This window comes from Paracoccus mangrovi, assembly GCF_042648425.1.
Taxonomy (GTDB): Bacteria; Pseudomonadota; Alphaproteobacteria; order Rhodobacterales; family Rhodobacteraceae; genus Paracoccus; species Paracoccus mangrovi.
Genome location: NZ_JBHRXJ010000005.1, coordinates 57151 through 256751 on the forward strand (window position 1 = coordinate 57151; position 199601 = coordinate 256751).

Annotated in this window: 184 protein-coding genes, 5 tRNA genes and 2 pseudogenes (1 of these 191 running past the window's edge); 110 read left to right on the forward strand and 81 right to left on the reverse strand. The window is 64.9% G+C overall.

All coding sequences use genetic code 11. The features are described from left to right. From ACFOMH_RS08805 to ACFOMH_RS08820, 4 genes are all read right to left on the reverse strand, one after another. Positions 1-524, reverse strand: the 5' end (the start) of a protein-coding gene (locus ACFOMH_RS08805) for an MFS transporter (RefSeq protein WP_377743978.1). The gene continues 721 nt to the left of window position 1, outside the view; only the first 524 of its 1245 coding nucleotides appear in the window; the start codon lies at positions 522-524; the stop codon falls past the left edge of the window. 26 nt (positions 525-550) lie between these two features. After that, positions 551-1189, reverse strand: coding sequence for a bifunctional 4-hydroxy-2-oxoglutarate aldolase/2-dehydro-3-deoxy-phosphogluconate aldolase (gene eda, locus ACFOMH_RS08810; RefSeq protein WP_377743980.1), 639 nt, complete (start codon positions 1187-1189; stop codon positions 551-553). A 99-nt stretch (positions 1190-1288) separates the two neighbouring features. Continuing rightward, positions 1289-1903 (reverse strand): DUF1190 domain-containing protein, encoded by a 615-nt coding sequence (locus ACFOMH_RS08815; RefSeq protein WP_377743981.1) that lies wholly within the window; start codon positions 1901-1903, stop codon positions 1289-1291. 3 nt (positions 1904-1906) lie between these two features. Beyond that, positions 1907-3130 carry a glutathionylspermidine synthase family protein gene (locus ACFOMH_RS08820; RefSeq protein ID WP_377743983.1) on the reverse strand — a complete coding sequence of 408 codons (1224 nt, stop codon included), beginning with the start codon at positions 3128-3130 and terminating at the stop codon, positions 1907-1909. 171 nt (positions 3131-3301) lie between these two features. On the opposite strand from ACFOMH_RS08820, the gene ACFOMH_RS08825 reads away from it, so the two are divergent. The 5 genes from ACFOMH_RS08825 (at position 3302) to ACFOMH_RS08845 (ending at position 8640) form a co-directional block, all read left to right on the forward strand. After that, on the forward strand, positions 3302-4933 hold the full coding sequence (locus tag ACFOMH_RS08825) for an ABC transporter substrate-binding protein (protein WP_377743985.1): 1632 nt from the start codon (positions 3302-3304) through the stop codon (positions 4931-4933). A gap of 105 nt (positions 4934-5038) precedes the next feature. Then, complete coding sequence (locus tag ACFOMH_RS08830) at positions 5039-6019, forward strand: ABC transporter permease (protein WP_374426597.1); 981 nt, start codon at positions 5039-5041, stop codon at positions 6017-6019. Next, positions 6016-6924 (forward strand): nickel transporter permease, encoded by a 909-nt coding sequence (gene nikC / locus ACFOMH_RS08835; protein WP_377743987.1) that lies wholly within the window; start codon positions 6016-6018, stop codon positions 6922-6924. Before ACFOMH_RS08830 ends, nikC begins: the two co-directional genes overlap by 4 nt. Beyond that, the gene (locus ACFOMH_RS08840; protein WP_377743988.1) at positions 6921-7787 is read left to right on the forward strand and encodes an ABC transporter ATP-binding protein; all 867 of its coding nucleotides are present in this window, start codon (positions 6921-6923) and stop codon (positions 7785-7787) included. The genes nikC and ACFOMH_RS08840 overlap by 4 nt, the downstream gene beginning before the upstream one ends. A 70-nt stretch (positions 7788-7857) precedes the next feature. Continuing rightward, positions 7858-8640, forward strand: a complete 783-nt coding sequence (locus tag ACFOMH_RS08845) for an ABC transporter ATP-binding protein (protein ID WP_377743990.1) — start codon at positions 7858-7860, stop codon at positions 8638-8640. On the opposite strand, the gene ACFOMH_RS08850 is transcribed toward ACFOMH_RS08845, so the two are convergent. The 3 genes from ACFOMH_RS08850 to ACFOMH_RS08860 all read right to left on the reverse strand — a co-directional run bounded on the left by ACFOMH_RS08850 (position 8637) and on the right by ACFOMH_RS08860 (position 11095). Continuing rightward, entirely contained in the window at positions 8637-9953 is a 1317-nt protein-coding gene (locus ACFOMH_RS08850; protein WP_377743992.1) for a sensor histidine kinase, read from the reverse strand. The genes ACFOMH_RS08845 and ACFOMH_RS08850 overlap by 4 nt on opposite strands. Further along, a complete protein-coding gene (locus ACFOMH_RS08855) occupies positions 9950-10612 on the reverse strand; it encodes a response regulator transcription factor (RefSeq protein ID WP_374426398.1) in 663 nt (220 codons plus the stop codon). The genes ACFOMH_RS08850 and ACFOMH_RS08855 overlap by 4 nt, the downstream gene beginning before the upstream one ends. Positions 10613-10681: 69 nt before the next feature. Further along, positions 10682-11095: a PepSY domain-containing protein gene (locus tag ACFOMH_RS08860; protein WP_377743994.1), complete on the reverse strand. Its 414-nt coding sequence runs from the start codon at positions 11093-11095 to the stop codon at positions 10682-10684. Positions 11096-11233: 138 nt separating this feature from the next. Between ACFOMH_RS08860 and ACFOMH_RS08865 the strand changes: the two genes are divergently transcribed. The 7 genes from ACFOMH_RS08865 (at position 11234) to dacB (ending at position 21085) form a co-directional block, all read left to right on the forward strand. After that, positions 11234-12064, forward strand: a complete 831-nt coding sequence (locus ACFOMH_RS08865) for a hypothetical protein (protein WP_377743995.1) — start codon at positions 11234-11236, stop codon at positions 12062-12064. Between the two features lie 196 nt (positions 12065-12260). Then, a complete protein-coding gene (locus ACFOMH_RS08870) occupies positions 12261-13844 on the forward strand; it encodes a glucan biosynthesis protein (protein WP_377743996.1) in 1584 nt (527 codons plus the stop codon). After that, entirely contained in the window at positions 13817-16036 is a 2220-nt protein-coding gene (gene mdoH, locus ACFOMH_RS08875) for a glucans biosynthesis glucosyltransferase MdoH (RefSeq protein WP_377743997.1), read from the forward strand. The genes ACFOMH_RS08870 and mdoH overlap by 28 nt, the downstream gene beginning before the upstream one ends. Next, positions 16033-17166, forward strand: coding sequence for an OpgC domain-containing protein (locus tag ACFOMH_RS08880; protein ID WP_377743999.1), 1134 nt, complete (start codon positions 16033-16035; stop codon positions 17164-17166). The genes mdoH and ACFOMH_RS08880 overlap by 4 nt, the downstream gene beginning before the upstream one ends. A gap of 91 nt (positions 17167-17257) precedes the next feature. Then, positions 17258-18925 carry a formate--tetrahydrofolate ligase gene (locus ACFOMH_RS08885; protein ID WP_377744000.1) on the forward strand — a complete coding sequence of 556 codons (1668 nt, stop codon included), beginning with the start codon at positions 17258-17260 and terminating at the stop codon, positions 18923-18925. Position 18926: 1 nt separating this feature from the next. Next, the gene (locus ACFOMH_RS08890) at positions 18927-19532 is read left to right on the forward strand and encodes a nicotinate-nucleotide adenylyltransferase (RefSeq protein WP_374426380.1); all 606 of its coding nucleotides are present in this window, start codon (positions 18927-18929) and stop codon (positions 19530-19532) included. Continuing rightward, positions 19529-21085 carry a D-alanyl-D-alanine carboxypeptidase/D-alanyl-D-alanine endopeptidase gene (dacB, locus tag ACFOMH_RS08895; RefSeq protein ID WP_377744002.1) on the forward strand — a complete coding sequence of 519 codons (1557 nt, stop codon included), beginning with the start codon at positions 19529-19531 and terminating at the stop codon, positions 21083-21085. Before ACFOMH_RS08890 ends, dacB begins: the two co-directional genes overlap by 4 nt. A 25-nt stretch (positions 21086-21110) precedes the next feature. Here dacB and ACFOMH_RS08900 read toward each other — a convergent pair whose 3' ends face one another. Next, positions 21111-21533, reverse strand: coding sequence for a tellurite resistance TerB family protein (locus ACFOMH_RS08900; protein WP_374426374.1), 423 nt, complete (start codon positions 21531-21533; stop codon positions 21111-21113). An 85-nt stretch (positions 21534-21618) separates the two neighbouring features. Between ACFOMH_RS08900 and ACFOMH_RS08905 the strand changes: the two genes are divergently transcribed. Both ACFOMH_RS08905 and ACFOMH_RS08910 read left to right on the forward strand, forming a co-directional pair. Next, on the forward strand, positions 21619-23208 hold the full coding sequence (locus ACFOMH_RS08905; RefSeq protein WP_374426371.1) for a lysine--tRNA ligase: 1590 nt from the start codon (positions 21619-21621) through the stop codon (positions 23206-23208). Positions 23209-23337: 129 nt separating this feature from the next. After that, positions 23338-25632 (forward strand): glycosyl hydrolase family 28-related protein, encoded by a 2295-nt coding sequence (locus tag ACFOMH_RS08910; RefSeq protein ID WP_377744004.1) that lies wholly within the window; start codon positions 23338-23340, stop codon positions 25630-25632. Between the two features lie 48 nt (positions 25633-25680). Here ACFOMH_RS08910 and ACFOMH_RS08915 read toward each other — a convergent pair whose 3' ends face one another. Next, entirely contained in the window at positions 25681-26169 is a 489-nt protein-coding gene (locus ACFOMH_RS08915; RefSeq protein WP_377744006.1) for a HugZ family pyridoxamine 5'-phosphate oxidase, read from the reverse strand. A gap of 271 nt (positions 26170-26440) precedes the next feature. Between ACFOMH_RS08915 and acs the strand changes: the two genes are divergently transcribed. The 8 genes from acs to ACFOMH_RS08955 all read left to right on the forward strand — a co-directional run bounded on the left by acs (position 26441) and on the right by ACFOMH_RS08955 (position 37284). Then, complete coding sequence (acs, locus tag ACFOMH_RS08920; RefSeq protein ID WP_377744007.1) at positions 26441-28396, forward strand: acetate--CoA ligase; 1956 nt, start codon at positions 26441-26443, stop codon at positions 28394-28396. A gap of 69 nt (positions 28397-28465) precedes the next feature. After that, positions 28466-30307, forward strand: a complete 1842-nt coding sequence (locus tag ACFOMH_RS08925; protein WP_377744008.1) for an MFS transporter — start codon at positions 28466-28468, stop codon at positions 30305-30307. Between the two features lie 124 nt (positions 30308-30431). Beyond that, positions 30432-30689, forward strand: a complete 258-nt coding sequence (locus tag ACFOMH_RS08930; protein ID WP_374426356.1) for a DUF4212 domain-containing protein — start codon at positions 30432-30434, stop codon at positions 30687-30689. A gap of 3 nt (positions 30690-30692) precedes the next feature. Further along, positions 30693-32600 carry a sodium:solute symporter family protein gene (locus ACFOMH_RS08935; RefSeq protein ID WP_377744009.1) on the forward strand — a complete coding sequence of 636 codons (1908 nt, stop codon included), beginning with the start codon at positions 30693-30695 and terminating at the stop codon, positions 32598-32600. A gap of 46 nt (positions 32601-32646) precedes the next feature. After that, positions 32647-34476 (forward strand): putative nucleotidyltransferase substrate binding domain-containing protein, encoded by a 1830-nt coding sequence (locus ACFOMH_RS08940; RefSeq protein WP_377744011.1) that lies wholly within the window; start codon positions 32647-32649, stop codon positions 34474-34476. Next, positions 34473-34982 carry a hypothetical protein gene (locus ACFOMH_RS08945; RefSeq protein WP_377744013.1) on the forward strand — a complete coding sequence of 170 codons (510 nt, stop codon included), beginning with the start codon at positions 34473-34475 and terminating at the stop codon, positions 34980-34982. Before ACFOMH_RS08940 ends, ACFOMH_RS08945 begins: the two co-directional genes overlap by 4 nt. Further along, positions 34982-35353 carry a response regulator transcription factor gene (locus ACFOMH_RS08950; protein WP_374426345.1) on the forward strand — a complete coding sequence of 124 codons (372 nt, stop codon included), beginning with the start codon at positions 34982-34984 and terminating at the stop codon, positions 35351-35353. Before ACFOMH_RS08945 ends, ACFOMH_RS08950 begins: the two co-directional genes overlap by 1 nt. After that, complete coding sequence (locus tag ACFOMH_RS08955; protein ID WP_377744015.1) at positions 35347-37284, forward strand: 3'-5' exonuclease; 1938 nt, start codon at positions 35347-35349, stop codon at positions 37282-37284. The genes ACFOMH_RS08950 and ACFOMH_RS08955 overlap by 7 nt, the downstream gene beginning before the upstream one ends. On the opposite strand, the gene ACFOMH_RS08960 is transcribed toward ACFOMH_RS08955, so the two are convergent. The 5 genes and pseudogenes from ACFOMH_RS08960 to ACFOMH_RS08980 all read right to left on the reverse strand — a co-directional run bounded on the left by ACFOMH_RS08960 (position 37281) and on the right by ACFOMH_RS08980 (position 42977). After that, positions 37281-38294, reverse strand: coding sequence for an oligopeptide/dipeptide ABC transporter ATP-binding protein (locus ACFOMH_RS08960; protein WP_377744018.1), 1014 nt, complete (start codon positions 38292-38294; stop codon positions 37281-37283). The genes ACFOMH_RS08955 and ACFOMH_RS08960 overlap by 4 nt on opposite strands. A gap of 142 nt (positions 38295-38436) precedes the next feature. After that, positions 38437-39405 (reverse strand): annotated as a pseudogene (locus ACFOMH_RS08965) (oligopeptide/dipeptide ABC transporter ATP-binding protein); the annotation flags it as partial. 1 nt (position 39406) lies between these two features. Beyond that, positions 39407-40330 carry an ABC transporter permease subunit gene (locus ACFOMH_RS08970; RefSeq protein WP_374427924.1) on the reverse strand — a complete coding sequence of 308 codons (924 nt, stop codon included), beginning with the start codon at positions 40328-40330 and terminating at the stop codon, positions 39407-39409. 3 nt (positions 40331-40333) lie between these two features. After that, a complete protein-coding gene (gene oppB, locus ACFOMH_RS08975) occupies positions 40334-41251 on the reverse strand; it encodes an oligopeptide ABC transporter permease OppB (protein WP_374427922.1) in 918 nt (305 codons plus the stop codon). A 121-nt stretch (positions 41252-41372) separates the two neighbouring features. Beyond that, on the reverse strand, positions 41373-42977 hold the full coding sequence (locus tag ACFOMH_RS08980) for a peptide ABC transporter substrate-binding protein (protein ID WP_377744189.1): 1605 nt from the start codon (positions 42975-42977) through the stop codon (positions 41373-41375). Between the two features lie 126 nt (positions 42978-43103). Here ACFOMH_RS08980 and cobU point away from each other — a divergent pair, with 126 nt between their 5' ends. From cobU to ACFOMH_RS09005, 5 genes are all read left to right on the forward strand, one after another. Further along, on the forward strand, positions 43104-43634 hold the full coding sequence (gene cobU / locus ACFOMH_RS08985) for a bifunctional adenosylcobinamide kinase/adenosylcobinamide-phosphate guanylyltransferase (protein ID WP_377744020.1): 531 nt from the start codon (positions 43104-43106) through the stop codon (positions 43632-43634). After that, the gene (gene cobT, locus ACFOMH_RS08990) at positions 43631-44590 is read left to right on the forward strand and encodes a nicotinate-nucleotide--dimethylbenzimidazole phosphoribosyltransferase (RefSeq protein ID WP_377744022.1); all 960 of its coding nucleotides are present in this window, start codon (positions 43631-43633) and stop codon (positions 44588-44590) included. The genes cobU and cobT overlap by 4 nt, the downstream gene beginning before the upstream one ends. Before the next feature lies 1 nt (position 44591). Continuing rightward, positions 44592-45374 carry an adenosylcobinamide-GDP ribazoletransferase gene (gene cobS, locus ACFOMH_RS08995; RefSeq protein ID WP_377744024.1) on the forward strand — a complete coding sequence of 261 codons (783 nt, stop codon included), beginning with the start codon at positions 44592-44594 and terminating at the stop codon, positions 45372-45374. A 132-nt stretch (positions 45375-45506) separates the two neighbouring features. After that, the gene (locus ACFOMH_RS09000; RefSeq protein ID WP_374427913.1) at positions 45507-46130 is read left to right on the forward strand and encodes a TRAP transporter small permease subunit; all 624 of its coding nucleotides are present in this window, start codon (positions 45507-45509) and stop codon (positions 46128-46130) included. Next, entirely contained in the window at positions 46127-48037 is a 1911-nt protein-coding gene (locus ACFOMH_RS09005) for a TRAP transporter large permease (protein WP_377744027.1), read from the forward strand. The genes ACFOMH_RS09000 and ACFOMH_RS09005 overlap by 4 nt, the downstream gene beginning before the upstream one ends. Positions 48038-48098: 61 nt before the next feature. On the opposite strand, the gene ACFOMH_RS09010 is transcribed toward ACFOMH_RS09005, so the two are convergent. Both ACFOMH_RS09010 and ACFOMH_RS09015 read right to left on the reverse strand, forming a co-directional pair. Then, on the reverse strand, positions 48099-49196 hold the full coding sequence (locus tag ACFOMH_RS09010) for a TRAP transporter substrate-binding protein (protein WP_374427909.1): 1098 nt from the start codon (positions 49194-49196) through the stop codon (positions 48099-48101). A 150-nt stretch (positions 49197-49346) separates the two neighbouring features. After that, complete coding sequence (locus tag ACFOMH_RS09015) at positions 49347-50471, reverse strand: TRAP transporter substrate-binding protein (protein WP_374427907.1); 1125 nt, start codon at positions 50469-50471, stop codon at positions 49347-49349. Between the two features lie 244 nt (positions 50472-50715). Between ACFOMH_RS09015 and nrdR the strand changes: the two genes are divergently transcribed. After that, positions 50716-51180 carry a transcriptional regulator NrdR gene (gene nrdR, locus ACFOMH_RS09020; protein WP_374427904.1) on the forward strand — a complete coding sequence of 155 codons (465 nt, stop codon included), beginning with the start codon at positions 50716-50718 and terminating at the stop codon, positions 51178-51180. Positions 51181-51197: 17 nt separating this feature from the next. Next, positions 51198-52220, forward strand: a complete 1023-nt coding sequence (gene ribD / locus ACFOMH_RS09025; protein ID WP_377744191.1) for a bifunctional diaminohydroxyphosphoribosylaminopyrimidine deaminase/5-amino-6-(5-phosphoribosylamino)uracil reductase RibD — start codon at positions 51198-51200, stop codon at positions 52218-52220. Here the strand turns inward: ribD and ACFOMH_RS09030 are convergent, their stop codons facing one another. The 3 genes from ACFOMH_RS09030 to ACFOMH_RS09040 all read right to left on the reverse strand — a co-directional run bounded on the left by ACFOMH_RS09030 (position 52221) and on the right by ACFOMH_RS09040 (position 56789). Then, entirely contained in the window at positions 52221-54206 is a 1986-nt protein-coding gene (locus ACFOMH_RS09030) for a capsular polysaccharide biosynthesis protein (protein ID WP_377744028.1), read from the reverse strand. Next, positions 54207-55337, reverse strand: coding sequence for a polysaccharide biosynthesis/export family protein (locus ACFOMH_RS09035; protein WP_374427932.1), 1131 nt, complete (start codon positions 55335-55337; stop codon positions 54207-54209). A 147-nt stretch (positions 55338-55484) separates the two neighbouring features. Continuing rightward, complete coding sequence (locus ACFOMH_RS09040) at positions 55485-56789, reverse strand: capsule biosynthesis protein (RefSeq protein WP_377744030.1); 1305 nt, start codon at positions 56787-56789, stop codon at positions 55485-55487. Positions 56790-57099: 310 nt separating this feature from the next. On the opposite strand from ACFOMH_RS09040, the gene ACFOMH_RS09045 reads away from it, so the two are divergent. The 7 genes from ACFOMH_RS09045 to ACFOMH_RS09075 all read left to right on the forward strand — a co-directional run bounded on the left by ACFOMH_RS09045 (position 57100) and on the right by ACFOMH_RS09075 (position 62209). After that, entirely contained in the window at positions 57100-57693 is a 594-nt protein-coding gene (locus ACFOMH_RS09045) for a riboflavin synthase (RefSeq protein WP_374427895.1), read from the forward strand. Then, positions 57665-58264, forward strand: coding sequence for a hypothetical protein (locus ACFOMH_RS09050; RefSeq protein WP_377744033.1), 600 nt, complete (start codon positions 57665-57667; stop codon positions 58262-58264). Before ACFOMH_RS09045 ends, ACFOMH_RS09050 begins: the two co-directional genes overlap by 29 nt. Then, complete coding sequence (gene ribB / locus ACFOMH_RS09055) at positions 58254-59372, forward strand: 3,4-dihydroxy-2-butanone-4-phosphate synthase (RefSeq protein WP_377744035.1); 1119 nt, start codon at positions 58254-58256, stop codon at positions 59370-59372. The genes ACFOMH_RS09050 and ribB overlap by 11 nt, the downstream gene beginning before the upstream one ends. Before the next feature lie 4 nt (positions 59373-59376). Further along, entirely contained in the window at positions 59377-59934 is a 558-nt protein-coding gene (locus tag ACFOMH_RS09060; protein ID WP_377744037.1) for a 6,7-dimethyl-8-ribityllumazine synthase, read from the forward strand. Continuing rightward, positions 59931-60434: a transcription antitermination factor NusB gene (gene nusB / locus ACFOMH_RS09065; protein ID WP_374427887.1), complete on the forward strand. Its 504-nt coding sequence runs from the start codon at positions 59931-59933 to the stop codon at positions 60432-60434. Before ACFOMH_RS09060 ends, nusB begins: the two co-directional genes overlap by 4 nt. A gap of 85 nt (positions 60435-60519) precedes the next feature. Next, positions 60520-60861, forward strand: coding sequence for a hypothetical protein (locus ACFOMH_RS09070; RefSeq protein WP_377744039.1), 342 nt, complete (start codon positions 60520-60522; stop codon positions 60859-60861). Positions 60862-61273: 412 nt separating this feature from the next. After that, complete coding sequence (locus tag ACFOMH_RS09075) at positions 61274-62209, forward strand: DUF481 domain-containing protein (protein ID WP_377744041.1); 936 nt, start codon at positions 61274-61276, stop codon at positions 62207-62209. A gap of 84 nt (positions 62210-62293) precedes the next feature. Here the strand turns inward: ACFOMH_RS09075 and ACFOMH_RS09080 are convergent, their stop codons facing one another. Beyond that, entirely contained in the window at positions 62294-62629 is a 336-nt protein-coding gene (locus ACFOMH_RS09080) for a hypothetical protein (protein WP_374425416.1), read from the reverse strand. A gap of 345 nt (positions 62630-62974) precedes the next feature. Here ACFOMH_RS09080 and ACFOMH_RS09085 point away from each other — a divergent pair, with 345 nt between their 5' ends. Continuing rightward, positions 62975-63451, forward strand: coding sequence for an MmcB family DNA repair protein (locus tag ACFOMH_RS09085; protein WP_377744044.1), 477 nt, complete (start codon positions 62975-62977; stop codon positions 63449-63451). On the opposite strand, the gene ACFOMH_RS09090 is transcribed toward ACFOMH_RS09085, so the two are convergent. After that, complete coding sequence (locus ACFOMH_RS09090; RefSeq protein ID WP_374425414.1) at positions 63432-63665, reverse strand: DUF6324 family protein; 234 nt, start codon at positions 63663-63665, stop codon at positions 63432-63434. The two genes, ACFOMH_RS09085 and ACFOMH_RS09090, sit on opposite strands and share 20 nt — an antisense overlap. 114 nt (positions 63666-63779) lie before the next feature. Here ACFOMH_RS09090 and ACFOMH_RS09095 point away from each other — a divergent pair. From ACFOMH_RS09095 to ACFOMH_RS09135, 9 genes are all read left to right on the forward strand, one after another. Beyond that, positions 63780-63856, forward strand: a tRNA-His gene (locus ACFOMH_RS09095). A 171-nt stretch (positions 63857-64027) separates the two neighbouring features. Beyond that, positions 64028-64456: a DUF883 family protein gene (locus ACFOMH_RS09100; RefSeq protein ID WP_377744047.1), complete on the forward strand. Its 429-nt coding sequence runs from the start codon at positions 64028-64030 to the stop codon at positions 64454-64456. A gap of 29 nt (positions 64457-64485) precedes the next feature. Next, positions 64486-65157, forward strand: coding sequence for a phage holin family protein (locus ACFOMH_RS09105; RefSeq protein ID WP_377744049.1), 672 nt, complete (start codon positions 64486-64488; stop codon positions 65155-65157). A gap of 549 nt (positions 65158-65706) precedes the next feature. Continuing rightward, positions 65707-66891, forward strand: a complete 1185-nt coding sequence (locus ACFOMH_RS09110) for a calcium-binding protein (RefSeq protein WP_377744050.1) — start codon at positions 65707-65709, stop codon at positions 66889-66891. Positions 66892-67536: 645 nt separating this feature from the next. After that, the gene (locus ACFOMH_RS09115; RefSeq protein WP_377744051.1) at positions 67537-68088 is read left to right on the forward strand and encodes a thioredoxin family protein; all 552 of its coding nucleotides are present in this window, start codon (positions 67537-67539) and stop codon (positions 68086-68088) included. Next, positions 68089-68769, forward strand: coding sequence for a phosphoglycolate phosphatase (gene gph, locus ACFOMH_RS09120; protein ID WP_377744053.1), 681 nt, complete (start codon positions 68089-68091; stop codon positions 68767-68769). It begins immediately after the preceding gene. A 100-nt stretch (positions 68770-68869) separates the two neighbouring features. Beyond that, positions 68870-69298 (forward strand): TIGR01244 family sulfur transferase, encoded by a 429-nt coding sequence (locus ACFOMH_RS09125; protein ID WP_377744055.1) that lies wholly within the window; start codon positions 68870-68872, stop codon positions 69296-69298. A 272-nt stretch (positions 69299-69570) separates the two neighbouring features. Beyond that, the gene (gene typA, locus ACFOMH_RS09130; protein ID WP_374425407.1) at positions 69571-71391 is read left to right on the forward strand and encodes a translational GTPase TypA; all 1821 of its coding nucleotides are present in this window, start codon (positions 69571-69573) and stop codon (positions 71389-71391) included. A gap of 75 nt (positions 71392-71466) precedes the next feature. Further along, complete coding sequence (locus tag ACFOMH_RS09135) at positions 71467-72099, forward strand: hypothetical protein (RefSeq protein WP_377744057.1); 633 nt, start codon at positions 71467-71469, stop codon at positions 72097-72099. A 27-nt stretch (positions 72100-72126) separates the two neighbouring features. Here the strand turns inward: ACFOMH_RS09135 and ACFOMH_RS09140 are convergent, their stop codons facing one another. The 6 genes from ACFOMH_RS09140 to ACFOMH_RS09165 all read right to left on the reverse strand — a co-directional run bounded on the left by ACFOMH_RS09140 (position 72127) and on the right by ACFOMH_RS09165 (position 77957). Beyond that, positions 72127-72450 (reverse strand): 2Fe-2S iron-sulfur cluster-binding protein, encoded by a 324-nt coding sequence (locus ACFOMH_RS09140; protein ID WP_377744058.1) that lies wholly within the window; start codon positions 72448-72450, stop codon positions 72127-72129. Between the two features lie 68 nt (positions 72451-72518). Next, positions 72519-73403 carry a DMT family transporter gene (locus tag ACFOMH_RS09145; RefSeq protein WP_377744060.1) on the reverse strand — a complete coding sequence of 295 codons (885 nt, stop codon included), beginning with the start codon at positions 73401-73403 and terminating at the stop codon, positions 72519-72521. 126 nt (positions 73404-73529) lie between these two features. Continuing rightward, positions 73530-74738: a beta-ketoacyl-[acyl-carrier-protein] synthase family protein gene (locus ACFOMH_RS09150; protein ID WP_374425422.1), complete on the reverse strand. Its 1209-nt coding sequence runs from the start codon at positions 74736-74738 to the stop codon at positions 73530-73532. Between the two features lie 137 nt (positions 74739-74875). Beyond that, positions 74876-75136, reverse strand: coding sequence for an acyl carrier protein (locus tag ACFOMH_RS09155; RefSeq protein WP_374425403.1), 261 nt, complete (start codon positions 75134-75136; stop codon positions 74876-74878). A gap of 55 nt (positions 75137-75191) precedes the next feature. Then, complete coding sequence (gene lpxD, locus ACFOMH_RS09160; protein ID WP_374425402.1) at positions 75192-76286, reverse strand: UDP-3-O-(3-hydroxymyristoyl)glucosamine N-acyltransferase; 1095 nt, start codon at positions 76284-76286, stop codon at positions 75192-75194. A gap of 60 nt (positions 76287-76346) precedes the next feature. Beyond that, the gene (locus ACFOMH_RS09165; RefSeq protein ID WP_377744063.1) at positions 76347-77957 is read right to left on the reverse strand and encodes a L,D-transpeptidase family protein; all 1611 of its coding nucleotides are present in this window, start codon (positions 77955-77957) and stop codon (positions 76347-76349) included. A 360-nt stretch (positions 77958-78317) separates the two neighbouring features. On the opposite strand from ACFOMH_RS09165, the gene ACFOMH_RS09170 reads away from it, so the two are divergent. Continuing rightward, complete coding sequence (locus ACFOMH_RS09170; protein ID WP_374425400.1) at positions 78318-78878, forward strand: YcbK family protein; 561 nt, start codon at positions 78318-78320, stop codon at positions 78876-78878. Positions 78879-79024: 146 nt separating this feature from the next. Here the strand turns inward: ACFOMH_RS09170 and ACFOMH_RS09175 are convergent, their stop codons facing one another. Both ACFOMH_RS09175 and ACFOMH_RS09180 read right to left on the reverse strand, forming a co-directional pair. Beyond that, positions 79025-79777 carry an SseB family protein gene (locus ACFOMH_RS09175; RefSeq protein ID WP_377744065.1) on the reverse strand — a complete coding sequence of 251 codons (753 nt, stop codon included), beginning with the start codon at positions 79775-79777 and terminating at the stop codon, positions 79025-79027. Further along, a complete protein-coding gene (locus ACFOMH_RS09180; RefSeq protein WP_377744066.1) occupies positions 79764-80387 on the reverse strand; it encodes a uracil-DNA glycosylase family protein in 624 nt (207 codons plus the stop codon). The genes ACFOMH_RS09175 and ACFOMH_RS09180 overlap by 14 nt, the downstream gene beginning before the upstream one ends. A 169-nt stretch (positions 80388-80556) precedes the next feature. On the opposite strand from ACFOMH_RS09180, the gene ACFOMH_RS09185 reads away from it, so the two are divergent. From ACFOMH_RS09185 to kdsA, 3 genes are read left to right on the forward strand one after another with little or no spacing between them, the layout of a single operon-like run. Next, on the forward strand, positions 80557-81210 hold the full coding sequence (locus ACFOMH_RS09185; protein ID WP_377744068.1) for an ABC transporter ATP-binding protein: 654 nt from the start codon (positions 80557-80559) through the stop codon (positions 81208-81210). Then, a complete protein-coding gene (locus ACFOMH_RS09190) occupies positions 81194-82990 on the forward strand; it encodes a capsule biosynthesis protein (protein ID WP_374425396.1) in 1797 nt (598 codons plus the stop codon). Before ACFOMH_RS09185 ends, ACFOMH_RS09190 begins: the two co-directional genes overlap by 17 nt. Continuing rightward, positions 82987-83820: a 3-deoxy-8-phosphooctulonate synthase gene (gene kdsA, locus ACFOMH_RS09195; RefSeq protein WP_374425395.1), complete on the forward strand. Its 834-nt coding sequence runs from the start codon at positions 82987-82989 to the stop codon at positions 83818-83820. Before ACFOMH_RS09190 ends, kdsA begins: the two co-directional genes overlap by 4 nt. An 18-nt stretch (positions 83821-83838) precedes the next feature. Here kdsA and ACFOMH_RS09200 read toward each other — a convergent pair whose 3' ends face one another. The 4 genes from ACFOMH_RS09200 to ACFOMH_RS09215 all read right to left on the reverse strand — a co-directional run bounded on the left by ACFOMH_RS09200 (position 83839) and on the right by ACFOMH_RS09215 (position 87110). Continuing rightward, on the reverse strand, positions 83839-85050 hold the full coding sequence (locus tag ACFOMH_RS09200; protein WP_377744069.1) for a BaiN/RdsA family NAD(P)/FAD-dependent oxidoreductase: 1212 nt from the start codon (positions 85048-85050) through the stop codon (positions 83839-83841). 560 nt (positions 85051-85610) lie between these two features. Beyond that, the gene (locus ACFOMH_RS09205) at positions 85611-85979 is read right to left on the reverse strand and encodes a hypothetical protein (protein ID WP_377744070.1); all 369 of its coding nucleotides are present in this window, start codon (positions 85977-85979) and stop codon (positions 85611-85613) included. 144 nt (positions 85980-86123) lie between these two features. Further along, positions 86124-86199 (reverse strand) — tRNA-Val (locus ACFOMH_RS09210). A 44-nt stretch (positions 86200-86243) separates the two neighbouring features. Continuing rightward, positions 86244-87110 carry an NAD(P)-dependent oxidoreductase gene (locus ACFOMH_RS09215; RefSeq protein ID WP_377744072.1) on the reverse strand — a complete coding sequence of 289 codons (867 nt, stop codon included), beginning with the start codon at positions 87108-87110 and terminating at the stop codon, positions 86244-86246. Positions 87111-87242: 132 nt separating this feature from the next. Between ACFOMH_RS09215 and ACFOMH_RS09220 the strand changes: the two genes are divergently transcribed. Together ACFOMH_RS09220 and ACFOMH_RS09225 are read left to right on the forward strand one after the other, a co-directional pair. Further along, entirely contained in the window at positions 87243-89699 is a 2457-nt protein-coding gene (locus tag ACFOMH_RS09220) for a penicillin acylase family protein (protein WP_374425391.1), read from the forward strand. Positions 89700-89766: 67 nt separating this feature from the next. Next, positions 89767-90714: a nucleoside hydrolase gene (locus ACFOMH_RS09225; protein WP_377744073.1), complete on the forward strand. Its 948-nt coding sequence runs from the start codon at positions 89767-89769 to the stop codon at positions 90712-90714. 28 nt (positions 90715-90742) lie between these two features. Here ACFOMH_RS09225 and ACFOMH_RS09230 read toward each other — a convergent pair whose 3' ends face one another. From ACFOMH_RS09230 to pyrH, 8 genes are all read right to left on the reverse strand, one after another. After that, positions 90743-91504, reverse strand: a complete 762-nt coding sequence (locus ACFOMH_RS09230; protein ID WP_377744075.1) for an OmpH family outer membrane protein — start codon at positions 91502-91504, stop codon at positions 90743-90745. After that, complete coding sequence (bamA, locus tag ACFOMH_RS09235; protein ID WP_374425388.1) at positions 91504-93840, reverse strand: outer membrane protein assembly factor BamA; 2337 nt, start codon at positions 93838-93840, stop codon at positions 91504-91506. Before bamA ends, ACFOMH_RS09230 begins: the two co-directional genes overlap by 1 nt. A gap of 102 nt (positions 93841-93942) precedes the next feature. Further along, positions 93943-95271, reverse strand: coding sequence for an RIP metalloprotease RseP (gene rseP, locus ACFOMH_RS09240; protein ID WP_377744077.1), 1329 nt, complete (start codon positions 95269-95271; stop codon positions 93943-93945). Continuing rightward, positions 95268-96440, reverse strand: a complete 1173-nt coding sequence (dxr, locus tag ACFOMH_RS09245) for a 1-deoxy-D-xylulose-5-phosphate reductoisomerase (RefSeq protein ID WP_374425386.1) — start codon at positions 96438-96440, stop codon at positions 95268-95270. The genes rseP and dxr overlap by 4 nt, the downstream gene beginning before the upstream one ends. A 4-nt stretch (positions 96441-96444) precedes the next feature. Beyond that, on the reverse strand, positions 96445-97212 hold the full coding sequence (locus ACFOMH_RS09250) for a phosphatidate cytidylyltransferase (protein WP_374425385.1): 768 nt from the start codon (positions 97210-97212) through the stop codon (positions 96445-96447). 122 nt (positions 97213-97334) lie between these two features. Further along, complete coding sequence (gene uppS / locus ACFOMH_RS09255) at positions 97335-98069, reverse strand: polyprenyl diphosphate synthase (protein WP_374425384.1); 735 nt, start codon at positions 98067-98069, stop codon at positions 97335-97337. 4 nt (positions 98070-98073) lie between these two features. After that, the gene (frr, locus tag ACFOMH_RS09260; protein ID WP_374425383.1) at positions 98074-98637 is read right to left on the reverse strand and encodes a ribosome recycling factor; all 564 of its coding nucleotides are present in this window, start codon (positions 98635-98637) and stop codon (positions 98074-98076) included. 80 nt (positions 98638-98717) lie between these two features. Continuing rightward, on the reverse strand, positions 98718-99464 hold the full coding sequence (gene pyrH, locus ACFOMH_RS09265; protein ID WP_374425382.1) for a UMP kinase: 747 nt from the start codon (positions 99462-99464) through the stop codon (positions 98718-98720). Positions 99465-99550: 86 nt separating this feature from the next. On the opposite strand from pyrH, the gene miaA reads away from it, so the two are divergent. Next, positions 99551-100450 (forward strand): tRNA (adenosine(37)-N6)-dimethylallyltransferase MiaA, encoded by a 900-nt coding sequence (miaA, locus tag ACFOMH_RS09270; protein ID WP_377744079.1) that lies wholly within the window; start codon positions 99551-99553, stop codon positions 100448-100450. A 143-nt stretch (positions 100451-100593) separates the two neighbouring features. After that, positions 100594-101748 (forward strand): AraC family transcriptional regulator, encoded by a 1155-nt coding sequence (locus ACFOMH_RS09275; RefSeq protein ID WP_377744081.1) that lies wholly within the window; start codon positions 100594-100596, stop codon positions 101746-101748. Positions 101749-102025: 277 nt separating this feature from the next. On the opposite strand, the pseudogene ACFOMH_RS09280 reads toward ACFOMH_RS09275, so the two are convergent. Next, positions 102026-102772 (reverse strand): annotated as a pseudogene (locus ACFOMH_RS09280) (RlmE family RNA methyltransferase); the annotation flags it as partial. A 1-nt stretch (position 102773) separates the two neighbouring features. Beyond that, positions 102774-103898, reverse strand: coding sequence for a Ppx/GppA phosphatase family protein (locus ACFOMH_RS09285; RefSeq protein ID WP_374425379.1), 1125 nt, complete (start codon positions 103896-103898; stop codon positions 102774-102776). A gap of 121 nt (positions 103899-104019) precedes the next feature. Between ACFOMH_RS09285 and ACFOMH_RS09290 the strand changes: the two genes are divergently transcribed. The 5 genes from ACFOMH_RS09290 to ACFOMH_RS09310 all read left to right on the forward strand — a co-directional run bounded on the left by ACFOMH_RS09290 (position 104020) and on the right by ACFOMH_RS09310 (position 108779). Continuing rightward, on the forward strand, positions 104020-104196 hold the full coding sequence (locus tag ACFOMH_RS09290; protein WP_374425378.1) for a hypothetical protein: 177 nt from the start codon (positions 104020-104022) through the stop codon (positions 104194-104196). Further along, positions 104196-105377: a vWA domain-containing protein gene (locus ACFOMH_RS09295; RefSeq protein WP_377744083.1), complete on the forward strand. Its 1182-nt coding sequence runs from the start codon at positions 104196-104198 to the stop codon at positions 105375-105377. The genes ACFOMH_RS09290 and ACFOMH_RS09295 overlap by 1 nt, the downstream gene beginning before the upstream one ends. 27 nt (positions 105378-105404) lie before the next feature. Next, positions 105405-106088: a M48 family metallopeptidase gene (locus ACFOMH_RS09300; protein WP_374425376.1), complete on the forward strand. Its 684-nt coding sequence runs from the start codon at positions 105405-105407 to the stop codon at positions 106086-106088. Between the two features lie 109 nt (positions 106089-106197). After that, on the forward strand, positions 106198-107409 hold the full coding sequence (locus ACFOMH_RS09305; protein WP_377744085.1) for a hypothetical protein: 1212 nt from the start codon (positions 106198-106200) through the stop codon (positions 107407-107409). Continuing rightward, a complete protein-coding gene (locus tag ACFOMH_RS09310) occupies positions 107406-108779 on the forward strand; it encodes a cytochrome P450 (protein ID WP_377744087.1) in 1374 nt (457 codons plus the stop codon). Before ACFOMH_RS09305 ends, ACFOMH_RS09310 begins: the two co-directional genes overlap by 4 nt. On the opposite strand, the gene ACFOMH_RS09315 is transcribed toward ACFOMH_RS09310, so the two are convergent. Next, positions 108776-109642, reverse strand: coding sequence for a LysR family transcriptional regulator (locus tag ACFOMH_RS09315; protein WP_377744088.1), 867 nt, complete (start codon positions 109640-109642; stop codon positions 108776-108778). The genes ACFOMH_RS09310 and ACFOMH_RS09315 overlap by 4 nt on opposite strands. Positions 109643-109742: 100 nt before the next feature. On the opposite strand from ACFOMH_RS09315, the gene ACFOMH_RS09320 reads away from it, so the two are divergent. Then, positions 109743-110747, forward strand: a complete 1005-nt coding sequence (locus ACFOMH_RS09320; protein ID WP_377744090.1) for a DMT family transporter — start codon at positions 109743-109745, stop codon at positions 110745-110747. Positions 110748-110777: 30 nt separating this feature from the next. On the opposite strand, the gene ACFOMH_RS09325 is transcribed toward ACFOMH_RS09320, so the two are convergent. Further along, positions 110778-110853: transfer RNA gene (locus ACFOMH_RS09325), tRNA-Thr, on the reverse strand. A gap of 185 nt (positions 110854-111038) precedes the next feature. Continuing rightward, positions 111039-111440, reverse strand: coding sequence for a response regulator (locus tag ACFOMH_RS09330; RefSeq protein ID WP_374425371.1), 402 nt, complete (start codon positions 111438-111440; stop codon positions 111039-111041). 285 nt (positions 111441-111725) lie between these two features. On the opposite strand from ACFOMH_RS09330, the gene rpsB reads away from it, so the two are divergent. Next, positions 111726-112508 carry a 30S ribosomal protein S2 gene (rpsB, locus tag ACFOMH_RS09335; protein WP_374425370.1) on the forward strand — a complete coding sequence of 261 codons (783 nt, stop codon included), beginning with the start codon at positions 111726-111728 and terminating at the stop codon, positions 112506-112508. 93 nt (positions 112509-112601) lie between these two features. Continuing rightward, the gene (gene tsf, locus ACFOMH_RS09340; RefSeq protein ID WP_374425369.1) at positions 112602-113513 is read left to right on the forward strand and encodes a translation elongation factor Ts; all 912 of its coding nucleotides are present in this window, start codon (positions 112602-112604) and stop codon (positions 113511-113513) included. A gap of 99 nt (positions 113514-113612) precedes the next feature. Here the strand turns inward: tsf and ACFOMH_RS09345 are convergent, their stop codons facing one another. Next, complete coding sequence (locus tag ACFOMH_RS09345) at positions 113613-114485, reverse strand: helix-turn-helix transcriptional regulator (protein WP_374425368.1); 873 nt, start codon at positions 114483-114485, stop codon at positions 113613-113615. A gap of 367 nt (positions 114486-114852) precedes the next feature. Here ACFOMH_RS09345 and ACFOMH_RS09350 point away from each other — a divergent pair, with 367 nt between their 5' ends. Continuing rightward, positions 114853-115680, forward strand: coding sequence for a hypothetical protein (locus tag ACFOMH_RS09350; RefSeq protein ID WP_377744092.1), 828 nt, complete (start codon positions 114853-114855; stop codon positions 115678-115680). A 54-nt stretch (positions 115681-115734) separates the two neighbouring features. On the opposite strand, the gene ACFOMH_RS09355 is transcribed toward ACFOMH_RS09350, so the two are convergent. Beyond that, a complete protein-coding gene (locus tag ACFOMH_RS09355; RefSeq protein WP_377744094.1) occupies positions 115735-116949 on the reverse strand; it encodes a multidrug effflux MFS transporter in 1215 nt (404 codons plus the stop codon). A 115-nt stretch (positions 116950-117064) separates the two neighbouring features. Here ACFOMH_RS09355 and ACFOMH_RS09360 point away from each other — a divergent pair, with 115 nt between their 5' ends. Beyond that, on the forward strand, positions 117065-117487 hold the full coding sequence (locus ACFOMH_RS09360; protein WP_374425365.1) for a DUF1489 family protein: 423 nt from the start codon (positions 117065-117067) through the stop codon (positions 117485-117487). A 68-nt stretch (positions 117488-117555) separates the two neighbouring features. Here ACFOMH_RS09360 and ACFOMH_RS09365 read toward each other — a convergent pair. Next, positions 117556-117629, reverse strand: a tRNA-Gly gene (locus ACFOMH_RS09365). A 117-nt stretch (positions 117630-117746) separates the two neighbouring features. Beyond that, positions 117747-119375 (reverse strand): acyl-CoA synthetase, encoded by a 1629-nt coding sequence (locus ACFOMH_RS09370; protein WP_377744096.1) that lies wholly within the window; start codon positions 119373-119375, stop codon positions 117747-117749. 248 nt (positions 119376-119623) lie between these two features. Between ACFOMH_RS09370 and ACFOMH_RS09375 the strand changes: the two genes are divergently transcribed. The 12 genes from ACFOMH_RS09375 (at position 119624) to ACFOMH_RS09430 (ending at position 132785) form a co-directional block, all read left to right on the forward strand. Continuing rightward, entirely contained in the window at positions 119624-120922 is a 1299-nt protein-coding gene (locus tag ACFOMH_RS09375; RefSeq protein ID WP_377744098.1) for an efflux RND transporter periplasmic adaptor subunit, read from the forward strand. A gap of 75 nt (positions 120923-120997) precedes the next feature. After that, positions 120998-124126, forward strand: coding sequence for an efflux RND transporter permease subunit (locus ACFOMH_RS09380; protein ID WP_377744099.1), 3129 nt, complete (start codon positions 120998-121000; stop codon positions 124124-124126). A gap of 283 nt (positions 124127-124409) precedes the next feature. After that, entirely contained in the window at positions 124410-125702 is a 1293-nt protein-coding gene (locus ACFOMH_RS09385; protein WP_374425361.1) for a short-chain fatty acyl-CoA regulator family protein, read from the forward strand. A gap of 60 nt (positions 125703-125762) precedes the next feature. Next, positions 125763-126125, forward strand: coding sequence for a response regulator transcription factor (locus tag ACFOMH_RS09390; RefSeq protein WP_377744101.1), 363 nt, complete (start codon positions 125763-125765; stop codon positions 126123-126125). Continuing rightward, entirely contained in the window at positions 126122-126373 is a 252-nt protein-coding gene (locus ACFOMH_RS09395) for a hypothetical protein (protein ID WP_374425359.1), read from the forward strand. Before ACFOMH_RS09390 ends, ACFOMH_RS09395 begins: the two co-directional genes overlap by 4 nt. Continuing rightward, on the forward strand, positions 126363-129035 hold the full coding sequence (locus ACFOMH_RS09400; protein WP_377744104.1) for an ATP-binding protein: 2673 nt from the start codon (positions 126363-126365) through the stop codon (positions 129033-129035). Before ACFOMH_RS09395 ends, ACFOMH_RS09400 begins: the two co-directional genes overlap by 11 nt. A gap of 60 nt (positions 129036-129095) precedes the next feature. Further along, positions 129096-130301, forward strand: a complete 1206-nt coding sequence (locus tag ACFOMH_RS09405) for a FliM/FliN family flagellar motor switch protein (protein ID WP_377744105.1) — start codon at positions 129096-129098, stop codon at positions 130299-130301. A 200-nt stretch (positions 130302-130501) separates the two neighbouring features. Further along, complete coding sequence (infA, locus tag ACFOMH_RS09410) at positions 130502-130720, forward strand: translation initiation factor IF-1 (protein WP_010397442.1); 219 nt, start codon at positions 130502-130504, stop codon at positions 130718-130720. A gap of 118 nt (positions 130721-130838) precedes the next feature. Next, positions 130839-131432: a Maf family protein gene (locus ACFOMH_RS09415; RefSeq protein ID WP_377744107.1), complete on the forward strand. Its 594-nt coding sequence runs from the start codon at positions 130839-130841 to the stop codon at positions 131430-131432. After that, positions 131429-132472, forward strand: coding sequence for a ribonuclease E/G (locus ACFOMH_RS09420; protein ID WP_377744108.1), 1044 nt, complete (start codon positions 131429-131431; stop codon positions 132470-132472). Before ACFOMH_RS09415 ends, ACFOMH_RS09420 begins: the two co-directional genes overlap by 4 nt. Positions 132473-132484: 12 nt before the next feature. Next, entirely contained in the window at positions 132485-132634 is a 150-nt protein-coding gene (locus tag ACFOMH_RS09425) for a DNA gyrase inhibitor YacG (protein WP_374425354.1), read from the forward strand. A 75-nt stretch (positions 132635-132709) separates the two neighbouring features. Then, a tRNA-Phe gene (locus ACFOMH_RS09430) sits at positions 132710-132785 on the forward strand. A 574-nt stretch (positions 132786-133359) separates the two neighbouring features. On the opposite strand, the gene ACFOMH_RS09435 is transcribed toward ACFOMH_RS09430, so the two are convergent. Together ACFOMH_RS09435 and ACFOMH_RS09440 are read right to left on the reverse strand one after the other, a co-directional pair. Then, the gene (locus tag ACFOMH_RS09435; protein ID WP_377744109.1) at positions 133360-134511 is read right to left on the reverse strand and encodes a M20 metallopeptidase family protein; all 1152 of its coding nucleotides are present in this window, start codon (positions 134509-134511) and stop codon (positions 133360-133362) included. After that, the gene (locus ACFOMH_RS09440; RefSeq protein ID WP_377744111.1) at positions 134511-135299 is read right to left on the reverse strand and encodes a BtpA/SgcQ family protein; all 789 of its coding nucleotides are present in this window, start codon (positions 135297-135299) and stop codon (positions 134511-134513) included. Before ACFOMH_RS09440 ends, ACFOMH_RS09435 begins: the two co-directional genes overlap by 1 nt. Positions 135300-135317: 18 nt before the next feature. On the opposite strand from ACFOMH_RS09440, the gene ACFOMH_RS09445 reads away from it, so the two are divergent. After that, a complete protein-coding gene (locus ACFOMH_RS09445; RefSeq protein WP_377744113.1) occupies positions 135318-136250 on the forward strand; it encodes a PfkB family carbohydrate kinase in 933 nt (310 codons plus the stop codon). Positions 136251-136262: 12 nt separating this feature from the next. Here ACFOMH_RS09445 and ACFOMH_RS09450 read toward each other — a convergent pair whose 3' ends face one another. The 8 genes from ACFOMH_RS09450 to ACFOMH_RS09485 all read right to left on the reverse strand — a co-directional run bounded on the left by ACFOMH_RS09450 (position 136263) and on the right by ACFOMH_RS09485 (position 146226). Next, positions 136263-137027: a glutamine amidotransferase gene (locus tag ACFOMH_RS09450; protein WP_374425339.1), complete on the reverse strand. Its 765-nt coding sequence runs from the start codon at positions 137025-137027 to the stop codon at positions 136263-136265. Between the two features lie 6 nt (positions 137028-137033). Next, positions 137034-138119, reverse strand: a complete 1086-nt coding sequence (locus tag ACFOMH_RS09455; protein ID WP_377744114.1) for a phosphotriesterase family protein — start codon at positions 138117-138119, stop codon at positions 137034-137036. Positions 138120-138122: 3 nt separating this feature from the next. Beyond that, entirely contained in the window at positions 138123-139118 is a 996-nt protein-coding gene (locus ACFOMH_RS09460) for an ABC transporter permease (RefSeq protein ID WP_374425337.1), read from the reverse strand. Beyond that, positions 139115-139894: an ATP-binding cassette domain-containing protein gene (locus tag ACFOMH_RS09465; RefSeq protein ID WP_377744116.1), complete on the reverse strand. Its 780-nt coding sequence runs from the start codon at positions 139892-139894 to the stop codon at positions 139115-139117. The genes ACFOMH_RS09460 and ACFOMH_RS09465 overlap by 4 nt, the downstream gene beginning before the upstream one ends. Next, a complete protein-coding gene (locus ACFOMH_RS09470) occupies positions 139891-140826 on the reverse strand; it encodes a substrate-binding domain-containing protein (RefSeq protein WP_377744117.1) in 936 nt (311 codons plus the stop codon). The genes ACFOMH_RS09465 and ACFOMH_RS09470 overlap by 4 nt, the downstream gene beginning before the upstream one ends. Beyond that, on the reverse strand, positions 140823-141863 hold the full coding sequence (locus ACFOMH_RS09475; RefSeq protein ID WP_377744118.1) for a LacI family DNA-binding transcriptional regulator: 1041 nt from the start codon (positions 141861-141863) through the stop codon (positions 140823-140825). Before ACFOMH_RS09475 ends, ACFOMH_RS09470 begins: the two co-directional genes overlap by 4 nt. Positions 141864-142134: 271 nt before the next feature. Beyond that, entirely contained in the window at positions 142135-145593 is a 3459-nt protein-coding gene (gene mfd, locus ACFOMH_RS09480) for a transcription-repair coupling factor (protein WP_377744120.1), read from the reverse strand. Positions 145594-145659: 66 nt separating this feature from the next. Then, a complete protein-coding gene (locus ACFOMH_RS09485) occupies positions 145660-146226 on the reverse strand; it encodes a hypothetical protein (RefSeq protein WP_377744121.1) in 567 nt (188 codons plus the stop codon). 224 nt (positions 146227-146450) lie between these two features. Between ACFOMH_RS09485 and hemB the strand changes: the two genes are divergently transcribed. Next, the gene (gene hemB, locus ACFOMH_RS09490) at positions 146451-147449 is read left to right on the forward strand and encodes a porphobilinogen synthase (RefSeq protein ID WP_374425331.1); all 999 of its coding nucleotides are present in this window, start codon (positions 146451-146453) and stop codon (positions 147447-147449) included. An 84-nt stretch (positions 147450-147533) separates the two neighbouring features. Further along, positions 147534-148106 carry a lipid-binding SYLF domain-containing protein gene (locus ACFOMH_RS09495; RefSeq protein WP_374425330.1) on the forward strand — a complete coding sequence of 191 codons (573 nt, stop codon included), beginning with the start codon at positions 147534-147536 and terminating at the stop codon, positions 148104-148106. A gap of 84 nt (positions 148107-148190) precedes the next feature. Here the strand turns inward: ACFOMH_RS09495 and ACFOMH_RS09500 are convergent, their stop codons facing one another. Next, positions 148191-148838, reverse strand: coding sequence for a lytic transglycosylase domain-containing protein (locus tag ACFOMH_RS09500; RefSeq protein WP_374425329.1), 648 nt, complete (start codon positions 148836-148838; stop codon positions 148191-148193). Between the two features lie 308 nt (positions 148839-149146). Between ACFOMH_RS09500 and ssb the strand changes: the two genes are divergently transcribed. The 3 genes from ssb to pdxR all read left to right on the forward strand — a co-directional run bounded on the left by ssb (position 149147) and on the right by pdxR (position 152798). After that, positions 149147-149656: a single-stranded DNA-binding protein gene (gene ssb, locus ACFOMH_RS09505; protein ID WP_377744123.1), complete on the forward strand. Its 510-nt coding sequence runs from the start codon at positions 149147-149149 to the stop codon at positions 149654-149656. Positions 149657-149873: 217 nt separating this feature from the next. Beyond that, positions 149874-151253: a hypotaurine--pyruvate aminotransferase Tpa gene (tpa, locus tag ACFOMH_RS09510; RefSeq protein ID WP_377744124.1), complete on the forward strand. Its 1380-nt coding sequence runs from the start codon at positions 149874-149876 to the stop codon at positions 151251-151253. A gap of 78 nt (positions 151254-151331) precedes the next feature. Further along, positions 151332-152798 carry a MocR-like pyridoxine biosynthesis transcription factor PdxR gene (pdxR, locus tag ACFOMH_RS09515; RefSeq protein WP_374425326.1) on the forward strand — a complete coding sequence of 489 codons (1467 nt, stop codon included), beginning with the start codon at positions 151332-151334 and terminating at the stop codon, positions 152796-152798. On the opposite strand, the gene ACFOMH_RS09520 is transcribed toward pdxR, so the two are convergent. From ACFOMH_RS09520 to ACFOMH_RS09555, 8 genes are all read right to left on the reverse strand, one after another. Next, positions 152795-153328, reverse strand: a complete 534-nt coding sequence (locus tag ACFOMH_RS09520) for a hypothetical protein (RefSeq protein ID WP_377744126.1) — start codon at positions 153326-153328, stop codon at positions 152795-152797. The genes pdxR and ACFOMH_RS09520 overlap by 4 nt on opposite strands. Beyond that, the gene (locus ACFOMH_RS09525) at positions 153312-154562 is read right to left on the reverse strand and encodes a M15 family metallopeptidase (RefSeq protein WP_377744127.1); all 1251 of its coding nucleotides are present in this window, start codon (positions 154560-154562) and stop codon (positions 153312-153314) included. The genes ACFOMH_RS09520 and ACFOMH_RS09525 overlap by 17 nt, the downstream gene beginning before the upstream one ends. Continuing rightward, the gene (locus tag ACFOMH_RS09530) at positions 154555-155316 is read right to left on the reverse strand and encodes a hypothetical protein (RefSeq protein WP_377744129.1); all 762 of its coding nucleotides are present in this window, start codon (positions 155314-155316) and stop codon (positions 154555-154557) included. The genes ACFOMH_RS09525 and ACFOMH_RS09530 overlap by 8 nt, the downstream gene beginning before the upstream one ends. Further along, positions 155313-156125: a DUF4123 domain-containing protein gene (locus tag ACFOMH_RS09535; RefSeq protein ID WP_374425322.1), complete on the reverse strand. Its 813-nt coding sequence runs from the start codon at positions 156123-156125 to the stop codon at positions 155313-155315. Before ACFOMH_RS09535 ends, ACFOMH_RS09530 begins: the two co-directional genes overlap by 4 nt. A gap of 56 nt (positions 156126-156181) precedes the next feature. Continuing rightward, positions 156182-156946, reverse strand: a complete 765-nt coding sequence (gene madM / locus ACFOMH_RS09540) for a malonate transporter subunit MadM (RefSeq protein ID WP_377744130.1) — start codon at positions 156944-156946, stop codon at positions 156182-156184. Position 156947: 1 nt separating this feature from the next. Next, positions 156948-157343, reverse strand: a complete 396-nt coding sequence (gene madL, locus ACFOMH_RS09545) for a malonate transporter subunit MadL (protein ID WP_374425320.1) — start codon at positions 157341-157343, stop codon at positions 156948-156950. 73 nt (positions 157344-157416) lie between these two features. After that, positions 157417-158925: a malonate--CoA ligase gene (locus tag ACFOMH_RS09550; RefSeq protein ID WP_377744132.1), complete on the reverse strand. Its 1509-nt coding sequence runs from the start codon at positions 158923-158925 to the stop codon at positions 157417-157419. A 41-nt stretch (positions 158926-158966) separates the two neighbouring features. Continuing rightward, positions 158967-160322, reverse strand: a complete 1356-nt coding sequence (locus ACFOMH_RS09555; protein ID WP_377744133.1) for a malonyl-CoA decarboxylase domain-containing protein — start codon at positions 160320-160322, stop codon at positions 158967-158969. A gap of 134 nt (positions 160323-160456) precedes the next feature. Here ACFOMH_RS09555 and ACFOMH_RS09560 point away from each other — a divergent pair, with 134 nt between their 5' ends. Further along, complete coding sequence (locus ACFOMH_RS09560) at positions 160457-161122, forward strand: GntR family transcriptional regulator (protein ID WP_377744135.1); 666 nt, start codon at positions 160457-160459, stop codon at positions 161120-161122. Positions 161123-161143: 21 nt separating this feature from the next. On the opposite strand, the gene ACFOMH_RS09565 is transcribed toward ACFOMH_RS09560, so the two are convergent. After that, positions 161144-162055: a LysR substrate-binding domain-containing protein gene (locus tag ACFOMH_RS09565; RefSeq protein ID WP_377744136.1), complete on the reverse strand. Its 912-nt coding sequence runs from the start codon at positions 162053-162055 to the stop codon at positions 161144-161146. A gap of 83 nt (positions 162056-162138) precedes the next feature. Here ACFOMH_RS09565 and pcaD point away from each other — a divergent pair, with 83 nt between their 5' ends. The 12 genes from pcaD to ACFOMH_RS09625 all read left to right on the forward strand — a co-directional run bounded on the left by pcaD (position 162139) and on the right by ACFOMH_RS09625 (position 171637). After that, the gene (gene pcaD, locus ACFOMH_RS09570) at positions 162139-162918 is read left to right on the forward strand and encodes a 3-oxoadipate enol-lactonase (RefSeq protein WP_377744137.1); all 780 of its coding nucleotides are present in this window, start codon (positions 162139-162141) and stop codon (positions 162916-162918) included. After that, positions 162915-163295 (forward strand): 4-carboxymuconolactone decarboxylase, encoded by a 381-nt coding sequence (gene pcaC, locus ACFOMH_RS09575; RefSeq protein ID WP_374425314.1) that lies wholly within the window; start codon positions 162915-162917, stop codon positions 163293-163295. Before pcaD ends, pcaC begins: the two co-directional genes overlap by 4 nt. Further along, positions 163292-164029: a protocatechuate 3,4-dioxygenase subunit beta gene (gene pcaH / locus ACFOMH_RS09580; RefSeq protein WP_377744140.1), complete on the forward strand. Its 738-nt coding sequence runs from the start codon at positions 163292-163294 to the stop codon at positions 164027-164029. The genes pcaC and pcaH overlap by 4 nt, the downstream gene beginning before the upstream one ends. Then, positions 164029-164634 (forward strand): protocatechuate 3,4-dioxygenase subunit alpha, encoded by a 606-nt coding sequence (pcaG, locus tag ACFOMH_RS09585; protein ID WP_377744142.1) that lies wholly within the window; start codon positions 164029-164031, stop codon positions 164632-164634. The genes pcaH and pcaG overlap by 1 nt, the downstream gene beginning before the upstream one ends. Before the next feature lie 6 nt (positions 164635-164640). Further along, positions 164641-165495, forward strand: a complete 855-nt coding sequence (locus ACFOMH_RS09590) for a BKACE family enzyme (RefSeq protein WP_377744143.1) — start codon at positions 164641-164643, stop codon at positions 165493-165495. A gap of 99 nt (positions 165496-165594) precedes the next feature. Next, positions 165595-166914: a class-II fumarase/aspartase family protein gene (locus ACFOMH_RS09595; protein ID WP_377744145.1), complete on the forward strand. Its 1320-nt coding sequence runs from the start codon at positions 165595-165597 to the stop codon at positions 166912-166914. Between the two features lie 256 nt (positions 166915-167170). Then, a complete protein-coding gene (gene fabA / locus ACFOMH_RS09600; protein WP_374425309.1) occupies positions 167171-167680 on the forward strand; it encodes a bifunctional 3-hydroxydecanoyl-ACP dehydratase/trans-2-decenoyl-ACP isomerase in 510 nt (169 codons plus the stop codon). A 21-nt stretch (positions 167681-167701) separates the two neighbouring features. Beyond that, positions 167702-168931 carry a beta-ketoacyl-ACP synthase I gene (gene fabB, locus ACFOMH_RS09605; protein ID WP_377744194.1) on the forward strand — a complete coding sequence of 410 codons (1230 nt, stop codon included), beginning with the start codon at positions 167702-167704 and terminating at the stop codon, positions 168929-168931. Positions 168932-168950: 19 nt separating this feature from the next. Continuing rightward, positions 168951-169739 (forward strand): enoyl-ACP reductase FabI, encoded by a 789-nt coding sequence (locus ACFOMH_RS09610; protein ID WP_374425308.1) that lies wholly within the window; start codon positions 168951-168953, stop codon positions 169737-169739. After that, complete coding sequence (locus tag ACFOMH_RS09615; RefSeq protein ID WP_377744147.1) at positions 169736-170377, forward strand: haloacid dehalogenase type II; 642 nt, start codon at positions 169736-169738, stop codon at positions 170375-170377. The genes ACFOMH_RS09610 and ACFOMH_RS09615 overlap by 4 nt, the downstream gene beginning before the upstream one ends. Further along, entirely contained in the window at positions 170377-171198 is an 822-nt protein-coding gene (locus tag ACFOMH_RS09620) for an alpha/beta fold hydrolase (protein WP_377744149.1), read from the forward strand. The genes ACFOMH_RS09615 and ACFOMH_RS09620 overlap by 1 nt, the downstream gene beginning before the upstream one ends. 97 nt (positions 171199-171295) lie before the next feature. Beyond that, positions 171296-171637 (forward strand): hypothetical protein, encoded by a 342-nt coding sequence (locus ACFOMH_RS09625; protein WP_377744151.1) that lies wholly within the window; start codon positions 171296-171298, stop codon positions 171635-171637. A gap of 9 nt (positions 171638-171646) precedes the next feature. Here ACFOMH_RS09625 and putA read toward each other — a convergent pair whose 3' ends face one another. Beyond that, positions 171647-175060 (reverse strand): bifunctional proline dehydrogenase/L-glutamate gamma-semialdehyde dehydrogenase PutA, encoded by a 3414-nt coding sequence (gene putA / locus ACFOMH_RS09630; RefSeq protein WP_377744153.1) that lies wholly within the window; start codon positions 175058-175060, stop codon positions 171647-171649. Between the two features lie 111 nt (positions 175061-175171). On the opposite strand from putA, the gene ACFOMH_RS09635 reads away from it, so the two are divergent. From ACFOMH_RS09635 to aspA, 4 genes are all read left to right on the forward strand, one after another. After that, a complete protein-coding gene (locus tag ACFOMH_RS09635; RefSeq protein ID WP_374425418.1) occupies positions 175172-175636 on the forward strand; it encodes an Lrp/AsnC family transcriptional regulator in 465 nt (154 codons plus the stop codon). Between the two features lie 176 nt (positions 175637-175812). Next, positions 175813-177648, forward strand: a complete 1836-nt coding sequence (locus tag ACFOMH_RS09640; RefSeq protein WP_377744154.1) for an FG-GAP-like repeat-containing protein — start codon at positions 175813-175815, stop codon at positions 177646-177648. A 60-nt stretch (positions 177649-177708) separates the two neighbouring features. Continuing rightward, positions 177709-178605, forward strand: coding sequence for a LysR family transcriptional regulator (locus tag ACFOMH_RS09645; protein ID WP_377744156.1), 897 nt, complete (start codon positions 177709-177711; stop codon positions 178603-178605). A 159-nt stretch (positions 178606-178764) separates the two neighbouring features. Beyond that, positions 178765-180174: an aspartate ammonia-lyase gene (aspA, locus tag ACFOMH_RS09650; RefSeq protein WP_377744157.1), complete on the forward strand. Its 1410-nt coding sequence runs from the start codon at positions 178765-178767 to the stop codon at positions 180172-180174. A 29-nt stretch (positions 180175-180203) separates the two neighbouring features. Here aspA and ACFOMH_RS09655 read toward each other — a convergent pair whose 3' ends face one another. Then, positions 180204-181088, reverse strand: a complete 885-nt coding sequence (locus ACFOMH_RS09655) for a LysR substrate-binding domain-containing protein (RefSeq protein WP_377744159.1) — start codon at positions 181086-181088, stop codon at positions 180204-180206. 105 nt (positions 181089-181193) lie between these two features. Here ACFOMH_RS09655 and ACFOMH_RS09660 point away from each other — a divergent pair, with 105 nt between their 5' ends. Then, complete coding sequence (locus ACFOMH_RS09660; RefSeq protein ID WP_377744161.1) at positions 181194-181454, forward strand: hypothetical protein; 261 nt, start codon at positions 181194-181196, stop codon at positions 181452-181454. Between the two features lie 182 nt (positions 181455-181636). Here ACFOMH_RS09660 and ACFOMH_RS09665 read toward each other — a convergent pair whose 3' ends face one another. Then, positions 181637-182839: a pyridoxal phosphate-dependent aminotransferase gene (locus tag ACFOMH_RS09665; protein WP_377744163.1), complete on the reverse strand. Its 1203-nt coding sequence runs from the start codon at positions 182837-182839 to the stop codon at positions 181637-181639. Positions 182840-182946: 107 nt separating this feature from the next. Between ACFOMH_RS09665 and ACFOMH_RS09670 the strand changes: the two genes are divergently transcribed. Both ACFOMH_RS09670 and ACFOMH_RS09675 read left to right on the forward strand, forming a co-directional pair. Next, on the forward strand, positions 182947-183189 hold the full coding sequence (locus ACFOMH_RS09670; protein WP_377744165.1) for an FAD assembly factor SdhE: 243 nt from the start codon (positions 182947-182949) through the stop codon (positions 183187-183189). A 91-nt stretch (positions 183190-183280) separates the two neighbouring features. After that, positions 183281-183796, forward strand: coding sequence for a MarR family winged helix-turn-helix transcriptional regulator (locus ACFOMH_RS09675; RefSeq protein ID WP_374425296.1), 516 nt, complete (start codon positions 183281-183283; stop codon positions 183794-183796). 196 nt (positions 183797-183992) lie between these two features. On the opposite strand, the gene ACFOMH_RS09680 is transcribed toward ACFOMH_RS09675, so the two are convergent. Continuing rightward, complete coding sequence (locus ACFOMH_RS09680; protein WP_374425295.1) at positions 183993-184421, reverse strand: VOC family protein; 429 nt, start codon at positions 184419-184421, stop codon at positions 183993-183995. A 150-nt stretch (positions 184422-184571) separates the two neighbouring features. Here ACFOMH_RS09680 and thyX point away from each other — a divergent pair, with 150 nt between their 5' ends. After that, on the forward strand, positions 184572-185477 hold the full coding sequence (gene thyX, locus ACFOMH_RS09685; RefSeq protein WP_377744167.1) for an FAD-dependent thymidylate synthase: 906 nt from the start codon (positions 184572-184574) through the stop codon (positions 185475-185477). A gap of 317 nt (positions 185478-185794) precedes the next feature. Here thyX and clpX read toward each other — a convergent pair whose 3' ends face one another. Continuing rightward, positions 185795-187060, reverse strand: a complete 1266-nt coding sequence (clpX, locus tag ACFOMH_RS09690; protein WP_374425294.1) for an ATP-dependent Clp protease ATP-binding subunit ClpX — start codon at positions 187058-187060, stop codon at positions 185795-185797. A gap of 165 nt (positions 187061-187225) precedes the next feature. Then, the gene (locus ACFOMH_RS09695; RefSeq protein ID WP_374425293.1) at positions 187226-187855 is read right to left on the reverse strand and encodes an ATP-dependent Clp protease proteolytic subunit; all 630 of its coding nucleotides are present in this window, start codon (positions 187853-187855) and stop codon (positions 187226-187228) included. 193 nt (positions 187856-188048) lie between these two features. Between ACFOMH_RS09695 and pth the strand changes: the two genes are divergently transcribed. From pth to ACFOMH_RS09710, 3 genes are read left to right on the forward strand one after another with little or no spacing between them, the layout of a single operon-like run. Next, positions 188049-188783 (forward strand): aminoacyl-tRNA hydrolase, encoded by a 735-nt coding sequence (gene pth / locus ACFOMH_RS09700; protein WP_377744170.1) that lies wholly within the window; start codon positions 188049-188051, stop codon positions 188781-188783. Continuing rightward, positions 188780-189835: a DUF2332 domain-containing protein gene (locus ACFOMH_RS09705; RefSeq protein WP_377744172.1), complete on the forward strand. Its 1056-nt coding sequence runs from the start codon at positions 188780-188782 to the stop codon at positions 189833-189835. Before pth ends, ACFOMH_RS09705 begins: the two co-directional genes overlap by 4 nt. After that, positions 189835-190233 (forward strand): DUF2237 family protein, encoded by a 399-nt coding sequence (locus ACFOMH_RS09710; RefSeq protein ID WP_377744174.1) that lies wholly within the window; start codon positions 189835-189837, stop codon positions 190231-190233. The genes ACFOMH_RS09705 and ACFOMH_RS09710 overlap by 1 nt, the downstream gene beginning before the upstream one ends. A 9-nt stretch (positions 190234-190242) precedes the next feature. Here the strand turns inward: ACFOMH_RS09710 and ACFOMH_RS09715 are convergent, their stop codons facing one another. The 4 genes from ACFOMH_RS09715 to ACFOMH_RS09730 all read right to left on the reverse strand — a co-directional run bounded on the left by ACFOMH_RS09715 (position 190243) and on the right by ACFOMH_RS09730 (position 193323). Continuing rightward, positions 190243-190602: a YigZ family protein gene (locus ACFOMH_RS09715; protein WP_377744176.1), complete on the reverse strand. Its 360-nt coding sequence runs from the start codon at positions 190600-190602 to the stop codon at positions 190243-190245. After that, positions 190599-191021: a Fur family transcriptional regulator gene (locus ACFOMH_RS09720; RefSeq protein ID WP_374425288.1), complete on the reverse strand. Its 423-nt coding sequence runs from the start codon at positions 191019-191021 to the stop codon at positions 190599-190601. The genes ACFOMH_RS09715 and ACFOMH_RS09720 overlap by 4 nt, the downstream gene beginning before the upstream one ends. Positions 191022-191101: 80 nt before the next feature. After that, positions 191102-191851 (reverse strand): SDR family oxidoreductase, encoded by a 750-nt coding sequence (locus tag ACFOMH_RS09725; protein WP_377744178.1) that lies wholly within the window; start codon positions 191849-191851, stop codon positions 191102-191104. A gap of 8 nt (positions 191852-191859) precedes the next feature. Beyond that, complete coding sequence (locus ACFOMH_RS09730; protein WP_377744180.1) at positions 191860-193323, reverse strand: aldehyde dehydrogenase family protein; 1464 nt, start codon at positions 193321-193323, stop codon at positions 191860-191862. A 104-nt stretch (positions 193324-193427) separates the two neighbouring features. Between ACFOMH_RS09730 and ACFOMH_RS09735 the strand changes: the two genes are divergently transcribed. Next, positions 193428-194138: a VIT1/CCC1 transporter family protein gene (locus ACFOMH_RS09735; RefSeq protein WP_377744182.1), complete on the forward strand. Its 711-nt coding sequence runs from the start codon at positions 193428-193430 to the stop codon at positions 194136-194138. A 172-nt stretch (positions 194139-194310) separates the two neighbouring features. Here ACFOMH_RS09735 and ACFOMH_RS09740 read toward each other — a convergent pair whose 3' ends face one another. After that, positions 194311-195438 (reverse strand): aminotransferase class V-fold PLP-dependent enzyme, encoded by a 1128-nt coding sequence (locus ACFOMH_RS09740; RefSeq protein WP_374425284.1) that lies wholly within the window; start codon positions 195436-195438, stop codon positions 194311-194313. Between the two features lie 172 nt (positions 195439-195610). Between ACFOMH_RS09740 and ACFOMH_RS09745 the strand changes: the two genes are divergently transcribed. From ACFOMH_RS09745 to ACFOMH_RS09755, 3 genes are all read left to right on the forward strand, one after another. Further along, a complete protein-coding gene (locus ACFOMH_RS09745; protein WP_377744184.1) occupies positions 195611-196333 on the forward strand; it encodes a type 1 glutamine amidotransferase in 723 nt (240 codons plus the stop codon). Further along, the gene (locus tag ACFOMH_RS09750) at positions 196330-197688 is read left to right on the forward strand and encodes a glutamine synthetase family protein (RefSeq protein ID WP_374425282.1); all 1359 of its coding nucleotides are present in this window, start codon (positions 196330-196332) and stop codon (positions 197686-197688) included. The genes ACFOMH_RS09745 and ACFOMH_RS09750 overlap by 4 nt, the downstream gene beginning before the upstream one ends. Positions 197689-197837: 149 nt before the next feature. After that, on the forward strand, positions 197838-199355 hold the full coding sequence (locus tag ACFOMH_RS09755) for a phospholipase D-like domain-containing protein (protein WP_377744186.1): 1518 nt from the start codon (positions 197838-197840) through the stop codon (positions 199353-199355). Positions 199356-199601: the final 246 nt, after the last annotated feature.

The following is a 199601-nucleotide window of genomic DNA, read 5'->3' on the forward strand; positions in this document are numbered from 1 at the left end:
GTCGCCTCGGCGGTCAGCCGCACCAGAAGCGGACCGGTGATCGCCGCCGCAAGCCCGCCCGCCATGACCCAGGAAATCGCCCGGGCCTGAAATTCGGGCGGCGCGCAATCGGTGGCGGCAAAGCGGAAAAACCCCTGCGCCGCCATATAGATCCCGGTAAAGATCCCGCCCAGCATGAAGATCCAGAAACTGCCCGCGACCAACCCGTAAGCCGCCAGCGCCGCCCCGATCGCGCCCGCCCCACAGGCCAGCACGAACCCCGCGCGCCGGCCATGGCGGCGCATGAACCCCGACAGCGGCCGCGCCGACAGCGCCGAGCCCAGAATGATCATCGACAGGGGCAGGGTGGCGATACAGGGATTGGGGCTGAGCATCTGCCCGGCCAGCCCGCCGACGATAAAGATCATCGACATCTGCGCCCCCAGAAACGCCTGCGCGACGATCAGCACGATGACATTGCGCCAGGCGCGATGCATCGGATGCGGCACCGGGTCCCCGGCGACATGGGGGGGCTGTCCGGCCATGAACGCTCCTTGTTAGTTCAGCGCGGCTATTTCAGCGCGCGGGCCTCGCGCGCGCGGGCCTCGATCGCGGCCCAGTTTCCGGCCGCGACATCGGCATCGGGCGAAATCCAGCTGCCGCCGACGCAGATCACATTGGACAGCGCCAGATAGTCGCGGGCATTGCCGGGGGTCACGCCGCCGGTCGGGCAAAAGCTGACCTGTGGCAACGGCCCGGCCAGCGATTTCAGCGACTTCGCCCCGCCCGCCGCCTCGGCGGGAAAGAATTTCAGCATGGAATAGCCCCATTCCATCGCCCGCATCACCTCGGATGCGGTGACGGCCCCGGCGAGCAGCGGCAATTCGATATCGCTACAGGCGCGCACGATCTGTTCGGTCGCGCCGGGCGAGACGGCAAAGCTCGCGCCCGCGTCCTTGGCGCGCCTGGCGTCGTCGGGGGTCAGCACGGTGCCCGCGCCGACATGGCCGCCCGCGACCCTGGACATCTCGCGGATCACATCGAGCGCCGCGGGGGTGCGCAGGGTCACCTCAAGCACCGGCAGGCCGCCGGCGACCAGCGCCGTGGCAAGGCCTTCGGCCCGGGCGGCATCGGCCACCACCAGAACCGGGATCACCGGGGCAAGCTCGCAGAGCGCGCGGGTCTTCTGGGACTGAAGATCGGGGGTCATGGCAATACCTTCGTGAAGGGGCTGGGGGCAATTTGCCCGCAGATTGCGTTTTTTGGGGCGCTAACGCAAGCCGCGCCAAGCCCCTGCGCGGGTCCCGACCTAGCCGCCAAAGCTGCTGCGGCTGCCCGAACGCGCGGTGGCGCCGGCCCCGAAGCCGCCGCGCTGGCTGACCTGCGCGGCCGACATCGGCGCCTTGCCGATGGTCGAGGGCGCGCGCTGAAAGGCCGTGGCCGGCACCTTGCCCGCGCCGCGATTGCTGGCGAATGTCTGGTCGCCCTTGGGGGTCGAATAACGGCCGTCGGGCGTGTTCACCATGGGCTGCGAAAAGATGCCGCCGCCGCGCGACAGCATCGAACCCATCATATAGCCCACAAGCAGCGGCATGAAGGAAAAGCCGCCGCCCGAATTCTGTTGCGCGGCCGGATCGCCGCCGCAATTGCCGGCGCCATGTTCCTGTTCGCAGAGTTCCTTGGATTCGTAGCGCGGCGCGGTTTCCAGATATTCCTTCTGGGCGGCGGCGAAATTCTTGCGACAGTCATCCTCGGAAAACCACAGCCCGTTTTCCTTGCTGGCGGCGATGCAGCTTTCCAGATCGGGAAAGCTCTGGGCGTCGACGCGGTCATCTTCGCAGGCGGCCAGCGCCAGCGTGGCCGTGCCCAGAAGCACCAGCGCGACATGGCGCGAACGTTTGCGGATCGGGGATTGCTTGGTCATGGTTCAGCCCTCGATGAAATGCGGCTTGAAGCGCGACAGGTTATGCGTGATGCGGCTTTGATCCTCGCGCAGGCCAAGCCCGACACAGGTCTCGCCGATGATCCACGCGCCCAGAACCGGGTGGAAGCCGCCGAAATCGGGCAGCGGCGCCAGCCCCTGCACGATCATGGGATGATGGGAATAGCTGTCGTCGCCGGTCCGGACGACCTCGCGGCCCTGTTCCCAGATGCTGACCCCGGCGCCTTCGCGCGAAAAGATCGGCTTGAGCACATGGCCCCGCGCCAATTCGTCACGCGCCGCGTCAAAAGCCGCGGCAACCGCCGGGGCGGCCACGCCGCCGGTCAGCGCCTCGGCCACATCGGCAAGGAAAAACGCCGGCAACAGGTTCGGATGGCCCGGGAACATCTGCCACAACAGCGGCAGGATGCCCTTGTTCGACAAGATCGCCTTCCATGGCGGCTCGATGAAGCGGGTCTGACTGCTTTGCAGGTTCGCGGCGAACGCGTCGCGCAGCATGTCTTCCCAGGGATAAAGCTTGAAAAGCGTGCCGATGACGCGGGACTGGTCGTCGGCGAACTGACCCTCATCGGTCAGGCCGATCTGCGCCAGCGGCGTGAACTGCGCGCCCAGATCGGCCTCGCGTGCGGCCCAGGCCAAGGTCTCGACAGTGGCGTAATCCTCGGGGTTGTCGGGGTCGCCGGCGAAATGCACCGTCTCGCCGGGCTGGCAGATCTGGCCCCAGCGTTCCACGAGCGCCTCGTGGATGCCATTGAACTGATCGGTATCGGGGCCAAGGACGCCGGCCGCCTGTTGCTGTTCGAACCACAGCCATTGAAAGGACGCGGATTCGTAAAGCGAGGTCGGCGTATCGGCATTGTATTCCAACAGCTTCGCCGGACCCCGTCCGTCATAGGACAGATCCATGCGGCCATAAAGTTCCGGCTCGCCATGGCGCCAGCTTTGCGCGATCAGATCCCAATGCTGGCGCGGAATGTCCAGCCGGGTCAGGATTTCCTCATCGCCGATGGCGCGCTCGACGGCCTCGCGGCACATGGCATGCAGCTGGGTCGAGGGATCCTCGATATCCTCTTCGATCTCGCGCAGGGTGAAACGATAGGCGCTGGTTTCGTCCCAATAGGGTTCCCCGCCCATATCGGCGAAGGTAAAGCCCAGCTTTTCGGCTTCGTCGCGCCAGTCGGGGCGCTCGGGCAGGTCGATCTTGTCCATGGTCACTCCTTCATTCCGACATGCAGGACGCGACCGCCGCGCGCAAGCCCGCGCGACAAGATTCAACAATCCGCCGATGCCTCAACCAAGGATTGCGCAAATGAAAATCTTGCGCCAAGCTTTTGTAATTTCAGGCCCGGGACAACCGGGAAAACAACAGGGAATGCCATCATGCAGAATCGTTTCCGGTCCAATCCTTCGCCGATGCGCGCCGCTCTTCTGGCCACGGCCCTGTCCACGGCGGCCCTGTCCATGGGCGCGCTGACCCCAGCCGCATGGGCCGAGACGCCGGCCGATACGCTGGTCGTGGCCAATACGATCGACGACATCATCAGCCTTGATCCGGCGCAAAGCTTCGAGTTCTCGGGCAATGACGTCACCAACAATCTTTACGACAAGCTGGTCGATTTCGACCCGCTCGACCTTGCCGCCGGGATCAAGCCCAGCCTCGCCCAGGGCTGGGAGGTCAGCGAGGATGGCAAGACCATCACCCTGACCATGCGCGAGGGCGTCAAGTTCCAGTCCGGCAACCCCGTCCGGGCCGAGGATGCGGCATGGTCGCTGCAACGCGCGGTCAAGCTGAACCTGTCGCCGGCCTTCATCCTGACGCAATTCGGTCTGACGCCCGAGAATGTCGATCAGATGGTCACCGCCGAAGGCAATAACGTGGTGATCCGGCTGGATCAGCCCTATGCGCAATCCTATGTGCTGAACTGCCTTGCCTCGAACGTGGCCTCGGTGGTCGACAAGGAAACCGTCATGAGCCATGCCGAGGGCGAGGATTTCGGCAATGCCTGGCTGTCGACCAATTCGGCGGGTTCGGGGGCTTATACGCTGGCCGCATGGCGCCCGAACGAGGTCGTGCAACTGGTCGCCAACCAAGACTACTGGCAGGGCGCCCCGGCGATGAAACGCGTCATCGTGCGCAACGTTCAGGAAAGCAGCGCCCAGCGGCTGATGCTGGAACAGGGCGATATCGACGTGGCGCGCGACCTGACGCCCAGCGATATCGACGGCATTTCCGGCAATGACAAGCTTGTCGTCGGCAATGAACCCAAGGGCCGCATCCTGTATATGGGCCTGAGCCAGAAGGACCCGCTGCTGTCCAGGCCCGAGGTGGTCGAGGCGCTGAAATACCTTGTCGATTACAAGGGGATGGAAAACAGCTTCCTCAAGGGTCAGTGGAAGACGCATCAGAATTTCCTGCCCGAGGGTTATCTGGGCGCCTCGGACGAAAATCCCTGGAGCTATGACGTCGAAAAGGCCAAGAAAATTCTGGCCGATGCCGGCGTGACCTCGGGAACCGTCACCACGGCGGTGCGGGACCTGCGCGAATATCTGGACGTGGCCCAGACCCTTCAGGGATCGATGGCACAGGCCGGACTGACGCTGGAAATCCAGCAGATGACCGGGGCGCAGGTGCTCGATGCCTATCGCGCCCGGCAGGTGCCGATCTTTATCGGCGAATGGGGGCCGGATTATGCCGATCCGAACACCAATGCCTCGACCTTCGCCTATAACCCGAACAACGCCGATGACGCGAAACTGTCGCAACTGGCCTGGCGCAACAGCTGGGCGGTCCCCGAGGCGATGAACAAGGCCACCGTCGACGCCACGCTGGAGGGCGATACCGACAAGCGCGTGCAGATGTATCTCGATATCCAGAAGGAATATCGCGAGATCGCCCCGATCATCCCGCTGTTCCAGAAGATCGAACAGGTCGGCAAACAGAAGAACGTCCAGAACTGGACCTCGGGCGCGGCGGTGACCTCGGTCTTTTACCGTCAGGTCACGAAGGAATAACCGGTGTCCGATACCGGCATCGATGGCGGTCAGGGGCGGCAGGCGCCGCCCCCGGCCCATGGCAACCCGCGGCTTTGGCGGCGGCTCAGGGCCCTTGGCGGCGGAATGCTGTCGCTGGCGCTGACGCTTCTCGGGCTTTTGGTGGTGACCTTCGTCATCGGGCGGCTGATGCCGATCGACCCGGTGCTGAAGGTCGTGGGCGAACGCGCGACGCAGGCGCAATATGACGCCGCCTTTCAGGCGATGGGGCTCGACAAGCCGCTTTGGCAACAGTTCCTGATCTATGTCGGCGAGGTGCTGCGCGGCGATTTCGGGCGCTCGATCTCGACCGGGCATGCGGTGCTCGACGATCTGAAACGGGTGTTTCCGGCGACGCTGGAACTGGCGACGCTGGGCACGCTGATCGGGGTCTGCGTGGGCGTGCCGCTGGGCGTGATCGCGGCGGCGCGGCGCGGGGGCTGGGTCGATCAGGTGGCGCGGGTGGTGGCGCTGGTCGGCTATTCCATGCCGATCTTCTGGCTGGGGCTGATGGGGCTTTTGCTGTTTTACGGCATCCTCGGCTGGATCGGCGGTCCGGGCCGGCAAGGGATCATCTATGACGGCATGGTGCCCACGGTCACGGGGATGATCCTCGTCGACAGCCTGCTGGCCGGCGATTGGGGTGCGTTTCGCGACGCCTTCAGCCATATCGTGCTGCCGGCAAGCCTTCTGGGCTATTTCAGCCTCGCCTATATCAGCCGGATGACCCGCAGCTTCATGCTGGAACAGCTTTCCGCCGAATATGTCACCGCCGCGCGCGTCAAGGGCATGTCCGAGACGCGCGTGATCTGGGGTCACGCCTTCCGCAATATTCTCGTGCCGCTGATCACGGTGATCGCGCTGAGCTTCGGGGGACTTCTGGAGGGTTCCGTCCTGACCGAAATCGTCTTCAGCTGGCCGGGCATCGGCCAATATATCACCAAGGCGCTTCTGGCCGGCGACATGAACGCGGTTCTGGGCGGCACGGTGCTGGTCGGGATCTGTTTCGTGGCGCTGAACCTGATTTCGGACATCCTTTACCGCGTGCTGGACCCGAGGGCGAAATGACCGATATTTCCACCCGCGAATGGCTCTTGTCGGATGCGCCCCAGACCCGTGCCCAGGCGCGGCTCGGCGCGATCTATCAGGGCTGGCTGACGTTTCGGGCCAACAAGCTGGCGATGCTGGGGCTGATCATTCTGGTGCTGCTGGTGGGCATGGCGATATTCGCGCCCTGGCTTGCACCACGCGATCCCTTTGCCCAGAACCTTGCCGAGCGGCTGATGCCGCCTTCGGCCGCGCATTGGCTGGGGACGGATGCCCTGGGGCGCGATATCCTGTCGCGGCTGATCTATGGCTCGCGGATCACGCTCTTCATCGTCGGCACCGTGGCGCTGATCGCGCCGGTGATCGGGCTTCTGGTCGGTACGGTGGCGGGCTTTGCCGGCGGCTGGGTCGATCAGGTGCTGATGCGGCTCACCGATATCTTTCTGGCCTTCCCCAAGCTGATCCTGGCCCTGGCTTTCGTGGCGGCCCTCGGCCCCGGCATCGGCAATGCGGTGCTGGCGCTCGCGATCACCTCATGGCCGCCCTATGCGCGGCTGGCGCGGGCGGAAACACTGACCATCCGCAATGCCGATTACATCGCCGCCGCGCGCCTGCAAGGGGCGGAGCCGATGCGGCTGTTGATCGGCCATGTCTGGCCGCTTTGCATCTCGTCGATGATCGTCCGGGTGGCGCTCGACATGGCGGGGATCATCCTTTCGGCGGCGGGGCTGGGCTTTCTGGGGCTTGGCGCGCAGCCGCCAATGCCGGAATGGGGGGCGATGATTTCGGACGGGCGCACCTATATCCTTGATTTCTGGTGGGTCGCGGCCATGCCGGGGCTGGCGATCTTTGTCGTCAGCCTTGCCTTCAACCTTTTGGGCGACGGTCTGCGCGATGTGCTCGACCCGAAAGGCGGTGCCCAATGACGCCGCTGCTTTCGGTGCGCAACCTGCGCGTGACCTTCCCGACTCGCAGCGGCAGCTTCGATGCGGTGCGCGGCGTCAGCTTCGATCTGGGCCGCGAACGGCTGGGCGTGGTCGGCGAATCCGGCAGCGGCAAATCCATGACCGGCCGCGCCATTCTGGGCCTCGTGCGGCCGCCGGGCCGCGTCACCGCCGACCGGCTGGATCTGGACGGCCAGCCGATTCTGAACCTGCCGCCCCGCCAGATGCGCAAATTGCGCGGCGCGCGCATCAGCATGGTGATGCAGGACCCTAAATTCAGCCTCAACCCGGTCATGCCCATCGGCCACCAGATCATCGAGGCCTACCGCCTGCACACCCGCAGCAACCGCTTCGACGCCCGCGAAAAGGCGCTCGAGATGCTGCGCGCGGTCCAGATCCGCGATCCCGAACGGGTCTTCGACGCCTATCCGCACGAGGTTTCGGGCGGCATGGGCCAGCGGGTGATGATTGCCATGATGCTGGCGCCCGATCCCGACATCCTGATCGCCGACGAACCCACCTCGGCCCTCGACGTCTCGGTCAGAAACGAGGTCTTGCGCATTATCGACAAACTGGTCGGCGAACGCGGCATGGGGCTGATCTTCATCAGCCACGACCTCAATCTGGTGGGACAGTTCTGCGACCGGGTGCTGATCATGTATGCCGGCCGCGTGGTCGAGGAACTGGCCGCCCGCGACCTGCAAAACGCGCGCCACCCCTATACAAGGGGACTTCTGGGCAGCCTGCCGCGCCTCGAGCATCCGGTCGACCGCCTCGCCGTCCTGCAACGCCAGGACAGCTGGCGCGACGAAGAAATCCCGCTCCCCCCGCCCGGAGGCCTCTGATGCGTCTTTCATGCACAAATATCCTCCGGGGGTCCGGGGGTGGAAAACCCCCGGCGCGACAGGCCGCGCCATGCTAGACATCGACAATCTCGACGTCTGGTTCGGCGATCCGCCCGCGCGGGTCGATGCAGTACAATCGGCAAGCTTTTCGGTGCCGCGTGGGGAAAGCTTCGGGCTGGTCGGCGAATCCGGCTCGGGCAAATCGACGATCCTGCGCGCGGTGACCGGGCTGATCGGCAGCTGGTCGGGCGGCATTCGCGTCGCGGGCGAGGCGGTTCACGGCAAGGGACGCTCGCGCGCCTTCCACAAGACCGTGCAGATGGTGTTCCAGGACCCCTATGCCAGCCTGCATCCGCGCCATTCGGTCGACCGGGTGCTGTCGGAAACCCTGCATCTGCAAGGCATGACGGAAATCGACGCGCGCATCACCCGGCTGCTCGACTCGGTCGGGCTGGGGCGGGGGTTCCGCTTCCGTTATCCGCATCAACTCTCGGGCGGTCAGCGCCAGCGCGTGGCCATCGCGCGGGCGCTGGCGGCCGAGCCGCAACTTCTGTTGCTGGACGAGCCGACCAGCGCGCTGGACGTGTCTGTACAGGCCGAAATCCTGAACCTGCTTTCCGACCTGCGCCACGAGCGGGGGCTGACCTATCTGATGGTCAGTCACGATCTGGCGGTGGTCGCGCATATGTGCGAACGGCTGGCGGTGATGCGCGCGGGCCGCATCGCCGAAATCATGTCCGCCGAGGATCTGCGCGCCGGCCGCGCCAGTTCGGATTATGCGCGCGGGCTCTTGGCGGCCAGCACCAGCTATCGGCGCGACGCGGTACCCGTCCCAGCCCCGGTCACGGCCTAGGCCGGCAATTCGAGCCGCGCGCAAAGCCCGCCCGATCCGCCCCGCGCAAGATCCAGCCGGCCGCCATGCAGCGCCGCAAGATCGCTGACGATAGCCAGCCCCAGCCCGGTGCCGGGAGGCCCGCTTTCATCCAGACGCGTACCGCGCCTGAGGGCCTGGGCATAATCGGCCTCGGACATGCCGGGGCCGTCATCCTCGATCTCGACCCAAAGCCGGTTCGGACCCAAAGCCCCGGCCCGGACACGGATCCGCGTCCGGGCCCATTTCACCGCATTCTCGACCAGATTGCCGATCATCTCTTCGAGATCCTGACGCTCGCCGGCAAAGGCGATGCCGGGGGGCAGATCGGTTTCGACCCGCAGCCCGGATTCCGTCACCGGACGGTGTAGCACCAACATCACATCCTCAAGCACCGGCGCGATTTCGGTGCGGCTGCCCAAAAGCCCGGCGGCGCCGGAACTGCGCGCGCGGCGCAGATGCCAGCCGATCTGACGGTCCATGCGCGCGATCAGCGCATGCCCCGGATGATCCGGCGGCAGGCCATTGTCCAGCGCCGCCAGCGGCGTCTTGAGCGAATGCGCGAGGTTGCCGACATGCTCGCGGGTCCGCGCCAGCACCTTGCGGTTCTGCTCGATCAGGGCGTTGAGTTCATGCGCGACGGGGCGCAGCTCGGCCACGCGGGGCAGGGGCAGCGCCTCGGTCCGGCCGGCGCGGATGTCGCGGATGTCACGGCCCAGCCGGTCCAGACTGCGCAGACCCGCCGCCACCTGAAAAAGGCTGGCCAGCCCCAGCGCCAGCCCCAGCGCGATCAGCGAAAACATCAGCGGCCGGCGCAGCCGCGCCATGGCGGCATCGATCTCGGCCCCTGGCGCGGTCACCGTCACCGCCAGCGCCGCGTCGCTGTCGGGCAGGGTAAAGCCGTAATGGGTCACGCGCAGCGGCTCATCCGCCGGGCCGGTGCCCGGGCCGCCGGTGAAATTCCCCTCTGGCGGCCGCAGCACATTGTCAAAGAGCGAGGGCGATTTCGCCATCACCCGCCCATCCTGCGACAATTGCCAGAACCAGCCCGAAAGCGGGATCTGAAAGCGCGGATCGCTGGGCGCGGGCCCGGCCTCGAGCTGGCCCCGATCGCCGATCGTGGCCCCCGCGATCAGCGCATCGGCGACCGCCGCGGTTTCGGCGTCGAACCGGCCGGTGATGAAATCCTCAAGCAGGGTCGAGATCACCAGATAGCCCGCAACAAGCGCCATGCCCGTCAGCATCATCGCCAGCCCGATCAGCCGCGCCCGGATGGAATCGCGCGGCAGCTTCAAGCGGCGCTCCGCAGCACATAGCCTTCGCCGCGACGGGTCTCGATCAGGCCCTCGCCGATCTTTCGGCGCAGACGCCCGATGACCACCTCGATGGATTTGAAATCGCGGTCGGCGGCGGCATCGTAAAGATGATCCGACAGCTCGGTCCGGCTGACCACGCGGTTCTGGTGATGGATCAGATAGGCGAGGATGCGGGTTTCAAACCCGGTCAGCCGCAGGGCCAGCCCGTTGCGGGTGATAACGCCCAGCTGGCTGTCCAGTTGCAGCGGCCCCGCCTTGATCAGCGCCTGCGCATGGCCGGCCGCGCGCCGCACCAAGGTCTGGGCGCGGATCACCACCTCTTCCAGCCGAAAGGGCTTGACCGCATAGTCGTCGGCGCCGGCGCGAAAACCCGCCACCTTGTCGGTCCAGTCGCCGCGCGCCGTCAGGATCAGCACCGGCATGGTCACGCCCCCCTCGCGCCAGCGGGTCAGGACCTCGATCCCCGGCAGGCCCGGAAGGCCCAGATCCAGAATCGCCAGATCATAGGTTTCGGTCGCGCCCAGATATTCGCCCCGCACCCCGTCGCCGGCGATGTCACAGGCAAAACCCGCATCGCGCATGGCCGCGGCCAATTGACCGGCCAGATCGGGATCGTCCTCGACGATCAGGCAGCGCATGACAGGGCCTTCATGACAGGCATCCAGACAATGGGCATTCCGATAATGGGTATTCCGATAATGGGGCTTTCACAGCGGATTTCCTTTCTTGCGCGCCTTGGCCAGTCCGCGCCCGGCGACGTCCAGAAATGCGCCCGTCCGCGCATCCAGCCGGATGCGCAAAACATCGCGATCCGGCGTCAGCAGCCGAAGCTCCTGGACCAGCACCACCCCCCGTTCGCGTTCCCCGGGCAGGGGGCCCGTGAGCCGCGCCGCGATCACCCGGCCGTCAAAGCGCGCCAGCGCGATCTCGACCGCACGGCGCAGCGGCACGACGCGGAATTCCTCTGCCCCGGGCGGCAGGTCGGGGGGCAGAAACTCGCCCTCCCAATCCTGTTTGTGATCGTCATCGTCGTGGCCACGCCCGTCCCGATCCGCCGATGCGGGCGCAACCAGCATCAACAGCGAACACAGGATCAGCAAGGGCATGTGCAAACGGGCCATCACCGCTATTATCTATGCCGGCAATTCCAAACGAAAGCCAAATGGGTGATTGGCGTTTCGTTGGTTCGGGCGGGGCTATTTCCGATTCGCCAAGGACGCGGATCTGCGTCCAGAATGACGAACAAAGGAACCTGAAACATGAGCAGAACCTTGACCTCTCGGATCGCGCTTGGCGCGGTGTTGGCCATGCTGGCGGCGGCGCCGGTGCTGGCGCAGCAGGAAACCCCGGCGGCCCCCGCAGCCCCCGCGCAAAGCAGCCAGCAGCAGCCGGTGACGCTGCCCGAGGCATTGCAGGGCGCCGGGCTGACCGATGTGACCAGCAAGCCGATGCGGCGCGGCGACGGCACCCGGATCCAGGGCACCTTGCCCGACGGCAACAAGATCGACGCCATGCTGGATGCCAGCGGCGCCCTGCGCGGTCTGCGCAGCCAAAGCGAAGCGGCACTGCCGGCGGCGCTGACCGGGGGGCTGTTGCCGCAAGCCGTGCGCGACAATCCGATCTTTGGCGAACTGACCCAGTTGCAGGGCATCTTTGTCGGCGAACGGGGGATCAAGCTGGCCGGGATCGACGCCCAAAAGAACCGCGTTCACGCGGCCTTTGCGCCGGATGGCACGCTGGTGCGATTCGGGCGCGGCGATGACGAGGGGCGCGGCTTTGGCCGGGGCATGGACGGCGATCACGGCCATGACGGCAAGGGCCGGGGTGGCAAGCATGGCGACCGCGACGGCAAAAGGCGCGGCCATGACGATGACGATCACCGCCGGGGCGATCGGCGCGACGACAGCGCCCGCCAGCCCGTGGACGAGGCCGCGCTGCGGCAGACGCTGAGCGATGACGGCTATACCCGGATCGGCGCCATCGACCGCAATGGCCCGCGTCTTGCCGTCGAGGCCACCAATCCCGAGGGCGAGGCCGTCACGCTTGAGCTGACCGCCAAGGGCGAGCTGATGCGCGAGACGACGCGCTGAGCGGCCGTCCCGTTCCGTCTTCGATCGATCCCGGGCTGCGCAGAGGCACAGGCTTTGCGCAGCCCGCCTGCACGGATTTCGTCTTTCTCTCGGCAAGAGCCTGCCTTTCGCGGTGAAACCTCTTGCCTGATCGCCTTGGCAATGCGAAATCCCCTCGGAATTAAGGGGGTTTCCGACCCCTGCTGAGAGGTAGCCGATGCGTCGTCGCGAATTTGTCATATCTGCCGGTGCGGCCCTCAGCGCGGCCAGCGCGCTGTCGGCATCCATGGGGGCCGCGCTTGCGCAGGAAACCCCGCCGGCCACCTCATCCGAGACGCCGGCCCCGCAGGCCGAGACGCAGCCGCCCAAGCCCTTCGGCTTTGAGGATGTCGCCGCCATGGCGCGGGATCTGGCCGCGAAAGCCTATGAATATCGCGATGCCGAACTGGTCGGCACCTTTGGCGGGCTGAGCTATGACCAATATCGCGGCATCCGGTTCCGCCGCGACCGCGACCCCTGGGCGGGCAGCGGCGATTTCGCGCTGGACCTGTTGCCGCCGGGCGCGATCTTTCACGAGCCGGTCGATATCAGCCTGGTCGACAATGGCGTCGTGATCCCGGTGAAATTCGACCCCCATATGTTCGATTTCGACCCCGCGCATTTCCCCGAGGGCGTCGATTACGAGACATTGGGCGATATGGGCTGGTCCGGTTTTCGCATCCGCGCGCCGCTGAACCGCCCCGACGTCATGGACGAGGTCGCGGTCTTTCAGGGCGCGAGCTATTTCCGCGCCGTGGCGCGGGGCACGCTTTACGGCCTTTCCGCGCGCGGTCTGGCCATCGGCACGGGCAGCCCCGAGGGCGAGGAATTTCCCCTGTTCCGCGGCTTCTGGATCCACAAGCCGGGCGAAAGGGACCGTTCGGTCCTGATCCATGCGCTGCTCGACAGCCGGTCGGTTTCGGGTGCCTTCGAATTCCTGATCACCCCCGGCGCCGAGACGCTTTTTGACACCAAGGTCGCGCTGTTTCCGCGTCAGGACATGAGCAATGTGGGCATCGCGCCGCTGACCTCGATGTACTGGTTCGGACCGACCGACCGCTCGCGCGTCGACGATTACCGCTCGGCCGTGCATGACAGCGATGGCTTGCAGATGCTGACCGGCGGCGAACAGCGGCTGTGGCGGGTGCTGTCGGGGCATTCGACGCTGCAAAGCTCGGCCTTCATGGATACCGATCCGCTGGGCTTTGGTCTGGCGCAGCGCGCCCGCGATTTCGACAGCTATCAGGATGCCGAGGCGCGTTATGAACGCCGCCCCTCAGCCTGGATCGCGCCGCAGGACGGCTGGGGCAAGGGAACGGTCAACCTGATCGAAATCCCGGTCGAGAACGAGTTCAACGACAATATCGTCTCGTTCTGGCAGCCCGCCGAACCCCTGCGCGCCGGACAGCGCTATGACTTCAACTATGTTCTCAGCTTTGCCGCGGATCCGCCTGATAGCGCACCGATTTCGCGCGTTGTCGAAACCATGGCCGGGCAGGCGGTGAACAATTCCAGCGCCCGCAGCTATGTCGTCGATTTCGACCTGCGGCTGTTTGGCGCCGAGGATCCCGAACCGGTGATCCGCGCCTCTGCCGGGCGGATCGAACACGCCTATCTGTTGCGGCTGCCCGAACAGCGCCGGATGCGGCTTGCCTTTGATTACCTGCCCGAAGGCGCCAAGCTGGCCGATCTGTCGGCGGTGCTGAACGGCCCCGAAGGCCCGCTGAGCGAGACATGGATCGCGCGCTGGACCCGCGAGTGACGGCCATGCAGGGCGACAGCGAAAATAACGGCATCGGCCCGGCGACCGGAGCGGAAGACACGCGGCCGGTGGATTTGCCGCTGGCGGCGGACGATCTGTGGGAACGCGCCGATCTGGCCGCCTCGGCCGGTCCGGCAACCCCGCCCGAGGCGCCGCTGGAAATGCCCGAACAGGATTTCCGCGCCCGTCCGCCGCGCGGTCCCGATGCCGGCTGGCCCAGCCCCGGCACCATCGCGGCGCGGCTGATCGCCTTTGGCGGCGCCGGGCTGATCGCGTGGATCGGCTGGACGCAGATGGTGGCGGCCTTTGGCACCCAGATCACCTTTCTGCAATCGGTGCTGCTTGTCCTTTTCGTGCTGACTTTCACCTGGGTCGGGCTGAGCTTTTGTTCGATGCTGGCGGGTTTTCTGGCGCCGCGTCTGGTGACGCCCACGGGGCCGAACGATGCCCGCATCGCCGTCATCATGCCCGTCTATAACGAGGACGCATCGGTCACCGCCGGTCTTTTGGCGGCTCTGGCGCGCGATCTTTACCGCGTCGGTCTGGGCGAGCGGGCCGAGATTTTCGTGCTTTCGGACAGCCGCAAACCCGAGGCGGTGCTGTCCGAAATGGTCGCGATCAGCCGGTTGCGCGACATTTCCCCGGTCTCGGTCTGGTATCGCCGCCGCCGCGACAACAAGGGGCGCAAGGCCGGCAATGTCGCCGATTTCGTGCGCCGCTGGGGCGGGCGCTATGAACAGATGGTGGTGCTTGATGCCGACAGCATCGTGGGGGCGGCGACCATCAAGGCGCTGTCGGCGCGGATGCATGCCGATCCGGCGATCGGGCTGATCCAGACCATGCCGATGCTGGTCGGCGGCCAGACCATCTTTGCCCGCCTGACGCAGTTCGCCGGCCGCATCTATGGCCCCGCCATCGCGCGGGGCGTTGCCGCCTGGTCGGGCAATAGCGGCAATTTCTGGGGCCATAACGCCATCATCCGGGTCGATGCCTTTGCGCAATGCTGCGGCCTGCCGGACCTGCCGGGTAAAGCGCCCTTTGGTGGCGCCATTCTCAGCCATGATTTCGTCGAGGCGGCGCTGCTGCGCCGCGCCGGCTGGAAGGTGCGGCTGGATCACGACCTGCGCCAAAGTTTCGAGGGCAGCCCACCCACGCTGCTGGACATGGCCGTGCGCGAACGCCGCTGGGCACAGGGCAACCTGCAACATGCGCGGCTGATCTTTTCGCGCGGCTTCGCCTGGATCAGCCGGGTGCATTTCGTCATCGGCATGCTGGGTTTCCTGATGTCGCCGCTGTGGCTGGCGATGATTCTGGTAGGGCTGACCTTGTCGGCCAACGTACTGCTGTCGCGGCCCGATTATTTCCCGCAGACCTATCAGCTGTTCCCGAACTGGCCGACCTTTGACCCGGTGCGGATGCTGTGGCTGTTCGTGGCCGCCATGGCTTTTCTGCTTTTGCCGAAATTCATCGCGACCTTCCGCGCCTGGCTGCGGCCGCTGGCGGCGGATTCGGGGGGCAAGGTGCGGGTTCTGGCCTCGGCCCTGTTCGAAATCGTGCTGTCGGCGCTGATCGCGCCGGTGCAGATGCTGATCCAGACCCGCCAGATCTATGAGATTTTCAGCGGCCGCGATTCCGGCTGGGAGGCGCAGGTCCGCGCCGGCCAGATGCCGCCCTGGGGGGTGGTGCTGCGTCGGCATGCGCTGCATGTCGTGCTGGGCCTAGGGACGCTGATCGTGCTGGCGGTGCTGGCGCCCTGGCAGCTGGTCTGGCTGTCGCCGATCCTCGCCGGGCTGATCCTGTCGCCGATGACCTCGCGCTGGTCGGCAAGTCCGGTTTTCGGCCGCTGGGCGCGCCGGCAGGGCTTGTTGGTCACCCCCGAGGAACGAAGCCCGCCCGAGATCCTGACCGCCGCCAATGCGCTGAGCTTTCGCATCGCGGCGACGCTTCCGGGCAATGGCTCGGGGCTGGCGCGGCTGGGGCATGACCCGGCGCTGCGCGCGCGCGTCGCCGCGCTTTTGCCGCAGGAACAGCAGGTTCCGGTCGCCGCCCGCCTTGACGCGATTTCCGCCGAGGCCAAGATCGCCCATGCCCATAATCAGGCCGAGGCGCTTGACTATCTGTCCACGGCGGAAAAACTGGCATTGACCGAAAACCGTCACCTGATCGAGGCGTTTGCGAAGCTGGGCCGATGAAACGCATTGCGGCACTGGATATGCTGCGCGGATACGCGCTGGTCTGCATCATGCTGGACCATATGCCGATCAGCGTGCTGCGCAATCTGACGCTGTCGAATTTCGCGGTCTTTGACGCGGCCGAACTTTTCGTGCTGTTGTCGGGCTTTCTGGTCGGCATGGTCTGGATCAAGATCGAGGCCCGCGATGGCCGCTGGGCCGCGCAGAAGCGGTTTCTGAAACGCGCCTTGCAGGTCTGGCTTGCGCTGATCATCGGCTCGCTGGTGCTGGCGCTCTTGTCGGCGCTGCTGTTCGAATTGCAGCTGAACCATACGGCGGTCTGGTTCCAGTATTCGCGCTGGATCCTTGAGCATCCGCTGGGCTATCTGGCGACGGTCGCGCTGATGTGGATGCAGCCGAACCTGATGGATGTGCTGGCGCTTTATGTGCTGTTGATCGCGACGGCGCCGGTCACCGTGCCGTTTCTCTTGCGCTATCCCTGGGCGGCCTTGGCGCTGTCGCTGCTGATCTGGTATTTCGCCGAGCCGCTGAACGCGCTGGTCCCGAACCAGCGTCCCGGGCCGGGATTGCTGTTCAATCCGTTCGGCTGGCAGCTTTTGTTCTTTGTCGGCGTGGCGATGGGGGCGTTCCGCGACCGGCTGATGCCGGTGCTGATGCGCCGCAGCCGGCTTTTGACCTGCGTTTCCGCCGCGATCCTGATTTTCAGCCTGACCATCGTCATCACCTGGAAGATCGGCCCGGCGGCCAAACCCTTTGCCCAGTTCCTGCGCCAGTTTCACGGCCCGATCGACAAATGGTCGCTGGACGGGCTGCGGCTGATCTCGATCCTGGCGGCCAGCTGGATCGTCGCGGTGCCGCTTGCACGGCCCTTTGCCTGGATGGCGGCGACCCGCCCGGGCGAGGCCTTGGCGGAAATCGGGCGCGGCGGGCTGTTTTCCTTTGTCACCTGCGTGCTCTTGTCCATCTGGGGCGATGCGATGGCGATGACCGCGCCGCCGGGGGGCTGGGGCTTCGCGCTGCGGATCGGGATCGACATCTGGGTGACGGTGGCGCTTTGGGCGGCTGCGGCGGTCTGGATGCGGCGCGAGACATGGATCGCCATCCTGCGCGCCCGCTGGGCGGGCCTTTAGAGAGCGCGCCGGCGGCGGCGATGGGGCAGGCGGCTCTTGCCCCGCCCCGGCATCCCGGTCTAGCTGATTGCCGACAAGTGACGGAGCAGACATGAAATCGGATATCGAGATCGCGCGTGCAGCCCACAAGCAGCCCATCTCCGACATAGCCGCCCGGCTGGGTCTGGGGGCGGCCGATATCCTGCCCTATGGCCATGACAAGGCCAAGATCACCCATGACGCCATTCGCGCGCAGGCCGACCGTCCGCAGGGCCGTCTGATCCTTGTCACCGCGATCAACCCGACCCCCGCGGGCGAGGGCAAGACCACGACCACCGTCGGGCTGGGCGACGGACTGAACCGGATCGGCGCGCGCGCCACCGTCTGTATCCGCGAGGCCTCGCTTGGGCCGAATTTCGGCATGAAGGGGGGCGCGGCCGGTGGCGGCATGGCCCAGATCGTGCCGATGGAGGACATGAACCTGCATTTCACCGGCGATTTCCACGCCGTGACCAGCGCCCATAACCTGTTGGCGGCGATGATCGACAACCACATCCATTGGGGCAATGAATTGCGGATCGACCCGCGCCGGGTGACATGGCGGCGGGTGATGGACATGAACGACCGCGCGCTGCGCCAGAACGTGATCGCGCTTGGCGGCCCGGCCAATGGCGTGCCGCGCGAAAGCGGCTTTGACATCACCGTGGCCTCCGAGGTGATGGCGATCCTGTGCCTGGCCTCGGATCTGGCGGATCTTCAGGCGCGGCTGGGCCGGATCGTGATCGGCCAGAATGCCGACCGCCAGCCAGTGACCGCCCGCGATATCGGCGCCGATGGCGCGATGACGGTACTGTTGCGCGATGCCTTGCAGCCCAATCTGGTGCAGACGCTGGAAAACAACCCGGCGCTGGTCCATGGCGGGCCTTTTGCCAATATCGCCCATGGCTGCAATTCGGTCATCGCCACGCGGACGGCGCTGGCGCTGTCGGATTATGTGGTGACCGAGGCCGGGTTCGGCGCCGATCTGGGGGCGGAAAAGTTTCTGGACATCAAGTGCCGGCTGGCCGGGCTGTCGCCGGATGCGGTGGTGGTGGTCGCGACGGTGCGCGCGCTGAAGATGAATGGCGGCGTCGCCCGCGCCGATCTGGGCGCCGAGAATGTCGAGGCCCTGCGCGCCGGTTGCGCCAATCTGGGCCGCCATATCGAAAACATGCGCGGCTATGGCCTGCCGGTGGTGGTGGCGATCAACCATTTCACCACCGACACCGAGGCCGAGATCGCCGCGCTGCATGATTACTGTCGCGCGCATGGCGTCGAGGCCGTGCTGTGCCGTCACTGGGAACTGGGCGGGGCGGGGGCCGAGGATCTGGCCCGCACGGTTGTCGCCATGACCGCCGAACGCGGCGCCTATACGCCGCTTTACCCGGACGAAATGCCGCTTTGGGACAAGATCGAGACGATCTGCAAGCGCATCTATCGCGCCGCGCGGGTCGATGCCGCGCCGGGCGTGCGCGCCCGGCTTGAGGAATGGCAGGCCGCCGGGCATGGCCATCTGCCGGTCTGTATCGCCAAGACGCAATATTCCTTTTCCGCCGATCCCGCCGCGCTTGGCGCCCCCGAGGGCTTTGCCATTCCGCTGCGCGAGGTGCGGCTGGCCGCCGGCGCGGGCTTTGTTGTCGCAATCTGTGGCGATATCATGACCATGCCCGGCCTGCCGCGCGAGCCGGCGGCGCTGCGCATCGGGCTGGATGCCGAGGGTCAGGTGCAGGGGCTGTTCTAGGATGCGGGCGGGTTTGCCGGTCACGGTTCCGGGAATGACGGTCGGGCTGTTGGGCGGGTCCTTCGATCCGGCCCATGACGGCCATGTCCATATCACCGAAATGGCGCTCAGGCGTTTCGGGCTGGACCGGGTCTGGTGGCTGGTCACGCCGGGCAACCCCCTCAAGGCGCATGGGCCGGCGCCGCTGAGCGAACGCATCGCACAGGCGCGCACCATCATGCGCGATCCGCGCGTGACCATCACCGATATCGAGGCGCGGCTGGGCACCCGCATGACCAGCGACACCATCGCCGCCTTGCAGCGGCTTTATCCGCGGGTGCGGTTCGTCTGGCTCATGGGGGCGGACAATATGGTGCAATTCGACCGCTGGGACAGTTGGCACGAGATTGCGGCCCGCGTCCCGATCGGTATTATCGCGCGGCCGGGCTGGCGCATGCCGGCACGCTTTTCGCGCGCGGCGCGGATCTTGTGGCGCGCGCGCCAGCCCGAGGCCCAGGCCCGGCAGCTGGCAGACATGCAACCGCCGGCCTGGGTGATGATCAACGTGCCGCTCAACAAACAAAGCTCAAGCGCGATCCGGGCAAGACTGAAAAGGGCAAGAACATGAACATGCTGTCACGCCGGGGTTTCATGGCGGGGCTTGGCCTTGCGACGGTCGTGCCAAGCCTGACCCGCGCCCAGACGCAGGTACCGACCGGGGCAGGGACCGGAATCGCGGCAGGGGTCGCAGAGGACCCGACACTGCCCCGGATCGACGGGACCATCGCCTATACCGTCATCGACCCGGCCACCGGCACGGTTCTGGCCCAGCATCTGGGCGATATGCCCTTCGCGCCCGCCAGCACGCTGAAAACCATCACCGCGCTTTACGCGCTGGACCGGCTCGGGCCGGATCGTCGCTTTTCGACGCGGGTGATCCGCGCCGGAAACACGCTGATCCTTGCCGGCGGCGGCGATCCGGTGCTGGACAGCGACGCGCTGGCCGATCTGGCGGCGCGCGTGGCCGAGGACGAGCTGCAATCGGGCCGGCCCGCGCCCACCAGCTTTATGGTCTGGGGCGGCGCCCTGCCGCGCATCGAACAGCTTGATCCCCAGCAGGCGACACATCTGCCCTATAACCCGACGGTTTCGGGGATGATCCTGAATTTCAACCGGGTGCATCTTGGCTGGCAGCGGGGCGAAAAGGGGCATCAGCTGTCCTTGCAGGCGCGTGGGGCGCGGGTCTCGCCGCAGGCCTATACGGTGGCGATTTCGGCGGTGGATCGCAGGCTGCCGCTGTTTTCCTATGACGGCGCGGCCAAGCTGGAAAGCTGGACGGTCGCGCGCGGCGCGCTGGGGCGGTCGGGCAGCCGCTGGTTGCCGGTCCGCCGTCCCGAGCTTTATGCCGGCGACGTCTTTCAGACGCTGTGCCGCGCCAAGGGGCTGGTGCTGCCGGCGCCGGGGGTGATCGAGATTATGCCCGAGGGCGAGGAAATCGCCCGCCACGACAGCCCGCCCCTGCGCGAGATCGTGACCGGCATGATGGAATATTCCACCAACCTGACCGCCGAGGTGATCGGGCTGGCCGCCAGCGGCGCGTCCGATATCCCCACCTCGGCCCGGGCGATGGAGGATTGGCTGCGCGGTCATGGGGTTGGCGGCGGCTATGCGTTCCACGATCATTCGGGGCTGGCGGCGGCCAATGTGATGACCAGCGCCGCGATGGCGCATGCGATCGCGATGCTGGGCGGTGCCGGCGATCTGCGCGGCACGATGAAGCAGATCCCCCTGCGCGACGGGCGCGGCAAGCGCATCGAAAGCCCGATCCGCGTCGAGGCCAAGACCGGGACGCTGAACTTTGTCTCGAACCTTGCGGGATATGCGCAGAAGGCGGCGGGCCGCAGCCTGGTCTTTGCCATTTTCGAGATCGATCCGGCGCGGATGGAGGCCACGCGCGGCCAGGAACTTCCCGAGGGGGTGATCGGCTGGACCAAGCGCGCCAAGGCGGTGCAGCAGGAAATGATCGAGGGCTGGTTCGCGCGCGGGCTGGATATCTATCAGGTGCCGGGGCTGAACGGCCTGCCCGAAAACGCGCCCGAACGCGCCCTGTTGCAGCCGTCCGAGGCCGCGCCCTATCAGATCGATCCCAAGCTATTGCCGGGAACGGGGATCTTTCGCTGATCCCGCGCGGGATAGGGGCGCGACGCTATAATGCGCGGTGCCGGGCGCGGGCGGCGAATTCGATGGCGCCAGCATGCAGGCGCTCGATCTCAAGCTGATCGCGGATTTCGGCCAGCATTTCGGTCTCGATGATGCCGGCGCGCCCGTCCGAGGCCGCGACATCGCAGGCCAGCACATAGGCGGTGTCGTAAAGCCGTTCCGGCAGCGCGTCGCGCACCAGCCCGAACAGCGCATCCAGCCCGTCCTCTTCCTCGAACAGCGTGATCACCGTCTGGGACACCGCGCGCATGCGGTCGATATCGTAATCGGCAAAGACCGGCGTATGATTCACCGCGCGTTCGATCGCCAGCAATTCGGCGGTGCGCAGATTCTGATCCGAGGCCGAAACCGCCACCATGATCGCGACCAGCGCGTCGCAGGGCGAGAATGAGGGCAGGTTGTCGGTCATGGCTGTGCTCCGTGGTTGTCAGGGTAATTATTGACCATTCCGCGTGGTTTCAATACGGGGAAATTCTCAAGAACGGAGATCCGAGATGACCGCCCTGCGTGACGCCGCGATGAAATCCAAGGCCTGGCCCTTTGAAGAGGCCCGCCGCGTGCTGAAACGCTATGAGAAGAAGGATCCCGAAAAAGGCTATGTCCTGTTCGAGACCGGCTATGGTCCCTCGGGTCTGCCCCATATCGGCACCTTTGGCGAGGTGGCGCGCACGACGATGATCCGCCGCGCCTTTGAGATGATCTCGGACATTCCGACGCGGCTGTTCTGTTTCTCGGACGATCTGGACGGGATGCGCAAGGTGCCCGACAACGTGCCGCAGACCGAGATGCTGCGCGAGCATCTGCAAGAGCCGCTGACCACCGTGCCCGATCCGTTCGGCGAATATCCCAGCTTTGGCGCCCATAACAACGCCATGCTGCGCCGCTTTCTGGATACGTTCGGGTTCGAATATGAATTCATCAGCGCGACCGAATTCTACAGATCCGGTCAGTTCGATCCGACCCTGCTTTTGGCCGCCGAACGCTATGACGCGATCATGGAGGTGATGCTGGCATCCCTGCGCGAGGAACGCCAGCAGACCTATTCCTGTTTCCTGCCGATCAGCCCGAAAACCGGCCGCGTGCTTTATGTGCCGATCAAGCATGTCGATGCCAAGGCCGGCACCATCACCTTTGACGAGGACGGGGTGGAAACCACGCTGCCGGTCACGGGCGGGCATGTGAAACTGCAATGGAAGCCCGATTTCGGCGCCCGCTGGGCGGCGCTCGACGTCGACTTTGAGATGTATGGCAAGGATCACAGCACCAATACGCCGATCTATGACGGCATCTGTGAAATTCTGGGCGGGCGCAAGCCCGAGCATTTCAGCTATGAGCTGTTCCTGGATCAACACGGGCAAAAGATTTCGAAATCAAAGGGTAACGGGCTTTCCATCGACGAATGGCTGACCTATGCGGCCACCGAAAGCCTGTCCTATTTCATGTATCAAAAGCCCAAGACCGCCAAGCGGATGTATTTCGACGTCATCCCGAAGGCGGTGGATGAATACCACCAGCAGCTGCGCGCCTATCCCGACCAGACCCCGGAACAGCAATTCGCCAATCCGGTCTGGCATATTCATGGCGGCGATGTGCCGGCATCCGACATGGTGGTGCCGTTCCAGATGCTGCTGAACCTGGCCTCGGTCGCGGGGGCCAAGGACAAGACCGGGCTTTGGGGCTTTATCCGCCGCTATGCGCCCGAGGCCAGCCCCGAAACCCATCCGACGCTGGATCAGGCGGCCGAATTCGCCGTGCGCTATTTCAACGACTTCGTGGCGCCGACCCGCGTGTTCCGCGCCCCGACCGATGTCGAGCGCCGCGCGCTTGAGGATCTGGCCGGCCGTCTGGCCGCATGGGATCAGCCGGCGGATGCCGAAGCCTTGCAGACCATGGTCTTTGCCATTGGCCGCGATCATGGTTTCGAGCCGATGAAGGATTGGTTCCAGGCGCTGTATCAGGTGCTGCTGGGCGCCGATCAGGGGCCGCGTTTCGGTGGCTTCATCGCGCTTTACGGTGTCGACGAAACCCGCGCGCTGATCGAGCGCGCCCTGGCGGGCGAGCTGGTTTCCGAACCCGCGAACTAGGCCCGGGTGTTGCGCGTGCGGCCGTTGCCGCGCGCGCATGGTTAACAGTCGGTTAACGCGACATTGCCAAATTCCTGACAGAGCGCGCGGGGATCTTTCCCGCTTGATCTGCATGAGGGAGAATTTGGTATGACCATCGCGATTATTGGCAGTCAGGCACTGATGCCGGCACCGTTCCAGTCTGGGCTGAACCTGTGGTCCCAGACGGATGGCACGGCGGGATCGCCGACCTGGTCGGGGGCCTCGAACGCCGCCATCGTTCCGGCGGATGAGGATTTCGGCGCTTGCCTTGAAATCCTGAAACAGCAGGCGGTGACCTCGGTCCGCTATATGCGGCGCACGCCGATGAATCCGGGCAACTATCTGCGCATTTCGACCCGCGTCAAGGCGATCGCGGGCAACCTGCCGCAGGTGCGCATCGCGGCCTATGCCGCCAATGCCAGCGGCAACAACATCGCCGGCGTCACCCAGGTCGGCCCGGTCGTCACCCTTCCCGGCTATGGCCAGGTGGCCGAGGTTTCGGCGATTGTCGGCAGCGGCCGGCGCGACGGCGTCGACATGGCCTGGGGCCGCGATGCGGCCTTCGGTTATTTCGGGATCGACCTGATCGGCGACAATTTCGGCTCGATCCGCATCGAAAACATCGTGATCGAGGACGTGACGGCCGCCTTTTTGCCCGGCATGCTGGATTGGGTCGATGTGCGCGATTTCGGGGCCGTCGGCAATGGCGTGACCGATGATCGCGGCGCCTTCATCGCCGCCAATGCGGCGGCCGGCGGTGGCGAGGTTCTGGTCCCCGAGGGCACCTATTACATCGGCGGCGATCTGAGCATGAGCGCGCCGGTGCGGTTCGTCGGCACGCTGAAGATGCCGCGCAACGCCCGTCTGGCGCTGTTGGGGCGGTTCGATTACCCGACCTATGCCGATGCGTTCGGCGACGAGACCGAGGGCATGAAGCGCGCGCTTCAGGCGCTGCTGGGCTATACCGATCACGGCTCGCTGGATCTGTGCGGCCGCACCATCAACCTGACCGAGCCGATCACCATCGAGGATGCGGCCCCCGGTCTGGACAGTTTCGCCAACCGCCGTGTCATCACCAACGGCCAGTTCAACCTGGTTGCGGGCGCGGCCTGGCAAAGCCGTTCGGTCACCTCGGCGGGGACCTATGATCCGAACCAGTCGGTGACGCTGAGCGCGGTCGGCAATGTCGCCAATATCGAGATCGGTTCGCGCATCAGCGGCACCGGCGTCGGCCGCGAGGTCTATGTCCTTGACCGCAACATCGCCGCGCGCACACTGACCCTGTCGCAGCCCTTCTATGGCGGGGCGGGCACGCGCAGCTATACCTTTACCCGCGACCGCTATGCCTTTGACTTTTCGGGGATGAGCCATCTGAGCCGGCTGAATTTCGACGATGTCGAATTCCTGCTCAACGGCGTCGGCAGCGGTGTCATGCTGCCCAAGACCGGGGCGCTGAACGGGTTCCGCGACTGTTACTTTACCCATCCCAAGGATCGCGGGATCACCTCGATCGGCAGCGGCTGTCAGGGGATGACGGTGGATCGCTGTGAATTCCTGTCCAACGAGCTGACGGATCTGGCGCAGAACCGCACCTCGGTCGCGATCAACATCAACAACAACGACACCAAGATCCGCCACAACCGCTTTAACCGTTTCGGCCATTTCATGGTCGCGAATGGCGGCGGCCACATCATCGAGGGCAACCACTGGTTCCAGGGCGACAATGCCCAGAACGGCGTCCGCTTTGGCGGGCTGGTGCTGACGCGCACCAATGTGCAGGTGAACGTCACCGGGAACTATGTCGACAACTGCTCGATCGAATGGACGAACGAACACGATCCCAAGCCGGATTTCGAAGGCAGCGAATATTCCTTTGGCGGGCTGACCATCACCGGCAACACCTTCCTTGCCTCGAACACGACGCTGGGCTTCAACTGGATCGTGATCAAGCCTTATGGCGCGGGCCATTTCATCCACGGACTTGCGGTCATGGGCAACGTGTTCAAATCGCTCTATAACAAGATCGCGCGCGTCGAAAAGGTCGATACCACCTTTGCCGATCTGGACTATCAGCGGATGCGCAACGTCCAGTTCCAGGGCAATATGTTCAACGGCGTGAATGCCTATGTCGCGAACCCGGTCGACCTGACCTTTACCCAGACGACGCCCGCGGCCCGCTGGCTGCCGCCGGTCAATGCCGGACTGCCCTTCAACGGCTGGGCCAAGAACGTCGAGTCGGTGCTGGCGCGAAGCGCGATCACCAATTCGGCCGGGGCGCGGATCACGGACATGCCCTGGGTGCAGACCCAGCTGGGCAGCGGCAGGCGCCAGATCGGGATCAACTGGAGCACCCCGGTCAAGGGCACGGTCAGCTATCGCGTGCGCATGGACAACCCGGACTGATCCGGGCGGGAACGACCCCGTTCCGCGACAAGCCATCACCCCCGGCGGTCAATCCGCCGGGGGTTTCAGCATGTCCTGCGCCGTCAGCCGATAGGCGCGCCCGAAACCGGCATTCAGCAGGCCCGAAAGCGGCGTGATCCGCCAGAACCGGAAATCGGGCAGGTCGATATAGACCTGTGCCTTGGGATCCTGCGCAAGCCAGCGCGCGCGGCGCGCCGGATCCGCCGCGACCGGCGCGGCCCGACCGATCAGCGACAGCCGGGCATGGGTCATGGCATCGCCGCGCGGCGCAGGCTCGGCCGCGATCAACAGCCCGGCGCGCGGATCGGCCGCCAGCGCGCGGCTATGCGCCGCCAGCCCCGACAACAGCGCCAGCGGCGCGCCATCGGCATCGGGCTGAACCGCGATCCGGGTCACGAGCGGCGCGCCGGTTTCGGGGTCCAGCGTGCCAAGGCTGGCATGACGCATGGCCCCCAGCAATTGCCGCGCCAGCGCGCGCGCCTCGTCATCGGTCGGGCGAAAGGGATCGGGGGGCATGGGACCTCATGCGGGCTGGTCTTTGCGCCGCATTTTGCCCCTGCGCGCGGGGAAAGCTCAAGCCGGCTGACATTTCTGTGAACTTTTTACAAATAGCGCTATCATCTAGTCAATTATTTTACAAATTTATCGTTGTGAAAAAAAGGTTTACGCGAAATACGGAGTTGTATTAACCTATCCTCCAAGGTGATTTCAGGCATTGCGCGCCGTGCCGGCAAAAACGCGCGGATGCCCATGTCGACACCATATCGCGAGTAGAAGGAGGCCAGCCATGTCCGTTGAAAACCTTGCCAAACATCCCATTCCGCCCGGCTTCGACAAGGCCCATGTCCAGCCCGCCGATTACACCCGGCTTTATGAGGAATCGATCCGCGATCCCGAAGGGTTCTGGCGCCGCGAGGGCAAGCGGCTGGACTGGATCGAGCCCTATTCCAAGGTCAAGAACACCGATTTCACCATGGGCAAGGTCTCGATCAAATGGTTCGAGGATGGCGTGCTGAACGCCAGCGTGAACTGCGTCGACCGGCATCTGCCGACCCGCGCGAACCAGACCGCGATCATCTTTGAACCCGACGATCCGAACGCGCCCGCCCGCCACATCACCTATGCCGAGCTGTCGGAAAAGGTGAACCGGATGGCCAATGTCCTGTTGTCGCAGGGCGTCATGCGTGGCGACCGGGTGGTGATCTATCTGCCGATGATCCCCGAGGCGGCCTATGCGATGCTGGCCTGCGCGCGGATCGGGGCGATCCATTCCATCGTCTTTGCCGGCTTTTCGCCCGATGCGCTGGCCAACCGCATCAACGATTCCGGCGCGAAACTGGTCATCACCGCCGATACCGCGCCGCGCGGCGGCCGGCGCACGGCGTTGAAATCCAATGCCGATGCGGCGCTTTTGCATTGCTCGGACCGGGTGCGCTGTCTGGTCGTCAAGCATACGGGCGATCAGACCACCTGGGTCGATGGCCGCGATGTCGATGTGCTGGCGATGATGGACCAGGTCAGCCCCGATTGCCCGCCGCGCCCGATGAGCGCCGAAGATCCGCTGTTCATTCTTTACACCAGCGGCTCGACCGGCAAGCCCAAGGGCGTCGTGCATACGACAGGCGGCTATCTGGCCTATGCGGCGATGACCCATGAGATGGTCTTTGACTACAAGGACGGCGATGTCTTCTGGTGCACGGCGGATGTGGGCTGGGTCACCGGTCACAGCTATATCGTCTATGGCCCGCTGGCCAATGGCGCCACCACGCTGATGTTCGAGGGCGTGCCGACCTGGCCGGATGCCGGGCGGTTCTGGGCGGTCTGCGACAAGCACAAGGTCAACCAGTTCTATACCGCGCCCACCGCCATCCGCGCGCTGATGGGGCAGGGGCCGGAATGGGTCGAGAAATACGACCTTTCCAGCCTGCGCGTTCTTGGCACGGTCGGCGAGCCGATCAACCCCGAGGCCTGGAACTGGTATGACAAATATGTCGGCAAGGGCCGCTGCCCGATCGTCGACACCTGGTGGCAGACCGAAACCGGCGGCCACATGATCACCTCGCTGCCCGGCGCGATCGAGGCCAAGCCCGGCTCGGCCACGCTGCCGTTCTTTGGCGTCAAGCCGGTGGTGCTGGATGCCCAGACGGGCGTCCCCGAAACCGGCAACGGCGTCGAGGGGGTGCTTTGCATCGCCGACAGCTGGCCGGGGCAGATGCGCACCGTCTGGGGCGATCACGAGCGTTTCATGGAGACCTATTTCCAGCAATATCCCGGCTATTACTTTACCGGCGACGGCTGTCGCCGCGATGAGGACGGCTATTACTGGATCACCGGCCGCGTCGATGACGTGATCAACGTCTCGGGCCACCGCATGGGCACGGCCGAGGTGGAATCGGCGCTGGTCGCCCATCCCAAGGTCGCCGAGGCCGCGGTCGTGGGCTATCCGCACGCGCTCAAGGGGCAGGGCATCTATGCCTATGTCACGCTGATGAACGACATTCCTGCCAGCGACGAGCTGCGCAAGGAACTTGAGACCTGGGTCAGGACCGAGATCGGTCCCATCGCCAAGCCCGACCTGATCCAGTGGGCACCGGGTCTGCCCAAGACCCGCTCGGGCAAGATCATGCGCCGCATCCTGCGCAAGATCGCCGAAGACGATTTCGGTGCCCTGGGCGATACCTCGACGCTGGCCGATCCCGGCGTCGTCGACGACCTGATCGCCAACCGCATGAACCGGAGCTGAACCCGGTCCGGCGTTCTCGTGCGCGCGGGCATCCCGTCCGCGCGGTCCAACAGGAGCCAATGAACATAAATGGCAGTTACCGAAGCACATGATGTCGACCGCTCGCGGCCGATGACGCGCGAGGAGAAGAAGGTCATCCTCGCGTCGTCGCTGGGCACCGTTTTCGAATGGTATGATTTCTACCTTTACGGATCGCTGGCCGCGATCATCGGGGCCCAGTTCTTCACCTCGTTCCCGGAAGCGACGCGGAACGTATTCGCCCTGCTGGCATTTGCCGCGGGCTTTATCGTGCGCCCCTTTGGCGCGCTTGTCTTCGGTTCGCTCGGCGATCTTGTCGGGCGGAAATACACCTTCCTGATGACCATCCTGATCATGGGCATGTCCACCTTCATCGTCGGTCTTTTGCCGGGCTATGAAAGCTGGGGTGTTGCCGCGCCGATCATTCTGATCGTGCTGCGCATGTTGCAGGGGCTGGCGCTTGGCGGCGAATATGGCGGGGCGGCGACCTATGTCGCGGAACACGCGCCGATGAATCGCCGGGGCTATTACACCAGCTGGATCCAGACCACGGCGACCATGGGCCTGCTCTTGTCGCTGGTCATCATCCTGTTGGTGCAATCCTATGTGAACGGCAATTACGACCCGGTGCCGCAATTCTCGAACGGCGAGCCGCTTCTGGGCCCCGATGGCGCCCAGGTCATGCTTGAACCCTTCAAGGCATGGGGCTGGCGCATTCCGTTCCTGGGCTCGATCTTCCTTCTGGGCATCTCGCTTTATATCCGCCTGCAAATGGAAGAAAGCCCGGCCTTCAAGCACATGAAGGAAGAGGGCACCCAGTCCAAGGCACCGCTGAAAGAGGCCTTTGGCCAGTGGAAGAACGCCAAGATCGCGCTGATCGCGCTTTTCGGTCTGGTCGCGGGACAGGCGGTGGTCTGGTATTCGGGCCAGTTCTATGCGCTCTTCTTCATCAACAACGTGGTGAAACTTGATCAGTTCACCTCGAACGTGCTGGTGGCATGGTCGCTGATCCTCGGCACCGCCGGTTTCGTGTTCTTCGGCTCGCTTTCGGACCGGATCGGGCGCAAGCCGATCATCCTGGCCGGTTGCGCGCTGGCCGCGCTGACCTATTTCCCGGTCTTCAAGGCGATCACCGAAACCGCGAACCCGGCGCTGGCCCAGGCTCAGGCCAATACCCAGGTCACCGTGACCGCCGATCCCGCGACCTGCTCGTTCCAGTTCAACCCGACGGGCACGGCCAAGTTCACCTCGTCCTGCGACGTCGCAAAGGCGATGCTAGCGAAGTCGTCGGTGAACTATACCTCGGTCGACGCGCCCGCAGGCAGCCCGACGCATGTCAGCATCGCAGGGACCGAAATCCCGGTCTATGACGGCACGCTGGGCGGCGATGAGCTGAAGGCCGCCAAGGCCGCCTATGAGAAATCGGTGAACGACGCGCTGATGGCCGCCGGTTATCCGATCGATCCCAAAACCAACACGACCGTCGCCAAGGCGGACAATTTCTTCGACATCTTCAATGGCCAGAACTTCAAGCTGGTCCTGCTGATGACCTATCTGATCGTGCTGGTCACGATGGTTTATGGCCCGATGGCCGCGGCACTGGTCGAGATGTTCCCGACCCGCATCCGCTATTCCGGCATGTCGCTGCCTTACCATATCGGCAACGGCTGGTTCGGGGGGCTGTTGCCCGCGACGGCCTTCGCGATCTCGGCGCAGTCCGGCAATATCTATGCGGGGCTGTGGTATGCGATCGTGGTCGCGGCGGCGACCGTGGTGATCGGGCTGATCTTCGTGCCCAATAATGGCTATCGGCGCAGCCTGTTCGGCGACGATCCCGGCCATGAGATGCACCGCTCGGGTTATCAGGACGCACCGCCCTCGAAGGGTTGGTGAACAGAGCACTGGCCCCGGCGCACCAAGCGCCGGGGCCTTTTGGGCTTGCCCGTCCCTGCCGTCGGGACCGGGCGCGGCGAACAAACATGACGGCAGCTTATGACTGTAGAGGAGGACGAAGGACATGAGCGACAAACAGGCCTCAAACGCCTATTGGCGGGCCAATGTCAGGATCATCTGGATTTGCATGGCGATCTGGGCGCTGGTTTCTTACGGGTTTGGCATCCTGTTGCGGCCGATGATTTCGGGGATCAAGGTGGGGGGATCGGATCTGGGCTTCTGGTTTGCCCAACAGGGATCGATCCTGACTTTCATCGTGCTGATTTTCGTTTACGCGGCATGGATGAACCGGCTGGACCGCGAACATGGCGTCGAGGAGTAAGCCATGGACCAGTTTACGCTGAACCTGATCTTCATCGGCGCGTCCTTCGCGCTTTATTTCGGCATCGCGATCTGGGCCCGCGCCGGCTCGACCGCGGAATTCTATGCCGCCAATCGCGGCGTGCATCCGGTGATGAACGGCATGGCCACCGCCGCCGACTGGATGTCGGCGGCAAGCTTCATCTCGATGGCCGGGCTGATCGCCTTCACCGGCTATGACAATTCGACCTATCTGATGGGCTGGACCGGGGGTTATGTGCTTCTGGCCATGCTGCTTGCGCCCTATCTGCGCAAGTTCGGCAAATTCACCGTGCCCGAATTCATCGGCGACCGCTTTTATTCCAAGACCGCGCGCATCATCGGCGTGATCTGTCTGCTGATCATCTCGATCACATATGTGATCGGCCAGATGGAGGGGGTGGGTATCACCTTCGCCCGCTATCTCGAGGTGAGCAAGGAAACCGGTCTCTGGATCGGGGCGGCAGTGGTTTTCGCCTATGCGGTTCTGGGCGGCATGAAGGGCGTGACCTATACGCAGGTCGCGCAATATATCGTGCTGATCATCGCCTATACGATCCCGGCGATCTTTATCTCGCTGGCGCTGACCAGCAACTTCCTGCCGCAGTTGGGCCTGTTTGGCAGCCATGACGGCTCGGGGATGGAATTCCTGACCAAGCTGGATCAGGTCGTCACCGATCTGGGCTTCAAGGCCTATACCGAACATAACGGCTCGACGCTGAACATGGTGCTGTTCACGCTGGCGCTGATGATCGGGACGGCGGGGCTGCCGCATGTGATCATCCGCTTTTTCACCGTGCCCAAGGTGTCGGATGCGCGTTCCTCGGCGGGCTGGGCGCTGGTTTTCATCGCGCTGCTTTACACGGTCGCCCCGGCGGTCGGCTCGATGGCGCGTCTGAACCTTTCGACCACGATGTGGCCGGGGGCCAAGACCGGCGACACCTATTCGCAACCCGCCGTCTCGCTTGATGCGATCGAGACCGCGCCGGAACTGAACTGGATGCGCACCTGGGCCAAGACCGGTCTGCTGGAATGGCAGGACAAGAATGGCGACGGCATGATCCAGTATTACAACGACGGCGCGGACGCACAGGCCAAGGCATTGGCCGCCGCGACCGCCTCGGGCGATCAGGCCGCGATCGATGCCGCCCAGACCGCCCATGACGAGGCGCTGGCCGCCGGCATCGCCAAGCTGCCGAACGCGCCGGCCGATGCCGCGACCTGGAAAGGCAACGAACTGACCAAGGTCAGCAATGACATCATGGTTCTGGCCAATCCCGAAATCGCGAACCTGCCCGGCTGGGTCATCGCCATTGTCGCGGCGGGCGGCCTTGCGGCGGCGCTGTCGACGGCGGCGGGGCTGTTGCTTGCGATCTCGGGCGCGGTCAGTCACGACCTGATCAAGGGCGCGATCAACCCCGGCATTTCCGAGAAAAGCGAGCTGATGGCCGCGCGGATCTCGATGGCGGTGTCGATCCTTGTGGCGACGATCCTGGGGCTGAACCCGCCGGGATTTGCGGCGCAGACGGTGGCGCTGGCCTTTGGCCTGGCCGCAAGTTCGATCTTCCCGGTGCTGATGATGGGCATCTTTTCCAAACGCGTGAACAAGCAGGGCGCGATCTGGGGGATGATCGCGGGCATGGTGTCGACGCTGGTCTATATCTTCACCTATAAGGGCTGGTTCTTCCTGGCCGGCACCAACATGCTGGAAGATACGGCGGCGAACTGGATCTTTGGGATTGCGCCCGCATCCTTTGGGGTGGTCGGCGCGGCGATCAACTTTGCCGTGGCCTATCTGGTTTCGGCCGCCACCGAAGAGCCGCCCGAGCATGTGCAGGAGCTGGTGGAATCGATCCGCGTGCCGAAAGGCGCGGGGGCCGCGACCCATCACTGACAGAAACCGGCCGCGCCCCCGTTTCGGGGCGCGGCCATCAGGCCGGATGACGGATATGGACGAGACACTGAAATTTCTGTCGAACATCCATCCCTATGACGCCCTGTCGCAGGATGAGCTGGCGCGTGTCGCCGGTTTTTTCAGCCGCAGGGACTGGCAGGCCGGCGAAACCGTCTATCGGCTGGGCGAGCCCCTGGACGGGATTTACCTGATCGAGGATGCGGGGGTCGAGGTGACCGACCGCGCCGGTGCGCCGGTCTCGATGCTGGGGCGCGGCAACAGTTTCGGCGAACGCGGGCTGATGCGGGACGGCCATGCCGCGACCACGGCCCGGGTGGTGCGGGGCGGCGCGATCCTGATGCTGCCGGCGCGCGAGTTCCGGCGCCTGATCGGCGCCAACGCGGCCTTTTCGCGGTTCTTCAATCGCGGGATCGGGCGGGCGCCCGTCGCGCAGGGGGCGCAATTCGCCGATCTTCGCGTGGCCGATCTGTTGGCGGGGCGCGCGCCCGTGACCTGTGCGCCCGCGACCCCGATCACCGAGGCGGCGCGGATCATGCGCGCGGCGCATGTCTCGTCGCTGGGCGTCACCGATGCGGACGGCACGCTGTTGGGCATCGTGACCCAGCGCGACATCTCGAACAAGGTCGTGGCCGAGGAACGGCCCGGCACCGATCCGGTCGCCACGATCATGACGGCGGATCCGCTGATCCTTGGTCCGCAGGCGCTGGGGGCCGATGTGCTGGGCATCATGGCCGAGCACCGCATCGGCCATATGCCCATCACCGAGGCCGGGCGGCTGATCGGCATGATCACCCAGACCGACCTGACGCGGGTGCAGGCGATTTCGGGTTCGGTGCTGATGCGCGAAATCGCGGCGGCACCCGACAGCGCCGCGCTGGCCATGGCGACCGCGCGCATCCCCGAACTGTTGCTGACGCTGGTCTCGGCCAGTCAGCGCCATGACATCGTCACCCGCCAGATCACCGATATCGCCGATGCGGTCACCCGCCGCCTGCTGGTGCTGGCCGAGGCGGCGCTTGGCCCGGCGCCGGGGCCATGGCTCTGGGCCGCCTGCGGCAGCCAGGGCCGACAGGAACAGACCGGCATTTCCGATCAGGACAATTGCCTGATCCTGGGTCCCGGCATGGACCCGGATCATCCGTGGTTCGCGGATCTTGCGCGCTTTGTCTGCGACGGGCTGAACGGCGCGGGCTATGTCTATTGCCCCGGCGACATGATGGCCACCAATCCGCGCTGGCGTCAGCCGGTCGAGGTCTGGCGGGACTATTTCCGCGGCTGGATCGACCGCCCCAGCCCCGAGGCGCAGATGCTGGCCAGCGTCATGTTCGACCTGCGCGCCATCGCGGGCGAGGCGGCATTGCTTGGCGGATTGCAGGCCGGGACGCTGGCGGCGGCGCGGCAGAATTCGATCTTTGTGGCCCATATGATCGCCAATTCGCTCAAGCACCGGCCGCCGCTTGGGCTGATCGGCGGCTTTGCCACCATCCGTTCGGGCGAACATCGCAACCAGATCGACATGAAGATGAACGGGGTCGTGCCGGTCGCCGATCTGGGCCGGGTCTATGCCTTGCAGGCGGGGCTTGCGCCGGTCAATACACGCGCGCGGCTTTTGGCGGCGGGCGAGGCGGGCGCGATCTCGGCGGCGGGCGCGGGCGATCTGATCGCGGCCTATGACCTGATCCAGACGCGGCGGCTGGAGCATCAGGCGCGGCTGATCCGCGCCGGGCGAAAGCCCGACAATTTCCTTGCGCCCTCGGACCTGGCGGATTTCGAGCGCAGCCACCTGCGCGACGCCTTTGTCGTCGTGCGCACCATGCAATCGGCCGCGGGCCACGGAAAAGGAGCTCTGGGATGATGAGCGGTATGGCCTGGGACATCATCGGCATGATCGCCGTGGGCATCGGCATGGCGGCGGTGGTCTATGCCGCCAGCCATACCCTGCGCAAGGCGGGGATATGGCTGCCGCGCTGGATCATGCCGGCCGGGATCGGGCTTGCCATGCTGGGCTTTACGGTCTGGAACGAATACAGCTGGTATTCCCGCGTCACCGATCAGCTGCCGGCCTCGGTCGAGGTGATCGAGACCGGCACCGGCGGCAAGGCCTGGCGCCCATGGGCCTTTGTGGTGCCGATGGTGACCCGCTTTGCCGCCATCGACCGCGCCGGCATGGTCGATGACGGCCAGGGCGTGCGGCGCGGCCAGATCCTGTTCGTCGAACGCTGGCAGCCGACGCGTTATGTCACGCTGGACATCGACTGCGACGGCGCGCGCCTGCGGGCCGTGGCCGATCAACGCGCCAGCGACTGGCGCCCCGGCGCGGGCGATCCGGCATTCGCCGCGATCTGCGGCAAGGAGGGTTGATGGCGCAAATCCTGATCGTCGAGGACGAAGACAATATCGCCACGGCGCTGGAATTTCTGATGACGCGCGACGGTCACGACCATCGCCGTCTGGCGCTTGGCGCGGGCGCGCTGGACGCGATCCGGGCGGCGCCCCCCGATCTGGTGCTTCTGGACATCATGCTGCCCGATATTTCGGGCTATCAGATCGTCGAGGAATTGCGCGCCGATCCGGCCTTGCGCGATGTGCGGGTGCTGATGATGACGGCGCGCGGCTCGGTCATGGAACGGCGCAAGGGGCTGGCGCTTGGCGCCGACGGCTTTATCGCCAAACCGTTCGAACTTTCCGAACTGCGCAGCGAGATGGCCCGCCTGCTGGCACCGCCATGCTGACGCGTCTTTCGCTGCGGCTGCGGGTCTTTCTGATCTTTGCGGGGCTGTTGGCGGGGCTTCTGGGGGTGCTGGCGGTGGCGCTTTTCGTGGCGCTGCGGCGGTTCGATCATGCCGCCGCCGCCACAGCGCCCGGGGCGGCCATGCCGGATATCGGGACGGTGCTGATCGGGGCGGGGGCGATCGCGACGCTGGGCATGCTGATGCTGGTGCTCTGGGTCTGGTTTCTGTTCGATCAGCATGTCGCCCGTCCGATCGAAACGCTGGCCGGCGGGCTGCGCACCGGCGCCGCACCCGAGCGGAGCGAGGGGCGCTATCTGGCCGATCTGGCCCCGGCCGCGCGCGCCTCGGCCGAGGCGCGGCTGCGTTCCGCCGAGGCGCTGACCGAAACGGTCCAGACCCATGTCGCGGAACTGGCCCGCGAAAAGGCCATGCTCGAAAGCGTGCTGTCGGATATCGGCGCGGTCGCATTGATGACCGATGCCGAAGACCGGGTGATCTTTTTCAACGCAACCGCGCGCGCGGCCCTGCCGGGGCTGGTGCTGGGCCGGCCGCTGGCGCGGTATCTGCGGCCGGCCGCATTGCTGGCGGCGCGGCGGCGGCTGCTGGCCGGAAATGGCGGCGCGACGGGTCTGGCGGTGCTGACGGCCGAGGGAAGCCGGCTCTCGGGGCATATGCGCGTCACGGCCGAGGGCGGTCACGTCCTGATCCTGCGCCCGCCTTCGGCGCCCTCGCATGGCGAGGCGCTGGAAAACCTGCGCCGTCGCGCGGCGACGCTGGTGCCGCTTTTGGGGGCGGTCGAAGACGCGCTGCCGCCGGATGTGCGGGGCGCGATCCGGGACGAGGGCGCGGCGCTGATCGCGGCCCTGCATGCGCTGGCGCCCGAGCCGGCGCTGGCCCGGGTCGATGCGCAGGCGCTGGCCGGATCGGTCGAAGAGGTGACGCTGGGCCGCATCGACGAGCTTTGTCTGGCGGCCGATGGCGGGGCGCTGGCGGTGCTTCTGGGGGATCTGGCGCGGCGGCTTCTGACCGGCGGGCGGCTGGCGCAGCTTGACATCATCCGGGCCGCCCCGGGACAGGACGAGGCCCGCATCGCCCTGTCATGGCAGGGGGACGCGCTGTCCATGGCCCAGCTGGACGAATGGCTGGCCGGCGCGCCCGATCCCGACCGGCCCGGCGAAAGCGGCGCGGCCATCGCCGCCGAGGCCGGCACCGGGCTTTGGACCGAGGTCCGGCCCGGCGGCGGCGCGATCATCATGCCGGTGCCGGCGCGCGCCGATCATTGCGAGGTTCCGCCGGGCCTGACCTACAAGGCGCGGCTTGGCCCCGCCGGCCCGGCGCTGGACGCCATGACCTGCGTGGTGTTCGACACCGAAACGACCGGGCTCGACCCGGCCGACCGCATCGTCCAGATCGCGGGGCTGCGGATCATGGCGGGGCGTCCGACCGGCGAGCGGTTCGAGACATTGGTCAATCCCGGCCGGCCGATCCCGCAGCGCGCGACCCGCATTCACGGCATCACCGATGCGATGGTCGCACTGGCCCCCGACATGACGACGGCGCTGCGCGCCTTTCGGCACTTTACCGAGGATGCGGTGCTGATCGCGCATAACGCGCCCTTTGACATGGGGCTGTTGCGCAGCGCGGCGACCGAAACCGGGGCCGAGTTTCCGAACCGGGTGCTGGATACGGTGCTGTTATCGGCCATGGTCTGGGGAAAATCCGCGCCGCATTCGCTGGACGCGCTGGCCGAGCGGCTGGGCGTCACCATACCGCCCGAGGCGCGTCATACCGCCATGGGCGATGCCGAGGCGGCGGCGCAGATATTCCTGCGCCTGATCCCGGCCCTGCGCGCCAAGGGGCTGGGCGATCTGGATGCGATCCGCGATCAGGCGCGCCAGTACCGGCGCCTGATCGCGGATGCCAACCGCTAGGCCCGAAGTTCCAGCTCTTCGGGGCGCAGCGCGCCGGGGAAATGGCATGCGGTCAGATGCGCACCCCCGGCCAGCGCGGGCTGCTGGCTGGCGCAAAGCGGCTCGGCGCGCGGACAGCGGGTGCGAAAGACGCAGCCCGAAGGCGGGTTCATCGGCGAGGGCAGTTCCCCCCGCAAGGGGATGATGCGCTTTTCGCGCTCAAGCTGCGGATCGGGGATCGGCACGGCGGATAACAGCGCCTGCGTATAGGGGTGGCGCGGATCGGCATAAAGCGCCTCGGCCTCGGCCAGTTCCATCACCTGGCCCAGATACATCACCAGCACGCGGTCGCTGATATGTTTCACCACCGACAGGTCATGCGCGATGAAAATCAGCGCCAGCCCAAGGTCGCGCTGCAATTCCGCCAGAAGGTTGATCACCTGGGCCTGAATGGACACATCCAGCGCCGAGACCGGCTCGTCGCAGATCACCAGCTTTGGCTCGACGATCAGCGCCCGCGCGATGCCGATGCGCTGGCACTGGCCGCCGGAAAACTCATGCGGATAGCGGTTGATCTGATTGGGCAAAAGGCCGACGCGGTCCATCATGTCCTTGACGCGGGTCTTGACCTCGGTGCCCGACAGGCCCTTGTGATGCGTGGTCAGCGGCTCGGCGATGATCTGGCCCACGGTCATGCGCGGGTTCAGGCTGGCCAGCGGGTCCTGAAACACCATCTGAATTTCGCTGCGATATTTCAGCATCTTGCCGGGCGAAAGCCCGATCAGGTCGGCGCCATCCTGCCAGATGGCGCGGCCCGTCGCCGGCACAAGCCCGATCAGCGCCCGCGCCAGCGTCGACTTGCCCGAGCCGCTTTCGCCCACGATGCCCAGCGTCTCGCCGGGCATCAGGGTGAAATCGACGCCGCCCACGGCATGAAGCTGTCGCGGCTTGGTCCAGGGCATGCCGCCCGCCGCGGGCAGATCGAAGGTCACGCGCAGATCCTGCGCGGTCAGAAGCGGTCTAGCGGTCATCGGCGCTCTCCTCGGGCAGGCCGGCGATGGCGGCGCCGGCGACAATGCCAGGCGGGGCCAGTGCATCATGGGGATCGGAGGGCGTGACCTCATCCAGATCGGCGGCGGCGGGTTCGGGCAGGTCGGGCTGTGGCGCGTGGCCCGCCCGCACCGTCGCAAGCGGAACATGACAGGCACGTTCGCGTTCCGGGGCAAAGCCCGTCAGCGGCGGCATCGCCTGCTGGCATTGCTCTATCGGATAGGCGCAACGCGGCGCAAAGGGACAGCCGGCGGGCGGATGCGTCATATTGGGCGGGCTGCCGGGAATGGCCGACAGCTGGTCGCCCTTTTGATCGACGCGCGGGATCGCCGCCAAAAGCCCCTGCGTATAGGGATGGGCGGGATCGGCAAAGAGGGGCCCGACGGGCGCGCGCTCCATCACGCGGCCGCCATACATGACCATGACGCGCTCGGCCGAGCCGGCGATGACGCCAAGATCATGGGTGATCAGCACCATCGCCATGCCGAAATCGCGCTGCAATTCGGCCAAAAGCTCCATGATCTGGGCCTGAACCGTCACGTCGAGCGCGGTGGTCGGTTCATCCGCGATCAAAAGATCGGGCCGGCACAGCAGCGCCATCGCGATCATCACCCGCTGTCGCATGCCGCCCGAAAATTCGTGCGGGTACAGTCGGATACGCCCCTTGGCGTCGGGGATTTTCACCGCATCCAGCATCTGCGCGGATTCGGCGACGGCCTGCATCTTGCCCATGCCCTTGTGCAGCATCAGGACCTCGGCCATCTGGTCCGAGACCCGCATATAGGGGTTGAGGCTGGTCATCGGATCCTGAAAGACCATGGCGATGCGGCGGGCGCGGATCTTGTTCAGCACCTCGGGCGGGGCGTTCAGGATCTCGGTCCCGTCGAAACGGACCGAGCCCGTGGCGCGGCCGTTTTTGGCCAAAAGCCCCATCAGCGCGAAGGAAAGCTGGCTTTTGCCCGAGCCGCTTTCGCCGACAATGCCCAACGTCGCGCCACGCTCAAGGTCAAGGTTGATGCCATTGACGGCCGAGACCTCGCCATCGGTGGTGGCGAAACGCACGTTCAGATCGCGGATTTCCAAAAGGCTCATATCAGCGATCCTTCGGGTCAAGCGCATCGCGCAAACCATCGCCCACGAAGAAAAAGGCGAAAAGCGTGATGCAGAAGAAAAACAGCGGGAATGCCAGCTGCCAGAGCGTGCCGTAACTCATCGTGCCGGCGCCTTCGGAAATCAGCGCCCCCCATGAGGTCAGCGGCTCCTGCACGCCAAGGCCCAGAAAGCTGATAAAGCTTTCCGACAGGATCATCAGCGGCACCAGAAGCGTCGCATAAACCGCGACCACGCCCAGCAGGTTCGGCACGATATGGCGCAAGATGATCTTCCATGCCGGGACGCCGGTGGCGCGCGCGGCCTCGATGAATTCCCGGTTCTTGAGGCTAAGCGTCTGACCGCGCACGATTCTGGACATTTCCAGCCATGAGATCATGCCGATGCCCAGAAACAGCATCGAAAGCGAGCGTCCGAACACGACCAGAAGCAGGATCAGCACGAACATATAGGGAATGGCCAGCAGGATATCGACGGTGCGCATCATGATGGCATCGGTGCGCCCGCCGACATAGCCGGCCGTGGCGCCGTAAAGCGTGCCCACGATCACCGCGATGGCGGCGCCGATCAGCCCGACCATCAGGCTGACCTGCGTGCCCTGAACGGTGCGGGAAAACAGGTCGCGGCCAAGGTCGTCGGTGCCGAAATAATGGCCGTTTTCAAAGCTGGGCGCGCCCAGCTGCGCGGCCTGGCCGATGACATTGAAATCCATGTCCTCATTGGTCCAGGCCGCAAGGGAATTGCCGAAAAGCGCAAAAAGCGCCACCAGCGCCAGCACGATCAGGCTGACCATGGCGGCCTTGTTGCGGCGAAAGCGGCGGCGGGCATCGGCCCATGGGCTGCGGCCCTTGACCTCGGCATCGGACATGCGCGCGGCAAGGGATTGCATCTGTTGGCTGTCGATCATGGCCTAGTACCTGATCTTGGGGTCGATCCATGCGTAAAGCAGGTCCACCACCAGGCTGAAAAGAATGGTCAGCGCGCCGACAAGGATGGTGATCCCCATCATCACCGCATAGTCGCGGTTCAGCGCCGAATCGACAAAGCTGCGTCCGATCCCGCCGGTCGAGAAATACATGTCGACCACGACGGATCCGGTGATCATCGTCACGAAAGCCGGCCCAAGATAGGAAATCACCGGCAGCATCGCCGGTTTCAGCGCGTGGCGCAGGATCACCTTGCTTTCCGACAGGCCCTTGGCGCGGGCGGTGCGGATGTGGTTCGAGCCCAGCACCTCGAGCATCGAGGACCGGGTGATGCGCGCGATCGAGGCCATGAAGCTGGTCGAAAGCGCGATCACCGGCATGATCCAGAAGATCGGTCCACCCCAGCCGCCACCCGGCAACCAGCCCAGCCACAGCGTGAATACCAGCACCAATATCGGCGCCATGACGAAATTCGGCAGCACCTGCGCCCCGATGGACAGGCCGACGGCGCAATAATCAAGCCAGGTGTTCTGTCGGATCGCGGCGGTGACGCCCAGCGTGACCCCCACGGCAACCGCGACCACAAAGGCGATGCCGCCATAGGTCAGCGTGATCGGAAAACCGGCGGCGATGATCTGGTTCACCGTGCGGTCGGGATAGATGAAACTGGGGCCGAAATCGAAATGCGCCACGATCCCCCAGACATAGTTGACGATCTGACGCCAAAGCGGATCGTCGAGGCCGTATTTCGCGTTCAGATTGGCCAGAACCTGCGGCGGCAGGGCGCGTTCCTGGGTAAAGGGGCCGCCGGGGGCGGCATACATCAACAGAAATGACAAGACGATCAGCAACAACAGGGTCGGAATGGCGACCGCAAGGCGTCGCAGGATGAAACCGAACATGTTCAAGGTCCCGAATAGGTGCCGAAGAAGCCGTTTGCGGCAAAATTGCCGGGCGCTAAGATATGTTTGAACCGGCGGCCCCGAAACCCGGGGCCGCCCTGTCATACTATATCTTTGCGGGTTATTCGGCCACGCGATACATGTCCTTGGCGTACCAGTCGTTCATCACATTGGCCTTGGGCCAGCCGCGCAGGTCGGATTTGACCATCATCGGCTTTGCATAGTGATAGACCGGCGCCAGGGCCATGTTATCAATCAGGATTTCCTCGGCCTTCTTGTAAAGCGGCGCGGGATCCGCCGCGGTCTTGGCCTCTTCCAGCACCTTGTCGTAATCGGCATTCGAGAACTTGCCGTTGTTATAGCCGCCGGAGCGGAAATAATCGACGAAGGTCGAGGGCTCGTTATAATCCGCGCACCAGGCATAGCGCGCGACCTCGAAATCCTGATTTTGCAGGCGGTCGGTATGGACCTTCCATTCGTAATTCGCCAGCTCGACCTGAACGCCGATCTGTTTCCAGAATTGCTGGACGGCGACCGCCAGTTTCTTGTGATCGTCCGAGGTATTGTACTGGATCGACAGTTTCAGCGGCTTGTCGGGACCGTAGCCGGCCTCGGCCAACAGGGCCTTGGCCTTTTCGACGCGCTCGGCCTGGGTCCATTTCGCCATCTCGATATCGGGGGCCTCAAAGCCCTCGGTGGCCCAATGGGTCCACCAATAGGCCGGCTTCTGACCGCCTTGCAGGACCTTGTCGACGATGATGTCACGGTCGACCGCATAGGACAGCGCCTGACGCACGCGCAGATCTTTCAGCGCCTCGGGCCCCTTGTCCGAAAGGTTGAAGAGATAGGCATAGGAGCAGGCATCGGGGACCGAGACCGCCTGATCGGGATATTCCTGTTGCAGGCGCGGGAACTGGCCGGCCGGGGTGCGGTCCATCCAGTCGAGTTCCCCGGCCAGATAGCGGGTCAGACCGATATTCTGGTCGTTGACGGTGACGAAACGCACCGTGTTCAGCACGGTATTGGCATTGTCCCAATAGTTTTCATTGCGGCTTAGCACCGCCTGCACGCCCAGATCGTGGGCATCGAGCTTATAGGCGCCGTTGCCGACCAGCTTGCCGGGCTGGGTCCAGTTGTCGCCTTCGGCCTCGATGACCTTTTGCGGCGCCGGGAAGGTCGAGGGATGGGCCAGCGTCTTCAGCAGATAGGGCGTCGGCGCGGTCAGCCGCACCTCAAGCGTCTTGTCGTCGATGGCCTTGATGCCCAGCTCTTCGGGCTTTTTCTCGCCCTTGACGACAGCCGGGGCGTTCTCGACATTCATCAGCTCCATGAACCAGGCATATTCGCTGGCCGTGGCCGGATCGGCGATGCGGCGCCAGCCATAGACGAAATCGCCCGCCGTGACCGGATCGCCATTCGACCATTTCGCATCGCGCAGATGGAAGGTGTAGACCAGCTTGTCGTCGCTGACCTCATAGCTTTCGGCGACGCCCGGCACCATGGCGCCGGCCTCATCCTCGTTCATCAGCCCTTCGAACAGCTGGCGCAGCGCGTCCGAGCCTTCGCGGTCGGTGTTCTTGTGCGGATCCAGCGATTTCAGCGCGTCAAGGATCCAGAAGTTAAGCTCTTGCTTGTCGGCAAGCTTTTCGCCCTCGGCGGGTTTCGCGGCAAGGGCGGGAACGGCCAGCCCCATGACAAGGGCAGTGGTGAGGAACAGACGATTCATGGACATCTCTCTCAATCTTGGATTGCGATCAGTTTCGCAAGAATGGCCAAAATTGGCGCGTCTCGGCCCATACGGCAAGCAGGTTTAACACTTTCGCCCGCGTCACGGTTGTGAAACAAACCCCGCATGACGTCATCTTCGCGCATTATTCTTGTCACAGGTGGTGCCCGGTCGGGCAAATCTGCGCTTGCCGAACGCCTGGCCGGGCAATTTGACATGCCGCGCATCTATATTGCCACCGCGACGGCAGGCGACAAAGAAATGCGCGAACGCATTGCGCGGCATCGCGAAATTCGCGGTTCGGGGTGGCGGACGGTCGAAGAATCGCTCGATCTGGCCGGTGCGCTGACGCGGACCGACGGGCAGGGGGTGCGGCTGGTCGACTGCCTGACGCTGTGGCTGTCCAATTCGTTCCGGGACGATGACTTCGCCGCCGAAACCGGACCGCTTTGCGCCACCCTTGCGGCCCAGAAAAGCCCGGTCGTGCTGGTCACCAATGAGCTGGGCCTGGGCATCGTTCCCGAGAATGCGCTTGCGCGGCGCTTTCGGGATGCGCATGGCTTGATGAACCAGGCCGTGGCAGCGACTGCCGATCAGGTCTGGATGTCCGTCAGCGGTCTGCCGCTGCGGCTGAAACCGGAAAGAGGGACCCCGTGAAGACATTCGACGAATCCGCCGCCGCCGCCGCCCGTGCCCGCCAGTCCCAGCTGACCAAGCCGCCCGGATCCCTTGGCCGGCTTGAGGAACTGGCGGTGTTCATGGCCGGCTGGCAGGGCCGCGAACGTCCCCGCATCGACCATGCCCAGGCGCTGGTCTTTGCGGGCAATCACGGCGTCACCCAACAGGGCGTGAACAGTTTCCCCCCCGAGGTCACCGCCCAGATGGTGGCGAATTTCGAACGCGGCGGCGCGGCGATCAATCAGCTTTGCCGCATCGCGGGCGCCGATCTGCGTATCGTCGCGCTGGATCTCGAGCGTCCGACCGCCGATTTCACCCGTGGCATGGCGCTTGAGGTGCCCGATCTGGTCGCCTCGATCCAGACCGGCAAGGACGCCGTCGATCCCGGCGCCGATGTGATCCTGCTGGGGGAAATGGGGATCGGCAATTCCACCGTCGCGGCGGCCCTTTCGGCGGCGACCTTTGGCGGCACGGCGGCCGATTGGGTCGGCCCCGGCGCCGGCGCCGATGACGCGACCATGGCCAACAAGCTGCGCGCCGTCGAGGCGGGGCTGAAACGCCATAAGGGGGCGGCGACGGCGGCCTCGATTCTGGGCAGCTATGGCGGGCGCGAACAGGCGGCGATCTGCGGCGCGGTGATCCGGGCGCGCGAGCTGGGGATTCCGGTGATCCTTGACGGGTTCATCTGTACGGCGGCGGCGGGCGTTTTGCTGGTCAATGACCGCGAGGCGCTGGACCATTGCCTGATCGGCCATCAAAGCGCCGAGCCGGGGCACCGCCGCCTATTGGCCGCCATGGGCAAAGAGCCGGTGGTGACGCTCGACATGCGGCTGGGCGAGGGGTCGGGGGCGGCGGTCGCGCTGATGATCCTGCGCGCGGCGATGGAATGCCATAACGGCATGGCGACATTCGCCGAGGCGGGAATCGGGGCCTGATTTGCGCCCCCTGTTCCGCGCACCCTTCGATCAGATCGCGACCGCGCATCTTTGGCTGACACGCTTGCCGGTGGCGGTGCTGCTGCCGCGCGAATTGCCGGTGCTGGCGCGCGCGGCATGGGCCTTTCCGCTGGTCGGGCTGAGCGTGGGGGCCATCGGGGCCGCGACCGCGATGGGCGCATCCTGGGCGGGACTTTCGGCCCCGGTGGCGGCGCTCCTGGTCATCGGCGCGATGCTGATGACGACCGGCGCGCTGCATGAGGACGGGCTGGCCGATTTTGCCGATGCCGCCGGCGGCGGCAGCCGCGAGGCGCGGCTTGAGATCATGCGCGATTCCCGGATCGGCAGCTATGGCGTGCTGGCATTGCTGATCGTGACCGGGCTGCGGATCGCCTCTATCGCGGCGCTCTTTGCCACCAGCCCGGCGCTTGCGGCGGCGGGCGTCATCGGCGCGGCGGCCGCGTCGCGCGCGGGCATGGCGGTGGCGATGGCGGCGCTGGGACCGGCGCGGCCCGACGGGCTGGGCCGGCAGGCGGGCAGGGTCGGGACCGTCGGCGCCGCGACCGCCGCCGCGCTGATGAGCGCCGCCCTGTTGATTCCGGCAATGATGTTGCCGCATCCGGCGCTCGTCTGGCTGGCTTGCGCCGGCGCGATTGCGGGCGCGCAGCTCTGGATCGGCGCGCGTGCGCGGCGCCTTCTGGGCGGGCAGACCGGCGATGTGCTGGGGGCGCTGCAACAGGCGGGCGAGGCCGCCTGTCTGGTCGCGTTAAGCGTTTTTCTCTAGCCTGTGCTGGCGACGAGGGTGCTTTTTCTTGACCGGGTTTGGCCGTTCATTCATATCCAACCTTTACATGAATAGGCCGGATCCACCGGCCACCCGCGCCACGACGCGGGCTTACGAATGGGAGGCGTTTCTATGGGTGCCCTATTAGGGCTTTCGCGCGGCATCGACTGCGTCAATTCCTTCATCGGCAGGAATGTCAGCTGGCTGATCCTTGTCGCGGTGATCGTCAGCGCGGTGAACGCGGTGATCCGCAAGGTGCTCAACACCTCATCGAACTCCTGGCTTGAATTGCAGTGGTATCTCTACGGCGCGGCCTTTCTGGGCGCGGCCGCTTACACGCTGAAAGAAAACGAACATATCCGCATCGACATCATCTATGGCATGTGGAGCCGGCGGCGCCAGCACTGGATCGACCTGATGGGGCATCTGCTGTTCCTGATGCCCTTTGTCACGCTGATGATCTATTTCCTCTATCCTTGGGTCATGCGCTCATATCGCAGCGGCGAGGTATCGACCAATTCCGGCGGCCTGATCCTGTGGCCTGCCAAGGCGATGCTGCTGGCCGGGTTCGTCATGCTGTTCTTTCAGGGGATTTCCGAGATCATCAAAAAGATCGCGGTGATGCGCGGAGATATCCCGGACCCCAATCCCTTTGTTTCGCATCACGAGGCCGCCGCCCTTGAAGGCGAGGCCATCGTGCGCGGCATGGAGGCCGGCATGCAGACCGGCGACCAGCAAGGGGAGACCCGCAAATGATGGAATTCATTGCCGTGAACATGGCGCCGATCATGTTCGCCTCGCTCGTGCTGTTCCTGCTTTACGGCTATCCGGTGGCCTTCGCGCTGGCCGCGAACGGGCTTTTGTTCTTTGTCATCGGCGTCGAGCTTGCGCCTTTGTCGAATGGCACCATCAACCTGAGCTGGCCGCTTCTGAACGCCATGCCGGAACGCCTTTGGGGGGTGATGTCCAACGAGACATTATTGGCGATTCCATTCTTCACCTTCATGGGCATCGTGCTTGAGAAATCGGGCATGGCCGAGGACCTTCTGGACACGATCGGCCAGCTTTTCGGCCCGATCCGTGGCGGTCTGGCCTATGCGGTGGTGATCGTCGGCGCGCTGCTGGCGGCAACCACGGGCGTGGTCGCGGCCTCGGTCATCGCGATGGGTCTGATTTCGCTGCCGATCATGCTGCGCTATGGCTATGACCGGCGCGTTGCGACCGGGGTCATCGCGGCCTCCGGGACGCTGGCACAGATCATCCCGCCCTCGCTGGTGCTGATCGTGCTGGCCGACCAGCTGGGCCGTTCGGTCGGCGACATGTACAAGGGCGCGTTGATCCCCGGTCTGGTGCTGACCGGGATGTACCTGCTTTATATCTTCGTGATGTCGATCATCCGTCCGGCCAGCCTGCCGGCGCTGCCGCCTTCGGCGCGCACGCTGGGATCTGGCGTCACCTCGCTTTTCGTGGCGCTGGCGGCGACGGTGGGGCTGGCATGGCTGGCCTTTCAGTGGCTTTATCCGACCCAGGGGCGCGATGCCGACATTCTGGCGCCCGCGCTGGCCGTCATCGCGGTCTATATCGCGGCGATCCTCGACAAGAGCTTGAAGATCAACCTGATGTCGCGGCTTGCCCAACAGGTCATCATCGTGTTGATCCCGCCGCTGGCGCTGATCTTCCTGGTGCTGGGCACGATTTTCCTGGGCATCGCCACGCCGACCGAAGGCGGCGCGATGGGGGCCGTCGGTGCGCTGATTCTGGCGGCTGCCAAGGGCCGGCTCAGCTATGACGTGATCCGTCAGGCGCTGCTGGCGACGACCCGGCTTGCGTCCTTTGTGATGTTCATCCTGATCGGGGCGCGGGTGTTCTCGCTGACCTTCTATGGGGTGAACGGGCATATCTGGGTCGAGCATCTGCTGACCTCGCTGCCGGGGGGCGAATACGGCTTCCTGATCGCGGTGTCGGTGCTGGTCTTCCTGCTGGCCTTTTTCCTCGACTTCTTCGAGCTGGCCTTCATCATCGTCCCGCTTTTGGCGCCGGCCGCCGAGGCGATGGGGATCGACCTGATCTGGTTCGGCGTCCTTTTGGGCGTGAACATGCAGACAAGCTTCATGCACCCGCCCTTTGGGTTCTCGCTGTTCTATCTGCGATCCGTGGCGCCCAAGACCCCGTATCAGGACAAGGTGACCGGACAGCGCATGGCGCCGGTGACCACGGGCCAGATCTATTGGGGGGCGGTGCCCTTTGTCTGTATCCAGCTGGTGATGATCGCGGTCGTGATGGCCTTCCCGGGCATGGTCATGCATTACAAGGGGCCGCCGATCGACACCTCGAACGTGACCTTCCAGGTCCCGCCCTCGGGGAATGGCGGCTTCGGCTCGCTGGGTGGCGGTCTGGGCAATCCCTTTGGCCAGCCGGCCGCACCGGGCGGTGCGACCGCGACCTCCGGCGATCCGCTGGGCACCGGCTTGGGCGGTCTGGGCGGCGCGCCGAATTTCGGCACCCCGCCCGCGGCCCCCGCGACCGGAGGCCCCGCGACGGATGCCCCCGCATCGAATGCCCCGGCCGGCGCTGCGCCCGCCACGGGTTCGGGCGGTCTGGATTCGCTGGCCGGGCCGCCGCCCGGCCTGACGGCCCCGGCGCCGCAACAGCCCGCGAACTGATGCAAAAGGCGGCCCACGGGCCGCCTTTTTCCTTTGGATTGTCAGATGGTTCCGGGCGGGATCAGATATTGCCCTTTTGCTTCTGGATCATCATGAACGTGTCATAGGTGTAATCGGCGATCTGCTGATACTGGAACGAATTGCCACGGAACGCGGCGATGGTGTCGAATATCTTGCGGAAGGTTTCGTTCCCGGCGCCGATCTCGGCATAGACTTCCTGGCTGGCCTGAAAGCCGGCATCCATGATCGCTTCGGACATCGGGCGCAGCTGTGCGCCGGCCGCCACCAGCCGCAACAGCGCGTCGGGATTTTTCCAGTCGTAATTCGCCATCATGTCGCAGGTCACCGCCTGACAGCCGACTTTCAGCGCGGTCTGATAGGCCGGAGGCAGCGCGTTCCACGCCTCGAGGTTGAACATGGCATGCAGGGTGGCGCCGCCTTCCCACCAGCCGGGATAATAGTAATAGGGCGCGACTTTGACGAAACCCAACTTTTCGTCGTCATAGGGGCCGACCCATTCGACGGCGTCGATGGCACCCTTTTCCAGCGACGCATAGATGTCGCCGCCGGGAATGTTCTGGGGCACGACGCCCAGCTTTTCCATGATCTTGCCGGCGAAACCGCCGATGCGCATTTTCAGCCCGCGCAGATCCTCGGGCGTGGCGATTTCCTTGCGATACCAGCCGCCCATCTGGGCGCCGGTATTGCCCAAGGGCAGGCCGTAAAGGTTCTGCTTGGCATAGAATTCGTTCATCATGTCATTGCCGCCGCCATAATAGAACCAGGCGTTCTGTTGGCGCGGGTTGAGGCCAAAGGGAATCGCCGTCGGCAACGCCCAGACCGGATCCTTGCCCCAGTAATAATAGGACGAGGTATGGGCCGCCTCGACCGTGCCCTCGGCCACGGCATCGGCGGCCTGCAATCCGCCGACGATCTCGCCGGGGGCAAAGACCTGAATGTCGAACGCGCCATCGGTCATGCCACGCACATATTCGGCCAGCGTCACCGCGCCCTGATGGATGGTGTCCAGCGATTTCGGATAGCTTGAGGTCATGCGCCAGCGCAGCTTGGGCGCCTGTTGGGCGATGGCGGGGGCGGCGAGACCGGCGGCGGCAACGGAACCCAGCGCGGAATTGCGCAGAAAATGGCGTCTGTCCATGAAACTCCTCCTCGGGACGGCAGGGCCCGAGGATAGCGCGGCGCGGGGGGTTGTAAACGCGCGGGCGGGGTCGGGCATGAAAAAGGGGGCGGCCGGGCATGAAAAAAGCCGCCATGCGATGATGGCGGCTTTTCCCGATTGTTCAAATGATTACAGCGTGCCGTTGCGCTGTTGGATCATCATGAAGGTGTCATAGGTATATTCGGCGGTCTGGTTATAGAGATACCAGTCCGCGCGCGCCACCTTGAGCGAGTCCCAGATCTTCTTGAAGGCCGGGTTCGCGGATTCCATTTCGGCATAGACCTCGGTCGCGGCCTTATAGCAGCCGTCGAGAATCTCGGGGCTGAAGGGGCGCAGCTGCGCGCCCGCCGCCACCAGCTCTTTCAGCGCGATCGGGTTCAGGTGGTCGTACATCTGCAACATGTTCGCATCCGCGGCCTGGGCGGCGGTATGCAAGAGCGATTTATAGGCGTCGGGCAGCGCCTCGTATTTTTCCTTGTTGAAGAAGAAGTGGACCGTCGGGCCACCTTCCCACCAACCGGGATAATAGTAATAGGGCGCGACCTTGTAGAAGCCCAGCTTCTGGTCGTCATAGGGGCCGACCCATTCGGATGCGTCGATCGTGCCCTTTTCCAGCGCCGGATAGATGTCGCCGCCGGGGATCTGCTGGGGCACGGCGCCCAGCTTTTCGAGCACCTTGCCGGCAAAGCCGCCGACCCGGATCTTGAGCCCCTTGAGATCCTCGAGCGTGTTGATTTCCTTGCGGAACCAGCCACCCATCTGGGCGCCGGTATTGCCGCCGGGCAGACCAAAGATATTATGGCCGGCCAGGAATTCGTTGAACAGATCGATGCCGCCGCCATGATATTGCCAGGCGTTCATCGCGCGCGCCGACAGTGCAAAGGGCACGGCCGAGCCAAGCGCAAAGGTCGGATCCTTGCCCCAGCTGTAATAGGCAACGGTGTGACAGGCCTCGACCGTGCCTTCGGTCACCGCGTCCTGGGCCTGAAGGCCGGGGACGATTTCGCCGGCGGCGAAAACCTGGATCTGGAATTTGCCCCCGGTCGCCTCGGACAGATATTTCGACAGCACCTCGGCGCCGCCATAGATCGTGTCGAGCGATTTCGGAAAGGACGAGGTCAGACGCCATTTCACCTCGGGCATTTCCTGCGCGATCGCGGGCGCGGCCAGGGCGGCGCCGGCTGCGGCGGTCACGCCGCCGACCGTGGCGCGGCTCAGAAATGCACGCCGGTCAAGCTGGTTGGTCTTTTTCATAAGTTCCTCCGCAATGATCGGCCTCTCTTTGGGGGCCGATTGGCGGCGATGTTTGCATGTGCAAACACGTCTGTCGAGATGCGACTGCGGCATTTTCAGCATTCGCGCCCGCTTCTCTGTCGTCGCGGGGCATCAGGTCGGGCGGGCGCGCATATCGCCGATCTTGTGGTTGCTGTTACGCACTACCCAAGCGGTTTGGGCTTGCCTATACTGACAGCGTTTTGGGGCTTTGGGGGAACAAGGGATGCGCTGCCCGTTCTGCGGAAATGTCGATACCCAGGTCAAGGATTCGCGACCGGCCGAAGATAACGTCGCCATTCGCCGGCGGCGATTCTGCCCGGCCTGCGGCGGGCGGTTCACCACCTATGAACGCGTGCAGCTGCGCGATCTGGTGGTGGTCAAGACCAGCGGCCGGCGCGAGGATTTCGACCGCAGCAAGATGGAGCGTTCGATCCGCATCGCCATGCAAAAGCGCCCGATCGAACCCGACCGCATCGATCAGATGATTTCGGGAATCGTGCGGCGTCTGGAAAGCATGGGCGAAACCGATATCCCCTCCAAGGTCATCGGCGAGATCGTGATGGAGACCCTGGCCCGGATCGACACCGTTGCCTATGTGCGCTTTGCCAGCGTCTACAAGAACTTTCAGGCGGCGGATGATTTCGACAAATTCGTGGCCGAACTGCGCCCCAGCGGCCCGGAAGAGTGAGCGTTTCCCGACCCGGCCTGCGCGACGATGCGCGCGACGATGCGCGCCACGATGCGCGCCACATGGATCAGGCGCTGGTGCTGGCGCGGCGCGGGCTGGGCAATACCTGGCCCAATCCGGCGGTGGGCTGTGTCATCATCCGTGACGGCGTCGTGGTCGGGCGCGGCTGGACCCAGCCCGGCGGCCGCCCCCATGCCGAGGTGATGGCGCTTGCGCAGGCGGGCGCGGCCGCGCGCGGCGCCACCGCCTATGTCACGCTGGAACCCTGTGCACATCACGGCAAGACCCCGCCCTGCGCCGAGGCGCTGGTGCGCGCGGGCATTGCCTGCGTGGTCAGCGCGCTGACCGATCCCGATCCGCGCGTCGCCGGGCGCGGCCATGCCATTCTGCGCGCCGCCGGTGTCGAGGTCCGCGAAGGCCTGCGCGCCGATATGGCCCGCGAGCTGCAACAGGGGTTTCTCAGCCGGATCACCCGGGGCCGGCCCATGTTGACGCTGAAACTCGCCAACAGCTTTGACGGACGCATCGCCACCGCATCGGGCGAAAGCCAATGGATCACCGGCCCCGAGGCGCGCCGCCATAGCCATATGCTGCGGCTGATCCATGATGCGGTGATGGTGGGGGGCGGCACCGCGCGGGCCGACCGGCCGGCGCTGAACGTGCGTGGCTTTGGGCCGGTGCGCCAGCCGGTGCGCATCGTGGTCTCGGCCAGCGACCTGCCCGAAATGCCGGCCGAGGATGGCGATCACGGCCCCCTGTGGCAGCTTTCCGGCCCGCCCGAGGCGGTGATGGCCGAGCTGGGCCGACGCGGCCTGACCCGGGTTTTCTGCGAGGGCGGGGGCGAGCTGGCCGCAAGCCTTTTGCGCGCAGGTCTGGTCGACCGGCTGGTCGGCTATACGGCGGGCATGGCACTTGGGGCGGATGGCCGCCCCTCGGTCGCGGGGCTGGGGCTCGCGCATCTGGCGGATGCGCCGCGCTTTCGGCTGCTCGAAACGCGCCGGCTGGGCGCCGATGTGCTGCATCTTTGGCAGCGCGACTGATCAGCGCCGCCAGATCCAGGCATAGCTGCTGAGCACCCCCTGCGCCTTGGCCAGAAGCCGCAGAGCCGGGCCGCCCATGGCGAAATCCGGGTCACTAAGCCGCGCCAGCGCGGTCTCTGGCGGGCAGGGCAGGCCGGCGCGTGGGTCGAAATAGCGCGGATAGGCGATCAGGACGGCGTGGATCAGGCGCGCCTGATCGACCTCGATCCGCCGCCGCGCGGGCACCGGACCCAGATCGCGGGTTAGGCCCCAGCCGGCATAGAAGGGCGCGCCCAGCGTGGTGACCGGCAGGCCGCGCAGCAGCGCCTCGAATCCCATGGTCGAGGTGATGGTCCAAAGCGCATCGACCCTGTCCATCAGCGCGGGCGCGCTGGCATGATGTGCCACGACATCGGCCAGCCCCGCCAGCCGCTCGGGATCGATGCGGCCGGGACGCAGGCCGGCCTCGACATCGGGATGGGGTTTATAGATCACGACCGCATCGGGATTTTCCGCCCGCACCCGTTCCAGCAGCGCCAGATTCGTGCGCTCGGCCCCGGCGCCAAGGCGGATCGAGGCGTCATCCTCGACCTGGCCGGGGACAAGGATACGGTGGCCGGGCGGCAGTTCGGGAAGCCCGCCGCCCAGATTGTATTTGGTGATCCCGGCGGCCGTCAGCTCGGCGGCCAGCGCCAGCGCCCGCGCCGCGCCCCCCGGCGGCAGCGGCGCGGCGATCAGCCGCTCAAGCCGGCTTTCGCGGGTCGGATCGTAATAGATGCCCAGATCGTCGGCGACGAGCGACAGCGGCGGCACCAGCGCCGCCCCGAGGCCGCGCGAGCGCAGAAACCCGTCCTCGACACGCAGGGCGCCGGGCGTCTCGCCCGCGCGATTGGCCCAGGTCAGGGTCACGCCCGGGCGCGGCTTTTCGGCAAAGCGCACGCCCGCGCCGCTGCCAAAAAAGCGCGCAACGAAGGGGCGCTTCCAAAGCCGCATCCCATAGGCCAGATGGCCGGCGCGATCCTCGCGCCAGGCGCGGGTTTCGGCCTCGATCTGGCGCAGGGCGCCCTCGAAATCGGTCAGCCGGTCCTGACAGGGATCGTACCAGACCGGGGCGATCAGATGGCTTGCGGCAAAGAGCGCCTCGATGGGCGCGGCTTGGCGCCGGGGCAGGGGATGGTGATCGTCCGAAAGCCCCCAGCCGGCGTAAAAGGGCCGGCCAAAGATGCGCGGACGGTGACCGGCCAGCATCGCCTCATATCCAAGTTGCGAGGACATGGCATAGACGCGCGCCGCCCCCGCCAGCAGCGCCCAGGGCGAAACCGGGCCATCGCACAGCGCATCGCCGGGCAAAAGATCGGCCGCCGAGAAATGCCCCGGACGCAGCCCGGCGACGGTTTCGGGATGGCTGCGGATGACGATGGGCAGGCCGGGATTTTCATCCCGCGCCGCCCGCAGCATCTCCAGAAACTCGGCCCGGCCCGCGCCCAGCAGCGAGGCATCGCCCCGGGTCTGGTCGATGACCAGAGCATAGCCCGGCGCGGGGGCGGCGGCTTGGGGCAGGTGGGTGTTGTATTTCGACAGATCCGCCGCGATCAGCCGGTCGATGGCGGCGCGGGCCTCGTCCATTCGCGCGGCGGTGGCGGGCGCGGTGGTCAGGCTTTCGATCAGCGAGGGCGCGGCCGGATCGAAATGCAGCCCCAGCGGATCGGCGATCAGGCCGATCGGTCCCCGTGCGCCCCGCGCCCGCCCGGGCAGGACCGAACGCAGAAAGGCATCCTCGACCCGCAACAGCCGCGCGCCGCGCCTTTGGGCGATGGCCATGCCGCGCCATGCGGTCGGGCTGTTGCCCCAGATGCCGACCCAATCGCCCGCGCCGGGCAGACCCAGCACCGGCCGCCATCCGACCAGCCGCAAAATGCGGCCAATACGCGGCCCGGTCAGAAAGCCGCCATTGAAAACGAAAAGCCGCCGGGGTGTCCCGGCGGCTTCTGAGTTCTCGTCGCTCACTTAACGGAAGGCGCTTTCGGCGGTGCCGACATCCGACGCCGTGCCGAGGATCGAGTTCATGATCTTTTGCCACTGCACGAAGGGCGCTTCGGTCACATAGACCGTGTCGCCGTCGCGAATGACGAAATCGCGGGCCACGAACATGCCGTCGGGCTTGGTCAGGTTCAGCACATAGGCCATGCGCTGATCGCCATAAATGTCGTTGCGGCCCAGAACCGCGCGGGCCACGGCCTGCGGTTCGGTACGCATGACAAAGACGCCCTTCGGATCGGCCAGCAGCGTCGCCAGACCGCCGACCATGGCCACGGCCTCGATGGCGTTGATCTGTTCATTGCCCAGCGGCACCTTGGTCTGGCCGCCCAGGGCGCCAAGCGCGGTAAAGCTGCGCTGATCTTCCTCGACCAGGATCACGTCGCCGGGACGCAGGGCGATGTCGTTGCGCGTATTGGAATAGAGATCGCGCAGCCAGACCTTGCCGCTTGCATTGCCGCGCTTGACGGTGACCACCGCGACCTCGGGTTCGATCGAGACGCCGCCCGATTTCGACAGCATCGAGGACAGCGTCCGCGTCGGGCGTTCGATCGGATAGACGCCCTGGGCGTTCACCTTGCCCATGACCGAGACGGTGGCGCCGTCGCCGGCGACGCGCGTGACCATGACCTGCGGATCCGGGGTCTGGCTTTCCAGTTTCTGGGTGATGATGCGGCGCAGCTCTTCGGGGCTGTTGCCGGCGGCGCGGACGCGCCCGGCATAGGGCACGAAGATATAGCCCTGGCTGTCGACCTGCAATTCGGTCAGCTGGGTCGAGCTGGCCCCGAGCGAGGTCAGGAGCCCGTCATCGACGTTTTCCCAGATCGAGAGGCCCAGCACATCGCCCGGACGCACCTCATCTGCGCCGACCTGACCGGCATTGCGGAAATCCGAACCGAAACCGTAAGCGGGCGAGTAATTGGCGGCGCGCGACACGCGGTCATCCACCTCGATGACATGGGAGGTGCCGCCCTTTTCGACCGAGCCCTTGTAGATTTCCCCCTTGGTCGGACCCGAACGGGGAAGGCCACAGGCCGAAACCAGAAGCGCCGCGCCAAGCAGTGCGACCACCGTGAGACGCGCGGTCAGCGGGCGCGCCATGGCGCGCGCCTCGTTTGAGCGCAGCGGCGAAATACTTGGTTGGGTCAATTGATTACTCCTGTCCTCTCGCACGATTCCCCGCATTCGCGGTCGCATTTTGGGGCAAACTAACGCAGCAATGGCCGCAATGCCATATTTTTGCCCGTTTCATTCGTCGGCGGCGTCCATCTGTTGCCGATATTTGCCACGTCCGGCGAACAGTGCCTGATAGGGATCCTCATGCGCCAACATCATGTCGACGACAATGCGCAGCGCATGCGCGCGCGAACGCGCGGCGTAATAGCCCCCCGGCACCTGACTGCTTTCCAGAAGGAAATCGCGATACCGGCGATAGGCGCTGGGGCGCGGACGGTGGGGATCGTGCAGGAAATCCGCCAGCGGCTGATCCGAGACCAGGCCCGGCTTGTCAAAGACCGCGCGCCCCATGGCCTTGACCGGCAGCCCCCGCCAAAGCGCCTGTTGCGCCGAGGTCGAATTCACCGTCACAGTGGCGCGCGCCTGATTCAAAAGCCGGGCCAGCTTGCCGCCGCGCACGAAATGGACGCGTTTCTCGATATTCAGATCACGGGCCCTGGCGCAGATCGCATGGCGGATGCCGCCGCGCCCATCCTCAAGCGGGTGGGCCTTGAAGACGATGCGATGGTGGCGCGGCGCGGTCCGGGCGAAATCGGTCAGCACCTGATCGGTGAAATCCGACATGCGCGCATAGGGGGAATGGGCGACGAAGTTTGAATCGTGTTCGAGCTGCATCAGCACCAGAACATAGGGAAACCCGCCCCGGCGCACCTGTTCGGCCTCGTAGAGGCGGGCCAGCGCGTCGATCGGCGTCATCACCAGCCGGCGCAGGTTCAGCCGGAATTCCTGCAACACGCCGATCTGGCGGTGGGTGCGGTAACCGGGATAACGCTGGTTCGCGACCAGCACGAAGAAATGGTAAAGCGCGCCATAGAATTTGTGGTGGCGCATGTCGCCCCAGCGGGCAGGGGGGCGGTTCGGTTCGCCGATGCGCGTGCGCAGCGCCTTGCGCATGTCGTCGAGCCCGATCTGCATCAGCGCCGAATGCCCGTTCGAGCCCCCGCGTTCATAGGTGATCCAGAAGGGCCGCAGATATCCTTCCTCAAAGACATGCAGGACCAGCCCGTCACGGGCCGCCGCCCGGCGGGCCGCGGCATGGACCGGGCGGACATCGCCGTAAAGCACGATATCGGTCACGCCCTTTTCGGCGATGATGCGGTCCAGATGCGCGGGCCATTCCTCGGGCGTGCCGGTATGGCGGATGAAATGCGCGCGGTCGGTCCAGAAGAATTCGTCCCCCGCATTGAAACCCACGCGCCAGACCTGCGCCCCGGTATCGCGCAACAGCCGCGCGGCACGGTCGAAGAACGGGCCATGCGGCCCCTGCAACATCAGAAACACCCGCTGCGCCGGGGACAGCGCCGTCACCGCCGCCATATCCTGCGCCGTACCGTTCGGTGCGGTATGCGGGGCGGGTTCCGCGGACGGGACCGGGGGGAAGTCTGGGCCTGACATCTTGGCGCGGGAATGGAGCCGGTTGCTGCGGAGGGGCTGGACGGGTTATGGACGGATTGCGGTCGGAAGGACCGGCGATTTCGGGGTGCGTCGTGATGACATGAATGCGCCCCCGTGTCACGGGTTTTTCCAAAACATGGAAAAGCGTTGCTTAATCGCGGCATCGCGTCGCTTGAAGATCGGGGGGCGACGCTCTAGGTCTCGGACAGCGCGTCAGACAAGGGGGCTTAGGATGTTTACCGGGATCATCACCGATATCGGCAGGGTCACTCAGGCCGAGATGCGCGGCGACATGCGCGCCCGAATCGCCTGTCATTATGACATGGCGGGGGTGGATATGGGGGCCTCGATCGCCTGTGACGGGGTCTGTCTGACGGTGATCGACAAGGGGCCGGACTGGTTCGATGTCGATATTTCGGCCGAAACGATCAGCAAGACCAATATCGACACCCATGGCTGGCATGCGGGCCGGCCGCTGAACCTTGAACGCGCGCTGCGCGTGGGCGACGAGCTGGGCGGCCATATCGTCAGCGGTCATGTCGACGGCACCGCCGTGATCGAGGACATGCATGACGAAGGCGACAGCACCCGCATCACCTTTCGCGCCCCGCCCGCGCTGGCGCGTTTTATCGCGCCCAAGGGGTCGGTGGCGCTGAACGGCACCTCGCTGACGGTGAACGAGGTCGATGGCGACCGCTTTGGCGTCAACCTGATCCCGCATACGCAACAGGTCACCACCTGGGGCGCGGCCAAGGTCGGCGACCGGGTCAACCTGGAAATCGACACGCTGGCGCGCTATGTCGCGCGGCTGGCCGAGGCGGGCTGAGGCGGTGGCGGGCATCGGGCATAATCGCGGCCCCGGCATGGGCAGCGGCTTTCGCGCCCATTGCTGGACCGTGGCCCGGCGCGAGCTTCTGGGCGCCAGCCTGCCCATCGAGGTGGTGCGCGTGCAGGTCCGGCGCGCGAAATCGCTGGGGCTGGATTACAAGACCTATGCCGGTGTGCGCGCCACCACCGGGCGCGATCTGGTGGCATTCCTTTATTCCTCGAACGCGCTGGCTGTGTTCCGCCCCGATCAGCCGGTCGGCGCGGTCGAGCGCGCGCGCATCGCCTCTGTCGCCGCGTCACCGCATCTGGGATGCGCGCCGGGGCTTGCGCCCGAGGCGCTGGGACGGCAGATCGGCGCGGTCTCGGCGCGCGATCTTGTCCCCTTTGGCAGCAGCTGGGCGCGGATGCGCGATGAAATGAAGGCCTGGCTCAGGGCGCAGGGCCTGCCGGGCGATGCGGTGCTGATGATCGGGGAAACCGAGCATGAGCGGGAAATGATGACGGCCGGCGGCTTGGCGGGATTCCTGACCGGGCAGCGGTTCTTTGCAGGAGCGGCGGATGCAGTATGACACCCCCGGACCGGTCGAAAGTGACTGGTCGGATGTGATCTCCTCGACCGAGGAAATCATCAACGAGGCCCGCAACGGCCGGATGTACATTCTTGTCGATCACGAGGATCGCGAGAATGAGGGCGATCTGTGCATCCCGGCGCAGATGGCCACGCCCGATGCGATCAACTTCATGGCCATGCATGGACGCGGGCTGATCTGTCTGGCGCTGCCGGCGTCGCGGATCGACGCGCTTGGCCTGCCGCTGATGAGCCCCAAGAATTCCAGCCGGCACGAGACCGCATTCACCATGTCGATCGAGGCGCGCGAAGGCGTGACCACCGGCATTTCCGCCCATGACCGCGCCCATACCGTCGCCGTGGCCATCGACCCGACCAAGGGCGCGGCCGATATCGCGACGCCGGGCCATGTCTTTCCGCTGCGCGCCCGCGATGGCGGCGTGCTGGTCCGCGCCGGCCATACCGAGGCGGTCGTCGATGTCTCGCGCCTTGCCGGCATGAACCCTTCGGGCGTGATCTGCGAGATCATGAACGAGGACGGCACCATGGCGCGCCTGCCCGATCTGGTGGCCTTTGCCCAGCGGCACGGCTTGAAGATCGGCACCATCAGCGACCTGATTTCCTATCGCCGCCGCCACGACAACCTGATCGCCGAGCGCACGCAGCGTCCGGTCCAGTCGATCCATGGCGGCGACTGGATGATGCGGGTCTTTGCCGATGAGACCTCGGGCGCGGAACATATCGTGCTGACCAAGGGCGATCTGACCACCGCCGAGCCGGTGATGGTGCGCATGCATGCGCTGGACCCCCTGCATGACGTGCTTGGCATCGGGCGCGAGGATGCGGGCGAGCTGTCATCCGCGATGCGCCTGATCGGCGAAGAGGGGCGCGGCGTCGTCGTGCTGTTCCGCGATCTGGAAAAGACGCTGCCGGTGCAGGGCGAGGTTTCGCCCCATGTGCTGCGCCAATACGGGCTGGGGGCGCAGATCCTGTCCTCGCTGGGGCTGTCCGAGTTGATCGTGCTGACGAATTCCGCGCCGGTGAAGGTGGTCGGGCTTGACGCCTACGGGCTTTCGATCCATTCCACCCGTTCGATTCCAAAAGGGTGACGCGATGGCCGCCAGCATTGATCATTACCAACTTCCGCTGCCCACGTTTCAGAGCGCGGTGCGCCTGCTGATCGTCGTCTCGCCCTATTACCGGCAGATTGCCGACGGGCTGATCGAGGGCGCGCGCGCGGTGGCGATGCAAGCTGGTGCGACCGTCGATCTGGTCGAGGTGCCCGGCGCGCTGGAGATCCCGACCGCCATCGGGCTGGCGGCCAGCCGCAATCTTTATGACGGCTATGTCGCGCTGGGTTGCGTGATCCGGGGCGAAACCACGCATTACGACACGGTCTGCAATGACAGCTCGCGCGGGATCACCCTTTTGGGCCTGCAAGGGCATTGCATCGGCAATGGCATCCTGACGGTGGAAAACACCGATCAGGCGGTGGTGCGCGCCGATCCGCATGGCCAGAACAAGGGCGGAGGCGCCGCCGCCGCCGCGCTGCATCTGATCGCGCTGAAACGCGGCTGGGAAAGCCGCACCGCCGGCGGCCCCGACGCCGCGGCCACGCCCCGCGACGTGATCCGGCTGGCCGGCGAAATCGACGGGCCGGTGGGCGCATGAGCGGGCAGGGCAAGACCGACCGGCGGGGTTCCGGGGATCGTGACGCCCGCCGCGCGCGCAGCGCGGCCGCACGGCTTTACGCGGTTCAGGCGCTGTTTCAGATGGAGGCCGGCGGCCAGTCCGCCGACCGCGTCCAGCGCGAATTCCTGAACTGGCGCATTGGCCGCGAGGGCGAGGACGAGGATATCGTTTCCGCCGAGGCGGATGACAAACTGTTCGCGCGCATCGTCGACGATGCGGTGAACTGGCAAAGCAAGATCGACCAGATGACCGATCGGGCGCTGGTGGCGAAATGGCCCATCGACCGCATCGACCCGGTGCTTCGGGCGCTGTTTCGCGCCGCCGGGGCCGAGCTGGTGACGCCGAAAACGCCGCCCAAGGTGGTGATCGCGGAATATGTGCGCATCGCCGAGGCGTTTTTCGCCGAAGGCCGTGAGGCGAAATTCGTCAATGCCGTGCTGGATTACATGGCCCGCGAGGCGCGCCCCGAGGCTTTTTGACGCCTCGGGATTATCGGGGCTTCGGATCCGGGCATTTTGGGCCTAGACTGTGCGAACCGCGCGTTCCCATGTCCGAGGTTCCCCCATGCCCCAGCTTGTCAGGCTTTATATCATTAGCATCGCCATCGGCTGCGCGCTTTCGGCGGGGTTCACCGCCGCGCTGATCGCGCTGGATGTGGCCTCGATCCGGCATCTGGTGTCCTCGACGGCGGGGGGCTGGATCGCGATCCTGATGCTGTTCGTGTTCCATGCCGTGCTGTTTTCGGGGGTGCAATTCGCGATCCGCATCATGCTTATGGCACAGGACGACACCCCGGGCGGCGGTCTGCGACAGGGGATTCGCGCCACTCTTGAGGCGCTGGGCACGCCCAGCCGCATCCCCGGCCATGTCCGCAACCCGGCCCCGGCGCGTGCGCGCAAAGGTTAGCGCCCACATAGGGGCCGGATTTTTCCACATTGACTGTGGGGCTTTCGCAACAATGGGCGCAATCATCGCGCCCATTTTTTATGCCTGAAAATTAGGCATATCTTATATGCAAGTGAACTGTTTCGTTCCCGACATGTTCTGTGAACCTTGCGGTTCATGGTAAGGGTATGAAAACCATGACAATAACATGTCGCAACCTATCGGCGAATTGGTTTCATCACTTTTGACCATGGTCCATTTTCCGCCGATGCGTATTTCCCGGGGATTCTTCACTTTTCCGAGAGGCGGGGCGCCGTTTCCTCGCCGTCTTTAACCAATCCCGCTCCCGTCATAGCTGTGTTCCAGCAGAGATGCTCGTGACCGTCAGTATCGGTTGCGAACAGGAAACGGTTCGAAAAAAGGACTGATGAAGATGAAAACCCTCGCTTACCTTGCAGGCGCCACCGCTCTGGCCGCAACGCTGGCCTCGCCTGCCTTCGCACAGATGGAATCCAGCGCTGGCGCCGATGCCGTCGGTATCTCGGATGTCAGCGAACAGATGAAAGACGTCCAGGACGCGGTTCAGGACGATTTTGACCGCTCGGGCGACGCCTATCGCTTTGGCAGCCCGGAAAGCCGCCAGGGCCTGTACGGCTCGGTCGCGCTGACCTATGCCGGCCGCACCGGCAACAATGAGAGCCAGGATTTCAGCCTGGCTGGCCGCCTATCCTATAACCAGGGCCAATTCTCGCAATCGGTCGGCCTGCTGCTGGAATACGGCGAAGACGACAATGGCGACAAAGATGTTGAAAAGACCTCGGTCATCTATGAGGGCATGTACAACATCAATGACCGCTTCTACGGCTTCGCTCTTGGCCGTCTGACCACCGACGGTCTGGCCGCCGATACGGTCGCTCTGGGTGACGACGAGACCTTTGCCGATCTCGACGGCAACCTGAAGCGTGACGCCTATTTCGGTGTCGGCCCGGGCTATCGCATCTTTAACAGCGACGCGACCGCATGGCGCGTTCAGGCCGCGGTCGGTATCCGTTACACCAAGACCGTGGACGTGCTGACCGTCGATGCGACCGACGACCAGACCGGTACCTTCGAGTACAATTCCGAAACGGATATCGGTTACATGCTGTCGTCGCGCTTCTATCACAAGTTCAGCGACAACTTCTTCCTGACCAACGACACCGACTATCTGACCTCGGACGCCAATGACACGATCACCAACGATCTGGGTCTGAACTTCAAGATGTCGGACGCCTTTGCGACCCGCGTGTCCTACAAGACCGAATATGTTTCGGACCGTTCGATCCGCACCGACAACACGCTGGGCGTGTCGCTGGTTTACGGCTTCTAAGACTCTCTCTTCTCTCTCGTGAAAAGATTGGGGGCGGCCTTCGGGCCGCCCCCAATTCGTCATGCCCCAAGGCAGGGCTGCCGGTCATTCGTTCCGGACCAGAAGCACCACCCCCGCCGGATCCGAGGTCCAGAGACCGTTGACATCGTCCAGCGGCTCAAGCTCGTCCCGCCGGGGACTTTCCAGCCGTTCGAGGGCCTGATCGGGGTGATCGCTGAACAGCTCGAGCCAGACGTCGACCTGGCTTTGTTTCTCGACACGATCGATCCACAGGGTCATGTCGCCAAAGGCGAAACCGGTGCTGTTGGTCAGCGTCTTCACGACCGCCAGCCCGACCTTGTCGCGGTAAAATGCGACCGTCTCATCCCATTTATAGAGGGGAACCTTGATGGCGATGTTCTTGCCCGGCCTGATATCCATAGCTCTCCTCCCATAAAGGGGGCAAAGCCTAGGGGGATGGGCAGGTCATGGCAACCTGCTGCGGGGCAGGGTGCGGGCGGCGGGAACCGCAGCAACCGTGGCAGCGCTAGTTTCCCCGAAAGCCTGGATATCCAGGTGGGCGCCAGGTAACGGAACCAGGGCCCCGTCAGAGCCAGCCCCCTCGGTGAAATTATAGGCCAGTGGAAAAAGAGGCCACACACGCGAAGAGCAGAAACCCGCCAGCCCCGAAAATAAGCCTCGGAGAGGGCCGCCGCAAGAGGGGGAAGGGGCAGGGCGGGCGATCCCGCGCTTGCGCAATGTTTCCGTTTCGTTCATGTTCAAGGTATGGAGCACGATCCCCCTATTTCCCCCGATGCCTTGCCCGCCCGCCCCGGCGAACAGCTGGCGCGCGGCGTGGCGCGGCTTTTGACCACGATGGGCCATGCCGCATTGACCGAATTCGTGCCGGCCGGCGGATTGCGGGTGGATGTGATCTCGATCACGCCAAAGGGCGAAATCTGGGTGGTGGAATGCAAGAGCTGCCGCGCGGATTACGTCGCGGACCGCAAGTGGCAGGGGTATCTGGAATTCTGCGACCGGTTTTTCTGGGCGGTCGATGCGGGGTTTCCCGATGAGATGCTGCCAGACGGGACCGGGCTGATCCGCGCCGATCCCTGGGGCGCCGAATTGATCCGCACGGCGCCCGAACAGCGGCTGCCGGCCGCGCGCCGGGCGCGGCTTTTGCGCGATATCGCCCGGGTTTCGACCATGCGGTTGCTGGCGCTCAAGGATCCGATGGGGATCAGCGGCGCGGCTTTTTAGCGCCCTTTCCCGACGTCTCGCCGGAGGGGCCGGTCATGGCGCGCGCAGCCTCGGCGGCGGCCAGCAATTCCTCGGCGATCTCTTCCGCCTCGTCGGGGTCGAAATCCAAGGGCAGATCGACATTCTCGGCCTCGACATAGATTCGCACCATACCGCGATCGGTCGGTCCGATCTGCAGATTCGCTGCGATATCGCTTTCGCTGTTGATGCTCATCCCGGCACTCCTGGCTTGTCGCCTTTTGATAGGGGATATTCCTTACAGCGCGCGGCAAAAACCGGCAAGTCGGGCTTGCGCCCGTCAAAGCGTGGCGCTAGATAGCAGCCCTGTGCCGCCTTAGCTCAGTTGGTTAGAGCGCTAGATTGTGGATCTAGAGGTCCCCCGTTCGAGCCGGGGAGGCGGTACCATCCCCCCAAAAAAGCCATATGAAAATTCGCCCTCTGCGTGGGGATCGCGCTTGCTTTGACGCGTTCCCGGCTGTCCCGATGATCCTTTGCGGGGCACATGCTATGGAACGAAACGCGGGCTTGGGCAGTTTTATCCGCGAATGCAGTTAACACCTTGCGAAAGGGATGATCATGGCAAAATCCGATGTGACCGCCGATGAACTGAAAGCCCAGGCCCGGGACGCCGCCGATGAGGTTGGCCGCCACGCGCGCCGCGCCGCCGAGGATGCACAGCAGACCGCCGCCGCCATGCGCGACAAAGGCGCCGAGCTTTACGACACGGTCCGCGAGAAAGGCGCCGAATTCGTCGATGCGGCCCGCCAGCGCGGCCAGGAATATACCGAAACCATGCGCGAACGTGGGCATGAATATGGTGAAAGAGCCCGCGACGAGGCCCGCCGCATCTATCGCGAAGGCAAGCGCGGCGCCGGCGAAGTCGCCGCGCATGCCGAGGAATATTACGACGAGGTTTCGGGCATGGTGCGCCGCAATCCTGCACAGGCCCTTGGCATTGCCGCCGGCGTGGGCTTTCTCTTGGGTCTGATCATCGCGCGCCGCTGAGGTCCTGAATGTTCGCCTATGCCAGGAATATGCAGCTTGCCCTTGGGGACAAGCTGCGCCGTGCCGGTCTGACCGCGGGGGCGGGGGTATTCCTGCTGATCGGTCTGGGCTTTCTGCTGGCGGCGCTATGGACATGGCTGGCCCATCATCTGGGCTGGGGTGCGCTGGGGGCGTCGCTGGCGATTGGTTCGGGATTCGTGGCCATCGGGCTGATTCTTTTGCTTCTTGCCCGCAATGAACGCCACCCGCTGCCCACGCCCGACGAGCTGAAGACCGAGGTCGAGGCCCAGGTCAGCGGCATGGCCGATGCCGCCATCGCCCGGGTCAGCGGCGCCGCCGATCAAGTGGTCGAGCGCGCGACCGGCAAGGCCAGCCGGCTGATGGGGCTGGCCGGGCAAAAGGCCCGTTCGGCCACGGATGACCTGGCCTATCGGGCCGATCGCTATGCCGACCGGGCCGAGTCGCAGGCCTATCGCGCCGCGCGGCAGGCCGAGGATGCGTTGCGGGGCGCGCCGCGCCGCGATGACCAGGGCGCAGATTTGCGTGCCCCCACGGCAACCATCGCGCCGCTTTTGGGTGCCTTTGCGGTGGGGATCACGCTGGCCTCGCGCCTGAGGGCGTGGCGCAACCGTGACAAGGCGCATCCGCAGGATTGGGATCCCGCCGAGGATTGGTCCGACGACCCGGATGATCGGCGCTGAAATTTCGGCGTATCGGATGCGAGCCATGTGCCGGCGACCATCTGAACGCATCCAGAGAATGGCTTGCGCCGGGAAAGTTATCCCGGCGCAAGCCTTTTGATTTGGGGCGTATCAGTCGGGACAGCGCGGGCGCAAATGGTTTGCGGCCGCATCGGGGCGAGGTATTTTCCCACCGCTTGGAAATATGGCAGCTCGCAGGGCGAGAATGATCAGCTTGGAGCACCATATTCCCGGACAACATTTGATTTCGCGCAAGCATATGAAAATATGCCATTTATGTTTCAGAAATATTGATTTTGATCGGAAAATATTCCGTCTGCGATCCTTTTTGATGGCCCGCAGCCCGTAATGGCCGTTCCGGTTTATGCCCTCGTCATGCCTCGCCTCAGGCGGGTATTTAGTGAAAATTTTCTACCTACACTGGATATTAACTTCCGCCCGCTATGACATTTCGGAAATGACGGCATCCGTCTCGATCCCGGTGAAATCCGGGGAAAGGCGATCACGGGCCGCATTCCTGTATGACGTTTCGGAACTGGTGGGAAAACCATGGAAGTGCAGAAGATCCAGATTGCTGAGCCCGTTCTTGGCGCGCAAATCCTTGCTCCGGTCACGGCCGAGGTCGTCTATTGGGAGGCCGGTGCCGGCTTTCCGATGGCCATCGGGGCAGGGCGCGCATTCGATCCGAATATTTATGAAGCCTATAACGACCGGCTTGGCGCGCCTTCCTCCGGGGACCATATCGTTCTGGATGGGATCAGCGCCAAGATCGTGCTGACCAGCTGGAACGACGGATATGCCCTTTGCAACGGCGCCCGGATCAATTTTTCGGATATCGAACGCGTTCACGGCACGGATGGAAACGATATCGTGCGCGCCGGAAAGGCGCAGGCCTTTGACGGCTGGCGCGGCATTTCAGTTTTCACCGGGGACGGGAACGATGACATCGTCGGTTCCGCCTATGATGACCTGATCGACCCGGGCACGGGCAACAATATCATCCGGGCCGGCGCCGGGACCGATCTGGTGAATGCCGGTGGCGGCAATGATACGGTCTATATGGGCGAAGGCGACGACAATTTCCGCTGGGGCCGGGGCGGGGCCGACTGGCTCGATCCGGGTGAGGATCTGGTCTATGGCGGCGAAGGCAACGATGTCTTCAACGCCTGGGCGTGGCGCGGCGGTGATCGCAACGCGTGGGAGGGGGTGACCCTGACCGTGACCGGAACCCGGGCTGATGGCGCCATTTCGGGGCGGGCATTGGTCGCGCTTGGCGACACGGGGGATAGCGCGAATGCACGCTATCAGGGGATGGAACTGCTTTGGACCCATAACGGCAACGACACGGTCGATGGCAGCGCCGCAAGGGTAACCGATCATATCGGTTTTCACGCCAACACCCGCTGGGGCAGCGATGTGCTGATCGGCAGTTCGGGCCACGACACCCTTGAGGGCGGCGAGGGCAGGGATACCATCACCGGCGGCGCGGGCAATGATCTGATTGCAACGAATGGCGACTGGTGGGCGATGAACGCGGCGGGTGACGGCGATGCAGACACGCTGATCTTTCTGCACGGTTCGGGACAGGATACGGTGACCGGCTTCGACGTCGGAACCGACATTCTGGACTTTGGCGATCGTGATTATGTCGCCTCGGTGAACCATGCGGGGACCTTGATCGACCTCGGCTTTGGTGACGAGGTGCTTCTGGCCGGTGTGTTCAACTATGTATGATCCGCGATAAAGATCGGGGGGACGGACTCTGCTCTTGGGTCCGTCACCGCCGGGGGGCAGAGATGCGTCCCCAGCACATTCGTGAGACAGCCGATTACATGGCCAATGGGGCAGATATGCTTCTCGATGCCAAGGTTGTCGCCACCTGTTAAGATCGGCGAAGCGGTTCTTCACGGCATGGTTTCGATATGCTGCGGCCTCACGATCAAGCACGGGCGCGCGAGTTATGCGTCAAGCATCGCGACCTGAGCAGTGCTGTTGCGAGGGCGGGTGATCGGCTTTGTTCTGGCTGACTAAACAGCGCGAAACAACCTGGCACGATGAAGGCTGACAGGACAGCATCGGTTTCGGGCGCGAGCCCAGCATGCGAGTGACCGGCCATGTTCTTATATCATCCTTGCTCGGGGTAGGCCGCATGATGGCGGGTAGGCCGCATGATCAGGATGCATGCGGCGCAATGCTTCACATATACAGCATGTCGGGGCTTGCCCGTGCTGTCTTGCTACATCTCGGCACGGGTAAGCATGATATATTGATAATCCGTATTATGTAATATAAATATTGCACCCGGTACGGACCCGCCATAGATTGCCCAACAGCGACGCTCGACGCGCTTTCGACAATATGCTGAAAAAGGATCACAGGATGGCGGTCAGCCCACCGGTTTGCGACTTTGGCGCCACGATGCCCGATTTCGCACTTCCTGATCCTGCTGGCCGCATGCATCGCCTAGACGAGATTGCTGGCGCGCGTGGCACATTGGTCATGTTCATCTGCAATCACTGTCCCTATGTGCAGGCCATCGCTGATCGCATCCGGCGCGACGCGGCGGATCTGCAAAAGCATGGCATTGGCGTTGTGGCGATTTCGGCCAATGACATCGCCGAATATCCGCAGGATGCGCCGGCGCAGATGAAAATCGAGGCGGCCCGGCACGGCTTCACCTTTCCCTATCTTTACGACGAAACCCAGACAGTCGCGCGGGCCTATGGCGCCGAATGCACCCCGGATTTCTTTGGCTACAATGCAAACGGCGAATTGCAGTATCGCGGCCGGCTGGACGCGTCCGGGCGCAGCGCGGGCGCTGCGGATGCGCGACGCGAATTGTACGAAGCTATGGTGCAGATCGCCGAAACCGGGCAGGGTCCGCGCGAGCAGATTCCCTCGATGGGATGTTCGATCAAATGGAAGGCCTGAATGAACGTTTGCTTTGCCCCCCGCCCCGTGGTGTTCGATCTTGACGGCACGCTGATCGACAGCGCCCCGGATATCCATGCCTGCGTGAACACCGTGCTGCGCATGAACGGCACCCGGCCGCTGACGCTGGATCAGGTGCGCAGTTTTATCGGCGGTGGCGTCGATCTGTTGTGGCGGCGGGTGATCGCGGCGACGGGACTGCCGGTCGAGGCACATCGCGACCTCGTCGCCTCGTTCATGACCCGCTATCATCAGGCGACGGCCCTGACGCGGCTTTACCCGCATGTACTTGAAACTTTGGGGATTTTATCCGATCGTGGCTATCCCTTGGGCATCTGCACGAACAAGCCGCTGGGGCCGACGCACACGGTTCTGGAACATTTCGGCATCGGCCAGCTTTTCGGCACCGTCATCGGCGGCGATTCCCTGCCGCAGAAAAAGCCCGATCCCGCGCCGCTGCGCGCGGCTTTTGCCGCCCTTGGCGCGGATCCCGCCGCACCGCGCGGGATCTTTGTCGGGGACAGCGAATTCGATGTCGAAACCGCGCGCAATCTTGGGGTGCCGATGCTGCTGTTTCTGCGCGGCTATCGCAAAACCGCACCGGAAGACCTGTTGCATCGCGCATCTTTCGACGATTTCGCGCAATTGCCGCTGTTGGTCGAGGAGGTCGCCGCGATCTGAGTCCGGCGGTTTGCCGGCTTGACAGCGCGCCCAGAAACGCGCTGATCCGTCGAAAACCTGTCCGCCGCATGCCGGACGAAAGATGACCCAAGGAGACGCCATGGACCTGCGCCAATTGACCCCGGACCTCGCGGTTTCGCCTCATATCCTGCCCGAAGAGGTGCCGGCCCTGGCCGAAGCCGGTTTCCGCGTGCTGATCAACAACCGTCCCGATGACGAGGTCGGCGCCGATCACGATCACGACGCCATGCGCGCCGCGGCCGAGGCCGCAGGCCTGCGCTATTACTATATTCCCTTTACCCCGGGCCAGATCACGCCCGACATGATCGCGGCGCAAGCCGAGGCGCTGGCCGGCCCCGGCCCCAAGGTGGCCTATTGCCGATCCGGCAACCGCTCGACCGTGCTTTGGGCGCTGACCCGCGCCGGGACCGAGCCGGCCGAGGATCTGTTGAGCACGGCCGCGGATGCGGGCTACGATCTGACGGGGATCCGCCCGCTGATCGAATCGCTGGCGGATCGCCGGCGCTGATCCTGCCGCCATCGTGCGGAAAGGGCGTGGAACCACAACCAGTTCAATGAGTTTCCTGATGGACGGCCCGCAAATCGGGGGAAATCGCTCCCGATCCGGGTGAACAGGAAGGAAATGCAATGAATTCGATTATCTATCTGGTCGGCCTTGTGGTTGTGGTTTTGTTCATCCTCAGCATGCTTGGCCTGCGCTGAGCGCTGGCTGCAATTGCCGCTGGCCTTTCGCGCCCCTCTGCGGTACGGGGGCGCGACTTCTGAAAAAGGCCCGCCCCCATGGACATTCGCAATATCGCGATCATCGCTCACGTTGACCACGGCAAGACCACGCTGGTCGACCAACTGCTGAAACAATCCGGCAGTTTCCGCGAAAACCAGGCCGTGGCCGAACGCGCCATGGACAGCAACGACATCGAACGCGAACGCGGCATCACCATTCTTGCCAAGGCGACCTCGGTCGAATGGAAAGGCACCCGGATCAATATCGTCGACACCCCCGGCCATGCCGATTTCGGCGGCGAGGTCGAGCGCATCCTGTCGATGGTGGACGGTGTCTGCCTGTTGGTCGATGCGGCGGAAGGTCCCATGCCGCAGACCAAGTTCGTCACCTCGAAGGCGCTCGCGCTCGGGCTGCGCCCGATTGTCGTGCTCAACAAGGTCGACAAGCCCGCGGCCGATCCCGACAACGCCCTGAACGAGGTGTTCGACCTTTTCGCCAATCTGGGCGCCAGCGACGAACAGCTTGATTTCCCTCATCTTTACGCATCCGGCATCGGCGGCTGGGCGGATGAGACACTGGACGGTCCGCGCAAGGACATGTCGGCGCTTTTCGATATGGTGCTGCGCCATGTCGAGCCGCCCAAACAGATCGCCCGCCAGGACGAGCCGTTTCAGATGCTGGCCACGACGCTGGGCAGCGACCCCTTTATCGGCCGCATCCTGACCGGCCGGGTCGAGGCCGGGCGCGCAAAGGCCGGCGACACGATCAAGGCGCTGGCGCGCGACGGCGAGCGGATCGAACAGTTCCGCATCAGCAAGGTTCTGGCCTTTCGCGGCCTGACCCAACAGCCCATCGACGAGGCCGTTGCGGGCGATATCGTCACCATCGCCGGCATGTCCAAGGCGACCGTGGCCGACACGCTCTGCGCCCCCGAGGTGGAAACCGCCCTGCCCGCGCAGCCCATCGATCCGCCGACGATCAGCGTGACCTTTGGCATCAATGACAGCCCGCTGGCCGGTCGCGACGGCAACAAGGTGCAATCGCGCGTGATTCGCGAACGCCTGATGAAAGAGGCCGAAACCAACGTCGCCATCAAGGTCGAGGATACACCCGGCGGCGATGCTTTCGTGGTCTCGGGGCGCGGCGAATTGCAGATGGGCGTGCTGATCGAAAACATGCGCCGCGAAGGGTTCGAGCTTTCGATCTCGCGCCCGCGGGTGATTTTCCGCGACATCGACGGCGTCCGTCACGAGCCGATCGAGGAAGCGATCATCGATGTCGATGACGAATATACCGGCGCCGTGATCGACAAGCTGACCGGCAACCGCAAGGGCGATCTGGTCGAGATGAAGCCCGCCGGCCATGGCAAGACCCGCATCGTCGCGCATGTCCCCTCGCGCGGGCTGATCGGCTATCAGGGCGAGTTCATGACCGACACGCGCGGCAATGGCGTTCTGAACCGCATCTTCCACAGCTGGGCGCCCTATAAAGGCCCGATCCAGGGTCGCCGTCAGGGCGTGCTGATCTCGATGGAGGATGGCGTTTCGGTGGCCTATGCGCTCTGGAACCTCGAAGAGCGCGGCAAGATGTTCATCGGCGCCCAGGAACAGGTCTATCAGGGCATGGTGATCGGCGAGCATTCGCGCGACAACGACCTTGAGGTGAACCCGCTCAAGGGCAAAAAGCTGACCAACGTCCGCGCCTCGGGCACGGATGAGGCCGTGCGCCTGACCCCGCCGGTCCGCATGAGCCTTGAAGAGGCCATCGCCTATATCGACGATGACGAGCTGGTCGAGGTCACCCCCAAGAATATCCGGCTGCGCAAGCGCTATCTCGATCCGCATGAGCGCAAGCGGCAAGCCCGTGCGGATGCTTGATATTTTTACGATACAGGCTTCCGCAATGGCGGAAGTCTGATACATTCGGACGCAGAGAACCTGCAGGAGCGGCTCATGGAAAGCCGGGGCAATGTCTATCAGAACCTGATTTTCGCCGCCCAGAAGGCTCTGGACGAAACCGGGGAATTGCCAAGCATACCGGCGCAGCTTTCCCAGCTTAGCGGGATCGACGAGACGGATATCGGCAATATCTTCCGCTCGGACAGACAGCTTCACGAGGCGCTGCTCTATCACGCCGTCACCCTGCTCAACGATGCGGTGCGTCAAAGCGTGATCAACGCCAACAGCTCTGACCCGCTGAAACAGCTTCGGGCTATTGGCCACGGCTATCTGTGCTGGGCCGAAAACAATCCGACGCTGTTCCGGCTGGTCGTGGACGGCCTCAATGGCGAGATCACGCCGGAAAGCACGCTCTATCGCTTCACGGTCTCGATGCGCGATCTTTATCGCCGCAAGCTAACCGAGATGCAGCGGCTGGGCATTCTGTCCGCGGATACCGATATCGAGATATCGACCATGATGCTGCATTGCCTGGTCAAGGGCGGGAACATGATGTTCCTGACCCGCAATACCGATCCGTGGTTCGAACATGACGACCGTTCGACCATTGCGCTGGCCGAAAACATCTTTACCGAATTTCTTCGCAATCTGGTCCGCGCCAACCGGCCGGTCCCGCAACCGGCCTGAACGACCGGCGCGGGGATCGGCTTTGGCCTAGACCTGACGCTCGGGCAGGTTCACCACCAACCCGTCCAGTTCGGGCGTCACCTTGATCTGACAGGTCAGGCGCGAGCGCGCGGGATCGGGCTGATAGGCAAAATCCAGCATGTCCTCCTCCATCGGGTCGCGCGGCGGCAGCCGGTCGACCCAATCCGGCGCGACATAGACATGACAGGTCGAACAGGCGCAGGCCCCGCCGCAATCCGCGTCGATGCCGGGCACGCCATTGTCGCGCGCGCCCTCCATCACCGTCATGCCGGGCTTGACGTCGATTTCGTGGATGGTGCCGTTATGCTCGATATAGGTGATCTTGGCCATGGGTGCCCTTCCTTGCGCTTTCCTATCGCAGATAGGTCATCGCGGCGGGCGTGAAAAGCCCCGCAGATTCAGCGTACCCGTTCCGCGCGCAGTGCCCGCAAGTTCGAAAACAGGATAATCGCCGCCCCGGCAAAGACCCAGATGTCGATCGCCTCGTGATAAAACAGATAGCCCACGATAGCGGCCAGCGGCACCCGCAGGAAATCGACCGGTATCGCGACCGAAGCATCCAGCCGGCGCAAAGCCTGCGCCATGCAGTAATGCGCGCTCAACGCCCCTGCCCCGGCAAGGATCATCCAGGGCAGATCGGCGATATGCACCGGCCGCCAATCCGTCAGCGCCGCCACCAACCCCAGCGGCAACTGGATCAGGATCATCCAGGCCACGATGACACCGGGCGAATTCTGCCGCGTCAACAGCTTGACCAGCACCAGAGACAGCCCATAGCCCATGGCCGCGATCAGAACCAACCCCGCCGCCGGATCGACAATGCCGGTCCCGGGACGGACGATGACCAGAACGCCCAAGAATCCCCCCAGCACCGCCAAAAGCCGCGCGCGCGTCGGTCGCTCATGCAGGATCGCCCAGGCAAAAAACGCCACCCAGACCGGCATGGTGAATTCCAGCGCGAAAACCGAGGCCAGCGGCATGAGCACCACCCCGATGGTCCAGAAATACTGTGCGGTGAAATGGACCGTGTTCCGGATCAGCTGCAACCGGAACTGCCGCATCTGGCGAATTTCCGGCCAAAGACTGCGCATGAACAGCGCGATCACGAAAAGCCCCACCAGCGCCCGAAAAAACAGCACCTGCCGGATCGACAGATTCGCCGCCAGCTCGCGCGACCCGATGGACATGCCGATAAAGGATCCCATGCTCAGCGCCATCCAGCCAAGCCCGACCCAGAGCCCGCGCCTCGCCTGCGCATCGACGGAAATGCCCGTATCGCCCATATCCCGCCCCCGTCGCAACGCCGCGACCTTAGCCCCTCTGCAATGGAAAGCAAACGGCGACAGGATCTTACCGCTTCTTCTTCATGAGAATATCCCGGGGTCCGGGGCAGAGCCCCGGAACAGGCCTCACGCCCTGCGCAGCGCCAGCACCGCGTTCAGCCCGCCAAAGGCAAAGGCGTTCGAGAGCACCGCCTCGACCCGCGCCTCGCGCGCCTCATTCGGAACCACATCCAGCGCGCATTCGGGATCGGGCTCTTCATAGCCGATGGTCGGCGCGATCACACCATCGCGCAGCGCCATGATACAGGCCAAAAGCTCGACCGCGCCGGTGCCTCCAATCAGATGCCCATGCATGGACTTGGTCGAAGACATCATCAGCCGGTCGGCATGATGACCAAAGGCATGGGCCACGGCGGCGCATTCGGTCTTGTCATTGGCGGCCGTGCCGGTGCCATGGGCGTTGATATAGCCGATCTCATCGGGGTTCATATGCGCGTCGAGCATGGCCCCGGTGATGGTGCGCTCGGCACCGATAGCCGATGGCATGACGATGTCCTGCGCATCGGCCGACATCGAAAAGCCCACGACCTCGGCCAGAATATCGGCGCCGCGCGCGACCGCGTGCTCCCAGTCCTCAAAGACAAAGACGCCCGCGCCCTCGCCCTGCACCATGCCGTTGCGCGTGGCCGAAAACGGCCGGCAGGCATCCTTGGACATGACCCGAAGCCCTTCCCAGGCCTTGATGCCGCCAAAGCACAGCATCGCCTCGGAGCCACCGGTCAACATCACCGTCGCCGCGCCCGAGCGCACCATGTTGAAAGCCATGCCCATCGCATGGTTGGAACTCGCGCAGGCCGTGGCCACCGTGAAACTTGGCCCCAGAAGCCCGTATTCAAGGCTGACATGCGAGGTCGCGGCATTGTTCATCAGCCGCGGCACGACAAAGGGGTGAACGCGGTTCTTCCCCTCTTCATAAACGGTGCGGTAATTTTCGTCCCAGGTGTTCATGCCGCCGGCGGCGGTGCCCAGCACCACTCCCGACCGCAGGCCAAGCTCACCCTCGAAGACCAGCCCCGACTGTTCGACCGCCTCGCGGGCGGCCAAAAGCGTGAACTGGGTGAACTTGTCATAAAGGACGATCTGCTGCCGGTTGAAATAGGTTTCGGGGTCCCAGTCGCGGACCTGGCCGCCGATCCTGATCGCCAGCCGGTCGACATCACGGAAATCCAGTTCCCCGATGCCGCAGCGCCCCTCGCGCATCGCCTCAAGCGTCGAGGGCACATCACGCCCCAGCGCATTGATCGTGCCCATGCCGGTGATGGCGACGCGGCGCATGCCATTGGCGTGGCGCCCCATGATGACACGGCCCAGCATGGTGCGGGCCATCTTGGTCGCGCTTTTGACCTTGCCCTTGACCTTGCCGGGCTTGCGCTCGGATTTGGCGGGCTTCTCGCCCCGGGTTTTCTTGGCGCTCATACCTTTTCCGCGACCAGTTTTTCGACCGCCGCGACAATCGCGCCCAGGCTTGAGATGTCGAAATCGGATTTTTCGGGTTCATTAGCGTTGAACGGCACCGAGATGTCGAATTCTTCCTCGATGGCAAAGATCGATTCGACCAGTCCCAGGCTGTCGATGCCCAGATCCTGCGGCGACATGTCCAGTTTCAGTTCGGCAGGATCCAGCATGGCCTGCTCAGCCACGATCTGGATGATGCGGTCGCGGATTTCCGTCATATCTGTCTCCGTTCGTTCCCGCGCCATGGCCACGGGGAAAAATTTGGCCGGAGCCTCAGCCCCGGTCGTTCTTTTCCATCAGTTTCTTAACAGTTTCGCGAAGCTCTGCCACCTGGGCATAAAGGCGCGGCAGGCGGCGAATGTTTTTTTGCGCCTCGACATGGGTTTCCATCTTTACGGCGGGACTGCCCAGCAGCACCCGACCGGCGGGGGCATTGGTAAAGATCTTGGTGGCGCCGCCCGCGATCACATCATCGCCGACAAAGATATTGTCCGACACCCCGACCTGACCGCCCAGCACGACACGATTGCCGATCCGCGAGGATCCGGCGATCCCGGCCAGCCCGCATAACAGACAATCCTCGCCGACGACGACATTGTGGCCGATCTGGACCTGACTGTCGATCTTGGTGCCGCGCCCGATACGGGTGGCGCGGATGGTGCCCCGGTCGATGGTGGCATTGGCGCCGACCTCGACATCGTCGCCCAGCTCGACCCCGCCCAGCGAATGGATGCGGATCCAGTGCTGGGCGCGGATATCCTTGCGTGCGCCAAGGGTTTCGCGGATTTCCTCGACGCCGGATTTTTCGGGGGTGACAAAGGAAAACCCGTCGCCGCCGACCACCGCGCCCGAATGCACGATCACGCGGTCGCCGATGCGCACGCCATGGGCGATGCGCGCGCCGGGATGGATCAGCGCATCGCGACCGATCACCGTGTCCGCGCCTATCGAGACATGGGACGCGATGCGCGCGCCCTGCCCGATGCGCACCCGCGCACCGATGACCACAAAGGGCCCGATGGCCGCATCCTCGGGCAGTTCCGCCGAGGGATCGATGACGGCGCTGGGATGAATGCCGGGAGAAATGGCCGGGCCGGGATCAAAGCTGCGGGTCAGCGCCGCCATCGCCAGACGCGGGCGCGCCACCAAAATCGCCGCCCTGAGGCCAAGGGCATCGGGATCGGTCCCCTCGGCCAGGATCGCCATGCCGCCGGGCGTCAGACGCTCGGTATAGGCGGCGGATGTCGCAAGCGCGATCTGGTCCGCCCCGGCCTGCCCCGCCTCGGCCGCGCCGGTGACGATCAGATTGCCATCGCCCCAAAGACGGGCGTCCAGCGCCTGGGCAAGTTCGGCAATGGTCAGTTTCATGCGACACCCTTTCTTTGGGCATCATCTATTCATCCGCAGCGCCAGAATCCAGTCCGGCCTTTATTGCAAGCCGGCCTTTGCCAGCGCCGCCCGGACCAGCGCATCACGGCCATAGATGTCGGGATAGCGGTGAATCCGGCCCTCATCGTCGGGAAAAGCGGTGAAATAGACCAGATGCACCGGCACCGGCGGGCGCAGGTTCAGATAGGTCTCACGCCCCGAGGCCAGCGCCTTGGCAAAGACCGCCTCGGGATCGTCCAGCTGTGGACGCAGCAATTCATGCGCCAGATCGATGGGCCGGCCGATGCGGATGCAGCCATGCGAATAGGCCCGCGTCTCGTTGTTGAAGAGGTGCTTGGTGGGCGTGTCATGCAGATAGATGTTCCAGGGGTTCGGGAACATGAACTTGACCACGCCAAGCGCATTGTCATCGCTGGGCTTCTGGCGCATGCGATAGGGGAAATTCGCCGCCGTATATTTGCGAAAATCGACGCGGTCGCGGCCGATGACCCGGCCGGCGCTGTCGACGACGTCCAGATGGCCGACGGCATTGCGATTGGCCTGAAGGCGCGGCAGGTATTCCTTGACCGTGATCGAGCGCGGCACGTTCCAGCGCGGATTGACCACCAGAAACTGCATGTTTTCGGTGAATTCCGGGGTTTCGAATTCCTGGTTCGCCTTGCCGATGACGGTGCGCGTCTCAAAGACCTCGCGGCCGTTTTCCATGATGCGGGCATTGTATTCGGGCAGATTGACCCAGACATGGCGCGCATTGAGGTCGTGACCCGCCATCCAGCGCATGCGTTCGAGCGCGACCAGAATGGCATCCGCCGAGGCGCTTGTGCCCTGATTGAGGCGCGCGACCGTGCGCGGCCCGGCCACGCCATCCGCGGGCAGGCCGGCCGCCTGCTGAAATCCGGCGACGGCGTCGGCCAGGGGCTGGTCAAAGGTGGTCGGGCTGGCGCTGGGCACGGCCGCAAAACCGATCGAGGCCAGCCGGACCCGAAGCGTCGCCACCGCCGCATCGCTGACGCCCGGACGCCACAGGCCTTCGGGCACCTTGGGCACGCCCTGGGGCGCGATCAGCCCCGAGGACCGGATCAGCGCCTTGCGCAGGGATTCGTAGCGCGCATCCTGTAGCGGCAACCGCGCCAGCACCGCGGCCGGATCGCCGCTTTGCGCAAAATCCCGCATCACCTCGCCGGTCGGTGGCCGGTTGACGACACGCTTGATGCCGGATTCGACCTTGCGGGGGTCAAGAATGCCGCCGCTCACATCATGGGTCCAGCGCGCGAAGGCCTGTCCGAACTGCAATTCGTCGGCGATCCGGGCCGGGATATCGGCGGGCGCGGTTTCGGGCGCGGCCTCTGGGGCGGCGCTGCGCAACCTGTCGTCGATCCGCTGCAAATCCAGCTGACCATAGCGCGCGGGCGGCAGGCCATGCGACGGCGCCTGCCCCAGCGCCTCGATCAAGGCGGCGCGGCGGCGGGCGCCATCCGCGCCCAGAAAAATCGGCCTGAGCCCGTTCGAGCCATAGAAATCCGCCAAACCGGGTTCGCGCACGACAGCACGCGCCAACGCCATTTCCTGTTCGGAAAAGGCAATCCGGGGCGCGGGAAGCACCGCCACCGAGGCCGCATCCAGACCTTGGGCCAGGGCATGCGGCGTCACGGCGGACAGCCCGAGCACTACAACCAATGCGCGAATCAACGTTCCAACTTTCACCAAAAATTCCAGCGAGTCCTGTCCATGTTTCTTCGCATTTCGCATAATTTTCGTCCAGCGAAGGCAAGTTCATTCTTGTCAAGCTGATGCGCGGGCACCACGGAACCTGAAAAACCTGAAGTTGCGTTCCGAATCGTCATCGCAATCGGCGGGTTTCCGCCTAGTTTAGCAAAACTTCGCCATGCCCGGAACGAAACGCTTTCATCCCGACACGGGCTGGTGACATATTCTTAATCAGTTTCGGATAAACCGGGACAGTCGCTGAAACGGGCGACATAAACAACGACGCAGGACAGGCGATCTGACATGACCTTTGAAACTTTCTCGCGACGGGGCATCCTGGGTGCCTTCGCGGCGACGACGGTGGCAGCAGCGCCGGTTATGGCCAATGCCTTCGGTCTTTTGCGGGGTGCCGGCGACATCCGGCGGATTCGCATGTATTCGGGACGTACGGGCGAAAGCATCGACACCGTCTATTGGGTCGAGGGCAAATATATCCGTGACGCGCTGAATGAAATCAACGTCTTCATGCGCGACTGGCGTACCGGTCAGGCCATCGGCATCGACCCGCGCACGATCGACATCGCCGCCGCCTCGCACCGGCTGCTGCAAACCAATGAACCTTATATGATGCTGTCGGGCTATCGCTCGCCCAAGACCAATGCGATGCTGCGGTCGCGGTCGCGCGGCGTGGCGCGCAATTCGCTACATATGGTGGGCAAGGCTGCGGACCTGCGGCTCAAGTCGCGCTCGGTCTCGCAGATGTACAAGGCTGCGGCCGCCTGCAATGCCGGTGGCGTCGGGAAATATTCGCGTTCGAATTTCGTGCATATGGATTGCGGCCCGATCCGTCACTGGGGCGCCTGATCCATCAAGGCCACGGGCACAGACGTACCCGACACGAAAAGACCCGCCCTGCAAGGGCGGGTCTTTTCGTTGGCATGGTTTTCGTTTGCCCCTCTGGGCTAACCGACTCTGGGGTCGCAACCGCGCAGGTTGACGAATGGCGTCGATCACCGCAATCGCGGCGGCGCCTTGGGATCGCGGCGCGCGACGGGCGCTGCGGGCTTTGGCGGCGGCGGCTCGATGATCAGCGCCTGACCAGGCAAGGCGCGCGCCGAAAAGGCGATGTCGACACCCCCAGGCAGTTCCGGCAGGAAAGCCATGAGTTCCGCCAGTGCCTTGGCCACGGCATCCTCATGGGCGGGATCGACATCGCGCAGGATCAGCATATGTCCGTGGCGACCTTCAGCCCATTCCGCCGCGACTAGCCCGATCTGACCGACCAACCCGACCATGTCGCCCAGACGCTGCGCCAGCGGCGCGGCAAGGACCGACACCGCATCCGCACCGGGCGCCGAAAGACGCCGCGCCGTTTCAGCGGCGCCAAGGCTCGGCCGCGCGGCCAGCGCCCGGGCCAGCCAGCCCAGCATGGCCGCATCCAGCATCAGTTCCGATACCTCACCGGGATTGATCAACAGCCCCTGCCCCTCTTGTGCGAGCGCATCCGCCAGCACGCGCCCGGGCAGCGCCAGATGGGCGACCGGACCGCCAATGAACCCGGCCAACCGATCCTCGCGGTCACATGCCAACGCGAAACGCCCTTCATCCACGGCAAAGCTTTGCAATTCTGCCTGATCGCCCACTGGATCGGCGGTCAGGGCGGCGAAAAGCTCGGTATCGGCCAGCTGCGACAGGATTCTTGCGCGGGCGGCCGCATCGGCCTGGTGAAAGGGGATCTGGCAAAGCTCATCAAGCGGGGTCATCGGGGCCTCTCAGGACTGCGGCAACGGTGGCGCGAAGCTCTGGCAGAAGCTCGGCTTCGAACCAGGGATTGCGCCGCAGCCAGCCGGTATTGCGCCAGGACGGATGAGGCAAGGGAAAGATTCGCGGCGCATTGTCCCGCCAGGCGCGCACCCTCGCGGTGACCCCGGCCCCGGACGCCTTCCCCAGATGCCAGCGCTGCGCATGACCGCCGACCAGCAGGATCAGCCGCGGCGCCAGTTCCGCCATCACCCGCGCCCGCCATGTCCGCGCGCAAATCGGCGGCGGCGGCAGGTCGGCCCCTTTGCCGTCATAGCCCGGAAAACAGAACGCCATGGGCACGATCGCCATGCGCTCGCGATCATAGAATGTGGCCTCGTCCACCCCCATCCAGTCGCGCAGCCTGTCGCCGGAGCGGTCGGCAAAGGGCCGGCCCGCCACATGCACGCGCATGCCCGGGGCCTGTCCGGCAATGAGGATCCGCGCCCCCGGCCGGAACCAGACCACCGGACGGGGGTGATGCGCGGTCGCCGTGGCGGCAAAGCGCGCGGCGCAAAGCCGGCAGGCCTCGATCTCATGAACCAGGGTCATCGCCAGCAGATAGGACCGCATTCGCATCCCGCAAAGGGGTTCTTCACAAGATATAAAGGATTATATGGCCATGGTGGACAGTGCGGCGGCCCGGGCATAATGTGCCCCATGCTGCGGCGGACCATGCCGGTGGCGGCTGTTGCATTATCTTATTATCCCTGCCGGATTTCGCGGGGGCTTTGGCGGACCGATGATCGAATTCGACGATGTCTCAAAATCGTTCTGGACCGGCACCCAGCGCAAGGTGATCCTTGACCGTGCGTCGTTCCGGATCGAACTGGGGCGATCGGTCGGCATCCTGGCGCCGAACGGCACCGGCAAGACCACGATCATCAACATGATGTGCGGGCTGGAAAAGCCGGATGACGGCACCATCCGCACCGATTGCCGGGTGTCCTTTCCACTGGGTTTCATGGGCGGGATCAGCTCGACACTCAGCGCCAATGAAAATGCGCGCTTCATCGACCGCGTCTACGGGCTGGACCCCGATTATGTCGAGGCCTTCTGCCGCTGGCTGATCGATATCGGCGAATATTTTGACATGCCTGTCGGCACTTACAGCGCGGGCATGCGCTCGCGCTTTACCTTCTCGCTGCTTCTGGCGCTGGAATTCGACGTATATCTTATCGACGAGGGCATGCCGACCACCACCGATGCCGAGTTCAATCGCAAGGCCGGCTCGGTGCTCTATGACCGGCTGAAATCGGCCACCGTGGTGGTGGTGTCGCATCAGGCCCAGACCATCGAAAAATTCTGCAACAGCGCGGCCGTTCTGCGGGATGGCAAGCTCTATCAGTTCGAAACCCTGGAAGAGGCTAAGCAATATTATGACTACACCGCCTAAGGCCCGCGCCTATCGCATCAGTCGCGAGGAATCGGTGCTGGCGGCCAGCCGCGGTGATTCCAGTGCGGTCGAAACGGCACGAAGGGTTCAGATCGAAGTGCACAAGCGTAATACCCAACAACCCGCCGCCACCCCAAGGCCGGACACCCCGCCGCATGACCTGTTTTCGGCCGGCGCCAATGACGATGGCTTTGGCGACATGCGCTTTCCCGGTGCCGCCCCCGCGGCCAAGGGCGGTGCAAATCCGGCCGATGCCGGCGCCGCAGCGCCCGATCCCGCGATGGCCGAACGCATCGCCGCCGTCCGGGCCGAGAACCTGACCGACCGGCAGCTGCGCATGGCCCGCCGCATCGCGGCCATGCATGAAATCGATGTGGCCACCGATCATGAGGCCGTGATCGCGCTGCGGGATCGGGGGATCGACCCCTTCCATCGCGCGGCCGTCGGCAAGATCCTCTCGGAAGAGGGCGCGCGCGCCCAGGCGGCCAGCGCGAGCGCGTCGGGGGCCAACACGATGCCCGTGCCGGCCCGCCGCGATACCCCGCCCGCGCGCCGCAAACGCGGCACCGAAATCATGCCCGTGCCCCCGGGCTCGACCAAGCTGCCCTCGCGCGAGGCATTGACCGAGGACCGCCGCGCCGCCGAAATCATCCGCATTCAACAGGATATCGCCCGTCGCCGTCGGCGCAAACTGACGATGCTGGCCGCCCGGCTTGCCGTGCTTGTCGGGATCCCCACGATCATCATGGCGTGGTATTATATTGCCGTTGCAACCCCACTTTACGCGACCATATCGCAGTTTCAGATCCAGCAGGCCGAAAAGGCCAGCAGTGGCGGGATAGGCGGGCTGTTCAGCGGCACCCAACTGGCGACCAATCCCGATTCCGTTTCGGTGCAAAGCTACCTGACCTCACGCGACGCGATGCTGCGGCTCGACAAGGAACTGGGCTTCAAGCAGGCGTTTCAGGGCATGGATATCGATCCATGGCTGCGCCTGCCCGCAGATGCCTCCAACGAAGAGGCCTACAAGCTCTACAGAAATCTAGTCAAGATCGGCTATGACCCGACCGAAGGCGTGGTCAATATGGAGGTGATCGCCCCCAATCCGGACCTGTCGCAGCAATTCTCGCTTGCGCTGATCAAATATGCCGAAGGCCAGGTCGACCAGATGACCGCGCGGCTGCGCGAGGATCAGATGCAAGGATCGGTGGCAAGCTACGAGCAGGCCGAGAAAAAGGTGATCGACGCGCAGCAACGGGTTCAGGAACTGCAACAGAAACTTGGCGTTCTGGATCCGGTGGCCGAAGGCGGCGTGGTCATGGGCCAGATCGCCGAGCTTGAGCGCCAGCTATCTGAAAAGCGTCTGGAACTTGGCCAGCTTGAGGCCAATACGCGTCCGAACCAAAGCCGCGTTGCCGGGGTCAAGGGCGATATCGGCCGCCTGCAAGAGATGCTGGCCCAGACCCGCAGCCAGTTGACCGAAGGCAATGAGGCGCGCGGCTCGCTTGCTGCTATCTCGGGGGAAATCCGGATCGCGGAATCCGACCTGCTGACCCGACAGGAACTGCTGGCCGCCGCCGCAGCGCAGATGGAAGTCGCGCGGATCGAGGCGAACAAGCAGGTTCGTTATCTGTCGCTGTCGGTGGCACCCGTGGCGCCGGACGAGGCGACCTATCCCAAGGCCATCCAGAACACGATCGTGGCGTTTCTGATCTTTTCGGGTATTTACCTGATGCTGTCTTTGACCGCCTCGATCCTTCGCGAACAGGTATCTTCATGAAACATGTGCAAGCCGGAAACGTCACCTTTGGCAATGACCTGCCGCTGACGGTTATTGCCGGCCCCTGTCAGCTGGAAACACTGGATCACGCGCTGATGATTGCCAAAACCATGCTCGGGGCCTGTCAGGCCGCGGGCGCGGGCTATGTGTTCAAGGCAAGCTACGACAAGGCAAACCGAACCTCGCTGAAAGGTCGGCGCGGCATCGGCATGGAAGAGGGGCTGCGCATGCTGGAAGAGGTGCGCAACCGCTTCGGATGTCCGGTTCTGACCGATATCCATGATATCGATCAGGCCCGAGCCGCCGGTGCCGTGGTCGATATCATCCAGATCCCGGCTTTCCTGTCGCGCCAGACCGACCTTTTATTGGCCGCCGGTGAAACGGGTGCGGTCGTCAATATCAAGAAGGGCCAGTTTCTGGCCCCCTGGGACATGCCCAATGTTGCCGACAAGGTTGCATCGACCGGCAATGACCGCATCCTTCTGACCGAGCGGGGGGCCAGTTTCGGCTATAACACGCTGGTGGCCGACATGCGCAGCCTGCCGATCATGGCCCGCACCGGCTGGCCGATCATCATGGATGCGACCCATTCGGTGCAGCAGCCCGGCGGTCAGGGCGGCTCATCTGGCGGACAGCGCGAATTTGCCCCGGTCATGGCGCGTGCGGCGGCCTCCATCGGGGTCGCAGGCGTCTTTATCGAAACCCATCAGGATCCCGATAACGCCCCCTCGGACGGGCCGAACATGGTCTATCTGGACCAGATGCCGGCTTTGGTCGCATCGCTGATGCGGTTCGACGAACTGGCGAAATCCGACCCGGTCATGGGCTGAACGCGAACTGCCGGGTGATCAGGTTTTGGCGGATGACACAACGGCCCGGGCCGCGGCATGGGCCGAAGCCCAGGCCCATTGGAAATTATAACCGCCAAGCCAGCCGGTCACATCGACAGCTTCGCCGATGAAATACAGCCCCGGTACACTTCGCGCCGCCATGCTGCGCGAATCAAGCGCCGTGGTGTCGACGCCGCCGATGGTGACTTCGGCGGTGCGCCAGCCCTCGGATCCGACCGGCCGCAATGTCCAGCGATTGACACGCTGCCCCAAAGTCAGCAGCGCGGCGTTCCCCTGATCGGCAAGTCTGGCACCGGTCAGGCCGCAATCGGCCGCCACTGCCTCGGCAAGCCGTCCCGGTAACCAGCGTCCAAGCGCCGTTGCCGGGGCGATCCGGCCCGCCTGTCCGCGTTGATCGCGCAGGGCCTGCGCAATGTCTACATCGGGGACCATGTCGATGGTGATTTCCTCGCCCGGCTTCCAGAAGCTCGAAATTTGCAGGATGGCCGGCCCTGAAATGCCGCGATGGGTGAACAACAGACCGTCGCGAAAGCGGGTGCGGCGTTTCCCATGGACGTGACTGACCTCGGCCTCGACAGAGACGCCGGCAAGCGGGCGGCAACGATCCAGTTCCTGTTCTGCAAAGGTCAGCGGCACCAGCCCCGCACGCGGCGCGATCACGGGCAGACCAAAGCCTGCAGCGATGTCATAACCGATGCCGGTCGCGCCCATTTTGGGAATCGATTTGCCACCGGTCGCGACCACGACCTGCCGCGCCTGAACCGGCCCGGCCGAGGTTGCGACGACAAACCCCGAATCCTCGCGCACAACCCCGTCGACCGAGGTTTTCAGCCGCAATTCGGCGCCGTCCATCCGGCTCAAGAGCATATCGATGATCTGTTGGGCCGAGCCATCACAGAACAGCTGCCCCAAGGTTTTTTCATGCCAGGCGATCCCGGCCCGATCAACCATGGCCAGGAAATCGGCCGCGCGAAACCCCGCCAGTGCCGAGGCGCAAAAGCGCGGATTATGCGACAGGAAACGATCCGGCGCGGTGGCGAGATTGGTAAAATTGCACCGCCCCCCGCCCGAGATGCGGATCTTTTCACCGGGCTTGCGGGCGTGATCCAGAACCAGAACGCGCCCGGCCCCACCCGCCTGCATGATCGATCCCGCGCAAAACAGCCCGGCAGCGCCCGCACCCAGAATGACAATATCGGCCTTTTCCATATCCGCGCGATTAACGGGCCTTGGACGGGGCGGCAAGGACCATTGCGCGCAGCAGGATGGCATCTCGCCGGCCCGAACTGGAGTGACCAGCAAAAAGGCCTGCCCTCAGCTTTCAACGCCACCCGCCGCAAGGTGGGGTATGTGAACCCGGCGTATCTTGCTCCGCTTCCACAAGATCGCGTCCAGCATATTCGTGCGGCATCGGCAAGCAGATTTCATAACCTCCCCAGAGGAGGTTTGGTGGTAAGCGGATACGAAGTGAGGGTTTTTACCTTACCCTCTGCCTTACTAATCTATTATACAACATTCCCTTGCTGCGTAAGGAAGGGGATGAGGTATTCCCCTCATATAGAGTGGCTGCGCACTCGCAGCGCTTTGCCCTCGATCTGCGTAGCGGATTGGTGGAAGCTGAATTTCAAGCCGGTGCAGAACCTTTCCCTGCAAAGTACCACAGGTCATCACATAAGGCGCGGAGCGGCCCGCCTAGTGGCCGCTTAGGTTTTTCAAGCATGTGTAGGCCCGCTATGCGAGTCCATCCGCCTATTAGGAGCCTCTGGCGGTCAGCCGTAATGCGGCCCATCCACCTCGACACCATCCATATCAGCCCCCCTATACGTCATCACAAGATCGAAGCGTTTATAGAATGAAAATAGCTTGGCTGTGGTCATATCAATATCGATGGCGCGAACCTTCTTCGGGCTGACTTGGTCCCACCCCTTCGCGGCAAGATAAACGACGATCCTGGGTTTCTGAACTTCCCCTCCGTGGTTCCCGTTGAACCCCGCGCGGACACCGATAACTATCTCGTCCTCTTGGGCCAGCCCTTTATCCTGTAGATATTTCAGAAGAGCAATCTCGTCGGCTTGATCCGCCGCGACACTCCCCTTGAAGTCGTTATACTGAACACGAGCCGAAAAAACGTCATGCATTGTAGAAATCCTGAGTGATTGGAGGATACAGCGTTAACGTGTAGGCAAAGAAATGCAACGATTCCGAGCGGTGGAAAAACTGGCACAGCGCCTAGCCCACCCTTGAAGCAACTATTTAATTTTATTGCATTTCTTGGATGAAAATGGTGGGCGGTGAGGGACTCGAACCCCCGACATTCTCGGTGTAAACGAGACGCTCTACCAACTGAGCTAACCGCCCCCCGGCCGGCTGATAGCGCGCCGGCCCGGCCTTGGCAAGCGCGCTTAGCGCCGAAGCCGCGCGATCAGCGATGAGGTGTCCCAGCGCCCGCCGCCCATGCCCTGAACATCTTTATAGAACTGATCGACCAGCGCCGTGACCGGCAGGCTCGCGCCGTTTTCATTCGCGGTCGCCAGACAGATGCCAAGATCCTTGCGCATCCAATCAACCGCAAAGCCAAAATCAAAGCGGTTCTCGGCCATTGTCTGATAGCGGTTCTGCATCTGCCAGCTGCCGGCGGCGCCCTGACTGATCACCTCGACCACCTCGGGGATGGAAAGGCCGGCCTTTTCGGCGAAATGCAGGGATTCCGACAGGCCCTGAACCAGACCGGCAATGGCGATCTGGTTGCACATCTTGGTCAGCTGTCCGGCCCCGGACGGGCCCATCAGGCGACAGATCTTGGCATAGGCGGCGATCACCGGCTCGGCGCGGGCATAATCGCCGGGCGCGCCTCCGCACATGACCGAAAGCTGGCCGTTCTCGGCCCCCGCCTGCCCGCCCGAGACGGGCGCATCGACGAAACCGAAACCGGAATCGCCGGCGATGGAGGCCAGCTCGCGCGTCACGGCGGCCGAAACCGTGGTGTGATCGACAAAGACCGCGCCCTTTTCCATACCGGCAAACGCGCCGTCCGGGCCAAGACAGACCGCGCGCAGATCGTCGTCATTGCCGACGCAGCACATGACGAATTCGGCCCCTTGGGCGGCCTCGCGGGCGGTGGCGGCGGCGCGGCCGCCATGCTTTTGCGCCCATGCCGTGGCCTTGGCGGCGGTGCGGTTCCAGACGGTGACCTCGTGGCCCGCGGCGGCCAGATGTCCCGCCATTGGAAAGCCCATCACCCCAAGTCCCAGAAATGCCACGCGCGCCATCACAATCTCTCCTCAATTCAGAAAGGCGCGTTGATCCCGTCCGCGCCCTGCCCTATCACGCCAATGAATTTCATCACCTGCCGCAGGGGTCAACCGCCTCTGCGCTCAAGCATCGGGACGGCGCCCTAAGTCATGGTGACAATTTTCCGCTGGCTTGTGCGTCTGACGGTCGCGCTGATCCTGGTTTCGGTCGCATTGATCGCACTGGCCTGGTATTTTGCCATCCGCTCATTGCCCGATTACGATGCCAGCTTTCGCATCGGCGGCATCGCCGCCCCGGTCGAGATCGTGCGCACGACCGAGGATGTGCCCCATATCTTTGGCGCCAATGACCGCGACGTGTTTTTCGCGCTGGGACTGGCCCATGCGCAGGACCGGCTGTTCCAGATGACGGTGCTGCGCCGCGCGGCTCAGGGCCGGCTGGCCGAAATCTATGGCCCCGGCGCGCTGCCCGCCGACGATCTGGCCCGCCGGCTTGGGCTTTACCGCAATGCCCGCGCCTCGGTCGAGGCACAGGATCCGGCCACGGCCGAGGCCCTGCGCGCCTATGCCGATGGCGTCAACGCCTGGGTCGAGCAGGTCAATCTGGGCGCGCGCGGCCGTGGTGCGCCGGAGTTTTTCCTTTACCCCGACGAGATCCCCTATTGGGAGCCGGCGGATTCGCTGGCGATCCTGAAATTGCTGGCGGCATCATCGACGGTGCAGATGCGGCGCGAGGTGCTGCGGGCAAGGCTGTCTCTGGCCGATCCGGCGCGCGGTCAGGATGTCGTCGCGGCCCCGGGCGAACCGGCGATGCCCGCCTATGCCGAGCTGTTTCCCGGCGCACCCGTCGCCCCTTCGGAACGCGCGGTGCCACGCCCGGACTGGACGACGACGCTGGCGGGGTATCTGTCGCCGTCACTGGGCGCGTCGGCCAATGGTTTCGCGGCCGCCTCGGAACGGACGGCGGCGGCGGGCGCGCTTCTGGCCAATGATCCGCAATTCGCGCTGACCGCGCCGGGGCTTTGGTATCTGGCGCGGATCGAGCTTGCCTCGGGCGGGGTGATCGGCGGCACCATTCCCGGCATTCCCGCGATCCTGTCGGGGCGCAATACGCGTCTGGCTTGGGGTGTCACCCCGGCGCAGATCGACGATCAGGACCTTTATATCGAAGAGGTGCAGCCCGGCGATGCCGGCCGCTATCGCGGCGCCTCGGGCTGGACCGAATTCGCCACCAGCCGGGAAACGCTGCATGTGCGCGGTGCCGAGGATCGCCAGATCACCCTGCGCGAAACCGAAAACGGCCCGATCATTCCCGCCTTTCATCTGGGGCTGGCGAATATCCTGCCCGGGGGTCATGTCGCGGCGCTGTCCTGGACCGGCGGGCGGGGCGATGACCGCAGCATGTCGGCGCTGATCGGCCTGATGCGGGCGCAGGACCGCCGCGCGGCGGCGCAATCGCTGGGCGATCTGGTCGCGCCGGCGCTGATCGTCACTCTGGCCGACGATCAGGGGGTCGGGCAGGTCCTGGCCGGCGCCGTGCCGCAACGCGATCCCGCGCATCAGACGCTGGGCCGGATGCCCGCGCCCGGCTGGCTGCCGGCGAACCGCTGGCAGGGGGTCAAATCCGTCGCCGCCGATACCGCCGATCTTGCCCCGACGCATGGCGTCGTGGCCAGCAACGGCGTGCAAAGCCCGTCACAGCCCGGGCTGGGCTTTGACGGCGGCGACCGTTACCGGCTGGACCGCCTGCGCTATCTGATCAATTCGCGCGAGGTGCATTCCCGCGACAGTTTCATCGCCGCCCAGAACGATATCGTCAGCCCCGCCGCCCGCGCCCTGTTGCCGCTGGTCGGTGCCGATCTTTGGTATACGGACGAGCCCGCGGCACTGGGCACGCCCGAGCGGATGCGTCAGGACGCGCTGGCGCTGCTGGCCAATTGGGACGGCGCGATGAACGAGCACATGCCCGAGCCGCTGATCTATGCGGCCTGGATGCGCGCCCTTCAGACACGTCTGGCCCAGGACGATTTGGGGCCGCTGACCGATGACCTGACCGAGCTTTTCCCCAGCTTCATCGAACGCGTCTATCGCAATACCGGCGGTGCCTCGGCCTGGTGCGACATCCGCCAGTCCGCACCGGTGGAAACCTGTACCCAGATCGCGCGTCAGGCGCTGGACCGCGCGCTTCTGGACCTGTCCAGCCGCTTTGGCCCCGATCTGGCCAGCTGGCGCTGGGGCGATCTGCATTATGCCCGACAGCTGCATCCGGCGCTGGGGGATATGCGCGGCATGTCCTATATCGTAAACCTGCTGCAATCGACCTCGGGCGGGGCCTCGACGGTGGCGACGGCCGGCTATCTGGGCTTTGGCCGCAATCCCTGGCTGAATGTCAGCGGCGCGGCCTATCGCGGGGTCTATGATCTGGCCGATCCCGACAGCTCGGTCTTCGTGATCGCGACCGGGCAATCGGGGCATCCGCTGTCGCGCCATTACGACGACATGGCCGAATTGTGGCGGCGCGGCGAATATGTCGGCATGTCGCTTGACCCCGAACTGGCGCGTGCCGCCGCCACCGGCATCACCCATCTGCAACCGCTGGCCCAATAGCGGCTTGCATCTTGTGCACAGTCCGGATTCCCTGTCGGATGCGCATGACCCCGCGCAGGAGATAAGCATGTCGCGCAAGATCATCATCGACACCGATCCCGGACAGGACGATGCCGTCGCCATCCTTCTGGCGCTGGCCAGTCCCGAGCTTGAGGTGCTTGGCCTCAGCGTGGTGGCCGGCAACGTGCCGCTGGCCCATACCGAACGGAATGCCCGCGCCATCTGCGAGCTGGCGGGCCGTGCCGATCTGCCCGTTCATGCGGGATGCGACGCGCCGCTGTCCCGGCCGCTGGTCACGGCCGAACATGTCCATGGCAAGACCGGGCTCGACGGTGTCACCCTGCCCGAGCCGGTGATGCCGCTGGCCCCCGGCCATGCCGTCGATTTCCTGATCGAGACCTTGCGCCGCGAACCGGCCGGGACCGTGACGCTGGTGCCGATCGGCCCGCTGACCAATATCGCCACCGCCTTTCAGCGCGCACCCGACATCGTTGCGCGCGTGCAGGACATCGTGCTGATGGGCGGGGCCTATTTCGAGGTCGGCAACATCACCCCCGCGGCCGAATTCAACATCTATGTCGACCCCGAGGCCGCCCGGATCGTTCTGGCCAGCGGCGCGCCCATGACCATGATGCCGCTCGACGTGACCCACAAGGCGCTGACCAGCCGATCCTGGGTCGAGGGCATGCGCGCCATGGGCCGCATCGGTCAGGCCGTCGCCAGCTGGACCGATTTCTTCGAACGCTACGACCGCGAGAAATATGGCAGCGAGGGCGCCCCCCTGCATGACCCCTGCACCATTGCCTGGCTCATCGAGCCCGGGCTTTTCGCCGGCCGTCACATCAATGTCGAGATCGAGACCAAGGGTGAATATACGCTGGGCATGACTGTCGCCGACTGGTGGCGCGTCAGCGGCCGTCCGGCGAACACGAATTTCATCCGCGATATCGACGCCAAGGGGTTCTTTGACCTGCTGACCCGCCGGCTCGGCGATCTGGATCGCCGCCTGAGCTAGGCGCGGTCCTTTTCGGGATGCGCGGGCGCTATTGCCCCTGTGCCGGCGGTGCCGGAACGGGGGGCTGCTCGGCGGGGCTCGCCGCACCTTGATCCGCCGGCGCATTCGCCGGGTTTGGCGCGCCTTGACCGCCGCCATCGGTCGCAGGATCCGTTCCGGGCGGCGCTTGCGGGCCGGCGCCGATCTCGGCATCGATCCGGGCGATCAATTCGTCGGTCGCGTCGATGCTGTCGGCGGCGACAAAGATCGCCCGCTGATCCAGAATCGCCAGCGCGCCACGTTCCCGCATCAGCGCCGTCAGGGACGGCAGCGCGGCGCGGAAAAAGGCCGTGCGCTCTTCCTCGGCCTTGGTCTGCAATTCGACCAGCGCGGCCTCGCGCTCGCGCCGGACCTCGACCACACGCTTGTCGAATTCATCGGCGCGCTTGCGGAATTCCTCGGCCGGCAGGGTCTGGCGCAGCTTGGTCAGCTCTTGTTCTTCGGTCGAAAACTCTTCCGCGAGACGGTCGTTTTCATCGGCGATCTGGCGGCCGCGCCGTTCCAGATCGGCCTGAACGCGCAGCCCCCAGGCGGATCCCCGGTAAAGCGCGTCCTGATCCAGCGTCATCACCGGCAGCACAAGATCCGGGTTGCGGGATGCGGCCGGGGCCTCGACGACGGTCGTGCCGATGGCGGCGGGCGGCCCGGGTTCGGGCGTCGCCGGGGGGGCGCCGGGCACCTGTGCGGAAAGCGGCGCGGCCCAAAGCCCCGCCGCCAGCACAAGTCCCGCGATGCCCGGCCAGCTCTGCATCAGAACTTGGTCGAGATGGTCAGGTCAAAGTTCTGAACGTCGTCGTAATCTTCTTTCTTCAGCGCATGCGAGAAGTTGAAGCGCAGCGGCCCGATCGGCGTCGTCCAGAACACCGAGGCCCCGATCGAGGCCCGGACCTTCATGCTGTCATCGACTTCGTTTCCGAATGCGCCAACGGTATTGTCCAGCCCCCAGACCGAGCCGGCATCGGCGAAAAGACCGCCGGTGATGCCATATTCCTCGGGCAAGCCCAGCGGGAACTGCAATTCCGTCCGCAGCGCCCAGAAATAGTTGCCCGCCAGCACGTCTTCGTTCGGCGCCAGCAGGTCGCGGGGACCATAGCCGTTGGGTTCAAAGCCGCGAATCTTGCCATTGCCGGTAAAGCGGTCCAGCAGGCGGCTGGTATCATTGCCCAGCATATGCACGGCGCCCGCCTCGAATTCGGCCAGCATGGTCACGCTGGGGCGCCAGGCACGGCTTTCGATGCCGGTGTAAAGCGTGGTGGTGATCGATTTCACATCGCCGCCGACCCCGGCAAAATCCTGGCTGAAGCGCAACCGATAGCTGGTCAGCGGGTCCAGACCGGCGGTGCGGCTGTCATAGCTATAGGTATAGCCAAGGGCCGAGGTGAAATAGCCGCCCTGTTCGTTGAAGAGAATCGGCGAGGACCCGACCTCTTCGCCGGTATCGGGATCGATGTGATCCTCTTCGACGCCGTAAAGCGTATCCTTGCTGAGCTTGTAGCGCAGCTCAAGCCGGCCGTTTTCCGAGACCGGGAATTCGATCCCGGTCAACAGGCCGACGGTGCGGGTGTTATATTCGGAATTCAGCCGGTCGGTGGTGTTGTACCAGACCTGCGCCCGCGCCTTGAGGTTGCGGCCCAGGAAATAGGGCTCGACAAAGGTCAGGCCCGACGACTGGGTGCCCGAGCCGGTGGCGAAGGACAGGTCAAGCTGCTGACCACGGCCAAGGAAGTTCTTTTCCGACAGTCCGACGTTAAAGCCGACCCCGGTCGCGACGCCATAGCTTGCGCCAAAGCTCAGGCTGCCGGTCGGCTGTTCCTCGACGTTGACGTCGACGATGACCTGTTCGGGCGACGAACCCTGACGGCTTTCGGCCTGCACATCGGCGAAATAGCCAAGCGCGCGCAGGCGTTCCGCCGAATTGCGGATTTCACGCGGGTTGAAGGGGTCGCCTTCGACGGTCGAAAACTGACGGCGGATCACCTCGTCGAGGGTGGTGGTGTTGCCCTCGATGTCGATGCGCTCGACAAAGACGCGCTGTCCGCGCGTCAGCGCAAAGGTCAGGTCCAGCGTCTGGTTGCGCTCGTTGCGGGTGATGCGCGGCTCGATATTGACGAAGTTCAGGCCCTTGCGGATCGCCAGCGCCTCCATCCGGCGGATGGAGGTGTCGATTTCGGTCGGGTTATAGACGCCGCCCTTTTTGACCCGGTTCTGGGCGTTGAATTCGGCGGCATCGACGCCGGGCACTTCGCTGACCGTGTCGACCTTGCCAAAGGTATAGCGCGGCCCTTCATAGATGTTGAAGGTGATGTAAAAGGCGTCGCGTTCACGCGCCACTTCGGGGGCCACCGCCTGCACCCGGAAATCGGCATAGCCCCGCGAACGATAGAAATCGGTCAACAGCTTTTCATCGACCGACAGGCGTTCGGGCGCAAAGGTGTCGCGCTTGATAAAGGTGCGCAGGATGCCCGCCTGCTTGGTTTGCAGCACGTTGCGCAGCCGCTTGTCCGAAAAGGCGCGGTTGCCGACAAAGCCGATGCGCTCGATTTCGGTGACGTCGCCTTCCAGAATTTCAAAGACAAGATCGACGCGGTTGTCGCTGCGGCGGATGATGCGCGGATCGACCCGGGCCGCCAGCCGCCCGTCCGAGGCATAGATCTGGCTGATGGCGGCGGCGTCCGCCTCGGCCTGGGCGGGCGAATAGACGCGGCGGGATTTGGATTTGACGATCTCGGCGAGGTTCTCGTCCTTGAGCTTCTTGTTGCCCTCGAAGCTGATGACGTTGATGGTAGGGAATTCGCGGATGCGCACGACCAGCGTCCCGGCCGAGGGGACCAGTTCGACCGTCTCGAACAGGCCCGAATTCTGCAACCGTTGCAGCGCGTCGTTCAGCGCCCCGCCCGACACATCCTGACCGCGCGGCAGGTCCAGATAGGACAGGATCGTCTGCGGTTCGATCCGCTGATTGCCCTCGATCCGCACATTGTTGAAGACATAGGCGGCCGCCACGGTCGGAAGCATGCCCACCGGCGCCGCCACCGCCAACGCCGAAATCAGCGCCAGCGCGCCCTTGCCGAGTTTCCTGTCCGTCATCGCCGCCCCTCGCGAATAATGCGTGTCTTGGCGGTTGATCCCGCCGGATTTGCCCAGATGGATACCGCGAAGCGGGCGGGACTGTCAAAAGGCAACGCCCTGTCAGGGGCAGAAAATATCGTTGGTGAGGCCAAAGATCATCAATGACAGCACCGCCGCCATCCCCAGCGCCGACAGGATATCGACCACCCGCGCCGAGGGCGGGCGCCGCGTCACCGCCTCATAGGCGTAAAACATCAGATGCCCGCCATCCAGCACCGGCACCGGCAACAGATTGAGAAAGCCGATCGCCGCCGAGAGCACCGCGATCCACCAGATAAAGTTCTGTCCGCCCGCCGAGGCCGCCTGGCCCGTGGTTTCCGCGATCGAGATCGCGCCGCCCAGATTGCAGGTGCCGATCTGGCCGGTGATCATCGCCCAGAGCCCGGAAACCGACGAGGCGATGATGTCCCAGGTCCGCGCGGCGCCGATTCCCAGCGCCTCGAGCGGACCGGCGGCGCGCGTCGCCGGCTCGAAATAGGTGCCGCCGCCGGTCACGCCGATCAGCCAGCGCTTTTCATAGCCGGTCGCCGTCGGCAGATCCTGTTCGCGTGCGGCCAGCGTATAATCGGCCGTGCCCGCCCCCTCGCGCCAGACCGACAACAGGACCGGCCGCCCCGCCGCGCCGGCAACATGTTCGCGCAGCTCGTCAAAGCGGCGCACGGGCTTGCCATCGACGCTCAGGATGACATCGCCGGATTGCAGGCCCGCATCCGCCGCCGGGCTGCGCGGCGCGATCCCGGCGATCAGCGGCGGCATCGGATCGGGACCCGGAACCGTGATCCGGGCGCCATCGCGCATCACCGTCCAGTCATGGCTTTCGCGCCGCGCAAGATCGGTTGCCACGCGGCCCAGATCGGCCCAGCCGGCAATCGGCTGTCCGTCCAGCGCCACCACCTGATCGCCGGGCCGCAATTCCATCGCGACGCCCGGCGGGGTGGCATGCAGCCGGCCGACCTGAACCTCGGCCACGGGCATGCCCTGCCAAAGCGCCATGCCACCAAAGACCAGAATCGACAGCACGAAATTGAACACCGGCCCCGCCGCGACCGTCGCAAAACGCGCCCAGAGCGGCGCGCCGCCAAGGCTTTGACGGCTCAGTTCAGGCGCGACCTCGGCACCCGAACCGGCGCTGGCGGCATTGCTGTCGCCCAGAAACCGCACATAGCCGCCCAGCGGAATCGCCGCCACCTGCCACAAGGTGCCGCGCCGGTCGCGGCGTGAAAACAGACGCGGACCGAAGCCCAGCGAAAACACCTCGGCCCGGATCCCCGACCAGCGGCCGACGATGTAATGGCCGTATTCATGAACGGCCACGATGATCGACAGCGCCACCACAAAGGCCGCCGCCGTCCACAGAAACCCGCCCAGATTTTCCACAAGCATGTTCATGCCGCGCCCCGCCATGCCGCCGCGGCCTGCCGCGCGAATCCGTCCCATTCCAGCACCGCCGCCAGATCGGCGGGGCTTTGCCCAAAGCCGTCCCGCCCGGCAGCGCGCTCAAGCGCATGCTCGACCGCCGCCGCCATCTCGGTAAAGCGGATGCGCCCGGCGATGAAATCATCGAGCGCCTGTTCTTTGGCGGCGTTCAGCACCGCCCCCGCCGCGCCGCCGCTCAGGATCGCCTCGCGCGCAAGGCGCAGGGCCGGCCAACGGACCTCGTCGGGCAAAGCAAAGGTCAGACTGCCAAGCGCCGCCAGATCCAGCGCCGGCACCGGCAGCGCCGCGCGTTCGGGCCAGTTCAGCGCGTAACCGATGGCGTGGCGCATATCGGGCGCGCCCAGATGCGCGATTGAGCCGCCATCGCGATGGGTGACCATGGCATGGATGATGGACTGGGGATGCACAAGCACCCGCAGCCGCTCGACCCCGAGGCCAAAGAATTCATGCGCCTCAATGACTTCCAGCGCCTTGTTGAACATGCTGGCACTGTCGATGGTGATGCGTTGCCCCATGTCCCAATTGGGATGACGGGACGCCTCGGCCACGGTCGCCTGCGCCAGACGTTCCAGCGGCCAGTCACGGAACGCGCCCCCGGATGCGGTGATGGTCACATGCTCGACAGAATCGAGGGTTTCTCCGTCAAGCGACTGAAATATCGCCGAATGTTCGGAATCTACGGGTAGAATCCGGGCCCCATACGCGCGTGCCCGCGCCATGACCAGCGGCCCCGCCGCGACAAGGGTTTCCTTATTGGCCAGCGCCAGCGTGCCGCCGCGTTCCAGCACCGCAAGCCCCGGTGGCAGGCCGGCCGCGCCGACAATCGCGGACAGCGTCCAGTCGGCGGGACGGGCCGCGGCCTCGGCGATGGCGGCGGTGCCGGCAGCGGCCTCGATCCCCGTTCCGGCCAATGCGGCGCGCAGCTCGTCCAGCCGGTCGGGCCATGCGGTGACGGCGATTTCGGCGCGCAGCGACCGGGCCATTTCCGCCAGCCGTGCGATATTGGCGCCACCGGTCAGCGCGACCGTGCGATAGGCATCCGGCCCCCCGGCCCGCATCAACAGATCAAATGCGCTTTCACCGACCGATCCGGTCGCGCCCAGCACAGAAATACTGCGCATTCCCCTAGCCTCCGATCACCGGCAAAAGGTTCACATAGAGCAGCAGAAACGCCACCAGCAAAGCGCCGGCCATGGCGTCGAAGCGATCCATGGCGCCGCCATGCCCGGGGATCAGGTCGGAACTGTCCTTGACCCCCACCCGCCGCTTGAGCCAGCTTTCGGCGATATCGCCCAACTGGCCCGAAAAGGCCAGCAATGGCCCCGTGAGGATCACCCCCCAGCCCGCGGCCCCGCCCAGCCACAGACCGAGCGCCAGCACAAAGGCACCGGCCCAACCGGCGAGCGTGCCGCTCCAGGTTTTTTTCGGACTGACCGAGGGCCAGAAACGCGGGCCGCCCAGCCGGCGCCCGACGAAATAGCCCAGCACATCGGACAGAACCACCGTGCCCACGATCCATAACAGCGTCGGCAGCCCCATCACCTCGCGGATGGCGACCAGCCCATAGCCGGCGCCAAGAATGGCAAGGGTAAAGAGCACGAAAGCCGGCCGTTCATGACTATGCGTGCCCGGCCAGCCGACAATGACCGGCACCAGCACCAGAAACGGCGCAAACGCCCCCGGCAAAAGCAGGATCGTCAGCAAGACCAGCGCCGAAAGCAGACCGATCAGCACGGGATGGCGCGGGCGGTGAAATTCGGGATGACGCCAGGCGGTCAGCCGCGCCAGTTCCCAGATCATCACGCCGACGACCGCGCTGACCCCAAGCCTGAGCCAGATCCCCGATGAAAACAACAGGATAAGCCCGACAACCGCCAGCACCGCGCCGGACATGAGCCGTTCGCGCAGATCGCCCCACTTTCCCCGGATGGCGTCGCGCAGCCGGCCCGATCTGTGGCCTGACCTGTGGCCCGATCTTGGACCGGATCCTGGGTCCGGGTTGGGGTCGGACCCCGTCATGCGCCGCCGAAACGCCGGTCGCGCAGCCCGAAACGATCCAGAATTTCCGCCAGATGGGCGGGGGTGAAATCGGGCCAGAGCGTCGGCGTGAATTCATATTCCGAATAGGCCGCCTGAAATGGCAGGAAATTCGAGGTCCGCGTCTCGCCCGAGGTGCGGATCACCAGATCGGGATCGGGATGCCCGGCCGTGTCGAGACAGGCGGCAAGATCGGCCTCGGTCGGCGCGGTGATTTCCCCCCGCGCCATGCGTTCCGCCAGTCGTGCCGAGGCACGCGTCAGCTCGTCCCGGCCGCCATAGTTGATCGCCACGGTCAGATTCAGCCGGGTATTGCCGGCGGTGCGCGCCTCGATCCCCGCCATCAGGCGTTGCAGCTTGTCGCTGAGCCGGTCGCGGCCGCCGATAAAGCGCATGCGCACGCCTTCGGCCGACATGCCATCGGCCTCGCGTTCGATATAGCGGGCAAAAATGCCCATCAAACCAAGAACCTCTTCGGTCGAGCGCTTCCAGTTCTCGGTCGAAAAGGCATAGACGGTCAGCCAGTTCACCCCCAGATCGGGACAGGCGCGGACGATCTGTTTGACGCGTTCCGCGCCGCGGCGGTGGCCGACAAGGCGCGGCCAGCCCCGATCCTGTGCCCAGCGGCCGTTGCCATCCATGATGATGGCGACATGGCGCGGGCGGGCGGGATGGCCGCCCGGCTCCATCAGGTTGGCTGCGACCTCGGCCATGGGATCAGACCTGCATGATCTCGGCCTGTTTGGCCTCTAGCGCCTGGTCGACCCCGGCGATCATCTTGTCGGTCAGTTCCTGCACCGCGCCTTCCCAGAACTTCTGGTCATCCTCGGACATGCCAGAATTCTTGGCCTTCTTGACCTGATCCATGCCGTCGCGGCGCACGTTGCGGATCGCAACGCGGGCATGTTCGGCATATTGGGCGGCGACACGGGTCAGCTCGCGGCGGCGTTCCTCGTTCAGTTCCGGGATCGGCAGCATGATGATGGTGCCGTTCAGCTGGGGATTGATACCCAGCCCCGATTCGCGGATCGCCTTTTCGGCCTTGCCGACCAGCGCCTTGTCCCAGACGTTGATCGTCACCATGCGCGGTTCGGGCACGTTCACGGTGCCGATCTGGTTGATCGGCGTCGGCGAACCATAGGCATCGACCATGATCGGCTCGACCATGCTGGCCGAGGCGCGGCCGGTCCGCAGGGATGCGAATTCATGGCGCAGCGCCTCCATGGCGCCCTTCATGCGGCGCTCCAGATCGTCGGTGTCGATTTCGGTCTCGTCGGACATGCTCGGTCACGGCCTCTGTGATATTTGTTCTAGCGCTTGTAGCCGAGCCATGGCGTCATGGCAAAGCTTATGCGGGGAATTTAACCATGTACCCGCGTATATGTTCCGTTGCCCGCCAGAATTCCGCAGAAGCCGCCCGGTTCATCCAGCGAAAACACGATGATGGGCAGATCGTTGTCCCGCGCCAGCGCGATGGCCGAGGCATCCATGACCCCCAGATGCTTTTGCAGCACCTCGTCATAGGTCACGTTGTCATAGCGTTTGGCGTCGCTGTGCTTGGCCGGATCCTTGTCATAGACGCCGTCGACCTTGGTGCCCTTGAAGATCGCCTCACAGTTCATTTCGTTGGCGCGCAGGGTGGCGGCGGTGTCGGTGGTGAAATAGGGGTTGCCGGTGCCGGCGGCAAAGATGATCACACGTTTCTTTTCAAGGTGGCGCACGGCGCGGCGGCGGATATAGGGCTCGGCGACCTCGTCCATGCGGATCGCGCTGATGACCCGGGTATGGATCCCCAGCGCCTCGAGCGCGGCCTGCATGCCAAGCGCGTTCATCACCGTGGCCAGCATCCCCATATAGTCGGCGGTCGCGCGTTCCATCCCCTGCGCGCTGCCCTGCAGGCCGCGAAAGATATTGCCGCCGCCGATGACCATGCAGATCTCGATGCCCATGTCGTGGACGGATTTGACCTCTTGCGCGATTCGGGCGACCGTCGGCGGGTGCAGGCCGTAACCCTGATCCCCCATCAGCGCCTCGCCCGAGATTTTCAGCATGACACGGGAATAGGATCCGGGGGTCTTGGTTGTGTTTTGCGTGACATTTCCGGACATGAGGACACCTTTTTCGCCGCGGTTTCATTGTCGCGCAAAATGTCGCAAACAGCCATTATGTTCAACCGCCCGCTTGCTGCTTTCACATGCCCCAGCGTCACCCCGTTCTAGACCGGCCCCATCTGGATCAGATCGATCCGGCCCGCCATGTCGTGATCGCCGGCCCCACCGCCAGCGGCAAGTCCGCCCTCGCGCTTGCGATCGCCGAGGCCCAGGGCGGCACGGTGGTCAATGCCGACGCCTTGCAGGTCTGGTCCTGCTGGCGGGTGCTGACCGCCCGCCCGCCCGCCGAGGATGAGGCCCGCGCGCCCCACGCCCTATATGGCCATGTCGCGCCGGGGCGGGCCTATTCGGTCGGTGAATGGCTGTCCGAGGTGGCGGCGCTGTCGGGGCGGCTGATCGTGGTCGGTGGCACCGGGCTTTATCTGAACGCGCTGACCCGGGGGCTGGCGGTCATCCCGCCCACCCCGCCCGAAATCCGCGCCAGCGCCGATGCCCTGCGCGCCACGCCGCAGGGGCTGGCCCGAATGATCGCCGGGCTCGATACAGAGACGAGCGGCCGGATCGACCTGCAAAATCCGGTCCGCGTCCAGCGCGCATGGGAGGTCTTGCAGGCGACCGGGCGCGGCATCGCCGCCTGGCAGGCCGAAACGCCGCCGCCCCTGATCGAGCCGTCATCGGCGCATCTCTTGATCTTGCAGGCGGATCGGGACTGGTTGGCGGCGCGCATCACCCGGCGGTTTCATCTGATGCTGGATCAGGGTGCGCTGGACGAGGTGCGCGCCGTTCTGCCCGATTGGGATGCCTCGGCGCTTTGGGCCAAGGCCATCGGCGCGCCCGAGCTGGTCGCCCATCTGCAAGGACGCGACAGCCTTGATCAGGCAGTCGAAAAGGCCATTATCGCGACCCGCCAATACGCCAAGGCGCAGCGCAGTTTCTTTCGGGGACGCATGCGCGATTGGCGGCAGATCGCGGCAAACCACTGATCCGGTTGAATGTTGTCGCCGCAATCATGTTGCGGGATAATCCTGAAACTGTTAACTTTATTTCAACCCTAAGTGGTGTAACTCTTTTGTGAGTAAACTGTGCAACGTTATGATTCGGACATTTCCCTTGAAAGTCACGTCTGATGAATGAAACCGTCCGCGCCCTGATTGTTCCGGCTGATCACCTCCCGGATCAGAGCTGCGAACGGCTGGTCGCGGCGGGTATCACCGCCCCGACGATCCAGGAACCGGCCCCGATCGACCCGCGCCGTCCGCCCGCGTGGGATGAACGGCATGACGGCGACGGCCATTCCGATCCGGCCCACCCGGAGCCGAACCGGCAAGTGGCGGGCATTTCGGTTCTCAATGCGGTGGTCGCGCTGGAACAGCCGCTGCCGGTGACGGCGCCGCAGCGCGTCGCGCAGCACCGCGCCACCCAGCCGATGCCCCCCCATGCCGCACCGGGCGACGGGCTGCGGCTGATCCCGCTTTCGGGATTTCATTGGGGTGGGGCGCTGCGCGGGCGCAACATGCCGCCTGCCCCCCGGGTGCGGGGCGATCATGTGCTGATCCTGCTCAAGGGGGGCGTGTTACAGATCGAATTTCCCCGCAACCGCCAGCTTCTTGTTCCCGGACGCGTGGCGTTCATCCCTGCGGGCACGGCCTTCGCGCTCAATCCCGGGGCGGATATCCAGGGTTGCGCGCTGCTTCTGGCGCCCGGGCATGGCCGGGACCTGCCGATGCCCCTGCCCCCGGGATGCCGCTTTGGTGCGCCTGCGATCGAGGATGCGGCACTGATCGAACCGGCGATGCAGGCTCTGGGCGCGGCGCAGCCCCGCACCAGTGCCGGACAGGCCGCGACTGCCTGTCAGATGGCGCTGATCGCGGTTGCCCTGTCGCGGCTGGACGAACGCGCCGGGGTCTATGGGCCGCGCCAATCCGGCATTCTGGAGGCGCGCCCCCTGACCGAGCGCTTTCTTGAACTGGCCGAGGCCGAATTGTCGCAAAACCAGACCATCGCCGAACTGGCCCGCAGGCTGGGGCATTCGCTGGCCCATCTGGACCGCGCCTGTCTGCAAAGCCGTGGGCGCAGCGCGCTGCAACTGCTTTACGATCTGCGGCTGGAACGTGCGGCGCGGGCGCTGCGCGGCAGCGACATCCCGATCTGCGACATCGCGCAGGAACTGGGCTATGCCGGGCTGGGCCATTTCATGCGCAGCTTTGCCGCCGCCACCGGGCGTTCGCCCGAGGCCTATCGCGATGTCATGCGCAATGGCGTGGGCGGCAGGCGGGACTGATCCGACCGAAAACCGGCCAAGACCGCCGCGAACGGGGCCGGTGCCGCGGATCGAAGCGGCTTGGGACCGTGAGTATTGGGGCGGCGCTGGATTGCGACGGGGCCGGACAGCTTGGCCGCCATCCCACCGCGACCTCAGCGCGGCGCCTTGCTCATTCCCGCCGGTCGGTGCCCGGAGGATCCCGGTCCGGCGCCTGTTCCGTCACCTCGTCCGCGCCGTCGTCAACGCCCCAGCCGTCGCCCGGATGCGGTTCCTCATCGGGGAATGCGGCGGAAAACCCTTCTTCCAGCTCGTTGCCCCGGCCGCGAAACCCTTGCGCCACGACGAATTTTTCCGATGAATCCGCCCGGCTCGCCGGTGGTTTCACATTCGCCACCTTGCGGAAATTGCGCTTGAGCAGGGCCTGCATGTCGTTTTCGGCCCCGCCGGCCAGCACCTTGGCGACGAATGTGCCACCGGGCTCCAGAACGTCAAAGGCCAGCTGCACCGCCGCCTCGACCAGCGCGACGATACGCAGATGGTCCGTGCCCTTATGCCCCGATGAGGCGGCCGCCATATCCGACATCACCACATCGGCACAGCCGCCGAGCCAGTCCTTGACCTTGTCATCGGCGCCGTCGGACAGAAAATCCAGCTGATGGATTTCGGCCCCGGCGATGGGATCGACCTCTTGCAGGTCGATGCCCAGCACGCGCCCGACCCGCTTGCCGGATTTCTCGCCAAGCGCATTGACGCGCGCCACCGCCACCTGACACCAGCCGCCCGGCGCACAGCCCAGATCGACCACCCGCGCCCCCGGCACCAGAAAGCGGTATTTGTCGTCCAGTTCCAGGATCTTGTAGGCGGCGCGGCCGCGATAACCGTCGCGCCGCGCCCGGGCGACATAGGGGTCGTTCAGCTGGCGTTCCAGCCATAGCGTGCTCGACAGCTTGCGGCCCTTGGCGGTCTTGACCCTGACCCGCAGATCGCGCTGCCCGCGCCCCGAACTCTTGCGCCCGGCGCCGGGCTTCTTGCCCTCGCTCATTTCATGCCACCCCGTTCATTCCATCCGGGGCCAGCACCCCATCCTTGACCATTTGCGCATATAAAAGACCCTCGCGCAGACCGCGATCCGCAACCGACAGCCTGCGCGTCGGCCAGACCCGCATCAGCGTCTGAAGGATCGCGGCCCCCGACATGATCAGCGCGTGACGTTCGCGCCCGATGCGCGGATCGGCACGCCGCCCGTCCGGCCCAAGCGCCAGATAGTCGCGGATCACGCGGTCGATCTGGGCCGAGCTCATGGTCAGCCCGTCCACCTTGGTCCGGTCATAGCGGCGCAGGCCCAGATGGCTGGCCGCCACCGTCGTCACCGTCCCCGAGGTGCCGATGACCTGAAAATTCTCGTCCATATCCTGCATCAGCGAATAGGGCGTGAAATCGGCCAGCATTTCCTCGAAATGCCACGACATCAGCGCAAAACGGCCCTGATCGTCCTCGACATCCTCGAACTGGTCGCGCAGCGTCGCCACGCCCAGCGGCACGCTGATCCAGTCGACGACCCGGGCGCCGCCGGGCTGCGGATTGTCGAACCCATCGCCCAGCCGCATGATCGCGCGCGACCGTTCCGTCGGCTCGACATCCTCAAGATCGATCCACACCAGTTCGGTCGAGCCACCGCCGATATCGACGACCAGCAACTGATCGGTGCGCTGACTGACCAGCGGCGCGCAGGAAATCACCGCCAGCCGCGCCTCTTCCTCGGCATCGATGATTTCGACCGGCAGGCCGGTTTCGCGCCGGATCATGCGCAGGAAATCGCGGCTGTTGCGGGCCCGCCGGCACGCCTCGGTCGCGACAAGGCGCATGCGCCCGACATTATGGGTTTCCAGCTTGCGGCGACATACCTGCAAGGCATGCACCGTCCGGGCCATCGACGAACGCGACAGCCTGCCAGATGCCTCGAGGCCATGCCCAAGCTGGACCGGCTTCGAGAAACTGTCGACCACCTGAAACTGACTGCCCAGGGGACGGGCAATCAGCATCCGGCAGCTGTTGGTGCCAAGATCCAAGGCCGCGTAAAGCGGCCCGTCCTCGGCCGGGCGGGTGACGAAAGGCTCGACCGTTTTTTTCGGGAACGCGTCCGCACCCGCAGGACGCCTGGGCGCCATGGTCACGCCCTCCGATAACAAGTTGGTGTAAAAGTAACCTGCGGCTCGGATGCGTTCAAGGGGGCAGGCCGGGTTCGGTGAAGGAACCCTGCCCCCCTCGACTCGGGCGCGGGGCAAGGCTATGGCATGCACCATGATCGTCATCGCCGCATTCATCCTTGGCGCAGCGATCGGCTGGATACGCGCCACCCGATTGGACGGAAACCGGGCCGACAAGCTGCAATATGCCGCCGCCTACGGGCTGGCGCTGTCCGTTCTGGGCGTTTTCGCGACCGTCATGATCGGTCGGATGGGCTGATGTTCCGGCCCTTTCTCGACAGTCTGCGCAGGCACGGGGTGCCCGCCAGCCTGCGGGAATATCTGGATCTGCTGGCGGGATTGCAGGCCGGGCTTTCGGACTGGACGCCCGAGGGATTCTATCATCTGGCGCGGGCCACGCTGATCAAGAACGAAGCCCATATCGACCGCTTTGACCGCGCCTTTGCCGAAACCTTTGCCGGGCTTGACGATATCCCCGTCGAGGCGCTGGTCGACGAGGTGGCGATTCCCGCCGAATGGCTGGAAAAGCTGGCCGAGAAATTCCTGACCCCCGAGGAACGCGCCGCGATCACCGGCCCCGGCAGTTTCGACGAGCTGATGCGCCGCCTGCGCGAACGCCTTGCCGAACAAAAGGGCCGCCATCAGGGCGGCAGCAAATGGATCGGCACCGCCGGCACCTCGCCCTTTGGCGCCTATGGCTATAACCCGGAAGGCGTGCGCATCGGCCAGCACGAAAGCCGCCATCGCCGCGCGGTGAAAGTCTGGGACAAGCGCGAGTTCCGCGATTTCGACGATTCGGTGGAACTGGGCACGCGCAATATCAAGCTGGCACTGAAACGGTTGCGGCAATGGGCGCGCCATGGCGCGGCCGAGGAACTGGACCTGCCCGGCACCATCCGCGCCAGCGCCGAGCATGGCTATATCGATGTCCAGACCCGGCCCGAGCGTCACAACGCCGTCAAGGTTCTGTTGTTTCTGGATGCCGGCGGCAGCATGGACGACCATTCCCGGCTGGTGGACGAGCTGTTTTCGGCCGCGCGCGCCGAATTCAAGCATCTGGAACATTTCTATTTCCACAATTGCGTCTATGAGGCGCTTTGGCGCGACAATCGCCGCCGCTGGGCCGAGACCACGCCCACCTGGGACATCATCAACCGCTTTGGCCGCGACTATAAGGCGATCTTCGTGGGCGATGCCGCGATGTCGCCCTATGAGATCGCGGTTCCCGGCGGCGCCAATGAGCATTGGAACCCCGAATCGGGCGAAACCTGGCTGCGGCGCCTGCGCGAAACATGGCCCGATCATGTCTGGCTGAACCCGGTGCCCGCCGCGCATTGGTCGCAGACCCGTTCCATCGCGATGGTGCGCGAGATTTTCGACAATCGCATGCAACCCCTCACGCTTGAGGGGCTGACACAGGCCATGCGCATCCTTGGCTAAACGCCGCGCCGCGCCCATATTGTTGCCATGCTGAAGCTTACGCCGATCATCCTGATCCTGCTTTATGTCGCCGCGATGTGGTTTTTCTCGCTATGGCGGCTCAAGGCGGAACTGAACGCGAAATCCGCGCCGCTGACCCATCCCCGGCTGGTGCCGATGCTGGAACGGCTGGGCCGGGCGATGGATCTGCCGCCGATCCGGGCGCATGTCTATGAAATCGCGCCGGTCAACGGGCTGGCGGCGCCGGATGGGCGGATCTTTCTGACCCGTGGCTTTCTTGACCGGCTGGACCGTGGCGAGGTGACCGAGGCCGAGCTGGCATCCGTCATCGCCCATGAGCTGGGCCATGTCGCGCATGGCCATTCGCGCCGGCGCATGGTCGATTTCGCCGGCCAGAACGTGATCCGCATCGTGCTGGCCGGTGTATTGGGCCGGTTCTTGCCCGGGATCGGCGGCTGGATCGCCAATCTGGCCGCCGCCGCCGTCGCCGCCCGCCTGTCGCGTCAGGACGAGTTCGAGGCAGATGCCTTTGCCAGCGCGCTGATGATCAAGGCCGGGCTGGGCACGGGGCCGCAGAAAAGCCTGTTTCGCAAGCTGGAATCGCTCTCGGGCGGTCGCGGCGCGGCGCCGGCATGGCTGATGTCGCATCCCAGGACCGAGGCCCGCATCGCCGCCATCGAAAAGCTTGAAACGCGGTGGCGCAGCGGCTGACGATCGCGCCGGCGCCGCAGCGGATCGATTTGGCGGACACTCCCCGCGATCCATGGCTTGCCGGGGGTCGGATTTGGCCTATGCTGCGCGGCAAAACGCCCGAGAGCAGATGACCAGACCCTTTCGCCGCCGCATCCTTTACATTCCCGGTTTCGATCCGATCCCGCCGCGCCGCTATCGCGAACTCTATAAACGCGAGGGCGCGGCGCAGGCGCAGGTTTCGGGCTATGGGCTGGAATTCGGCCCAAGACAGGACCGCACAGGGTTCGGCTGGGGCGTCAGGGGCGATTTCAACGGCCGGAACGCCGAGGCCGAATTCGAGGTGCTGATCTGGGCCGATATCGTCCAGAACTCGATGGGGCATTCGATTGCGGCGACCTATGGCCAGCTGCTGCACACGGCCCGGACCTATATCGGCTCGGGCGCGCTTTGGCGGTTGATGCGGCTGCGGCGCGGGCCGGTGATCGCGGCGCTTTATCCGGTGGTGGTGCTGATCGCGCAGCTTTTGCTGGCGCTGCTGGTTGGGGGGCTGACCGGTTGGGCGCTGGGGCGGCTGACGGGGCTGGGCTGGTGGCTGGGCCTGCCGGTGATGCTGGCGGTGTGCTGGGCGGGGCTGCATCTTTGGCGCCGGCTCGACGGCAGCATCTTTGCCTATTACCTCATGCATGATTACGCCTTTACCGCGCAGGATGGCGGCGCCTATCCGCCCGCGCTTGAGGCGCGGCTTGCCGAATTCACCGACCGCATCGCCGAGGTGATGGCGGGGGATTGGGACGAGGTGCTGATCGTCGGCCACAGTTCCGGTGCCTATCTGGGCGTATCGGTGCTTGCCGATCTGATCCGTTCGGGCCGGATCCCTGCTGCGGGAACGCCCGGGCGGCCGCGCCTGTCCTTTCTGTCGCTGGGCCATGTCGTGCCGATGGCCTCGTTCCTGCCGCGTGCAAACCGGCTGCGCGCCGATCTGCACGATCTGTCGGCAAGCCCGGAGGTCGACTGGATCGACGTGACGGCGCCGGGCGATGCCTGCTGTTTCGGTCTCTGCGATCCGGTCGCGGTCACCGGGGTCGAGCCGCCCGACCGCCGTCAGCCGCTGATCCTGTCGGCGGCCTTTACGCTGACGCTGTCGCGCCAAAAGCAACGCAGCCTGCGCTGGCGCTGGTTTCGCCTGCATTTCCAATATCTTTGCGCCTTCGATCTGCCCGGCGACTATGATTACTTTACCATTACCGCCGGTCCGTTGATGCTGGCCGAACGCTATGCCCGGCGCCAGCACTCGCCCGGCCGGATCGCGCGGCCGGTCAATCGCTGGACCGCGACATGACCCGGCCCGGCCCGATTCCGCCCAAGCCCGCCTCGCGTCAGGGAAAAGGCTCGGTCTGGCGCTTTATCCGCGATTTCCGGCGCGACATCCTTTCGGCGCAGTCCGAGCGGCTCTATACCGCCTGGATGGCCGAATTTCGCGGCCCCTTCATCCACAGCTTTACCTGCAACGACCCCAAGCTGGTCGATCTGATCCTGCGCCGGCGGCCGATGGATTTTCCGAAATCGCCGCGCATGGCGGCCGGGCTGCAACCGCTTCTGGGGAATTCCAGCTTTATCTCGAACGGCGAAACCTGGCTGCATCAACGCCGCATCATCGATCCCGCCTTTGAAGGCGGTCGCCTGCGCGATGCCTTTCCCGCCATGTCCGCAGCGACCGAGGCCGGCGTCGCCCGGCTTGCGCCGCTGGCCGACGGGCGGGATATCGATATCGAACCGCAGACCAGCCATATCGCCGCCGATGTCATCTTTCGCACCCTGTTTTCGATCCCGATCGAAAACGCCATCGCCGCCCGGGTCTTTGAGGCCTTTCGCGATCATCAGGACGCCCAGCCGATGGTCAATCTGGGCGGGCTGATCGCCCTGCCCCGCTGGGCGCGGCTGCATTCGCGCCGCGTGCGCGACAGCGCCCGCCGCATCCGCGGCCTGATCCGGGAACTGGTAACCGCGCGCGCCGCAGAGATTGCCGCCGGCACCGCGCCCCCCGATCTGGCGACCAAGATCATGACCACGCCCGATCCCCAGACCGGCAACAGGTTCAGCCCGCCCGAAATGATCGACGAGGTCGCGACCTTTTTCCTGGCCGGGCATGAAACCGGGGCCTCGGCGCTGGCCTGGGCGCTGTTTCTGCTGGCCGAAAATCCCGAATGGCAGGACCGTCTGGCGGATGAGGCCGCGCGCCATCCCACCCCCGATTTCGCCGCCGTGAAATCGCTGAGCGTGGCCCGCGCGGTGTTTCGCGAGGCGCTGCGGCTTTATCCGCCGGTCGCCATGACCGTGCGCCAGTGTCGCCGCCCCGAGATGCTGCGCGACCGCCACGCGCCGCGCGGCGCGCAGCTGGTGCTGTCGTCATGGCATCTGCACCGCCATCAGCGGCTGTGGAACGACCCCGACGTCTTTGATCCGGGCCGCTGGGAAACCGAGAACGGCAAGACCTGCGCGCGCGAGGCCTATATTCCCTTTTCGGCCGGCGCGCGCGCCTGTCCCGGCGCGGGCTTTGCCATGATCGAGGGGCCGCTGATCCTGTCGGCGCTGGCGCGGGCCTATCGTTTCGAACCCGGCGCGACCCGCCCGGTGCCGGTGATGCGGCTGACCCTGCGCGGAAAATCGGGCATCGCGCTGCGCCTGACGCCGCGTGCGCCCACAGCCTAGGGGGTTTCAAGCTCATGGCGGCGGGCAGTGAGCGCCTCGGCCATGGCGTCGGCCACGACCATGACTCGGCGCGATGCGGCCAGATCGGCATGGGTCACCAAAAGCACCGGACGCGACATGACACCGCCATCGGGCAGCGTCGCGGCGAGCAGCCGCAACCCCGCCGGTCGGGCCAGAAAATGCGGCAGAACCGCGATCCCCATCCCGTCGCGCACCGCCGCGACCTGCGCAGAGAGCGTATTCACCGCCAGCCGTGCCCCGTCCATCGCACCAAAGGCCATCGCCCAGCCCCGCAAGGTGGCGACGCTGATATCGTCGGGCCAAAGGACATGCCGGGACGGCGCGCACCCCTCGGCCGGCGCATAAAGCCCAAAGCCGATTTCGGCCAGCTTGCGCATCCGCAGATTCCCCTGTTCGGGCCGTGACAGGCGCAACGCCAGATCGGCGTCGTGGCGTTGCAGGTTCACCGTGGCGGTCGCGTTCAGAATTTCGACATCCAGCCCGGGATGCGCCGCCAAAAGTGGCTTCAGCGCCGGCAACACCACCGGCGTGATCAGCGTTTCAAAACAGGCCATCCGCACCAGCCCGCTGATCCGAACCTGTTCCCCCGCCGCCTGCCGCATTTCTTGCATCGCCAGCTCGACCGCTTCGGCGCGCGGCAGCAGCGCGCGCCCCTGATCGGTCAGCGCATAGCCAAACTGATGGCGCAGAAACAGCGGCAGGCGCAGCACCTGTTCCATCCGCTCGATCCGGCGCGACACCGTGGCAAGCCCAAGCCCGGTAGCCCGCGCCGCCCCGGTCAGCGTCCCCTCATGCGCGACGGCCAGAAACAGCCGCAGATCGTCCCAGTTCAGGCGCTCCATGGGCTTTCCATAAATGAAAATCAGCATTGCCATATTCGCGATATGCGGGTCGTGATGAAAGATGAAAAAGCTGGTCGCATCTCTGCATCAAGGACATGCCATGACCCGGATCGCGACCTTCCCGTCCCCAACCCTGCCGCGCAGCAGGGCCGCATTCGCGCTGAGCACCCTCGCCGCCCTGTTCTGGGGCACGAATTTCGAAGCGACGCGGATCGTTCTTGAGGGAATGGATCCCTGGACCGCCGCTGCGACGCGTTTTGTCATCGCCACGGCGGCGATCATGCTGTGGCTGGGAATGTCCGGCGGTTTCGATGTCGCATCGCTGCGCCGCAACCTGATTGCGTTTTGCGTGCTGGGCATCATCGGGGTCGCCGGCTTCAACGCCGCGCTGTTTCTGGGCATGCGCAGTTCAAGCCCGGTCACGGCGGCACTGATCATGGCGACCAGTCCGCTGACCACCACATTACTGGATGCATTGTTGCAGGGGCGCCGGCCCTCGACGCGGACAATGCTGGGCATGGCCATTGCATTGTTCGGGGTGGCCATGACCGTGGGGGCCTTTGCCGGGACGCGCATCGCCTCGGGCGATCTTTTGATCCTGTGCGGCAGTCTGGGCTGGGCGATCTATACCATCGGCTGCCGGCATTGGGTGCGGGGGGCCGACGCGCTGCAAACCGCGTCCTGGACGATGCTCAGCGGGACCGTCGTCCTGGTGATTCTGGCGCTGTGGCTGGGCGATCCGCTGGACGGCATCGCGCATGCGGGGGGACGGATCTGGGCGGCGATCCTGTGGATGGCGCTCTTCGGATCGGCACTGGCCTATATCTTCTGGCAGGTCGGCGTATCGGTCCGGGGGGCGGGGCCGACCTCGGTGCTGTTCAACCTGGTGCCGGTGGCGGCGCTGATCCTGGCCGCCATTCTGGGCCGCATGCCCCAGCCCATGCAGGTCGCGGGCGTGGCCATCGCGATCCTTGGGGTGGTTCTGGCAAGCGGGCGCCCGGCTGCGCGTGGACGCGCGGGCTGGTTTCGCCATGGCTTTGCCGGGGACGCGGCCGCCCTGAGCTTGGACGATTCGCGCCGCAACGATCGTCCGAGAAACCCGTGAGAAAGATGGAAAAGCGATCTGCGAAAGATTTGGTGCCGGCAGAGGGAATCGAACCCCCGACCCCGAGATTACAAATCACGTGCTCTACCAGCTGAGCTATACCGGCGCCTTTGTCGGACGCAGGCGGCCTGCGCCGCCCATGCGTCCCGTTCTGGGATCTGCCGCCGTAATCTGGACTGGGCGGCATGCCCGTTGGCTTCGATAGCGGTTGCGCCCTTCCTGTGCAAGCGCGCCGTTGGCCCCCGCCCATCCGACGCGGCCGGGGATCGGAAACGCCGCGCCATCGCCGCCCTATCCCTCGCCCGTGACGGGGACCGCCGCACGGATTGCGGCCATCAGTTGTTCTTTCGAGAACGGATCCCGCAGCCAGCCCGAGGCGCCGATATTGCGCGCCCGCGTCTTCAGCACCGGGCTGGTATTGGCCGACATGACCAGAATCGGCACCGCCCGCAGATATTCCAGCCGCCGCACCGCCTCGATAAAGCCCAGACCGTCCATCTGCGGCATGCTGATGCCGGTGATGATAATGTCCGGCCGCAGATACATCAGCTGCGTCAGCCCCTGAATGCCGTCGCTGCTGACATGCACCGTGCAGCCGGCGGCGGTCAGCGCCGCCTCGGCCTGTGCGCGCATCTGTATGCGGCGATGTTGCAGCAGGATCGTCAGATCCAGCGGCCCGTCCCGATCAACCATTTTCCCCTTTACCTCCCGCAGTCTCAATCACCGGGTCATCCGCCCCCATGTTTCCATCCGGTCGGGACAAGATGGCGCAAACAGATTAAACATAGGTTTACGGCCCCCAATTCGCCGGGCGGAAATCGCGCATGGCCGCTTTTGGGGCTTGCCTTTCGGGCCGCGACCGACTAAATCGCGCCCACTTCACAGGCGGGGTCGGGCCCCGGGGGGAGACATCCCCTGACGGTCCACCGGTTGGGGCATTGCCCTGAAAGCCCCGCCCAGGCGCAAACCGGAAAGGACATGGACATGGCGCTTCCCGAATTCTCCATGCGTCAGCTCTTGGAAGCTGGCGTGCATTATGGTCACCAGACCCAGCGCTGGAACCCCCGTATGGCCGAGTTCATCTATGGTGAACGTAACGGCATTCACATTTTCGACCTGACCCAGACGGTTCCGATGCTGGACGCCGCGCTGCAGGTCGTGCGCGACACCGTCGCCAAGGGCGGCCGCGTCCTTTTCGTCGGCACCAAGCGTCAGGCCCAGAAGGCCATCGCCGAAGCCGCCGAGAAATCGGCCCAGTATTATATGAACCACCGTTGGCTGGGCGGCACGCTGACCAACTGGAAAACCGTTTCGCAGTCGATCCAGCGCCTGAAGGCTCTGGACGAAACGCTGGGTTCGGGCGCCGAAGGCCTGACCAAGAAAGAGCGTCTGCAAATGGAACGCGAGCAGGCCAAACTTCAGGCCTCGCTGGGCGGGATCCGCGAAATGGGCGGTCTGCCGGACCTTCTGTTCGTCATCGACGTCAACAAGGAAGACCTGGCCATCGCCGAGGCGAAGAAACTGGGCATCCCGGTCGTCGCCGTGGTCGATACCAACTGCTCGCCCAAGGGTGTGGATTACATCATCCCCGGCAACGATGACGCCGCCCGCGCCATCGCGCTTTACACCGACCTGATGAGCCGCGCCGCGCTGGACGGTATGTCGGCCCAGATGGGCGCCGCCGGCGTCGATCTTGGCGCGCTGGAGGCCGCTCCGGGCGAAGATCTGGACGAAGAAGCCGCCGAAGAAGCCAACGCCTGATCGGGGTGCCCGTACGGGCCCCCTTGGCTTTACGGAACATTCATCAGGCGGGGATAAGCCCCGCCTGACGCATTCAGAACAAGGAGACATCCGATGGCTATCACCGCTGCGATGGTGAAAGAGCTGCGCGAAACGACCGGCGCAGGCATGATGGACGCCAAGAAGGCGCTGACCGAAACCGACGGCAACATGGACGCCGCCATCGACTGGCTGCGCACCAAGGGCCTGGCGAAAGCCGCCAAGAAAGCCGACCGCGTCGCCGCCGAAGGGCTGGTCGGTGTGCAGGTCACCAACGGTCGTGGCGTCGCCATCGAGATCAACTCGGAAACCGACTTCGTCGCCAAGAACGCCGATTTCCAGCAGCTGGTCCGTGAAATCAGCGAAGTCGCGCTGGAAACCGCGACCGATGTCGAGGTGCTGCGCGCCACGCATCTGAACGGCAAGCCCGTCTCGGAAGTGCTGACCGACGCCATCGCCCGCATCGGCGAGAACATGACCCTGCGCCGGATGCACGTTCTGGAAGGCGACACCGTGGTGTCCTATGTCCACAACGCCGCCGCAGACGGCATGGGCAAGATCGGCGTGCTGGTCGCGCTGAACGGCCCGGCGGAAAAGGCGCAGGCGATCGGCAAGCAATTCGCCATGCACATCGCCGCGACCAACCCGGTTTCGCTGTCGGAAGCCACCCTGGACCCGACCGTGCTTGAGCGCGAATTGCAGGTTCAGACCGCCAAGGCGCTGGAAGAAAACGCCTCGTCCGACAAGCCCAAGCCCGAGGCTGTGATCCAGAACAACATCATCCCGGGCCGGATGAAGAAATTCGTCGCCGAAAACACCCTGCTGGGTCAGGCCTTCGTGATGAATCCCGATCTGACCGTCGAGCAGGCGGCCAAGGATGCGGGCGTCGAAATCACCGGCTATGCCCGCGTGATGGTTGGCGAAGGCATCGAGAAGAAGGAAGAGGATTTCGCCGCAGAGGTCGCCAAGACCCTGGGCGGAAACTGATCCGCGCCGATCCTGCCGGTCAAACAACGCCCGGCATGATAAATAACCAATGCCCCGCAGATCATTGATTTGCGGGGTATTTTCATGCCTTGCTGCGATTCAACCTTCGGTGCCCCGTTCGCCCGAAACCGTGCTTGCGCCCAGAAACGAGGTAAAGCGCCAGGGCTCTCCCCCCGACCGCCCCGAGGCGCCGGACTGGGCATCGCTCTTGACGGTGCATGGCTCACCGGGATCGACAAAGATCTGCCGGCGGCTCGCGGCCAGCAGGATCGCCTGTGCGGTGGTGCGCGCGCCAAGCGCCTTTCGCGCCAGTCGCAGGTGCTTTTCGACCGTCGCAAGCGTCACATCCAGAAGCTCGGCGATCTCTTGCGTGGTCTGCCCGACCGAGATGCATTCCAGCACCTCGCGCTGACGCAGGGTCAGCACCTCGCCGGGCTGGTTGAAGGGCATGCTGGCAATGCGCAGATGAACGATTCCGGTCAGTGCCTCGATTTCGCGGTGGGATCGCTGCCAGGATTCGTCCAGCTTGTCCTGACGCTGACCGATGGCGCCGTTCAGGATGACCCCCGCGCGCAGCCGCTGCACGCTGTCGCCCAGACTGATCGCATAGCCGGCGACATAGCCATATCGCGTGAACAGATCCATCGCCCGCTCATCCTCGGCGCTCAGCCGGCCAGCAATGCGCTGGGTCCGCATCCAGTCCCAGCTTTCGCTGCCGTGATTGCGCTCGATCCAGCGATACATCGGGGAATTCTGTAACAGGTTTTGCGACAACAATTCGTGCAAAAGCCGGGGAGAGTGGCTGGACAGCAGGATGCTGTCATCGATCATCCGCGCGCTTTCCGACCGCAACAACCGCATGCCGTGATATGAAACATGCGGAAAGCCCAACTTGGTCAGCGTCGATACATATCTTTGCCAGACCTGCTCTGCCGAGCGCGCAGCAAGGATATTCTCTATGACGTCCAACATTTCAGGCACCTTGAGCGGTCGAGTCGATCTGAATGAGAAAGTTACGACACGCCGCCAGTAATTGAAATATTCTTACTCCAAAACAACATATCTTCAATCCTGACAATAGGGCGCAGCGGCGGAAAGGCCGGATTCACGCAGAAATATCAGGCCAAACCTAATATTATCATATCAGTATGACAAATTTCTGATGAAATACCTTAACTTTTCCGCGCCAAAGCCTGTCCTGCGGCTGTTGTGACCCGGCGCGGTCTGGATGGTTTCCCTGTCCCGCAATGCAGGCTACTGTGCCGGCGAAAACGAGTCAGGGGTTCAATGCATGCAGGTCGCCTTTCACTGCGGGGTCCATGGGACAGATCTTTACCGTATGGTCAAGACATTGCAGCAAAATCGCGACTGGCTTTTGCGAAACGGGATCGAGCCGCTGACCCCGAACAGCCATCGCGACGTCTTTGGCGAGGCGACGAACGCGCTGCAAGGAACGCCAGCCACGCCCGACATGCAACAGGTGATGTTCGACAGCCTGCTTGAGGTGGACGAGCCGCGGCGCATGATCTGTAGCACGCCGACCTTTCTGGGAACCGTGCGCCGCGTCATTTCACCGCAGGGGCTTTACGCTATCGCGGGCGAGAAAATGGCGGCGCTCGCCAATCTCTTCCCCGATGCCGAGGTCGAATTCTTCATGGCGCTGAAAAATCCCGCCACGCTGATTCCCTTCATCGCCGCCCAGGACAACAGCCCGCCCTATCACGAGCTCATGTCCGGCATCGACCCCGAGGCGCTGCGCTGGGCGCCCACCATGCGCCGCATCCTCTCGGCCCTGCCGGGTCATCGCATCGTCGTCTGGTGTAACGAGGACACCCCCCTGATCTGGCCCGAGGTGGTGCGCCGCATCGCCACCATGCCGAGCGATGTCCCGCTTAAAGCCGGCTTGCAGATCCTGGGCGACATCATGCGCCCCGAGGGCATTCAGATGATCCGCGAGGCGCTTGCCCGCGAAGAGCGCCTGACCGTCGCCAGCCGGCGGCGCATCTTCACCGAAGCGCTTGAGAAATATGCCCTGCCCGACCAGCTTGAGGTCGAAATCGCGCTGCCCGGCTGGACCCAGGAGCTGGTGGACCGGATCACCGCGAATTACGACCGCGACGTGGCCGAAATCGCGGCCCTGCCCGGCATCGAATTCATCTCGCCCTGATCCCGGCATGGGGCCGGGCTGCGCCCCGGCCGCCGCGCCATATGGCCGGGGGCATCACACCTCGTCGACGCGGCGCATCAGCCACAGCGCCAGCCCCGAACAGATCAGCGTGGCCAGCACGATAGGCAGCGCGGTCCCGTTATACAAAAGCCCGATCGGCGCCGCGATCAGCACCGCGCCAATGGTCGAGACCGCCGCGATGACCGAGGCGGCCATCCCCGCGACATGGCCCATGCGCTGCAATGCCATGGCGTTCAGATTGCCAAAGGTGACGCCAGCCATGAAGAAGACGCTGACCGACCACAGGAAAAACGCCGGAAAGCGCAGCCCCGGCGGCAACAGATCCCCCATCAGCAGGATCAGCATGCTGCCCGATACCACGACCTGCATCGCATAGGCCGCAGAAACGATCCGGCGCATCCCCAGCCGCATCACATAGCGCGCGTTCAGCACCGTCCCGCCCCCCGACAACAGCGCCATCGCCGCAAACCACAGCGGAAAGCTGTCCCCGGTGTGATAGGTGTCGACATAAAGCTGTTGCGCCGAGCTGAGCAATGCAAACATCTGCCCAAAGCCCAGCGTCATCACCAGCGTGATCAGCTGCACCTGCGAATTGCCCAGCACCTCGCGCGCCGAGGCCCCCAGCGCGGACAGGTTCAGTGGCCGCCGCGCCGCCGGCGGCAGGGTCTCGGCCTGACGCAGGTTCAGCCACAGCGCCCCGACCAGCGCCAACAGAACAAAGGACCCAAAGACCCCGCGCCAGCCGATGGCCTGGATAATGATCATGCCGATCGACGGCGCCACCGCCGGGATCAGGATAAAGATCATCATCACGAAGCTGGTGATGCGGGCCATCTCGCGGCCCTGATAAAGGTCGCGCACCAGCGCAAGCGCCACGATCCGCGGCGCCGCCGCCCCCACCCCCTGCACGAAACGCGCCACCAGCAGCATCTCAAGCGAATTGGCAAAGACGGCGGCGATGGCCGCCAGCGCATAGATGGCAAAGCCCGCCGTGATCACCGGCTTGCGCCCCAGGGTGTCCGAAAGCGGCCCCGCCACCAAAAGACCGATCCCCATCCCAGCGACAAAGGCCGTCAGCACCAGCTGCGCCCGGTTCACATTGCCCGGCGACAGCTCGGCCGCGATCTGCGGCAGTGCCGGCAGCATGGAATCGATGGAAAAGGCGATGACGGCAAAGATCAATGCCAGCATGGCGATGAATTCCGGCAGCGGCTGGCTGCGGATCGGCGTCGGGTTCGGCTCGTTCATGATGTTTTCCGTTTGCGCTTGGCATCGGGGTAACGCCGCGGGGTGACGGGTGCAACCCCGCCGCCCCCTTGCCACCCCGGTTGCGCCTGCCCCTAAGGCGGATATATCTGGGCACATGAGCGGACATCTGAACCTGATGAAACTTTGCGTCGGTTGCGACGACCCGGCCGAACTGGCCGCATGGCAGGCGGATCGCTATAAGGGGGGCCCGGCGCGCCATGTCACCCGGATGTGGCCCAAACGCGAAGCCGAGCTGCTCGACGGCGGTTCGATCTATTGGGTGTTCAAAGGCGTCATGCAGGCCCGCCAGCGCCTGCTGGCTCTTGAAGAGGTGCTTGGCGAGGACGGCATCCGCCGCTGCGCGCTGATCCTTGAGCCGGGGCTGATCCGGGTCGCGGCGGTGCCGCGCCGCCCGTTTCAGGGCTGGCGCTACCTGCCCGGCACGGATGCGCCCCCCGACCTGCCCCAGGGGCGCGACAGCGAACCGAACCTGCCGCCGGACATCGCCCGCGCGCTGGCCGATATGGGGCTGCGCTAAAGTATCCCAAACGCAGGCCACAGCGCGCCGAAACCTGCGATGCGCAATGCCCTGATCTGTCAGAAGATTGGAGCGGGTAGCGGGAATCGAACCCGCGCCAAGAGCTTGGGAAGCTCGTGTGATACCATTTCACCATACCCGCGCTGGCGGTGCAAATAGCATTACCCCGCGCCCGACCGCAAGAGCAAACCGTCACCCCGCGGCGCCGGTTTCTTCTTCATTCAAATATCCATGCGGCCGCGCCGACCAGTGCAAGGTTTCACAGTCGGCGCGCCTGCTCACGCAGGATGAATTTCTGGATCTTGCCGGTCGATGTCTTGGGCAATTCCCCAAAGACCACCGTCCTCGGCGCCTTGAAATGCGCCATGTTCTGGCGACAGAACGCAATCAGATCCTCGGCCGACAGCACGCGCCCGGGCTTGAGCGCGACAAAGGCACAGGGCGTCTCGCCCCATTTCGCGTCCGGCCGGGCCACGACCGCCGCCTCCATCACGTCGGGATGGCGGTAAAGCACATCCTCGACCTCGATCGAGGAAATATTCTCGCCCCCGGAAATGATGATATCCTTGGACCGGTCTTTCAGCTCGATATAGCCATCGGGATGGATCACCCCCAGATCGCCCGAGGCGAACCAGCCGCCGCGAAAGCTTTTCTCGGTGGCCGACGGGTTCTTGAGATAGCCCTTCATCACATTGTTTCCGCGCATGAAGATCTCGCCCATGGTCTGGCCGTCGCGGGGCACCGGCGCCATGGTTTCGGGATCGGCGACCATCAGCCCGCCAAGCGCGGGATTGCGCACGCCCTGACGCGATTTCAGCCGCGCGCGCGCCTCGGGGCTGCGCTCGTTCCATTCCTCTTTCCAGGCACAAACCACCGAGGGGCCATAGGTCTCGGTCAGCCCATAGACATGGGTGACCGAAATCCCCAGCGCCTCCATCGCCGCGATGACCGTGGCCGGGGGCGCAGCACCTGCGGTCATCACCTTGATCTCATGGTCGAAAACCTTCAGCTCGTCGGGGGCGTTGGCCAGCATGTTCAGCACGATGGGCGCACCGCAGAAATGGCTGACCCTTTCGTCGCGGATCAATTGCCAGATCGGTTCGGCCCGGACCGCGCGCAGACAGATACAGACCCCGGCATTGGCGGCGATGGTCCAGGGAAAGCACCAGCCGTTGCAGTGAAACATCGGCAGCGTCCACAGATAACGCGCATGCTGGGGCATGCCCCAGGACACGATATTGGCCATGGCGTTCAGCGCCGCGCCGCGATGGTGATAGACCACGCCCTTGGGGTCGCCCGTCGTCCCCGAGGTGTAATTCAGCGTGATCGCATCCCATTCGCTTTCCGGCAAAAGCCAGTCGAAATCCGCATCCCCTTCGGCCAGAAGCGCGTCATAGCTCAGCTGCCCGATGCGCCGGGCGCCGTCAAAACCGGGATCGAGGATATCGACGACCAGCATCTCTGTCCGGCCCGAAATTCGCACCGCGCGCTCGGCCAGTTCCGCGAATTCGGGATCGACCAACAGCACCCGCGCCTCGCCATGGTTCAGGATGAAGGCCACGGCCTCGGCATCCAGACCGGTGTTGATGGCATTGAGCACACCCCCGGCCATGGGCACGCTGAAATGGGCCTCGAACATTTCGGGGATATTGGCGGCGATGATCGCGACAGTATCGCCCGGCCGCAGCCCGCGCCCCACCAGCGCGCCCGCAACGCGCCGGCAGCGGTCATAGGTTTCGGCCCAGTTCCGGCGCAGATCGCCATAAAGCACCGCAAGCGCCTGGGGATAGACCTCGGCCGTGCGCTCGATGAAGCGCAAGGGCGAAAGCTGTTCGTAATTCGCCGCACAGGCATCGAGGCCCTGCTTGTAGATTTGTTGATCGGCCATTCATCCCCCCTGAACACCCGTCCCGCCCGGATCGCCGCGATCCGCCATGACGGCGACGGATATTCAGGCTAGCGCAAGGCCAAAGCCCAAGGCCAGCGCGATCTGCAAGGGCGATCCGCCCGCGCGGTCCGGCGGCCTGCCTTCCGGCGATGCGCGCAAGTGCGGTCCGCGCGTTTTTGGGATTGAATATCCCGGTGGTTGCTGTTCGTTATAATACAAAACCCGCATTCCATGCCCGGAGCAAGACAATGCCAGCGCTTCCGCGCCGTATTCCCAGTTGCCTGATCCTGCCGCTTGCGATCGGGCTTTTCCACACGGCCGCCATGCCTGCCGCCGCGCAGCAGCCTCAGGGCGAGATGCCGCCGACCCCGGTGACGGTGGTGACCCTGCATGCGCAGGATGTGCCGTTGACCACCACCCTGCCCGGCCGCGTCGCCGCCTCGGCCGAGGCCGAGGTGCGCCCGCAGGTCAACGGTATCGTCACCGAACGCCTGTTCAAAGAAGGACGCCACGTCAATCTGGGCGATCCGCTGTTCCGTATCGACCGCACCACCTATGACGCGGCCGTGGCTCAGGCCGAGGCCGCCGTGGCCCAGGCCCGCGCCCAGGCCGACAATGCCCGCCGCGAGGCCGAGCGCGCCGGCGCCCTGCGCGACCGCCGCGTCGCCAGCGAAAGCACCACCGACAGCGCCATCGCCGCCCGCGACGCCGCCGAGGCCGCCGTCAAGGTCGCCGAGGCCCAGCTGCTGACCGCCCAGATCGAGGTCGAGCGCACCACCATCCGCGCCGAGCTGGACGGCGAGATCGGCCTGGCCCAGACCAGTCAGGGCGCGCTGGTCACCGCCAGCCAGGCCAATCCGCTGGCCGTCATCCGCACGCTGGACCCGGTCTATGTCGACGTGACCCAATCGGCCGCCCAGGTCATCCGGTTCCGCCGCCAGATGGCCGAAACCGACTGGCAGATACGCGGCGATCAAAAGGTCACGCTGCGGCTGGCCGATGGCACCGATTTCGACCACGAAGGCACGCTGACCGCCGCCGAACCCTATGTGAACGAAACCACCGGCGTGGTCACGCTGCGGCTGTCATTCGCCAATCCCGACCGGGTTCTGCTGCCGGGCATGTATGTTCAGGCCGTGGTCCAGCAGACCATCGCCCATGACGTGTTCCTGGCCCCCCAAGAGGGCGTGTCGCGCGACCGCCGGGGTCAGCCCATCGCGCTGGTGGCCAATGCCGAGAATATCGTCGAACAGCGCCAGCTGACCATTCTTCAGGACATGGGCAATAGCTGGGTGGTCAGTCAGGGACTGAAGGATGGCGACCGGCTGATCGTCGAGGGTCTGCAAAAGATCGCCCCCGGCGCCCCGGTCGCCCCGCAGGAACGCCAGCCCGCCACCCCCGAAGCGGCGGCCCCGGCCGCCGAGGGTACGGATGCCCCGGCAACGCCCGGCGACGCCGAAGCGAAGGCCCCGGCCGATGCCGCCGCGACCGATGCGCCCGCGGATGCCCCGGCCGAAGGCCAGGACGGCGAGACGGCGGCGAACTGATCGCAGCCGCATCCGCCGCAGACCCGCCGCAGTCAAAGCAATGGCAGCCAAAGCAATACAGGACAGGAAACGCTAATGGCCCGCTTTTTCATCGACCGTCCAGTCTTTGCCTGGGTGATTTCGATCCTGATCATGGGGCTGGGGATTCTGTCGATCCTGACCCTGCCGGTCGCGCAATACCCCCAGATCGCCCCGCCGCAGGTGACGGTCACCGCCACCTATCCCGGCGCCTCGGCCGATACCGTGGCCAATACCGTGACCCAGGTCATCGAACAGCAGATGACCGGGCTGGACGGCCTGCGCTATTTCAGCTCGTCCTCCAGTTCGGCCGGCATCTCGACCACGACGCTGACCTTCGAGACCGGCACCAATGCCGACATCGCCCAGGTTCAGGTGCAGAACAAGCTGTCGCAGGCGACCTCGCTTCTGCCCGAACCGGTCCAGCGTCAGGGTATTACCGTCGAGAAATCCTCGTCGGGCTTTCTGATGGTAATCGGCCTGACCTCGACGGACAAACAATATGAACAGGCCGATCTGGCCGACTATCTGATTTCCAACATCGTCAACGATATCAGCCGGGTCGAGGGCGTGGGCACGGTCCAGGTCTTTGGCTCGCAATATGCGATGCGGATCTGGCTGGATCCGTCCAAGCTTGCGGCCTATGACATGGCGCCGTCGGATGTGGTGGCGGCGGTCTCGGCCGAGAACGCGCAGATTTCTGCCGGCAGCTTCGGCGACCGGCCCGCGCCCGCCGGCCAGATGCTGAACGCCACCGTCACCGCGCAATCGCTGCTGTCGACGCCGACCGATTTCGAACAGATCGTGCTGCGCGCCGAGGCCGATGGCGGTCTGATCCTGCTCAAGGATGTGGCCCGCGTCGAGATCGGCGCCGAGAATTACATGACCGACGCCCAGTATAACGGGCAGCCGGCCTCGGGGATGGCGATCAGCCTGGCCTCGGGGGCGAACGCGCTGGACACGGCCGACCGCATCAAGGCGCGGATGGACGAATTCGCCCGCTTCTTCCCCGAGGGCATGACCTATGTGGTGCCCTTTGACACCACGCCCTTCGTGCTGATCTCGATCGAAGAAGTGGTCAAGACGCTGATCGAGGCCATCGTGCTGGTGTTTCTGGTCATGCTGCTGTTCTTGCAGAACTGGCGGGCAACGATCATTCCGACGCTGGCGGTGCCGGTCGTGCTTTTGGGCACGTTCGGGATTCTGGCGGCATTGGGCTTTACCATCAACACGCTGACCATGCTGGCCATGGTGCTGGCCATCGGGCTTTTGGTCGATGACGCCATCGTCGTGGTGGAAAACGTCGAACGCATCATGGAGGAAGAGGGCCTTTCCCCGCGAGAGGCGACGCGCAAATCGATGGGCCAGATCACCGGGGCGCTGGTCGGTATCGCGCTGGTGCTGTCGGCGGTCTTCGTGCCGATGGCGTTTTTCGGCGGCTCGACCGGGGTCATCTACAAGCAGTTCGCGATCACCATCGCCTCGGCCATGGGTCTTTCGGTGGTGGTGGCGCTGACGCTGACGCCGGCGCTTTGCGCCACGCTGCTGCGCAATGAACACGGCCACAAGACGCGCGGCTTCTTTGGCCTTTTCAACCGCATTTTCGACGGGATCATGCATCGCTATGGCGGTGCGGTGAACTGGCTGATCCGGCGGCCGTTGCGGATGATGGTGATCTATCTGTGCATCGGCGCGGCCATGGTGTTCATGTTCCTGCGCACGCCCACCGGCTTTTTGCCCGATGAGGATCAGGGCATCATGTTCGTGCTGATCCAGGGTCCGACCGGCGCCACCACCGAACGCACCGAAGCGGTGATCCGGCAGGTTCAGGGCTATTTCAACACCCAGGAGGCCGAGAATGTCGACAGCTCGTTCGGCGTCAGCGGCTTCAGCTTTGCCGGTCAGGGCCAGAACATGGGCATCGTCTTTCTGCGGCTGAAGGACTGGTCGGAACGGCCGCGTCCCGATCAGTCGGTGCAGGCGATTGCCGGGCGCGCCTTTCCGGCGATGATGCAGATCCAGGATGCGATGGTCTTTCCCATCGTGCCGCCCTCGGTCATCGAGCTGGGCAACGTGTCGGGCTTTGACTTCTATCTTCAGGCCCGCGCCGGCCAGCCGCATGAACAGCTGCTGGATGCCCGCAACCAGATGCTGGGCATGGCCGCGCAGGATCCGCGCATCGCCTCGGCCCGCCCCAACGGGCTTGAGGACGCGGCGCAGTACAAGCTCGATATCGACTGGCGCAAGGCCGGGGCCATGGGCGTGACCGCGACCGATGTCGGCAGCCTTCTGTCGGTGGCCTGGGCCGGCAGCTATGTGAACGACTTCATCGATCGTGGCCGGATCAAGCGCGTCTATGTTCAGGGCGAGGCCAATTCGCGCTCGGTGCCGACCGATATCGACAAATGGCGGGTGCGCAACAGCGCGGGCGGGCTTGTGCCCTTCTCGAACTTTGCCACCGGTCTGTGGAGCTATGGGCCCCAGGGGCTGACCCGCTATAACGGCGTGCCGGCCATGCAGGTACAGGGCTCGCCCCAGCCCGGCGTATCCTCGGGCGAAGGCATGGCCGCGATTCAGGAACTTGGCGCACAACTGCCCACCGGCTTTGACGTCGCCTGGACCGGCCTTTCGCTTGAGGAACAACAGGCCGGAAGCCAGACCACGCTGCTTTACGGGCTGTCGCTGGCGGTGGTGTTCCTGTGTCTTGCGGCGCTTTATGAAAGCTGGTCGATCCCCTTCGCGGTGATGCTGGCCATGCCCATCGGGGTTCTGGGCGCGCTGGCCGGGGCCTGGCTCGGCGGGTTCGACAATGGCGTTTTCTTCCAGGTCGGGTTGCTGACCGTGATCGGCCTGACCGGCAAGAACGCCATCCTGATCGTCGAATTCGCCCGCGAACAGGCGGATGCCGGCAAGCCGCTTTACGAGGCCGTGGTCGAGGCCGCGCGCCAGCGGTTCCGGCCCATCGTCATGACCTCGGTCGCCTTCTCGCTGGGGGTGCTGCCGCTGGCGCTGTCTTCGGGGGCGGGGGCGAACGGGCGCAACACCATCGGCGCGACCGTGCTGGGCGGGACGATTTCGGCCACCGTGCTGGGCGTTCTTTTCGTGCCGCTGTTCTTTGTGCTGGTGCGCCGCATGCTGGGCCGGCCCGAGCCGGCGGCCAAGCCGGCCACCGAGAGCGCCGCCTGATCCGGGCCAAGGGGCCAGCGGGCAACCGCAAGACCCTGAAACGAAACGGGGCCGGGATGCATCGCGCATTCCGGCCCCTTCCCGTTCCGGGCGGTCCAGATGCGGCTTGCCCGATCCCCGCGCCGAACCTAATCTGTCCTTCGGGATTTTACGTTGCCCGCCTGCGCGGGCGACCTGTCAAAGGAAGTTCAGCCTGACCCGCCCATGCCCGCCCATCCGCCACCTCTGGCCGCGACCGCCTGTTCGCCGCCTTGCTGGCCATGGCCGTCCCGGGGGCTGACCCTTGGCCCGCCCGTCCCAGATCCCTGCCCGACCCTCGCCGGCCCGGCCGCTGATCGGCACGCGCATCCGCGAACGGCGCCTGTCCCTTGGCCAGCGGCAAACCGATATCGCGCGCCGCGCCGATATTTCGGCCGCCTATCTGAACCTGATCGAGCATAATCGCCGGCCGGTCGGCCACGACCTGTTGTCGCGGCTGGCGCAGGCGCTGGAAATCGATCCGCAGGAACTGGCCTCGGATCGCGAAGAGCTTTTGATCGGCGCCCTGCGCGAGGCGGCCGCCCGCGCGCCCGATCAGTCCGGGACCGCCGTCGAGCTGGATCAGATCGGCGAATTCGCCGCCCGATTTCCGGGCTGGGCGGCGACGCTGGCCGATGCCATGCGCCGCGCCGATGCGCTGGAACGGCGGCTGATCGCGCTGTCGGATCGCATGACGCGCGACCCCTATCTTTTGACCACGCTGCATGAGGTGCAATCGGCGGTGACGGCGCTGCGCTCGACCGCCTCGATCCTTGCGGAAACGCCCGAGATCGAACCGGAATGGCGCGACCGCTTTCACGCCAATCTGGACAGCGACAGCCTGCGCCTGTCGCGCACTGCACAGTCGCTCGTGGCCTATCTCGACAGTTTCGAGGACGATGCCGTGCCGATGTCGCCTCAGGAAGAGGTCGAGGCCTGGCTGGCCGCCGGCCAGAGCGATCCCGCCAACGCGCCGGAACTGGTCTCGGATGCGGCGCGGGCGATGGCGCAGGGGCTGGCCGGCATGCTGGCCCATGACCGCGCGCAATTGCCCGATGCGACGCTGTCGGCGGCGGTCTCGGATCCCGCCATCGCCGGCGATCCGGCACAGATCGCCGCGCGTCTGGGCAGGTCCCTCGACCTCGTTCTGCGCCGGCTTGGCGTGTTGCGGCCCGGCCCATGGCAACAGGCCGGGCTGATCGTCTGTGACGGTTCGGGCGCGGCGATCCTGCGCCTTGCGGCCACCGGCTTTCCGCTGCCCCGCCCGGGCGAGGGCTGCGCGCTTTGGCCGCTGTTCGAGGCGCTGGCCCAGCCGCAGCTGCCCGTCGCGCGGCTGATCGAGACCACCGGCGAGGGCCGTTTCGCCGCATGGGCCGTGGCCGAACGGCTGTTGCCCATGGGCTTTGACGGCCCCGCGCTCAGCCGGGCGCAGATGCTGATCCGGCCCGCCGCCTTGCAGGACACGCGCCCGGCGCTGCCGGTCGGTCCCGCCTGCCGGATCTGTCCGCGCCCCGCCTGCACGGCACGGCACGAACCTTCGATCCTGGGTCCGGCATGAGCATTTGACGCCGCTGCCACGCCCCGCCATGATCGCCGCAACCGCAAGAGGATCCCGCCCGTGACCCCGCCCGCCGACGTGTTGCTGATCGAGGACGAGCCCAGCATCGCCGAGGCCGTGCATTTCCTTTTGACCCGCGAGGGCTGGCATTGCGAATTGTGGACCACCGGCATCGGCGCGCTGGACCGGATCCGCGCGCTCAGGCCGCGATTGGTGGTGCTGGATCTGATGCTGCCCGGACGCAGCGGCGCCGAATTGCTGGCGGATCTGCGCGGCGACCCGGAACTGGCGCGCCTCGCGGTGCTGCTTTTGACCGCGCGGGGCACCGCAAGCCTGCCCGAGGGCGCCGACCGGGTGCTGGCCAAGCCCTTTGCCAATGCAGATCTGCGCCGCGTCGTCCAAGACCTTCTGGGCCCGGCATGAGTCCCCGGCGGTTGTTTCTGGGGCGCGAAGCCTATCGCCGCCGCCGTCTGGGCGATGCCACGCGGGTGGTGGCGGCGGTTTTCGCGCTGGCCACGCTGTTGCCGCCGATCTGGCTGCCGCAATATTTCAGCTTCGCGCGCGGCGCCGTCTGGCTTGCGCTGAGCTGGGGCCTGACCATCGCCGCCACCGCCTTGCTGCATCGCGCATTGGCCCAAAGCCCCGCGCCGGAGGACGAGGATGACGCCTGAAACGCTGGGCGTGGCCGCGATTGCCTATCTGGCGCTGATGTTTCTGGTGGCCCATGCGGCCGACCGCGCCGCCGCGCGCGGGCGCTGGCGCTGGATGGATCGGCCGGTCATCTATACGCTGTCGCTGTCGGTCTATTGCTCGGCCTGGACCTTTTACGGGGCGGTGGGCTATGCGACCCGTTCGGGGCTGGAATTTCTGACCATCTATCTGGGGCCGGGCATCGTTTTTGCCGGCGCATGGTGGGGGCTCAGGCGGCTGGTGCGGGTGGCGCGGATGCATCGCGTGACCTCGATCGCCGACCTGATTTCCAGCCGCTTCGGGAAATCGGCGGCGCTGGCGGGGCTGGTGACGCTGATCGCGGTACTGGCGGCGACGCCCTATATCGCGCTGCAATTGCAATCGGTCAGCATGGCGGTTTCGGCCTTTTCCGAACCCGGGCACCCGCTTTCGGCCAATGTCGCGCTATGGGTCGCGGTCGGGCTTGCGGCCTTCGCCATCCTGTTCGGCACCCGCAATCTGGCGGCGGATGAGCGTCATCACGGCGTCGTCATGGCCATCGCGGTCGAGGCGGCGGTCAAGCTTGCCGCCTTTGTCGCCGTCGGCGCCTATGTGCTCTGGGGGCTGGCGGACGGGCCTGCCGATGTGCTGGCCCGCATCGACCGCATGGCCGCCTCGCCCCAGGGCGAAGGCTGGATCATCCGTCCCGACCGCTGGTTCACGCTGATCGCGCTCTCTGGAGCCGCGGTCGTCATCCTGCCGCGCATGTTCCATGTTCTGGTGGTCGAAGCCAATGACGAGGACCGCCTGCGCCATGCCGGCTGGGCCTTTCCCGCCTATCTGGCGGCGATGTCGTTTCTGGTCCTGCCCATCGCGGTGGTGGGCCATGACATGCTTCCGGCGGGATCGAACCCGGATCTTTATGTGCTGGACCTGCCCTTGTCGCAGGGGCGCGATACGCTGGCGGCTTTCGTGTTTCTGGGCGGGTTTTCCTCGGCCATGTCGATGGTCGTGGTCAGCGCCATCGCGGTGTCGACGATGATGGCCAACCACTGGCTGGCGCCGGTCTGGCTGCGGCTGCGGCAGGTGCGGCCTATGGATCCGGCCGCCAGCCCCGAGGATCTGGGCGCGTGGATGCTGAACGCGCGGCGGCTGGCCATCGTGGCGGTGATCGGTGCCGGCTGGATCTATCATCAACTGTCGGGCGGGACCTCGGCCCTGGCCTCGATGGGGATCGTGGCCTTTTCCGGCATGGCGCAGGTCTTGCCTGCGATGATCGCGGGGCTGCTGTGGCGCGGGGCGACGCGGCGCGGGGCCATTGCCGGGGTGCTGGCCGGGACGGTGATCTGGGCGGTGCTGATCTTTCTGCCCTCGCTGGGCCTGATCGCGCGCCCCGAAATGCCGGCCGGGATCGACCCCTTTGCCGGCGCCGTGCTTTTGGCGCTGGGGGTCAATCTGGCGCTGCTGACGGTGATTTCGCTGATGGATTTTCCCGATCCGGTCGAACGGCTTCAGGCCTTGTCGTTCGTCCACGCCATCGCCCCCGACAGCAGCCCCGCCGAAACCGCGCCGGTCGCGCAATCCGAGGCGCTTTTGTCCCTGGCCGGGCGTATCTGGGGTACGGAAAGCGCATTGGATTTCTTTCGCAAGAGCGCGGAAAATCAAGGGAAATCCGATTACCTTCCCGATCTGACGCCGCGCTTTCTGGCCCTGTTCGAACGCCGGTTGGCGGGGACCGTCGGCGCCGCGACCGCCGCCGCGCTGATGAGCCGCGTGGTCGGACGTGGCGGGGTGACCGTGGCCGAGCTAATGGATGTCGCCGGCGAGGCCAGCCGCGCCCGCGCCGACAATCTGCGCCTTGAAACAGCCTCATCCGAATTGGCAAGAACTGCGCGCATGCTGCGGGAGAGCAATGAAAAACTTACCGCGCTGTCGACCCAGAAAGACGCATTCCTCGGCCAGATCAGCCATGAGTTGCGCACGCCCATGACCTCGATCCGGGCCTTTTCCGAATTGCTGATGGAGCCCGAGCTTTCGGCCGCCGATCGCAGCCGCTTTGCCGGGATCATCCATGACGAAGCCGCGCGCCTGACCCGGCTTTTGCAGGAACTGCTGGACCTCGCCGTGCTCGAGGGTGGACGGGCGCGCCCCCGCCCGGCGGTCGTGAACCTGCACGATCTGATCGGGCGCGCGCTGACGACTGCCGGCGCCACACCCGCGCCGCGCGATTTCACCATCATCCGCAATATCCCCGCCGAGCATCTGCCCGTCATCACCGATCCCGACCGGCTGTTGCAGGTGCTGATCAATGTGATCACGAATGCGCGCAAATATTGCGATGCCGAATTTCCCGCGATCCGGATCGATACCCGCCGCACAGAGGCGGGCGGCACCGAAATCGATATCGGCGACAACGGATCGGGCATCCAGCCACAGAACCGCACGCTGATTTTTGAAAAATTCTCGCGGCTCAACGATCCGTCGCGGGCGGGCGGCGCCGGGCTTGGATTGGCAATCTGTCAGGAAATCATGCAGTTTCTGGGTGGCAGCATCGCCTATCTTCCTGGACGCGGCGGCGCCTGCTTTCGAATCGCACTGCCCAAACGCCCGCCCGCGCCGCCGGAAAGCGGATCCTTGCAAAATGGGACGAATTTGTCCGGCTAAACGATTTGGCAACCACTCCGTGCCATTTTGCCGGAAAGAGTGTCTTGATTCGGCCCGGATATGGAAAGCGCAGCACAGGAACAGATGACGGGTGAAACGCCCAAGACCGGCAAAGCCGGTTCCGTGCCCGGCACCGGACTGGTGTTGCGGCGCATCATCGCCGAACGCGGCCGCAGCCTGACCGTTGGCGGCCCGACGCCGGGCGGCGGCGGCCTCAGCCTGGAACGCGTGGCCGGGATTGCCCTTGGCCGCGCGGCCGAAAAGCTGCATCACCTGCCGGTCTTTATCGAACGGGTGGAGCTGGCCCCGGTCAGCGTGCCGGAACTGACCGAACTCTTGCCCGAACGCGCCCTGCTCACCGTGCTTGAGGGGAGCCGCGATGAACTCGGGGTGATGGCGCTTTGCCCGAACCTATTGGCTTCGATCATCGAGATGCAGGCGATCGGGCGCGTGACCTCGCGGCCGGCGCAAAGCCGACGCCCGACGCGCACGGATGCGACCATCTCGGCCGATTTCGTCAATGCCTTGCTGGCCGAATTGGGGCGTGAACTGCGTCAGCACGCGGATAGCCCCGCCTTTGGCGCCTATCGCTATGCCACCTATATCGACGATCCGCGCCCCCTGGCCTTGATGCTTGAGGATGGCGAGATGCAGCGGCTCAGCCTGCATTTCCGTGTCGGTGCGGGTGGTCAGCGCGATGCCTCGATCCTGATTGCGCTGCCCGCCCCCGGCGGGCGCGACAGCCGTCCGGTCGCACTCACATCCAGCACGACCGTGGCACAGGGCAAACCGGCCGCCGCCCCCGCCGGGCCGGCTGCGACCCCAACCCCCGCCCCGGTCGCCGAGGCAACGCTGCGCGAATCGGTTCAGGCCGCGCCCGTGCGCGTGGTCGGCATCCTGTGTCGCCGCAAGCTCAGCCTTCAGGCGCTGCGTGCGCTGGGGCCGGGATCGCTGATCCCGCTGCCGCAAAACGTCATGGACGAGGCGCGCGTGGAAACCCCGAACGGTCAGCTTCTGGCTTTGGGGCGGCTGGGCGAGGCTGACGGTTTCCATGCGCTTCGCCTCAAACATGCGAAAGCCGGGACGAAATCTGCCGGACCTGCGGGATCGGCCCTTGCCCCCGATGCTTATGCACCATCCTTCACCGACCAGCCCGAGCTCGATTCCGGGATAGAACCGCCGATGGACGATCTTGGCCATGCCGATGCGTTCCGCGACATCACGGGCGCAGAACCCTCGCTGCGCGGGAAAAATGAGGTTGCCTGATTCCCGCACGGCCTTTCGAGGATGTTTCCAAGGCTGCGCGCCGTCGCCGAAAGTCGCGGCTCTGTGACAGAATCGACCAGTTTCCATGGGCTTCGTTCGGGCGGATTCGACGGATTCCCAGTTTCCGCTTGAAAACGGACGCGTCTGGACGCATGTAGCATGCGCCCGCGACGACGTGGGTACCCCTTTCAGGAGAGAACATGGCCAAGGAAGAAATGCTCGAATTTCCCGGCGTCGTGAAGGAACTCCTGCCTAATGCGACATTCCGGGTCGAGCTTGAGAACGGCCATGAGATCATCGCGCATATGGCGGGAAAGATGCGCAAGAACCGCATCCGTGTCCTCGCGGGAGACAAGGTTCAGGTCGAAATGAACACCTATGACCTGACCAAGGGGCGGATCAATTACCGCTTCAAGTGACGGACGGGCCGGGATGACATCGCGGCCCGCAGCTGGTGGCACGGCCATACCGGACGATGCCGCCGCAAATTCGGACGGCGCGCATTCCGATGCCCTTGTCGGCGGTGTTGCCGCGCCGTTGAAAGTCACAGGCACGACACCAGAGCTGATCCTTGGATCGGCCAGCCCGCGCCGGCTGGAGCTTTTGGCCCAGATCGGAATCGTTCCCGCGCGAATCGTGCCCGCCGAAATCGACGAGACGCCCCTTCGGGACGAGGCGCCACGCGACTATGTCCGCCGCATGGCGCGCGAAAAGGCCAGCGCCGTCCCCAACGATCGCGGCGGCGCGGTGCTTTGTGCCGATACGACCGTGGTTGTCGGACGCCGCATTCTGGGCAAGCCTGAAACACCGCATGAGGCGGCAGAGTTTCTGCGCCTTTTGTCCGGGCGGCGGCACCTGGTTCTGACGGCGGTGGCGCTTGCGTCGGACGGGCGCCTGCGCGAACGGCTGGTTGAAACGACGATCCGCTTTCGCCCTCTGACCAAGGCCGAAATCGATACCTATGTCGCCTCGGAGGAATGGCGCGGCAAGGCCGGCGGATATGGCATCCAGGGCCGCGCATCCGCCTTTGCGATCTGGATCCGCGGCTCATATACAGGGGTGGTGGGCCTGCCGCTGGCCGAGACCGCAACACTGCTTGCCAGCATTGGAATAAGGGAAAATCGCAAGTGAAGGGCCGCCAGATCGTCATAGGACAGGTTTTCGGACGCGACGCCGCGGCGCTGGTCGAGGATGGCCGGCTCGAGGATCTGTTGATCGACAGCAGCGATGTCATGCCCTTCGCCCCCGGCGCAATCTGCCGCGCCAAGGTCGATCGGCTGGTCAAGGGTCAGGGCGGCGTCTTTCTGCGCCTGCCCGAAGGCGCGCGCGGCTTTCTGCGCGACCGCAACGGCCTGCGCGAGGGGCAGTCGCTGATCGTGCAGATCAGCGGCAGCACCGAAGAGGGAAAAGCCCTGCCCGTCTCGACGCGGCTCAGCTTTCGCGGCCGGCTTGTCATCGCCACCCCGGGGGTGCCGGGCGTCAATGTCTCGCGCCGCATTCGCGATACCGATCTGCGCGACGCGCTGACCCGGCTGGGCGAACAGGCGCTGTCGGACATGGCCTCGCCCCCCGGAATCGTGTTTCGCAGTCTGGCCGCCCATGCCGATGACGATGACGTCGCCGCCGAGCTCGACCAGATACTCGAACTTGCCGCCGCGATCACCGCCGACAGCGATGGCCCGCCCGAGCTTTTGCTGGACGCCCCCACGCCGGCCGAAACGGCGTGGCGCGACTGGTCCGATCCCGAACCCGACAGCGTCGAGGATGGCCCCGACGCCTTTGAGCTGACCGGCACCGTCGATCAGGTCGAATCATTGCTGCAAAGCCGGGTCGAACTTGGCAACGGCGCCTGGGCCGAGATCGAGGCCCTGCGTGCGCTGGTCGCCATCGACGTCAATACCGGCAGCGACCATTCCCCGGCGGCGGGACTCAAGGCCAATATCGCCTTGGCGCGCGATCTGCCGCGCCAGTTGCGGCTGCGCGGTCTTGGCGGGCAGATCGTCGTCGATTTCGCCCCGATGCCAAAGCGTGACCGCGGCACAGTCGAACAGATCCTGCGCTCGGCCTTCAAGGCCGAAGCGGCCGAGACCGTGTTGATCGGCTGGACCGCGATGGGACTTTACGAAATCAGCCGCAAGCGCGACCGGGTTGCGCTCGCGCGGCTTGGCTGACGGGAGCGGGCGATGAAATGTCCAATCTGCGGCAAACCGATGGTGGAACGCTATCGCCCCTTTTGCTCGCGGCGCTGTGCGGATGTCGATCTGGCGCATTGGTTGCGCGGCAGCTATCGCATCCCGGGCGAGCCGGTGCAGGAACCTGAATCCGACGCGTGATTTTCTTGTTTTTCGCTCTGGACAGCGGACGCAAGCCACCCTAATAACGCGCCTGCCGACAGCGAAAGCAACGGCGCCCGGATAGCTCAGTTGGTAGAGCAGCGGATTGAAAATCCGCGTGTCGGTGGTTCGAATCCGCCTCCGGGCACCACTTCCCCAAAAAAATCGAAAATTGATGCAGGATGTTTGTTCGCCGATGCCGGGGACAATAAGTTCTGAACACATCAAGCCAGTTTTCCGTTCTTTCCGGATCGGCCTCAGCCAGCCGGGCCCGCAGGAGCCAGACTTGATCCATGCGACAGCTGAGCAGAAGAAGCTGTCGCATGGCAGAAGTTTTGCCGGAAGCGTGCCCGTTTTGCCCCTTTAACCCGCGCGGTTACGGATCGTCGAACGATGGCAGGGATTCGTGGCGACATCAGAACCGCCGCTACGGTCGAGGTCGAGCTTTGACGAACTGTCGGTAAGATCGCCTCATCCGCCGACAGCTCGGAAAGAGCAACTGCCAAGGTCGGCATATTTGGCGGTTCGAGCCGATGCTTGTACCAAAACACTTTCGTGACGCACTCCCCCTCGGCGGGTTCCGATCAGTCGGACGTGACGCAGATATCGGGATCGCCCGGTATGATGATCGCCCCGCTTTGGGATGATCGCATTCCGCGCCACTGAAAACGCCCGACCTCATGCGGCCAAGCCTTTCCCTGTCCGGGACGGCGGCCCTGCCTGGCCTAAGCCTTCGATGCCTCGGACATGCTGGCGCGGCGCAGTACGGCCGCCAGATGCGCCGGCGCCGTAAGCAAAAGCGCATCGTGAAAGTCAAAGCTGGTCGTGTGCAGCGCGGGGCGGTCCTCGCCGGCACCAAGCCAGACATAACAGCCACGGCGGTCCCGGATCATGCTGCCGAAATCCTCGGAAACCATTGATGGTGCTGCGGCCTCGCGCCAGCTTAGCGGGCCTTCGATCCGCCGGACCGCATCGACGGCGGCCCCGTGATTGGCCGTCACGTCAAAGACGCGCTCGGAAAAGGGTGTGACCCTTGTCCCGAACTCGGCCACCACGCGGGTCGCGCAATCCGCAAGGATGTCCTGAACCAGCCGGCCCTCGTCCGGGACCAGAAACCGGAAAGACCCCGAAAGCGTCAGGCTGGCGGGGATGATATTGGCCGCGACGCTGCCATGGTTCTGGGTAAAGGCGAAGGCGGTCGCAGGCAGTTCGGCCGCGATACGTTCCCCGGTCAGCAGGATCAGCCGCGCCATGGCCGCATAAAGCGGCGAACAGTGCTGCGGCATCGCGGCGTGACCTCCGCGCCCCTCGATGTGATAGCCAAGCTTGCGATAGGCGGCCATGATCGGCCCCTCGCGGCCCGAGACGACGCCCAAAGGCAGGCCGGGCCAGTTGTGATAGCCGAAGGTCAGGGCCGGCGCGATCTCGTCGAAAAGCCCGTCGGCCATCATCGCCTCGGCGCCCCGCCCGGTTTCCTCGGCCGGCTGACAGATGAAATGCACCGGTCCCGGCAGCGCGGGACCGCCCGCCAGCAACTCGGCCGTCGCCAGAAGCAGGACCATATGCCCGTCATGGCCACAGGCATGCATCCGCCCCGGCCGGGTCGAGGCATAGGCGAGGCCCGTGGCCTCGTCCTGGGGCAGCGCGTCCATATCCGTGCGCAGCGCGACGGCGGGACCGTCGCCGCCGGGCAGCGTGGCGACAAAGCCGGTGCCGCCGATCCGTCGCGAAATCCGGCACCCCAACCCCGACAGCAGCCCCGAAAGCCGGTCCGCCGTCCATTCCTCTTCGAAGGCGATTTCGGGATGGGCGTGGAATTCACGGCGCAGGGCCACAAGCCGGTCATGCTGTGCCAAGAGCCAGGCAAGATCCTCCATCACAACGCCTCGGCCGCGCGGGCGACAAAGCTGCGCACGCGGGCCGGATCGACCGGATTCCACCAGACGCCATCCTGTTTCAGCGATGAGGCGATGATCACACCGTCGGTCAGCGCCAGGATCTGGCCGATATTGCCCTCATTCACGCCCGAACCGACCAGCAGAGGCAGATGCGTCGCCTCGCGGATGGTGCGGATCTCATCGGGATTGGCGGCGTCGCCGGTACGCTGCCCGGTCGCGATCACCGCATCGGCGTCGAAAAAGGCGATGTCGCGGGTCAGTTCCTGAATGCTGCGATCGGCCACGATGGCATGGGCGCCGTGCTTGACATGGCTGTCGGCAAAGACCCGGATGCTGTCCTGGCGCAGCCGGGCCCGGAAACGCAGCGCCTCGCCGGCGCGGCCCTCGATGAACCCCTCATTCGCGACATAGGCATTGGCCCATTCGTTGACCCGGATAAAGGCCGCCCCGCCGGCGGCAGCGATGGCGATAGCCGGGATCGGCGCATTGGCAAGCACATTGACCCCCACCGGCACGTCAAAGCGCTGGCGGATGCGATCCGTCACCACGGCCATAAAGGCCGCCGTCTCGCAGGTGATCTCATCGGGTTTCAGAAACGGGATATCGCCGTGGTTTTCCACGATCAGCCCATGCATGCCGTTTTCGATCAGCGCCTCGGCATCGCGCAGACAGGCGTCATAAATCTCGTACATGGGTTGGCCGCGATAGCGGGGCGCGCCGGGAAAGGCCGGGCAATGGATCATGCCGATCAATGCCTTGTCGCGCACGAAGATGTCTTTTATCGCATGAGCGGGTCGGTCGGAAATCAGCTGCATGGCGCGGCCTTTCTGCAAAATTCGGGGGCGGGAATGCGCAAGGCGCTGGTGGTGGGCAATCTGGCTTGGGATGACAGTTTCGCGGTGGCGGCGCTGCCCGCGCCCGGGGCCTCGATCCCGGCCCGGGCGCTTTCCGGCGGCGCGGGGGGCAAGGGCGCGAACCAGGCGGTGGCGCTGGCGCGCGCTTTGGGCGAGCCGGGTCTTGTGGGTCTGGTCGCGGCTCTGGGCGGCGATCTGCGCGGCCATGCCCTGCGCGCGGCGCTGACATCCGAGGGGCTGGCGCTGCATCTGGTCGAATATGGCGACGGGATCAGCGACCTGTCGATCATTCTGCGCGAGGAAAGCGGCGAGAACGCCGTGATCACCACGCAGGACTGTGCGCAGTCGCTGACGCCTCGGGAGATCCTGCCGCATCTGCGGGGCGATCTGTTGGTCATGCAGGGAAATCTGCGCCCGGACGTGACCGAGGCGGTGCTGCATGCGGCGCAGGGCATGGTCCGTGTGCTGAACCCCTCGCCCCTCGACGGCATCACGGCGCAGGCTTTGGCGATGGCCGAGATCATCGTGGCGAACGAGGTCGAGACCCGGGCGCTGGGGGGTGCCGAGGCGCTGTCGCGGCGGGCGGCATTGGTGCGCACGCGCGGCCCGGACGGGGCCGAGCTGTGGCTCGAAGGCGCCCTTTGCGAACAGGTGCCGGCGCCCCGGGTGACGCCGGCCGATCCGACCGGCGCGGGCGATTGCTTTCTTGGCGCGCTGATCGGCGCGATGATGCGGCGCGGCGCCACACGGCCCGATGCAGGCGACATCAGGATCGCCTGCTGGGCCGGGGCGATGGCCGTCGCGCGCTGGGGCACGCAAACCGCATTCCCCAGCCGCGCCGAATTCGCCCGCGTCTTTGAATAGGGCCGCACGGCCCTAGTCCTGTGCCTGAAGCCAGCCGAAGATGTTCAGCCAAAGCTGGCGATACCCCTGCCAGGCGCAGAATTCGGGCGACAGCCAATGCGGCGACATGTCCGAGGTCCAGACCACCGAACGCCCCTTGCCATAGCGCCCACAGGCCAGAAGCGGATGCCCCCCCTGATCCTCGGGCAGACGGGCCACCAGCTCGGCGCCGTCTTTCAGCATCACCTCGTTCACGCCCAGCACCGGCGGCCAGTCGGCCGGCATGTCCTTGAGCAGCGCGTGACCGGGCGCGACAAGATCCGCCTTCGCGCCCTCGGGGATTTCGATGCGGTCATCCCAGGGATGGCAGGTGACGGGCAGCACCTCTTCGACGGCGGTGTTGCGCCAGCGTGCCTTGCCGTCGATGCCCTGAAAGCTGAAATAGCCGCCGGCCATGACCAGCTTGCCGCCCTCTTCGACCCATTGCTTCAACAGGCGCAGCCGGTTCGGCGCGGTCTGGCTATGGACCCAGACCCGTTGCGGCAACAGAAAGGTCGAGGCCCCGATATCGGACAGGATGATGATGTCCCATTCGCGAATCCCCTCGATATCAAAGGGAAAATCGTCCTGCGCATCATGCGCGGGCATATGGGTCAGGGCATAGTCCGTGTCCTTGAGCGCGTCGATCAGCGGCTGGCATCCCTTGTGAAAGGTCACCGAGCCGAACTGATCGAACCCCTTGTAATGCGTGGCCGAGGACAGCCAGCTTTCCCCGACCAGCAGAACCTTCTTGGTCATTTTTTCTTATCCTTCTTGATTGTTTGCCGCGAAACGCGCGTCGAACACACGCCGCGGGTTGTCCACCATCAGCCGGTCCACGACCACAGGGTCGATGCCCAGCCGTTTCAGCCTTGGCAGGAAATGCGCGTTCACAAAGCCATAGCCGTTGCCGCCGTAATGGCGCAGCATGACCTTTAGAAACACGTCATGACTTAACAGCACCTTGTGGCCATGCCCGGCCTCGATCAGGCCCTGAATGGCGCGCGCGCAATCGGCATCGGCGGGACAGTCGGCATCCTGATCGGCATAATAGAACAGGTTGCCGATCATGTCGTATTCGATAAAGGCACCGCGCGCGGCCAGTTCGTGCTGATAGGTCCGGTCCATCCAGGACGGGTTCATGTGGCACAGCACGGTATGGTTCAGATCGGCCCCTTCGCCCGCGACGATGTCGAGGACCTTGTGGGCCAGCCGGAACCATGCCGGCAGATGCACCATCAGCGGCAGTCCCGTGCGGACCTGCGCCTGGGCCGCGCCGCGCAGGCTGCGTTCTTCATCGGCGGTGAAATCCGCGCCGACGCCGATTTCACCGATCAGCCCGATCCGCGCATCGGTGCCGTCGGTGCCGTTCAGGGCCTCGTCGACGATCTGGTCGGCGATGTCCTCGACGCTCAGATCGTGGAAATAGCCCGGCAGCGAGGTGCCGAGATAATACCCCGCCCCCATGACGATCCGGGTGCCCGAGTCCCGGGCGATCCGGCGCAGCACGCGCGGATCGCGCCCGATCCCGCGACAGGTCGGATCGACCACGGTGCGCCCGCCCTGCGCGGTGAAATAGCCCAGCTCGCGCGCGACCAGTTCGGGCTCGTTCACGCCAAGATTGGGGCGGTTCACGAATGGATCCTGCAACAGTTCGGAATAGATCTCGGGCGTGATCGGGTGATCGACCAGATAGGCGCGCGCCGGATCCTCGGGCGGGTTCCACCAACATGAGCAATCGTTGTTCAGATGTTCATGCATCAAGGTGATGCCCATCTGTTCGGTCGGAACCGGACCGTCCACGGTCATCACCAGTCCCGACCCGACATGCGCTTGCGACAATTCAGACATGGCTCAGCCCTTTCGAAGCTTGAAACCGCTGCCGAACAGGCGGGTGTTCATCCAGATTGCGGCCAGAATGATGATGCCGGTGACGATCTGGGTGAAAAACGGCGAGACATGCATGAGGATCAGCCCATTGCCGATGATGGAAATGGTCAGCGCGCCCAGCACCGTCCCCAGGATCGAGCCGCGCCCCCCCATCAGCGAGGTCCCGCCCAGCACGACCGCCGCGATCACCTGCATCTCGAAGCCGACCGCCGCATTGGACGAACCCGAGCCGAGCCGGGCCGCGATCAGAAGCCCGGCGACCGCACAGGCGAGCCCGCTGAGCGCATAGACCGAACAAAGGATCCAGCGTGCCGGCATGCCCACCCGCCGCGCCGCCTCAAGATTCGAGCCGGTGGCGACGACACGGCGACCATAGCGCGTGTGCTGGATACAGACGAGGCCCGCGACAGCCGTCAGGATGGCGATCAGCGCCGGCACCGGAATGCCCAGCAGATTGCCGCGTCCCAGCCAGAAAAAGCCCGGCTGATCGGTGATCGGGATCGAATAGCCGGCGGTGATCCACAGCGCAAAGCCGCGCAGGATCGACATCCCGGCCAGCGTGACGATAAAGGCCGGAATGCGCTGAAAGGCGATGAACCAGCCCTGCACCAGCCCGATCAGCCCGCCCACCACCAGCATCAGGATGATGGTCGTGAACCAGCCGATATTCTGCGCCATCAGGATCGCCGCCAGCGCATTGACCAGCGCCACGATCGAGCCGACCGAAAGATCGATCCCGGCCGTCACGATGACAAAGGTCATGGCGATGGCCACGATCAGCACCGGCGCCGCCTGACGCAGGATGTTCAGCAGGTTGCCCGTCGACAGAAACGTATCCGACCTTGCGCCGAAAAATGCCATGCAGACGGCAAAGAACAGCGCGATGGACAGCACCTGGGCATGGTCGTTCAGCCATTCGACCAAGGGACTTGCCTTGGCGCGTTCAGTATAGGCGGTCATTTGTGCCCTCCGGTGATCAGTTGCACCACCTCTTCCAGATTGGTCTCATGGATCATCCGTTCGGCCACCTTGGTGCCCTCATACATGACGGCGATGCGGTCGCAGACACGAAACACGTCCTGCAGGCGATGGGTGATCAGCACGACACCGACGCCCCGCGCCTTGACGCGGTTGATCAGGGCAAGCACCGCCTCGACCTCGGCCACGGCCAGGGCCGAGGTCGGTTCGTCCATGATCAGCACCTTGGGCTGGAACGAGGCGGCGCGGGCGATGGCGATGGCCTGACGCTGGCCGCCCGAAAGTTTTTCGACCTTGGCGGTCAGCCGGGGGATGCGGATTTCCAGCGCGCTCAGCATTTCATGCGCGCGGGTCAGCATGGCCCTTTGATCCAGAAACGGCCCCTTGCGGATCTCGCGGCCCAGAAACAGGTTGCCCACCACATCGATATGGTCGCAAAGCGCCAGATCCTGGAACACCATCTCGATATGGCGCGAACGGGCGTCGTTCGGACCGGCAAATCGGACCGTTTCCCCCTCGACGGTGATCGTGCCCTCATCGGGGATATAGGTGCCGGAAATCACCTTGGAGAGCGTGGATTTCCCGGCCGCATTGTCGCCCAGAAGCGCAAGGCATTCGCCCGGACGGATATCCAGATCGACCCCGCGCAGCGCCTGATGCGAACCGAAGGTCAGCTTGATGCCCCGCAGCGACACCAGCGGCGGCGCAGCATCGAGAGAGGGCGAAACGCCCTCTCTGATAGCGGCGGTTGCCGTCATTTGAACATGTCGCGGAACTGGTCCACGTTCTCTTTGGTGACGATGGTGGCCGGGACCGAGATCACCGCCTCGACCGTCTCGCCGGCGGTCAGCTTGTCCAGAGCCTCGACCGCGGCCTTGCCCATGCCGGCCGGATCCTGCTGGACGACCCCGGCGACATAGCCCGCATCAATGCCGTCGATCACGCTTTTGGTCAGGTCCCAGCCATAGACCTTGACGCTGTCCTGACGGCCCTGGCTTTGCACGGCGGCGACCGAGGCGACCATCTGCGGCTCGCCGGTGGCATAGATCGCGGTCAGATCGGGGTTTGCGGTCAACAGGTTCTCGGCCGCGCCAAGCGCCACGTCCTGCACGTTCTGCCCGTCGACCACGCCGACCTGTTCGACCTTGCCGGTCGCATCCGTCACCTTCAGGAACTCGTCCTTGCGGATGTTCTGGATAAAGCTGTTCAGCGCGCCGACCACGCCCAGCTTGTTCGCATCGCCCAGCTGGCCGGTATAGAAGGTCGCGATATCGGCGGCGGTCTTGCCGTTATCGACGCCGATCTGGGCCTTTTGCGGGCCCTCGGGCAGGATGGCGTCGATGGCGACGACCGGAATGCCGGCATCGGCGGCCTGTTGCACGGCCGGCATGATGCCGTTCACATCGATGGCGACGACGGCGATGCCATCGACCTTTTGCTGGATAAAGGTCTCGATGGCCGAGTTCTGCGCCGCCGGGTCGTTATTGGCGTTAAAGATGGTCAGCGTGTCGCCGGCCGCCTTGGCCGCCGCTTCGGCGCCCTCGTTCATCTGGTTGAAGAACAGCGCCTGCTGGTTGATCTGGACCAGAGCAAAGGTCTTGTCCTTGGCCATTGCCGGCATCGCGGCCAGCAGCGCGGCGGAACCGGCCAGCACGGCCAGGCCGCGACGGGTGATAGTGAAACGGGTCATGTCGGGTTCTCCTGTTGGTCCGTTGCTTGGTTCTTGGTCGAGACGAAGGCAACGGAGCTTCGCTCGATCAGCGTGACGGGCAAAAGATGCTCGACGGCCAGCGCGGCCGGATCATCCCAGTCCGTATCCAGAAGCAGTTCGACCGCCTTCTGCCCCAACGCCTCGACCGGCTGGCGCACGGCGGTGATCGGGGTGGAAAACATGTCCAGCGGCAGAATATCGTCAAAGCCCACGACCGAGACATCCTGCGGCACGCGGATGCCGCGCTCGGCAAAGACCTGAAGCGCGCCGGTCACCATCTCGTCGGACATGGCGAAAAGCGCGGTAAAGGGCCGGCCCCGGTTCAGCAGAGCCTGGGTCATGCGCCGCCCGTCCTCGATCGTATAGACGCCGCTTTCGCGCTGGATCTCGGCATCGGGAAAGGCCTCGAGCACGGCTTGGCGAAAGCCTTCAAAGCGTCGGGTGCCCGACAGCATGTCATCCCCGACGCCGATGGCCGCGATCTGGCGGTGCCCATGCCGCGTCAGATGTGCACCCGCAAGCCGCCCGCCCTGATGATTGTCGCAAAACAGGCGCGGCGCGACCGCGCCCGGAATGTCCTCATCCATCACCACCACCCGCCGGGCCTTGCGGATCTGCTGGGCCAGCGGCGCGACTTCGGCATGGTTGGTGACAAAGATGACCCCGTCCACATGCCGCGCCGCCACGCTTTCCAGATAGCGCATCTCGCGCCCCGGACGGTTCAGCGTGACCGAAAGCTGCAACCCCACCTCACGATTGAACGAGGCGTTTTCGACCGCCGCCGCCAGCGCGGCAAAGAAGGGCACCTTGATGTCGGGCACCACCATGCAAAGCGTATCGGTGCGCCCCCGGCTCAGCGAACGCGCATAGGGATTGGGGCGGTAATTCAGCGCCTGAATGGCGTCCTGAATGGCGGTGCGGGTCTGTTCGGGCAGGTTCAACGAGCCGTTCAGCCAGCGTGACACCGTCGCCGCCGAAACCCCCGCCTGTCGTGCCACATCCCGCAGATTTGCCAAGAATCACCCGTTTCGACGTCTTATAAACCGATTTACTTACACAAGAGCGACGCTTGTAAACCGTTTTATCGGATGGCCATGCAAAATTCCGGTTCCGGGCGGATTGTGCCCGATTTTTAAGCAAATGCGTTTTGCGGCCCCATGGCGCGGAATCCGGCCCCCCGCGCCAAGGCCCGCCGGGCGAAGCGGGCGCGGGGCCGGGATCGCCGGCTCGGGTTTTATGGGATGAACGAAACCAGGGCCGCGGCCCGAAAACGGCGCTGCGCCGGGCCTAGCGTTTGGCGGCCTTGATCTTGGCCGCCAGATCCTTGGCAATCGCGAAAGCGCCCTTGATGCGGTCGGCATCACCCGGCCAATCGCGCAGGATGACGATCTTGTTGTCGGTCACCTTGGCCTGTCCGCGCTGATCGTGGATGAACTCGACCAGACCGGCGGGATTGGGGAACTTGTCGCCGTGGAACTGAATCGTCGCGCCCTTGGGGCCGGCATCCAGTTTCGAGATATTGGCGCGCTTGGCCATCGCCTTGATGCGGATGACCAGCAAAAGCGTGTTCACCTCGCGCGGGAGGGGGCCGAAACGGTCGATCAGCTCGGCTGCGAACCCCTCAAGCTCGACCTTGGTGGTCAGCTCGGCCAGCCGGCGATACAGGCCAAGCCGCACGTCCAGATCGGGGATATAGCTTTCCGGGATCGTCACCGGCACGCCAAGGTTCAGCTGCGGCGCCCATTCATCCTCGGGCGTGCCCTCGATCTCGCCGGATTTCAGCTTGGCGATCGTTTCCTCAAGCATCTGCTGATAGAGTTCAAAGCCGACCTCCTTGATATGGCCGGACTGTTCCTCACCCAAAAGGTTGCCTGCCCCGCGCAGGTCCAGATCCTGCGACGCCAGATTGAAGCCCGCGCCCAGACTGTCGATCGAGCCAAGGAATTTCAGCCGCCGCATCGCCTGCGGCGTCAACGGCACCCGGGGTTTCGTGGTCAGATAGCAATAGGCGCGGGTCTTTGACCGCCCGACGCGGCCGCGGATCTGGTAAAGCTGCGCCAGCCCGAACATGTCCGCACGCCAGACGACCATCGTGTTCGCGGTCGGAATATCCAGCCCGGATTCGACGATGCTGGTGGCCAGAAGCACGTCATGGCTGCCATCGTAAAACGCGTTCATCCGCTGATCCAAATCGCCGGCCGCAAGCTGGCCATGGGCGACGATATAGCTGATTTCGGGGACGTGTTCTTTCAGCCAATCCTCGATCTCGGGCAGGTCGGACAGGCGCGGCACCACGAAAAAGCTTTGGCCGCCGCGATATTTTTCGCGCAAAAGCGCCTCGCGGATGGTGACGCTGTCGAATTCGCTGACATAGGTGCGGATCGCCAGCCGGTCGACCGGGGGCGTGCCGATGATCGACAGATCCCGCACGCCCGTCAGCGACAGTTGCAGCGTGCGCGGGATCGGCGTCGCGGTCAGGGTCAGGACGTGGATATCGCTGCGCAGCTCTTTCAGCCGTTCCTTGTGACCGACGCCGAAATGCTGTTCCTCATCGACGATCAAGAGGCCAAGGTTCTTGAACCGCACCTGTTTGGCCAGCACCGCATGGGTGCCGACGACGATATCGACCGTACCCTCGGCCAGCCCTTTGCGGGTCTCGGTGGCGTCCTTGGCGCTGACGAAACGCGACAGGGGGCGGACATTGATCGCGGTGCCCCGGAACCGCTCGGCGAATGTGCGGAAATGCTGGCGCGCCAGCAGCGTCGTGGGCGCCACCACCGCGACCTGATAGCCCTGGCTTGCGGCGACAAAGGCCGCGCGCATCGCCACCTCGGTCTTGCCGAACCCCACATCGCCGACGACCAGCCGGTCCATGGGCCGCCCGGCGGCCAGATCCTCGGCCACATCGGCGATGGCGGTGGCCTGATCCTCGGTCTCGGCATAGGGAAAGCGGGCGGCGAATTCCTCGGTCTCGTGATGTTCGGGTTCCAGCACCGGCGCCGCGCGCAACAGCCGCTCGGCGGCGATGCGCATCAGCCGGTCCGCGATCAGCTTGATGCGTTCCTTGAGCCGGGCCTTGCGCGCCTGCCAGGCGCCGCCGCCCAGCTTGTCCAAAAGCCCCTCTTCATGGCCATAGCGGCTAAGCAGTTCGATATTCTCGACCGGCAGGAACAGCCGGTCGCCGCCGGCATATTCCAGCGCGACACAATCATGAGGCACGCCAAGCGCCATCACGGTTTCCAGCCCGGTATAGCGCCCGATGCCATGTTCGACATGCACGACCAGATCGCCGGGGCTCAGCGTCGTGGTGTCGCGCAGGAAATTCTCGGCCTTGCGGCGGCGTTTCGCACCCCGGATCAGCCGGTCGCCCAGAACGTCCTGTTCCGAGATCACGGCGAGGGGGCCGGTCGCCTGCCCCTCGGAGACGAACCCCTCATCCAGCGGCCAGACCGCCAGCCCCAGCGCGCCGGGCTGATCAGGCAGATCGCGCAGATCCGCGATCAGCTTGCCCGAGGTCACGCCCTCATCGGCCAAAAGCCCGGAAAGCCGTTCGCGCGCGCCTTCGGAAAAGCTGGCGATGACGACGCGGTGGTCGCGGGACAGGGCCTGAACATGGTCGGCCAGCGCCTTGAAGAGGTTTCCCTTTTCGGCCTGTCGCTCGGGCGCGAAGCTGCGTCCGACCCGGCCGCCTGCATCCAGCACCCCCGGCCCCGGCGGCTGATGCAGAACCGACAGGCGCAACAGCCGATGCGCATCAAGCCAGCGCTGCCATTCGGCAGCATCGGGAAAGATTTCGCCCGGCGGCACCGGGCGATAGACGGTATCGGTGCCACCCTTGCGGCCCAACGCCTCGCGCCGGGCATCGAACTGTTCGCTGATCATGTGCCAGCGGGCGTCGCGCACCTGATCCAGATGGTCGTCCAGCACGACCGAGGCCCCGGGCAGATAATCGAACAGGCTTTCCAGCCGGCTGTGAAACCATGGCAGCCAATGTTCCATCCCCGCCATCTTGCGGCCGGCGCTGATGCCTTCGTAAAGCGGGTCATTGCCCCCGCCGCCATATTCGGCGCGGTAATTCTGGCGAAAGCGGGTGATCGCGGCCTCGTCCAGGATCACCTCGGACATGGGGGCCAGCTCGACCCGGTCCAGCTTGTCGGTCGAACGCTGGGTTTCAGGATCGAAACGGCGGGCGCCGTCCAGCACGTCGCCGAACATGTCCAGCCGGATCGGCCCGGTATCGCCGGGGGGATAGATGTCGATGATGCCGCCCCGGACGGCGAAATCGCCCGGCTCGGTCACCGTCGGCGCCTGGGCAAAGCCCATGCGGGTCAGGAACGCGCGCAGCGCGGCCTCATCCATGCGGTCGCCGACGGCGGCCGAAAAGCTGGCCTCGCGCAGGATCTCGCGCGGGGGGACGCGCTGCATCGCCGCGTTCAGCGTGGTCAGCAACACGAGAGGCCCCCGGATCGCGCCATGGGCCAGCGCCGTCAGCACCGCCATGCGCGCGGCCATCACCTCGGGCGCGGGCGAAACGCGGTCATAGGGCGTCGTGTCCCAGGCGGGAAATTCCAGCACCACCGCCTTGGGGGCAAAGAAATTCAGCGCCGCGCGCATCGCCGCCATCCGGCGGTCGTCACGGGCGATATGGATCACCGGCTGACCGCGCGCCAGTTCGCGCGCAAGCAGCGCGGCGTCCATGCCCTCGGGCGCGCCGGAAAGGATCAGATGTTCGGGATGCGCAGACATAGCTCGTCAGGTAAAGCGGGCAGCGGCGAAGTCAAGCCCGACAGGCCGCCCGCCCCCGCGCAAGGGTCAATATCCGAAAGGATGCATCAGCATCCAGATCGCGCCGTAAAACGCCGTCAGCCCCACCGCCAGCACCGAAATCAGCGTGACCAGAATCCGGTGGCGGCGCATCATCCGCGCGGCCTCGGCCCCGGCCTGATTGACCGGCGCGCCGGTCTGGGCGCGGTGCAGCACATCCGCCACCCGCCGCGCCAGCCGGATTTCCAGCACCATCACCAGCACGAAGGGCAAGGCCAGCAGGACCAGCGCCTGCGCCATTTCCAGCCCATAGCCGAACCCCAGCACCGCCAGCGCCGTCAGCAGAAAGGCCCCGAGCCCCAGCAAAAGCGCGCCCTCGCCCGCGCCGACGCGGCGGCGCGGCAGGGTCAGCGACAACCAGTCCAGAAGCAGCAGCGAGGCCGGATCGTCGCCCAGCAGATCGGCCCGCCGGCCGGCCGCTCCGACCACATCCGCCGGCACCCCCAGCACCCGCCGTCCGACCAGCGTCCAGGCGAAAAGCAGCGTCGCCCAGAACCAGATCGAGCCGAAAGAGCGGCTGTTCAGCAGGGTCAGAATTCCCTCGGGCTCGATCACGTTTTCTCCCGCGTCAGATGGCGCAAGGGGTAACCTATCGCCTGCGCGCGCAAAGGAAAACCGGGTATTTCGGCAGGTGCCGGGACTGTGCAGGCATAAGCCGGATATGGGGCGGGTACGGGACGGGTCCGGGCGGACACGGGGCTTGCGCATGGCTCGGCAAGGGTGCAGGTTCTGGCCGGTTCCCGCGCGCCCAAGTCCCATTCCAGAACAGGCCAAAGCCCATGTCCCCGACCCCGATCATCGCCCCCTTCCCCGCCACGCGCCTGCGCCGGCTGCGCCGCACGCCCGCGCTGCGCGCCCTGACGACCGAGGTGAATCTGACGCCCGCCAACCTGATCTGGCCGATCTTCGTGACCGAGATCGCGGGCGGCGCCGGCGAAATCCCCTCGATGCCGGGGGTCGAGCGGCTGACGCTGGACGGCGCCAAGCGCGCCGCCGAAACCGCGATGCGGCTCAATATCCCCGCGATCTGTATCTTTCCCCATTCCGACCCGGACCGGAAAACCGAGACCTGCGAACGCGCCTGGGATCCCGAGAATATCGGCAACCGCGCCATCCGCGCCGTCAAGGAGGTCGCGCCCGAGCTTGCGGTGATGACCGATATCGCGCTCGACCCCTATAACGCCAATGGCCATGACGGCATCGTGCGTGACGGTGTGATCGTGAATGACGAAACCGTCGCGGCGCTGGTTCGGATGGCGCTGATCCAGGCCGAGGCGGGCGCGGATATCCTTGGCCCCTCGGACATGATGGACGGGCGCATCGGCGCGCTGCGCGCAGCACTCGAAGGCGCGGGCCACAGCGATGTGGCGATCCTGTCCTATGCGGCGAAATATGCCAGCGGCTTTTACGGGCCGTTCCGCGATGCGGTCGGCGCCTCGGGCCGGCTGGTGGGCGACAAGAAGACCTATCAGATCAACCCCGCCAATCGCGACGAGGCGATGCGCTGCGTCGCCCGCGATCTGGCCGAGGGCGCCGACATGGTCATGGTCAAGCCGGGCATGCCCTATCTGGATATCTGCCGGATGGTGCGCGACCAGTTCGCGGCCCCGACCTATGCCTATCAGGTCAGCGGCGAATACGCGATGCTTGAGGGCGCGATCCGCAATGGCTGGCTTTCGCGCGACGTGGTGATCGAAAGCCTTCTGGCGTTCCGGCGCGCGGGCTGCGACGGCATTCTGACCTATTACGCACCGCAAGTGGCTGAAAGGCTGGCATGATCGGTCCAACTCGCCTATGCTTCCGCGCCATATATCCTTCATAGAATGGCGGACAAACCGCCCCACCACGGAACGAGGCGAAAGATGAACCAAACCAATGCGATAAGCCGCAGAGCGCTGCTTGTTGGCGGCGCCGCGCTTGGGCTTGCGGGCTGTTCGAACGCGGTCGGACAGGATGCCTCTGCGCGGCTCGATGCGCGGGTGGACACGACGCGCAACTATCTGTTGCAGAACTATCCGGCTGTCGCGCCCATGGTCCAGGGCGCCAAGGGCGTGCTCTACATGCCATTGATGACCGAGGCGGGATTTGGCGTCGGCGGCGCCTATGGCCAGGGCGCGTTGCGCATCAACGATGTGACCGTGGATTACTATTCGGCGGCACAGGCCAGCATCGGCTTTCAGATCGGCGCCCAGCAATATGCGCATGTGCTGATCTTTCAGACCGAACCGGCGCTGGCCGATTTCCGTCGCGCGCCCGGCTGGGTGGCCGATGCCGGCGCCTATTACGCGCTGCCCTCTGGTGGCATGTCGCTGGGCGCAGACACGATCACCGCGCAATATCCGGTGGTAGCGATGATCTTTGGCCAGTCCGGGCTGATGGCCGGCGCCTCGATCGCGGGCACGAAATACAACCGGATCATCCCCTCGACCTTCTGAGGCGGAGGCCCCGAAAACGACAAGGCCGGGCGCGATGCCCGGCCTTTTTCATGATGACACGGGCCCCCGCCCGCAGGCCACGGCTTAACTGCCGTGGATGATGCGCACATAGTTGCGGGTTTCGCGATAAGGCGGCACGCCGCCATATTTCGCCACCGCGCCCGGCCCGGCATTATAGGCTGCAAGCGCCAGCCGCCAGCTGCCGAAGGTATTGTACATCATGCGCAGATAGCGCGCCCCGCCTTCCAGGTTCTGGACCGGATCGCTGGCATCGACGCCCAGCTTGGCGGCCGTGCCCGGCATCAGCTGCGCCAGACCGCGCGCGCCCTTATGCGACCGCGCCGAGGGGTTCCAACCCGATTCCTGCTGCACAAGGCGCAGGAAAAGATCCTCGGGGACGCCATGCTTGCGCGCCATCGCCTTGGCATGGGGCAGATACTGGCTGCGACGATTGCCCCGATAGGCCGGGATATTGGTCGCGATATCCAGCTCGACCACGCTCTTGGTCGAGATGCCCTTGGGCCGCAGCCGCGTCGATTGCTGATATTGCCCGGCCAGCCGCGAATCCATCAGCCGGGTCTGACGCTCGAACTGGGCCAGCCGCGACTTGCTGCCTTTGCCGTTCAGGCGCAGGCCATCCGCAGCCGCCGGCACCGCCAGCCCGGCCGACAGCGCCATGGCGATGACTACGCGGCTCAACCGGCGCAAGGCCGCGCGTTTGCGTGAAAACATCACTGGTCCCTCATGCGTACCGAGATCGCTCGTATTTTTTGCCCTGCACTATAGCGCAAAGCCAGATGAGTGCTGCAACCCAATTTTAACCTTTGACTTCAAGGCGCCATCTCGGCGGATTTTCGCCGAAAATCGGCGCGACGGGTGCGGGCAAGGCTTTGACCGCCCACAGGTCGTCCGAGCGGGCACGGGTCCATGCGCGGCCCGGGTACGGCGCCGGCACGCCACCTGGACCCGCAATCCCCTTGCCCCGGCTGGCCGCTCCGCGCTAAACCCGCGGGATCGAAATTCAATGCAAGGACGGCAGCATGGCAGGCAGCGTGAACAAGGTGATCCTGGTCGGCAATCTTGGTCAGGATCCGGAAATCCGCAGCTTCCAGAACGGCGGCAAAGTCGCCAACCTGCGGATCGCCACCAGCGAAACCTGGAAGGACCGCAACAGCGGCGAACGGCGCGAGCGCACCGAATGGCACACCATCGCCATTTATTCCGAGCCGCTGGTCCGCGTCGCCGAGCAATTCCTGAAAAAGGGCTCGAAAGTCTATGTCGAGGGCCAGCTGGAAACCCGCAAATGGCAGGACCAACAGGGCAACGACCGCTATACCACCGAAATCGCGCTGCGCCCCTTTCGCAGCGAATTGCACATGCTGGACGGTCGCGGCGCGGGTGGCGGCGGTGGCCGTGACGAGGGCGGCTATGGCGGCAGCGGCGGTTACGGCGGCGGCTCGGGCGGCTATTCGCAGGGCGGCGGCCAATCCTCGGGCGGGCAATCCTCGGGCGGCGGGCGGCCCGATTTCGACGACGACATCCCGTTCTGATCGCCGGCCGCGACCGGCCCCGGGCCATGCGGGTCCCGATTTGCGTCCCGGTCGAAAGGCCGGGACGCTTGCGTTTCGCGCCACCACAGCGGCGGTGGTTTCGCGCATCCGATCCGGGCTGGCCTTATGAGTGCCCTGATTCTGGCTCTATCCTTGGACGGCGTTCCGACGCAATCAGGGGATGACATCTTCACCACGCAACCGCATGAGGCCCGCCGTGACGCTTGATCTGAACCCCAACGACATGTCCCATGTCGTCGCCGCCGACCGCGAAAACGTCTGGCACCATCTCAGCCAGCACAAGCAATATGAAACCATCGACCCCCGCGTCTATGTCGAAGGCAAGGGGATGCGGCTCTGGGATGCCACGGGACGCGAGTTTCTGGATGCGGTTTCCGGCGGGGTCTGGACGGTCAATGTGGGCTATGGGCGCGAAAGCATCGCCAATGCCGTGCGCGACCAGCTGATCAAGCTGAACTATTTCGCCGGTTCGGCCGGCACCGTGCCGGGCGCGATCTTTGCGCGCAAACTGATCGAAAAGATGCCGGGCATGAGCCGGGTCTATTATTCGAACTCGGGGTCCGAGGCGAATGAGAAGGTCTACAAGATGGTCCGTCAGATCGCCGCGCGCCATCACGGCGGCAAGAAATGGAAGATCCTCTACCGCGACCGCGACTATCACGGCACCACCATCGGCACGCTCGCGACCTCGGGGCAGGATCAGCGCGCGGCGGCCTATGGCCCCTTCCCCGACGGTTTCGTCCGCGTGCCCCATTGCCTTGAATACCGCAAGCAATGGGATGTCGAAAACTATGGCGAGCGCACGGCCGACGCCATCGAAGAGGTGATCCTGCGCGAAGGCGCAGACACCATCGGCGCCATCGTTCTGGAACCGGTGACGGCGGGCGGCGGCGTCATCACGCCCCCCCTGGGCTATTGGCAGCGCGTGCAGGAGATCTGTCGCAAATACGACATCCTTCTGCATATCGACGAGGTGGTCTGCGGTCTGGGCCGCACCGGCACCTGGTTCGGCTATCAGCAATACGGGATCGAGCCGGATTTCGTGACCATGGCCAAGGGCGTCGCCTCGGGCTATGCGGCGATTTCCTGCACGGTCACGACCGAGCGGGTCTTTGACATGTTCAAGGACGCGCCGCAGGACGGGATGAGCTTTTTCCGCGATATCTCGACCTTTGGCGGCTGCACCTCGGGGCCGGTCGCCGCGATCGAAAACATGCGCATCATCGAGGATGAGGGGCTGCTGGAAAACACCGTCGCCATGGGCAACCGGGTTCTGGACAACCTGACCTCGCTGATGGACAAGCACGCGGTCATCGGCGATGTGCGCGGCAAGGGGCTGTTCTGCGGCGCGGAACTCGTTGCCGACCGCAAGACCAAGGAGCCGATGGACGAGAAAAAGGTCCAGGCCGTGGTTGCGGAATGTCTGGCCCAGGGTGTCATCATCGGTGCCACCAACCGTTCGCTGCCGGGCTTCAACAACACGCTGTGCCTGTCGCCGGCGCTGATCGCGACGCCGGACGATATCGACCGCATCACCGATGCGATGGATGTCGCCCTGACCCGGGTCTTTGCCTGATCACAGGCGATGGATGGGACTTGATCCGCGGCGGCATTCCGGCGACTGACTGTTGCCAGAGCCGCCGCGGAACCTTTGATGCCCATTCCCCCCGATGCCTTTTTTCTGGATCGCAGCGATGGCCTGCCCTTGCAGGTCCAGCTGCGGCGCCAGATCATCGCGGCCGTTTCGGCCGGGCGGTTCCGCGCGGGTGAGAAACTGCCCTCGACCCGGGCCTTGGCCGGGCATCTGGGGGTGGCGCGGGTGACCGTGGCCCAGGCCTTTGCCGAACTCGTCTCGACCGACTATCTGGCCAGCCGCGACCGTTCGGGGCATTTCATCTCGGACAGGATCGAGCGGCGGATCGAGACCGAGCCATCCGCCCCCGCGCCCGAACGCTTTGACTGGGACAGCCAGCTCGACCATCGTTTCAGCCGCGCGCAGCGTTCGGAACGCAACCGCAACTGGCGCAGCTATGGCTATCCCTTTGTCTATGGTCAGGCCGATCCCGCGCTGGTCGATCACGCGGCATGGCGCGACTGTGCCATGCGCACGCTGGGGCGGCGCGAATTCGCGGCGGTGACCGGCGATCTTTACGATGCCGACGATCCCGAACTGGTCGATCACATCGCCCGGCTGATCCTGCCCCGGCGCGGCATCGAGGCGGGCGCCGATGAGATCCTGTTGACCATGGGCGCGCAGAACGCGCTGTGGCTGGCGGTGCAGTTGCTGCTGCGACCGGGTGCGGCCTTTGCCATTGAAAACCCCTCATATACCGGCCAGCGCGAGATCCTTGCGGCAAGCGGCGCGCGCATCCTGCCGGTGCCGGTCGACGCGCAGGGCCTGCCGCCCGAAAACGTGCCCGCCGGCATCGCCGCCGTCTTTACCACCGCCAGCCATCAATGCCCGACCAATTCGACCATGCCGCGCGCCCGGCGCAAGGCGCTTCTGGCGCGGGCGCAGGCACAGGGCTTTGCCGTGGTCGAGGACGATTACGAATTCGAGATGTCCTTTGCCGGCGCCCCCTCGCCCGCGCTCAAGGCCATCGACCGCGCGGGGGCGGTGATCTATATCGGCTCGTTTTCGAAATCGGTCTTTCCGGGCGCGCGGCTGGGCTATCTGGTTGCCGATCCCCGGTTCATCGCCGAGGCGCGCGCGCTGCGCGGCATGATGCTGCGCCATCCGCCCGGCCATATGCAGCGCACGCTGGCGCATTTTCTGTCGCTGGGCCATTACGACGCACAGGCCAACCGCATGCGCCGCGCCTATGCATGGCGCCGCGCGGTCATGCTGGAAAGCATTTCCGCCCATGGGCTGCGGCTGGCCTCGCCGGATGCGACCGGCGGGTCAAGCCTGTGGCTCGCGACGCCGCCGGGGGTCGATGCCTCGCATCTGGAACGGGTGCTGAAAACCCGCGACGTGCTGATCGAACCCGGCGCCCGCTTTTTTGCCGACCCGGCCGAGGGGCGGGGCTTTTTCCGGCTGGCCTATTCCTCGATCAGCGCCGAGCGCATCCCCGAGGGCATCCGCCGCATCGCGCAGGCCATGTCCGAGGTGCAGGATTAGGGCGCGTCCCCGGCGGCATGCTCGATCGCGGCGACCGCCTCGAGTGTCGAGGTCACGACCGAGGCGTCGATCTTGCCGTCGTCGATGCAGAGGATCTCGACCCCCTCGCCCTGTTCAAGGGCGATGAACGAACCGCCAAAGACGAAATCGCCCCCCGGCGCGCCGGTCAGCAGCGCGGGATCGTAATCGACATAGCCCAGATAAAGGCGCCCGCCCGTGTCGTGGCCCGTATCGGAGCCCGTATCGGGGCCCGCATCATGGCCGCCATCTTCGCCATTGCCGATGGCGTGAAAGCTGGTCAGCGCGTAATCGGGGCGCAGATAGCGGACCTCGTAAAGGCCCTGTCCGGTGCCGCCCAGAATCTGGGCATCACCTTGATCCGAAATGGTTTCGCTGCTTTCGATCCCGCTTTCCATCCGGTGCAGAAAGCTTTCGGACACGCAGGCATCGGCCATCGCGGGCGCCCCCGACCCCAGCGTCAGCACCAGCGCCAATGCCAGCAAAGCCGGCCTTTCAGGGAAATTCGACATAGTCGCGTCCATCATAGGTAAAGGTGTGGGCCGCACGGCGGTCGCGCAGATCGTGCCAGTCGGGATTGGTCTTTTCGAAATGCGGCGGGTCGCCGAAAGAACGCCCCCAGGTCAGCCCGAAATGGCTGGCCAGATTGCCATTGGTGTTTGTCACCGCCACCAGCTGGCCACTGCTCAGATCGTACATGTCGATGGCGATGCCGTAATTGTGGTTGCTTTGCCATTGGCGCGCATTCGATTTCCACGGCCCGCGCCCGCCGGTAAAGCCCTGCGCCTGGCAATACTGGCGCTTGGTGGCCTGGGGCCGGCCATTGCGGTTCTGCATGAAGTCGCTGCAATAGAGCGCGTCCTGTTCGGCGGGCGTGCGAAAACCATCGGTCACCGTATAGCGGGTGCCGTTCAGCTCCTCGATCTTGTTGATGAAGCTCAGGAAATCATGGCGCGCATCGGGATGCAGCGTGCGCAGCCGCTCGGTCGTGCGGTCGTTATGGGCGCGAAAATCGGTCCAGATGAATTCGGCAAGAACAGGGGTGTTGCGGGGGGCACAACCCACGGTCACCTCTTGCGACCATTCCGCATTCACCGCCGTCGCCAGCGGCACCTGCAAATAGCGGTCGGTTGTATTGGCGTTGCTATATGGCACGGCCGCGCCATCGGGGCGGGTGCCATCGGGGGCGATGATCGGATAGCGGCCATTCATCGCCGCGTTCGCCGCACGGGAAACCGGGCGCGGATCGATGCGCAGCTTGCCGTGGCGGATTTCGGGGCGGAAGGTAACGCGATAGCGGCCCGGCTCGAACCCCGCATCGCCCCCCATCAGCACCAAGGGATTGCCATTGCCCGAGGCGACGCTGGCGATCTGGGCCTGACTGGTGGCGGTGCCGGCGGTTTCGGTGCCGGCGACGGCCGCACCCGCCGCAGCACCCTGTTGTCCCTGGGGCGGACGCGGCGCGGGCGCGCGCGACACGAACAGGCCATTGGTCGGGATGGTCGTGTAATCCACCGTCTCTTGCGCGACCTGGGTCGCCGCACCATTGCGGATGCGCGAAATGGTGATCCGCCCACCCACCGCGATCAGATCGAATTCCGCGTAGCGGCTGCGCACCGCGATCCAGCCCCGGCAGCCCTGTTGGACATTCTCGGGATCGCTCTGGGCGCCATGTTGATCGGCGGCGATCTCGGCGGCAAGGGTCGCGCTTTCGCCACCCGCCGCAGCACCGCCTCTGTCATTCAAGCTCATCCCTAACCTCGCAAACCACTTTCCACCATGTCACAAACCCTGTTTCCAGCGCCCGCGCCGCCTCATCCGCCCCCATGCGGGACACCAGTGCCCGCGCCGCCCAAGGGTAAAGCGGATCCTCGCCGAAACCACAGCCCAGAAGCTGCGCAATAGCGGCATAGACCAGCACGCCCCGGTCACAAAGCCCCGAGCGGGTGGCGAAATCCGCCGCCTGCGCCAGCGCCGCGCGGCGGTCGGGTTCGGGCGTGGCAGCCGCCACCCCGGGCCACAGATCCGCAAGCCGCGCCAGCCGCGCATCGGTATCGGTGGGCGGCACCCCCGCCGACAATTCGCGCAGCCGCGCCGGGTTCAATCCGGCAAGCCCGATATCGCGATGCCAAAGGTCGATCTGATCCAGCACCGGCGCCAGATAGGGGTTGAGACGCGGCTCGCCCCCGGCGGTGCGCCATCCCGCCCGCTCAAGCCGCGTCGCATGGCCGGGATCGTCCTCGAAACCGCTGCCCCAATGCATGACCGCGATCAGATATTTCAGGTGGTCGCGCTCGGTGCGGATGCCGCGCAGACGCGCCCGGGGATAGGCCAGCCGGACGACCCCGCGCAGCGCAGCCTCGTCAAGATCGGCGGTTCTGGACGCAAAGCTCTGGCGCAGAAACGCCACGGCCTTGTCCTCGTAATCGGCGCGGCGCTCGGCGATATAGGGGGCGAGCGTCCGCTGATCGACGAAATCCTCGAGATAAAGCCCGCTCATGCGCCGCCGGTCCCGGTGCTAGGCGTCATGACGCAAAACCCCGCCCCGCGCGCCGGACAGGCGATCAGCCGCAGCGGCGCGCCGAAACCGGCGAATTGCCGGGCATCGAAGGCCGCGACCACGGTGCGCGCGATCTCGGGCGTGTAAAAGCGGAAAAAATGCCAGCTTTGCGTCTGCTGGCTGTAAAGACGCACGAATTTGCGGAAATGCCGGCGCAGATCGTCAAGCGACGCGGCCGAGCGCAGGAAGATGCCCGGCCGGCGGTCCCACATCTGCCAAGGCGCCGCGCCACGGGTGAACAGGTTGCGCACAAAGCTGTTTTCGTCGCGTATCTCGACGATCCAGGGCGCGGCCTGTTGCAAGTCGCCGCCGCCCTCATCGCGAAACAGGCAGGCATGTTTCAGCCCCGAGCCGGCCAGAAGGTCCGGCAGGCCCGGCACCCGGCCAGCATCAATAACGGCATAACACGGCAATGCGGGCTCCGTGGCCACGGGGCCAAACAGCACCGGCCACAGCGCATCGGGCACGGATTTCTTTTTCTCGGCGCCGAACTGTCCGTCCAGCGGCTCGACCGGGGCGATCACGCGCATGTTCAGGGCCGGGGTCGAAACCGCCGCATCCGACGACAGCGCACCCTCTGGCCCGGCCTGCCCGCCAATGCCCGGCACAGGCCCGGAAAGCGCCCAGATGTCGTCAAGCCGGTCGTCGGGGGCCGCCACGTTCACCTCTGTTTTCAACAGGTTTACCGCCGCGGGCAGAATGGCATGGCCGGCATGATGGCACAATAGCACCGTCACCCGGACGGCCACGGGCCGCGTCGGCTGTTGCGACGCGGCCCGGGCATAACCTCACGAGATGCGCGGCCTCAGCCGCCCATCACGGCGCGGAACATGAAATACATCAGCGACGGCCCCAAAAGACAGCCAAGCCCGGTATAAAAGGTCGCCGTCATCGCACCGTAAGGCACCAGCCGCTTGTCGGTGGCGGCAAGCCCGCCCGCCACGCCGCTGGTCGTGCCCATCAGCCCGCCATAGGCCATGGCCGTTTTCGGATTGTTCAGCCCGATCAGCGGCGCGATGAAGGGCGTGCCGATCATCACCAGCACCGATTTGATCAGCCCCGCCGCAACCGACAGCGCGATCACCTCGCTCGAGGCGCCCAGCGCGGTCCCGGTCACCGGCCCGACGATATAGGTCGCGGCCCCCGCGCCCAGCGTCGTCATGCTGATCGCGTCGCCATAGCCGAACATCAGCGCCACCAACCCGCCGACAAGAAAGGAAATCACGATCCCCAGAAACAGCGACACCACGCCCGTGATCCCCGCCCTGCGGATGAGGCCCAGATCGACCCCGTAAGCCGTCGAGACAATGGCGAAATCGCGCAGCATCGCGCCGCCCATGATCCCCAGCCCGGCGAACAGCTCGATATCGGCCAGCCCCTTCTTGCCGCCGGTCGCAAGGCCGCCGAAATAGGCCAGCACCAGCCCCAGGATGATCGCCACCGCCGAGCCGTGCAGCCGCCCCCGCGTCAGGTGATGCGAGGCATAATAGCTGATCCACATCATCGCGCCGACAATGACAAAGGCGAACAGCAACCCGTTCTTGATCAGGACATCCGAAATCAGTTCCATCTCAGCCGGCCTCCGCTTCGGTTGCGGGGGGCAGCGGCTCGGACGCGCCGCCGATGCGGGCGACGGCAGGCACCAGCGCCCAACAGACAACCGTCGCGCCGATACCCGCCAACAGCGCGACGGGACCGCCCGACACCGCCGAGACCACGTTCTGGGTCGAGGCCATGGCGACGACAATCGGGATGTACATCGCGCTCCAGTAAAGGACGCCCTGTTCGCTCAGCGGCGGCAGATGGCCGTTGCGGCGCATCCAGTCGCTGAGCACGATCAGCAACAGCATGGCAAAGCCCACGCCGCCCACATTCGAATCGACCCCCAGCAGCGCGCCCAGCAGATCGCCGACAATCATGCCGGCAATCAGACAGGCCGCCAGAACGGCGGTTCCGTAAATGATCATGGTGATATTTCCTCCCTCGGGGTCCGGGCGGGGCCTCCTCTGCCCCGGTCCCGGACCGTCCCCTCAACGATGTTCAGCGGTAAAGATCGGCATGGCGCTTGCGCAATTCGGCCTTTTGCACCTTGCCCATGACATTGCGCGGCAGTTCCTCGACAAAGATCACGCGCTTGGGCTGTTTATAGCGCGCCAGCCGGTCGCCCAGCGCGGCGATGACACCCGCCTCGTCAAGGTTTGCGCCCTTTTGCGGCACGACAATGGCGGTCACCCCCTCGCCCAGATCGGGATGCGCAAGGCCGATCACCGCGCTTTCGACCACGCCGGGCAAGTCGTCGATCAGGCTTTCGATTTCCTTGGGATAGACGTTATAGCCCCCCGAAATCACCAGATCCTTGTCGCGCCCGACGATGCGCAGATAGCCGTCCTCGCCGATCTGTCCCAGATCGCCGGTGATAAAGAACCCGTCCTTGCGGAATTCCGAGGCGGTCTTTTCCGGCATCTGCCAATAGCCTTCAAAGACGTTCGGCCCCTTGACCTCGATGGCGCCGATCTCGCCCTGCGGCAGGGATGCGCCGGTTTCGCGATCGGTCACGCGGATGGCGATCCCCGGCAAGGGCATGCCCACGGCGCCGGGCTTGCGGGCGCCGTCATAGGGGTTGGTGGTGATCATGCAGGTTTCGGTCATGCCATAGCGTTCCAGAATGGCGTGGCCGGTGCGGTCCTCGAACGCGCGGTGATCCTCGGCCAGAAGCGGGGCCGAGCCGGACACGAAGAGGCGCATCCTGGCCGTGGTCTCGCGGTTCAGGCGCCCGGATTTCAGCAGCCGCGTGTAAAAGGTCGGCACCCCCATCAGCACGGTCGCATCCGCCATAAGGTCGATGGCCTGTTCGCCGTCGAATTTCGCCAGCCAGATCATGGTCGCACCGGCGACGATGGACATGTTGGCGGCCACGAACAGGCCATGGGTGTGAAAGATCGGCAGCGCGTGGATCAACCGGTCCTGACCAGTATAGTGCCAGCTTTCCAGAAGCGCCGCGACATTCGAGGCAAGGTTGCCATGGGTCAGAACCGCCCCCTTGGAACGCCCCGTCGTCCCCGAGGTGTAAAGGATCGCCGCATGATCGGACATGGCGCGCGCCACCCGGTCGCGGCGCGGGCTGGCCGCCAAAGCCCGCGCCATCAGGCTGCCATCGGCATCCGCGCCCAGACTTTCGACCCGCAGGCCGTCACTTTCCCGGGCCTTGTGCGCGGCCAGCGTCGCGGGGGTACAGACAAAGAGGCGCGGCGCGGCATCGCCCAGAAAATAGTCGATCTCGGCCCCGGTATAGGCGGTATTCAGCGGCAGATAGACCCCGCCCACCTGAAGCACCGCCAGATAAAGACAGATCGCCTCGGCGCTTTTTTCGGTCTGGACGGCCACCCGGTCGCCGGGGCGAACGCCGATTTCGGTCAGCACGGCCGCAAAGCGTTCCGTCAGATCGCGCGCCTGCGCATAGGTGATGTCGGAAAGGCCCGGGCGCTCGAACAGCACCTTGCCGGGTTCCGCCTCGACCGAGGCGATAAAGCTTTCATGGATGGTCTGCATGTCTCGTCCTCTTGTCTGCGTTCGGGGGATTTCGGATCCGGTCATTTCAGCGGCTCAGGATTGCGGTTCAGCACCTCGGCCAGCGGCGCCCCGGTCGCGACGGTGCCGTCGCGCACGAATGCCTCGTGCTGGGTTTCGATGGCGGCGGGGTCGTAGAGATAGTTGATCATAAGCCCATGGGCGTTCTTGACCGCGCCCGGGGCCAGATCGGCGGGCCAGTTCACCCGCCAGGCCGCCGCGCCATTGCCCAGATGAAAGCGCGCCACCGGATCGGCGGGCGCGCCGCTGCGCGCGCGGGCGCGGGTGAAATACTGCGCGGCCATGGCCTCGACATCCGGGCGCAGCCGATCGGCCGCGGCGGGGTCGCCTTGCCAGTCCCCCTGTTCCAACGCGTTGAGCAGCTTTTCCGCGGCCGCGCCATCCTGCCGCGCCAGCCAGCCCGCGAAACCCGGCGCGGGCGACAGGGTGACAAAGGTCCGCAGCTCGGGCAATTCGGCCTGAAGGACGGCGACCACCTGCTTGATCAGCAGATTGCCGAATGACACGCCCTTGAGGCCGCGCAGGCTGTTGTTGATCGAATAGAACACCGCCGTATCGGCATCGGCGGCCGCATCGGGGCGCGGCGCATTCAGGATCGGCGCGATGGCATCCGGGATGGCGCGGGTCAGCGCCACCTCGACAAAGATCAGCGGCTCATCCCCGGTCGCGGGGTGGAAAAACGCATAGCAACGCCGGTCGGCCGCATCCAGACGGCGGCGCAGATCCTCCCAACCCGACATCTTGTGAACGGATTCGTAGGCAATGATCTTTTCCAAGATCGCCGCAGGCGTCGACCAGTCCACCCGTTCAAGCCGCAGAAAGCCGCGATTGAACCACGAACTCAGCAGATGCGCGAAATCGCCGTCGATGGGCGCAAGCGCCGGATCCTCGCGGATCGCATCCAGCAGATCGGCCCGCATGCCCACCAGTTTCAGCGTCGCGCCCGGCGCCATGTTCAGCCGCCGCAGCAAGGTCTGGCGGCGCGGTTCGACCGCCTCGAACAATTGCGCCAGATGCCCGGCAGAAGGATCCGCGTCATAGGCGGCATAGGCCTTGCGGATGGGATCGGGGTCGGCCCCGAAACGGTCGCGCAGCAGGGCAAAGAAATCGCGCCGTCCCCCGGCATCCAGCTCGGCATAGGCGGCCAGCGCCTGTTCGGCGACCGCGATCCGCGCCGCCTCGCCGATGCGGCCCATCAGCACATCACAGGCCGCCGCCAGCCGTTCCTGCGCCGGCCGCATCAACAGATTCTGCGCGGTCAGCGTGCCGCGCCCATCGCCCCGCACCCGATCACGCCGCTCGCCGCGCGTGATGGCCTGCACCAGATCATTCAGGAATGCCAGATTGACCTTGGCCATATCAAACCCCTTTTCCGGTCCCTCACCCCGAATGCTTATAGTGCAATTTCAATTGTGTTGTATATAACAAAGATTGATATGGACATTTCATGACTTCTTGCGGATAAAAACATATCGAAACCAAGGTCCAAACCATGTCAAATCCACGCCGCCCGTCGGTCCAGCACATTCGCGACGCGCTGGAAAACGCGATCGTCGAGGGCAAGATCCAGCCCGGCGAGCGGCTGGACCCGGAGGCGCTGGCCACAGAATTCGGCGTTTCGCGCACCCCGATTCGCGAGGCCTTGCAGGCGCTCGAGGGGTCGGGTCTGGTGCGCGTCCAGTCCAAGCGCGGCACCTTTGTCACCAAGCTGAGCGTCCCCGAGCTGGCCGAGCGTTTCGAGGTCATGGCCGAGCTTGAGGCGATGTGCGCCCGGCTGGCCGCGCGGCGCGCCTCGGCGACGGAAATCGCGACCATCCGCGCGGCACAGGCCGCCTGTGTCCGCGCCTTCGAGACCGGCGACAGCGATGCCTATTATTACGAGAACACGGCCTTTCATCACGCGGTCTATGCCGCCTCGCGCAATGCCTTCCTTGAGGCCGAGGCGCTGCGCCTCCAGGCCATGCTGCAGCCCTATCGGCGCCGGCAGCTTCAGTTTCGCGGCCGGATGCGGCGCTCGATGGAAGAGCATCAGAACATCATCGACATGATCGTGGCCGGCGATGACGAGGCCGCCGCCAATCACATGCGCAACCATGTCGTCATTCAAGGCGACCGGTTTCACGACCTGATTGCGTCAATCCGCATGGTCGATGCCTAGCTGTTAACCGAAGGGCATGGCCTAGGCGTGCGCGGCGCCGTATTCGCGCCGCGCCACCTCGCGTGCCACGGTCTCGAATGCCGCAAGCGCCGCGCCCTGCGCCGCCTGCCGGCGCGTCATCCCGACCGGGCCCGACATGAAACGCCGCCCCGTCGCAAGCTGCACCATCTCGCCGCGCGCAAGCTCATTCGCGACCACGCCCCCCGAAATGAACCACAGCGCATCCGAGGCCAGGCACAACCCGCGCCCGACCGCCAGCGACACGGTTTCGACCGCCGGCCGCAATCCGGCCAGCCCCAGCGACGCCAGATAGGTTTCAACCGCCGGCCGGATCAGCGCGGTCGGCGGCGGCAGGATGACCGGAAAGCGTTCCAGAAGCGCGGCCACCGGCGCACCAAGCCCGGAATGACCCGCCCGCGCGGTCAGGATCACCTCTTCTTCGTAAAGATGATCAAAGCTCAGCCCCGCCATTTCCGACGCCGCCGGCAAATGCCCGACCATCAGCTCGACCGCACCCTCGCGCAAAAGCCGCATCAGGTGGAAATGCGGGCCGGTCTCGACCGAAAGCACGGTTTCGGGGTTCATCTCACGGAAAGCCAGCATGACACGCGGCATGAACCGGGTCGCGACCGTCGGCAACACCCCGATCCGCAGCACGCCCCCCGCCCCCGGACGCAGCGCCGCCGCCCCCGCCTCAAGCGCCTGAACCGCCGCCAGCGCGTGGCGGCGAAACAGCGCCCCCGCCTCGGTCAGGATCAGCTTGCGCCCCTGTCGCAGAAAGAGCGGCTGCCCCATAAGCGCCTCAAGCTCGGCCAATGTGCGCGACAGGGCGGGCTGGGTGATCCCCTGTGCACGCGCCACCGCCGTCAGCCCGCCCTCGGCCGCGATATCCAGAAATGCCCGGATATGGCGCAGTTTGACCCCGGGATGCATAGCGCTTCGGTTATCCATTGCGGTCCATTTTGCATTATTCAACGCGAATTCGTTATGGCAACCTACCGATAAGGGAGATCGCCATGCAAGTTCTGAACCGCCCCTGGGGCACGATGCATTACCGGATCGACGGTCCGGCCAACGCCCCGACCGTGATATTCGCCAATTCGCTGGGCACCGATCTGCGGCTTTGGGATGCGGCGCTGGCGGAAATTCCGGGCATCCGCGCGATCCGGTTCGACAAGCGCGGCCACGGCCTGTCCGATCTTGGCGGCGATTATGCCATCGCCGATTTGGCCGATGATGTCGCCGCGCTGATCGAGGCCACGTCCGACGGGCCGGTGATCATCTGCGGTCTCTCTATCGGCGGCATGATCGCCCAGAATCTGGCCGCGCGTCGCCCGGATCTGATCCGGGCGGCGGTGCTGTCGAACACCGCCGTGAAAATGGGCACGGCGGAAAGCTGGACCGACCGCATCCGCACGATCGAGACGCGCGGCATCGCGGCCATCGCCGATATGGTGATGGAGCGCTGGTTCGCGCCCACCTTTCGCGCCCGGCCAGAGCTGGCGCTGTGGCGCAACATGGTCATCCGCACATCCGCGCCGGGCTATATCGCCGCCTGCCGGGCGCTGGCCGCCGCCAATCTGACGGTCCAGACCGCCGGCCTGCGCCTGCCGACGCTGGTCATCGCCGGCGACAGCGACGGCTCGTCCCCCGCCGATCTGGTCCGGGCCACGGCGGCGCTGATCCCCGGCGCGCGCTTTCACATCATCGCGGATGCCGGCCACCTGCCCTGCGTCGAACAGCCCCGCGCCTTTGCCGCGACCGTCATCCCCTTCCTCCAGGAGCACAGCCGATGACCACCCGCTACGATGACGGCATGGCGACCCGCCGCCGGGTGCTGGGCGACGCCCATGTCGACCGGGCCGAGGCCGCCAAGGACGATTTCGACACCCCTTTTCAGAGGCTGATCACCGAATCCGCCTGGGGCTCGGTCTGGGCGCGCGACACGATCAGCCCGCGCGAACGCTCGATGCTGACCATCGCGCTGCTGGCGGGTTTGGGCAATGACCACGAACTGGCTATGCATATCCGCGCCACCGCCAATACCGGCGCCACGCCCGAAGACGTGCTCGAGGCGCTGTTGCATGTCGCCATCTATGCCGGCGTGCCGCGCGCCAATCACGCCATCAGGATCGCCAAGGAAACATTCGCCGAAATGGAGGCACAGCGATGACCCTCAGCAATGATACCGACCGCGGCCCGCTGTTCTTTCGCGACCGGGACTGGCATCCGGCGGCCTATACGCCGGGCTACAAGACCTCGATGACGCGCGCGCCGCACCGCGCGCTGGTCGCCATGGGCTCGACGCTCTCCGAGGAAACCGGCCCCGCCTTCGGCCATTCCATGATCGGCGAGATGGACAACAACCTGATCATGAATTTCACCGGCCAGCCCGCCATCGGCGAACGCATCATCATGCATGGCCGCGTCCTGGACGAAAACGGTCGCGGCGTGCCTGGCGCGCTGATCGAGATCTGGCAGGCCAATGCCGGCGGCCGCTATCGCCATAAAAAGGACGGCTATGCCGCGCCGCTCGACCCGAATTTCGGCGGCTGCGGGCGCACCATCTCGGGCCGGGACGGGGCATATGAATTTCTGACTGTGCGCCCCGGCGCCTATCCCTGGCCGAACCGCGTCAACGACTGGCGGCCGATGCATATCCATATCTCGGTCTTCGGCTCGGGCTTTGGCCAGCGCCTGATCACCCAGATGTATTTCGAGGGCGACCCGCTGATCGCGCGCTGTCCGATCGTGAACACCATCGGCTCGGATCGCGCCATTCAGGCGCTGGTCGCGCCCCTCGACATGAACCGCGCGATCCCGATGGATTGTCTGGCCTATAAATTCGACATCGTGCTGCGCGGCCGCCGCCAGTCCTTCTTTGAAAACCGCCCGGAGGGGATGTGATGCAAAAGCTGGATTACCTCAGGGAATCGCCTTCGCAGACGGCCGGCCCCTATGTCCATATCGGTCTGACGCCGAACAAGCTGGGCAATAGCGGCATCTATCCGGCCGATCTGGGCGAAAGCCCGATCCGGCCGGGCGCAAAGGGCGAGGCGATCACCATCACCGGCACGGTTCAGGACGGCGCGGGCATGATCCTGCGCGACGCGCTGATCGAAAGCTGGCAGGCGGACGCAAACGGCATCTATCCCGGCAACGACCCGCGCGGACCCGCCGATCCGAATGTCACCGGCTGGGCACGCATCATCGCCGATTTCGACAGCGGCGAATGGGTGCTGAAAACCGTCAAGCCCGGCGCCGTCCCCTTTCCCGATGGGCGGATGATGGCGCCCCATATCGCGCTTTGGGTGGTGGCGCGCGGCATCAATCTGGGCCTGCAAACCCGTATCTATTTCGAGGATGAGGACAATTCCGCCTGCCCGGTCCTGCAACGCATCGAGCACCGGCCGCGTGTCGACACGCTGATCGCGAAACGGGCCGGCCCCGGGCAATACCGCTTCGACCTGATCCTTCAGGGCGAAAACGAAACCGTCTTCTTCGACATGTAGGCCGCCATGACCGATCTTTCGCAAAACCCCTGCATCATCTGCGTGGCCATCACCGGCTCGCTCCCGACCAAGGAAAACAATCCCGCGGTGCCGATCACCGTGGCCGAACAGATCGAATCGACGCATGAGGCCTTCGAGGCCGGCGCAACCATCGCCCATTGCCATGTCCGCGACGACGAGGGCAAACCAACCTCGGATCCCGAACGTTTCGCCCGCCTGAAAGAGGGGCTGGAAAAGCACTGCCCCGGCATGATCGTCCAACTTTCGACGGGCGGCCGCTCGGGCGCGGGCCGGACCCGGGGTGGCATGCTGCCATTGTCGCCCGACATGGCCTCGCTTTCGGTCGGGTCGAACAATTTCCCGACCCGGGTCTATGAAAACCCGCCCGATCTGGTGGACTGGCTTGCGGCCGAAATGCTGACCCATGGCGTCAAACCGGAAATCGAGGCTTTCGACCTCAGCCACATCCTGCAAGCGGCGAAAATGCACAGGGACGGCCGCATCAAGGACCGGCCCTATGTGCAATTCGTGATGGGGGTGAAAAACGCCATGCCCGCCGATCGCGAGGTCTTCGATTATTACATCCACACCGTGAAACGCCTCTTCGGCGCCGATACGCCCTGGTGCGCGGCGGGCATCGGCGCCGACCAGATCACGCTGAACGACTGGGCGATCTCGTCCGGCGGCCATGCCCGCACCGGACTGGAGGACAATGTCCGCATCGACCGCGACAGGCTCGCCCCCTCGAACGCTGCGCTGGTCCGGCGCGCCACCGATCTTTGTGCGAAATACGGCCGCCCCGTCGCGACATGGCAACAGGCGCGCGCAATCCTTGGCCTCAAAATGCCCGCAACCGCCTGATCGCGGCGGCCGTCTCGTCTTTTCTTTCATGGACAAATATCCTCGGGGGGTCCGGGGGGCAGACAGCCCCCCGGCCTCGTCCCAAGCAAAAGGCCCGCCATGCCCGCATCCCCCGCCGACAGCGCCATCTATCGCGATCTCTTCAGCGACCAGGACACCGCAAGGCTTTTCACCGACAGCGCCCAGATCCGGGCGATGCTGCTGGTCGAGGGGGCATTGGCCCGCGTCCAGGGCCGCCTTGGCCTGATCCCCGAAACCGCCGCCGCCTATATCGAGCGCGCCGCGCGCGAGATTCAGATCGACCCCGCCGAGCTGGCCGCCGAAACCGCCCGAAACGGCGTGCCGGTTCCCGGCCTGATCGCCGCGTTCCGCAAGGCCATGCAGGCCCCCGAACATGCGCAATACCTGCATTGGGGCGCGACCAGCCAGGACATCATGGACAGCGCCCTCGCGCTGCGCCTGCGCCGCGTCACCGAAATCTGGAACGCACGACTGACGGAACTGGCCCGGGCGCTGGCCGGTCTCGCCCGCGATCACGCCGATCTGCCAATGGCCGCGCGCACCTATGGCCAGCTCGCCACCCCCACCAGCTTTGGCGCGGTGGTCGCGGGCTGGGGGCATCCGGTCCTGCGCCACCGCACCCGCCTTGCGGCGCTCGCGCCCGAACTCGCCACGCTCTCGCTGGGCGGGGCGGCGGGCACACTCTCGGCCATGGGTGCCGAAGGCCCCGCGATCCGCGCAGCACTCGCGCGGGAACTCGGTCTCGCGGATCCCGGCCATAGCTGGCATGCCGAGCGCGATCACATCGGCGGTTTCGCCGCCTGGATGGCCGGGCTTTGCGCCTCGCTGGGCAAGATGGGCGAAGATCTGATCCTGATGACGCAATCCGGCATCGACGAAATCCGGATTGACGGTGCCGGCGGCTCGTCGACCATGCCGCAAAAACAGAACCCTGTCGCCCCTTCGGTTCTGGTGGCGCTGGCGCGTCAGACGGCGGCCCTTTCGGCGGCGATACAGGGGGCCGGACTGCACCGCCAACAGCGCGACGGCGCGGCCTGGTTCGTCGAATGGCTGACCCTGCCACAGCTCTGCATCTCGACCGGACGTGCCCTTGAACTGGCGCTGAATCTTGCAGGGCGCATCACACCGAACGCGGCGGCGATGGCCCGGAACCTCGACGATGGGCACGGCCTGATCTATGCCGAATCCTACAGCTTCGCCCTTGCCCGCCACATGCCGCGCCCCGAGGCGCAGACCCGGATCAAGGCGCTGTGCGCCGAAGCCCAAAGCAGCGGACAGACGCTGCCGGATCTGATCGCGCGGGATTTTCCTGCGCTGGATCTCTCGGCTGCGGGCCGGCTTGGCACCGCCCCGGTGGATGCACGCAACTTTGCCAATGAGGTCTTCGCAGGCGGCTGATCTTCCCGAACCTCGCCCGCGGCGCCACCGGCAGCCATCCGGCATCGGGGCTAAGGGCGCCATCGCCCGAACGACCCAAAGGATCGCCCCCCATGGCACAGGCCCCCGGGACTGGCCGGATTGCCATGCGCCGGGCCTGTGCCCTTGCGCGCCGCCGGGCCGGAATGATAGACCGGGCGTCAAGCCTGCGCGCGGGCATATCATCCGCCCGCGTCAATGAAATAATGCGATATCGCTTCAAAGGGAAAACACACGCATGACGATGACTCGGACCAGCTTTGACAAGGAAGATCTGCTGGCCTGCGCCCGTGGCGAATTGTTTGGCCCCGGAAATGCACAACTGCCCGAGCCGCCGATGCTGATGATGGATCGCATCACCGATATTTCCGGCGATGCCGGCCTGCATGGCAAGGGTCATGTCGTGGCCGAATTCGACATCGATCCCGAGCTTTGGTTCTTTTCCTGCCATTTCCCCGGCAATCCGATCATGCCGGGCTGTTTGGGTCTGGACGGACTCTGGCAACTGACCGGTTTCAACCTCGGCTGGCGCGGCTGGCAGGGGCGCGGCTATGCGCTTGGCGTCGGCGAGGTCAAGCTGACCGGCATGGTCCGCCCTGACCGCAAGATGCTGCGCTATTACGTCGATTTCACCAAGGCCGTTCAGACCCGCCGCCTGACCATGGGCGTGGCCGATGGCCGCGTCGAGGCCGACGGTGAAACCATCTATGAAGTCAAGGACATGAAAGTGGCCCTTTCGGCCGCCTGATCCATGAACAAGGAACACGCCATGCGCCGCGTCGTCATTACCGGGCTGGGCATCGTCTCTCCCATCGGCAACAACGCCTCCGAAGTCACCGACAGCCTGCGCGCCGGGCGCTCGGGCATCGTATTTGCGCCCGATTACGCCGAACACGGCTTTCGCAGCCAGGTTCACGGCATGCCGCAGATCGTGCTGGAAGATCACATCGACAAGCGCAATCTGCGCTTCATGGGTGCGGGCGCCGCCTATAATTTCATCGCCATGGAACAGGCGATCGCCGATGCCGGCCTGACGCCCGAAGACGTCTCGAACGAACGCACGGGACTGGTCGTCGGTTCTGGCGGCCCATCGACGGCCAATCTGTTCGACGCCCATCGCATCGTCATCGAAAAGGGCGCGCCCAAGCGCATGGGGCCGTTCATGGTGACGCGCTGCATGTCCTCGACCAATTCGGCCTGTCTGGCCACGCCCTTCAAGATCAAGGGCGTGAATTATTCGATCACTTCGGCCTGCTCGACCTCGGCGCATTGCGTGGGCAATGGGACCGAACTGATCCAGATGGGCAAGCAGGACATCGTCTTCGCCGGCGGCGGCGAGGAACTGGACTGGACGCTGTCGTGCCTGTTCGATGCGATGGGCGCGATGTCGTCGAAATACAACGACACGCCACAGAGCGCATCGCGCCCGTTCGACGCCACCCGCGACGGGTTCGTCATCGCCGGCGGCGCCGGTGTGGTCGTGCTCGAAGAGCTGAACCACGCCTTGGCGCGTGGCGCGAAAATCTATGCCGAGGTGACGGGCTACGGCGCGACCAGCGACGGCTATGACATGGTGGCACCGTCGGGCGAGGGCGGCGAACGCTCGATGCGGCTGGCGCTGTCGACGCTGCCCGAGGGGCGCCGCGTCAGCTATGTCAATGCGCATGGAACCTCGACCCCCGTGGGCGATGTCGGCGAAATCAAGGCCCTGCGCCGTGTCTTTGGCGAGGGCGCGGTGCCCCCGGTCTCCTCGACCAAATCGCTGACCGGGCATTCGCTGGGCGCGACCGGGGTGCATGAGGCCATCTATTCGCTCTTGATGATGCAGAATGGCTTTATCGCCGCCTCGGCCAATATCACCCAGCTCGACCCCGAGATCCGGGCCGAGGAAATTGCCATGCAGCGCGTGGATCATGTTGATTTCGATACGGTTCTTTCCAACAGTTTTGGTTTCGGCGGCACCAACGCGACGCTGGTCATGTCGAAATACCGGGAATAAGCGAAGAAAAGGTTAAGCCATGGGCGATTTGATGAAGGGAAAGCGCGGCCTTGTGATGGGGGTCGCGAATGACCGCTCTATCGCCTGGGGTATCGCGAAGGCACTGGCCGCCGAGGGCGCCGAACTGGCATTCACCTATCAGGGCGAGGCCTTCGGCAAGCGTGTCGAGCCATTGGCCCAGTCGCTGGGTTCCGATTTTCTGATGGATGTGGACGTTCTGGACGACGAATCGCTGGATCGCGCCTTTGATCAGATCGGGACCCGCTGGGGCGGTCTGGATTTTCTGATCCACGCCATCGCGTTTTCGGACAAGAATGAGTTGACCGGCCGCTTTATCAACACGAGCCGCGACAACTTTAAGAATTCCTTGACGATTTCCTGTTATTCGCTGATCGACCTGGCCCGGCGGGCACAGCCTCTGATGACGAATGGCGGCTCGATCATCACGCTGACCTATGCCGGATCGAACCGGGTCACACCGTTCTATAACGTCATGGGGGTGGCCAAGGCCGCATTGGAATCATCTGTTCGCTATCTTGCCAACGACCTTGGCCCCGATGGCATCCGCGTGAATGCGATCAGCCCGGGCCCGATGAAAACGTTGGCCGGCGCGGCCATCGGTGGCGCGCGCAAGACCTATCGCCATACCGAGGCGAATGCCCCCATGCGTGCCAATGCCACGCTTGAGGCCATCGGGGGCACCGCCGTCTGGCTGTGTTCGCAATGGGGCGCCTGCACCACGGGCGAAATCGTTCTGGTCGATGGCGGCTATCATGTGCTGGGCATGCCGCAAAGCGAGCATCTGTGATCTGGGTCTTTGATGCCTATGGCACCTTGTTCGATGTGGACGCCGCCGCGCGCGAGGCGGCCCGCAACGACCCGGCCTTGGCAGAAATCTGGCCGGCGCTGTCCTTTGACTGGCGGCGCAAGCAACTCGAATATTCATGGATGCGCTGCATCACCGGACAGCATGGCGATTTCTGGCAAGTCACATCCGACGCGCTGGATTGGGCGGCCGAGCGCCACGGATTGACCGATACGGCGCCGCTGCTGGCGCTTTACCGCCGCCTGCCCGCCTATTCCGAGGTCGCCGAGGTGCTGGCCCGGCTGCGCGAACGCGGTCAGACGGCGATCTTTTCGAACGGATCGCCAAAGATGCTGTCCGATGCGGTGAACAGTGCCGGGCTTGCCCCGCATCTGGATGCGCTTTTGTCGGTCGAGGCTGTTGGTCGCTTCAAACCCGCCGCCGAAGCCTATCGCGTCGTGACCAGCCATTTCGGCACGGATGCGGACCGGATCACCTTTGTCTCATCGAATGGCTGGGACATTTACGGCGCCGCGGCCTTTGGCTTTGACACCGCCTGGGTGAACCGCGCGGGCCTGCCGGTCGACCGCCTGCCGCATCGTCCGGCCCGTATTCTGACCGATCTGACAGGATTGCTTTGATGCCGCATTTCACCGCAACCGATGGTGCGCGCCTGGCCTATGACGACCGGGGGCATGGCCTGCCGGTTCTGTGTCTTGCCGGCCTGACGCGCAGCATGAGCGATTTCGATTACCTCGCCCCATATCTTTCGGATATCCGTTTGATCCGAATGGATTATCGCGGGCGCGGCGCCTCGGACTGGACCGGCGCCGACACCTATACCGTCGCTCAGGAGGGCAAGGATGCGCTGGCACTTCTGGACCATCTTGGGATCGACAAGGCGGCAATCCTGGGGACATCGCGCGGGGGATTGATCGGGATGGTTCTGGCCGCGACCGCGCGCAACAGGGTCGCGGGGCTTTGCCTGAACGATGTCGGCCCGGTTCTCGAGCGTCGCGGGCTGGAACGCATCTTTGACTATGTCGGGCGCAATCCGACCAGTTCCAGCCTGAGCGAACTGGCGCGCCGCCTGCCCGACCTCATGCCCGGTTTCGCCAATGTGCCCGAAAGCCGCTGGCTGGAGGAAGTACGGCACCACTACACCGAAACGCCCGAGGGGCTGCGCATCACCTACGACCCCGCGCTGCGCACGGCGTTTCTGGCGGCTTTTGATGGCCCCGAGGTCGATCTGTGGCCGCTGTTCGATGCTGCGCAGGGCCTGCCGCTTGCGCTGATCCGGGGGACGAATTCCGACCTGCTGTCGCGCGATGCGGCGGATGCGATGCGGCAGCGCCGGCCGGACATGATCTTTGCCGAAATACCCGACCGGGCGCATATCCCGTTTCTGGACGAACCCGAATCCCTGGCCGCGATCCGGGCGTGGCTTGCGCTGATGCGGTAAATTCGCCCCCGCCGCCCATCATATCGGAGAAACCATTCTGGACGAAAAATCGCTTTCCATCGCCCGCCAATGCCAGACTGCGGCATATGACGGCAGCATGAGCTTTCCGCAGATCGTCGCCCGGTTGATTGATGCGGGATTCGAATCCTACATGGTCGATTACCGCCACCGCACAACGACCTATTACCGCGCGGATGGCAAGAGCGTCGCTCTTGAGATGCCCGTCTTGACAGGTGAGGTCGCGGCCCGCTTTGATGCCGAAGCCGTTGCCGAACAGGTGCGCACGGCACAGGAAAATGCCGCCGATTACACCTATGAAGGCTTTTCCCGAAATGTGAAACGCGCCGGTTGCGGCGGTTACCTGGTGTCGTTCGTCGGCCGGCGGGTGGTCTATTTCGGCCGCACGGGGGAAACGCATACCGAGCATTTCCCCCAATAACCGGCGACGTCAGCCCGCCAGCAATGCGGCATTGCCGCCCGCCGCGGTGGTATCGACGCACAGATGGCGTTCATGCGCAACATGGGCCAGATCGGGGCGCGTGGTGATCAATGGCACGATCGCGCCCTTGCGCCCGGCCAGCGCCTGGGCATAGGCCCGGCCCTGTGCGGCATCGCCCCACCAGATCGCCCCGGAAATATCGCCCGTCGCGGCTAGAGCCGCAGGCGACAGGGTGCCGTCGACCGCCACCGCACGCCCGCCAAGCGCCTGAACCGACGCCACCTGCGCCTGCACCGCCGCGGCCCCCGGCCCAAGGCACAGCAGCGCCGGACGGCTCAGCAGGCTGAGCCGGTTCAGCTCGCCGGTCGGACCCGACATCAGGTATTCGGTGATCGGGGCCTCGCCCAGCGTGGCCGTCCCGGCCAGAGCGGCTTGCAGTTTGCGGCCATCGGCATGACCGGGCCAGTCGGTGCCCGGATCGACCGGATCGGGGGCGAAAAAGCGCGCCAGATACAGCGGCCCGCCCGCCTTGGGACCAGTGCCCGACAGGCCCTCGCCGCCAAAGGGCTGGCTGCCGACGACGGCGCCGATCTGGTTGCGGTTGACGTAGATATTGCCGGCATGGATCGCCTCGGACACCTCTTGCACGCGCGAATCGATGCGCGTGTGCAGCCCAAAGGTCAGCCCGTAGCCGCGCGCATTGATGCCCTGAACCACCCGGTCCAGCTGATCGGCGCGGAAGGTCGCGACATGCAGGACGGGGCCGAACACCTCGCGGTCCAGATCGTCGATGCCGTTCACTTTCATGAGCAGCGGCGCGATGAAATGGCCCTGCCGGGGTGCCCAGACACGATGCAGGACGCGGGCGGCATTGGCCTCGGCATAGACGTCGATGCCCTGGCGGGCCTCATCGTCTATGACGGGGCCGACATCGGTCGACAGGTTCCAGGGGTCGCCCACGCGCAGCTCGTCCATCGCGCCCTTGATCATGGCGATCACATGGGGGGCAATGTCTTCCTGAACGTATAGGCAGCGCAGCGCCGAACAGCGCTGTCCGGCCGAACGGAAGCTTGAAGCGACGATATCGCGCACCGCCTGTTCGGGCAGCGCGGTCGAATCGACGATCATCGCATTCAGCCCGCCGGTTTCGGCGATCAGCGGCGTGCCGGGCGCCATATTCGCGGCCATGGCGCGGGCGATGATCTGCGCGGTTTCGGTCGAGCCGGTAAAGACGACGCCATTGATGCGCGCATCCGAAGTCAGCGCCGCGCCAACCGTGCCGCCCTGTCCGGGCAGGAGTTGCAGCGCCGCGCGCGGCACGCCCGCCTCATGCAGCAGACGCACGGCAATCGCCGCGATCAGCGGCGTCTGTTCGGCGGGTTTCGCCAGTACCGCGTTCCCCGCCATCAGTGCCGCCGCGATCTGGCCGGTGAAGATGGCCAGCGGAAAGTTCCACGGGCTGATCGCGGTGACGATGCCGCGCGGCGCGCGGCTCGAATGCTCGCCCTCGGCGGCGTAATAGCGCAGGAAATCCACCGCCTCGCGCAGTTCCCCCACGCAATCGGGCAGGATCTTTCCGGCCTCGCGCGCCAGCGCGGCAAAGATCGGGCCGTAATTTTCCTCGTAAAGATCGGCGGCGCGGCGCAGGACGGCGGCGCGTTCGGCCGCCGGGGCGTCCCAGATGCGCGCATCCCCGATGGCGCGGGCGACGGTCGCGGCATCGGCCTCGGTCACATGGGCGACGGTCTCGCCGGTGGCAGGGTTCACCACCGCCACGCGGGTGCCGGCGGGTTCGGACACGGTCAGGGGCGCGGCATCCGGGACGGTGCAATCGCGCGCCGCATCGATGCGGGCCAAAGTGCCCTCATCGCTGAGGTCGAAGCCTTCGGAATTGGTGCGGCCGGCGCCAAAGATCGCGGCGGGCGCGACCAGGCTGGCCGGGGCATGCGCCGTGGCCAAAGCTTCGAACGGATCGCGGGCGACCGCCTCGGCGGACACCGTTTCATCGACGATCTGATGCACAAAGGACGAGTTCGCGCCGTTTTCCAGAAGCCGGCGCACCAGATAGGCCAGAAGATCGCGATGCGCGCCGACCGGGGCATAGATGCGGCAGCAGCCATTGCTGTCGCGCAGCACGATGTCATGCAGACGCTCGCCCATGCCATGCAGGCGCTGGAACTCGAAACGCGTATCGCCGACCATTTCCAGAACCGCCGCGACGGTCTGGGCGTTATGGGTGGCGAATTGCGGATAGATGCGGTCCGAATAGCCGATCAGCTTGCGGGCATTGGCGATATAGCTGACATCGGTCGCGACCTTGCTGGTGAACAGCGGAAAGCCCGGCATGCCCTCGACCTGGGCGCGCTTGATCTCGGTGTCCCAATAGGCGCCCTTGACCAGACGCACCATGATCTTGCGGTCCAGCCGCGTGGCCAGCGCGTAAAGCCAGTCGATCACCTGACCGGCGCGCTTGCCATAGGCCTGAACCACGACGCCGAACCCGTCCCATCCGGCAAGCGAAGGGTCCGACAGCACGGCCTCGATCACCTTCATCGAAATGACCAGCCGGTCCTGTTCCTCGGCGTCGATATTCATGCCCATGCCTGCGGCCTTGGCCTGCCGCGCAAGCGACAGCACCACCGGCACCAGCTCGGCCAGAACGCGCTTTTCCTGCGCGACCTCATAGCGCGGATGCAGCGCCGAGAGCTTGATCGAGATGCCCGGATTCATTTCGACCGAGCCCTTGTCACAGGCCTGCGCGATCGCGGCGATGGCGTCGGAATAATCGCGGGCATAGCGCGCGGCATCGGCGCCGGTCATCGCCGCCTCGCCCAGCATGTCATAGCTATAGGTAAAGCCCTGGGCCTCGCGGGTTTTGGCGCGATCCAGCGCCTTTTGAATGGTTTCGCCAAGAACGAACTGACGGCCCATTTCCTTCATCGCCCGGCCGACCGCGGTGCGGATCACCGGCTCGCCCAGCCGGCGGATGGCGCCGCGCAGGGTGCCGGCGATGCCGCCCTGATCGTCGTCCAGAACCTTGCCCGTCAGCATGAGCGCCCAGGTCGAGGCATTGACCAGCGAGGACGAGGCCTCGCCCAGATGCCTGCCCCAGTCCGAGGGCGCGATCTTGTCCTCGATCAGCGCATCCATCGTGCCCCGGTCGGGCACGCGCAGCATCGCCTCGGCCAGACACATCAGCGCGACGCCCTCACGCGTGGACAGGCCGTATTCCGACAGGAAATGCTCCATCAGCGTGGGCTTGGCCTCGGCCCGGATGCGGCGCACCAGCTCGGCGGCGCGGGCGGTGATCGCGGCACGCGCGCCGGGGCTCAGCGCGGCCTCGGCGACAAGGCGATCCAAAAGCGCGGATTCAGACTGAAACTTGGCATCCGCGTCAAAGGCGGTCAGGGCGATTGCGGGCATGGGAATCTCCTCGGGTGTGGCGATCCTCATATCGGGAAGGTCGTGGACCATGTGACCATTATATGCCAAAACGCTAGCTGATCGTAACAAAATATGCAGGATATTCAGACCATGGACGAGGCGCTGGACAATACCAATCGCAAGATCCTGCATGAGTTGGTGACCAATGCCCGGATTCCGACCACGGAACTGGCGCGCAAGGTGGGGCTGTCAAAGACCCCGGTCGCGCTGCGCATCCGCCAGATGGAGGAAATGGGCCTGATCACCGGCTATCGCGCGATCCTGTCGCCGCTGAAGCTGGGCCTGACCCATGTCACCTATGTCGAGGCGCGGCTTTCGGATACGCGGCAAAAGGCGCTGGAACAGTTCAACGCCGCCGTCCGCGCCATCCCCGAGGTCGAGGAATGCTATATGATCGCGGGCGGATTCGACTATCTGCTCAAGGTGCGGTCGCGCGACATGACCGATTACCGGCGCATCATGGCCGAAAGCATCTCGGCCCTGCCCCATATCCACGCGACCACCAGCTATGTCGCGATGGAGGCCGTGGTCGAACAGAACTGGACCGCGATCTAGCCGCAAACCGTTAACCGGATCGTCCCGCCAAGGCACCGTCCGGCGCCGGACAGGTCCTGCCCACGTCTCGCATCTATCCTTTTAGCAGATCGGCCTTTACGACGTTGTCATTCCGCGACGTCCGGTTAACCTATTTGTATCACAACGATTTTTCACAATTAACACGAGTGTTTACCATGCCCGTTTCAACCTGCGGCGGGGATGTCGCCGCCTCTCACATGGCGCTGGTTGCCCATGAAGATGACGACATTCTTTTCATGAATCACGATATCGCGGCCGCCATCGCCAATGGCGAGGCGATGACGACGGTCTTTGTCACGGCGGGCGATGCCGGGCGCGACCAAAGCTATTGGGCCGCGCGCGAAGATGGCGCGCGCGCCGCCTACAGCGTCTATGCAGGCTCTACAGACTGGGTTCATGAAACGGTCGAGCTGAGCCATGGCGAAGAGCAGTTCAGCATCGCCACCAGCTATCTGGCCGACCGGCCCGAAATCCGGCTCTATTTCCTGCGCCTGCCCGACGGGTTCCGGGGCGGCGACGGGTCCGGCCGCAACGGCTATGAAAGCCTGCTCAAGCTCTGGAATGGCAGCATCGACGAAGCCCATAGCGTCGATGGCGCGAACAGCTATACCCGCGCCGAGCTGGCCGACACGCTGTTGATGCTGATGGAGCGGCATCAGCCCTCGCATGTCATGGTTCAGGATCATGTAAGTATCCTCGCCCCCAGCGAGCACAGCGACCATTTCAACGCCTCGCTTTTCGCGACGCTGGCGCAACAAGGCTATACCGCCGAGCATGATTTCGAAGCCTATGTCGGCTATGGCTCGCGGCAATTGCCGGTGAACCTGCTCGATCCCGGATTGCTGCGCCTCTATTTCGACGCGTTTGAGGCCTATGGCGCCCACGATCCGGCGGTCCAGACCGGCACCCATCCCGATGGCAGCCCGATCTTTGGCAACAGCTATTACGACTGGATGCAGCGCGAATATCACGTCGACGACGTCATGGATATCTGGAGCCTGGATTTCGACCTCAACAGCAGCTGGCGCACCGAACGGCATGAACGCCTTTTGGCCGACAGCGATGGCGACGGGCGGGCCGATATCCTGGGCTTTGGGCAACGCAGCGTGCTGGTCGCCGCGGCCGAAGAGATCCGTTTCGGCCGCGCCGAAATCTGGACGGCGGAATTCACCGCCGCCGCCGGCTGGCGAGAGGGCCGCCATTTCCGTACCGCCGGCGATGTCGATGGCGACGGTCGCGACGATATCGTGGCTTTTGGCAATGACGGCATCACGGTGGCGCTGTCGAACGGTTCGGGCTTTGACGCCGGCAGCCTGTGGCTTGGCGATTTCGGTTATGTCGCCGGCGGCTGGCGCAGCGGGCGCCATGTGCGCGAGGTCGCCGACGTCAATGGCGATGGCCGCGACGATGTGATCGGCTTTGGCGAACGCGGGGTGCTGGTCAGCCTGTCCAATGGCGCGAGCTTCGATCCGGCCAGCCTGTGGCTGAGCGGCTTTAGCCAAAGCAGCGGCTGGCGCGTCGACCGCCACAGCCGCAGCCTTGGCGATATCGACGGCGACGGACGCGCCGATCTGGTCGGCTTTGGCGATTACGGCACCCGGATCGCGCTGTCGAATGGCAACGGCTTTGTCGCCGGCAGCGGCTGGAGCGGCGATTTCGGCAGCGTCGATGACGGCTGGAGCAATGAGCGCCATATCCGCACCGTCGCCGATGTGAATGGCGACGGGCGCGACGATCTGGTCGGGTTTGGCGAGGACGGCGTCTATGTCGCGCTTTCGGCATGGTGGGGATTCGAGGCCGCCGAACTCTGGTCCACGGATTTCGGCTATGACGATGGCTGGCGCAACAACCTGCACGAACGCCAGCTGGCCGATATCAACGGCGACGGCATGGCCGACATCGTGGGCTTTGGCGATTACGGCGTCATCGTCGCGCTGTCGGATGGCGACAGCTTCGAGGGGCCCGGCTACCCGGACGAATTCCTGTTCTAGGGCGCATCGGCCTATGGCATCGCGGCGATCCCGGCGATAAAGCGGCGCCAAGGGGGCCGCATGGATCTTAAATGGCTTGAGGATTTCCTGGTTCTGGCCGAGACGCACAGCTTTTCGCGCTCGGCCGAACTGCGGGGCGTGACCCAAAGCGCCTTTTCGCGCCGCATCCGCGCGCTTGAGGAATGGCTGGGCACGGATCTTTTGTCGCGCGACAGCTATCCGGTCACGCTGACCCCCGAGGGGATCTTGCTGCGCGAAACCGCCGAAGAGGTCGTGCGCATGATCCATGCCCGCCGCGCAGAATTCCGCGACCATGCCCGCAATCGCGGCGGCGAGATTTCCTTTCTGGCGCTGCACAGCCTGACCGTGACCTTTCTGCCCGGCTGGCTGATGCGGCTCAAGGCGGTCGCCGGCCAGATGACCAGCCGCGTCAAGCCCGAGAATTTCGACCGCTGCATCGCCTCGCTGACCGAAGGGGGCTATGACTTTTTCCTGACCTATGCCCATCCCCAGGTGAATATCCCCCTTGATCCGGCGGCCTATCCCTATCGGACCGTGGGTCAGGACGCGCTGGTCGCCGTCGCCCGCCCCGGCTGGCCGGCCGAATGGCAAAGCGATGGCATGCCGATGCTGACCTATTCGCGGGGCTCGTTTCTGAACGCCATGGCACGCATCGCACTGGCCCAGCCCGGCGCCCCCCGCGTCTATGTCGCCCATACCGACGAGGCCTCGATGGCCGAGGCGATGAAAAGCATGGCGGTGGCGGGGCATGGGCTGGTCTGGCTGCCGCGCCGCATGGCCGAGGCCGAGATCCTCTCGGGCCGGCTTGAGGTGGTGGCCCCCGAATTGCCGATGGAGATCCGGCTTTATCGCAACCCGGCACGCGGGCGCGGCCTGGCGGGCCGGGTCTGGAACGCCGCCACCACCCTGCCCCAGGGTTATGCGGATTCGGAATAACCCAGCGCGACTTGGCATTGGAGCCATCGCCGGATCGCGCCTAAAGATTGCGCTGCGAACCCGTAAGACTGGCCGCCCCGATCGACCGAACCCGTAACCTGCGCAATGCAGCCCCGCCCGATGGCAGGGGCCCGCCCGCGCGCATCCCAAGTGCAGACGATGACGACGAACACGCGCCTGGAACATGACCTGCTTGGCGGCCGCGCGGTCCCCGCCGATGCCTATTGGGGCATTCACACGCTGCGCGCGGTCGAGAATTTCCCGATCTCGGGCCGTCCGGTCGGCGAAATCCCCGAACTTGTCCGCGCGCTGGCCGCGATCAAACAGGCGGCGGCGCTGGCCAATACCGATCTGGACCTGCTGCCGCTCGACAGCCGCGATGCGATCATCGCCGCCTGCGAGGAAATCCGCGCCGGCGCGCTGCATGATCAGTTCATCGTCGACCAGATCCAGGGCGGCGCCGGAACCTCGACCAACATGAACGCCAATGAGGTGATCGCCAATCGCGCGCTTGAGCTTCTGGGGCATGCCAGGGGCGATTACCGGCATCTGCATCCGAACGAACATGTAAACATGAGCCAGTCGACCAATGACGTCTATCCGACCGCGCTGCGGCTGGCGACATGGCGCGGGTTGCAGCAGCTGATCGCGGCGCTCGCGGCGCTGCGGCTGGCATTCGCGGCCAAGGCCGGAGAGTTCGGCAGCATCCTGAAAATGGGGCGCACGCAGCTGCAAGAGGCGGTGCCGATGACGCTGGGCCAGGAATTCAACGCCTTCGCCATCACCATCGGCGAGGATGAGGCCCGGCTGGCCGAGGCTGCACAGCTGATGTGCGAAATCAATCTGGGCGCCACCGCCATCGGCACCGGCATCACCGCCCATCCCGATTATGCCGAACGCGTCCGCGCCCGGCTGGCCGAGATCACCACCATCCCCGTGGTCACCGCCTTCGATCTGGTCGAGGCAACACAGGACACGGGCGCCTTTGTCCAGGTTTCGGGCGTGCTCAAGCGCGTCGCGGTCAAGCTTTCGAAAATCTGCAACGACCTGCGGCTGTTATCATCGGGGCCGCGCGCGGGGTTCAATGAAATCAATCTGCCCGCGCGTCAGGCCGGTTCGTCCATCATGCCCGGCAAGGTCAACCCGGTCATCCCCGAAGTGGTCAATCAGGTCGCCTTCGAGGTGATCGGCAATGACGTCACCATCTCGATGGCGGCCGAGGGCGGGCAGCTACAGCTGAATGCCTTTGAGCCGGTGATCGCCTATAGCGCCTTTCGCTCGATCAGCCATCTGATCGCCGCCTGCGACACGCTGCGGATGAATTGCGTTCAGGGCATCACCGCCAATCACGATGTGCTGCGCGAAACCGTGCGCAATTCGATCGGCATCGTCACCGCGCTGAACCCCTATATCGGCTATGCGGCGGCGACCGAGGTTGCGACCGAGGCGCATCTGACCGGGCGCGGGGTCTATGATCTGGTGCTGGAAAAGGGATTGCTGCCCAAGGATCGGCTGGATGCGATCCTGCGGCCCGAAAACCTGACCCGACCGCAGCCCTTTGTCGCCTGATCGGGTTCTGAACTCTGCCGGCGGCCCGCCTAACCCGGATCGCTGGCGATTTCGTCCAGCAGAAAGGCACGGAATTTGCGGATCGCAGGGCGGTTCCGGCGCCCCGGCGGATAAACCAGCCAATAGCTGCGCCCGTTCTTGGCCGCCAGGGGAAAGGGCTGGATCAGGCTGCCGGTCGCCAGCTCGAACCGGAAAAAGCGGGGCGTCAACAGCGCCACACCGTAACCGGCCAGCGCGGCGCGCGCCTCATGCAGGTCGGTGGCCAGCGTCAGGCCGGGCTTGGGCGGGGTTTCCCAGAAATCCACGCCCGCTTCGCGCATCCAGACCGCCCAGTTGCGATCCGCCCGATCCAGCAGCGGCAGCTTCAGCAGGTCCGCCGGCTCGCGGATGTCATGCTTCGCGGCCAGTGTCGGGGACAGCATCGGCGAATAATCCATTTCCATCAGATGCTGCGCCGTCAGACCCGGCCAGTTGCCGTAACCGCCGCGAATGGCCACGCTGACATCTTCGCGCGCGAAATCGACGATGGTATCGCTGGTTTCCAGCCGCACCGCCAGATCGGGGTTGTTCATCTGAAACTTGCCAAGCCGGGGCGACAGCCAGGTTCCCGCAAAGGTCGGCATGGTCGAAATCGACAGGGTCGAAACCAGATCGGTCGTCGGTTCTGCATAGGCTTCGCGCAGAATTTCAAAAGCATCGATGGTCGGGCGTGCGAACAGCGCACCCGTTTCGGTCAGCACCACCTCGCGCGGCTTGCGCAGAAACAGTGGCGCGCCCATGCGGTCCTCAAGCAGGCGGATCTGATAGCTGACGGCCGCCTGGGTCATCCCAAGCTCCTCGGCGGCGCGGGTGAAATTCAGATGGCGGGCAACGGCCTCAAATGCCCGCAAGGCTGCCAAAGGAGGGATTGCCATAAACTGCCCTTATCGTCCCGTGCTGAGCCTTTGTTGGCAAGAGCTTTGGAAAACCAGCATCCTGTGAACATGGACTAAAAGCAAGCGCCGAATAAGGAACCGATCATGTCGCACGATGTTGCAAATACCTTTCGCCTCGGCCTTTTCGGGCGCATCGCCCAGACACTTGGCTTGCGCCAGAACGATAAGCAGCCCCTATCGAGCCGCTATGACCGGATGCAGGCGCTGGATGACCGCGAGACCCGCCGCGCCATCGCCAATCTGCCGCCTCATCTGTTGCGCGACATCGGGGTGCTGGGCGGCCGCCGGGTAGACAGCCGCCACCCCACCCCCGAAGGCGAGGCGCTGCGCCGCCATCTGTGGTAGCCCGCCTGCCGCCGCCCGCCGCAGCAAATCGCCACGATCCCGGGCCGCCCAAGGGCGGCCCGTTTGCCCGTCGCGCCTGCCCGTCGCACCTGCCCGTCGCGCCTGCCCGTCGCACCTGCCCGTCGCGCCTGCCCGTCGCACCTGCCCGTCGCACCTGCTCGTCACGCCTGCCTGTCGCGTGCCTAGCGCAGCCCTTCGCAAAAACCCTTGATCCGGGCACAGGCATCCATCAGCACCGCATCCGATGTGGCATAGGAAACCCGGAAATGCGGGCTAAGCCCAAAGGCCGCGCCAAAGACCACGGCAACGCCGGTTTCATCCAGCAACGCGGTGGCAAAGGCCTCGTCATCGGCGATTTTCGTGCCCCCGGCCGAGGTCTTGCCGATCAGCGCGTGGATCGAGGGATAGACATAGAACGCCCCTTCGGGCACCGGGCAGACGATGCCGGGACAATCGTTCAGCGCATTGACCACCAGATCGCGGCGGCGCTGAAAGATGGCGCGGCTGGTTTCGATATAGTCCTGCGGCCCGGTCAGCGCGGCCAGCGCGGCATATTGGCTGATCGAACAGGGGTTCGAGGTGGATTGCGATTGCAGCTTGGCCATGGCGCGGATCAGCAACTCGGGGCCGGCGCCATAGCCGATGCGCCAGCCGGTCATGGCATAGGATTTCGACACGCCATTCATGGTCAGCACCCGCTCTTTCAGGCCGGGTTCGATCTGTGCCGGGGTGACGAACCGGAAATCGTCAAAGACCAGATGTTCATAGATATCGTCGCTGAGCACCCAGACATGGGGATGGCGCATCAGCACATCGGTCAACGCCCGCATATGCGCCGCGCCATAACCCGCCCCCGACGGGTTCGAGGGCGAATTCAGGATCACCCATTTCGTGCGCGGCGTGATCACCGCCTCAAGCTGGTCGGCGCTGATGCGATAGCCGTTTTCCATTACCGCCGGCACGATCACCGGCATCCCCCCCGCCAACAGCACCATATCAGGATAGCTGACCCAATAGGGTGCGGGGATGATCACCTCATCGCCCGGATTCAGCGTCGCCATCAGCGCGTTATAAAGGATCTGCTTGCCGCCGGTGCCGATGCTGATCTGTGCAGGACTATAGTTCAGCCCGTTCTCGCGCGCGAACTTGTCGCAGACCGCCTGCTTGAGCTGCGGCGTGCCGTCCACGGCAGTATAGCGCGTAAACCCTTGATCAATCGCCGATTTCGCCGCCTCACGGATATGTTCCGGGGTGTCGAAATCGGGCTCGCCGGCGGAAAGCGCGATGATATCGCGTCCCTCGGCCTTCAATTCCTGGGCGCGGCCGGTGATCGCAATCGTGGGTGAGGGTTTGACGCGGGCAAGCGTCTGCGACAAAAAGCTCATCGAATTCATCCTGTCCGTGGGATGCCGGACCATAGGCATACCCGCCATGAACAGGCAAGCCGGAGAACAGCGTGGACCACGATCAAGCAAGGCTCAAACGACTGCGAATGCGCAGCTGGCGTCGCGGCATGAAAGAGATGGACCTGATTCTGGGCCCGTTTTCGGATAGCGAGCTGGAAACGCTGAATCCGCAGGACATGGATCTTTACGAGATCCTGCTGAACGAAAACGATCAGGACCTTTATCCCTGGATCACCGCCCGGCTCGGCGATGCCCGCCCCGGACCCCAGGAATTGCTGCCTCTTCTGGACCGGATCGCGGCCTTCGCCCGGGCGCGGCTGGCAAAATAGATGTAATTTTAGAGAAAAGCGTCAGGATTAACCTAAGCTTGGCAAATATGAGGCATGATGACGGAAATGAACCATCAGACGGAAGCCGCAAATGCCTCAGCGCAGCCCTGCTCAATCGGTGCCCGCCCTGCGCCCCTTGCCGCGCAACAACCGCACCGAATCCTATCTTGAAAGCCTGCAGATCCTTGAACGGCTGCATCGGCTGATGCTGGATCTGGTCAAGGATGAATTCGAACGGCTGGGCCGTTCCGATCTGACCCCGGTGCAGGCGATGCTGATCTATAATCTGGGCACGGCCGAGGTGACGGCGGGCGAATTGCGCTCACGCGGGATGTATCAGGGGTCGAACGTCTCATACAACCTCAAGAAGCTGGTCGAACTGGGTTATGTCCACCACGAACGCTGCGACATGGATCGCCGCTCGGTTCGTGTGCGTCTGACCCAACAGGGACAAGAGGTGCGCGATTGCGTGGCCGAACTGTTCTGCCGCCATGCCGAGGGGTTGGAGCTGTCGGGCGTGCTGGACGACCCGCCGGTCGAGGCGGTGAACCTGCAATGGCGACGGGTCGAACGCTTCTGGGCCGAACAGATCCGCTATATCTATTGATCGGGCATCCGCCCCAAGGCATCGCCCTGGTCGGCCCCTGCATTCACCCCCGCCAAACCTCGCGGTCAAGGCTGGCGAGTTTCGCGATCCCGCGCCGCCGCCCGATACAGGGCAACCGAAAACGGGATGCGGATCTCAGTGCGCCATGATTACAACGCTGATGGCGCGCGCTCACTGACGCGCGCCTAGGCTGCGATTACCAGTGGCCGGTATTTTCCATGCTCGCCCAAGGTTCCTGCGGGGGCAGATGCTCACCCTCTTGCAGGATCTCGATCGATACATTGTCGGGGCTGCGCACAAAAGCCATGTGACCGTCGCGCGGCGGCCGGTTGATGGTCACGCCAGCGTCCATCAGCTTCTGACACATGTCGTAGATATTGCCGACGCGATAGGCCAGATGGCCGAAATGACGGCTGTCCGAGGGCAGCCCCTCATCCCCATCCCAATTGAAGGTCAGCTCGACCGGGCATTCATGCTGGTCGGGCGGGGCCATGAAAACCAATGTAAAGCGCCCCTTGTCATTGTCGATGCGCCGGATCTCTTCCAGCCCCAACAGGCGAAAGAACGTCATCGTCGCCTCAAGATCCTTCACCCGGATCATGGTATGCAAATAGCGGATTTTCATTGTCATCCTTTCCGTTGCCGGGCCAAGATTGGCATTGCTGATCCTGCGCTGCAATATGCCGGTGCAGGAAGGGACCTGATGCACACAGCAGGTTGATTGAAGCGCGCGCTAATGCCACAAGATATGCCAATCGAACCCAAGGATTCCGCCATGCCGCTTACCCCCGAACAACAGGCCGAGATCGACGAGCAGCGCGCTCAGCCGCGCCCCACCCTGCGCGCCGTGTCCGAGGGAATGGAAAAGCACCTCTACCTTCCGCATCAGGTTCTGGACCATGGATTGGTGCGCGTCGTCGATTACATGGGCGACGATTCCGCGATCACGCAGGCCGCGCGGGTCAGCTATGGGCGCGGCACGAAATCCGTCAGCACGGATGAGGGGCTGATCCGTTACCTGATGCGGCACTGGCATTCGACCCCCTTCGAAATGTGCGAGGTCAAGTTTCACGTCAAGCTTCCGGTCTTTGTCGCCCGGCAATGGATCCGGCACCGCACCGCCAATGTGAACGAATATTCGGCGCGCTATTCCATCCTCGACCGCGAGTTCTATATCCCCGCCCCCGAACATCTTTCGGCGCAATCCTCGGTCAACCGCCAGGGACGCGGCGAATTGCTTGAGGGCGAAGAGGCCGCCCGCGTTCTGGACATGCTGCGCGATGATGCGATGCGCAGCTATGACCACTACGAATCCATGCTGAGCCAAGAGGGACAGAAAGGTTTGGCCCGCGAGCTCGCGCGGATGAACCTGCCGGCCAATGTCTATACGCAATGGTATTGGAAGGTCGATCTGCACAATCTGTTCCACTTTCTGCGGCTGCGTGCCGATGCCCATGCGCAATATGAGATCCGCACCTATGCCGATACGATGTGCGGGATCGTTCGTGACTGGGTGCCGTTTGCCTATGCAGCCTTTGAGGATTATCGCCTTGGGGGCACGCAGCTGTCGGCCAAAGGCATCGCCGCGCTGAAACGGCGCCTCGCCGGCGAGACGGTGACGCAGGAAAACAGCGGCATGAGCATCGGTGAATGGCGGGAATTCGAGGCTGTCTGGTCCTAGCGCTGCTTCGAGCCGTACCCTTTCGACTGCGCGTTTTCAGGCGAAAACTCTCCGCGGTGACGATTGACGCCGCCGCAGAACTGAAAAGCGCGTGGCCGCATCACAGCATCCAGATATAAAGATGGTCTTGCAGCGGATCATCGCCAGCGATCCGTAGGACCGATCCGGCGCAAGAGTTACATCAATATAAGATGATCCGCCCCAAACCTCGGCAGAGTCAACAAGGCGGCGCCTATTTGCGCGGCAGGCTGAACAAACGGGATCACGGACACCAGACGAGCGGCGCATCACGCACCGCTCGCAATCACTGGCAACTCTCAGCTCGCGGCAGCGGGCTCTTTCTTGGCGTCCACATGAATGATCAGCGGTTTGGCCGAAGGGTTATCGACCGCCTCGTCATTCACGACCACTTCCTGAACGCTGTCCATCCCCGGCAGATCGAACATGGTATCCAGAAGGATATCCTCCATGATCGAACGCAGGCCCCGCGCGCCGGTCTTGCGTTTGATAGCACGTTTGGCGATGGCGACCAGCGCATCTTCGGTAAAGGTCAGCTTCACATCTTCCAGATCGAACAGCCGCTGGTACTGTTTGACCAGCGCGTTCTTGGGCTGGGTCAGAATGGTGATCAGCGCGTCTTCATCCAGATCGCCCAAAGTCGCGATGACCGGCAAACGGCCAACAAATTCGGGGATCAGGCCGAATTTCAGCAGATCTTCGGGCTCAAGCTGCTTGAACAGCTCGCCCACGCCCTTGTCGTCGTTTTCCTTGACCGAAGCGCCAAAGCCCATCGCCGTGCCCTTGTTGCGCTGTGCGATGATCCGGTCCAGACCCGCAAAGGCGCCGCCGCAGATGAACAGGATATTGGTGGTGTCGACTTGCAGGAACTCTTGCTGTGGATGCTTGCGCCCACCTTGGGGCGGGACACTGGCGACCGTGCCCTCCATGATCTTGAGAAGCGCCTGCTGCACCCCCTCGCCCGACACGTCGCGGGTGATCGAGGGGTTGTCGGATTTGCGCGTGATCTTGTCGACCTCGTCGATATAGACGATGCCGCGCTGCGCGCGCTCGACATTGTATTCGCTCGCCTGCAACAGCTTGAGGATGATGTTTTCGACATCCTCGCCGACATAGCCGGCCTCGGTCAGCGTGGTGGCATCGGCCATGGTGAAGGGCACATCAAGAATGCGCGCCAGCGTCTGCGCCAGAAGCGTCTTGCCGCAGCCCGTCGGGCCGATCAGCAGGATATTCGACTTGGCCAGTTCGATGTCGGATTTCGAGCTGTGGTTCAGGCGCTTATAGTGGTTGTGCACCGCGACCGACAGCACCCGCTTGGCATGTTCCTGGCCGATGACGTAATCGTCCAGCACATTGCAGATTTCGCGCGGACTGGGCACGCCATCGCCGGATTTCAGCGCAGACGTCTTGGTTTCCTCGCGGATGATGTCCATGCAAAGCTCGACGCATTCATCGCAGATGAACACGGTCGGTCCGGCGATCAGCTTGCGCACCTCATGCTGGCTCTTGCCGCAAAAGCTGCAATAGAGCGTATTCTTGCTGTCGCCGCCGGTCGGATTGGCCATTACTTCACATCCTCGCCTTACCCAAGAAGCCCGGCGCAACTGCCGGACCTCTGCACTTTACGGTACAGGACCCTGTCGCGCGCGCCGCGCTTGCGGTCCATGTTACGGGCGCCACTTGCCCGTCACAATCCCCAAAAAACCTTGCCGCCAGCGGCAAAGCCCGGATTATTTCTCGGGCTCGGCCTTGCCGCGCGCTTCGAGGATTTCGTCGATCAGGCCCCATTCCTTGGCCTCGGCGGGCGACATGAAACGGTCGCGTTCAAGCGCCTGCTCGACCTCTTCGAGGGTGCGGCCGGTATGCTTGACGTAAATCTCGTTCAGGCGCCGCTTCAGCTTTTCGGTTTCGCGCGCATGGATCAGGATATCCGTCGCCTGCCCCTGGAACCCGCCCGAAGGCTGATGCACCATCACCCGCGAATTGGGCAAGGAATAGCGCATGCCCGGCTGGCCGGCGCAAAGCAGCAAGGATCCCATCGAGGCCGCCTGCCCCACCACCAGCGTCGAGACGCGCGGCTTGATATATTGCATCGTGTCATAAATCGACAGGCCCGCGGTCACCACGCCGCCAGGACTATTGATATACATACTGATATCCTTGGTCGGGTTCTCGGCCTCAAGGAACAGCAGCTGCGCCGAAATCAGCGTGGCCATGCCGTCATGCACCGGCCCCGCCAGAAAGATGATCCGCTCCTTGAGCAGACGCGAGAAGATGTCATAGGCGCGCTCGCCACGGCTGGTCTGTTCGACGACCATCGGGACGAGGGTGTTCATGTAGAATTCTGCCGGATCGTGCATGTGTTTTCCTGCTTATTGTCCCTGCCTCGCAGCCCCCGCCGCGAATCGCCCCCGGATCACATCCGAATGGGCAGTTCCTAAACGCCAAAGGTTGAGAGAGTCTTAGTAACGCCGGGCCGCAAGAACAAGAGAGTGATAAAAATTGCCCCTTTCCGGCCGAGCGGATAATCTGCCCCCAACGACGGAGAATTCCATGATCTTGATCGTCGGCCTGGGCAATCCGGGCCAGAAATACGAAAAAAACCGGCATAACGTGGGGTTTATGGCCGTGGACCGGATCGCTGCCGATCACGGTTTCGGACCGTGGCGCGCCCGTTTTCAGGGCGATGCCGCCGAGGGGCGGCTGGGTGATTTGCGCATCACGCTGTTGCGGCCCGGGACATTCATGAACCTTTCGGGACAATCGGTGGGCGAGGCGATGCGCTATCTGAAGCTGTCCCCCGATGCGGTGATCGTGCTTCATGACGAGCTGGATCTTGCGCCGGGCAAGGTGCGGCTCAAGACCGGGGGCGGGCATGCGGGCCATAACGGGTTGCGTTCGATCCATCAGCATATCGGCGAGGATTATCGCCGCCTGCGCATCGGCATCGGCCATCCCGGCCATAAGGATCGCGTCGCGGGCTATGTGCTGTCGGATTTCGCCAAGGCCGAAGAGGCCGGGCTGGACGACCTGCTGCGCGGCATTTCGGACGGGGCGGCGGCACTTGCGGCGGAGGCGGATGCGCCTTTCATGAATGCGGTCGCGGCGCGCACGGCACCGGCGCGCAACAGCGGCACCGGCGGCCCCCGCCCCCCGGCATCCAAGCCCGCCACAGAGGCGTCAAAGCCGGCGAATACCGGCCCGGCGGCCACGACCGAGGCACCGGCCACCCCGGCGCCGGAAAGCTTTGCCGACCGGCTGCGCGCCCTGGGCGAGAAATTCCGATGAGCAGCTGGCAGGACGCATTCGCCCAGCAGACCCGCGCCTGTCGCGCGCTGGGATCGGTGCTGACCGCGCGCGTCTGCGATGCGCTGGCCCGCATCATCGCATCCGATACCGGCCCGGTCGGGCAGCGGGTGAAATCATGGCCCGGCGACGCCGGCCCCGGCGCCGATTCGGTGCCGCTGCGGCTCTGCGGTGCGCTGCATGCGCTGACCATGACGAATCGCGCGCCCGCGCTGACGGCGGCTTATGCGATGGCCGGCGGGGTGCAGCTTGATCTGGAAATTCGCTCGGCAATTCAAAACAATGCGCCGCATTTTCTAGAATGGCTCGAATATGCGCCGCAAACCAATGAGGTCGGCCGCTCGGGTCCGCTGATCGCGGTCGCATGGTTTCTGGGCGCAAGATGTCCGGGGGTCCGGTTCGACCTGCTTGAGCTGGGCGGAAGTGCCGGACTTAACCTGAACTTTCCTCATTACAGCCTTGCAAATGAAATGGGTTTTCAACCCAGCCTTGCCGAGGGCGAGCTGTCGGAAGTGCGGCTCGCGCCACTTTGGCGGGGCACCCCGCCAGAGCCCGCGCCACTGACGTTCGGGACGGCGCGGGGTGTCGATCTGAACCCACTGGACCCGGCGCGGGACGGGTTTCGCCTGATGGCTTATACTTGGCCGGATCAGCGCGACCGGCTGGGTCGGCTGCGCGCGGCGCTGGCCGTGGCGGGTGCCCATCCCCCGGTGATGGAACGCGACGATGCCGGCGCATGGCTGGCCGCCCGGCTGGCCGAACCCGTGCCGCATGGCCGGCTGGTCTATCACACCGTGGCCGCGCAATATTTCCCCGAAACCACCCGCGCCCGCATCGAGACCGCCCTGCAAGAGGCGGGCCGGCACGCCGGTCCCGACCGCCCGTTGGCACATTTCTCGATGGAGGGGGATGGCGGCGAAGGCGCGGCGCTGCGGTTGCGGCTGTGGTCCGGCGGCCCGCCAAGGACATGGCATCTTGGCCGCGCGGATTTCCATGGCCGCTGGATCGAGTGGCAAGCACAGGAGGAAAGCTGATGGATCCGGCGCTGAACGTTCTGGGCGGCAGGCTGGAACCCTGTTCGATGCGGCCCCTGACCGGGTTTTTCCGCGATGGCTGCTGCAATACCGGGGCCGAGGATCGTGGCCGTCACACCGTCTGCGTCATTGTCACGGCCGAGTTCCTGGCCCTGTCGAAATATCTCGGAAACGATCTCAGCACGCCGCGCCCGAAATTCAACTTTGCCGGATTGACGCCCGGGGATCGCTGGTGCCTTTGCGCCACGCGGTTCCTGCAAGCGGCGCAGGAATTCGCCGCCCCGCAGGTGGTGCTGGCCGCGACGCATGCCCGGTCGCTGGAAATCATTCCGATGGAATTGCTGCGCGCCCATGCCTGCGACGGCGACAAGAACGGGGATCGGGACGGAATCGGCTGATCCCCGCGCTCAGCGGCCGATCTGGGCCAGATAATGGCGCACCGCATCGACGACATGGCGAAAACGGTCGCCGCCCAGATGCTTGCCGCCATACCAGCGGGTCACGATGACGACATGATCGGTCAGCCCCGCGCGTTCCAGCATCTGCTGAATGATCTGCGCGGCCCCGCTTTCGCCATCGTCGTCGCGCACCCCCTCGCCCGACAGGATCGCCGCCCATGTGTTATGCGTGGCCTTGGCGAAACGCTTGTTTTGCCGAAGCTCGGCCAACAGCGCCGCGACCTCGGCCCGGGTCGCGGCCGGACCGCCCGAAACCGCATAGCGCGAACCGCGATCCGAGATGATCTTGTCAAAGACGGTCAGAGTCATGTCTTGCGCCGGACATAAAGCTCCAGCCGGTGGCGAACGATCTCATAGCCCATTTCGGCGGCGATCTCGGCCTGAAGACGTTCGATGCGGTCGCTGACGAACTCGCGCACCTCGCCGGTCTCGACGTCGATCATGTGGTCGTGATGGGTGCCGTCTGCGGGTTCGAATCGCGCGGGCTCCCCCTCGAATTCCAGCTTCAGGATGACGCCCTGCGCCTCAAGCGCGGAAAGCGTGCGATAGACCGTCGCCAACGAGACCGCCGCCCCCGCACGGGTCGCGCGGGCATGCAGCTGGGTCGCGTCCGGGTGATCGCCGGCCGCCGCCAGCACACGCAACAGCGCCGCCCGCTGGCGGGTGATGCGCACACCCGCACGGCGCAGGGCATCCTCAAAGGATTTGGCTCGCTGGTCGATTCCCATGCTTTTTCATGGCCCGCTTGGCGGAAAATGGCAACCGCGCCGATGCGCGCCCGGCCCGGAACGCAAGGGATATGCCGTCGCTAGACGGTGCGGCCGCCATCGACATCCAGAATGACCCCGGTCAGCATATCCGCCTCGTCCGAGGCCAGATACAGCGCCGCATTGGCGATGTCGCGCGGCCGCGACAGCCGGCCAAGCGGGATCGTGGCCAGAAAGCGGGCGCGGTTTTCGGGCGTGTCCTTGCAGCCCATGAAATGTTCCAAAAGCCCGGTTTCGCCCATCACCGGGGCGATGGCATTCACGCGGATCCCGTCGGGCGCCAATTCGACGGCAAGGCTGCGCGTCATCGTGTTCACCGCCCCTTTCGAGGAATTGTACCAGGTAAGGCCCGGTCGCGGCCGCGCGCCGGCGGTCGAGCTGACATTGATCATCACCCCATGCCCCTGCCGGCGCCAGACGGGGACCACGGCATGGCACATGTGAAAGATCGAGGTGACATTGACATCATAGATGCGGCGGAACGCGGCCTCGTCCGTGTTCAGAAGCGGGCCGTTGGGCGTCGTCCAGCCGGCATTGTTGACCACGATATCCAGCCCGCCGAACGCCGCCACCGTCTGCGAGACCGCCACGGCGATCTGTGCGCCATCAGTCACGTCGCAGGGAATGGCGATGGCGGCCGGACCGATCGCGGCGGCGACCCCGGCGGCGCCCTCGGCATTGATGTCCAGCACTGCGACCCGCGCGCCTTCGCGGGCGAATGTCTCGGCAATGCCGCGCCCGAACCCCGAGGCCGCCCCCGTCACCAATGCCGTCTTGCCTTGCAGTCGCATGGATCCCCCTATCCGTAACGGTGAATGATGGTTTTCAGGCGCGAGAATTCAGAAAGCGCCACAAAGCCCTTTTCGCGGCCATGCCCGGATTTGCGCACCCCGCCAAAAGGCAGCTCGATACCGCCGCCGGCGCCATAGCCGTTGATATAGACCTGTCCGCAGCGCATGGCGCGCGCCACCCGCGCCTGACGGTCGCCGTCCCGCGTCCAGATGCCCGCCGCAAGCCCGTATTCCGTGCCATTGGCGATGGCGATGGCTTCGGCCTCGGTGTCAAAGGGGATGGCGGCCAGCACCGGGCCGAACACCTCATCCTGCGCCAGCGGGCTTTGCGGATCGACGGGACCGAACAGCGCCGGCGCGATATAGAAGCCGCCCGCCGGCACATCCGGGGCCACGGTGCCGCGCGCAATCAGGGGCGCGGTCGTCGCGTCGATATAGGCCTGGACCCGGGCCATCTGTCGGGCGGAAATCAGCGGGCCCAGCACCGCATCCTCGCCCGAGGGGCGGGCCTCGACGGCGCGAAAGCGCGTGGCCAGCATGCCGGTCAGCCGGTCCCAGATGCCGCGCTGGATCAGCACCCGCGATCCCGCCGAACAGGTCTGGCCGCCATTCTGGACGATGGCGTTGACGATCACCGGCAATGCGGCGTCCAGATCGGCATCCTCAAAGACGATCTGCGGCGACTTGCCGCCCAGTTCCAGCGTACAGGGAATATGGTTGCGCGCCGCCGCGATCTGGATCGCTTGCCCGACCTCGGGCGAGCCGGTGAAGCTGATGAAATCGACGCCGGGATGTTCGGAAAGCGCCCGCCCCGCCACCTCGCCGCGCCCGGTGACGATATTGATCGCGCCGGGCGGAAAGCCCACCTCGCCCGCCAATTCGCCGATGCGCAGAATGGTCAGACAGGCATCCTCGGCGGGTTTGGTGACGGTGGCATTGCCCATGGCCAGCGCCGCACCGACCGAGCGGCCAAAGATCTGCACCGGGTAATTCCAAGGGATGATATGGCCGGTCACGCCATGGGCCTCGCGCAGGCTCATCACGTCATAGCCGTTCAGAAACGGGATCACCTCGCCATGCAGCTTGTCCGCCGCGCCGCCATAATATTCGAAATAGCGCACCAGCGCCGCCATATCGGCACGGGACTGGGCGATGGGTTTGCCGTTGTCGCGGGTTTCGAGCCGCGCCAACGCCTCGGCCTCGGCCTCAAGGCGCAGCGCAAGGCGCAGCATCAGCCGGCCCCGTTCGGCCGCGGTCAGTCCGCCCCATTCGCCCCCCAGCGCCGCGCGTGCCGCGTCGATGGCTGCGGCGACATCCTCGGGGCCGGAATCGGCGATACTGGCAAAGCGCATCCCGTCGATGGGCGAGATCATCGGCAATTCCCGACCCAGTGCCGCCGCCCGCCATGTCCCGCCGATCAGGTTCAGCGGGCGTGGAATCGTCAGGGATTGATCCGTCATCGTCTCATCCATCTGTGGGATTCGCCCCGAACAGGGTGACGATGTCGCAGCCACAGTGCAAGGCTGGCGAAAGCTGACCATGTCGTTAAGCTGGGATCAACATCTGTGAGGACGATATGACCGACCGCCCCAGCGCCCATCCCGACGACCCGCATTATGTCGACCGCATGAGCTGGCTGCGCGCCGCGGTGATGGGGGCCAATGACGGCATCGTGTCGGTCGGCGGACTGATCACGGGGGTCGCGGCCGCCAGCCCCGACCCCAAGACGATCCTGATCGCAGGCTCGGCCGGGCTGGTCGCGGGCGCGATGTCCATGGCCGCCGGCGAATATGTCTCGGTCAGTTCGCAAAGCGATATCGAGCGCAGCGACATCGCCCGCGAGCGTCAGGCCCTGGCCGATATGCCCGAAGAGGAACTTCGCGAGCTTGCCGAGATCTATGAGGCGCGCGGCATGTCGCCCGCGACCGCGATGCAGGCCGCGCGCGAGGTGTCCGAAAAGGACGCGCTGGCCGCCCATATCCGCGACGAGCTTGGGCTGAGCGAGGCCAGCGCCGCCAATCCATGGGTGGCCGCGCTGGCCTCGGGGGTGACGTTCAGCGTGGCGGCGGCGCTGCCGCTGGCGGCGGCGATCCTTGCGCCTTCGGGACAGGTGATCGCCAGCGTGCTGGTTGCGGTTGTGATCGCGCTGGCCCTGCTGGGTGCGCTTGGGGCCTGGGCGGGGGGCGCACCGCTGATGCGTGCCACGCTGCGCGTGGTTGCCGGCGGGGTCTTTGCGCTGGCGGTGACGGCCGCCATCGGAAAGCTATTCGGAATCGCGGGGGGCTAGCCGCGCGCTCGGCGGCGCCCCGGGATCGGCGGCGGCTCATATCGTCGTGCCGCCCCCGTTTCCGGCCCTCGCTTCCAGACCGGCCGCCGCCCGGCGACGGCCAGCAACGGACAGACCGCAACGGACAGACCGCAACGGACAGACCGCAACGGGACAAATACGGGACGCGGGGCTAAAGCGCCGCGTCAAGGCCCGCGATCAGGCGCGCCACCGTGGCGTCCACATCACGCAGCTTGTCCAGCCCAAAGAGCCCGATGCGGAAGCTGCGGAACCCCTCGCCCTCGCCGACCTGCAAGGGCACGCCGGCCGCGATCTGATACCCGGCGGCCAGAAAACGCCGCCCGCTTTGCAGTTCCGGGTCGTCGGTATGACAGACCACCACGCCGGGCGCGGCAAACCCATCCGCCGCGACAGAGCGAAAGCCCCGCCGCGCCAGTTCCGCGCGCACCGCATTCCCCAGCCGCCATTGCGCATCCCGCGCCGCCTCAAAGCCCATTTCGCGGGTCTCGGCCATGGCGTCGCGCAACCCGATCAGCGCATCGGTGGGCAGCGTCGCGTGATAGGCATGCCCGCCCGCCTCATAGGCCTGCATGATCGCGCGCCATTTCTTCAGATCCAGCGCGAAACTGTCGCTGGTGGTCGCGGCCAGCCGCTCGACCCCCAGCGGCGACAGCATCACCATCCCCGCCGAGGGCGAGGCCGACCAGCCCTTTTGCGGCGCCGAAATCAGCACATCGACGCCGGTCGCGCGCATGTCCACCCAGACCGCCCCGGATGCGATACAATCCAGCACCATGATCGCGCCGACCTCATGGGCCGCGGCGGCCAGCGCGGCGATATAGTCATCGGGCAGGATCATTCCGGCGGCGGTTTCGACATGCGGCGCAAAGACCGCGTCGGGACGGGCCTCGCGGATCCGGGCCACCACCTCGTCGATGGGCGCCGGGGCAAAGGGTGCGTCGGCGGCATTGCCCGACTGGCGGGCCATCATCACCGTGGTTTCGCGGGCAAAGCCGCCAGCCTCGAAGATCTGGCTCCAGCGATAGCTGAAAAAGCCGTTTCTGACGATCAGCGCATGCGCCCCGCGACCGAACTGACGCGCGACCGCCTCCATCGCGCAGGTGCCGCCACCCGGGATCAGCGCCACCGCCTCGGCGCCGTAAACCTCGCGCAGGGTGGCCGAGATGTCGCGCATCGCGGTCTGGAATTTCTGCGACATGTGGTTCAGCGACCGGTCGGTGAACACGACCGAAAATTCCTGCAACCCGTCGGGGTCCACATCGGGAAGAAGTCCGGGCATGTCCGATCCTTTCGTGTCAAGATTGGCGCAGCCTAACCCGCTGACCCGTCAAGGGCCAGTCCCCGCAAGGTCGCAGCATGGGCACCCCGTCGCCGCCATCGCCGCGCCGTCCCCCCTTGCCGGTTTGAACGCCCGCGACTAGCTTTAGGGTCAAACAATCAACAGGCCATCCATGCGTATCGGCATTCTCAAATGCGGCCAGTCGCCCGAAGTTCTTCGCGGCGATCTGGGCGATTATGACACCATGTTCGAACGGCTCCTCGCCGGGCGGGGGTTCGAATTCGAGAGCTATCACGTCGAGGCCATGGAGTTTCCCGACACCCCGCAAAGCGCCGATGGCTGGCTGCTGACCGGATCGCGCCACGGCGCTTATGAAGACCACGCCTTCATTCCCCCGCTCGAGGATTTCATCCGCGCCGCCTATGCGCAGGCGGTGCCCATGGTCGGCATCTGCTTTGGCCATCAGATCATCGCCCAGGCGCTTGGCGGCAAGGTGGTCAAGCATCCCGCCGGCTGGGCCGTCGGCGCCCAGGATTACGATTTCGACGGCGAAAAGATCACCCTCAACGCCTGGCATCAGGATCAGGTCACCCAGCTGCCCCCGGATGCCGAGGTCGCGGCCACCAACGCATTTTGCGAAAACGCGGCGCTGGTCTATGGCGACCGCGCCTATACCGTGCAGGCCCATCCCGAATTCGATGACGGCTTCGTCGACGGGCTGATCGAACATCGCGCCCGCGGCGTGGTCCCGGCCGAGCTTCTGGACGCCGCCCGCGCCCGCATGGGCCGCCCGCTGCAATCGCGCAGCATCGCCGACCGGATCGAGACCTTTTTCAAGGCCGCGCCCGCCCGGCAGAACCAGCAACTGACCCAAAATCGCGAAGGTGCCGCATGAGCCCCGACTGGATCGAAAAAACCCCGCGCGCCGCACAGGAATATGTGACCGGCCGCCGCCTGGACGAGGTCGAATGCATCGTCGCCGACATTGCCGGCGTGGCGCGCGGCAAGGCCATGCCCGCGTCGAAATTCGCGCGGCAGGAAAAATTCTATCTGCCGAACTCGATCTTTCTGCAAACCATCACCGGCGAATGGGCCGACAATCCCCAGGGCGCGTTCACCGAACCGGACATGATCCTGACCCCGGATTTCAGCACCGCGACCGCCGCGCCATGGACCGCCGACTGGACCATGCAGGTCATCCACGATGTCAGCGACCAACAGGGCAATCCCGTGCCCATCGCGCCCCGCAACGTGCTCAAACGCGTGCTGCGCCTTTACGAGGAAAAGGGCTGGCGCCCGATCGTCGCCCCCGAGATGGAATTCTTTCTGGTCGCGCGCAATATCGACCCCAACCAGCCGATCATCCCGCCGATGGGCCGGACCGGACGCCGCGCCGCCGCCAAACAGGCCTATTCCATGTCGGCCGTGGACGAATACGGCAAGGTCATCGACGACATCTATGATTTCGCCGAGGCCCAGGGCTTTGAGATCGACGGCATCCTGCAAGAGGGCGGCGCCGGTCAGGTGGAAATCAATCTCAACCATGGCGATCCGGTGGCGCTGGCCGACGAGATTTTCTATTTCAAGCGCCTGATCCGCGAGGCGGCGCTGCGCCACGACTGTTTCGCCACCTTCATGGCCAAGCCCATCGAGGGCGAACCCGGCAGCGCCATGCATATCCACCATTCGGTGGTCGACCTGAAAACCGGGCAAAACATCTTTTCGGATGCGCAGGGACGCGAGACCCCGGCCTTCCTGCATTTCATCGCCGGCATGCAGAAACATCTGCCGGCGGCGGTCGCGCTGCTGGCGCCCTATGTCAACAGCTATCGCCGCTATGTCCCTGATTTCGCGGCGCCGATCAATCTTGAATGGGGGCGCGACAACCGCACCACGGGCCTGCGCGTGCCGATTTCCGGCCCCGAGGCGCGGCGCGTCGAAAACCGTCTGGCGGGTATGGATTGCAACCCCTATCTGGGCCTCGCCGCCAGCCTTGCCTGCGGCTATCTGGGTCTGGTCGAGGCGGAAAATCCCCGCGCCGAATGTCTGGGCGACGCCTATATTTCAGAGGATGAACTGCCGCTGACCCTGGGCGATGCGCTGGACCTGATGGAGGACAGCGCCCCGATGCGCGAGGTTCTGGGCCAGGAATTCATCGCCGTCTATCAGGCGGTGAAACGCAATGAATACAAGGAATTCCTGCAAGTCATCAGCCCGTGGGAACGTGAGCATCTGTTGCTAAACGTGTAAATATCGGGGGTGGCACCGGCCCGTGGTGCCGCCCTCCGCCGCTTTGGCGGCAGCCCGCCGATGACCGGGTGCGACCGACCCTTCGGTGTGAACCCAAAGCCGTGCCCGCCGTTATATCCCCAGCGCAGCAAACGAACCGGGGGAAACGGATGATCGAATTCGAAACGGGCCAAAACTGCTGGCGGGTCGAAACCGCCGGGCGGCTTTCCTTCATCGTCAATGGCAAAGCCTATTTCAGAGCCCTGCGCGAGGCATTGTTGCAGGCCAGGCGGCTGGTCATGCTGATCGGCTGGGATTTCGATTTCGAAATCGAGATGCTGCCCGGCGAAAGCGATGCCGATGGCAACGCCCCCGACGGCTTTCCCAACACCGTCGGCGCCTTTCTGGACGCGATGGCGCATCGGCGCCCGGAACTGGACATCTATCTGTTGAAATGGAGCGGTGGCGCGCTGATCACGCCGGGCCGCATCCTGCCCGCGCTTCAGGTCAAGTTTCTATCCCCCGAACAAATCCATCTGGCGTTCGATGGCTGTCATCCGATCGGGGCCTGCCACCACCAAAAGCTGGTCGCTATCGACGATTCGCTTGCCTTTTGCGGTGGGATCGACCTGACCCAGGGGCGCTGGGACGATCATGAGCATCGCGATGAAAACCCGCTGCGCCGCGACCGCAATGGCGAGATTTCCCAACCCTGGCACGATGCCTCGGCCGTGTTCACGGGGCCGGCGGCGGCCGCGATCTCGGAACTGGCGCGGGCGCGCTGGCACCGCGCTCATGATGCCCGGATCAATGAAAGCTTCGAGCCCGGCGCCGATATCTGGCCGGCAAGCATCGCGCCGATGTTTCACGACCTGCCGCTGGCCATTGCCCGAACCCAGCCCCCCGAACACGACGCCCCCCTCATCAACGAGATCGAGACCCTGTATCTCGATGCCATCGCCGGGGCCGAACATTGTATCTTTCTGGAATCGCAATATTTCTGTGCCGACAATATCACCCGGGCCATTGCCCGGCGATTGCGCGAACCCAATGGGCCCGAGGTTGTCATCATCAACCCCCATGCCGCGCAGGGCATGATCGAGGATCAGGCCATGCATATCACCCGCAGCCGGGCGATCCGGTATCTGCGGGGCATCGACCGGCATGACCGGTTCCGCATCCTGTATCCGGTCACCGCATCGGGGCAGCCGATCTATGTCCATGCCAAGCTGATGGTGGTGGATGACCGTTTCCTGCGCGTCGGCTCAAGCAATATCGACCGCCGCTCCATGGGCTTCGACACCGAATGCGACATTGCCGTAATCGCCCAAAGCGCCGCCGAACGCCGCCAGATCCGCCGCTTTCGCGACGGGCTGATCGCCGAGCATCTGGGCCTTGACCCCGCCCATGTCGGCAAGTCGGTCGCCGCGCATGGCGAAGTGATCGGCGCGCTGCGCGCATTGTCCGGCCCCGGACTCGGCCTCATGCCGCTTGTGCCAAGGGCCGAGCCGTTGCTGGGCCGCTTTCTGTCCGAAACACGCCTGTTCGATCCCCGCTATCGCAACAGCGCAAAGGCGCGGCTGGGGGTCACCTCGCGTCATGTGATGATGGGCGGGGCATTGGCACTGGGCGGGGCGATGCTGTGGCGGCATCTGGATCGCAAACGCCGCATGCGCGACGGCAGATAGACCGCCGGGGACATGCCCGTCGCGGGTGGCGGTCCTTATCGGGACGAAAAAGGGGGCGCGGATCGCGCCCCCTTTTTCGCTTGCTCTTCGACGGATCAGCCGCGCTGCGAATCCAGCGTTTCGCCATCATGTTCGACCTCGCGGGCCTTTTGATCCGACATTCTCCAAGTGGCCTGCCGCTTGACTTCAAGATCGCCTGATTTTGCTCGCTGGGCAAGCGTTTTTCGCCCCGAGCGGTGTCTGTCG

Bases quoted from the DNA above. Each gene is read 5' to 3' on its own strand.
- ACFOMH_RS08970 (WP_374427924.1), bottom strand. From the start codon at position 40,330: ATGATCGACAGCCAACAGATGCAATCCCTTGCCGCGCGCATGTCCGAT.
- ACFOMH_RS09665 (WP_377744163.1), bottom strand. From the start codon at position 182,839: ATGAGCTTTTTGTCGCAGACGCTTGCCCGCGTCAAACCCTCACCCACG.
- ACFOMH_RS08840 (WP_377743988.1), top strand. From the start codon at position 6,921: ATGACGCCGCTGCTTTCGGTGCGCAACCTGCGCGTGACCTTCCCGACT.
- infA (WP_010397442.1), top strand. From the start codon at position 130,502: ATGGCCAAGGAAGAAATGCTCGAATTTCCCGGCGTCGTGAAGGAACTC.
- ACFOMH_RS09200 (WP_377744069.1), bottom strand. From the start codon at position 85,050: ATGGAAAAGGCCGATATTGTCATTCTGGGTGCGGGCGCTGCCGGGCTG.
- ACFOMH_RS09315 (WP_377744088.1), bottom strand. From the start codon at position 109,642: ATGGAGCGCCTGAACTGGGACGATCTGCGGCTGTTTCTGGCCGTCGCG.
- ACFOMH_RS09405 (WP_377744105.1), top strand. From the start codon at position 129,096: ATGGAAAGCGCAGCACAGGAACAGATGACGGGTGAAACGCCCAAGACC.
- ACFOMH_RS09460 (WP_374425337.1), bottom strand. From the start codon at position 139,118: ATGACCGCCTATACTGAACGCGCCAAGGCAAGTCCCTTGGTCGAATGG.
- nrdR (WP_374427904.1), top strand. From the start codon at position 50,716: ATGCGCTGCCCGTTCTGCGGAAATGTCGATACCCAGGTCAAGGATTCG.
- ACFOMH_RS09720 (WP_374425288.1), bottom strand. From the start codon at position 191,021: ATGGGAATCGACCAGCGAGCCAAATCCTTTGAGGATGCCCTGCGCCGT.
- ACFOMH_RS08980 (WP_377744189.1), bottom strand. From the start codon at position 42,977: ATGAATCGTCTGTTCCTCACCACTGCCCTTGTCATGGGGCTGGCCGTT.
- ACFOMH_RS09090 (WP_374425414.1), bottom strand. From the start codon at position 63,665: ATGAGCATCAACAGCGAAAGCGATATCGCAGCGAATCTGCAGATCGGA.
- kdsA (WP_374425395.1), top strand. From the start codon at position 82,987: ATGAAACATGTGCAAGCCGGAAACGTCACCTTTGGCAATGACCTGCCG.
- ACFOMH_RS09435 (WP_377744109.1), bottom strand. From the start codon at position 134,511: ATGGAGGATCTTGCCTGGCTCTTGGCACAGCATGACCGGCTTGTGGCC.
- ACFOMH_RS09230 (WP_377744075.1), bottom strand. From the start codon at position 91,504: ATGCAGAGCTGGCCGGGCATCGCGGGACTTGTGCTGGCGGCGGGGCTT.
- hemB (WP_374425331.1), top strand. From the start codon at position 146,451: ATGTCCCCGACCCCGATCATCGCCCCCTTCCCCGCCACGCGCCTGCGC.
- bamA (WP_374425388.1), bottom strand. From the start codon at position 93,840: ATGACGGACAGGAAACTCGGCAAGGGCGCGCTGGCGCTGATTTCGGCG.
- ACFOMH_RS09370 (WP_377744096.1), bottom strand. From the start codon at position 119,375: ATGGCCGATCAACAAATCTACAAGCAGGGCCTCGATGCCTGTGCGGCG.
- pyrH (WP_374425382.1), bottom strand. From the start codon at position 99,464: ATGTCCGGAAATGTCACGCAAAACACAACCAAGACCCCCGGATCCTAT.
- ACFOMH_RS08960 (WP_377744018.1), bottom strand. From the start codon at position 38,294: ATGACCGCTAGACCGCTTCTGACCGCGCAGGATCTGCGCGTGACCTTC.
- ACFOMH_RS09500 (WP_374425329.1), bottom strand. From the start codon at position 148,838: ATGTTTTCACGCAAACGCGCGGCCTTGCGCCGGTTGAGCCGCGTAGTC.
- ACFOMH_RS09145 (WP_377744060.1), bottom strand. From the start codon at position 73,403: ATGGGCGATACGGGCATTTCCGTCGATGCGCAGGCGAGGCGCGGGCTC.
- tsf (WP_374425369.1), top strand. From the start codon at position 112,602: ATGGCTATCACCGCTGCGATGGTGAAAGAGCTGCGCGAAACGACCGGC.
- ACFOMH_RS09670 (WP_377744165.1), top strand. From the start codon at position 182,947: ATGCGCAGCTGGCGTCGCGGCATGAAAGAGATGGACCTGATTCTGGGC.
- ACFOMH_RS09740 (WP_374425284.1), bottom strand. From the start codon at position 195,438: ATGCCCGGACTTCTTCCCGATGTGGACCCCGACGGGTTGCAGGAATTT.
- ACFOMH_RS09290 (WP_374425378.1), top strand. From the start codon at position 104,020: ATGGCATGCACCATGATCGTCATCGCCGCATTCATCCTTGGCGCAGCG.
- ACFOMH_RS09155 (WP_374425403.1), bottom strand. From the start codon at position 75,136: ATGACGGAAATCCGCGACCGCATCATCCAGATCGTGGCTGAGCAGGCC.
- ACFOMH_RS09170 (WP_374425400.1), top strand. From the start codon at position 78,318: ATGACCTTTGAAACTTTCTCGCGACGGGGCATCCTGGGTGCCTTCGCG.
- ACFOMH_RS09450 (WP_374425339.1), bottom strand. From the start codon at position 137,027: ATGACCAAGAAGGTTCTGCTGGTCGGGGAAAGCTGGCTGTCCTCGGCC.
- ACFOMH_RS08830 (WP_374426597.1), top strand. From the start codon at position 5,039: ATGCTGTCGCTGGCGCTGACGCTTCTCGGGCTTTTGGTGGTGACCTTC.
- ACFOMH_RS09725 (WP_377744178.1), bottom strand. From the start codon at position 191,851: ATGCGACTGCAAGGCAAGACGGCATTGGTGACGGGGGCGGCCTCGGGG.
- ACFOMH_RS09150 (WP_374425422.1), bottom strand. From the start codon at position 74,738: ATGCGCCGCGTCGCCATCACCGGCATGGGCACGATCAATGCGCTGGGG.
- mdoH (WP_377743997.1), top strand. From the start codon at position 13,817: ATGGATCGCGCGCTGGACCCGCGAGTGACGGCCATGCAGGGCGACAGC.
- cobU (WP_377744020.1), top strand. From the start codon at position 43,104: ATGACGTCATCTTCGCGCATTATTCTTGTCACAGGTGGTGCCCGGTCG.
- ACFOMH_RS09350 (WP_377744092.1), top strand. From the start codon at position 114,853: ATGGTCAAGACATTGCAGCAAAATCGCGACTGGCTTTTGCGAAACGGG.
- ACFOMH_RS09040 (WP_377744030.1), bottom strand. From the start codon at position 56,789: ATGGCGGCGGTGACGGCGCTGTCCCCGGCGCAGCGGGTGTTTCTGATG.
- ACFOMH_RS09560 (WP_377744135.1), top strand. From the start codon at position 160,457: ATGTCAAATCCACGCCGCCCGTCGGTCCAGCACATTCGCGACGCGCTG.
- fabB (WP_377744194.1), top strand. From the start codon at position 167,702: ATGCGCCGCGTCGTCATTACCGGGCTGGGCATCGTCTCTCCCATCGGC.
- ACFOMH_RS09115 (WP_377744051.1), top strand. From the start codon at position 67,537: ATGGCGGTCAGCCCACCGGTTTGCGACTTTGGCGCCACGATGCCCGAT.
- ACFOMH_RS09110 (WP_377744050.1), top strand. From the start codon at position 65,707: ATGGAAGTGCAGAAGATCCAGATTGCTGAGCCCGTTCTTGGCGCGCAA.
- ACFOMH_RS09225 (WP_377744073.1), top strand. From the start codon at position 89,767: ATGTCGCGCAAGATCATCATCGACACCGATCCCGGACAGGACGATGCC.
- ACFOMH_RS09345 (WP_374425368.1), bottom strand. From the start codon at position 114,485: ATGTTGGACGTCATAGAGAATATCCTTGCTGCGCGCTCGGCAGAGCAG.
- oppB (WP_374427922.1), bottom strand. From the start codon at position 41,251: ATGTTCGGTTTCATCCTGCGACGCCTTGCGGTCGCCATTCCGACCCTG.
- ssb (WP_377744123.1), top strand. From the start codon at position 149,147: ATGGCAGGCAGCGTGAACAAGGTGATCCTGGTCGGCAATCTTGGTCAG.
- uppS (WP_374425384.1), bottom strand. From the start codon at position 98,069: ATGGCCGAGGTCGCAGCCAACCTGATGGAGCCGGGCGGCCATCCCGCC.
- ACFOMH_RS09735 (WP_377744182.1), top strand. From the start codon at position 193,428: ATGACCGACCGCCCCAGCGCCCATCCCGACGACCCGCATTATGTCGAC.
- ACFOMH_RS09750 (WP_374425282.1), top strand. From the start codon at position 196,330: ATGAGCCCCGACTGGATCGAAAAAACCCCGCGCGCCGCACAGGAATAT.
- eda (WP_377743980.1), bottom strand. From the start codon at position 1,189: ATGACCCCCGATCTTCAGTCCCAGAAGACCCGCGCGCTCTGCGAGCTT.
- ACFOMH_RS09005 (WP_377744027.1), top strand. From the start codon at position 46,127: ATGATGGAATTCATTGCCGTGAACATGGCGCCGATCATGTTCGCCTCG.
- ACFOMH_RS09075 (WP_377744041.1), top strand. From the start codon at position 61,274: ATGAAAACCCTCGCTTACCTTGCAGGCGCCACCGCTCTGGCCGCAACG.
- mfd (WP_377744120.1), bottom strand. From the start codon at position 145,593: ATGTCTGCGCATCCCGAACATCTGATCCTTTCCGGCGCGCCCGAGGGC.
- ACFOMH_RS09705 (WP_377744172.1), top strand. From the start codon at position 188,780: ATGAGCAGCTGGCAGGACGCATTCGCCCAGCAGACCCGCGCCTGTCGC.
- ACFOMH_RS09190 (WP_374425396.1), top strand. From the start codon at position 81,194: ATGACTACACCGCCTAAGGCCCGCGCCTATCGCATCAGTCGCGAGGAA.
- ACFOMH_RS09175 (WP_377744065.1), bottom strand. From the start codon at position 79,777: ATGACCCCGCTTGATGAGCTTTGCCAGATCCCCTTTCACCAGGCCGAT.
- ACFOMH_RS09595 (WP_377744145.1), top strand. From the start codon at position 165,595: ATGCCCGCATCCCCCGCCGACAGCGCCATCTATCGCGATCTCTTCAGC.
- ACFOMH_RS08930 (WP_374426356.1), top strand. From the start codon at position 30,432: ATGAGCGACAAACAGGCCTCAAACGCCTATTGGCGGGCCAATGTCAGG.
- ACFOMH_RS09215 (WP_377744072.1), bottom strand. From the start codon at position 87,110: ATGGCGCGCGTGGCATTTCTGGGACTTGGGGTGATGGGCTTTCCAATG.
- ACFOMH_RS08925 (WP_377744008.1), top strand. From the start codon at position 28,466: ATGGCAGTTACCGAAGCACATGATGTCGACCGCTCGCGGCCGATGACG.
- nusB (WP_374427887.1), top strand. From the start codon at position 59,931: ATGAGCGGGCAGGGCAAGACCGACCGGCGGGGTTCCGGGGATCGTGAC.
- ACFOMH_RS09495 (WP_374425330.1), top strand. From the start codon at position 147,534: ATGAACCAAACCAATGCGATAAGCCGCAGAGCGCTGCTTGTTGGCGGC.
- pdxR (WP_374425326.1), top strand. From the start codon at position 151,332: ATGCCCATTCCCCCCGATGCCTTTTTTCTGGATCGCAGCGATGGCCTG.
- ACFOMH_RS09060 (WP_377744037.1), top strand. From the start codon at position 59,377: ATGGCCGCCAGCATTGATCATTACCAACTTCCGCTGCCCACGTTTCAG.
- ACFOMH_RS08955 (WP_377744015.1), top strand. From the start codon at position 35,347: ATGCTGACGCGTCTTTCGCTGCGGCTGCGGGTCTTTCTGATCTTTGCG.
- ACFOMH_RS09445 (WP_377744113.1), top strand. From the start codon at position 135,318: ATGAGCGGGTCGGTCGGAAATCAGCTGCATGGCGCGGCCTTTCTGCAA.
- ACFOMH_RS09520 (WP_377744126.1), bottom strand. From the start codon at position 153,328: ATGTCGAATTTCCCTGAAAGGCCGGCTTTGCTGGCATTGGCGCTGGTG.
- putA (WP_377744153.1), bottom strand. From the start codon at position 175,060: ATGCCCGCAATCGCCCTGACCGCCTTTGACGCGGATGCCAAGTTTCAG.
- pcaH (WP_377744140.1), top strand. From the start codon at position 163,292: ATGACCCTCAGCAATGATACCGACCGCGGCCCGCTGTTCTTTCGCGAC.
- ACFOMH_RS09455 (WP_377744114.1), bottom strand. From the start codon at position 138,119: ATGTCTGAATTGTCGCAAGCGCATGTCGGGTCGGGACTGGTGATGACC.
- pcaD (WP_377744137.1), top strand. From the start codon at position 162,139: ATGCAAGTTCTGAACCGCCCCTGGGGCACGATGCATTACCGGATCGAC.
- ACFOMH_RS09105 (WP_377744049.1), top strand. From the start codon at position 64,486: ATGCAGCTTGCCCTTGGGGACAAGCTGCGCCGTGCCGGTCTGACCGCG.
- ACFOMH_RS09220 (WP_374425391.1), top strand. From the start codon at position 87,243: ATGGTGACAATTTTCCGCTGGCTTGTGCGTCTGACGGTCGCGCTGATC.
- ACFOMH_RS09655 (WP_377744159.1), bottom strand. From the start codon at position 181,088: ATGGCAATCCCTCCTTTGGCAGCCTTGCGGGCATTTGAGGCCGTTGCC.
- ACFOMH_RS08915 (WP_377744006.1), bottom strand. From the start codon at position 26,169: ATGCCCCCCGATCCCTTTCGCCCGACCGATGACGAGGCGCGCGCGCTG.
- ACFOMH_RS09470 (WP_377744117.1), bottom strand. From the start codon at position 140,826: ATGACCCGTTTCACTATCACCCGTCGCGGCCTGGCCGTGCTGGCCGGT.
- ACFOMH_RS09310 (WP_377744087.1), top strand. From the start codon at position 107,406: ATGACCCGGCCCGGCCCGATTCCGCCCAAGCCCGCCTCGCGTCAGGGA.
- ribB (WP_377744035.1), top strand. From the start codon at position 58,254: ATGCAGTATGACACCCCCGGACCGGTCGAAAGTGACTGGTCGGATGTG.
- ACFOMH_RS09085 (WP_377744044.1), top strand. From the start codon at position 62,975: ATGGAGCACGATCCCCCTATTTCCCCCGATGCCTTGCCCGCCCGCCCC.
- nikC (WP_377743987.1), top strand. From the start codon at position 6,016: ATGACCGATATTTCCACCCGCGAATGGCTCTTGTCGGATGCGCCCCAG.
- ACFOMH_RS09125 (WP_377744055.1), top strand. From the start codon at position 68,870: ATGGACCTGCGCCAATTGACCCCGGACCTCGCGGTTTCGCCTCATATC.
- ACFOMH_RS09660 (WP_377744161.1), top strand. From the start codon at position 181,194: ATGTCGCACGATGTTGCAAATACCTTTCGCCTCGGCCTTTTCGGGCGC.
- ACFOMH_RS09645 (WP_377744156.1), top strand. From the start codon at position 177,709: ATGGATCTTAAATGGCTTGAGGATTTCCTGGTTCTGGCCGAGACGCAC.
- ACFOMH_RS08870 (WP_377743996.1), top strand. From the start codon at position 12,261: ATGCGTCGTCGCGAATTTGTCATATCTGCCGGTGCGGCCCTCAGCGCG.
- ACFOMH_RS09610 (WP_374425308.1), top strand. From the start codon at position 168,951: ATGGGCGATTTGATGAAGGGAAAGCGCGGCCTTGTGATGGGGGTCGCG.
- ACFOMH_RS09000 (WP_374427913.1), top strand. From the start codon at position 45,507: ATGGGTGCCCTATTAGGGCTTTCGCGCGGCATCGACTGCGTCAATTCC.
- ACFOMH_RS09530 (WP_377744129.1), bottom strand. From the start codon at position 155,316: ATGAGCGGGCTTTATCTCGAGGATTTCGTCGATCAGCGGACGCTCGCC.
- ACFOMH_RS09285 (WP_374425379.1), bottom strand. From the start codon at position 103,898: ATGGCGCCCAGGCGTCCTGCGGGTGCGGACGCGTTCCCGAAAAAAACG.
- ACFOMH_RS09135 (WP_377744057.1), top strand. From the start codon at position 71,467: ATGGAAAGCCGGGGCAATGTCTATCAGAACCTGATTTTCGCCGCCCAG.
- clpX (WP_374425294.1), bottom strand. From the start codon at position 187,060: ATGGCCAATCCGACCGGCGGCGACAGCAAGAATACGCTCTATTGCAGC.
- ACFOMH_RS09185 (WP_377744068.1), top strand. From the start codon at position 80,557: ATGATCGAATTCGACGATGTCTCAAAATCGTTCTGGACCGGCACCCAG.
- ACFOMH_RS09400 (WP_377744104.1), top strand. From the start codon at position 126,363: ATGACGCCTGAAACGCTGGGCGTGGCCGCGATTGCCTATCTGGCGCTG.
- ACFOMH_RS09250 (WP_374425385.1), bottom strand. From the start codon at position 97,212: ATGTCCGGCGCGGTGCTGGCGGTTGTCGGGCTTATCCTGTTGTTTTCA.
- ACFOMH_RS08905 (WP_374426371.1), top strand. From the start codon at position 21,619: ATGACCGCCCTGCGTGACGCCGCGATGAAATCCAAGGCCTGGCCCTTT.
- ACFOMH_RS08855 (WP_374426398.1), bottom strand. From the start codon at position 10,612: ATGCGCTGCCTGATCGTCGAGGACGATCCCGATCTGGCCGGTCAATTG.
- ACFOMH_RS08880 (WP_377743999.1), top strand. From the start codon at position 16,033: ATGAAACGCATTGCGGCACTGGATATGCTGCGCGGATACGCGCTGGTC.
- ACFOMH_RS09070 (WP_377744039.1), top strand. From the start codon at position 60,520: ATGCCCCAGCTTGTCAGGCTTTATATCATTAGCATCGCCATCGGCTGC.
- ACFOMH_RS09375 (WP_377744098.1), top strand. From the start codon at position 119,624: ATGCCAGCGCTTCCGCGCCGTATTCCCAGTTGCCTGATCCTGCCGCTT.
- ACFOMH_RS09555 (WP_377744133.1), bottom strand. From the start codon at position 160,322: ATGGCCAAGGTCAATCTGGCATTCCTGAATGATCTGGTGCAGGCCATC.
- ACFOMH_RS09010 (WP_374427909.1), bottom strand. From the start codon at position 49,196: ATGGACAGACGCCATTTTCTGCGCAATTCCGCGCTGGGTTCCGTTGCC.
- lpxD (WP_374425402.1), bottom strand. From the start codon at position 76,286: ATGAAACTGACCATTGCCGAACTTGCCCAGGCGCTGGACGCCCGTCTT.
- dacB (WP_377744002.1), top strand. From the start codon at position 19,529: ATGAACATGCTGTCACGCCGGGGTTTCATGGCGGGGCTTGGCCTTGCG.
- pth (WP_377744170.1), top strand. From the start codon at position 188,049: ATGATCTTGATCGTCGGCCTGGGCAATCCGGGCCAGAAATACGAAAAA.
- ACFOMH_RS09035 (WP_374427932.1), bottom strand. From the start codon at position 55,337: ATGGCGCGCCCGCTGACCGCGCGTCTCACGGTGGTCGCACTGCTTGGC.
- ACFOMH_RS09015 (WP_374427907.1), bottom strand. From the start codon at position 50,471: ATGAAAAAGACCAACCAGCTTGACCGGCGTGCATTTCTGAGCCGCGCC.
- acs (WP_377744007.1), top strand. From the start codon at position 26,441: ATGTCCGTTGAAAACCTTGCCAAACATCCCATTCCGCCCGGCTTCGAC.
- frr (WP_374425383.1), bottom strand. From the start codon at position 98,637: ATGTCCGACGAGACCGAAATCGACACCGACGATCTGGAGCGCCGCATG.
- ACFOMH_RS09080 (WP_374425416.1), bottom strand. From the start codon at position 62,629: ATGGATATCAGGCCGGGCAAGAACATCGCCATCAAGGTTCCCCTCTAT.
- thyX (WP_377744167.1), top strand. From the start codon at position 184,572: ATGCCGCTTACCCCCGAACAACAGGCCGAGATCGACGAGCAGCGCGCT.
- ACFOMH_RS09050 (WP_377744033.1), top strand. From the start codon at position 57,665: ATGTCGCGCGGCTGGCCGAGGCGGGCTGAGGCGGTGGCGGGCATCGGG.
- rseP (WP_377744077.1), bottom strand. From the start codon at position 95,271: ATGAACATGCTTGTGGAAAATCTGGGCGGGTTTCTGTGGACGGCGGCG.
- ACFOMH_RS09395 (WP_374425359.1), top strand. From the start codon at position 126,122: ATGAGTCCCCGGCGGTTGTTTCTGGGGCGCGAAGCCTATCGCCGCCGC.
- madM (WP_377744130.1), bottom strand. From the start codon at position 156,946: ATGGAACTGATTTCGGATGTCCTGATCAAGAACGGGTTGCTGTTCGCC.
- pcaG (WP_377744142.1), top strand. From the start codon at position 164,029: ATGCAAAAGCTGGATTACCTCAGGGAATCGCCTTCGCAGACGGCCGGC.
- ACFOMH_RS09590 (WP_377744143.1), top strand. From the start codon at position 164,641: ATGACCGATCTTTCGCAAAACCCCTGCATCATCTGCGTGGCCATCACC.
- ACFOMH_RS09305 (WP_377744085.1), top strand. From the start codon at position 106,198: ATGACCAGACCCTTTCGCCGCCGCATCCTTTACATTCCCGGTTTCGAT.
- ACFOMH_RS08845 (WP_377743990.1), top strand. From the start codon at position 7,858: ATGCTAGACATCGACAATCTCGACGTCTGGTTCGGCGATCCGCCCGCG.
- ACFOMH_RS08940 (WP_377744011.1), top strand. From the start codon at position 32,647: ATGACGGATATGGACGAGACACTGAAATTTCTGTCGAACATCCATCCC.
- ACFOMH_RS09465 (WP_377744116.1), bottom strand. From the start codon at position 139,894: ATGACGGCAACCGCCGCTATCAGAGAGGGCGTTTCGCCCTCTCTCGAT.
- gph (WP_377744053.1), top strand. From the start codon at position 68,089: ATGAACGTTTGCTTTGCCCCCCGCCCCGTGGTGTTCGATCTTGACGGC.
- aspA (WP_377744157.1), top strand. From the start codon at position 178,765: ATGACGACGAACACGCGCCTGGAACATGACCTGCTTGGCGGCCGCGCG.
- ACFOMH_RS08900 (WP_374426374.1), bottom strand. From the start codon at position 21,533: ATGACCGACAACCTGCCCTCATTCTCGCCCTGCGACGCGCTGGTCGCG.
- madL (WP_374425320.1), bottom strand. From the start codon at position 157,343: ATGATCATTTACGGAACCGCCGTTCTGGCGGCCTGTCTGATTGCCGGC.
- ACFOMH_RS09710 (WP_377744174.1), top strand. From the start codon at position 189,835: ATGGATCCGGCGCTGAACGTTCTGGGCGGCAGGCTGGAACCCTGTTCG.
- ACFOMH_RS09550 (WP_377744132.1), bottom strand. From the start codon at position 158,925: ATGCAGACCATCCATGAAAGCTTTATCGCCTCGGTCGAGGCGGAACCC.
- ACFOMH_RS09565 (WP_377744136.1), bottom strand. From the start codon at position 162,055: ATGCATCCCGGGGTCAAACTGCGCCATATCCGGGCATTTCTGGATATC.
- ACFOMH_RS08860 (WP_377743994.1), bottom strand. From the start codon at position 11,095: ATGGCCCGTTTGCACATGCCCTTGCTGATCCTGTGTTCGCTGTTGATG.
- ACFOMH_RS09045 (WP_374427895.1), top strand. From the start codon at position 57,100: ATGTTTACCGGGATCATCACCGATATCGGCAGGGTCACTCAGGCCGAG.
- ACFOMH_RS08865 (WP_377743995.1), top strand. From the start codon at position 11,234: ATGAGCAGAACCTTGACCTCTCGGATCGCGCTTGGCGCGGTGTTGGCC.
- rpsB (WP_374425370.1), top strand. From the start codon at position 111,726: ATGGACATGGCGCTTCCCGAATTCTCCATGCGTCAGCTCTTGGAAGCT.
- ACFOMH_RS08820 (WP_377743983.1), bottom strand. From the start codon at position 3,130: ATGGACAAGATCGACCTGCCCGAGCGCCCCGACTGGCGCGACGAAGCC.
- ACFOMH_RS09695 (WP_374425293.1), bottom strand. From the start codon at position 187,855: ATGCACGATCCGGCAGAATTCTACATGAACACCCTCGTCCCGATGGTC.
- ACFOMH_RS09355 (WP_377744094.1), bottom strand. From the start codon at position 116,949: ATGAACGAGCCGAACCCGACGCCGATCCGCAGCCAGCCGCTGCCGGAA.
- ACFOMH_RS08945 (WP_377744013.1), top strand. From the start codon at position 34,473: ATGATGAGCGGTATGGCCTGGGACATCATCGGCATGATCGCCGTGGGC.
- ACFOMH_RS09730 (WP_377744180.1), bottom strand. From the start codon at position 193,323: ATGGATGAGACGATGACGGATCAATCCCTGACGATTCCACGCCCGCTG.
- ACFOMH_RS09425 (WP_374425354.1), top strand. From the start codon at position 132,485: ATGAAATGTCCAATCTGCGGCAAACCGATGGTGGAACGCTATCGCCCC.
- ACFOMH_RS09625 (WP_377744151.1), top strand. From the start codon at position 171,296: ATGAGCTTTCCGCAGATCGTCGCCCGGTTGATTGATGCGGGATTCGAA.
- pcaC (WP_374425314.1), top strand. From the start codon at position 162,915: ATGACCACCCGCTACGATGACGGCATGGCGACCCGCCGCCGGGTGCTG.
- ACFOMH_RS09300 (WP_374425376.1), top strand. From the start codon at position 105,405: ATGCTGAAGCTTACGCCGATCATCCTGATCCTGCTTTATGTCGCCGCG.
- dxr (WP_374425386.1), bottom strand. From the start codon at position 96,440: ATGCGCAGTATTTCTGTGCTGGGCGCGACCGGATCGGTCGGTGAAAGC.
- ACFOMH_RS08825 (WP_377743985.1), top strand. From the start codon at position 3,302: ATGCAGAATCGTTTCCGGTCCAATCCTTCGCCGATGCGCGCCGCTCTT.
- ACFOMH_RS08935 (WP_377744009.1), top strand. From the start codon at position 30,693: ATGGACCAGTTTACGCTGAACCTGATCTTCATCGGCGCGTCCTTCGCG.
- ACFOMH_RS09180 (WP_377744066.1), bottom strand. From the start codon at position 80,387: ATGCGGTCCTATCTGCTGGCGATGACCCTGGTTCATGAGATCGAGGCC.
- miaA (WP_377744079.1), top strand. From the start codon at position 99,551: ATGCCCCAGCGTCACCCCGTTCTAGACCGGCCCCATCTGGATCAGATC.
- ACFOMH_RS08815 (WP_377743981.1), bottom strand. From the start codon at position 1,903: ATGACCAAGCAATCCCCGATCCGCAAACGTTCGCGCCATGTCGCGCTG.
- ACFOMH_RS09330 (WP_374425371.1), bottom strand. From the start codon at position 111,440: ATGGTTGATCGGGACGGGCCGCTGGATCTGACGATCCTGCTGCAACAT.
- ACFOMH_RS09140 (WP_377744058.1), bottom strand. From the start codon at position 72,450: ATGGCCAAGATCACCTATATCGAGCATAACGGCACCATCCACGAAATC.
- ACFOMH_RS09380 (WP_377744099.1), top strand. From the start codon at position 120,998: ATGGCCCGCTTTTTCATCGACCGTCCAGTCTTTGCCTGGGTGATTTCG.
- ACFOMH_RS09100 (WP_377744047.1), top strand. From the start codon at position 64,028: ATGGCAAAATCCGATGTGACCGCCGATGAACTGAAAGCCCAGGCCCGG.
- ACFOMH_RS09275 (WP_377744081.1), top strand. From the start codon at position 100,594: ATGAATGAAACCGTCCGCGCCCTGATTGTTCCGGCTGATCACCTCCCG.
- ACFOMH_RS08910 (WP_377744004.1), top strand. From the start codon at position 23,338: ATGACCATCGCGATTATTGGCAGTCAGGCACTGATGCCGGCACCGTTC.
- ACFOMH_RS09755 (WP_377744186.1), top strand. From the start codon at position 197,838: ATGATCGAATTCGAAACGGGCCAAAACTGCTGGCGGGTCGAAACCGCC.
- ACFOMH_RS09295 (WP_377744083.1), top strand. From the start codon at position 104,196: ATGTTCCGGCCCTTTCTCGACAGTCTGCGCAGGCACGGGGTGCCCGCC.
- ACFOMH_RS08885 (WP_377744000.1), top strand. From the start codon at position 17,258: ATGAAATCGGATATCGAGATCGCGCGTGCAGCCCACAAGCAGCCCATC.
- ACFOMH_RS09205 (WP_377744070.1), bottom strand. From the start codon at position 85,979: ATGCATGACGTTTTTTCGGCTCGTGTTCAGTATAACGACTTCAAGGGG.
- ACFOMH_RS09715 (WP_377744176.1), bottom strand. From the start codon at position 190,602: ATGACTCTGACCGTCTTTGACAAGATCATCTCGGATCGCGGTTCGCGC.
- ACFOMH_RS09745 (WP_377744184.1), top strand. From the start codon at position 195,611: ATGCGTATCGGCATTCTCAAATGCGGCCAGTCGCCCGAAGTTCTTCGC.
- ACFOMH_RS09620 (WP_377744149.1), top strand. From the start codon at position 170,377: ATGCCGCATTTCACCGCAACCGATGGTGCGCGCCTGGCCTATGACGAC.
- ACFOMH_RS09680 (WP_374425295.1), bottom strand. From the start codon at position 184,421: ATGAAAATCCGCTATTTGCATACCATGATCCGGGTGAAGGATCTTGAG.
- ACFOMH_RS08890 (WP_374426380.1), top strand. From the start codon at position 18,927: ATGCGGGCGGGTTTGCCGGTCACGGTTCCGGGAATGACGGTCGGGCTG.
- ACFOMH_RS09635 (WP_374425418.1), top strand. From the start codon at position 175,172: ATGGACGAGGCGCTGGACAATACCAATCGCAAGATCCTGCATGAGTTG.
- ACFOMH_RS09640 (WP_377744154.1), top strand. From the start codon at position 175,813: ATGCCCGTTTCAACCTGCGGCGGGGATGTCGCCGCCTCTCACATGGCG.
- ACFOMH_RS08950 (WP_374426345.1), top strand. From the start codon at position 34,982: ATGGCGCAAATCCTGATCGTCGAGGACGAAGACAATATCGCCACGGCG.
- ACFOMH_RS09675 (WP_374425296.1), top strand. From the start codon at position 183,281: ATGCCTCAGCGCAGCCCTGCTCAATCGGTGCCCGCCCTGCGCCCCTTG.
- ACFOMH_RS09320 (WP_377744090.1), top strand. From the start codon at position 109,743: ATGACCCGGATCGCGACCTTCCCGTCCCCAACCCTGCCGCGCAGCAGG.
- ACFOMH_RS09360 (WP_374425365.1), top strand. From the start codon at position 117,065: ATGAGCGGACATCTGAACCTGATGAAACTTTGCGTCGGTTGCGACGAC.
- typA (WP_374425407.1), top strand. From the start codon at position 69,571: ATGGACATTCGCAATATCGCGATCATCGCTCACGTTGACCACGGCAAG.
- fabA (WP_374425309.1), top strand. From the start codon at position 167,171: ATGACGATGACTCGGACCAGCTTTGACAAGGAAGATCTGCTGGCCTGC.